The 230,686-nt window shown below is 66.9% G+C and carries 191 protein-coding genes (1 of these 191 cut by a window edge); 92 read left to right on the top strand and 99 right to left on the bottom strand.

The window, feature by feature from the left end; translation table 11 throughout:
* The 8 genes from J2W23_RS23575 to J2W23_RS23540 all read left to right on the top strand — a co-directional run.
* Positions 1-2,955, top strand: the 3' portion of a protein-coding gene (locus J2W23_RS23575; protein ID WP_307650477.1) for a non-ribosomal peptide synthetase. The gene continues 576 nt to the left of window position 1, outside the view; 2,955 of the gene's 3,531 nt are visible here — the last part of the coding sequence; its start codon lies off the left edge, out of view; the stop codon is at positions 2,953-2,955.
* 17 nt (positions 2,956-2,972) lie between these two features.
* Entirely contained in the window at positions 2,973-11,276 is an 8,304-nt protein-coding gene (locus tag J2W23_RS23570) for a non-ribosomal peptide synthetase (protein WP_307650476.1), read from the top strand.
* Positions 11,273-12,235 (top strand): TauD/TfdA family dioxygenase, encoded by a 963-nt coding sequence (locus J2W23_RS23565; protein ID WP_307650475.1) that lies wholly within the window; start codon positions 11,273-11,275, stop codon positions 12,233-12,235. Before J2W23_RS23570 ends, J2W23_RS23565 begins: the two co-directional genes overlap by 4 nt.
* Positions 12,236-12,275: 40 nt before the next feature.
* Entirely contained in the window at positions 12,276-13,211 is a 936-nt protein-coding gene (locus tag J2W23_RS23560) for a TauD/TfdA family dioxygenase (protein WP_307650474.1), read from the top strand.
* Positions 13,208-14,380, top strand: coding sequence for a hypothetical protein (locus tag J2W23_RS23555; RefSeq protein ID WP_307650473.1), 1,173 nt, complete (start codon positions 13,208-13,210; stop codon positions 14,378-14,380). Before J2W23_RS23560 ends, J2W23_RS23555 begins: the two co-directional genes overlap by 4 nt.
* A gap of 7 nt (positions 14,381-14,387) precedes the next feature.
* Complete coding sequence (locus J2W23_RS23550) at positions 14,388-15,797, top strand: alpha/beta hydrolase family protein (RefSeq protein WP_307650472.1); 1,410 nt, start codon at positions 14,388-14,390, stop codon at positions 15,795-15,797.
* 115 nt (positions 15,798-15,912) lie between these two features.
* On the top strand, positions 15,913-16,818 hold the full coding sequence (locus tag J2W23_RS23545; protein WP_307650471.1) for an SDR family NAD(P)-dependent oxidoreductase: 906 nt from the start codon (positions 15,913-15,915) through the stop codon (positions 16,816-16,818).
* 87 nt (positions 16,819-16,905) lie between these two features.
* Positions 16,906-17,796 carry a LysR substrate-binding domain-containing protein gene (locus J2W23_RS23540; RefSeq protein WP_307650470.1) on the top strand — a complete coding sequence of 297 codons (891 nt, stop codon included), beginning with the start codon at positions 16,906-16,908 and terminating at the stop codon, positions 17,794-17,796.
* A 228-nt stretch (positions 17,797-18,024) separates the two neighbouring features.
* Here the strand turns inward: J2W23_RS23540 and J2W23_RS23535 are convergent, their stop codons facing one another.
* Genes J2W23_RS23535 through J2W23_RS23525 form a run of 3 tightly spaced genes read right to left on the bottom strand, consistent with a single transcriptional unit; the run spans position 18,025 to position 21,365 of the window.
* Positions 18,025-19,386 (bottom strand): MmgE/PrpD family protein, encoded by a 1,362-nt coding sequence (locus J2W23_RS23535; protein ID WP_307650469.1) that lies wholly within the window; start codon positions 19,384-19,386, stop codon positions 18,025-18,027.
* A 12-nt stretch (positions 19,387-19,398) separates the two neighbouring features.
* Complete coding sequence (locus tag J2W23_RS23530; RefSeq protein ID WP_176661520.1) at positions 19,399-20,562, bottom strand: acyl-CoA dehydrogenase family protein; 1,164 nt, start codon at positions 20,560-20,562, stop codon at positions 19,399-19,401.
* Between the two features lie 17 nt (positions 20,563-20,579).
* Positions 20,580-21,365: a citryl-CoA lyase gene (locus J2W23_RS23525; protein WP_307650468.1), complete on the bottom strand. Its 786-nt coding sequence runs from the start codon at positions 21,363-21,365 to the stop codon at positions 20,580-20,582.
* A 106-nt stretch (positions 21,366-21,471) separates the two neighbouring features.
* Here J2W23_RS23525 and J2W23_RS23520 point away from each other — a divergent pair, with 106 nt between their 5' ends.
* The 3 genes from J2W23_RS23520 to J2W23_RS23510 are packed head-to-tail and all read left to right on the top strand — an operon-like array spanning position 21,472 to position 26,320.
* On the top strand, positions 21,472-23,790 hold the full coding sequence (locus J2W23_RS23520) for an acyl-CoA dehydrogenase (RefSeq protein ID WP_307650467.1): 2,319 nt from the start codon (positions 21,472-21,474) through the stop codon (positions 23,788-23,790).
* 43 nt (positions 23,791-23,833) lie between these two features.
* Positions 23,834-24,820 carry a Bug family tripartite tricarboxylate transporter substrate binding protein gene (locus J2W23_RS23515; RefSeq protein ID WP_307650466.1) on the top strand — a complete coding sequence of 329 codons (987 nt, stop codon included), beginning with the start codon at positions 23,834-23,836 and terminating at the stop codon, positions 24,818-24,820.
* A gap of 3 nt (positions 24,821-24,823) precedes the next feature.
* Positions 24,824-26,320 (top strand): class I adenylate-forming enzyme family protein, encoded by a 1,497-nt coding sequence (locus J2W23_RS23510; protein ID WP_307650465.1) that lies wholly within the window; start codon positions 24,824-24,826, stop codon positions 26,318-26,320.
* On the opposite strand, the gene J2W23_RS23505 is transcribed toward J2W23_RS23510, so the two are convergent.
* Complete coding sequence (locus J2W23_RS23505; RefSeq protein ID WP_307650464.1) at positions 26,283-26,750, bottom strand: nuclear transport factor 2 family protein; 468 nt, start codon at positions 26,748-26,750, stop codon at positions 26,283-26,285. The two genes, J2W23_RS23510 and J2W23_RS23505, sit on opposite strands and share 38 nt — an antisense overlap.
* Before the next feature lie 196 nt (positions 26,751-26,946).
* Here J2W23_RS23505 and J2W23_RS23500 point away from each other — a divergent pair, with 196 nt between their 5' ends.
* Both J2W23_RS23500 and J2W23_RS23495 read left to right on the top strand, forming a co-directional pair.
* A complete protein-coding gene (locus tag J2W23_RS23500) occupies positions 26,947-27,126 on the top strand; it encodes a DUF3606 domain-containing protein (protein WP_013539873.1) in 180 nt (59 codons plus the stop codon).
* 167 nt (positions 27,127-27,293) lie between these two features.
* The gene (locus tag J2W23_RS23495) at positions 27,294-27,971 is read left to right on the top strand and encodes a hypothetical protein (protein WP_176661514.1); all 678 of its coding nucleotides are present in this window, start codon (positions 27,294-27,296) and stop codon (positions 27,969-27,971) included.
* On the opposite strand, the gene J2W23_RS23490 is transcribed toward J2W23_RS23495, so the two are convergent.
* Complete coding sequence (locus tag J2W23_RS23490) at positions 27,917-29,140, bottom strand: DNA topoisomerase IB (protein WP_307650463.1); 1,224 nt, start codon at positions 29,138-29,140, stop codon at positions 27,917-27,919. The genes J2W23_RS23495 and J2W23_RS23490 overlap by 55 nt on opposite strands.
* Before the next feature lie 114 nt (positions 29,141-29,254).
* On the opposite strand from J2W23_RS23490, the gene J2W23_RS23485 reads away from it, so the two are divergent.
* On the top strand, positions 29,255-30,301 hold the full coding sequence (locus J2W23_RS23485; protein ID WP_307650462.1) for a purine-nucleoside phosphorylase: 1,047 nt from the start codon (positions 29,255-29,257) through the stop codon (positions 30,299-30,301).
* A 6-nt stretch (positions 30,302-30,307) separates the two neighbouring features.
* Here J2W23_RS23485 and J2W23_RS23480 read toward each other — a convergent pair whose 3' ends face one another.
* The 3 genes from J2W23_RS23480 to J2W23_RS23470 all read right to left on the bottom strand — a co-directional run bounded on the left by J2W23_RS23480 (position 30,308) and on the right by J2W23_RS23470 (position 32,922).
* Positions 30,308-30,988, bottom strand: coding sequence for a TIGR02117 family protein (locus J2W23_RS23480; RefSeq protein ID WP_176661511.1), 681 nt, complete (start codon positions 30,986-30,988; stop codon positions 30,308-30,310).
* A gap of 10 nt (positions 30,989-30,998) precedes the next feature.
* Positions 30,999-32,240 carry a DNA polymerase IV gene (gene dinB, locus J2W23_RS23475; protein WP_307650461.1) on the bottom strand — a complete coding sequence of 414 codons (1,242 nt, stop codon included), beginning with the start codon at positions 32,238-32,240 and terminating at the stop codon, positions 30,999-31,001.
* A gap of 64 nt (positions 32,241-32,304) precedes the next feature.
* Positions 32,305-32,922: a YiiX family permuted papain-like enzyme gene (locus J2W23_RS23470; protein ID WP_307650460.1), complete on the bottom strand. Its 618-nt coding sequence runs from the start codon at positions 32,920-32,922 to the stop codon at positions 32,305-32,307.
* A gap of 61 nt (positions 32,923-32,983) precedes the next feature.
* On the opposite strand from J2W23_RS23470, the gene J2W23_RS23465 reads away from it, so the two are divergent.
* The 4 genes from J2W23_RS23465 (at position 32,984) to J2W23_RS23450 (ending at position 42,190) form a co-directional block, all read left to right on the top strand.
* Positions 32,984-33,547 carry a putative glycolipid-binding domain-containing protein gene (locus J2W23_RS23465; RefSeq protein ID WP_307650459.1) on the top strand — a complete coding sequence of 188 codons (564 nt, stop codon included), beginning with the start codon at positions 32,984-32,986 and terminating at the stop codon, positions 33,545-33,547.
* Between the two features lie 198 nt (positions 33,548-33,745).
* Positions 33,746-36,628, top strand: a complete 2,883-nt coding sequence (tssI, locus tag J2W23_RS23460) for a type VI secretion system Vgr family protein (RefSeq protein WP_307650458.1) — start codon at positions 33,746-33,748, stop codon at positions 36,626-36,628.
* Between the two features lie 72 nt (positions 36,629-36,700).
* Entirely contained in the window at positions 36,701-41,803 is a 5,103-nt protein-coding gene (locus J2W23_RS23455) for an RHS repeat-associated core domain-containing protein (RefSeq protein ID WP_307650457.1), read from the top strand.
* Positions 41,804-41,857: 54 nt separating this feature from the next.
* The gene (locus tag J2W23_RS23450; protein ID WP_307650456.1) at positions 41,858-42,190 is read left to right on the top strand and encodes a hypothetical protein; all 333 of its coding nucleotides are present in this window, start codon (positions 41,858-41,860) and stop codon (positions 42,188-42,190) included.
* A 243-nt stretch (positions 42,191-42,433) separates the two neighbouring features.
* Here the strand turns inward: J2W23_RS23450 and J2W23_RS23445 are convergent, their stop codons facing one another.
* Positions 42,434-43,444 (bottom strand): Bug family tripartite tricarboxylate transporter substrate binding protein, encoded by a 1,011-nt coding sequence (locus J2W23_RS23445; RefSeq protein WP_307650455.1) that lies wholly within the window; start codon positions 43,442-43,444, stop codon positions 42,434-42,436.
* A complete protein-coding gene (locus J2W23_RS23440) occupies positions 43,441-44,361 on the bottom strand; it encodes a LysR substrate-binding domain-containing protein (protein WP_176661506.1) in 921 nt (306 codons plus the stop codon). Before J2W23_RS23440 ends, J2W23_RS23445 begins: the two co-directional genes overlap by 4 nt.
* A gap of 177 nt (positions 44,362-44,538) precedes the next feature.
* Between J2W23_RS23440 and J2W23_RS23435 the strand changes: the two genes are divergently transcribed.
* The 3 genes from J2W23_RS23435 to J2W23_RS23425 are packed head-to-tail and all read left to right on the top strand — an operon-like array spanning position 44,539 to position 49,644.
* A complete protein-coding gene (locus tag J2W23_RS23435) occupies positions 44,539-47,295 on the top strand; it encodes a tannase/feruloyl esterase family alpha/beta hydrolase (protein WP_307650454.1) in 2,757 nt (918 codons plus the stop codon).
* On the top strand, positions 47,292-48,638 hold the full coding sequence (locus J2W23_RS23430) for an alpha/beta hydrolase family protein (protein WP_307650453.1): 1,347 nt from the start codon (positions 47,292-47,294) through the stop codon (positions 48,636-48,638). Before J2W23_RS23435 ends, J2W23_RS23430 begins: the two co-directional genes overlap by 4 nt.
* 31 nt (positions 48,639-48,669) lie before the next feature.
* Complete coding sequence (locus J2W23_RS23425; protein ID WP_307650452.1) at positions 48,670-49,644, top strand: tripartite tricarboxylate transporter substrate-binding protein; 975 nt, start codon at positions 48,670-48,672, stop codon at positions 49,642-49,644.
* Positions 49,645-49,689: 45 nt separating this feature from the next.
* On the opposite strand, the gene J2W23_RS23420 is transcribed toward J2W23_RS23425, so the two are convergent.
* Complete coding sequence (locus J2W23_RS23420) at positions 49,690-50,403, bottom strand: FadR/GntR family transcriptional regulator (protein ID WP_307650536.1); 714 nt, start codon at positions 50,401-50,403, stop codon at positions 49,690-49,692.
* A gap of 243 nt (positions 50,404-50,646) precedes the next feature.
* On the opposite strand from J2W23_RS23420, the gene J2W23_RS23415 reads away from it, so the two are divergent.
* Genes J2W23_RS23415 through J2W23_RS23370 form a run of 10 tightly spaced genes read left to right on the top strand, consistent with a single transcriptional unit; the run spans position 50,647 to position 62,329 of the window.
* Positions 50,647-51,711, top strand: coding sequence for a porin (locus tag J2W23_RS23415; protein WP_307650451.1), 1,065 nt, complete (start codon positions 50,647-50,649; stop codon positions 51,709-51,711).
* Positions 51,712-51,726: 15 nt separating this feature from the next.
* Positions 51,727-54,552: a glycosyl hydrolase family 95 catalytic domain-containing protein gene (locus tag J2W23_RS23410; RefSeq protein WP_307650450.1), complete on the top strand. Its 2,826-nt coding sequence runs from the start codon at positions 51,727-51,729 to the stop codon at positions 54,550-54,552.
* Between the two features lie 12 nt (positions 54,553-54,564).
* Positions 54,565-55,326: an SDR family oxidoreductase gene (locus tag J2W23_RS23405; protein ID WP_307650449.1), complete on the top strand. Its 762-nt coding sequence runs from the start codon at positions 54,565-54,567 to the stop codon at positions 55,324-55,326.
* Positions 55,327-55,351: 25 nt separating this feature from the next.
* A complete protein-coding gene (locus tag J2W23_RS23400; protein WP_307650447.1) occupies positions 55,352-56,227 on the top strand; it encodes an amidohydrolase family protein in 876 nt (291 codons plus the stop codon).
* Between the two features lie 10 nt (positions 56,228-56,237).
* Positions 56,238-57,749 carry a sugar ABC transporter ATP-binding protein gene (locus J2W23_RS23395; protein ID WP_307650446.1) on the top strand — a complete coding sequence of 504 codons (1,512 nt, stop codon included), beginning with the start codon at positions 56,238-56,240 and terminating at the stop codon, positions 57,747-57,749.
* A 17-nt stretch (positions 57,750-57,766) separates the two neighbouring features.
* Positions 57,767-58,807: an ABC transporter permease gene (locus J2W23_RS23390; protein ID WP_307650445.1), complete on the top strand. Its 1,041-nt coding sequence runs from the start codon at positions 57,767-57,769 to the stop codon at positions 58,805-58,807.
* Positions 58,808-58,865: 58 nt separating this feature from the next.
* Positions 58,866-59,828, top strand: a complete 963-nt coding sequence (locus J2W23_RS23385; protein ID WP_307650444.1) for an ABC transporter substrate-binding protein — start codon at positions 58,866-58,868, stop codon at positions 59,826-59,828.
* A 27-nt stretch (positions 59,829-59,855) separates the two neighbouring features.
* Positions 59,856-61,136, top strand: a complete 1,281-nt coding sequence (locus tag J2W23_RS23380) for an L-fuconate dehydratase (protein WP_307650443.1) — start codon at positions 59,856-59,858, stop codon at positions 61,134-61,136.
* A gap of 36 nt (positions 61,137-61,172) precedes the next feature.
* Positions 61,173-61,952 (top strand): SDR family oxidoreductase, encoded by a 780-nt coding sequence (locus J2W23_RS23375; protein WP_307650442.1) that lies wholly within the window; start codon positions 61,173-61,175, stop codon positions 61,950-61,952.
* A 44-nt stretch (positions 61,953-61,996) separates the two neighbouring features.
* On the top strand, positions 61,997-62,329 hold the full coding sequence (locus J2W23_RS23370; protein ID WP_307650441.1) for an L-rhamnose mutarotase: 333 nt from the start codon (positions 61,997-61,999) through the stop codon (positions 62,327-62,329).
* A 45-nt stretch (positions 62,330-62,374) separates the two neighbouring features.
* On the opposite strand, the gene J2W23_RS23365 is transcribed toward J2W23_RS23370, so the two are convergent.
* The 4 genes from J2W23_RS23365 to J2W23_RS23350 form a co-directional block, all read right to left on the bottom strand.
* On the bottom strand, positions 62,375-63,265 hold the full coding sequence (locus J2W23_RS23365) for a hypothetical protein (protein ID WP_307650440.1): 891 nt from the start codon (positions 63,263-63,265) through the stop codon (positions 62,375-62,377).
* A 139-nt stretch (positions 63,266-63,404) separates the two neighbouring features.
* Complete coding sequence (locus J2W23_RS23360) at positions 63,405-64,739, bottom strand: MFS family transporter (protein WP_307650439.1); 1,335 nt, start codon at positions 64,737-64,739, stop codon at positions 63,405-63,407.
* A gap of 147 nt (positions 64,740-64,886) precedes the next feature.
* On the bottom strand, positions 64,887-66,044 hold the full coding sequence (locus J2W23_RS23355) for an alpha-hydroxy acid oxidase (RefSeq protein WP_176661490.1): 1,158 nt from the start codon (positions 66,042-66,044) through the stop codon (positions 64,887-64,889).
* A 147-nt stretch (positions 66,045-66,191) separates the two neighbouring features.
* Complete coding sequence (locus tag J2W23_RS23350; protein ID WP_307650438.1) at positions 66,192-67,076, bottom strand: LysR substrate-binding domain-containing protein; 885 nt, start codon at positions 67,074-67,076, stop codon at positions 66,192-66,194.
* A 149-nt stretch (positions 67,077-67,225) separates the two neighbouring features.
* On the opposite strand from J2W23_RS23350, the gene J2W23_RS23345 reads away from it, so the two are divergent.
* Positions 67,226-68,887 (top strand): L-lactate permease, encoded by a 1,662-nt coding sequence (locus tag J2W23_RS23345; RefSeq protein ID WP_307650437.1) that lies wholly within the window; start codon positions 67,226-67,228, stop codon positions 68,885-68,887.
* Here J2W23_RS23345 and J2W23_RS23340 read toward each other — a convergent pair.
* On the bottom strand, positions 68,865-69,476 hold the full coding sequence (locus J2W23_RS23340; protein WP_307650436.1) for a TetR/AcrR family transcriptional regulator: 612 nt from the start codon (positions 69,474-69,476) through the stop codon (positions 68,865-68,867). The two genes, J2W23_RS23345 and J2W23_RS23340, sit on opposite strands and share 23 nt — an antisense overlap.
* A gap of 90 nt (positions 69,477-69,566) precedes the next feature.
* Between J2W23_RS23340 and J2W23_RS23335 the strand changes: the two genes are divergently transcribed.
* The 7 genes from J2W23_RS23335 (at position 69,567) to cynS (ending at position 75,734) form a co-directional block, all read left to right on the top strand.
* Positions 69,567-69,989, top strand: coding sequence for a nuclear transport factor 2 family protein (locus J2W23_RS23335; RefSeq protein WP_307650435.1), 423 nt, complete (start codon positions 69,567-69,569; stop codon positions 69,987-69,989).
* Positions 69,990-70,149: 160 nt separating this feature from the next.
* Positions 70,150-71,346, top strand: a complete 1,197-nt coding sequence (locus J2W23_RS23330; RefSeq protein WP_307650434.1) for a sensor histidine kinase — start codon at positions 70,150-70,152, stop codon at positions 71,344-71,346.
* 1 nt (position 71,347) lies between these two features.
* Positions 71,348-72,016 (top strand): response regulator, encoded by a 669-nt coding sequence (locus J2W23_RS23325; protein ID WP_307650433.1) that lies wholly within the window; start codon positions 71,348-71,350, stop codon positions 72,014-72,016.
* Positions 72,017-72,164: 148 nt separating this feature from the next.
* Positions 72,165-73,520, top strand: a complete 1,356-nt coding sequence (locus J2W23_RS23320; protein ID WP_176661483.1) for a CmpA/NrtA family ABC transporter substrate-binding protein — start codon at positions 72,165-72,167, stop codon at positions 73,518-73,520.
* A 3-nt stretch (positions 73,521-73,523) separates the two neighbouring features.
* Entirely contained in the window at positions 73,524-74,396 is an 873-nt protein-coding gene (gene ntrB / locus J2W23_RS23315) for a nitrate ABC transporter permease (protein ID WP_307650432.1), read from the top strand.
* 25 nt (positions 74,397-74,421) lie between these two features.
* Positions 74,422-75,249: an ABC transporter ATP-binding protein gene (locus J2W23_RS23310; protein ID WP_307650431.1), complete on the top strand. Its 828-nt coding sequence runs from the start codon at positions 74,422-74,424 to the stop codon at positions 75,247-75,249.
* 41 nt (positions 75,250-75,290) lie between these two features.
* Entirely contained in the window at positions 75,291-75,734 is a 444-nt protein-coding gene (gene cynS, locus J2W23_RS23305; protein WP_176661480.1) for a cyanase, read from the top strand.
* Positions 75,735-75,774: 40 nt separating this feature from the next.
* Here the strand turns inward: cynS and J2W23_RS23300 are convergent, their stop codons facing one another.
* Together J2W23_RS23300 and J2W23_RS23295 are read right to left on the bottom strand one after the other, a co-directional pair.
* The gene (locus J2W23_RS23300) at positions 75,775-76,524 is read right to left on the bottom strand and encodes an SDR family oxidoreductase (protein ID WP_307650430.1); all 750 of its coding nucleotides are present in this window, start codon (positions 76,522-76,524) and stop codon (positions 75,775-75,777) included.
* Positions 76,525-76,684: 160 nt separating this feature from the next.
* A complete protein-coding gene (locus J2W23_RS23295) occupies positions 76,685-77,104 on the bottom strand; it encodes a hypothetical protein (RefSeq protein WP_176661478.1) in 420 nt (139 codons plus the stop codon).
* 249 nt (positions 77,105-77,353) lie between these two features.
* Here J2W23_RS23295 and J2W23_RS23290 point away from each other — a divergent pair, with 249 nt between their 5' ends.
* Both J2W23_RS23290 and J2W23_RS23285 read left to right on the top strand, forming a co-directional pair.
* Entirely contained in the window at positions 77,354-77,755 is a 402-nt protein-coding gene (locus J2W23_RS23290) for a YbaN family protein (protein WP_176661477.1), read from the top strand.
* A gap of 69 nt (positions 77,756-77,824) precedes the next feature.
* Positions 77,825-78,367: a nucleoside 2-deoxyribosyltransferase gene (locus J2W23_RS23285; RefSeq protein WP_307650429.1), complete on the top strand. Its 543-nt coding sequence runs from the start codon at positions 77,825-77,827 to the stop codon at positions 78,365-78,367.
* Here J2W23_RS23285 and J2W23_RS23280 read toward each other — a convergent pair.
* The 10 genes from J2W23_RS23280 to pbpC form a co-directional block, all read right to left on the bottom strand.
* On the bottom strand, positions 78,361-78,951 hold the full coding sequence (locus tag J2W23_RS23280) for an NADPH-dependent FMN reductase (RefSeq protein ID WP_307650428.1): 591 nt from the start codon (positions 78,949-78,951) through the stop codon (positions 78,361-78,363). The genes J2W23_RS23285 and J2W23_RS23280 overlap by 7 nt on opposite strands.
* A 21-nt stretch (positions 78,952-78,972) precedes the next feature.
* Positions 78,973-79,308 (bottom strand): DUF1161 domain-containing protein, encoded by a 336-nt coding sequence (locus J2W23_RS23275; RefSeq protein WP_176661474.1) that lies wholly within the window; start codon positions 79,306-79,308, stop codon positions 78,973-78,975.
* A 41-nt stretch (positions 79,309-79,349) separates the two neighbouring features.
* Positions 79,350-79,748 carry a GNAT family N-acetyltransferase gene (locus J2W23_RS23270; protein ID WP_307650427.1) on the bottom strand — a complete coding sequence of 133 codons (399 nt, stop codon included), beginning with the start codon at positions 79,746-79,748 and terminating at the stop codon, positions 79,350-79,352.
* A gap of 134 nt (positions 79,749-79,882) precedes the next feature.
* Positions 79,883-82,120: an NADP-dependent isocitrate dehydrogenase gene (locus J2W23_RS23265; RefSeq protein ID WP_307650426.1), complete on the bottom strand. Its 2,238-nt coding sequence runs from the start codon at positions 82,118-82,120 to the stop codon at positions 79,883-79,885.
* 136 nt (positions 82,121-82,256) lie between these two features.
* Complete coding sequence (locus tag J2W23_RS23260) at positions 82,257-82,901, bottom strand: ABC transporter ATP-binding protein (protein WP_307650425.1); 645 nt, start codon at positions 82,899-82,901, stop codon at positions 82,257-82,259.
* Positions 82,902-82,948: 47 nt separating this feature from the next.
* The gene (locus tag J2W23_RS23255; protein ID WP_307650424.1) at positions 82,949-84,265 is read right to left on the bottom strand and encodes a CynX/NimT family MFS transporter; all 1,317 of its coding nucleotides are present in this window, start codon (positions 84,263-84,265) and stop codon (positions 82,949-82,951) included.
* Between the two features lie 61 nt (positions 84,266-84,326).
* Entirely contained in the window at positions 84,327-85,007 is a 681-nt protein-coding gene (locus J2W23_RS23250; protein ID WP_307650423.1) for a FadR/GntR family transcriptional regulator, read from the bottom strand.
* A gap of 103 nt (positions 85,008-85,110) precedes the next feature.
* Positions 85,111-86,031, bottom strand: coding sequence for a hypothetical protein (locus tag J2W23_RS23245; protein WP_307643424.1), 921 nt, complete (start codon positions 86,029-86,031; stop codon positions 85,111-85,113).
* 87 nt (positions 86,032-86,118) lie between these two features.
* Positions 86,119-87,582, bottom strand: a complete 1,464-nt coding sequence (locus tag J2W23_RS23240; protein ID WP_307650422.1) for a TPM domain-containing protein — start codon at positions 87,580-87,582, stop codon at positions 86,119-86,121.
* Between the two features lie 68 nt (positions 87,583-87,650).
* Positions 87,651-89,888 carry a penicillin-binding protein 1C gene (gene pbpC / locus J2W23_RS23235; RefSeq protein ID WP_307650535.1) on the bottom strand — a complete coding sequence of 746 codons (2,238 nt, stop codon included), beginning with the start codon at positions 89,886-89,888 and terminating at the stop codon, positions 87,651-87,653.
* Between the two features lie 264 nt (positions 89,889-90,152).
* On the opposite strand from pbpC, the gene J2W23_RS23230 reads away from it, so the two are divergent.
* Positions 90,153-90,356 (top strand): thrombospondin type 3 repeat-containing protein, encoded by a 204-nt coding sequence (locus tag J2W23_RS23230; protein ID WP_373423977.1) that lies wholly within the window; start codon positions 90,153-90,155, stop codon positions 90,354-90,356.
* Between the two features lie 60 nt (positions 90,357-90,416).
* Here J2W23_RS23230 and J2W23_RS23225 read toward each other — a convergent pair whose 3' ends face one another.
* The 17 genes from J2W23_RS23225 to J2W23_RS23145 form a co-directional block, all read right to left on the bottom strand.
* Entirely contained in the window at positions 90,417-91,043 is a 627-nt protein-coding gene (locus J2W23_RS23225; protein WP_176661466.1) for a LysE family translocator, read from the bottom strand.
* Positions 91,044-91,110: 67 nt separating this feature from the next.
* Entirely contained in the window at positions 91,111-91,512 is a 402-nt protein-coding gene (locus tag J2W23_RS23220) for a GFA family protein (protein ID WP_176661465.1), read from the bottom strand.
* Positions 91,513-91,599: 87 nt separating this feature from the next.
* Entirely contained in the window at positions 91,600-91,878 is a 279-nt protein-coding gene (locus J2W23_RS23215; protein ID WP_307650421.1) for a DUF2277 domain-containing protein, read from the bottom strand.
* Positions 91,879-91,913: 35 nt separating this feature from the next.
* Positions 91,914-92,408, bottom strand: coding sequence for a GNAT family N-acetyltransferase (locus tag J2W23_RS23210; RefSeq protein WP_307650420.1), 495 nt, complete (start codon positions 92,406-92,408; stop codon positions 91,914-91,916).
* Entirely contained in the window at positions 92,405-92,989 is a 585-nt protein-coding gene (locus J2W23_RS23205) for a GNAT family N-acetyltransferase (RefSeq protein ID WP_307650419.1), read from the bottom strand. The genes J2W23_RS23210 and J2W23_RS23205 overlap by 4 nt, the downstream gene beginning before the upstream one ends.
* Positions 92,990-93,111: 122 nt before the next feature.
* Entirely contained in the window at positions 93,112-94,455 is a 1,344-nt protein-coding gene (locus tag J2W23_RS23200) for an amidase (protein ID WP_307650418.1), read from the bottom strand.
* Positions 94,455-95,168: a DUF2848 domain-containing protein gene (locus J2W23_RS23195; protein ID WP_307650417.1), complete on the bottom strand. Its 714-nt coding sequence runs from the start codon at positions 95,166-95,168 to the stop codon at positions 94,455-94,457. The genes J2W23_RS23200 and J2W23_RS23195 overlap by 1 nt, the downstream gene beginning before the upstream one ends.
* Before the next feature lie 7 nt (positions 95,169-95,175).
* Entirely contained in the window at positions 95,176-96,486 is a 1,311-nt protein-coding gene (locus tag J2W23_RS23190) for an MFS transporter (protein ID WP_176661460.1), read from the bottom strand.
* Between the two features lie 54 nt (positions 96,487-96,540).
* Positions 96,541-97,218, bottom strand: coding sequence for a DUF4286 family protein (locus tag J2W23_RS23185; RefSeq protein WP_307650416.1), 678 nt, complete (start codon positions 97,216-97,218; stop codon positions 96,541-96,543).
* 144 nt (positions 97,219-97,362) lie between these two features.
* Positions 97,363-98,280 carry a LysR family transcriptional regulator gene (locus J2W23_RS23180; protein WP_307650415.1) on the bottom strand — a complete coding sequence of 306 codons (918 nt, stop codon included), beginning with the start codon at positions 98,278-98,280 and terminating at the stop codon, positions 97,363-97,365.
* Between the two features lie 51 nt (positions 98,281-98,331).
* Positions 98,332-99,204, bottom strand: coding sequence for a class D beta-lactamase (blaOXA, locus tag J2W23_RS23175; protein ID WP_307650414.1), 873 nt, complete (start codon positions 99,202-99,204; stop codon positions 98,332-98,334).
* Positions 99,205-99,320: 116 nt separating this feature from the next.
* Positions 99,321-99,752, bottom strand: a complete 432-nt coding sequence (locus tag J2W23_RS23170; protein WP_307650413.1) for a GNAT family N-acetyltransferase — start codon at positions 99,750-99,752, stop codon at positions 99,321-99,323.
* A 33-nt stretch (positions 99,753-99,785) separates the two neighbouring features.
* Positions 99,786-100,151: a nuclear transport factor 2 family protein gene (locus J2W23_RS23165; RefSeq protein WP_307650412.1), complete on the bottom strand. Its 366-nt coding sequence runs from the start codon at positions 100,149-100,151 to the stop codon at positions 99,786-99,788.
* A gap of 89 nt (positions 100,152-100,240) precedes the next feature.
* Positions 100,241-100,585, bottom strand: a complete 345-nt coding sequence (locus J2W23_RS23160; RefSeq protein WP_307650411.1) for an NIPSNAP family protein — start codon at positions 100,583-100,585, stop codon at positions 100,241-100,243.
* 19 nt (positions 100,586-100,604) lie between these two features.
* Positions 100,605-100,994 (bottom strand): VOC family protein, encoded by a 390-nt coding sequence (locus tag J2W23_RS23155; RefSeq protein WP_307650410.1) that lies wholly within the window; start codon positions 100,992-100,994, stop codon positions 100,605-100,607.
* Between the two features lie 16 nt (positions 100,995-101,010).
* Positions 101,011-101,655 (bottom strand): hypothetical protein, encoded by a 645-nt coding sequence (locus J2W23_RS23150; protein WP_307650409.1) that lies wholly within the window; start codon positions 101,653-101,655, stop codon positions 101,011-101,013.
* Between the two features lie 94 nt (positions 101,656-101,749).
* Complete coding sequence (locus J2W23_RS23145) at positions 101,750-107,767, bottom strand: alpha-2-macroglobulin family protein (protein WP_307650408.1); 6,018 nt, start codon at positions 107,765-107,767, stop codon at positions 101,750-101,752.
* Between the two features lie 181 nt (positions 107,768-107,948).
* Here J2W23_RS23145 and opgC point away from each other — a divergent pair, with 181 nt between their 5' ends.
* Positions 107,949-109,091: an OpgC domain-containing protein gene (gene opgC / locus J2W23_RS23140; protein WP_307650407.1), complete on the top strand. Its 1,143-nt coding sequence runs from the start codon at positions 107,949-107,951 to the stop codon at positions 109,089-109,091.
* Between the two features lie 6 nt (positions 109,092-109,097).
* Here opgC and J2W23_RS23135 read toward each other — a convergent pair whose 3' ends face one another.
* Genes J2W23_RS23135 through J2W23_RS23125 form a run of 3 tightly spaced genes read right to left on the bottom strand, consistent with a single transcriptional unit; the run spans position 109,098 to position 111,253 of the window.
* Positions 109,098-109,862, bottom strand: coding sequence for an SGNH/GDSL hydrolase family protein (locus J2W23_RS23135; RefSeq protein WP_307650534.1), 765 nt, complete (start codon positions 109,860-109,862; stop codon positions 109,098-109,100).
* Positions 109,863-109,893: 31 nt separating this feature from the next.
* The gene (locus J2W23_RS23130) at positions 109,894-110,652 is read right to left on the bottom strand and encodes an anti-sigma factor (RefSeq protein ID WP_176661448.1); all 759 of its coding nucleotides are present in this window, start codon (positions 110,650-110,652) and stop codon (positions 109,894-109,896) included.
* Between the two features lie 25 nt (positions 110,653-110,677).
* Positions 110,678-111,253: an RNA polymerase sigma factor gene (locus tag J2W23_RS23125; protein ID WP_307650406.1), complete on the bottom strand. Its 576-nt coding sequence runs from the start codon at positions 111,251-111,253 to the stop codon at positions 110,678-110,680.
* Between the two features lie 168 nt (positions 111,254-111,421).
* On the opposite strand from J2W23_RS23125, the gene J2W23_RS23120 reads away from it, so the two are divergent.
* The 5 genes from J2W23_RS23120 (at position 111,422) to J2W23_RS23100 (ending at position 118,932) form a co-directional block, all read left to right on the top strand.
* Entirely contained in the window at positions 111,422-111,961 is a 540-nt protein-coding gene (locus tag J2W23_RS23120) for a hypothetical protein (RefSeq protein ID WP_307650405.1), read from the top strand.
* Between the two features lie 8 nt (positions 111,962-111,969).
* A complete protein-coding gene (locus J2W23_RS23115) occupies positions 111,970-113,280 on the top strand; it encodes a hypothetical protein (RefSeq protein WP_307650404.1) in 1,311 nt (436 codons plus the stop codon).
* A gap of 197 nt (positions 113,281-113,477) precedes the next feature.
* On the top strand, positions 113,478-116,114 hold the full coding sequence (locus J2W23_RS23110) for a type VI secretion system Vgr family protein (RefSeq protein WP_307650403.1): 2,637 nt from the start codon (positions 113,478-113,480) through the stop codon (positions 116,112-116,114).
* Positions 116,114-117,970: an esterase/lipase family protein gene (locus tag J2W23_RS23105; RefSeq protein ID WP_307650402.1), complete on the top strand. Its 1,857-nt coding sequence runs from the start codon at positions 116,114-116,116 to the stop codon at positions 117,968-117,970. Before J2W23_RS23110 ends, J2W23_RS23105 begins: the two co-directional genes overlap by 1 nt.
* Complete coding sequence (locus J2W23_RS23100) at positions 117,967-118,932, top strand: T6SS immunity protein Tli4 family protein (RefSeq protein WP_307650401.1); 966 nt, start codon at positions 117,967-117,969, stop codon at positions 118,930-118,932. The genes J2W23_RS23105 and J2W23_RS23100 overlap by 4 nt, the downstream gene beginning before the upstream one ends.
* Positions 118,933-119,568: 636 nt before the next feature.
* On the opposite strand, the gene J2W23_RS23095 is transcribed toward J2W23_RS23100, so the two are convergent.
* The 6 genes from J2W23_RS23095 to argH form a co-directional block, all read right to left on the bottom strand.
* Positions 119,569-121,017 (bottom strand): efflux transporter outer membrane subunit, encoded by a 1,449-nt coding sequence (locus J2W23_RS23095; protein ID WP_307650400.1) that lies wholly within the window; start codon positions 121,015-121,017, stop codon positions 119,569-119,571.
* On the bottom strand, positions 121,017-124,196 hold the full coding sequence (locus tag J2W23_RS23090) for an efflux RND transporter permease subunit (protein WP_307650399.1): 3,180 nt from the start codon (positions 124,194-124,196) through the stop codon (positions 121,017-121,019). Before J2W23_RS23090 ends, J2W23_RS23095 begins: the two co-directional genes overlap by 1 nt.
* Positions 124,197-124,205: 9 nt before the next feature.
* The gene (locus J2W23_RS23085; RefSeq protein ID WP_307650398.1) at positions 124,206-125,462 is read right to left on the bottom strand and encodes an efflux RND transporter periplasmic adaptor subunit; all 1,257 of its coding nucleotides are present in this window, start codon (positions 125,460-125,462) and stop codon (positions 124,206-124,208) included.
* A gap of 166 nt (positions 125,463-125,628) precedes the next feature.
* Positions 125,629-126,294: a hypothetical protein gene (locus J2W23_RS23080; protein ID WP_307650397.1), complete on the bottom strand. Its 666-nt coding sequence runs from the start codon at positions 126,292-126,294 to the stop codon at positions 125,629-125,631.
* Between the two features lie 17 nt (positions 126,295-126,311).
* Positions 126,312-127,790 carry a rhomboid family intramembrane serine protease gene (locus J2W23_RS23075; protein WP_307650396.1) on the bottom strand — a complete coding sequence of 493 codons (1,479 nt, stop codon included), beginning with the start codon at positions 127,788-127,790 and terminating at the stop codon, positions 126,312-126,314.
* A 35-nt stretch (positions 127,791-127,825) separates the two neighbouring features.
* A complete protein-coding gene (gene argH, locus J2W23_RS23070) occupies positions 127,826-129,223 on the bottom strand; it encodes an argininosuccinate lyase (RefSeq protein WP_307650395.1) in 1,398 nt (465 codons plus the stop codon).
* A gap of 58 nt (positions 129,224-129,281) precedes the next feature.
* Between argH and J2W23_RS23065 the strand changes: the two genes are divergently transcribed.
* The 3 genes from J2W23_RS23065 to J2W23_RS23055 are packed head-to-tail and all read left to right on the top strand — an operon-like array spanning position 129,282 to position 132,375.
* Positions 129,282-130,358 carry a sensor histidine kinase gene (locus J2W23_RS23065; protein WP_373423978.1) on the top strand — a complete coding sequence of 359 codons (1,077 nt, stop codon included), beginning with the start codon at positions 129,282-129,284 and terminating at the stop codon, positions 130,356-130,358.
* Positions 130,355-131,101 carry a LytR/AlgR family response regulator transcription factor gene (locus J2W23_RS23060; RefSeq protein ID WP_307650393.1) on the top strand — a complete coding sequence of 249 codons (747 nt, stop codon included), beginning with the start codon at positions 130,355-130,357 and terminating at the stop codon, positions 131,099-131,101. The genes J2W23_RS23065 and J2W23_RS23060 overlap by 4 nt, the downstream gene beginning before the upstream one ends.
* On the top strand, positions 131,098-132,375 hold the full coding sequence (locus J2W23_RS23055) for an AI-2E family transporter (RefSeq protein ID WP_307650392.1): 1,278 nt from the start codon (positions 131,098-131,100) through the stop codon (positions 132,373-132,375). Before J2W23_RS23060 ends, J2W23_RS23055 begins: the two co-directional genes overlap by 4 nt.
* Positions 132,376-132,393: 18 nt before the next feature.
* On the opposite strand, the gene J2W23_RS23050 is transcribed toward J2W23_RS23055, so the two are convergent.
* Positions 132,394-132,876, bottom strand: coding sequence for a winged helix-turn-helix transcriptional regulator (locus J2W23_RS23050; protein WP_307650391.1), 483 nt, complete (start codon positions 132,874-132,876; stop codon positions 132,394-132,396).
* Between the two features lie 97 nt (positions 132,877-132,973).
* Here J2W23_RS23050 and J2W23_RS23045 point away from each other — a divergent pair, with 97 nt between their 5' ends.
* Positions 132,974-133,366, top strand: coding sequence for a tautomerase family protein (locus J2W23_RS23045; RefSeq protein ID WP_176661435.1), 393 nt, complete (start codon positions 132,974-132,976; stop codon positions 133,364-133,366).
* Here J2W23_RS23045 and J2W23_RS23040 read toward each other — a convergent pair.
* On the bottom strand, positions 133,330-134,613 hold the full coding sequence (locus J2W23_RS23040) for an MFS transporter (protein WP_307650390.1): 1,284 nt from the start codon (positions 134,611-134,613) through the stop codon (positions 133,330-133,332). The two genes, J2W23_RS23045 and J2W23_RS23040, sit on opposite strands and share 37 nt — an antisense overlap.
* Positions 134,600-135,124: a GNAT family N-acetyltransferase gene (locus J2W23_RS23035; RefSeq protein ID WP_307650389.1), complete on the bottom strand. Its 525-nt coding sequence runs from the start codon at positions 135,122-135,124 to the stop codon at positions 134,600-134,602. Before J2W23_RS23035 ends, J2W23_RS23040 begins: the two co-directional genes overlap by 14 nt.
* 49 nt (positions 135,125-135,173) lie before the next feature.
* On the opposite strand from J2W23_RS23035, the gene J2W23_RS23030 reads away from it, so the two are divergent.
* Positions 135,174-136,112, top strand: coding sequence for a LysR family transcriptional regulator (locus J2W23_RS23030; RefSeq protein ID WP_307650388.1), 939 nt, complete (start codon positions 135,174-135,176; stop codon positions 136,110-136,112).
* On the opposite strand, the gene J2W23_RS23025 is transcribed toward J2W23_RS23030, so the two are convergent.
* From J2W23_RS23025 to ppc, 5 genes are all read right to left on the bottom strand, one after another.
* On the bottom strand, positions 136,096-137,337 hold the full coding sequence (locus tag J2W23_RS23025) for an MFS transporter (protein ID WP_176661432.1): 1,242 nt from the start codon (positions 137,335-137,337) through the stop codon (positions 136,096-136,098). The genes J2W23_RS23030 and J2W23_RS23025 overlap by 17 nt on opposite strands.
* Before the next feature lie 201 nt (positions 137,338-137,538).
* Entirely contained in the window at positions 137,539-138,075 is a 537-nt protein-coding gene (locus J2W23_RS23020; RefSeq protein ID WP_307650386.1) for a hypothetical protein, read from the bottom strand.
* A 30-nt stretch (positions 138,076-138,105) separates the two neighbouring features.
* Positions 138,106-146,310 (bottom strand): GH36-type glycosyl hydrolase domain-containing protein, encoded by an 8,205-nt coding sequence (locus tag J2W23_RS23015; protein WP_307650385.1) that lies wholly within the window; start codon positions 146,308-146,310, stop codon positions 138,106-138,108.
* Complete coding sequence (locus J2W23_RS23010; RefSeq protein ID WP_176661429.1) at positions 146,307-146,525, bottom strand: hypothetical protein; 219 nt, start codon at positions 146,523-146,525, stop codon at positions 146,307-146,309. Before J2W23_RS23010 ends, J2W23_RS23015 begins: the two co-directional genes overlap by 4 nt.
* 171 nt (positions 146,526-146,696) lie before the next feature.
* On the bottom strand, positions 146,697-149,540 hold the full coding sequence (ppc, locus tag J2W23_RS23005; RefSeq protein ID WP_307650384.1) for a phosphoenolpyruvate carboxylase: 2,844 nt from the start codon (positions 149,538-149,540) through the stop codon (positions 146,697-146,699).
* A gap of 83 nt (positions 149,541-149,623) precedes the next feature.
* Here ppc and hemC point away from each other — a divergent pair, with 83 nt between their 5' ends.
* The 4 genes from hemC to J2W23_RS22985 all read left to right on the top strand — a co-directional run bounded on the left by hemC (position 149,624) and on the right by J2W23_RS22985 (position 153,833).
* Positions 149,624-150,550, top strand: a complete 927-nt coding sequence (hemC, locus tag J2W23_RS23000; protein WP_307650383.1) for a hydroxymethylbilane synthase — start codon at positions 149,624-149,626, stop codon at positions 150,548-150,550.
* 16 nt (positions 150,551-150,566) lie between these two features.
* Positions 150,567-151,349, top strand: a complete 783-nt coding sequence (locus J2W23_RS22995; protein WP_307650382.1) for a uroporphyrinogen-III synthase — start codon at positions 150,567-150,569, stop codon at positions 151,347-151,349.
* Positions 151,346-152,446, top strand: a complete 1,101-nt coding sequence (locus J2W23_RS22990; RefSeq protein WP_176661425.1) for a uroporphyrinogen-III C-methyltransferase — start codon at positions 151,346-151,348, stop codon at positions 152,444-152,446. Before J2W23_RS22995 ends, J2W23_RS22990 begins: the two co-directional genes overlap by 4 nt.
* Before the next feature lie 103 nt (positions 152,447-152,549).
* On the top strand, positions 152,550-153,833 hold the full coding sequence (locus J2W23_RS22985) for a heme biosynthesis protein HemY (protein ID WP_176661424.1): 1,284 nt from the start codon (positions 152,550-152,552) through the stop codon (positions 153,831-153,833).
* A 12-nt stretch (positions 153,834-153,845) separates the two neighbouring features.
* On the opposite strand, the gene J2W23_RS22980 is transcribed toward J2W23_RS22985, so the two are convergent.
* Positions 153,846-155,393, bottom strand: a complete 1,548-nt coding sequence (locus J2W23_RS22980) for an MFS transporter (protein ID WP_307650381.1) — start codon at positions 155,391-155,393, stop codon at positions 153,846-153,848.
* 118 nt (positions 155,394-155,511) lie between these two features.
* Between J2W23_RS22980 and J2W23_RS22975 the strand changes: the two genes are divergently transcribed.
* Entirely contained in the window at positions 155,512-156,378 is an 867-nt protein-coding gene (locus J2W23_RS22975) for a LysR family transcriptional regulator (protein WP_307650380.1), read from the top strand.
* 49 nt (positions 156,379-156,427) lie between these two features.
* Here J2W23_RS22975 and J2W23_RS22970 read toward each other — a convergent pair whose 3' ends face one another.
* The gene (locus J2W23_RS22970) at positions 156,428-159,685 is read right to left on the bottom strand and encodes an Rne/Rng family ribonuclease (RefSeq protein WP_307650379.1); all 3,258 of its coding nucleotides are present in this window, start codon (positions 159,683-159,685) and stop codon (positions 156,428-156,430) included.
* A 548-nt stretch (positions 159,686-160,233) separates the two neighbouring features.
* On the opposite strand from J2W23_RS22970, the gene J2W23_RS22965 reads away from it, so the two are divergent.
* The 4 genes from J2W23_RS22965 to J2W23_RS22950 are packed head-to-tail and all read left to right on the top strand — an operon-like array spanning position 160,234 to position 163,412.
* Entirely contained in the window at positions 160,234-161,331 is a 1,098-nt protein-coding gene (locus J2W23_RS22965) for an RluA family pseudouridine synthase (RefSeq protein ID WP_307650378.1), read from the top strand.
* Positions 161,324-161,998 (top strand): HAD family hydrolase, encoded by a 675-nt coding sequence (locus J2W23_RS22960; protein WP_176661420.1) that lies wholly within the window; start codon positions 161,324-161,326, stop codon positions 161,996-161,998. Before J2W23_RS22965 ends, J2W23_RS22960 begins: the two co-directional genes overlap by 8 nt.
* 10 nt (positions 161,999-162,008) lie before the next feature.
* Positions 162,009-162,377, top strand: a complete 369-nt coding sequence (locus J2W23_RS22955; protein ID WP_176661419.1) for a Rieske (2Fe-2S) protein — start codon at positions 162,009-162,011, stop codon at positions 162,375-162,377.
* Between the two features lie 3 nt (positions 162,378-162,380).
* Positions 162,381-163,412 carry a S49 family peptidase gene (locus J2W23_RS22950; RefSeq protein WP_176661418.1) on the top strand — a complete coding sequence of 344 codons (1,032 nt, stop codon included), beginning with the start codon at positions 162,381-162,383 and terminating at the stop codon, positions 163,410-163,412.
* Positions 163,413-163,434: 22 nt separating this feature from the next.
* Here J2W23_RS22950 and J2W23_RS22945 read toward each other — a convergent pair whose 3' ends face one another.
* The 3 genes from J2W23_RS22945 to J2W23_RS22935 are packed head-to-tail and all read right to left on the bottom strand — an operon-like array spanning position 163,435 to position 165,922.
* Positions 163,435-164,580, bottom strand: a complete 1,146-nt coding sequence (locus tag J2W23_RS22945) for an MFS transporter (RefSeq protein ID WP_307650377.1) — start codon at positions 164,578-164,580, stop codon at positions 163,435-163,437.
* A gap of 2 nt (positions 164,581-164,582) precedes the next feature.
* On the bottom strand, positions 164,583-165,344 hold the full coding sequence (locus tag J2W23_RS22940; RefSeq protein ID WP_307650376.1) for an SAM-dependent methyltransferase: 762 nt from the start codon (positions 165,342-165,344) through the stop codon (positions 164,583-164,585).
* Positions 165,341-165,922 (bottom strand): Maf family protein, encoded by a 582-nt coding sequence (locus J2W23_RS22935; protein WP_307650375.1) that lies wholly within the window; start codon positions 165,920-165,922, stop codon positions 165,341-165,343. The genes J2W23_RS22940 and J2W23_RS22935 overlap by 4 nt, the downstream gene beginning before the upstream one ends.
* 83 nt (positions 165,923-166,005) lie before the next feature.
* Here J2W23_RS22935 and J2W23_RS22930 point away from each other — a divergent pair, with 83 nt between their 5' ends.
* The 23 genes from J2W23_RS22930 (at position 166,006) to J2W23_RS22820 (ending at position 186,856) form a co-directional block, all read left to right on the top strand.
* Positions 166,006-166,563, top strand: coding sequence for a YceD family protein (locus tag J2W23_RS22930; protein ID WP_176661414.1), 558 nt, complete (start codon positions 166,006-166,008; stop codon positions 166,561-166,563).
* Between the two features lie 155 nt (positions 166,564-166,718).
* Positions 166,719-166,901: a 50S ribosomal protein L32 gene (gene rpmF / locus J2W23_RS22925; RefSeq protein ID WP_007830466.1), complete on the top strand. Its 183-nt coding sequence runs from the start codon at positions 166,719-166,721 to the stop codon at positions 166,899-166,901.
* 61 nt (positions 166,902-166,962) lie between these two features.
* Positions 166,963-168,060: a phosphate acyltransferase PlsX gene (gene plsX / locus J2W23_RS22920; RefSeq protein WP_307650374.1), complete on the top strand. Its 1,098-nt coding sequence runs from the start codon at positions 166,963-166,965 to the stop codon at positions 168,058-168,060.
* Positions 168,060-169,037, top strand: coding sequence for a beta-ketoacyl-ACP synthase III (locus J2W23_RS22915; RefSeq protein WP_307650373.1), 978 nt, complete (start codon positions 168,060-168,062; stop codon positions 169,035-169,037). Before plsX ends, J2W23_RS22915 begins: the two co-directional genes overlap by 1 nt.
* Positions 169,038-169,086: 49 nt before the next feature.
* Positions 169,087-170,040: an ACP S-malonyltransferase gene (fabD, locus tag J2W23_RS22910; RefSeq protein WP_307650372.1), complete on the top strand. Its 954-nt coding sequence runs from the start codon at positions 169,087-169,089 to the stop codon at positions 170,038-170,040.
* Between the two features lie 27 nt (positions 170,041-170,067).
* On the top strand, positions 170,068-170,811 hold the full coding sequence (gene fabG, locus J2W23_RS22905; protein WP_093434874.1) for a 3-oxoacyl-ACP reductase FabG: 744 nt from the start codon (positions 170,068-170,070) through the stop codon (positions 170,809-170,811).
* Positions 170,812-170,909: 98 nt separating this feature from the next.
* Positions 170,910-171,149, top strand: coding sequence for an acyl carrier protein (acpP, locus tag J2W23_RS22900; RefSeq protein ID WP_007830471.1), 240 nt, complete (start codon positions 170,910-170,912; stop codon positions 171,147-171,149).
* A 96-nt stretch (positions 171,150-171,245) separates the two neighbouring features.
* On the top strand, positions 171,246-172,490 hold the full coding sequence (gene fabF, locus J2W23_RS22895; RefSeq protein WP_176661410.1) for a beta-ketoacyl-ACP synthase II: 1,245 nt from the start codon (positions 171,246-171,248) through the stop codon (positions 172,488-172,490).
* Between the two features lie 13 nt (positions 172,491-172,503).
* Positions 172,504-172,986: a hypothetical protein gene (locus tag J2W23_RS22890; RefSeq protein WP_307650371.1), complete on the top strand. Its 483-nt coding sequence runs from the start codon at positions 172,504-172,506 to the stop codon at positions 172,984-172,986.
* A 10-nt stretch (positions 172,987-172,996) separates the two neighbouring features.
* The gene (gene rpoE / locus J2W23_RS22885) at positions 172,997-173,671 is read left to right on the top strand and encodes an RNA polymerase sigma factor RpoE (protein WP_307650370.1); all 675 of its coding nucleotides are present in this window, start codon (positions 172,997-172,999) and stop codon (positions 173,669-173,671) included.
* A 17-nt stretch (positions 173,672-173,688) separates the two neighbouring features.
* Positions 173,689-174,351 carry a sigma-E factor negative regulatory protein gene (locus J2W23_RS22880; protein ID WP_176661408.1) on the top strand — a complete coding sequence of 221 codons (663 nt, stop codon included), beginning with the start codon at positions 173,689-173,691 and terminating at the stop codon, positions 174,349-174,351.
* Between the two features lie 23 nt (positions 174,352-174,374).
* Positions 174,375-175,445 (top strand): MucB/RseB C-terminal domain-containing protein, encoded by a 1,071-nt coding sequence (locus tag J2W23_RS22875; protein ID WP_307650369.1) that lies wholly within the window; start codon positions 174,375-174,377, stop codon positions 175,443-175,445.
* Between the two features lie 107 nt (positions 175,446-175,552).
* Positions 175,553-177,037: a DegQ family serine endoprotease gene (locus tag J2W23_RS22870; protein ID WP_176661406.1), complete on the top strand. Its 1,485-nt coding sequence runs from the start codon at positions 175,553-175,555 to the stop codon at positions 177,035-177,037.
* Between the two features lie 522 nt (positions 177,038-177,559).
* The gene (lepA, locus tag J2W23_RS22865) at positions 177,560-179,371 is read left to right on the top strand and encodes a translation elongation factor 4 (protein WP_176661405.1); all 1,812 of its coding nucleotides are present in this window, start codon (positions 177,560-177,562) and stop codon (positions 179,369-179,371) included.
* An 8-nt stretch (positions 179,372-179,379) separates the two neighbouring features.
* Complete coding sequence (lepB, locus tag J2W23_RS22860; protein ID WP_176661404.1) at positions 179,380-180,345, top strand: signal peptidase I; 966 nt, start codon at positions 179,380-179,382, stop codon at positions 180,343-180,345.
* Between the two features lie 35 nt (positions 180,346-180,380).
* Complete coding sequence (locus tag J2W23_RS22855; RefSeq protein WP_307650368.1) at positions 180,381-180,749, top strand: DUF4845 domain-containing protein; 369 nt, start codon at positions 180,381-180,383, stop codon at positions 180,747-180,749.
* Between the two features lie 17 nt (positions 180,750-180,766).
* The gene (gene rnc, locus J2W23_RS22850) at positions 180,767-181,453 is read left to right on the top strand and encodes a ribonuclease III (protein ID WP_176661402.1); all 687 of its coding nucleotides are present in this window, start codon (positions 180,767-180,769) and stop codon (positions 181,451-181,453) included.
* A gap of 7 nt (positions 181,454-181,460) precedes the next feature.
* Entirely contained in the window at positions 181,461-182,429 is a 969-nt protein-coding gene (era, locus tag J2W23_RS22845; protein WP_176661401.1) for a GTPase Era, read from the top strand.
* A 1-nt stretch (position 182,430) separates the two neighbouring features.
* Entirely contained in the window at positions 182,431-183,204 is a 774-nt protein-coding gene (gene recO, locus J2W23_RS22840) for a DNA repair protein RecO (protein WP_307650367.1), read from the top strand.
* Positions 183,201-183,986, top strand: a complete 786-nt coding sequence (locus J2W23_RS22835) for a pyridoxine 5'-phosphate synthase (RefSeq protein WP_307650366.1) — start codon at positions 183,201-183,203, stop codon at positions 183,984-183,986. The genes recO and J2W23_RS22835 overlap by 4 nt, the downstream gene beginning before the upstream one ends.
* On the top strand, positions 183,983-184,393 hold the full coding sequence (acpS, locus tag J2W23_RS22830; RefSeq protein ID WP_176661397.1) for a holo-ACP synthase: 411 nt from the start codon (positions 183,983-183,985) through the stop codon (positions 184,391-184,393). The genes J2W23_RS22835 and acpS overlap by 4 nt, the downstream gene beginning before the upstream one ends.
* On the top strand, positions 184,390-185,496 hold the full coding sequence (gene nagZ, locus J2W23_RS22825) for a beta-N-acetylhexosaminidase (RefSeq protein ID WP_307650365.1): 1,107 nt from the start codon (positions 184,390-184,392) through the stop codon (positions 185,494-185,496). The genes acpS and nagZ overlap by 4 nt, the downstream gene beginning before the upstream one ends.
* 10 nt (positions 185,497-185,506) lie before the next feature.
* Positions 185,507-186,856, top strand: coding sequence for a galactosyl transferase GMA12/MNN10 family protein (locus tag J2W23_RS22820; RefSeq protein WP_307650364.1), 1,350 nt, complete (start codon positions 185,507-185,509; stop codon positions 186,854-186,856).
* 22 nt (positions 186,857-186,878) lie between these two features.
* On the opposite strand, the gene J2W23_RS22815 is transcribed toward J2W23_RS22820, so the two are convergent.
* The 12 genes from J2W23_RS22815 to J2W23_RS22760 form a co-directional block, all read right to left on the bottom strand.
* The gene (locus J2W23_RS22815; RefSeq protein WP_307650363.1) at positions 186,879-188,777 is read right to left on the bottom strand and encodes a glycosyltransferase family A protein; all 1,899 of its coding nucleotides are present in this window, start codon (positions 188,775-188,777) and stop codon (positions 186,879-186,881) included.
* Positions 188,774-189,301, bottom strand: coding sequence for a M48 metallopeptidase family protein (locus J2W23_RS22810; protein ID WP_307650362.1), 528 nt, complete (start codon positions 189,299-189,301; stop codon positions 188,774-188,776). The genes J2W23_RS22815 and J2W23_RS22810 overlap by 4 nt, the downstream gene beginning before the upstream one ends.
* A complete protein-coding gene (locus tag J2W23_RS22805) occupies positions 189,298-190,569 on the bottom strand; it encodes an Hsp70 family protein (protein ID WP_307650361.1) in 1,272 nt (423 codons plus the stop codon). Before J2W23_RS22805 ends, J2W23_RS22810 begins: the two co-directional genes overlap by 4 nt.
* Before the next feature lie 2 nt (positions 190,570-190,571).
* Entirely contained in the window at positions 190,572-192,110 is a 1,539-nt protein-coding gene (lysS, locus tag J2W23_RS22800; RefSeq protein WP_307650360.1) for a lysine--tRNA ligase, read from the bottom strand.
* A 163-nt stretch (positions 192,111-192,273) separates the two neighbouring features.
* Positions 192,274-193,011, bottom strand: coding sequence for a cephalosporin hydroxylase family protein (locus tag J2W23_RS22795; protein ID WP_307650359.1), 738 nt, complete (start codon positions 193,009-193,011; stop codon positions 192,274-192,276).
* A gap of 283 nt (positions 193,012-193,294) precedes the next feature.
* Positions 193,295-194,140, bottom strand: coding sequence for an NAD-dependent epimerase/dehydratase family protein (locus J2W23_RS22790; RefSeq protein WP_307650358.1), 846 nt, complete (start codon positions 194,138-194,140; stop codon positions 193,295-193,297).
* Complete coding sequence (locus tag J2W23_RS22785; protein WP_307650357.1) at positions 194,137-195,363, bottom strand: class I SAM-dependent methyltransferase; 1,227 nt, start codon at positions 195,361-195,363, stop codon at positions 194,137-194,139. Before J2W23_RS22785 ends, J2W23_RS22790 begins: the two co-directional genes overlap by 4 nt.
* Entirely contained in the window at positions 195,360-195,920 is a 561-nt protein-coding gene (locus J2W23_RS22780; protein ID WP_307650356.1) for a dTDP-4-dehydrorhamnose 3,5-epimerase family protein, read from the bottom strand. The genes J2W23_RS22785 and J2W23_RS22780 overlap by 4 nt, the downstream gene beginning before the upstream one ends.
* Positions 195,901-196,974: a CDP-glucose 4,6-dehydratase gene (gene rfbG, locus J2W23_RS22775; RefSeq protein WP_373423976.1), complete on the bottom strand. Its 1,074-nt coding sequence runs from the start codon at positions 196,972-196,974 to the stop codon at positions 195,901-195,903. Before rfbG ends, J2W23_RS22780 begins: the two co-directional genes overlap by 20 nt.
* A complete protein-coding gene (gene rfbF / locus J2W23_RS22770) occupies positions 196,971-197,744 on the bottom strand; it encodes a glucose-1-phosphate cytidylyltransferase (protein WP_307650354.1) in 774 nt (257 codons plus the stop codon). Before rfbF ends, rfbG begins: the two co-directional genes overlap by 4 nt.
* Positions 197,741-198,613 (bottom strand): hypothetical protein, encoded by an 873-nt coding sequence (locus tag J2W23_RS22765; RefSeq protein WP_307650353.1) that lies wholly within the window; start codon positions 198,611-198,613, stop codon positions 197,741-197,743. Before J2W23_RS22765 ends, rfbF begins: the two co-directional genes overlap by 4 nt.
* Before the next feature lie 93 nt (positions 198,614-198,706).
* Positions 198,707-199,354, bottom strand: a complete 648-nt coding sequence (locus J2W23_RS22760; protein ID WP_307650352.1) for an LON peptidase substrate-binding domain-containing protein — start codon at positions 199,352-199,354, stop codon at positions 198,707-198,709.
* A gap of 49 nt (positions 199,355-199,403) precedes the next feature.
* On the opposite strand from J2W23_RS22760, the gene J2W23_RS22755 reads away from it, so the two are divergent.
* The gene (locus tag J2W23_RS22755) at positions 199,404-199,964 is read left to right on the top strand and encodes a YggT family protein (RefSeq protein WP_013540009.1); all 561 of its coding nucleotides are present in this window, start codon (positions 199,404-199,406) and stop codon (positions 199,962-199,964) included.
* A gap of 88 nt (positions 199,965-200,052) precedes the next feature.
* Here J2W23_RS22755 and accD read toward each other — a convergent pair whose 3' ends face one another.
* The 18 genes from accD to J2W23_RS22665 form a co-directional block, all read right to left on the bottom strand.
* Positions 200,053-200,925, bottom strand: a complete 873-nt coding sequence (gene accD, locus J2W23_RS22750; protein ID WP_013540010.1) for an acetyl-CoA carboxylase, carboxyltransferase subunit beta — start codon at positions 200,923-200,925, stop codon at positions 200,053-200,055.
* A 62-nt stretch (positions 200,926-200,987) separates the two neighbouring features.
* Positions 200,988-201,833 (bottom strand): tryptophan synthase subunit alpha, encoded by an 846-nt coding sequence (gene trpA, locus J2W23_RS22745; RefSeq protein WP_307650351.1) that lies wholly within the window; start codon positions 201,831-201,833, stop codon positions 200,988-200,990.
* Positions 201,833-203,119 (bottom strand): tryptophan synthase subunit beta, encoded by a 1,287-nt coding sequence (trpB, locus tag J2W23_RS22740; RefSeq protein ID WP_307650350.1) that lies wholly within the window; start codon positions 203,117-203,119, stop codon positions 201,833-201,835. Before trpB ends, trpA begins: the two co-directional genes overlap by 1 nt.
* A 48-nt stretch (positions 203,120-203,167) precedes the next feature.
* The gene (locus J2W23_RS22735; RefSeq protein WP_307650349.1) at positions 203,168-203,869 is read right to left on the bottom strand and encodes a phosphoribosylanthranilate isomerase; all 702 of its coding nucleotides are present in this window, start codon (positions 203,867-203,869) and stop codon (positions 203,168-203,170) included.
* Positions 203,866-204,687, bottom strand: a complete 822-nt coding sequence (gene truA, locus J2W23_RS22730; RefSeq protein WP_307650348.1) for a tRNA pseudouridine(38-40) synthase TruA — start codon at positions 204,685-204,687, stop codon at positions 203,866-203,868. Before truA ends, J2W23_RS22735 begins: the two co-directional genes overlap by 4 nt.
* A 30-nt stretch (positions 204,688-204,717) precedes the next feature.
* Positions 204,718-207,396, bottom strand: a complete 2,679-nt coding sequence (locus J2W23_RS22725) for a FimV/HubP family polar landmark protein (RefSeq protein ID WP_444875750.1) — start codon at positions 207,394-207,396, stop codon at positions 204,718-204,720.
* A gap of 265 nt (positions 207,397-207,661) precedes the next feature.
* Positions 207,662-208,804 carry an aspartate-semialdehyde dehydrogenase gene (asd, locus tag J2W23_RS22720; RefSeq protein WP_307650347.1) on the bottom strand — a complete coding sequence of 381 codons (1,143 nt, stop codon included), beginning with the start codon at positions 208,802-208,804 and terminating at the stop codon, positions 207,662-207,664.
* A 90-nt stretch (positions 208,805-208,894) separates the two neighbouring features.
* On the bottom strand, positions 208,895-209,983 hold the full coding sequence (gene leuB / locus J2W23_RS22715; protein WP_176661382.1) for a 3-isopropylmalate dehydrogenase: 1,089 nt from the start codon (positions 209,981-209,983) through the stop codon (positions 208,895-208,897).
* 43 nt (positions 209,984-210,026) lie between these two features.
* Complete coding sequence (leuD, locus tag J2W23_RS22710) at positions 210,027-210,677, bottom strand: 3-isopropylmalate dehydratase small subunit (RefSeq protein ID WP_307650346.1); 651 nt, start codon at positions 210,675-210,677, stop codon at positions 210,027-210,029.
* Between the two features lie 16 nt (positions 210,678-210,693).
* Positions 210,694-212,115 (bottom strand): 3-isopropylmalate dehydratase large subunit, encoded by a 1,422-nt coding sequence (leuC, locus tag J2W23_RS22705; RefSeq protein ID WP_307650345.1) that lies wholly within the window; start codon positions 212,113-212,115, stop codon positions 210,694-210,696.
* 39 nt (positions 212,116-212,154) lie between these two features.
* Entirely contained in the window at positions 212,155-213,126 is a 972-nt protein-coding gene (locus J2W23_RS22700; protein WP_307650344.1) for a LysR substrate-binding domain-containing protein, read from the bottom strand.
* Positions 213,127-213,301: 175 nt separating this feature from the next.
* Positions 213,302-214,612 carry a citrate synthase gene (gene gltA, locus J2W23_RS22695; protein ID WP_176661378.1) on the bottom strand — a complete coding sequence of 437 codons (1,311 nt, stop codon included), beginning with the start codon at positions 214,610-214,612 and terminating at the stop codon, positions 213,302-213,304.
* Between the two features lie 24 nt (positions 214,613-214,636).
* A complete protein-coding gene (locus tag J2W23_RS22690) occupies positions 214,637-214,975 on the bottom strand; it encodes an FAD assembly factor SdhE (RefSeq protein WP_307650533.1) in 339 nt (112 codons plus the stop codon).
* Between the two features lie 64 nt (positions 214,976-215,039).
* Complete coding sequence (locus tag J2W23_RS22685) at positions 215,040-215,741, bottom strand: succinate dehydrogenase iron-sulfur subunit (RefSeq protein ID WP_042578077.1); 702 nt, start codon at positions 215,739-215,741, stop codon at positions 215,040-215,042.
* A 48-nt stretch (positions 215,742-215,789) separates the two neighbouring features.
* Positions 215,790-217,598: a succinate dehydrogenase flavoprotein subunit gene (gene sdhA / locus J2W23_RS22680; RefSeq protein WP_176661376.1), complete on the bottom strand. Its 1,809-nt coding sequence runs from the start codon at positions 217,596-217,598 to the stop codon at positions 215,790-215,792.
* Positions 217,599-217,613: 15 nt separating this feature from the next.
* Positions 217,614-217,979 (bottom strand): succinate dehydrogenase, hydrophobic membrane anchor protein, encoded by a 366-nt coding sequence (gene sdhD / locus J2W23_RS22675; protein ID WP_307650343.1) that lies wholly within the window; start codon positions 217,977-217,979, stop codon positions 217,614-217,616.
* 13 nt (positions 217,980-217,992) lie between these two features.
* Positions 217,993-218,439, bottom strand: coding sequence for a succinate dehydrogenase, cytochrome b556 subunit (gene sdhC / locus J2W23_RS22670; protein WP_176661374.1), 447 nt, complete (start codon positions 218,437-218,439; stop codon positions 217,993-217,995).
* 234 nt (positions 218,440-218,673) lie between these two features.
* On the bottom strand, positions 218,674-219,432 hold the full coding sequence (locus J2W23_RS22665) for a GntR family transcriptional regulator (RefSeq protein WP_176661373.1): 759 nt from the start codon (positions 219,430-219,432) through the stop codon (positions 218,674-218,676).
* A gap of 183 nt (positions 219,433-219,615) precedes the next feature.
* On the opposite strand from J2W23_RS22665, the gene J2W23_RS22660 reads away from it, so the two are divergent.
* The 5 genes from J2W23_RS22660 to J2W23_RS22640 all read left to right on the top strand — a co-directional run bounded on the left by J2W23_RS22660 (position 219,616) and on the right by J2W23_RS22640 (position 225,659).
* The gene (locus tag J2W23_RS22660; protein ID WP_042578072.1) at positions 219,616-220,602 is read left to right on the top strand and encodes a malate dehydrogenase; all 987 of its coding nucleotides are present in this window, start codon (positions 219,616-219,618) and stop codon (positions 220,600-220,602) included.
* A 15-nt stretch (positions 220,603-220,617) separates the two neighbouring features.
* Complete coding sequence (gene tam, locus J2W23_RS22655; protein ID WP_307650342.1) at positions 220,618-221,397, top strand: trans-aconitate 2-methyltransferase; 780 nt, start codon at positions 220,618-220,620, stop codon at positions 221,395-221,397.
* Positions 221,398-221,403: 6 nt separating this feature from the next.
* Positions 221,404-222,402 (top strand): HpcH/HpaI aldolase/citrate lyase family protein, encoded by a 999-nt coding sequence (locus J2W23_RS22650; RefSeq protein WP_307650341.1) that lies wholly within the window; start codon positions 221,404-221,406, stop codon positions 222,400-222,402.
* Between the two features lie 38 nt (positions 222,403-222,440).
* The gene (locus J2W23_RS22645) at positions 222,441-223,001 is read left to right on the top strand and encodes a hypothetical protein (RefSeq protein ID WP_176661369.1); all 561 of its coding nucleotides are present in this window, start codon (positions 222,441-222,443) and stop codon (positions 222,999-223,001) included.
* A gap of 75 nt (positions 223,002-223,076) precedes the next feature.
* Entirely contained in the window at positions 223,077-225,659 is a 2,583-nt protein-coding gene (locus J2W23_RS22640; protein ID WP_307650340.1) for a bifunctional aconitate hydratase 2/2-methylisocitrate dehydratase, read from the top strand.
* Between the two features lie 68 nt (positions 225,660-225,727).
* On the opposite strand, the gene J2W23_RS22635 is transcribed toward J2W23_RS22640, so the two are convergent.
* Together J2W23_RS22635 and J2W23_RS22630 are read right to left on the bottom strand one after the other, a co-directional pair.
* Positions 225,728-226,585 (bottom strand): hypothetical protein, encoded by an 858-nt coding sequence (locus tag J2W23_RS22635; RefSeq protein WP_307650339.1) that lies wholly within the window; start codon positions 226,583-226,585, stop codon positions 225,728-225,730.
* Positions 226,586-226,597: 12 nt separating this feature from the next.
* On the bottom strand, positions 226,598-227,734 hold the full coding sequence (locus J2W23_RS22630; RefSeq protein WP_307650338.1) for a DUF2827 domain-containing protein: 1,137 nt from the start codon (positions 227,732-227,734) through the stop codon (positions 226,598-226,600).
* 328 nt (positions 227,735-228,062) lie between these two features.
* On the opposite strand from J2W23_RS22630, the gene J2W23_RS22625 reads away from it, so the two are divergent.
* A partial coding sequence (locus J2W23_RS22625; RefSeq protein ID WP_307650337.1) for an ESPR-type extended signal peptide-containing protein occupies positions 228,063-230,686 on the top strand: 2,624 nt, incomplete at its 3' end.

Genomic DNA, 230,686 nt, shown 5'->3' with positions numbered 1-230,686 from the left:
GCGACCGAACAGGAGGCGATGGCATGTCTGCAAACCCTGACCGGCGCGCGCCTGGACGTGCGCCGCGCGCCGATGCTGCGCGGCCATGCCATCGAGGTGCACGGCAGCGGGCGATGGCTGTTGCAGTTGCAGCACCACCACCTGATCCTCGATCACACCGCCTCGCAGCTGCTGGTGCAGGAGGTCATGCTGATCCTGCAGGACCGGCGCGCGCTGTTGCCGGCGCCGGTGCCGTTCCGCCGCTTCGTCGCCGAGGCGCTGAAGGGCGCGGCCGAGGCCGGGCACGAAGCCTATTTCCGCGCCGCGCTGGGCGATGTCGAGGAAACCACCGCGCCGTTCGGCCTCGCCGATGTGCGCGGCGACGGCAGCGGCGCCGTGCAGGCGCGCAGCGAACTCGATGCCTCGCTCGCGCGGCGCCTGCGCGAACAGGTGCGGCTGCGCGGCGTTGGCGCCGCCAGCGTTTTTCACCTGGCCTGGGCGCTGGTGCTCGCGCGCTGCAGCGGGCGCGGGGACGTGGTGTTCGGCACGGTGCTGTTCGGCCGCCTGCAGGCCGGCGCGGAAGCGGCGCGCGCGATGGGCATGTTCCTCAACACCTTGCCGCTGCGCGTGCGCGTGGATGGCGGCGGCACCGAAGCGGCCTTGCGCCGCGTGCATGCCGACCTGGCCGAGCTGCTGCGCCACGAGCATGCCTCGCTGAGCCTGGCCCAGCGCTGCAGCGGCCTGCCGGCCGGCACGCCGCTGTTCGCGAGCCTCCTGAACTACCGCTACAGCCGCCGCGACGGCGAGGCCACGGGGCTGCCGGGCATCGAATCGCTCGGCGGACACGACCGCACCAACTACCCGTTCGTGCTGCATGTGGACGACCATGGCGACGGCTTCGGCCTCACCGCCGAGATCGATCGCAGCGTCGATGCGCGGCGAATCGACCGCTTCGTCGAGCAGGCGCTGCGTGCGCTGGTCGATGCGCTCGAAAGCGAGCCGCAGCGGCCGCTGGAACGCATCGACGTCTTGCCGGCGGAAGAGCGCCAGAAGGTGGTGGCCGATTTCAACGCCATGACCGTCGACTGTCCGCGCGGCCTGCTGCTGCACCAGCTCTTCGAGCGCCAGGCGGCGCAGCGGCCCGACGCCATCGCGCTGGTCTTCGAGGACCGTCGGCTCCGCTACGCCGAACTCGATGCCCGCGCCCATCGCCTGGCAGGGCAACTGCGCGCATCGGGCGTCGGGCCGGACACCTGCGTGGGCGTGTGCATGCAGCGCAGCGAGATGCTGGTGATCGCCCTGCTCGCGGTCCTCAAGGCCGGCGGCGCGTACCTGCCGCTCGATCCGTCGCTGCCGCCGCAGCGCCTGCGGCAGATGCTGGACGAGGCCCGGCCGGTGGTGGTGCTGGCCGATCCGGAACTGGCGCCGCACCTGCCGGATGCACCGGATGCACCGGATGCACCGGGCGCGCGCACGCTGGTGCCGGATCGCGACCCGCCCGCGGACCCCTTCGAAGCCGACCCCGACGTCTCGGCCCCGGCGCTCCACGAAGACCACCTGGCCTACGTGATCTACACCTCGGGTTCGACCGGCCGCCCCAAGGGCGTGATGAACGCGCACCGCGGCATCGTCAACCGCCTGCACGGGATGCAGCAGGCCTATGTGCTGACACCCGACGACGTCGTGCTGCAGAAGACGCCGTTCGGCTTCGACGTGTCGGTGTGGGAGTTCTTCTGGCCGCTGATGGCCGGCGCGCGGCTGGTGCTCGCGCGGCCGGAGGGGCACAAGGACCCGGCCTACCTGGGCGAGCTGATCCGCGCGAGCGGCGTGACGACGCTGCATTTCGTGCCGTCGATGCTGCAGGTCTTTCTTGCGCACCCCGACGCGGCGGGCGGCTGCGACACGCTGCGGCGCGTGGTCTGCAGCGGCGAAGCGCTGCCGGCCGCGCTCGCGCGCCAATGCCGCGAGCGATGGCCGGGGGCGCAACTGTTCAACCTCTACGGCCCGACCGAGGCGGCGGTGGATGTGAGCGCCTGGACCTGCAGCGACGACGACCGCGATGCCGTGCCGATCGGCCGGCCGGTCGCCAACACCCGCCTGTTCCTGCTCGACGTCGCGCTGCGCCCGGTGCCGCTGGGCGTGGCGGGCGAGCTGTACATCGGCGGCGCACAGGTGGCGCGCGGCTACCTGAACCGGCCGGACCTGACGGCCGAGCGCTTCATCGCCGACCCCTTCGCCGGGCACGGCCGCCTCTACCGCACCGGCGACCTCGGCCGTTGGCGCGCCGACGGGGCGATCGACTACCTGGGCCGCAACGACTTCCAGATCAAGCTGCGCGGGCAGCGCATCGAGCCGGGCGAGATCGAGGCGCAGCTGCGCGCGCTCGACGGCATCGCCGATGCGGCGGTGCTCGCGCGGCAAGACCGGAGCGGCACGCTCGCGCTGGTCGCCTACGTGGTGCCGAAGTCGCCCAACGACAGCCTGGAGCCGCTGCAACTGCGCAGCAGGCTCGCCGGCCACCTGCCCGAACACATGCTGCCGATGGCGTATGTGCGCATCGCGGCACTGCCCCTGACGAACAACGGCAAGCTCGACCGCAAGGCACTGCCCGCGCCGGAAGACGAAGCCTTCGGCCACCGCGCCTACGCGCCGCCGCAGGGCGAGATCGAGAGCGCGCTCGCGGCCATCTGGTCGCAGCTGCTCGGCATCGGGCGCATCGGCCGCCACGACAGCTTCTTCGCCCTCGGTGGGCATTCGCTGCTCGCGGTGCAGTTGCTCGAGCACCTGCGCCGCCGCGGCTGGTCCATCGACGTGCGCGCGGTCTTCGCCCGGCCCGAACTGGCCGCGATGGCCGAGGCCGTGCGGACCGCGCCACGCATCGACGAGGTGCCGCACAACGCGATCCCCGTGCCGCCTGCTGCAAAGGAAGCCGCGTGGGATGCCACCGAATCGGAAACCGAGGAGTTCAGACTGTGAATGTGGAAGTTGCAAGCATGCGAGCGCGAGACGGGCGGGATGCGCTGGACGGGCTGGACGCGCCGGCCCTGATCGGCCTCTTCGAACAGCGCCGGGTCCTGGCGCGCATCGAGCAGGGCGAACTGGTGGTCAAGGCCCCGCGCGGCGTGCTGACCCCGGGCGTGATGGCTTCGCTGAAGCTGCACAAGCAGGTGCTGATGAACTGGGTCGCGGCCAACGGCGAACACGCCGCGCCGGCACGCGCGGCAGAAGAGGCGCAGCAGGCGCGCATCACGCCGCAGATGCTGCCGCTGGTGCGGCTCGAGCAGGCGCAGATCGACCGCATCGTCGCGGCCACGCCGGGCGGCGCCGGCAACGTGCAGGACATCTATCCGCTCGCGCCGCTGCAGGAGGGCATCCTGTTCCATCACCTCTTGCAGCAGCGGGGCGATGCCTACCTGAACCGGCTGCTGATGGGCTTCGACAGCCGCGCGCTGCTCGACGGCTTCGTCGCCGCAATGAACGAGGTGATCGCGCGGCAGGACGTGCTGCGCACCGCGGTGCAGTGGGACGGCCTGCCCGAACCGGTGCAGGTGGTGTGGCGCCGCGCGCGGCTGGAGGTCGAGACGCTGGAACTGGCCGGCGACGTGCAGGCGCGCCTGAAGGCGCACGCCGATCCGGACCGCTACCGCCTCGACGTGCGGCAGGCGCCGCTGATGCGCGGCTTTGCCGCCTTCGACGCGGTGAGCGGGCGCTGGCTGCTGCAGATGCTCTACCACCACCTGGTGATGGACCACGTCACGCTGGAGCAGCTGGTGCACGAGGTGGGCCTCGTGATGCGGGACCGCCGGGACGAGCTGCCCGTGCCGTTGCCGTTCCGCAATTTCGTCGCACAGGCTCGGCTTTCGGCGCGCGAGGCCGAGCACGAGCAGTTCTTTCGCACGATGCTCGGCGACATCGACCAGCCGACCGCGCCCTTCGACCTGCTCGATGTGCAGGGCAACGGCAGCGACGCGGTGCAGGCGAAGCTCAGGCTCGATGCGGCGTTGTGCGCGGACTTGCGCCGGATTGCGCGGGCGCGCGGCGTCAGCCCCGCCTGCGTGTTCCACCTCGCGTGGGCGCAGGTGCTCGCGCGCTGCAGCGGTCGCGAGGACGTGGTGTTCGGCACGGTGCTGTTCGGCCGCCTGCAGGGCGGCGCGGGTGCCGACCGCGCGATGGGCATGTTCATCAACACGCTGCCGCTGCGCGTGCGGCTGGACGGACGCAGCGCCGGCGCTGCGCTCGAAGAAACTGCGGCCACGCTCGCCGAACTGCTGCGCCACGAGCACGCGCCGCTGACATTGGCGCAGCGCTGCAGCGGGCTGGCAGCCGCGAACACGCCGCTGTTCTCGGCGCTGCTGAACTACCGCCACAGCCGCGATGAGGCGGCGGCGCCGGGCCAAGAGGGCATGGCCGGCATCCACCACATCGAGAGCCGCGACCGCACCAACTATCCGTTCGTGCTGCACGTCGATGACCATGGCGAGGGCTTCAGCATCACCGCCGAGATCGTCGAGCGCGTGAATGCCGCACGCATCGCCGCGATGGTGCGCGAAACCCTCGGGCATCTGGTGCAGGCGCTCGGGTGCGCGCCCGAAACGCCGATGGATGCGATCGAGACCCTGCCGCCGGCCGAGTGCGATGAGGTCCTGCATGGCTTCAACGCCACGCGGCGCGACCACGGCGCCGAAGGCGAGCTGGTGCACGCGCTGTTCGAGCGCCAGGCCGCGCGCGACCCGTCGGCTGCGGCGCTGGCGTTCGGCGCGCAGCGGCTGAGCTACGGCGAGCTGGAGGCGCAGGCGAACCAGCTGGCGATGCATTTGCGCACGCTCGGCGTCGCGCCCGACGAACGCGTGGCGATCTGCCTGGAGAGCGGCCCGCCGATGGTGATCGCGATCCTGGCCACGCTCAAGGCCGGCGGCGCCTATGTGCCGCTGGACCCGGCCTATCCCGATGAACGGTTGGCGCACATGCTGGCCGACAGCGCGCCGCGCGTGCTGCTGACGCAAGAGCGGCTGGCCGCTCGCCTGCCCCCGGCGGCGGCTTGCGCGCGCGTGCTGCTCGACGACATCGGCCAGGCGCCATGGGCACAGGCTGCCGCGCCGTGCCCCGATGCGCAGGCGCTGGGCCTGCGCGGCGAGCACCTGGCTTACGTCATCTACACCTCGGGATCGACCGGCCGGCCCAAGAGCGTGGCGATGCCGCATCGCGGGCTCGTCAACCTGCTGGCGTGGCAGCGCGAGGCGCTGCCGGGCGCGGCGCGCACGCTGCAGTTCGCGGCACCGGGCTTCGATGTGGCGTTCCAGGAAATCTTCTCGACGTTGGCCGGCGGCGGCACCCTCGTGCTGCTGCCCGACGACCTGCGCCGCGACCTGCCCGCGCTGGCCGACTGGCTGGGCGAACAGCAGCTCGAACGGCTGTTCCTGCCCTGCATCGCGCTCAATGCGCTGAGCGAACTGTGGTCGCAGCGCGAAGCACCACTGCCGGCGCTGCGCGACCTGGTCGTCGCGGGCGAGCAGCTGCGCATCACACCTGCCATCCGGCGCCTGTTCTCCGGCCGCAACGCCAGGCTGCACAACCACTACGGCCCGACCGAAAGCCACGTGGTCACCGCGCACACGCTCGCCGGGCCGGCCGAAGACTGGGACGACCTACCGCCCATCGGTGCGCCGGTCGACAACTGCCGGCTCTATCTGCTCGACGCGCAGCGCAGGCCGGTGCCGCGCGGCGTGGCCGGAGAGATATACATCGCCGGCGTGCAGGTCGCACGCGGCTACCTGCACCAGCCCGCGCTGAGCGCCGAGCGCTTCCTGGACGATCCGTTCGCGGGTGGCGTGGATGCTGGGGTCGGTGCGGGTTCGCGCATGTACAGGACAGGCGACCTCGGCCGCTGGCGCGACGACGGCACCATCGAATTTCTCGGCCGCAACGATTTCCAGCTCAAGATCCGCGGCCACCGCGTGGAGCCCGGCGAGATCGAGGCACGGCTGAACGAGCTGCCCGGCGTGCGCGAAGCCGTGGTGATCGCGCGCGAGGACGTGCCCGGCGACAAGCGCCTGGTCGCCTACATCGTGGGCGACGTGCAGGCGGCCGACCCCGCCGAGCTGCGCATGCGCCTGGCCGCGCACCTGCCCGATCACATGCTGCCGGGTGCGTTCATGCCGCTGGCCGCCTTGCCGCTGACCCCCAACGGCAAGCTCGACCGCCAGGCGCTGCCCGCGCCCGACGGCCTGGCCTTCGCGCATCGCGCCTACGAGGCGACCATCGGCGAGATCGAGGACACGCTCGCGCAGATCTGGTGCGAACTGCTGGCCATGGAGCGCGTCGGGCGGCACGACAACTTCTTCGAGCTCGGCGGCCACTCGCTGCTCGCGGTGCGGCTGGTTTCGCAGGTGCGCGAGCGGCTCGGCGTCGAGCTGCCGTTGCCCGCGCTCTTCACCCATCCGCAGCTGGCCGACATGGCCCGCGACGTGGCCGAGGCGAGCCAGAACGCCCTGGGCGCCATCGCCCGCGCCGACCGCTCGGCGCCGCTGCCGATGTCGTTCGCGCAGCAGCGCCTGTGGTTCATCGCGCGCGTCGATCCCGAGGCGAGCAAGGCCTACCACGTGCCCGATGCGGTGCGGCTGCGCGGTGCGCTCGACATCGCGGCGCTGCAGGCGGCGCTGGACCGCATCGTCGAGCGCCACGAGGTGCTGCGCACGCGCTTCGTCGGCATCGGCGGCCAGGCGCTCCAGGTCATCGACGAGGCCCGCGGCTTCGCGCTGCGGCATGAAGACCTGCGCGGCGCCACCGACCCGGAGCTGGAGCGCATCGCGCGCGAAGAGGCGCTGCGCCCGTTCGATCTCGCGCTCGGACCGTTGATCCGAGGCCGCCTGCTCGCGCTCGGGCCCGAGGACCACGTGCTGCTCGTCACCATGCACCACATCGTCTCCGACGGTTGGTCGGGCGGCGTGCTCGCGAACGAGTTCTCGGCCCTGTACCGCGCCTTCCGCGAAGGCCGGCCCGACCCGCTGCCGCCGCTCGCGATCCAGTACGCCGACTTCGGCATGTGGCAGCGCCAGTGGCTGCAGGGTCCGCTGCTGCAGCAGCAGTTGCAGCAATGGGTGGCGCAACTGCGCGGCGCGCCGGCCCTGCTCGACCTGCCGACCGACCGGCCGCGGCCGCCGGTGCAGGACTACCGTGGCGCGAACATCGCCATCGCGCTCGATGTCGCGCTCGCCGACGGCCTGCGCGCGCTTGGCCAGCGCCACGGCACCACGCTGTACATGACGCTGCTCGCGGCCTGGGCCGTGGTGCTGGGCCGGCTCAGCGGACAGGAGCAGGTGGTGATCGGCAGCTCGCACGCGGGCCGCAGCCGCGTCGAGGTCGAGCCGCTGATCGGCTTCTTCATCAACACGCAGGCGCTGAAGATCGACCTGTCGGGCAGCCCCAGCGTGCAGGCGCTGCTGGCCCAGGCGCGGCAGACCGCGGTGCAGGCGCAGAGCCTGCAGGACGTGCCGTTCGAGCGCCTGGTCGAGGCGCTCAATCCGCCGCGTTCGCTGGCTCACCATCCGGTGTTCCAGGTCATGCTGTCCTGGCACAACACGCCCAGGGCCGCGCTCGACCTGGCCGGCCTGCAGGCGCAGAGCCTGGGCGGCGGCGCCGACAGCGCGCAGTTCGAGCTCTCGCTGGAACTGCGCGAAAGCGAAGAAGGCATCGGCGGCCAGCTCAACTACGCGAGCGCGCTGTTCGACGAGGCCACGGTGCGCCGCCACTGGCGCTGCCTGGAGGCGGTGCTGCGCGGCATGGTCGCCGACGACAGCCAGCCGGTCGATCGCATCGACCTGCTCGATGCGAAGGAGCGCGCATCGATCGTGGAGGGCTTCAACGAGAGCCACGCCGTTGCCGCCGAACCGGTGCTGGTGCACGAGCTCTTCGAGGCGCAGGCGGCGCGCCGGCCCGATGCACAGGCGATCGAATACGCGGGCGAGGCCTTGAGCTACGCAGAACTCAACGCGCGCGCCAACCAGCTCGCCCACCACCTGCGCGCGCTCGGCGTGAGGCCCGACGACCGCGTGGCGATCTGCGCCGAGCGCAGCCTGGAACTGGTCGTGGCGCTGCTGGCCACGCTCAAGGCGGGCAGTGCGTATGTGCCGCTCGACCCGGTGTACCCGGACGAGCGGCTCGCGCACATGCTCGGCGACAGCGGCGCCGTCGTGCTGTTGACCCAGCAGCGGCTGGACGGACGCCTCAGGCCTTCCGGGCGCTGCGTGCGCGCGATGCTCGATGCGGCGCACCCCGACTGGGCGCTCGCCCCGTCCCACAACCCGGACCGTGCCGACGTCGGCCTCACGCCCGCGCACCTGGCCTACGTGATCTACACCTCGGGTTCGACCGGCACGCCCAAGGGCGTGATGGTCGAGCACCGCAACCTGGCGTACTTTCTCCACGCGATGGAGGCCTGCGTCCACGGCGTGGCGCCCGATTGCCGGCGCGTGGCGTGGAACTCCTCGTTCGGTTTCGACATGGCGGTCAAGGCGTGGGGGCAACTGGCGTTCGGGCGCAGCGTGTTCCTGCTGCCCGAGGCGGCGCGGCTCGGTGCGGAGGAGCTGCTCGGCTTCCTGGAAGCGCATCGCATCGAGGTGATGGAATGCACGCCCTCGCACCTGCGCCTGATGCAGGGCGCGGGCCTCTTGCGGGGGCGCGCGCCGAGCCTGCGCAAGCTGCTGCTCGGCGGCGAGGCCATCGATGCGGCAACCTGGGGCGAGCTTGCGGCCGTCGACGACCGCCTGTTCTTCAACATGTACGGACCCACCGAGTGCAGCGTCGATGCGAGCTGCGGCATCGTCGACGGGCGTCGTCCGCACATCGGCCAGGTGATGCCGGGCGCGCGGGTCTATGTGCTCGATGCGGCGGCGCAGCCGGTGCCGGTCGGCGTGGCCGGCGAGATCCACATCGGCGGCGCGGGCGTGGCCCGCGGCTATCTCGACCGCGCGGAACTGACCGCCGCACGGTTCCTCCGCGACCCGTTCGCCGGGGCAGGCGAGGGCGAGGGCGAGGCGCGCATGTACCGCACCGGCGACCTCGGCCGCTGGCGCGAAGACGGCACGCTCGAATACCTCGGCCGCAACGATTCGCAGGTCAAGCTGCGGGGTTTTCGCATCGAGCTGGGCGAGATCGAGGCACGCCTTGCGCAGCAGCCGGGTGTGCGCGAGGCCGCGGTGATCGCGCGCGAGGACAGCCCCGGCGACAGGCGCCTCGTCGCGTACGTGGTCGGCGCAGTGGACCCGGCGCAACTGCGCGCCGGCCTGGCCGCGCATCTGCCCGAGTACATGCTGCCCTCGGCCTTCGTCGCCGTGGACGCGCTGCCGCTGACGCCGAACGGCAAGCTCGACCGCAACGCGCTGCCCGCGCCCGACGGGCAGGGCCTGGCATCGAGCCGCTACGAGCCGCCGCAGGGTGAGGCGGAGTGCGTCATCGCCGCGCTCTGGTCGGAACTGCTCGGCGTCGAGCGCATCGGCCGCCACGACAACTTCTTCGACCTGGGCGGCTACTCGCTGATGGTGTTCCAGGTCATCGAAGGGCTCAAGCAGAAGGGCTACGAAGTCGCGCTGCAGGACGTGCTGCTGGCACAGCAGCTGAGCGCGCTGGCCGCGTTGATCGACCGGCCGCGCGAGGGCGTGGCGAGCGCGAATGCGCAGTGGGTGACGCTGCGCAAGGGCGGTGCGCGGCGTCCGCTGGTGTTCGTGCACGAGCCCAGCGGCGAAGTGCTGTCCTACGAGCGGCTGGCGGCACACATCGATCCCGAGGTGGGCCTCTACGGCATCCGTGCCGACCGCGAGGCGGTGCATGCCGACAGCCGCTACGAGGACCTGGCAGCGGGCTACGTGCAGCGGATTCGCGAAGCGCTGCCGCAGGGGCCGTACCGCCTGGCGGGCTGGTCGGCCGGCGGCGTGCTCGCCTTCGAAGTCGCGCGGCAATTGCTGGCGGCGGGCGAGCAGGTCGAATTCCTCGGCCTCGTCGACAGCTGGTATCGCGGCGACGGCGAGCGCGGCGTGTCCGACCTCGGCGTGAACGACAGGAAGCTGCTGCTGGTCGCGTTCGCCGAGTACCACGGGCGCAAGCTGGAGGCGGCCGAAGTCGCGCGGATTCTTGCGACCGGGGATGTGCCCGAAGCGATCGCGCTGGCACGCAGCGAGGGCTGGCTCACGAAGGAGATGAGCCCGGCCGAATTCGATGCGCGTGCCGACCTCTGGTTCAACCTGCGCGCTGCAGCGCACAGGTACTACGCCGAGCCGCTGGAGATCGACGCGCATCTGTTCGCCGCTGCGCAGCCGGGCGACGCGGGCGATCCGTCGAATGGCTGGAGCGGGGTGGTGGGCAACCGCTTGCAGGTGCACCCCATCGGCGGCGATCACTGGAGCATCATGATGCGCACCGAGCACGCCGGCCGGGTCGGCGGCGCGATCGCTTCGATCCTGGCGCGCCTGGATGGCGTCTCGCCGAACCGGGGTGCCGACATCGCGCCAGGCGCCGCAGTGACGATTCGCCGTGGCAGCACCGAGGCGCGCACGGTGTTCTGCATGCCCGGTGCGGGCGCGAACGCCACCTCGTTCCTCGAATTCGCGTCGCGCAGCACCGGCGATGCGCGCTTCATCGGCCTGGAGGCGCCCGCGCTGCTCGGCCACGACGGCGGGCGGCCGACGCTGCAGGAGGCGGCGGCGCGCTATGTCGATGCGATCCGCGCCGTGCAGCCCGAGGGGCCCTATCACCTCATCGGCCATTCGTTCGGCGGCTGGATCGCGCTGGAGGCGGCCCGGCAGTTGGCCGGCGACGGCGCCGCTGTCGCGCCGGTGGTGCTGGTCGATACCGACGCCCCGCGTGCGGAAGGGCATGGCGATCGCGCCCACGCACTGCGCGAATACATCGCGCTGATCGCGCTGCAGAGCGAACACGCCCACGGGCTCGACGCCGATGCGCTGGCCGCGCTGCCGCTGCGCGAGCAGGCGCCGCCGATCTTCGAGGCGATGCGCCGCGCGCGCCTGCTGCCGGCCAATGCACGGCTGAACGACTTCGTGCCGGTGCTGGAGATGTTCTGCCGCCAGTGCGCGATCGGCTACCGGCCCGAAGGCGCGTTCGACGGCCCGGTGCTGCTGCTGCGCGCCGACGGCACCAGCGACGACAGTGCCTGGCGCCTGCACGCGCCGCAACTGCGCAGCGTCGACGTGACCGGCAGCGATCACCTGTCGATCCTCGCGCCGCCGCACGTCGATCGCGTGCTCGAGATCGTCGGCCGCCACTGGTACCTGGGGCGATGCGCATGAGCGAGACCGCAACCCTCATCGATCCCCGCGAGTCGGGCGACGGCATCGACGGCGGCTTTCCGCACTGCGTGCACGCCGGCCCCGGCGCGGCGGACGTCGAACACTGGTTCGCACGCGAGATGCCGCGGCTGGAGCCCGCGCTGCTGCGCGCCGGCGCGCTGCTGTTGCGCGGTTTTCCGCTGCGCGAGCCCGAGGACTTTCGCCGCGCGGTCGCCGCGATGGCGCCGCAACTGCGCGGCTACGCGGGCGGCACCTCGCCGCGCAGCCGGGTGGCCGAGGGCATCTACACCTCGACCGAATACCCGAAGCAGCTGGAGATCCCGCTGCACAACGAGATGTCGTACAGCGTGCGCTGGCCCGGGCGGCTGTATTTTTTCTGCGCGACCGAACCGCAGGTGGGCGGCGAGACGCCGCTGGCCGATTCGCGGCGCATCCTCGAGCAGATGCCGGCGCCCATCGTCGAGGAATTCGAGCGCCGCGAGCTCCTGTATGTGCGCAACCTCGCGCCGGCGAACGCGCGCTACAACGCGTGGAGCAAGGCCTTCGAGACCGATGACCGCGCGCAGGTCGAGGCGCATTGCCGCGAGATGGACATCGGCTGCGAATGGCAGCCCGGCGGCGGCCTGCGCATCCACGAGCGGCGGCCGCCCACGCGCGTGCATCCGCTGACCGGCGAGCGGGTCTGGTTCAACCAGGTGCACTTGTTCCATGCCTCCAACACGCCGATGGCGAGCAACGTCGATGCGCGCATCGAGGCGGGCTTGCCGATGGCGGCGTACTACGGCGACGGCGGCCGCATCGACAACGCAACCCTGGCCCGGGTGCGCGAGGTGCTGCGCGCGCAGCGGCGCGCCTTCCGGTGGCGGCAGGGCGACCTGCTGGTGGTCGACAACCTGCTGGCGGCGCACGGCCGGCTGCCGTTCGACGGACCGCGGCGGATTCTCGTCGCCATGTCCTGAGAGGCCCTCCTTTTTTCCAACTTCGTATCGAGCCCATCCCATGCACATCACATCTGCCTCGCGCGAACCGCTCGCGCCCTGGATTCGCCAACACCGCGACCGCATCGACGAAGCCCTGTGGACCGACGGCCATGTGCTGTTCCGCGAGTTCGACGTCGGCGGCCTCGAAGGCTTCGAAGCTTCGGCTGCCTCGGCCTGCGATGCGCTCTACCGGCACTACGGCGACCTGCCGCTCGCCAGCGCCAGCGACAACGTGTACTTCGCCACGCCCTATCCCAAGCACCTGGAGATCCGCTTCCACAACGAGGCCTCGCACACCCAGACCTGGCCGTCGCGCCAGCTCTTCTTCTGCCTGGAGCCCGCGTCGGAAGGCGGCGAGTGGACCTTGTCGGACGGGCGCCGGGTGGTCGAGCGCCTGCCCGTGGACATGCTGGCGCGCTTCCGCGATCTGGGGCTCATCTACCGGCGCCGTTTCATCCGCGGGCTGGATGCGTCGTGGGAGCAGTTCTTCCAGGTCGGAAGCCTCGAGGAGTTGCGCGAGAAGATCGCGTCGACGGGGCACGAGATCGACGCGATTTCGGAGAACGACCTCACCGTGTCCTACCGCACCCACGCGCTGCTGCAGATTCCCGAGCACGACACCGAGGCCTGGTTCAACCAGATCCTCCTGCACCACCCCGATGCGCTGCCGGGCCAGATCGACGCCATGCTGGGCAAGCACTTCAGGCGCGACCAGTACCCGCGCACCGTGTTCTTCGGCGACGGCAGCCCGATCCCGGCCGAGTGGGTGCGCACCATCGACCGGGTGCTGACCGAGTGCGCGATCCACATCCCGACCCAGGCCAACGACGTGCTGCTGGTGAACAACCTGCTGATGGCCCACGGGCGCCTGCCGTACAGCGGCAACCGTCAGGTGCGCGTGGCGTTGGGGGACATGCGCGAGCACGCGGCGGCGGCCGTGGGAGAGCCGGCGTGATCAAGCGCCAGCATGTCGTCAAGGACTTCTTCCTCGAGGCCGACGCCCTTCGCACGGCCTACGACGGCAAGGTGAAGAACGCCTACCAGCAGACGGTGCAGTGGCAGTACTTCTGCGAGCCGCAGATGTACACGTACCTGCGCACGGTGCCGCAGCAGCTTTTTCCCGAGGCGCTGTGGACGCGCTTCACCCGGCACCTGAAGCAGTGGTGCACCGACCATCTCGGGATGCTGCCGACCGGCGCGCCGAACTTCCACCTCATGGTCGACGGCTGCATGCTGGGCCTGCACAGCGATTTCCAGAACGGCACCTGGGGCTTCGTCTACTCGCTCACACGCTGGCAGGCGCGCAGGTTCGCGGGCGGCGAAACCCTGCTGATGCGCGACGGCGTGCCCAGCTACAAGAAGCACCATGTGCAGGGCGAGGTGCTCTACGAGCTGGTGCCGGCCGAGTTCAACCAGCTGCTGCTGTTCGACGACCGCATCGTGCACGGCACGCAGGCCATCGAGGGCAGCATGGACCCGCTGGAGGCGCGCATCGCGCTGGTCGGCCATCTGCGCGCCACCTCGCCGGTGGTGAGCGGCGCGCTCGACGCGGCGGCCGCGCGCCGGGTCGTGCTGGACTTTCATCGCGCCCTGGCCGAAGCAGCGAAGCCCCACAAGGACGTGCAGGGCGTGATGAGCTTCCGCCTCTCGGTGGATGCGGACGGCAGCGTGGCATCGGTCGATGTGCTGACCGACAACTTCGTCACCCCGCAGAGCGGCCACGCGCCCGACGACGAGGTCGCCGCAGCCCGCGCGCTGGTGCTCGACGCCGCGGCGAAGCTGCGCTTTCCGGATGCGGGCGGGCCGTCGAAGGTCACCGCCGCGGTGCTGCTGCCGCTGCCGGACCTGCGGCCGATCGAAATCTCCGTTCCGCACGCCGGTCGCCCGGAGCGGCTGCGCGAATCCCTCAAGGCGCAGTTGAAGGAAGGCGAGGCGCTGGGCTTCCAGGTCGATGTGCAGGGCGACAGCTTCGCCGTGCGCGAGCCGCTGGCCGGCACGATCCGCATCGAGGGCCAGCGTATCGTGGCCGCGTTCGATCCGCCGATGTGGGTGCCCTCGCAGCGCGACCAGTTCCAGGCGGCGCTGAACGAGAAGCTGGGCATGCTCGCCCGGTACGGCGGCTGAGGCGGCGATGTCGATGCTGGATGGCGCGATCGTCACCGTTGCGGTCGTCCTCGCCCTCGTGGCGGCGGCGACGCGGCGGATCGGCGCGCGCGCCATCGCGGCCATGGGCGCAGCGCTGCTGGTCGCCTGCCTTGTGCAGGTCTTGCGCGAGGGCTTCCATGGGCAGTACGCAGCCATCTGCGCACTGCTCGCGGCGCTGCTGGTGCTGGCCTGGCGGCGCAGCCGGCCGCCGCAGCAGCAACAACGCGCGCTCGCATGGCTGGGGCGCGGCGGTGTGGCGGCGCTCGCGTTGGTGGCGTTGCTCGCGTGGACTTTCGTTCCGGTGCCGGCGCTGCCCGTGCCGGCTGGCCCCTATGCGGTCGGCAGCCAGGTGTTCCGGTGGACCGACCCCGATCGCGACGAACCCGCGACCGACGACCCGCACGACCACCGCAATGTCGTGGTGCAGGCCTGGTATCCGGCCGAAGCCGGTGAAGAAGGCTCGCGGCCCGGCTACATCGACGGCCTCGGGCGCCTGCCGGCCTGGGTGTCGCTGATCCCCGGCCTCGCGATGCGGCGCTACGACCGCATCGACACGCATGCCCGCACCGATGCGCCCGTGGCCACGCAACGCGCGCGCTGGCCGGTCGTGCTGTTCTCGCCAGGCTATGGCGCATCGCGGGCGTTCTATTCGGGGCTGCTGGCCGACCTCGCGAGCCGCGGCTTCTTCGTGCTCGCGCTGGACCATCCCTATGAGGCCCCCGTCGTGGAACTGGCCGATGGCCGCCTGGCGACGCCCATCGAGCGCTTCCTGCCCGGCGACCCGGACCGCACGCGCTACATGAGCGCGCTGCAGGGCGTGCGGGCGGCGGACCTGCGCTATGTCGCCGACCGGGTCGGCCGGCCGGACGCGTTCGGCGCGCGCCTGTCGCCGCGGCTCGATCCCGGGCGCATCGCCGCGATCGGGCATTCCTTCGGCGGCGCCAGCGCGGTCGAGGCGGCCATGGGCGATGCGCGCATCCGCGCCGTCGCCAACCTCGACGGCACCCTGTACGGCCGCGCGGCCACCGATCCGATGCCGGTGCCGTTCCTGCTGCTGGAAAGCGACCACCGCGAGACCCGGCATTCGCAGAACTACCTGCAAGGCAACCTCGCGCTCGTGCACCACCTGCGCGCGGGCGGCTACCGCTACCAGATCGCCGAGGCCAACCACTACAGCTTCACCGACGTGCCGCTGTACCTGTCGGCACCGGCGCGCTTCGCCGTCGCCATGTTGATCGGCGGATCGCGCGGGCCGGCCCGCAGCCAGGCTGCCAGCAACGACGTGCTGGCGGCGTTCCTGCAAGGGCCGCTGCTGGACGCGCCCGGCGACGTCGATGCGGCGGCGGCGCGGCATCCGGGGCTGCGCGGCGGCGCCATGCCCGCCGCACTGCACTGACGGCGTTTCGCGAAGCCCCTCTTCGGAAATCAGAAACCCGCTCCGCGCCCCCTGTGGCATTCTGGGTCGAGCCCGCGAATCCGCGGTCGAACGAATATCCGGAGCAGAGACAAGAATGGTTGAAGGAAAAGTGGTCGTCGTCACCGGCGCGGGCGGCGGCATCGGGCGCGACATCGCGTTGGCCATGGCGAAGAACGGCGCGAAGGTGGTGGTCAACGACATCGGCGCCGCGCTCGATGGGGCAGGCGGAAGCGCCGGCCCTGCGCAGCAGGTGGTAGATGAAATCCGTGCCGCGGGCGGCGAGGCCGTGCCCAACACCGACAGCGTGGCCGATGCCGCCAGTGCCGCACGCATCGTCGAGTGCGCCGTCGAAAGCTTCGGCCGCATCGACGCGGTGGTCAACAACGCGGGCATCCTGCGCGACCGCTTCTTCCACAAGATGTCGGTCGATGAATGGGACGCGGTGCTCAAGGTGCATCTCTACGGCGCCTATTACGTGAGCCGCGCGGCCGCGACGCATTTCAAGGAACAGAACGCGGGCGCGATGGTGCACATGACCTCGACCTCGGGCCTCATCGGCAACTTCGGCCAGGCCAACTACGCGGCGGCCAAGCTGGGCATCGTGGCGCTGTCGAAGTCCATCGCGCTGGACATGCTCAAGTTCAACGTGCGCTCCAACTGCATCGCACCGTTCGCCTGGAGCCGCATGATCGGCGCGATTCCCACCGACACCGACGAGCAGCGCGCCCGCGTCGACAAGATCAAGCAGATGACGCCCGCCAAGGTCGCGCCGCTCGCGGTGTACCTCGCGAGCGATGCGGCGAGTGCGGTCAACGGGCAGATCTTTTCGGTGCGCAACAACGAGATTTCGCTCATCAGCCAGCCGAGGCCGTTGCGCTCGGTGCATCGCTCCGAAGGCTGGACGCCGCAGAGCATTGCCGAGCACGCCATGCCCGCGATGCGCGCGAGCTTCTACCCTCTGGACCGCTCGGCGGACGTGTTCAGCTGGGACCCTGTTTGAGGACATGAGGACAAACCCGCAAGCGGGTGCGGGCGGCGCCATTCGCCGGACAATGCGCGTTCCTTTCGCTTCCTCCGCGTCCGCCCGGTGAACCTGCACTTCGACCTGTTCGACCTGAAACTGTTCGTCTACGTGGCGGACGCGCGCAGCCTCACGCGCGGCGCGGAGAAGGCGTGCATCTCGCTGGCCGCCGCCTCCACCCGCATCAAGCAGATGGAGGAGGCCGTGGGCGGCAAGCTGCTGCACCGCAGCGCGCAGGGCGTGAGCCTCACCGCGGCGGGGCAGGCGGTGCTTTATCACGCCAAGCGCGTGATGCAGCAGATGGAGCACCTGCGCTGCGACATGCAGGACTTCGGCAAAGGCATCAAGGGCCATGTGCGCGTGTTCGCCAACACCACCTCGATCACCGAATACCTGCCGCAGAAGCTCGCGGGCTTTCTCACGCAGCACCCGGCCGTACAGGTGGACCTGCGCGAATACCTGAGCGAGGAAATCGTGCGCGCGGTGGCCGATGGCGAGGCCGACATCGGCATCCTCGCGGGCGACGTGCACACGGGCGATTTCGATGCGCGTGCCTTCGGCAGCAACCAGCTCGTGCTGGTGGTGCCCAGGACGCATCACCTGGCCGGCGCGCCTTCGGTGGCCTTTGCCGACACGCTCGACGAACAGCACGTGGGCCTGCACCATGGCAGCGCGATCCATCGCTTCCTGCAGCGGCGTGCGGAGCTGGCGGGGCGCGGTTTCAATCCGCGCATCCAGGTCAGCAGCTTCGAGGCGATCTGTTTGATGATCGAAGCGGGCGTGGGCGTCGGCGTGCTGCCGGCCTCGTCGGCAGAGCGGCTATCGATGGCGATGCGGATCGCGACCGTCGCGCTCAGCGATGCATGGGCCGAGCGCGAGCTCAAGCTCATCGCGCGCAATCGCGAGCAGCTCCCGGCCTCGGCGCGCGAGCTGTTTGATCATCTTGTCGCGCGATAGCTCTGCCCGGTAGCAGAAGCCGCCCGGTCTGCGGTGCGGCGCAGCCAGCCCCACTGCGCCGGCCCTTCGGGCTTCCCTGCGGTGCTCGCGTTTCGCGGGGTCTCGCAGAACTCGCTGCGCTCAGACAGCTGCGAGCCCTGATCCGCTAAACGCTGCGCTCCTCGGCGGCGCAGAGGGGCCGGCTGCGCCGCACCGCAGACCGGGCTCGATTGGGTTTTGGGGCCGTCGTCAGGGGAGCCAGCGGCCGACTTCTCGTGCGTCGGCGAGTTGCCAGATGCGCTGGCACATTGCCTTGGCCTCGTCGGCCGTGGCGCCTTCGCCATAGTGCGCGAGGCGCTGCATCTTGTCTTCGATCTCCGCGCGGTCCAGGCTGTTGCCCGGATCGCCCTTGGGCTCGTCCACACGGCCCTGCAGCGTGCGGCCGTCGACGGTTTCGACGCTCACCTTGCCGATCCAACGGGCGGGGTAGGCGGTGTCGACCTCGGGGTCGAGCTGCATCGTGACCTTTTCGCGGAAGCCCGCGACATCGGGCGCGAGAAAGTCGCGGTCGAACTCGCCGAGGCCGGCGCGGCCGTGTACTGCGATCAGGCCGAGCACCGTGCCCATCGAGAACTTGCCCTGGTGCACCGTCGCGGGCACGGTCACGCGGCCCAGCACATCGATGGCGCCTTGGTGCACATGCGTGGTGACGTAAGCCACGTCGCTGTGCTTCAGCTTGTTCTGCGTCATGACCTGCAGCAGTGCGTCGGCGGCGGGATGCGTGTGGCGGCAGGATGCGTGGTACTTGAACGAGGTCTCGGCCAGCGTCCAGCGCGTGCCGAGGCCATCGGTGAGCTTCGCCGGGTCGGCATCGCTCGACATGCCGACGCCGAGGCCCTGCGCGCCTTCGAGAATCTTCGCTGCGCCGGTGAAACCGTCTTGCGCGAGGTATGCCGACATCAACCCGCTCGATGCGGCATGCGCGCAGTGCAGTTGCTTGGAGTCCGCGGCATCGCGCAGGAACTCCCACACGCCGGCCGATTGCGTCCCGGCCGATCCGAACGCATGCAGCATCTGCTGCGGCGTGAGGTCGAGCAGGCGGCCGACCGCTGCCGCAGCGGCAATCGTGCCCGCCGTCGCCGTGGTGTGAAAGGTCTTGTAGTGCGAGCGCCCGAGGAATTCGCCGACGCGAATGCCGACTTCGTAACCCGCGACCACGGCGGTCAGCAGTTGCGCACCACTCGCGCCGATGCTCTGCGCCACGGCGAGCGCCGGCGCGATGACCACGGCGGCCGGGTGAAACACCGAGCCGTTGTGCACATCGTCCTGCTCCACGAAGTGCGAGGCTGCGGCATTGACGAGCGCTGCGAACAGCGGCGAGCTGGTGTGGCGCGAGGTCAGGATTTCGCTCGGCCCATCGGCGGGGCCCATCATTTGCGCGAAGCGCTCGATGCTGCGTATCGGCCGTGCGGTGCGGGCTGCGAGCACCGAGCCGAGCCAGTCGAGCATCAGGTCTTCGGTGCGGCGCAGCACGGGGGTGGGAATGTCCGCGAACTTCAGGTCGGCGGCGAAGGTGGCGAGCACCTTGCTCGGATGATTCGAATCGGTCATGGAGGTGTCCCTTCAGAACGAGCGAGGGAGGCCGAGCATGTGTTCGGCGACATAGCTCAGGATGAGGTTCGTAGAGATCGGCGCAACTTGATACAGCCGGGTCTCGCGGAACTTGCGTTCGATGTCGTATTCGCACGCGAAGCCGAAGCCGCCATGGAATTGAAGGCACGCATTGGCCGCCTCCCAGCTCGCCTTGGCCGCGAGGTACTTCGCCATGTTGGCCTGCGCACCGCAGGGCTCGTGCGCGTCGAACAGGCGGCAGGCTTCGTAGCGCATGAGGTTGGCTGCTTCGATCTCGATGAATGCCTCGGCAATCGGGAACTGCACACCCTGGTTCTGGCCGATGGGGCGGCCGAACACCACGCGCTCCTTCGTGTACGCCGTCACCTTGTCGATGAACCAGTAGCCATCGCCGATGCATTCGGCCGCGATCAACGTGCGCTCGGCGTTGAGGCCGTCCAGGATGTACTTGAAACCCTGGCCTTCCACGCCGATCAGGTTTTCCGCGGGAATCTCCAGGTTCTCGAAGAAGAGCTCGTTGGTCTCGTGGTTGACCATGTTTAGGATCGGCCGCACCGTCATCCCCTTGCCAATGGCTTCGCGCAGGTCGACGATGAAGATCGACATGCCCTCTGATTTCTTCTTCACGTCCGCGAGCGGCGTGGTGCGCGCCAGCAGGATCATCAGGTCCGAGTGCTGGATGCGCGAGATCCATACCTTCTGGCCGTTGATGACGTAGCGGTCGCCTTTCTTCACCGCGGTGGTCTTGATCTTGGTGGTGTCGGTGCCCGTGCTGGGCTCGGTCACGCCCATCGACTGCAGGCGCAGCTCGCCAGTGGCGATGCGTGGCAGGTATTCGCGCTTCTGCGCCTCGCTGCCATGGCGCAGCAGCGTGCCCATGTTGTACATCTGGCCGTGGCAGGCGCCGGAATTGCCGCCGCAGCGGTTGATCTCTTCCATGATCACCGAGGCTTCGGTGAGGCCGAGGCCCGAGCCGCCGTACTCCTGGGGGATCAGCGCGGCCATCCAGCCGGCCTTGGTGAGGGCATCGACGAACTCGGCGGGGTAGCCGCGGGCCTCGTCGATCTTGCGGAAGTACTCGTTGGGAAACTGTGCGCACAGGTCGCGCACGGCGTCGCGGATGTCGGGAAAGCTCTTGTCGTTGGCGTTGTTCATCGCTCGTTGCTTTTTCTTCAGTCCTGGCGGGGGCCGCCGGCTTCCTTTTCCACGCGCTGCCAGATCTCGATGGCCATCGGGTCGTCGATCTCCTCCAGGATGTGGCCCACCAGGCCGATGGCGCGCGCCATCACGCCGATGCCGCGGATGATCTTCCAGGGAAAGCCGAACTCCGCGGCAATCGCGCCGATGGCACCGGTGGCGTTGATCGGCAGCGACTTGCCCGAGACGCGCTCGGCCTCTTCCTGCACCGCCTGCATCAGCGCGACGTAGTGGGTGGACAGGCCGTTCTCGGCCGCGATCTGGAACAGGCGCGGCGTGCGCGGGTCGATGGGCTTGTGCAGCGGATGTCCCAGGCCCGGCACGATCTGCTTGCGCGCGCGGAAATCGGCCACGATGTCCTTCGCCATGTCGGGCAGCGGGCGGGACGGCTTCTCGCCGAAGGGAATCGCCTCGTACAGCAACCTGGCCGCGCCTTCTGTGCTGCCGACGAACACGGTGCCCAGGCCGCACAGGCCCGCGGCGACCGCGGCCTGCAGCGCTTCGGGGGCGCCTGCATAAGTGAGGCGCGCGGCCAGTGCGCTCGGCGTCACGCCATGCTCGACCAGGGTGACGGCGATGGCGTTGAAGGTGACTGACTCCTGCGGCGTCGGGATGCGCCCCGTGAGTTCCAGGAAGGCCATGTCGCCCAGGTTCAGGTGGCCGAGGATTTCCGAGGGCAGGTCGCGTCCGCGCACGGTGATCTTGTCGGGGGTGCTGTGGCCCAGTTCGGTGTGCAGGGATTTCTTGATCTTGGTGGTCATGCGCCGAATCTAGTCCCGTCCCGCGCGAGGCGGCTCCGTGATTGCGAAACCCTCCCTTCGGCAAATGCAAATGCCGCCCGCCGGGGTCTTCTGCCACGCTGCGGCCATGGATATCGAATCACTCTCGGCAATGCGCGAAGCGGCGCTCGACTACTTCGTGCGCAGCGGCGCCACCCAAAGACGGCGCGCGTTGATGGAGCGGCCCGGTGCCGACGAAGCAGAGGGCTGGAGCGCACTCGCCGAACTGGGCTGGACGGGCATGCTGGCTCCCGAATCCGCGGGCGGCCTGGGGCTGGAGTTGGATGGCGCGGCGGAAATCCTGCGTGCGGCCGGCGAGCACGCGGCGCCCGAACCGCTGTTGGCCGTGGCCGGTCTCAGCGCGCTTCTGCTGGCGCGGCTGGATACACCTGCCGCCCGCGCCTTGCTCGCCCACCTGATCGCGGGCCGCAGCCTGCCCGCACTGGCATGGCAGGAGAGCGCGGGCGACCTGAGCGCGGTGCCGCTCGCCTGTGGTTGCGAAAGGCGCGCAGGCAGCGTGCTGCTGCAAGGCGAAAAGCTCATGGTGCTGCCCGGCGCGGCCGCCAGCGGCTGGCTGGTGTCGGCGCGCGGCGAGGACGATGCGGTGATCCTCTGGGTGCCGCGCGGCACCGAAGGCGTGACTGAAACGCCGATGCCGCTGGTTGATGGCGGACAGGCATCGAGCCTGCGCTTCGAGCAGGTCGCGTTGCCGCCCGATGCGGTGCTGGCCGAAGGGCCGGCCGCGCAAGAGGCGCTGCGCCATGCGCTCGCGGCCGGCCAGATCCTGCAGGCGGCCGAGCTTCTTGGCGCGGGGCAGGCGATGCTGGCGCAGACGCTGGCCTACCTGCGCACGCGCTCGCAGTTCGGCAAGCCCATCGGCAGCTTCCAGGCCTTGCAACACCGCTGCGTCGATATGTTCATCCATCTCGAGGTGGCGCAGGCCACGCTGAACGAGGTGCTGGCGTTGGCGAGCACCGGGTTGCCGGTGGAGCGGCTCGAAGCCGAGGCGAGCCGCGTCAATGCGCGCTGCACGGCCGCCGCGCTGCAAGCCTCGCGCACCTCCGTGCAGTTGCACGGCGCCATCGGCTACACGCAGGAATGCGACCTGAGCCTGTTCTACAAGCGCGTGCTGTGCCTCTCGGCGTGGCTCGGCAACGTCACCGCGCATCAACACCGGCATGGCCTGCTCGCAGGCGAAGGCGAAGCGACGACAGGCACTGCCGCATGGACCGGCGAGTTCCCCCGCACCGCCGACTGGTCCGCCATGCCCGAGGCCGAGTTCCGCCGCATGGTGCGCGGCTTCCTGCAGCAGCGCTATCCGCAGGAACTGCGCTATCTCTCGCACCGCGCGCGATGGAGCGAGATGCGCGACTGGTACCTCACGCTGTCCGCGCAAGGCTGGATCGCGCCGGCGTGGCCCGAGGCGCACGGCGGCATGGGCCTGCCGGCCGACAAGCTCATCGCGTGGATCGAGGAGCTGGAGCAATACGGCGTGGCGCGCGCGCCCGACCAGGGCATCGTGATGATCGGGCCGCTGCTCATCCAGCACGGCACGCCCGAGCAGCAGCAGCGCTTTCTGCCGCGCATCCTGAGCGGCGAGCACGTCTGGTGCCAAGGCTATTCGGAGCCCAATGCGGGCTCCGACCTCGCGGGCCTGCGCACCGAGGCCATCGCGGGCCGCGACGCCGAAGGTGAACACTTCATCGTCAACGGCCAGAAGATCTGGACCACGCTTGCGCAGGACGCCAACCACATCTTCATGCTCGTGCGCACCGACAAGGAAGCGCGCAAGCAAGAGGGCATCAGCTTTCTTCTGTGCGACCTGCGCACGCCGGGCATCACGGTGCGGCCGATCCACACGCTGGCGGGCGAGCCGGAGTTCTGCGAGGTGTTCTTCGACAACGTGCGCGTGCCGGCCGGCAACCTCGTCGGCCAGCTGCATGGCGGCTGGACGATCGCGAAGGCGCTGCTGGGTTTCGAGCGCATCTTCCTCGGCAGCCCCAAGCAGTCGCAGTACGCGCTGGGGCAGCTTGCACGGCTCGCAGAGGCGCGGCGCCTGTTCGCCGAGCCCGTCTTCGCGCAGCGCTTTGCGGCGCTGCGGCTCGATGTGGCCGACCTGACCGCCGCCTACACCAGCTTCGCCAACATCGTGCGCGCCGGCAAGCCGCTGCCCGCATCGGTGTCGCTGTTGAAGATCTGGGCGAGCGAGACCTACCACCGCATCGGCGCCTTGCTGGTCGAGGCCGGCGAAGAGCAGGGCGCGGTCGCCGGCGACCAGGTGCTCGACGGGCAGACTTTCAACGTGCTGTCGCCGCTCATCGGATCGACGGCCGCAATGATCTACGGCGGCACCAATGAGATACAGCGAAACATCCTCGCGCGGCAGGTGCTGGACCTTCCGGCCTGAGCGATGCGAGCGCCGAAGAAATAAACAACAGGAGACAACGCTCATGGAATCCCTCGACCTCACCCGGCGCCATGCCGTCGCTGCGCTGGCGGGCGGCGCATTGCTGTCCGTGCTGCCCTCGCGGGCGTTCGCGCAGCAGGCGCTGCCACCGCTCATCAAGCTCGTGGTGGGCTATTCCGCGGGCGGGCCGGTAGACGGTGCGGCGCGGCTGCTCGCGCCCGCGCTGAGCCAGGAACTCGGCACGCAGGTGATCGTCGACAACCGCCCCGGCGCGGGCGGCTCGCTCGGCGGCAATGCGGTCGCCAAGTCGCCGCCCGATGGCGCCATGCTCTTCCTCGGCGCGAGCCCGACCATCACGATCAACCCGAACGTGCAGCGCAACATGCCGTTCGATCCGATGAAGGACCTGACGCCCATCGCGCCGCTGGTGGACTACACCAACGTGCTCGTGGTCAACAAGGATCTGCCGGTGCGCAACGTGGCCGAGCTCCTGGCCTATGCGAAGGCCAAGCCCGGCAAGCTGTTCTACGGCTCGGCCGGTGTGGGCGCCTCCAACCACCTGAGTGGCGCGCTGCTGGAGAAGATGACCGGCGTGCAGTTCACGCATGTGCCCTACAAGGGCAGCGCGCCCGCGCTCGCCGACGTGATGGCGGGCACGGTACCGATGATGTTCGACATCATCGCGACCTCGCGGCCCTTCATCCAGTCGGGGCGCCTGCGCGCGCTGGCGGTCACATCGCGGCAGCGCAACCGCATGCTGCCCGACGTGCCGACGATGATCGAATCGGGCGTGGCCGACTACGACGTGGGCGGCTGGTTCGGCCTCTACGGCCCGGCGCGCATGGACCCGGCGCTGGTCGCGCGCATCAACGCCGCCGCGCTCAAGATGTTGGCGCGCGAAGACATCGCGAGCCGGCTGCGCGAACAGGGCTACGACGTGTGGTCGGGCGGGGCCGATCTGCTGGCGACCAAGGGCCAGTCCGACCGCAAGCTCTGGGCGACGGCGTCCAAGGGCATCGAGGCGGAATAGCCGATGCATCGCATCCACAGCCTGCTGGAAGAACGCGCGATCCGCACGCCGGAGACCGTTTTCCTTTTCGAACCCGGCGGCACCACCACCTACGCGGCGTTGCAGGCGATGGCCGACACGGCCGCGCAAGACCTGCTGGACGCCGGCGTGCGCCCGACCGACCGCGTGGTGCTGGTCGCCGAGAACTGCGCCGCGCACATCGCGCTGTTGATGGCGTGTAGCCGTGTTGGCGCATGGTCGTGCGGCGTGAATGCACGCATGTCGCCGGGCGAGATCGCCGCCATCGTCGAGCGTGCGGATGCGCGCCTGTGCTGCTTCACGACCGGCTCCTCGGCCGCCGCGCGCCAGCATGCGGAGCGCGCAGCCGCGACGCCGGCCGGGCTGCCGGGCGTCATGTACTCGGCGCCGCGTACCGAAGCACAGCCGGAGCCCGATGCGGCGCTGGCCGACACGGCCGCGATCATCTTCACCTCCGGCACTTCGGGCACGCCCAAGGGCGTGATGGTGTCGCACCGCGGCCTGCTGCATTTCGGGCGCGTGTCGGCGGCCGTGCGCGCGCTCGACGGGCACGACCGCGTCTACGCGTTCCTGCCGATGACGCACATCTTCGGCATCGGCACGGTGCTGATGGCCGCGCTCACGGGCGGTGCGTCGCTGGTGCTGCGCGGCAGCTTCTCGCCGGCCGACATGCTGCAGGCGCTGGCGCACGAGGAGGTGTCGAACCTGCTCGGGCCGCCGACGATGTACGCGCGGCTGATCGCGCACATCGAGGCCGAGCGCGTGGTGCCGCGCTTTCCGCGGCTGCGCTACGTGTACACCGGCTCCGCGCCGCTCGACCTGGCGCTCAAGCAGCGGGTGGAGCGCCTGTTCGGCCAGCCGCTGCACTACGGCTATGGCCTCTCGGAATACGCGGGCTCGGTGTTCCTCACGCGTACCGAGGCGCCGCGCGCGGACACCGCGGCCGGGCATGCGGTCGAGGGCGGCGAGGCGCGCATCGTGGGCATCGACGGCAAGGATGTGCCGGCGGGAGACACGGGCGAAATCTGGCTGCGCGGCCCCGGCCTGATGCTCGGCTACTTCCGCGACGCAGCCGCCACCGCGCAGGTGATGCGCCCCGGCGGCTGGTATGCCACCGGCGACCTCGGGCGCTTCGGCGACGACGGTGCGCTGTTCGTGGTCGGGCGGCTGAAGGAAATGATCATCCGCTCGGGCTTCAACGTGTATCCGGCGGAGATCGAGGCGGTGATCGGCCGCTTCGAAGGCGTGCACCTGTGCGCCGTGGTCGGCGTGCCGGAGGCCGACGGCAACGAGCAGATCGTCGCCTTCGCCGAGATGAAGCCCGGCGCCTCGCTCGACGAGGCTGCGCTGCGCGCCTACCTGGCCGAACACCTCTCGCCCTACAAGCGGCCGGCCCGCATCGAGGTGATCGATGCCATGCCCACCACCGCCAACGGCAAGCTGCTCAAGCGGGAACTGCAAGCGCGGGCCCGGCAGCCCTGAGGTCGGCGGGGAGGTCGCCGATGACGATGCGGCGGCCTTTCTGCGTGTCCATGTACTCGCGCATCCGGGCGATGCGGCCTTCGCGCAGTTCGAGGATGAAGCAGTAGTCGTTGTCGTAGCGCCGGCCGTTGGCGAGCATGGCCTGCAGGCGCATTTCGAGCACCACGGTGTCGCCGTCGCAGAGCAGCTGGGTGAAGTCCACCGAGACGTCGGCCACGAAGAGCTTCGGAAACTCTTCGACGAGGAAGCGCACGATCGTGTCGGGTCCGATCATGTGGTCGGTGAAGCCGAGGGCCACGCCGGTGGCGTTGTCCTTGGGCGCGAGCCATTCGGCATCGTTGGTGAACGCGGCGCGGATGCGCCCTGCGTCGCGGCTGGCGAACGCCTTCCATGCCTCGGTGACGGCGCGCTTGTTCTGTTCGGGTGTCATGCTGTGTTGCGCTCGTGGGAGTGAAGGAGCGGCCGACGATAGGCGCGGCGCCCCGTGCGGGCGCGCTGCTTCCGGACATCTCCAGCCTCTGCGGTCCGCACCCTCGGATTTATCCTGCAAGGAGGTGCGCTGCCGTCCGCCAGCCGGGCGCCTGCGGACGCTGCATCGTGGGGGCCTTCAACGAGGAATCCACACCATGGCCGATGACCTGAGCAAGCGCGGACCGCAGGATGCAGCCCGCATCAATGTCAATGAATCCCACGAGGTCCGCTACTGGACGCAGACGCTGGGCGTGACCGAGGCGCAGTTGCGCTCGGCCGTCGCCGCTGCGGGCGTCGAGGTGAAGGACGTGCGCACCTACCTCGGAAAACCCTGAGACGCGGAATGTGGCGGCGCAAGGCGTAGGCACGCTCCTACATCGGGGCGGGGAGGGGCGCACGATACTCTTTGCCTTGTTTCCCGCCCTTCAGGAATTTTTCCCGTGACCACGTCTCCAGCCGCCCTCCGCCGTGTGGGCTGCGCCCCGACCAGGGCTGCAGCGCAATGAAGTCCTCGCCCGGAGCGCGCAGCTGGATCGCTGCCGGCGTGCGCCACGAACTGCTCACGCGCGCCCTGCCGGCCCTGCGCCACGACATGGCCGCGCCCGTCTCGGTGGTGCGCATGGCGGTGCTGATGCTCAAGCGCCAGGTGGCCGCCGATCCCGTCGATCGTGCCGCGTGCGAAGAGCGCGTGGCCCTCATCGACAACCAGGTGTCGGAACTGGTGGACGCCATCCGGTCGCTGCGCGATTGGGAGCTGGCCACCACCGACGACGGCATCACCCGCAGCGCGCTGGTGGCGCAGGGCGTGAACCTGATGCGCTCGGCCTTCGACCTGCACGGCGTGATGCTCGATGTCGATGCCGCGCTCGACCCGCAGGAAGACGAGGCCCGCTGGCCCGCCGCGGCCGCGCTGCGCTACCTGTTCCTGGGGGCGCTCGGCTACCTGCACGACGGCGCGGCCGAAGCCGGCGCGATCCGCGTCGAGCCGGTCGGTGCCGATGCGCTGCGCCTCGTCGCGATGCCGCGCGAAGCCGGTGGCGTGAACCCGGTGCTCGATGCGCACCGCGCACCGCGCGCGCTGGCCATCGATGCCGTCGCGCTGCAGAACCTCGCCGAGGACATGGGCTACGCCATCGCGCTGGAAGGCGAGAGCGTGCGCTTTGCGCTCGCGACCGGCTGAGGTTTTCTTCGCGCACCGGTGCGGCGTTCGCGGATTTGCGCCTGGCGGTGCGTTCGCAGGAACGCCAGCAGCCGCCGCTCCGCCGCATACAACCCGCGCGAAGGCTTGGCGATGGTGCGACCCGCGATCTTCTCGAAGAGCGCGGTGGCCGCATCTTCGTCGTCGTTCGCGAGCGCGCTGCCCAGCGCCAGCACGGCCGGATGCACATAGGCTTTCTTGCAGACGGCCGGTGTGTTGCCCAGCTGCTTGGCGACCGCAGCGAGGATGTCCTTGGCGCTGTAGCGGCCGCCGTCTGCGGCGATGCGGCCCGGCTCGCATGCCAGGCGCGTGAGTTCCAGCGCCTGCACCGTGCCGTGCCAGGTGCGGAAGTCCTTGGCGGTGAAGCGCTCGCCTTCGGCGCCTTCCGCGGCGTCGGCGATGTAGTCGTTGACGTCGGTGGACGAAATACCGCGCAGCTCGCCCTCTTCGTCGGCGTACTGGAAGAGCGCCTGCCCGGGCAACTGCTGGCATTGCCGCACCACCTTCGCCACGCGCGGGTCGTCGAGCTTCGCCTCGTGCATCACGCCGCTCTTGCCCTTGAAGCGCAGCCTGAGCGCCGTGCCCTGCACGGCCGCGTGGCGGTTGCGCAGCGTGGTGAGGCCGAAGGAGCCGTTGCTGCTCGCGTATTCCTCGTTGCCCACGCGCAGCAGCGTGGTGTCCAGCAGGCGAACCAGTGCGGCGAGCACCTGGCTGCGGCCGGGCGCCTTCCGGCTTTTTTCGGGCTGCAGGTCACGCGCGACGCGGGCGCGGATGCGCGGCAGCGCGAGCGCGAAAGCCTCCAGGCGGTCGAACTTGGTCTCGTCCTTCATCACGCGCCAGTCGGCGTGGTAGCGGTACTGCTTGCGGCCGCGCGCGTCGATGCCGGTGGCCTGCAGGTGGCCGTTGGGCAAGGGGCAGATCCATACCTGCGTGTAGGCCGGCGGAATGGCCAGCATGCGGATGCGCGAGAGCTCGTCCACATCGCGCAGCCAGCGGCCCTTCGCATCGCGGTAGCGGAAGCGCTCGCCATGCTTCAGACGACGGATGCCGGGCATGTCGGGGTTCACGTAGACGAGCCCGTTGGCGATGGGCGTGGGTTTCGAAGGTGCCTTGGCGGGCGGTCTGGGAACGGGCGAAGTGGAGGCCGGCATGGGGTTTGCGTCTGGAGGTGCATCCGCTTGTGCCAGCATCGACAATCGCCCGGTGTAGGACGCCGCAAGCTGTTGGTGCCTCCCTTCCACTTATCTCTCTCCGCCCGAAAAATCATGCTTTCTCGTTGGACCTCTCTCTCTGCCCGCTGGTCGGCGCTGTGCGCAGCGGCGCTGCTCGCCACGGCCTGTGCTTCCACCTCGCCTGCACCGGCGGCATCGGCCGCAACGGCCGCGCCCGTCAAGGTCAAGGTGTTCGTCGCCGCCATGTTCGAGATCGGCCAGAACACCGGCGACCGCGCCGGCGAGTTCCAGTACTGGTACGAGCGCTACTGGAAGGGCGCCAGGCCCATGGCCGTGCCCGGCGCACTGCAGCCCGTGTACTGCAACGCCGACGGCGTGTGCGGCGCGGTGCTCGGCATGGGCAAGGTCAATTCGTCCTCGTCGATGCAGGCGATCCTGCTGAACCCGCAGTTCGATTTCTCCGAGGCCTACTACGTGATCTCGGGCGTGGCCGGCACGCCGCCTTCGCGCGGCACCATCGGCGAAGTGAGCTGGGCCACCTGGCTCGTGGACTACGACCTCGGCCACCGTTGGGCGCCCGAGGAGAACAAGGCGGGCGAGCCGACCTTCATGCCGCGCAAGGGCTACGAGGACTACCGCCGCTTCAAGCTCAACCCCGACCTCGTCGGCTGGGCCATGAAGCTCTCGGCCGACACGCCGCTGAAGGATTCGGAATCCGCCCGCAAGTACCGCCTGCGCTACCCCGACGCCGCGGCGCGCCGTGCGCCCTTCGTCGGCACCGGCACCCACATGACGGGTGACACCTTCTTCCACGGCCCGGGCATGTCGAAGCAGGCGCAGTACATCGCCAAGCTCTACGGCGCCGACGACTACGTGATCACCGAGATGGAAGCCGCGGCCATCACCCTCGTGATCAAGCGCACCCACGGCACCGACCGCGTGATGAGCCTGCGCGGCGCGGTCAACTTCGACCAGGGCAACCCGAAGGAAAGCACGCTGCAGCACCTGGACCCGGCACCGGGCGAGACGGCGGGCGGCTTTGCCGAGACGGTGGAAAACATCGCGCTGGTCGGCACGCGCGTGGTGGACCACATCGTGAAGAACTGGCCGCAGTGGCAGGCCGGCGTGCCGAAACCCTGAGCGGGTTCAGGGCTGCGCGGGCTGCAGGTGCCAGGTCACGGTGAAGTCGAAGGGCGTCCAGCGGCCGGTCTTGACGCCCGCGCTCCGCAGACCGCGGCCGGTCCAGGTGTTGCAGGTCTCGAAGAGGTTGTAGCCGCCTTCGGCTTCGTAGAAGGCATCCTGGTTGTCGTAGTGCGCGCCGGCAATCGGCGTTGCGCGGCCTGAAGGCAGCGACGCGCGCACGTAGGCCACGAGCTGCGCGTACTGCGCCTGCGAGAGCGGCAGCTTGTAGGCGCCGCGCCGCATCTGCGCACGCTGCAGGTACGTCACATGCATCAGCGCCCGATTGCCGCCCGCGAGCGCACCGAAGGCGCGCGCGGCGGTCAGGTCGGCCCAGGTGGGCGTGTGCAGGTAGAACTCGCGGTCGCCCCAGCCGATGGCGATGAATTCGGCATCGGGCGGCACGGCCTTGAAGTCGGCAAGCGGAAAGAACTGCTGCCAGTCGATGGTCGAGGAGCGGACGGGAAACACGAGGTCGGTGTGCACGCCGTTGCTCAGCACCCAGGCTTCGACGGCGGGGGCTTCCGCGGGCGGCTTTGCATGGGCCGGCCACAGCACCAGCGCAAAGGCCACGACCCCATACAGCCCGACCGCAAGCACGAACCCCAGCAGCGTGAATGCGATGCGCCGGAGCCAGCGTTTGATCACGACGGCCTCTTCAGAAGAGCGACGCGGTGGTCGCCGCCGGCTCTGCGGTCGAGCGCGCTGCGCCCGTGGGCGCCAGCGCCTCCGGGCTACCCGCCTTCGCCAGCGCGCCCACGCGCACACCCAGGAGGCGCAGCGGCCGCTCCAGCGGCACGCGCTTCAGGCACTGGCCGCCGACCTGCCGGATGGTCTTGCCGTCGTCGGTGAAGCGGTCGATGGTCTGGTCGCGCGTGGCGATCCTGAAATCGTCGTAGCGCAGCTTGATGCCGATGGTCTTGCCCACGTAGCCCTTGCGCTGCAGGTCTTCGGCCAGCTTCTCGCACAGGTGCGTGAAGATCGCGCCCAGCTCGGCGCGGTCGCGCACCGCGTGCAGGTCGCGGTCGAAGGTGGTCTCGCGGCTCATCGAGACGGGCTCGCTCTCGGTCACCACCGGCCGGTCGTCGCGGCCCCAGGACACCTCGTGCATCCACGCGCCGGTGGCCTTGCCGAAGTTCTGGATCAGCCAGTCGCGATCGCGTGCTGCGAGCTGGCCCACAGTCTCGATGCCGAAGCGCTTCAACTTCTCGTCGGCCTTGGGGCCGATGCCGTTCACCTTGCGGCAGGGCAGCGGCCAGATGCGGGTCTGCAGGTCGTCTTCGTAGACGACCGAGATGCCGTTGGGCTTGTTGAACTCGCTCGCCATCTTGGCGATGAGCTTGTTGGGCGCCACGCCGATGGAGCAGGTGAGGCCGGTGGCGTCGAAGATCGATTTCTGGATCAGCCGCGCCAGCGAACGCCCGCCGTCGCGCTGGCCGCCGGGCACGTCGGTGAAGTCGATGTACACCTCGTCCACGCCGCGGTCTTCCATGAGCGGCGCAATCTCCAGGATCACCTGCTTGAAGGCGCGCGAGAAGCGCCGGTATTCGTCGAAATCGACCGGCAGGATCAGCGCCTGCGGGCACAGCTTGGCGGCCTTCATGAGCCCCATGGCCGAGCCGATCCCGAACTGGCGCGCGGGATAGGTGGCGGTGGTGATCACGCCGCGGCCCGCGTAATCCTTCAGGCGAGGAAAGGCCTCGATAGGAATGTCGGCCAGCGTGCCGCCTTCGGGCAGGTTGCGGATGGCCTCGTCGACGCTGCGGCGCCCGCCGCCGATCACCACCGGCAGGCCCTTGAGCTGCGGATAGCGCAACAGCTCGACCGACGCGTAGAAGGCGTCCATGTCGAGGTGGGCGATGCGGCGGATCGGGCCTGTCGAGGGGGGTGGGGAACTCACGGAAACGATTGTCTCGCGGCCGGAGGGGTTTCGCCCGCCGAGGGGCACAGGAATCGGTGGTCGATCAGCGCGTTTCGACGGTCACGAGCAACGGCGAATCGAACATCGCCACCGGCGAGATCACCGGCTCGTCCATCGGCACCTTGTCGCCGTAGCGCTCGCGCATCTTGGCGCGCACGGCCGGGTCGCCGAGGTTGAATTCGCGGATCTTCTGCAGCTCGCCGATGCGCACGCCCAGCGCGCGCTGGTAGAGCTTCCACACGAGCTCGGAGCAGTAGATGCGGCCGTCCGACCATTCGAAGGTCAGGTCGTAGGGGCGGCCCGCGAAATCGGCGGTGCGCGCGTGCAGGCGGGCCACGGCGCCGGGTGTCAGCAGTTTGTCGGCATCGCGCAGGCGCTTGACCACGTAGTGGCCGCCGTTGCCGCGCGCCGTCCATTGCGCGAGCGGCGTGTAGCGCACGGTCGAGACCGCCTCGAAAACGTAGGGCTTGCCGTCCCGCATCAGCACGATCCCCATGTGGCTGTAGCGCGAGCCCGTGGCGCGCTGCACGGCCACGCTCTGGGCCGAACGCGAGGTGTGGAAGACGATGTCGCCGTCATTCAGCGTCACCGCATGCACAGCGCCGCTTGCCGACAGGATGGGCAGAAGGGCGAGGAGTGCTGTGGAAAGGGCCTTCATCATGCGGGGCATTTTGAACGATGGCGCTTGCGCAGCGCAGCATGCCGGTGCCATCATCCGCGCCATGCAAACCGTCGCCTCCATTCTCTGGCGCAGGCTCGATGCACCGGGCCACGACGCGTGCCGGCTCGAGCGCAATGCCTCGGCCTGGCAGCTCGATGGCGCTGCGGTTTTCCGCCAGGAAGGTGGCCGCATCGCCCAGTTGCACTACAGGGTGCGCTGCGACCTGCACTGGCACACGCAGTGGGGCATGGTGCGCGGCTGGCTCGGCGACTCGGCCATCGAGCTGTCGATCGCACGCGACGCGCACGGCCACTGGAAGCTCAACGACGAGGCCGTGCCCGACCTGTCGCACTGCGTGGACCTCGACCTGGGCTTCACGCCCGCGACCAACCTGCTGCAGCTGCGAAGGCTCAATCTCTCCAAGGGCGAAGGCGCCGATGCGCCGGCCGCCTGGTTGGATATCGATGGCGGCGGTGTGTTGAGCGAACTGATGCAGCGCTACGAGCGGCGCAGCGAGAGCGAATACGCCTATGTGGCTAAGCGCTTCGACTACGAGGCGGTGCTGCAGGTCACCCAGGACAGTTTCGTGAGCGACTACCCGGGCCTTTGGGTCGCCGAAAGCTAGCAATTCACACGAGCGCGGGACGAGGTGCCTTGTGCCCTCAGAGTGCGGGCGTCAGGCGCGGTTTGCTCCCTCTGCTACAAATTTTTCACACCTCGCTGCCCCCCGTTGCACGCGTGAGCCCTGGTTGACCATTGTTTGCAACGGTGCAGTTCCAGCTGCCAGAGACTGCCGGACCGTCGTTCCTCCGAGGTCCTGGAGATGTCTCGAACCCTTGCCGTTGCCAGCTGCGCCATTCCCGATTCGCTGGAGCCCGTGCGGCTCTCGGGTCGCGAGGGCATCAGCAGCTTGTTTGAATATGAACTGCTGCTCAAGACTCCGGATGCGCTCAACTTCAGTTTTGGCGCTGCGGCGGACATCGATCTCGACAGTTTCATAGGCCGGGAGGTCAGTTGCCGGATCGGCCTCGACGGTGCGGGTGAGCGACAGATCAACGCCCTCGTCACCGATGCGCAACTGTGGGGCGAGGAAGGCCGCCACATCCAGTACAAGCTCACGCTGCGCCCCTGGCTGCACCTGGGCACGCTGAGCAGCGACTGCAAGATCTACCAGAACAAGACCGTCGTCCAGATCCTCGATGAATTGCTGGCGGACTATGCATTCCCCATCGACAAGCACTTGAGCGAGACCTACCCCGTTCGGGACTTTCAGACGCAATTCAACGAGAGCGACTTCGCATTCTTCGAGCGCCTGTGCCAGGAGTGGGGGCTGAACTTCTACTTTGCGCACCGCGAAGGCAAGCATCGCCTCGTGCTCACCGACAACATGGGAGCGCACGCGCCGATGGACAGCGTTGCGTACCGACAGATCGAGTACCACGCACCCGGCTGGAAGGTCGATGCCGAGTACATCAGCAGTTTCGTTCCCCACCACCAGCTCACCAGTGGCAAATACGCCAGCCGCGACTACGACTACACCCGCCCCAAGGCCGATCTGAGCGTCAAGCACGCCGATCCCCGTCCCACCGGACAGGCCGATCAGGAGATCTATCAGTGGCACGACGGCCGCGCGGGCAACCATTACGCGCAGCCCCGCGCCGGGTCCACGGGTTCGGGTGCCAACGAGCCTCATGCAGAAGGCAATCGCCTTGCCCTGCTGCGCATGCAAGCCCTGCGCACGCAGGGCGCACGCGCCAAGGGCAGCGGCCAACTGCGCGGCATGGTCCCGGGCTTCACCTTCCAGTTGCAGAAGCACCCTCGCGAAGCAGCCAATATCCAGTACCTCGTGCTCGACAGCCAGTTCCTCATCGAGAACGTCGCGCAGGAGAGCCAGGGCCCGGAGGCTGCAGCGCACCGCAAGCAGCAATGGCGCGTCGAGGTCGATTTCACGGCCCATCCCCTCACCGAGCCGCTGCGCCCGGAACTGTCGCGGCACAAGCCGTACACGCAAGGCCCGCAGGTCGCGCTGGTCGTCGGTCCCGAAGGCGAGAACCTGTGGACCGACGAGCTGGGCCGCATCAAGGTCCAGTTCCCCTGGGACCGCCTGGGCCGAAAGAACCAGCATTCCACCTGCTGGCTGCGCGTGAGTTCGCCGTGGGCCGGCAACCAGCTGGGCGGCTTGCATGTGCCGCGCATCGGCCAGGAGGTGATCGTCGATTTCATCGGCGGCGACCCGGACCTGCCCATCTGCACCGGCCGCGTGCACAACCAGATGAACCTGCCGCCCTGGGAATTGCCGGGTCAAGCCGCACTGTCGGGCTTCAGGAGCCGGGAACTCGTCAAGGAAGGCGGCAACAGCGCGGGCGGGCGTTCCAACCACCTGGTCCTGGACGACACCGACCAGAAGATCCAGGCGCAGCTCAAGAGCGACCACCAGAGCAGTTCGCTGAGCCTGGGCCACGTCACGCGCATCGACAACAACGCCGGTCGCCAGGATGCACGTGGCGAAGGTTTTGAATTGCGTACCGATGCGCACGGCGCCATTCGGGCCACGCAGGGCCTGCTCATCACCACTGAAGCGCGTCCCAACGCCAAGGCGCATTTGCTGGACAGCGGCGAGACGCGTCAGCGTCTGGTAGAGGCTCGCGACCTGCACGACGCCGGGGCGCAGGAGGCGCAGAAGAACAAGGCCCAGGAGGGCAACGACCAGACCGCAGTCGCCAAGGCACTCCAGGAGCAGAACGATGCCGTCAGGGGCGAAGGTGCAGCCAATGTCGAGGCCGGCCAGTTCCCGGAGTTGGCCCAGCCGCACCTGGTGCTGGCCAGCCCCGCCGGCATCGAGACCACCAGCCAGTTCAGCACGCACATCGCCAGCGTCGAGCACACGGCGATCACCAGCGGCAAGCACACCAGCATCACCAGCGGCGACAGCCTGCTGGGCGTGGCCCTGCAGGCCATCAAGCTCTTTGCGGCGCAGAAGGGCATCAAGATCGTTGCCGCCCAGGCCGACATCGACATCCAGGCGCTGAAGACCTGCATCAATCTCCTGGCCAAGGACGAGATCACCATCCGGGCCGACAAGATCCGGATCGAGGCCAAGACGGAATTGCTGATCAGCGGTGGCGGCAGCTACGTCCGCTACAAGGGCGGCAGCATCGAGAGCGGCACCACCGGCCCGCATGTCCAGCATGCCAGCGTCCACAGCATGGTCGGGCCCACCAGCGCAAGCCGGCCGGGCCTGCCGGACGGATTGAAGCCGGGCAAGGGGCAACTGGAGCTCACGCACCGCTATGCCAACAACCACGGGTTGAAAGGCGCGAACTACAAGGTCACGGATTCGGCTGGGCAGGTCAAGACCGGCAAGCTGGACGACAAGGGCTTTGCGGCTGTCTCGGGGCTGGTGCCGGGTGGCGCGCGTATCGCGTTGGGCGAAGACCCGCGCAATCCATGGGACGAGGCCAGCTATTTCGGCAACCCCACCTGGCCGCCCAGGAAGACCGACGGCACGGCGGAAACGGAAACCGCCCCTGCAAACGACATGCTCGCCGGCCTCGTGAAACGGGTCAACGGTGGAGCCGGCACAGCCATCGGCGGCATCGCCAAGGCCGCTGCGGCATCCGTCGCAAACAACGCGATTGGCGACAGGGCCGGCAAGGTCGTGGCGCGACTGCCGCCGGGCGTGGTGCTGCCTCACGCCACGGTCTGACGCATCGAACGCGCGCAGCGCGTTTCCGTACAAAAAAATCAACGAGAGCCCAGCGGCTCAGGGAGTTCCGGCATGGCCGAGATATCGCAAGAAGAGAGAGCGCGGAAGGCAAACGAGAGGGAAGCGGTCGTCAAGCCACTCGACCAGATCGATCCAGCCGAGCTACCGGTCGCCAAGAAGGCCGTCAACGCCTGGTTGATCAAGATCAGCGGCGGCCATGTCACGCTGGACAGGGCTGTGACCGTCGCCAGCGCCGTTCCGATCCTCGGCAACATCCTGGCGGCCATCGATGCGGTGTGCGACATCATCGTCCTCGTCGAGAACAAGGCTGCGAACGTCGGGGAGAAAGCCCTCAACTGGGCCAGCTTCGGCATCAACCTGATCGGAATCGTGCCGTTCCCTCCGACCATGGCCGCAGCGCGAACCAGCCTGCGACCCGCACTGCATCTGGTGCGAAGCAAGCTCGGCACGGCAGGTCACGGGCTCAGCGATGCACTTGTCGTGATGCTCGTCGACCACCTCAATGCGACGTTGGCCGGTGAACTCGAAAAATTTGTGGCCGAGGCCAGCACCAAACTCAAAGACATATTGAAGTCGGCCGCCACCATGGCGCATGACCTGCTCTCGGGATTGAGCAAGGTCTTGCGCAAGCTTGCATCGGGTACGCCCTTCGATGCCGGCACACCGGCGCCCGCGGAGCCTCCAAAGCGCGATCCCGAGACCACCTACGAGAGCGGTGTCTGGGGTGCCATCAAGGGAATTGCCGGCGACATCAAGGAGAGGGTCGAGGATGGCGCCAGCTATGTTGGCGAGCAGGCCGCACAAGGTGCCAAGGTAGCTGCCAACGCTGGGGCCGGCCTGATGATGCGTCATACCGATGTTGGCGAGAAGGCCGCGAAGCTGATGAACGCTTACGCCGACTCGCTGGACAGCCTGGCCGCAGACGCGAAAACGAAGATCGAGAGATTGGGCGACGCGGGCGTCGACATGTCCATCGCCTGGCTCCTCCTGAGGCTCAAGGATGCTGTCTTGCGTTATCGCGCCAAGGGCAAGACGGGAGGCTCCACCGTCAATCCGACGACGACCGCGACGCATGCTCAGAAGAAGACAAATGCGGAGTTGGACAGACTGAACGCGGAGCGCGTGAACGGCGTGAGCGATGCCAACCCCTGCAAGAACTGCAAAACCCGGGCTCAAACGCCCAACGCCATCAGCTTTGCATCTGGCAGTGAAACCTTTGTTCATACCGACTTTGCATTGCCGGGCCACATGCCCATCGTCTGGAGCCGCACGTACCACTCGCGCCTGGCGGCCTATGACAACTCGCAGCCTCGATCGGGGCATGCCGGCACCAGCGCCTGCCTTGGCGCTCGCTGGACCAGTCCTTACACCACCCGCATCGACCAGGCTGCGGACGGCAGCCTGAGCTACTTCGCTGCCGACGGTCGCGAGCATCGTTTTCCCAAGCTGGCAGAGCCCGAGCATGGCAATGCGGGCCAGGTGCATCACAACGCCATCGAGGACCTCACCCTCGGGCGAGGCAATGGCGGCGTGCTTGTCCTGAGCCACGGGCGAGACTACGTCGAGACCTTCGAGCTCGCCCCCCGGTTCGTGCACGAGGGCACAGCGCGCACCAGGAACAAAGCCGTGCACTACCGTCTGGCAAGCCAGCGCACGCGTGCCGGTCAAACGACCGAGTTGGCCTATCGCCACGAAGGCGGGCAGCTCTCGGACATTGTCAGCGGCCAGGTTCATGTGAGCACCGCCATCGACGCGCACGGCCGCATCCAAAGCCTGTGGCTTGTGCAGGATGGGCAGGCCGTGCGTCAACTGGCCGCCTACACCTATCGGATGTCGGCCGATGGCAGCAGCGATCTCATTGCCGCCCAGGATGAAAACGAGCAAAGCTGGCACTACGAATACCGGCGCGCAGGCGAGACGGCCAGCACCCACCTGATCTCCAGGTACACGGACCGCACGGGGCGCGGCATTCATCTTCAATGGGAACACGAAGATGGCAACGCAGTGGACCTGCATGCAAGCAACAGCGCCCGGGCCAGGGCATACCGCGAGTACGCCGACGACGGCAGCTTCGACACCACCATCGTCTGGAACAACCACGTTCGTCTGGCCACCGTCGTCGATGCGCTTGGGGCGCAGACGCGCTACTACTTCGACTTCCTCGGCTACACCTATCGCATCGTTCATCCGGAAGTCCGCGGCGCGGACGGCATGCTCTATGCGCACGAAGAGTGGTTCTTCCGCGATGCGCTAAAGAACATCACGCGGCATTTGCATGCCGATGGCAGCAGCGATCACTACACCTACGACGCGCACGGCAACCTCGTGAGCCACACGCGCGCCGACCACAGCACGGTGCACTTCGCCCACGACGACATGGACAACCTCACCGGCATCCGCGATGCCGAAGGCCATGCCTGGAAGCGCACCTACGAGGGCGTCAACCTCATCGAGGAGATCGATCCGCTGGGCCACAAGACCGAGTACGCCTACAACGAACACGGCCTGCCGGTGGAGATCACCGATGCCAGGGGCGGCAAGAAGCAGCTGGCCTATGACGATGCGGGCCAGTTGACGGCCTACACAGACTGCTCGGGCAAGACTTCGAGCTGGACCTATGACGACAGCGGGCACCTGCTGAAGGCAGAGAACGCCGCCGGGGAGGCCACCCAGTACCACTACGAGCGCGGTCAACTGGCACGCATCGTCAACCCGGACGGTTCCCAGGAACAACTTGTGCATGATGCAGAAGGCCGTTTGCTGCTCCATCGCGACGCCTTGCACCGCGAGACGCGCTACGAATACAACGCGGTCGGCCTCATCGCCCAGCGGCTGGACGCCAACCGCCACACCATCGAGTACCAGTGGGACCGCCTGGGCCGCCTGACGGCATTGCGCAACGAGAACGGCCGCACGCACAGCTTCAGCTACGACCCGCTGGGCAAGCTGCGGTCCGAGGTCCAGTTCGACGGCAGCAGGACCGCCTACGGCTATACCCCCGCCACCGGCGTGCTGCGCCAGGTCACCGAAGGCGATGCGGTCACCCAGTTCGACTTCGATCCCACGGGGCGTCTGACGAAGCGCACCGCGGGCCTGTACATCGAGTCGAGGGACCCGGACGGTCATCCCCGCAGGCGTACCTTGGATCTGCAGAGCATCCAAACCGACAGCTACGCCTACGACGGCAACGGGCAACTCATCGATGCCCGCAACCCGCACATCCACCTGCAATGGTTCCCCGATGCCGCCGGCAATGTGAGGACCGAGCACCATCACTACCTGATCGACGAACAAGGCCGACCGGGCAGCCAGCCGCTGACGGCCGTCTGGCAGCACCGCTACGACGAACTGGGCAACCGCATCCAGACCACGCGCCCCGATGGCCACACCACCACCTGGCTGACTTACGGCTCGGGCCACGTGCACGGACTGATGCTTGACGACATGGAGGCCTTGCAGATCGAGCGCGATGACCTGCATCGGGAGGTCAAGCGCACGCAGGCCAACGAGGTAGCGCAGGAGCAGCAGTACGACCCCGCTGGGCGCTTGAAGGCCCAGGTGCTCGGTCGCGTGGACAGACTGGGCCAGAGCCGAGGCGGCCCTTCTCGTTCGATTCCGAACGCCAGCGCGTTGGGCATCCAGCGCAAGTACAGCTACGACCGCGCCGGCCAGCTCACCGACATCGGCGACAGCCGCCGCGGCAGCCTGAGCTACCGCTACGACCCTGTGGGCCGGCTGCTGCAAGCCCGGAGCCAACTGGGCACCGAGACCTTCGCGTTCGATCCGGCCAGCAACATCCTGGACCCGATGGCGCCGGCGGCCAGAGAGGCTGGGGCGATCCACAGCATCCCGGCGATCCTGAACAACCTGGTGAAGGACTACGCAGGCACGCACTTCGAGTACGACAGCCGCGGCAACATGGTCGAGCGGCGGCACAACGGCCAGCGCACGCGCTTCGCGTGGGATGCCTTGGGCCGCCTTGCCGAGGCGCGCACGCAGGACACGCGCACATCATTTCTGTATGACCCGCTGGGCCGGCGCATTGCCAAGTGCAGCGAACCCAACGTCATCACCAGTTCGATGGACGGCAGCCAGTACCACGCGGCCGAATACCGGCGCCAGATGCAGGCGCGCGGCCTTGGCGCGGTGCTCTTCGGATGGGACGGGGACCAGATGGCCTGGGAGTCGGAGGCGGCTCGAAACCGGACGGTGCATTACGTGTTCGAGCCCAACAGCTTCGTGCCGGTGTTGCAGGCCAGTGCACGGGGACGAATCACGCAGAACTTCCTGAGGCGGCCTGCCGGCGCGACGCGCACGTACACCGATGCGCAAGGCAACTACGACCTGGATCAGGACCCGCTGTACAACGGGGTGTACGAGCCGGGGCTGGGGCAGGACGGGGAGCCGCCAGCGCCGCTGGAGAACATCCACTACTACCAGTGCGACCACCTCGGAACGCCGATGGAGTTGACCGATGAGGGCGGAAACATCGCATGGGAAGCGAACTACAAGGCGTGGGGTGAAGCCAGGCTCACCATCAGCGAGGCCGCCAGGAAGGCGGGGCTGAAGAATCCAATCCGGTTCCAGGGGCAGTATCTGGACGAGGAAACCGGGCTGCACTACAACCGGTTCAGGTATTACGACCCGGTGGTGGGGCGGTTCGTATCGAAAGATCCCATTAAATTTGCCGGCGGGCTAAATTTTCAGCAATATGCGCCCAACCCTTCAGAATGGATTGATCCTCTTGGGTTAGCCGGCAATCGAGCAAATCGTCGAGCAGGAAAAATTCTGCAAGATCACGACGCCGTCTCGGGCGGTCATGCGTATTCCCGTCACGGGGCGCATACAACCATGGCAGCACAGGAGAGACGCGCTACAACGGGGGTACCGCCGGACAAACCCTGCAAAATACCGAAAGGCAGCGGTCCGGATTCAACTAGATTTTTAAATAATATAGACCAGCTGGATGCCATTCAAAGAGCAAAACAGGAAATGAATAGGACCGGTAAAAATGAAGCGACCGTCGACATGAAGCGGGTAATTGGAGAGGGCTTTAGAAGCGGTGGTGGCTGTCCAGAAACCACCAGGCAAGCAACTGTCTTCAAAGGCCCTTATGGCATCATTACAGCTTTCCCACAACTTCCTATTCCTTAATTCATGCAAATCTTTCTTGGGTACATTTCAAAGATGTATTACTACCTTTTTTCGATGAGCGATGATGATATAGACGATTTTCATATCAACGACGAGGGCTGCCGCGCCAAGCTGTTTGACGCGATGAAGACGGACTTTGAGACGTACGGACCCATGAGCAAAAAACGAGTATTGGAAGCTATTGAATTTATTCTCTCATCGCGTGACCTTGAGCGGTACTGGCGTGCTGTGGTGCCGCATGCTTTACCACTTGATGAAATCGTAGACAAGCCTGGATACCTGCGTGCGCTCTACCAGAAGCTTGCCGAACACGAGCCGCCTCAAAAAGAGTATGGCGCTGATGTGCAATTGATTAGTGATTTGCACAATATTGATTTTCGGCTTTAAATTTTTTTCAAAAATAATTAAAATTGCAGTAGTCATTGATCGGTGAATCTCAATTCGGTGTTGCGCTCAAGAAAAATATAAAATATTGAGATGTAGGCAAGTTGCAAGGTCATCCGTGTAGCCTTGAGTGTTTCTCTGGGGCCGAAGATGAATAAGTAGTGGGATCAATGGCGCGGGTCGCCGAAATTAATCGCCTGCCCGCCCGATAAGCCGTCTGATGGCGTCAGGCTGCAGCACAAGCATTCAGTCGAACTGCGACCGATCCCCCGCCACCAGCGCCCGGTTGCGCCGCCGGTCCACAGCGATCTCGTGCGCGAAGTCCTCGATGCTTCCCCCGGCCGGCAGGTTGTAGGCCGCCCTTAACCGCGAGCGCACCGCATCGCTGCGCAGCACGCGATTGATTTCCGCGTTGAGCCGCTGCACCACCGCCGTTGGCGTTCGCGCCGGCGCGAACACGCCGAAGAGCGAATCGCGATTCGCCCGCTCGTATCCCAGCTCCGCGAGCGTCGGTACATCGGGCAGCGCCTCGATGCGTGCCGGCGCCCCCACCGCCAACGCCTGGAACCGCCCACCCTCGATGTACTGCAACTGCTGCGCCGCGACGTTGGTCGACAGCACTTCGAACTGCCCGCTGAGCGCATCGTTGAGCTGCGGTCCACCGCCCGCATAAGGAATGTGCGTGATGTCGGTGCGGCTCTGCACGCGCACCTGCGCCAGCACGAGGTGCCCGATGGTGGCGACGCCCGAGGTGGCCCAGCGCACTGCGCCGGGCTGGCTGCGGGCGCGCGCGATCAGGTCGCGAAAGCCGTGTCCCGCAAAGGCCGGTGTGCCGACCACCAGCACCGGCGTGCGCATCACGCTCGCCACCGGCGCAAAAGCGCGCAGCGGGTCGTAGGGAACGCGCGCGATCAGCGGATGCAGCGTGAGCGGGCTGATGGCGGAGAAGGCGAGGGTGCAGCCGTCGGGCGCCGCGCGCGCAAGCGCGTCCATGCCGATGCTGCCGCCCGCGCCGGCGCGGTTCTCGATGAGCACCGGCACGCCCAGCGCTTGTGAAAGCGGGTCGGCCAGCACGCGGGCCATGCCGTCGCTCACGCCACCCGGTGGATAGACCACGATCAGGCGCATCGGGCGATTCGGCCACGGCGATGAAGCCGTTGCGGCGTGCAGCAACTGTGGCGGCATGGCGCAGGCGGCTGCCAGCAGGGCGCCCGTGCGGTGCACGAAGCGCCGGCGGGACAGCAGGGCAACGCTCATGACCCGGGGTTCTCGCTCGCATGCCTGCGCAGCAGCGCGGCGAAATGCTGCGCGGGCAGGTTGTCTTCTTCCGCGCGCGACACCAGCGTGAGCGGCGCGTCGAGCTGGCCGCCGTCGGCGAGCCGCGCGTAGGCGATGGCATGCGCGTGCACGCCGGTCATCGAGGCCGGCACCACCGACAGGCCGACACCCGCGGCCACGAGGTTCAGGTTGGTCATCATGCGGTCCACCTCGGCCACCACGCGCGGGCGCAGGCCCTTGGCGTGGCACAGCGCCAGCAGCTCGGCATAGAGGCCCGGCGCGCCCGGACGGCGCACGAGGATGATGCCTTCCTCGCACAGCCGCGCGAGCGGCAGCGGGCGCGAGGCCTTGCTGCGGGCGAGGGCAAAACGGTGGTCGCTCGGCATCGCGACCAGCACCGGCTCGCGCAGCAGCGTCTCGAAGATCAGTCCCTCGGGTCGCGCCACCGGCACGCGCAGCAAGCCGCAATGCAGGCGGCCGGCCGCCAGCGCTTCGGTCAGTTCGGCCGCGTTGTTCTCGCGCAGCTGCAACTCCACGCCCGGGTGCTCGCGGCGAAAGGCGCGCAGTGCCTCGGGCACGAAGCGGTGCGCAGCGGCCGAGCTGGTGAAGCCGACCGCCAACGTGCCGACCTCGCCATTGGCCACGCGCGCCATGCGCTGTTTCATGGCCTCCATGTCCTGCAGCATGCGCAGCGCCTCGACCTGGAAGAGGCGGCCCGCATCGGTAAGCGCCACGCCGCGCGGATGGCGGCGGAACAGCAGCACGCCCAGCTCGCGCTCCAGCGCCTTGATGGTCTGGCTGAGCGGCGGCTGCTGGATGCCCAACTGCTCGGCGGCGCGCGTCATGTGGCCGGTCTCGGCAACGGCCACGAAGTACCGCAGCGGTCTTATCTCCACGCTAGCTCCACGTTGACTCCATATTTTTTTCGTATCGGATGTGTACTTTTATTTTATTTGACCCTAGGTCACCCGTGCACCTATCGTCCGGCCGCCCTTTCAAAAAAGAGCGGCCCACCGAGGCCGCATGCCGGAGACAAGACCATGCGCACACCGCGCCCCCACTCGATTTTCTCGATGATTGACGCCGCTCGTCGCGCCCGCCGTTCGTTCGGCCCCGCGATCGGCATTTCGCTGGTTTCACTGGTCCTGGCCGCTTGCGGCGGCGGTGGCGGAGGAGGCGGCGGCAGCGGCTTCTTCCCGATCGTGCCGAACAACCCGCCGGCAGACGGCGGCGGCCCGCCCGACAACCCGCCGCCCCCGCCCGTGGTGCCGGCGGTGGCCTGCGCGGACCTCGCGGGCAAGAGCCTGCCCGCGTCGCTCATCAGCCTGCCCACGGGCGGCGCGACTGTCGTCAGCGCCACGGCCGTGGCGGCGGGCGCTGCCGGCAACCCCAATGGCGACTACTGCAAGGTGCGCGGGACGATCCAGCCGGTCGATCCGACCTCGCAGTCCATCAATTTCGCGGTCAACCTGCCCGAGAAGTGGAACCAGAAGACCATCCACTTCGGCGGCGGCGGCTTCGATGGCGTGCTGATCGACGGCACCGAGGTGATCCGCTTCGGCCCCGCCGGCAAGCCCGCGCCGCTCGCGCTCGGGTACGCCACCTACGGCGACGACTCGGGCCACCAATCGAGCAGCATCACCGACGGCAGGTTTGCGGCCAACGACGAGCAACTGGCCAACTACGGCGGCCTGTCGCTCAAGAAGACGCGCGACGTGGCGCAGGCGCTGGTGTTCGCGCGCTATGCGGTCAAGCCCAAGCACGCCTACTTCCTCGGTACGTCTACAGGCGGGCGCGATGCGCTCAGCTACATCCAGCGCTGGCCGCTGGACTACGACGGCGTGATCGCCAACGAGCCCGCGCTCAACTACACGGGCACGCGGCTGTCGAACGTGGCCGTGGGGCGTGCGCTCTACAACAACGGCGGTGCGGGCTGGATGACCGTGGGCCAGACGATGCTGGTGCAGAACGCCGTGAAGGCGGCCTGCGACAAGCTCGACGGCGCGGTCGACAACATCGTGAGCAATGTTGAGAGCTGCCGCAAGCTGAACGAGCAGGTCCTCGCCGCGCTGCCGCGCTGTCCCGGCAACATCTCGACAGGCGACACCTGCCTGACGGAAGCCCAGATCCAGACCGTTCGCGCCATCGAGGCCCCACTGAACCTCAGCTATCCACTGGCCAACGGCGTCAAGCGCGCGGGCGGCTACAACCTCCTCGAGGGCACGCAGGTTGCGGGGCCGTACACCACGCGCGACCTCGGCACGACCAAGGTGCCGAAAAACCCGGCGACCTCGGCCGACGCCAACATGTACGTCACCGGCGACCAGTGGGCGAAATTCTTCGTGACGCGCAACGCCGGCTTCGATACGTTGACCTTGGATCCGCAGAATCCGGGCATGTACGCGGCGCGAGTGACAGAGGTGTCGAATCTCACCGATGCGACCAATCCCAACCTGGCGCCGTTCTTCGACCACGGCGGGCGAATCATCATGTTGCACGGATTGGCCGACGAGGTGATCAGCAACAACTCGACCATCGACTACTACAAGCAGGTCGTCGCCACCCTGGGCCAGGCGGCGGTGGACAAGGGCATGCGCTTCCACACCGTACCCGGCATGGGTCACGGTACGGGCGTGTTCATTCCCAACTGGGATTCGCTCGCGGCGCTCGAAGGCTGGGTCGAGGGCGGCCTTGCGCCGGCCACCGGCGTAGCGGTCGATGCGGTGCCCGCGACATACGGCCGCACGCGTCCGCTGTGCCTGTTTCCGTCGTGGCCCAGGTACGGTGGCAGCGGCAGCCTGGATGCGGCGGTCAACTACAGCTGCGTGACCGAGGTCGGCGATCCGCTGGCGTGCCCAAACCTGCCCGCAGTGGTGACGAGCTACAAGGGTGGTGACGGCTTCGGCGAGGAACTGCGCGTGCAGATCGACCCGGCCACCATGGCCTACACCGTGATCTTCGACACAACTGTGGGAGTTACAGCCCGCGCGGCGCAAAGCGGCTCTCTGGTGGCACACGGCAATTGCAGCTACAGGAACGCTGAGAGTGGAGCGATTTTCAGCTTCGGGGCTGGCGGTGTGCTGTCGGGCGGCGTGAAGGCGCCGATCGGCACGGGCTTCACGCCGCTGCTGGCCTTCCAGAAGACTTTTGACGGCACTGCCACGCCCGGTGACTTCAGCGCCATCGACGGCACATTCAACGCGGCGGGCGTGCTGCAAAACGAACCCGTTGCGACCGGTTATGGAGCGGCTATGAAGTTGCGCGCCGATGGCAGTTTCCAGTATTGCAGCCGTGATTCGGCGCCGGCGCCGACCGGCTTCATGGACTACGTCGCCAACTGCGCAAATACCGAGAAGGGCTACATCAGCTACAGCGCTGCGCGCGGGGCGTTCGACGTCTTCACCACGTTGGCGACCAGCAAAGCCGTCACGACCGGCGGTACGCTCAGCGGCTCGCTGGTGGTCGGACTGGTCAATGGTGTCGTGGTACCGCTGCATCTGATGCCCAAGTCCTTTACTCCGACCGCCGGCACAGACGTCGCTAAGGGCCTGCGCGTCCTTGCTTCGCTGAACCTGGCGTCTGGCGCGGCTGACGGCAACTACGCAATGTTGAGCGTGAATGGAGAGAACCACGATGCCACTGTGGCCAGCAGCGCATTCAATCTGGGCGGAGCGGCCGCAGCCTTGGCTTACAACGCGCCTGTGGCTGGGGTGGCTCAGGCTGATGCGGGCAGGCCCGGCAACTTGATCTTTAACAGCGGCGTCCTTGTGTTCCTCTCCACTGCCACGACAGGAACGAACGCGGCGCTGGAACTCGGAGTACGCCATTGAAAAAGCACCTCTCGCACCTTGCCGCCTTCGCCCTGATCGGCGCGACGCCGCTGCTGTCCGCGCACGCGGCGCCCAGCGCGCCGAAGCCCGCGACCTGCCCGGCACCCGTGCCCGAGGCCGCGCGCTGCTACACCGGTGAAGACGGCACGGGCGCGCTCTACTGGATCGCCATTCCGAAGGACTGGAACCGCGTCCTCGTGATGCACGCCCACGGCGGCCCCGAGACCGGTCCGCCCAAGCTCGAACGCAGCGAGGAAGACCTCAAGCGCTGGGCCATCACCGTGAAGGCCGGCTACGCCTGGGCCGGCTCCACCTACCGGCGCGGCGGCTACGGCGTGACGATGGCGGCCGAAGACACCGAGCGCCTGCGCCAGATCTTCGTGCGCCACTTCGGCCAGCCCAGGCGCACGCTGCTGCACGGCCAGAGCTACGGCGCGGGCGTGGCGGCGAAGGCTGCCGAACTCTATGCACCTGTCGGCGACGCGAAGAGCCCGTACGCCGGCCTGCTGCTCACCAGCGGCGTGCTCGGCGGCGGCAACAGCGCCTACGACTTTCGGCTCGACCTGCGCGTGGTCTACCAGTACGTCTGCCGCAACCATCCGCGCCCGGACGAGCCGCAGTACCCGCTGTGGATGGGCCTGCCGCTCGATTCGAAGCTCACGCGCGCCGAACTCGCCGCGCGCGTCAAGGAATGCACCGGCGTCGGCATGCCCGCCGCGCAGCGCACGCCCGAGCAGGCAGCGCGCCTGAAGACCATTCTTTCGGTCGTGAAGATCCAGGAGCGCTCGCTCCTCGGCCATCTGAACTGGGCGACGTGGCTCTTCCAGGACCTGGTGCAAAAGCGCCTGAACGGCCGCAATCCCTTCGGCAACATCGGCGTGGTCTACAGCGGCTCTGCCGACGATGCAGCGCTCAACGCCGGCGTGCTGCGCTACGCGGCCGACCCGCAAGCCAAGGGCGCGCTCGCGGCCGACAGCCAGCCCACGGGCCGCACCTCGCTGCCCACGGTCGGGCTGCACGCCATCGACGACCCGACCGCGTTCGTCGAACTCGAGAACGCCTACCGCCGCATCCGCGACGCGGCCGGTACAGGCGGCAACTTGGTGCAGAGCTTCAGCGCCGAGCGCGAGCACAGCTACCTCAGCGATGCGGAATACCCCGCGCTCTTCGGCGCGCTGATGGACTGGATCGACAAGGGCGAGAAACCCACGCCCCAGAGCCTGGCGCAACGCTGCGCCTCGCTTGCGCCGCGCTACGACACCGACGGCAAGAACGGCTGCCACATCAAGCCCGAATGGCAACCGCCCACGCTCGAGAGCCGCGTGCCTTCGCGCGCCCCCTGATTTTTCTTCTTTGACCTTGACGGAGACCTTCATGAAAAAACTGTTCGCTTTCGCAGCGATTGCCTTTGTCGTTGGCGCACATGCGCAGGACTTTCCCGCGGGCAAGCCCGTGACCATCGTCGTGCCCTTCGCGGCCGGCGGCCCGACCGACCGCGTGGCGCGCGACCTGGCCGAGGCGCTGCGCAAGCCGCTGGGCGGCGCGAGCGTGATCATCGACAACGTGCCCGGCGCCGGCAGCTCCATCGGCGCGGCCAAGGTGGCGCGCGCCACGCCCGACGGCTACACGCTGCTGCTGAACCACATCGCGATGGCGACCGTGCCGACGCTGGTGCGCAACGTGCCCTTCAAGGTCGAGACCGATTTCGAGTACTTGGGCATCGTCAACGACGTGCCGATGACGCTGATCTCCAAGCCCAGCCTGCCGGCCAACAACTACAAGGAGCTGACGGCCTGGATCGCCGCCAACAAGGGCAAGATCAACATCGGCAACGCGGGCGTGGGATCGGCCTCGCACCTGTGCGGCCTGCTCTTCCAGAGCGCGACCAAGACCGAGATGACGCCCGTGCCCTACAAGGGCACCGCGCCGGCCATCACCGACCTGATCGGCGGCCAGATCGACCTCCTGTGCGACCAGAGCACCAACACCTCGCCGCAGATCGAGGCGAAGAAGGTCAAGGCCTATGCGGTGACCACGCCCAAGCGCCTGACCACGCCGCTCTTGAAGGACCTGCCCACGCTCGACGAAGCGGGCCTGAAGAACTTCGAGGTCACGATCTGGCACGGCCTGTACGCACCCAAGGGCACGCCGGCACCGGTGTTGAAGAAGCTCAACGATGCGCTGAAGGTGGCGCTGAAGGACCCGGACTTCATCAAGCGCGAAGAGCTGCTGGGCGCCGTGGTCGCGACCGACGGCCGCATCGAACCGGCGGGCCACAAGAAGTTCGTGGTGGGTGAGATTGCGAAGTGGACGCCTGTGATCAAGGCGGCCGGCGTCTACGCGGACTGACGCAGGTTGATCGGGAGCGCCGCTGTTCAGCGCGGCGCTCGCCGTTCATTCCGCGGAGGTCGGCGTGGACTCTGCCGTCCACCGCGCATGCGATGCACTCAGGTGATGGAGCATCGCCGCCACCGCAGCCTGCGGATCGCGCGCTTCCAGCGCGCGGTAGATCGCCTCGTGTTCCACGAACGCCGCCTTCCAGGCTTGCGAATCCTCGGTGCGCGCACTCATGCGCGACGAGATCGGGCTGTGCCGCCCGTCGAACAGTTCTCCCACCAGCCGCACGAGCACCGAGTTGCCCGTCATCTCCGCGATGGCGAGGTGAAAGCGCCGGTCGTTCTCGATCTGCGTGCGGCCATTGAGGCCGTCCTGGCGCATGCTTTCCAGCGATGCCCTCACGCGCTCCAGAAGCGGCGGCGTGACGCGCGCCGAAGCCAGCGTGACCACCGAGCCTTCGAGCATCGCGCGCGCCTGCATCATTTCGGACGGGCTCTCGCCGACCGCCGGCGTTGCGCGCTCGGGCGCGTCGTGCGACGCGCAAACGTAGACGCCTGAGCCCATCCGAATCTCGATGCGCCCGTCGATTTCCAGGGCGATCAGCGCCTCGCGCAGCGATGGCCGCGACACCCCCAACTGCAACGCCAGTTCCCGCTCCGGGGGCAGCCGCGCGCCGGCGGGCAGGTTGCGGTCGCGGATGAAAGCCCGGATCTGGTCCGCGATCTGTTGGTAGAGCCGGCGGGTGTCGTTGGGTTTGGCGGAAGGCTGCATGGCGTCGATGCGGAAACGGAAGGCGATCTGGTCATGCCAGTTTGACATCTTCAAACGCCTACTTTTCGCTTATTTCGCTGCCTTCTCTTCGGGATAACCCGAAAAGGGTTTGTTCTGGTAAGGCCAATTAATCAATATGGCAAAGTGGTCATACCAAATTGGTCAGGCCAAAAGGGCTGTCACACACCAGTACCTGTTCCCGGTCCGCATCCATCCATTCAGAAAACAACAGGAGACAAGAAGATGAATTCCAGAACCAGCGCCGTGGTGGGCGCCTTGTGCGCCTGCCTCGGCCTCGGCGCGACGAACGCCCAGGCCCAGAGCAGCGTGACCCTCTACGGTCGCGCCGTGGCAGGCGTCGATTACCAGAACAACATCGCCAACGACGCGGGCCAGGGCAGGGGCCACCTGTGGCGCGCGGCTGGCAACCAATGGGGCACCAGCATGCTGGGCGTGAAGGGCACGGAGGATCTGGGCGGCGGAATGGCCGCCTTCTTCGTGCTGGAAGGCGGCTTCGACCTGCCCAAGGCCAAGCCCAACGGCGCCGACCTGCTGCTGAACCGCCGCTCCTACGTCGGCCTGCAGGACTACTGGGGCAAGCTGGTGCTGGGCAAGAACCTGTCGATCGCCAACGACGTCTGGTACATCGACCCGACGGGCCAGCAGTTCATCGGCACGGCGACGCTCGTGCGCGGGCGCAACTGGCAGGGCAACGACAACGGCGTCGAATACACGACGCCGACCTGGGGCGGCTTCAGCGCCACCGTGCAAACGGGCCTGGGCGAGCAGACCGACGGCTTCACGAAGCTGCGCAAGGATGGCATCTCGGTCTCGTACATCGCGCCCTCGTTCGAAGTGCGCGCCATCTACGACTTGGCGCGCGACAAGAACGGCAAGTACTCCGATCTCTTCAATCAGTCCAAGGAGCTCACGCTCGGCGGCACCGCCACTTTCTTCGACGACCTGAAGATGTTCGTCGGCTACCAGCGGCTGTCGGCGCCCGATGCGCCGCTCAGCGCGCCGAGCAAGGCCAACCACTACTGGGTCGGCGCCAACTACAGGATCACGCCGTGGCTGACGCTGATCGGCTCGATGTTTCGCGTCACGCAGAACCGGAACGCGGGCAGCGCCAACCTGTACATGCTGGGCGCGAACTACGCGCTCTCCAAGCGCACGCTGCTCTACGCATCGGTGGGCAAGGTCTACAACAGCGAGACCGCCAACTTCTCGGTGGAAGCCACCAACAACAACCCGGCCGCGGGCGGCAAGCAGTCGGGTACGTATTTCGGCATCAGCCATACGTTCTGAAGCAGGAGGCGATCCATGAACGAGACGCGCAATCCTCAAGACCTCCAGCGCCGTGCGCTGCTCAAGCTCAGCGGCGCGGTGTCCATGCTGCCGGTGCTGCAGGCATGCGGCGGCGGTGGTGGCGGTGCGGCATCGGGCGGGCTGCCGGCCGGCGGCACCGGAGCGGCCGCTCCGGCAGCGGGCGCAGGCGAGCCGATCGCCTCGGTGGAAACGCCCGCGCTGTTCGCGCCGGCCAAGATCGCGTCGCGTGCCCTCTGGTACGACAGCCCGGCCTCCGACTGGGAATCGCAGGCGCTGCCCATCGGCAACGCGCGCCTCGGCGCGATGCTGTTCGGCGGCGCCTTCAACGAGCGCATCCAGTTCAACGAGCAGAGCCTGTGGGGTGGGGTCAACAACTACGACAACGCGCTCGCCGGCAAGAACGACGATGCCTTCGACACGAGCGTGACGGGCTTCGGCAGCTACCTGGCCTTCGGCGACATCGCGCTCGCCTTCACCGGGGGCGCGGCGTCGCCCCAGGTGACCTGGCCCGCGCCGCAAGGCACTGCCTCTGCCAGCGAAGGCGTGGCCAGGAGCGTGGATGGAAGCAGCGGAACCAAGTGGTGCATCGACGGCCCGGGCGCTCTGGTGCTTTGGCAGGCCGAGCTGCCGCAGGCGGCCGTCGTCGCGGCCTACACGCTGACGAGCGCCAACGACGTACCGGCGCGCGATCCGCAGCAATGGACCTTCGCGGGATCGAACGACGGCGCGACATGGACCTCGCTGGACACGCGCTCGCTGCCTGCACCGTTCGAATCGCGCGCGCAAGCCAAGGCGTTCAGCTTTGCCAACACGACGGCCTACCGTTTCTACCGGTTCGCCTTCGTGCCCAAGGCGGGCGTGAGCCACTTCCAGGTGGCGGAGATCGCGCTTGCGGGTGTCGACCTCAAGCCGGGCGCCGAAGCGGCCACTTCGGGCTACCGCCGCACGCTGGATCTCGGCATCGGCGTGCACACCACCGAGTTCAGTACCGGCGGCCGCAAGTTCGTGCGCGAGGCTTTCGCCAGCAAGGTCGACGACGTGATGGTGTTCCGCTACACCGCCAGCGATGCGCGCGCGTTCTCCGGCACGCTCGCACTGACCTCCAAGCAGAGCGCCACCGCGACGGCCGATGCCGCCGCGGGCCAGGTGTCATTCAGCGGGACCCTGGCCAACAGCCTGAAATACGCCTGCACGGTGCAGGTGGTGAAGGAAGACGGGCAGCTCGCCGTGGCCGGCAATGCGCTGCGCTTCGATCAGTGCACCAGCCTCACCTTGCTGGTCGATGCGCGCACCGACTACAAGCTGGACTACGCCGCCGGCTGGCGCAGCACCGACCCCGCGCCGCGCGTGCAGGCCGCGCTCGCGGCGGCCGCCGCGAAGACCTACGACACGTTGCGCCAGGCGCATGTCGCGGATTTCGGCGCGGTCATGTCGCGCGCCAGCGTCACGTGGGGCGAAAGTGATGCTGCCGCGCTGGCGCTGTCCACGCGCCAGCGGCTGGAGCGCTATGCGGGCGGCGCGGCGGACCCGGGCCTGGAGCAGGCGATGTTCGACTACGGCCGCTACCTGCTCGTCAGTTCGTCGCGGCAAGGCGGCCTGCCCGCCAACCTGCAGGGCCTGTGGAACGACAGCAATTCCCCGGCCTGGGCGAGCGACTACCACACCAACATCAACGTGCAGATGAACTACTGGGGCGCCGAGAGCACCGGTCTCCCGGACTGCCACACGCCGCTGGTCGACTTCGTCTCGCAGGTCGCCGAGCCGAGCCGGATCGCGACGAGGAACGCCTTCGGCGCCGCCACGCGCGGCTGGACGGCGCGCACCAGCCAGAGCATCTTCGGCGGCAACGCCTGGAACTGGAACAACGTCTCCAGTGCCTGGTATGCGCAGCACCTGTACGAGCACTTCGCGTTCACGCAGGACCTGAACTACCTGCGCAATACCGCCTATCCGATGCTCAAGGAAATCTGCCAGTTCTGGGAGGACCGCCTGAAGCTGCGCACCGACGGCCTGCTCGTGGCGCCCAACGGCTGGTCGCCCGAACACGGGCCGACCGAAGACGGCGTGATGTACGACCAGCAGATCATCTGGGACCTGTTCCAGAACTACCTGGACGCGGCCCGCACGCTGAACATCGATGCGGCCTATCAGGCGACCGTGGCCGGCATGCAGGCGAAGCTCGCCCCGAACAAGATCGGCAAGTGGGGCCAGCTGCAGGAATGGCAGGGGGACATCGACGACCCCAAGGACAACCACCGCCACACCTCGCATCTGTTCGCCGTGTACCCGGGGCGCCAGATCACGCCTGCAAAGACGCCCGCGTTCGCCGCCGCTGCGCTGGTGTCGCTGAAGGCGCGTTGCGGCGAGGTGCCCAACCAGCCGTTCACCGCATCGATGGTGACCGGCGACAGCCGCCGTTCGTGGACCTGGCCCTGGCGCTGCGCACTCTTCGCGCGGCTGGGCGATGCCGGGCGCGCGCAGACGATGCTGCGCGGCCTGCTGACCTACAACACGCTGCAGAACCTCTTCTGCAACCACCCGCCGTTCCAGATGGACGGCAACTTCGGCATCTCCGGCGCGCTGACCGAGATGCTGCTGCAAAGCCACGAAGGCGTGATCGTGCTGCTGCCGGCCTGTCCGGACGACTGGAAGGCAGCCGGCGCATTCAACGGACTGCGTGCGCGGGGCGGCTATCGCGTGAGCTGCACGTGGAAGAACGGCGTGGTCGCTTCCTATGAAATCGTCGCGGACAAGGCGCGCGACAAGAAGCCGGTGCGGGTGCGCATCAACGGTGAAGAACGCGATGTCACGCCCACGTGACGCAATGAACAGATGACTTCCAACAGACTCCAGAACAAGACGATCCTCGTCACCGCAGCCGCGCAAGGCATCGGCCTCGCCACCGCACTGGCCTGCGCACGCGAGGGCGCGCAGGTGATCGCGACCGACATCAACGCCGGGCTGCTCGACAAGCTCGCGCAAACATCGCCCGGCATCCGCACGGCGGTGCTCGATGTGCGCAGCGCGGATGCAATCGCCGCGCTGGCCGCCGAACTGCCCGCGCTCGACGGCCTCTTCAACTGCGCAGGCTACGTGCACCACGGCAGCGTGCTCGATTGCGACGAGGCCGCATGGGACTTCAGCTTCGACCTCAACGTCAAGAGCATGTACCGCATGGTGCGCGTCTTCCTGCCGGGCATGCTCGACAAGGCGGAGAAGGAGGGCGGTGGTGCATCGATCGTCAACATGGCGTCGATGGCTTCGTCGGTCAAGGGCTTTGCGAACCGCTTTGCCTATGGTGCCTCCAAGGCCGCGGTGATCGGCATGACGAAAGCGCTCGCGGCGGACCATGTGAAGCAGGGGCTGCGCTGCAATGCGCTGTGCCCCGGCACGGTGGACACGCCTTCGCTGCGCGAGCGCATCGCCGCCGCGCCCGACCCGGAGCAGGCCGAGCGCGACTTCATCGCACGCCAGCCCATGGGTCGCCTCGCGGTGGCCGAAGACATCGCGCCGCAAGTCGTGTACCTGCTCGGCGACGAGTCGCGCTTCGTGACCGGACAGGTGGTGCTCGTCGACGGCGGCGTTACCATCTGACGAGAGACGAAGGGTGCCAAGCAGCATGACACAGCGCATCGACTCGCATCATCATTTCTGGCGACCCGCGCGCGGCGACTACGCGTGGCTGCGCGCCGATGTGCCCGCCCTCGCGCCGCTGGTGCGCGACTTTCTTCCCGAGCATCTCGCGCCCCTGTTGCAAGCGCATGGCATACAGCAGACGGTGCTGGTGCAGGCCGCCGATTCGGAAGCCGAAACCGACTTCATGCTCGAACTGGCCACCGCGAACGATGTGGTGGGCGGCGTGGTCGGCTGGGTCGACTTGAGCAGCCCCGATGCCGTGGCGTCGATCGAACGCATGGCGCGGCACCCCAGGTTCAAGGGCGTGCGGCCGATGCTGCAAGACCTGCGCGACGACGACTGGATCACGCACATGCCGCGTCCCGATGCGGTGCGGGCGCTGGTGCGCCTGGGCCTGCGTTTCGATGCGCTGGTGCAGCCGCGGCATCTGTCCTCGCTGATCCGCTTTCTGAAGGAGTGGCCGCAACTGCCCGTGGTGATCGACCATGCGGCCAAACCGCCGCTGGGTGCACGCGACAGCGAAGCCTTTGCCATCTGGCGCAAGCACATGAATGCGCTTGCGGCGCTGCCGCAGGTGTGCTGCAAGTTCTCGGGCCTCTGGGGCGAATCGCCGCAGGCTGCACACCACGATGTCGACATGGCGGCGCGTGTCGTGCGTCCGGTGTGGGAGCACCTGCTCGAGAGCTTCGGCCCCGCGCGCCTCATGTGGGGCAGCGACTGGCCGGTGCTCAACCTGGCGGGCGACTACGCGGGCTGGATCGCGGTCAGCCAGGCCTGCATCGGCGGCCTCTCGGCCACCGAGCAGGCGCAAGTCTGGCGGGGCACGGCGCAACGCTTCTATGACCTCTCGACGGACTGAACGCGTCACCATGCAACCCATCGTCACCATCCGCGACCTCTGCAAATCCTTTGTCGGCGTGCGCGCCCTCGACAAGGCCCGGTTCGACCTGCGGTCCGGCGAGGTGCATGCACTCATGGGGGAGAACGGCGCGGGCAAGTCCACGCTCATGAAAGTGCTGGCCGGCGTCTACAGCAAGGACTCGGGCGAGGTGCTGATCGACGGCCGGCCCGTGGACATCGCGAGCCCGCGCGCCGCGCAGGCGCTGGGCATCGGGATCATCCATCAGGAACTGAACCTGATGAACCACCTGAGCGCCGCGCAGAACATCTTCATCGGCCGCGAGCCGCGCGGGCGATTCGGCTTCTTCATCGACGAGGATGCCATGCGCACAGAGACGCAGCGCATCTTCGATCGCATGAACCTGCGGCTCGATCCGCACACGCCGGTCGGCGAACTCACGGTGGCCAAGCAGCAGATGGTGGAGATCGCCAAGGCGCTCTCGTTCGACTCGCGCGTGCTCATCATGGACGAGCCCACCGCAGCGCTCAACAACGAGGAAGTGGCCGACCTGTTCCGCATCATCGGCCAGCTCAAGTCGCAAGGCGTAGCCATCGTCTACATCTCGCACAAGATGGATGAGCTCAAGCGCATCGCCGACCGCGTGACCGTGATGCGCGACGGCCAGTACATCGCCACCGTGTCGATGGCCGCGACGCCGATGGACACGCTGATCGCCATGATGGTGGGCCGCCAGCTCACCGAGGTGGAGAACGATTTTCCCGACACCTCGGGCAACGAGATCGTGCTGGAGGCGCGAGGCATCACGCGCGGATCGATGGTGCGCGATGCGAGCTTCGTGCTGCGCAAAGGCGAGATCCTGGGCTTCGCGGGGCTGATGGGCGCGGGCCGCACGGAGCTCGCACGCGCGGTGTTCGGTGCTGACCCCATCGATGCGGGCGAGGTTTTCGTGCGCGGCAGGAAGGTGTCGATCAAATCACCCGAGGATGCGGTGTCGCACGGCATCGGCTACCTCTCCGAAGACCGCAAGCACTTCGGCCTGGCGACCGGCATGGACGTGGAAACCAACATCGCGCTGCCGAGCATGAAGAAATTTTTGTCGATGGGCGTCTTCATCGACCAGGCGGCCATCGAGGCGGCCGGCAAGCGCTATGTGAAGCAGCTCAACATCAAGACGCCTTCGGTGCACCAGCAGGTGCGGCTGCTCTCGGGCGGCAACCAGCAGAAGATCGTGATCGCCAAGTGGCTGCTGCGCGACTGCAGCGTGCTCTTCTTCGACGAGCCCACACGCGGCATCGACGTGGGCGCGAAGGCCGAGATCTATCGGCTGCTCAACGAACTGGCCGCAGAGGGCAAGGCCATCGTGATCATCTCTTCGGAGTTGCCCGAGATATTGCGCGTGAGCCACCGCGTGCTGGTGATGTGCGAAGGCCGCATCACCGGCGAACTGGCGGGGCGCGAAGCCTCGCAGGAAAAGATCATGCAGCTCGCCACCCGGCGTGAAGCTGCCGCCACCGCATGACGACTGGAGACAACCCCTTGACGACCCCCACCGCTACCACCGCCGCCGCCACCCCGGACGCGCCCGGCTTTTCGCTGAAAGCGCGGCTCTTTCGGCCCGCCACGCGGCAGAAACTCCTGGCCTTCGCCAGCCTCATCGCGCTGATGGTGTTCTTCAGCTTCGCGTCGCCGCAGTTCCTGCAGACCGACAACCTCGTGAGCATCCTGCAGTCGACCGCGGTGAACGGCGTGCTGGCCATCGCCTGCACCTTCGTCATCATCACCGCGGGCATCGATCTCTCGGTGGGCACGCTCATGACCTTCTGCGCCGTCATGGCCGGCGTGGTGCTCACCTACATGGGCATGCCGCTGGCGCTCGGCATCGCGGCGGCGATCTTCTTCGGCGCGCTGGCCGGGTTCGTCTCGGGCGTGCTGATCGCCAAGCTCAAGATCCCGCCGTTCATCGCGACGCTGGGGATGATGATGCTGCTCAAGGGCCTGTCGCTCGTGATCTCGGGCACCAAGCCGATCTACTTCAACGACACGCCGGGCTTCACCGCCATTTCGCAGGACTCGCTGATCGGCGATCTCATCCCGTCGCTGCCGATTCCGAATGCGGTGCTGATCCTGTTCCTGGTGGCCGTGGCCGCGAGCATCCTGCTCAACAGGACCATCCTCGGGCGCTACACCTTCGCGCTCGGCAGCAACGAGGAGGCGGTGCGCCTGTCGGGCGTGAACACCGACTTCTGGAAGGTCGTTGTCTACACGGTGAGCGGCGGCATTTGCGGCATCGCGGGCCTCCTGATTGCCTCGCGCCTGAACTCCGCGCAGCCGGCGCTGGGGCAGGGCTACGAACTCGATGCCATCGCGGCCGTGGTCATCGGCGGCACCTCGCTCAGCGGCGGCACCGGCACCATCGTCGGCACGATCATCGGCGCCTTCATCATGAGCGTGCTGACCAACGGGCTGCGCATTCTCTCGGTCGCACAGGAGTGGCAGACGGTGATCACGGGCGTGATCATCATCCTGGCCGTGTACGCGGACATCCTGCGCCGCCGCAGCAGCAGCAACAAGCACTGAACCGCTCCCCGCTTCCTGCTTTCCCCATTTCATTTCTACAACCACAGGAGACCTTGGCATGATTCAACGAAGAGCAGTCACCACCACGCTGGGCGTGGCCCTCATCGGCCTGTCGGGCCTGGTGCAGGCACAGCAGGCACAGCAGGCGCAGGAGATCTACATTCCGCTCGTGTCCAAGGGCTTCCAGCATCAGTTCTGGCAGGCCGTGAAGTCCGGCGCCGAGCAGGCGGCCAAGGACCTGAAGGTGAAGGTCAGCTTCGAGGGACCCGAGTCGGAGTCGATGGTCGACAAGCAGATCGACATGCTCTCCGCCGCGCTCGCCAAGAAGCCGCAGGCCATCGGCTTTGCAGCGCTCGACAGCCAGGCCGCCATTCCGCTCTTGAAGAAGGCGCAGGCCGCGAAGATTCCCGTGGTGGCGTTCGACTCGGGCGTGGACAGCGACATTCCTGTGACCACCACCACGACCGACAACAAGGCTGCCGCCGCGCTCGCCGCCGACAAGATGGCCGAGCTGATCGGCAAGTCGGGCGAAGTGGCACTCGTGGTGCACGACCAGACCAGCCGCACCGGCGTGGACCGGCGCGACGGCTTCGTGAACCGCATCAAGTCGACCTACCCGAACATCAAGATCGTGAGCGTGCAGTACGGCGGCGGCGACCAGCTGAAATCGACCGAGATCACCAAGTCGATCTTGCAGGCCTCGCCGAACCTCAAGGGCATCTTCGGCGCCAACGAGGGCTCCGCCATCGGTGTGGTCAACGGTGTGAAGGAGATGAAGCGGAGCGGCAAGGTCGTGATCATCGGCTACGACTCGGGCAAGCAGCAGAAGAACGCCATCGCCGACGGCAGCATGGCCGGCGCGATCACGCAGAACCCGGTGGGCATGGGCTACAAGACCGTGGAGATGGCGGTGAAGGCGATCAAGGGCGAGAAGCTGCCCAAGGTCGTGGACACGGGCTTCTTCTGGTACGACAAGACCAACATCACCGATCCCAAGATCGCCGCGGTGCTGTACGACTGATCCCTTTTCTCTCCGAAGACCCTGTTCATGACCATCGTTCGATCCATGCGCGTACTGGACGTGCGCTTTCCCACGTCGCAGCAGCTCGACGGCTCCGACGCGATGAACCCCGACCCGGACTACTCCGCGGCATACGTCGTGCTGGAGACCGACCAGCCGGGGCTCGAAGGCCATGGCCTGACCTTCACCATCGGCCGCGGCAACGAGATCTGCTGCGCGGCCATCGAGGCGATGCGCCACCTGGTCGTCGGGCTCGACCTGCAGTGGGTGGCCGAGGACATGGGCCGCTTCTGGCGGTACATCACGTCGGACAGCCAACTGCGCTGGATCGGCCCCGACAAGGGCGCGATCCACCTGGCGACCGGCGCGGTGGTCAATGCGGTGTGGGACCTGTGGGCCAAGTCCGAAGGCAAGCCGGTGTGGCAACTCGTGGCGGACATGAGCCCCGAGGAACTGGTGCGCTGCATCGACTTTCGCTACATCACCGACTGCATCACGCCCGAGGAGGCGCTGGTGTTGTTGCGCGAGGCGGCCATCGGCAAGGCGGAGCGCATCGCCACGCTGAAGGCCGAGGGCTACCCCTGCTACACCACGTCGGCGGGCTGGCTCGGCTACTCCGACGAGAAGCTGCGGCGGCTCGCGCAGGAGGCGGTCGATGCGGGGTTCAACCACGTCAAGCTGAAGGTGGGACGCGACCTGCAGGACGACATCCGCCGGCTGACGGTGGCGCGCGAGGTGCTCGGGCCCGATCGCCATCTGATGATCGATGCAAACCAGGTCTGGGAGGTCGACCAGGCCATCGACTGGGTGAAGCAACTCGCGTTCGCCAAGCCCTGGTTCATCGAGGAGCCGACGAGTCCGGACGACGTCGAAGGCCATCGCAAGATCCGCGAAGGCATCGCGCCGGTGGTGAAGGTGGCCACGGGCGAGATGTGCCAGAACCGCATCATGTTCAAGCAGTTCATCATGCGCGGCGCCATCGACGTGGTGCAGATCGACTCATGCCGCCTCGGCGGCGTGAACGAGATCCTGGCGGTGATGCTGATGGCCGCGAAGTACAAGCTGCCCGTGTGCCCGCACGCCGGGGGCGTGGGGCTGTGCGAGTACGTGCAGCACCTGTCGATGATCGACTACCTCTGTATCTCGGGCACGCGCGAAGGGCGGGTGATCGAGTATGTGGACCACCTGCACGAACACTTCGTCGAGCCCTGCGTGGTGCGCGATGCGACGTACATGCCGCCGACGGAGGCGGGCTTCTCGATCACGATGAAGCCTGCGTCGCTCGAGCGTTACCGCTTTCGTGGATAAGTGAGTGAGCAACAAGAAGAAGGGCGTCGCGCGGTCATGGACTTGAATCTGAAAGACAAGGTGGTGCTCGTCACCGGTGGCGGCAGCGGCATCGGCGCGGCCATCTCGCTCACGCTCGCGCGCGAGGGGGCGGTGCCGGTGATCTGCGGGAAGAATCCGCTGGATGCGGCATTCGAAGAAGAACTGCGTGGGCTGCAGCCGCGGGCGCGGTTTCTTCAGTTCGAGCTGATGGAAGAGGCGGCTTGCGGCAAGGCGATCGAAAGCACGGTCGCGGAGTTCGGGCGCATCGATGGGCTGGTCAACAACGCGGGTGTGAACGACAGCGTGGGGCTCGAAGCGGGGCGCGAAGCGTTCATCGCGTCGCTGGACCGGAACCTCATCCACTACTACGTGATGGCGCATTTCTGCCTGCCGCACCTGAAGGCGAGCCGCGGGGCCATCGTGAACATCTCTTCGAAGACGGCACTGACAGGGCAGGGCAATACCAGCGGCTACACCGCGGCCAAGGGGGCGCAGTTGTCGCTGACGCGCGAGTGGGCCGCATCGTTGCTGGAGGACGGCGTGCGCGTCAACGCGGTGATTCCCGCCGAGGTGATGACGCCGCTGTACCAACGCTGGATTTCGGCCTTCGACGAGCCCGACCGCAAGCTCGCGACCATCACCGACAAGATTCCCCTGGGGCGCCGGATGACCACGCCGCAGGAGATTGCGAACAGCGTGGTGTTCCTGCTTTCCGACACGGCTTCTTCGCATACGACGGGGCAGTGGGTGTTCGTGGACGGTGGGTATACGCACCTGGACCGGGCGCTGACCTGATCGCTCACTCTTGCATTCCCATCGACTACCGGACAGAACGAACCATGCGCCACTGCCTCGCCCTCGACCTGAAAGACGACCCGGCGCTGATCGCCGAGTACGAGGCTTATCACCGGAACATCTGGCCCGAGGTGCGCGCGCACCTGCATGCGCATGGCGTGACGGGGATGGAGATCTACCGGCTCGGCACGCGCATGGTGATGCTGATGGAGACGGACGATGGGCGGTATGACGCCGAGGCGATGGCGGCCGCGACGCGCAACGATCCGAAGATTCGGGAGTGGGAAGCGTTGATGTGGAAGTTTCAGGCGCCCACGCCCTGGACGTCTGAAGGGGAGAAGTGGGTGGAGATGAAGCGGATATTCGAGCTGCAATGAAAAACGGACCCCGAGGGGTCCGTTTTGCTTGAATCGCCTGCTCGATTACTTGGGTGAGTAGGTCATCTTCGTCACGAGCTTCGTCGATTTCGCATCGCTGCCCTTGAGCAGCTGGCCTCGATAGGGGCCCTCGGCAGCCAGCCAGAGCTCCTGGGTGGTGTCCTTCGAGATCACCGAAGCGCCGACCGTGATCTTCAGCGAGAGCTTGCAGGTGTCGAAGGTGCCCAGCGGTGTTTCCAGCTTCTCGCGGCCTTGGTAGGTGAGCTCGCCAGTGGCGGGGATGGAAGTCGCCGATTCGCTGCGCCCGTTGAAAACGGTGCTCTTGGTGACCGACGATTTCTGACTGACCACTTGCCCAGGCTTCATATCGACCGGGAAAGAGAAGGGTGGCTCGAAAGTCTGGGAAAAGGTAGTGGCCTGATCCCTGGGGAAGCCGACGGGAAGCGAAGCGACAAGCTCCGGATCGATTGTCTGTGTATAGGCCGTGGACTTGCCGTAAAGGAGGATGTTCCCACCGACAAGATCCTTGTATTCCTTTTTGACGGTAGTTTGCGTCGCACGCATGATCCGGACCGTTTGCGACTCGACGTTGAAGGCAATCGGATTGGCGCCGCCAAACACTTCTCGCCCCTCGGTCACGCTCTTTCTGTGGAATGACGCGGGTTCCGCGCCGGCTCCCGGCTTTGCCCCCTCGAATTCGACTGTCGTTCCCTCGCGGAAATCGGCTTCGTTGAAGCAGGGGGCCGAGTTGTCGGCCACCGGTGCTGGCGGCTGTGATGCCGGCGCTGGCGCTGGTGTCGGTGCAATGGGCAAGATGGGAAATCCGCCGCCACCGCCACCGCCGCCTCCACCTCCGCATGCGGAAATTGCTACAGCAGCAGTGGCAATAGCAATAAGCCGAAGACGCGGCAAATTGTTGGCAATTGTTTTCTTCAAAATCGCTCCCTTTTTAAGTGAGCCGCGATTATTGGAGATGGCCTTTCAATTTAAGAGCCAGGTCACGCGATATCTGTATATCGGTTGATGTGTTGGGAAATACTTCACAAACTCTCTTCGGCAGCGGCGTAAGAGGCCTTCAGTGATCGTGATGCAAATAGCTCGCCTGCCTCGGAAGCCGCAAGCTCACCAGGAACGCAATCACCATCATCCCGCTCACATACCAAAAGAACGCCGACTCGTGCCCCAGTGACTTGAGCCCCAGTGCGACGTACTCCGCCGATCCGCCGAAGATCGCATTGGCCACCGCGTAGGCCAGGCCCACGCCCAGCGCGCGCACCTCGGGCGGAAACATCTCCGCCTTCACGATCCCGCTGATCGACGTGTAGAAGCTCACGATCGCCAGCGCCGCGATGATCAGCACGAAGGCCAGTACCGGGCTCGCCGTGTACTGCAGCGCCGTCAGGATCGGTACGGTGGCCAGCGCACCCAGGCCACCGAACAGCAGCATGTTGTTGCGACGCCCGATGCGGTCCGACAGCGCGCCGAACACCGGCTGCATGCACATGTAGACGAACAGCGCGCCGGTCATCACATAGCTTGCCGTCTTGATCGGCAGGTGCACCGTGTTCACCAGGTACTTCTGCATGTAGGTGGTGAAGGTGTAGAAGATCAGCGAGCCGCCGGCCGTGTACCCCAGCACCGTGAGGAACGCCGGCGTGTGGTGCTTGAAGAGCCCTGCCATGCTGCCGGCCTCCTTGTTGGCCTTGGCTTCGGCGCTCTGCGTTTCATGCAGCGTGCGGCGCAGCAGCAGCGCCACGACCGCGGCAATGGCGCCGATCACGAACGGAATGCGCCAGCCCCACGACTTGAGCTCGGCCTCGGTGAGCAACTGCTCCAGCACCACGATCACGAGCACCGCGAGCAGTTGCCCGCCGATCAGCGTGACGTATTGGAACGACGAGAAGAAACCGCGCTGGCCGCGCAGCGCCACCTCGCTCATGTAGGTTGCCGTGGTGCCATATTCGCCGCCGACCGAGAGGCCCTGGAACAGCCGGCACACCAGCAGCAGGAACGGCGCCCACGCACCGATCTGCGCGTAGGTCGGAAGGCACGCGATGACGAGCGAGCCGCCGCACATCATCGTCACCGAGATCAGCATCGAGGTCTTGCGCCCGAGCCGGTCGGCCACGCGGCCGAAGAGCCAGCCGCCGATGGGCCGCATGAGGAAGCCGGCCGCGAACACGCCGGCCGTGTTGAGCAACTGCGCGGTGGGGTCCGACTTGGGGAAGAAGGCCGGCGCGAAATAGAGCGCCGAGAACGCGTAGACGTAGAAGTCGAACCACTCGACCAGGTTGCCCGACGAGGCCGCCATGATGGCGAAGACGCGGTGCCGTTTTTCTTCGGCGGTGTAGTGCGGGGGCGAAGAGGAAGAGGCCGTCTGGCCTCCCTGAGTGGGCGTGACTGCGCTCATGGTGGCTTTGCCGCCATGCGGGGCGGCTATGTTGTTATCGCTCCAACATTCTGGCCCGCGTGTCCGCCGTGCGTGTCGGCAGGCGCCGCATCCACCTGCCGTCGAAGTGGCCTTGTCGCCCTGTCTCTTTCTTCCCCTTTCTTCTTTTCAGAAGGTGCCGGGAAGCAGGATGCTGGAGTCGACCGTGTCGATCTGCGTGCGGCCGCAGAAGGCCATGGTGATGTCCAGTTCCTTGTGGATGATCTGCAGCGCGCGCGTCACGCCCTCTTGCCCGTGGGCGCCGAGGCCGTAGAGAAAGCTGCGGCCGATCATCGTGCCGCGGGCGCCGAGCGCACGGGCCTTGAGCACGTCCTGTCCGCTGCGGACGCCGCCATCCATCCACACCTCGATCTCGCTGCCCACCGCTTCGACGATGGCCGGCAGCGCGGCGATGGAAGAGGGCGCTCCGTCCAGTTGGCGGCCGCCGTGGTTCGACACGATGAGCGCATCGGCGCCGCTGTTGGCTGCAAGACGCGCGTCTTCCACGTCCATGATGCCCTTCAGGATGAGCTTGCCGCCCCAGAGCTTCTTGATCCACTCCACATCGGCCCAGCTCAAAGCGGGGTCGAATTGCTCGGAGGTCCATGCCGAGAGCGACGACAGATCCTTCACGCCCTTGGCGTGGCCCGCGATGTTGCCGAAGGTGCGGCGCTTCGTGCCCAGCATGCCCATGCACCAGCGCGGCTTGGTCGCAAGGTTGATGAGGTTCTTGATGGTGGGCTTGGGCGGCGCGGTGAGGCCGTTCTTGATGTCCTTGTGGCGCTGGCCGAGGATCTGCAAGTCCAGCGTGAGCTGCAGCGCAGTCACGTTGGCGGCCTTGGCGCGTTCGATCAGGCGTTCGATGAAGTCGCGGTCCTTCATCACGTAGAGCTGGAACCAGAAGGGGTGGCGGTCGGTGTTCTCGGCGATGTCTTCCAGCGAGCAGATGCTCATGGTCGAGAGCGTGAACGGGATGCCGAAGGCCTTGGCCGCGCGGGCGCCGAGGATCTCGCCGTCGGCGTGCTGCATGCCGGTGAGGCCGGTGGGCGCAATGGCCACGGGCATGGCCACGTCCTGGCCGATCATGGTGGTGCGGGTGGAGCGGCCCTCCATGTTCACCGCCACGCGCTGGCGCAGCTTGATCTTTTGAAAGTCGCTCTCGTTGGCGCGGTAGGTGCCCTCGGTCCACGCGCCGGAGTCGGCGTAGTCGTAGAACATCTTCGGCACACGCCGCTTGGCGATCACCCGCAGGTCTTCGATGTTGGTGATCTTGGAAAGGTCGGCCACGGGGGAGTCTCCTGGGTTGTCTCTGTGTGTTCGATCGCGCGAGCGGGCATTATGGGCAGGCTCCGCCGCGGGCCGAGTGTGGCGCCCGAAACGGATGCCCATCTGAAAAATACCCAGGCCGGGCCTGAAAAGAATTCAGCCGGCCAGTCAGTCCCGCAACGCCTGCCGCAGCCACTCGACGAAGGTCGCGCATTCCCAGCGCTCCATGGCCCCTGGCCGCCAGCAGAGGAAGTACGCGTTGGGCGAGGGCACGCTCTCGGCCGAGAGCCGCACCAGGCGTCCGTTTTCCAGCCACGCACTGCCCAGCTTCAGGTGCATGAGCACCACGCCGAAGTCTTCGGCCGCCGCATCGAGTGCCAGGCCCAGGTCGTTGAACTGGTGGCCCGTGGCCGGCTCCGGCAGGCCGATGCCATGCGCCTTGAACCAGGTGCGCCACGATTCGAGCGGGGTGCGCAGCAACTGGACGCGCGCGACCTCCGCATCGGTCGCGAAGCCGTCGAACGGCCCGTGGCGCTGCAGGTACGCGGGGCTGCAGGCGGGCGCCACGTCGTCGGCCAGCAACTGGCAGAACTCCCTGTCGTGAAAAGGCCCGGTGCCGAAGCGCAGCTCCAGGTCGGCCTCCTCGGCCGTCATGTTGCGCACGGGCATGGTCACCTGCAGCATCAGCTCGATGTTCGGATAGGCGTCGCGAAACCGCGCAAGCCGCGGCAGCAGCATCTGGCGCGAGAAGGTGGGCGTCACCGCCACGCGCAGCCGCCGCACCTGCGAGGCGGGCTCGCGGCCGGGCACCTGCTGCAGCGCCGCGATGGCCTCGCGCACGCGGGCCAGGTAGGCCACGCCATCGGCGCTCAGGCCGAAGTCGTTGCCGGTGAAAAGCTTGAGTTCGAGCTGCGTCTCCAGCTGCCGGATGCGGTGGCTCACCGCGCTGGGCGTGACGCTGAGTTCCTCGGCCGCGAGGTTCACGCTGCGCAGCCGTGCGACGGCCTCGAAGGCCTGCAGGCCCTGGGTCGAGGGGAGTCGCGTGGATGCCATGTGCTGTTGCGTGCCGGGGGTAGGATGTTAGCGAATCGCTGTCGGTGGCTCGTGGCGTCGTTCTCGTTTGTCTTGTGTTGCCTTCGGCGATTTTTCGGTGCGTTTTGCACACCGTCTCATAACCAAATCCAACAGCAGGAGACAAACTCATGGTCTGGCAACAGGTTTACAACCCGTTCGGCAATATGGTGGTATCGACGGCACTGGCCGCGATACCTGTGGTGGTCATGCTCGTGTGCCTCGGGCTCTTGCATGTCAAGGCGCACTACGCGGCGGGGCTCGGGCTGCTGAGCGCCGTACTCATCGCGGTCTTCGCCTTCGGCATGCCGGCCGACATGGCGGGCAAGGCGGCCTTTCTGGGCGGCATCACCGGCCTCCTGCCCATCGGCTGGATCGTGCTGAACATCATCTTCCTGCAGCAACTCACGCAGCAGAACGGCAGCTTCCAGATACTGCAGGACTCCATTGCCGGCATCACCGAAGACCGGCGCCTGCAACTGCTGCTGATCGCCTTCGCCTTCGGCGCCTTCTTCGAGGGCGCGGCCGGCTTCGGCACACCGGTGGCGGTGACTGCGGCGATCCTCATCGGACTGGGCTTCTCGCCGCTCGCCGCCTCGGGGCTCTCGCTCATTGCCAACACCGCGCCGGTGGCCTTTGGCGCGCTGGGCACGCCGGTGATCACGCTGGCCAAGGTGCATGGCTATGACCTCATGGCTGTCACCGCGATGATCGGGCGGCAGCTGCCGTTCTTTTCGCTGCTCGTGCCGTTCTGGCTCATCTGGGCCTTCGCGGGGCGCAAGGGAATGATGCAGGTGTGGCCGGCCATCCTGGTGACGGGCCTGTCGTTCGCGATCCCGCAGTTCCTGGTGTCGAACTACATCGGCCCCGAGCTGGTGGACATCATCGCGGCCATCGTCTCGATGGTGTGCCTGGTGCTCTTCCTGCGCGTATGGAAACCCAAGACCGTGTGGACCTCGGTCTCGCTCAAGGGCCACGAGAAAGACGGCGGCGAGGCCGGCCCGGTCGTGGCACCCAGGAAGCATTCGAGCGCCGACATCGTGCGCGCCTGGACGCCGTGGCTCATCCTCACCGTGTTCGTGTTCGTCTGGGGCCTGCCCTCGGTCAAGACCTGGCTCAACGGCATCTTCGCACCCAACTTCCCCATCGATGGCCTGCACAACATGATCGAGAAGGTGGCGCCGGTGGTGCCCAAGCCGACGAAGGAAGGCGCGGTGTACCAGCTGCTGCTGCTCTCGGCGACGGGCACCGGCATCCTGGTGTCGGCCATCGTGGGCGGGCTGGTGATGAAGTACAACCCGATCCAGCTCATCGCCGCCTACGGCCGCACGCTGTGGCTGGTGAAGTTCTCGCTGCTCACCATCATGCTGATGCTCGCGCTCGGCACGCTCACGCGGTACTCGGGGCTGGACACCACGCTGGGCCTGGCCTTCGCGAACACCGGCATGTTCTATCCGTTCTTCGGCACGCTGATGGGCTGGCTGGGCGTGGCGCTCACGGGCTCGGACACCGCATCGAACGTGCTCTTCGGCGGCATGCAGAGGGTGGCGGCCGACCAGCTGGGCCTGAGCCCCAACCTCATGGGCGCGGCCAACAGCTCGGGCGGCGTGATGGGCAAGATGATCGATGCGCAGTCGATCGTGGTCGCCTCCACCGCCACGCGCTGGTTCAACCACGAAGGCGAGATCCTGCGCTATGTGTTCTTCCACTCCATCGCGCTGGCGTGCCTGGTCGGTTTCTACGTGACGCTGCAGGCCTATGTGTGGCCGTTCACGCTGATGGTCGTGAAGTAACTTCTCCGGCGGAGGCCACAAGCGCCTGAAGCAGCCGCCGCAGATCCTCCACGGCTTCGCGCGCCACGGCGGCATTGCCCATCTGGGCCTTGATGATGGCGCCGTCCACGCCGATGCCCGCGGCCTGCGCGAGCGCCATGCGAGCGGGCGTTTGCGCGGGCAGCAGGCTTGCGATGACCTCGACCATTTCGCGCTTGTGCTCGCGCGAGCGCTCCAGCGCGCCTTCCACGCTGCCGCCCACTTCGGCCGTCGCGTTGATGAACGCGCAGCCGCGGAACACCGGGTCGGCGAACCACTCGGCCATCACGTCGGCCAGCAGCAGCAGGGCGTGGGCGTCGCCTGCGCGCTCGTGCGCGCCGCGCCGGCCCAGCGCATCGACGAACCATGCCATCCACCGCGTGTGCCGGTGGTCGAGAAACTCGCGCACCAGGTCGTCCTTCGACGGGAAGTGCCGGTAGAAGGTGACCTTGGTGACGCCCGAGGCGGCGATCACGCGATCGATGCCGGTGGCGCGGATGCCGTCGCGATAGAAGAGATCGTGCGAGGTGACGAGGATGCGCTCGCGCGCGGGCAGTGCGGAGATGTCCATGGCGCGATTGTAGGCATGTAGACAGACCTGTCTACTCGTGGCACATTGCGGCCCTCGACAACCCCTCAACCATCGAAAGAAAGCCCCCTCATGGAATCCCGCCCGCCGCTGCCGCCCTTCACCCTCGAGACCGCGACCAAGAAGGTCCAGGCCGCCGAAGATGCGTGGAACACCCGCGACCCGGTTCGCGTGAGCCTGGCCTACACGCCCGACACCGAATGGCGCAACCGCGCCGACTTCGTCAATGGCCGCGAGCAGGTGGTGGAGTTCCTCACCCGCAAGTGGGAGCGCGAGACCGACTACCGCCTGAAGAAGACGCTCTGGGCCTTCATGGACAACCGCATCGCGGTGCGCTTCGAGTACGAATGGCACGACGCCGCGGGCCAATGGTTCCGCAGCCATGGCAACGAGAACTGGGAGTTCGCCGAGAACGGCCTGATGCAGAAGCGCTACGCGAGCATCAACGACCAGCCCATCGCGGAGTCGGAGCGCAAGTTCCGTTGGGACCGCTGACCGGTCTTGCTCCTTCCCCCTCTGGGGGAAGGCGGGGATGGGGGCACGCGGCTTTTTGCAAAGCGGCTGTGCTCGATGCGCCGCTGGCCCCCACCCCAGCCCTCCCCCAGAGGGGGGAGGGAGCAAAACACCGGGCACGGCTGTTGCTTGCTTTTGGTGCATGGAGACGCCCGTACTGAACCCGACCGCCAGCCATCCGCTCTGGCAGCACCAATTGGGGCTGCTGCTGGAGTCGACCGGCGAGGGCATCTTCGGCATCGACCTGGACGGCCACTGCATGTTCATCAACCGGGCCGGCGCACAGATGCTGGGCCACGAGGCCCGCGACGTGATCGGCTCGAACATGCACGAGCTCACGCACCACTCGCACCCCAACGGCTCGCACTACGCCGACACCGACTGCCCGATCTTCAACGCCTTCCGCCGCGGCCTGCCGTGCCGCATCGACACCGAGGTGTTCTGGCGCCGCGACCGCACCGCCTTCGCGGTGGAATATTCGAGCCACCCGATCATGGACGGCACGCAGGTGCGCGGCGCCGTCATCACCTTCGTCGATATCACCGAGCGCCGCCGCCACGCCGAGGCGCTGCAGCAGGCCAAGGACGAACTGGGCCTGCGCGTGCAGGAGCGCACGCGCGAACTCAGCGACGCGCTCGTGCAGCTGCGCGAACTCTCCGCCTGGCTCGACAAGGTGCGCGAAGACGAGCGCACCCGCATCGCGCGCGAGGTGCACGACGAACTCGGCAGCCTGCTCGTCGCGCTCAAGATGGACGTCAACTGGATCGGCAAGCGCCTGGGCGAGCAACAGGAGCGCACGCCCGATGCGGCGCAATCCATGCGCGACCAGATGCGCTGCAAGTGCGGCAACATGAGCCAGCTGATCGAGCGCGCAGTCGACAACGTGGGCCGCATCATCACCGACCTGCGCCCCAGCATCCTCGATCACCAGGGCCTGTGGGCCGCGCTCGAATGGCAGGCGCACGAGTTCGTGCAGTCGGCGGAGCTGGCGCTCGACTGGCAGTTCGACGTGCCGACGGGCGTGGAGCTGCCCGAGCCGGCCGCCATCGCGGTGTTCCGCATCTTCCAGGAGATGCTGAGCAACGTAGGCCGCCATGCGAAGGCGCGCAGCCTGGACATCCGCATCGGCGTGGAGGCACAGCAACTGAGCATCAGCGTGCGCGACGACGGCGTCGGCGCACCGGCGCAGGCCTTCGAGGCCGCCACCTCGTATGGCGTGCTCGGCATGCGCGAGCGGGCGCGCCATTTCGGCGGGCGCATCGACATCGAAAGCCGGGTGGGCGAGGGCAGCACCTTCCGCCTGCGCCTGCCCATGCCGCTGCCGGCGGTGGAGGCCTGAAATGAACGACATCCGCGTGCTCATCGGCGACGACCACCGCATCGTGCGCGAGGGCTTGAAGCAGATGCTGGGCGACCTCTCCAACGGCCTGCCCTCGATGACCGTGCGCGCCGAGGCGCAGACCGGCCCAGAGGTGATCGCCGCCGTGCAGGAACTGGGCGGCCCCGAGGGCCTGGACGTGGTGCTGCTCGACATTGCACTGCCCGGCCGCGACGGCCTCGACGTGCTGCAGGCGCTGTGCAAGGACTGGCCGACGCTTCCGGTGCTGATGCTCAGCACCTACCCCGAGAAGCAGTACGCGGTGCGCTGCATCAAGCTCGGCGCCTCCGGTTACCTGAACAAGAGCGCCGATTCCGACGACATGGTGAGCGCCGTGCGCAAGGTGGCGGCCGGCGGGCTGTACGTCTCGGCGGCCACGGCCGAGGCGCTGGCCGCCGCGGTGGGCCGCAGCGCCGGGCAGGGCGCCGAGCAGCTCTCGCACCGCGAGCACCAGGTCTACCGCCTCCTCAGCGCGGGGCACAGCGTGAGCGAAATCGGTGCACAGCTTGGCCTCGCACCCAACACCGTCAGCACGTACCGCGCGCGCATTCTCGAAAAGACCGGCACCAAGAACGACGTGGAGCTCGCGCTGTATGCCGAACGCCACGGAAAGGCGGCGCCCGCAGCCTGAAATGGGAGCCAGCAGCGGCCGTCTTGTAGTGCCAGCCCTACAAGCCCTCGACAAGCGCGGCACGATCTGAGCGCTGGAGGCCTTTTGGCCTCGCATCCGGCCCGAGCCTTGCATCGTGGCAAGCATCTTTTCACCGAGGTGCATCGCCATGTCCAGCCCATCCGATTCGACCGCCTGCGATCTCTACGACGCCGACCGGCCACTGAACATGCGCTGCGCCTGCGGCCGCAACCACGGCCGCGGTGCCGAGATCGACGTCAGTCCCGACGACAAGCTCGAAGCCAGCCTGATGAAGGCGCTGTTCCCGGTGGACAGCGTGCGCCGAAACTTCCTGCGCGCCGTGGGCGCCAACACCGCGCGCGCCGCCATCGCCTCGGTGCTGCCGCTGGGCGCGCTGCAGGCCATGGCGCAGGACAAGGCGCCGCTCGAGAAGACCAACCTCAAGATCGGCTTCATCCCCATCACCTGCGCCACGCCGCTGATCATGGCGCACCCGCTGGGCTTCTATCAAAAGCAGGGGCTCAACGTCGATGTGGTGAAGACCGCAGGCTGGGCGCTCATCCGCGACAAGATGCTCAACAAGGAATACGACGCCACGCACTTCCTGTCGCCGATGCCGCTGGCCATTTCGATGGGCGCGGGCTCCAACCAGGTGGCGATGAACGTCGCGACCATCCAGAACACCAACGGCCAGGCCATCACGCTGGCCAACAAGCACAAGGACAAGCGCGACCCCAAGATGTGGAAGGGCATGAAGTTCGCCGTGCCCTTCGAGTACAGCATGCACAACTTCCTGCTGCGCTACTACGTGGCCGAGGCGGGCCTGAACCCCGACACCGACATCCAGATCCGCGTGGTGCCGCCGCCCGAGATGGTGGCCAACCTGCGCGCGGGCAACATCGACGGCTACCTCGGCCCCGACCCCTTCAATCAGCGCGCGGTGTTTGAGGAAATCGGCTTCCTGCACCTGCTGACGCGGGACCTGTGGAACGGCCACCCCTGCTGCGCTTTCGGCACCTCGACCGAGTTCATCGAGAAGAACCCCAACACCTTCGCCGCGCTCGTGCGCGCGGTGCTCACCGCATCGGCCATGGCACGCGAGCCGAAGAACCGCGAGCTCATCGCCAAGGTGATCGCGCCGGCGCAGTATCTGAACCAGCCCGAGACCGTGCTCACCCAGGTGCTCACCGGCAAGTTCGCCGACGGCCTGGGCAACATCCGCACCGTGCCCGACCGCGCCGACTTCGACCCCATTCCCTGGCAGTCGATGGCGGTGTGGATGCTCACGCAGATGAAGCGCTGGGGCTACGTGAAGGGCGACGTCAACTACAAGCAGATCGCCGAGAAGGTGTTCCTGCTGACCGACGCGAAGAAGCGCATGAAGGAACTCGGCCAGGGCACGCCCGATGGCGCGTACCCCAAGTTCACCATCATGGGCAAGGTGTTCGACCCCGCGAAGCCCGACGACTACGTCAAGAGCTTCGCCATCAGCAAGATGGCCTGAGCCATGCGCAAGAAGCAAACGCTGTCGATGAAGGCGGCCCTGGTGTCGTTGCTGATGTTCCTGTTGCTCATCGGCGTGTGGCAGCTCGCCACCCTGCCGGCGGCCAACGTCGACGCCACGGCCGGCATGACTGCCGAGCAGATCGAGTACCAGAAGATGCTCGGCAAGGACCCGACCCAGGGCCAGGTCAAGAGCTCGGGCTTTCCCACGCCGGCCGAGATGGGCGCCACCGCGTGGAAGCACCTGTCGAACCCGTTCTACGACAACGGGCCGAACGACAAGGGCATTGCGATCCAGCTGGCCTATTCGCTGGTCCGCGTGGGGCTGGGCTTTCTGCTGGCCTGCGTGGTGGCGGTGCCGATGGGTTTCGTCATCGGCATGTCGCCACTGCTGCACAAGGCCTTCGATCCGTTCATCCAGGTGCTCAAGCCGATTTCGCCGCTCGCGTGGATGCCACTGGCGCTCTACACCATCAAGGACTCGTCGGTCAGCGGCATCTTCGTGATCTTCATCTGCTCGGTGTGGCCGATGCTGCTGAACACCGCCTTCGGCGTGGCCTCGGTCAAGCGCGAATGGCTCAACGTGGCGAGCACGCTCGAAGTGAAGCCGCTGCGCCGCGCGTTCCGCGTCATCCTGCCGGCGGCCGCGCCCACCATCCTCACGGGCATGCGCATCAGCATGAGCATCGCCTGGCTCGTCATCGTCGCGGCCGAGATGCTCGTGGGCGGCACCGGCATCGGCTACTTCGTGTGGAACGAGTGGAACAACCTCTCGCTTACCAACGTGATCTTCGCGATCCTGGTGATCGGCGTCGTGGGCATGCTGCTCGACCAGGCCTTTGCCGGCCTGCAGCGGAAGGTGACCTATGTGGAGTGATCGATTGGCACAAGGCGCTCCTCTCATGACTCCTGCTTCCACGCCCCCGCCCGCCACCGGCGGCTTCCTGCGCATCGAGGGCCTGGCCAAGGCCTTTGTTCCCGCGCGGCCCGTGTTCGCCGACGTGTCCTTCACGCTCGACCGCGGCGAGTTCGTCTGCATCATCGGCCACTCGGGCTGCGGCAAGACGACCATCCTCAACGTGCTGGCGGGCCTGGACCAGGCGAGCGCGGGCCATGTGTTCATGGACGGCCGCGAGGTCGCCGGCCCGAGCCTGGAGCGCGGCGTGGTCTTCCAGAGCCACGCGCTCATGCCCTGGCTCACCGTGCGCAGGAACATCGCCTTCGCCGTGTCCTCGCGCTGGCCCGACTGGTCGGCCGGGCACGTGGACAAGCAGGTCGAGCGCTTCGTGGACATGGTGGGCCTGCAGGCGGCCATCGACAAGAAGCCCTCGCAGCTCTCGGGCGGCATGAAGCAGCGCGTGGGCATTGCGCGCGCCTTTGCCATCCAGCCCAAGATGCTGCTGCTCGACGAGCCCTTCGGTGCGCTGGATGCGCTCACGCGCGGCACCATCCAGGACGAGCTGATGACCATCGTGCGCCAGACGCAGCAGACGGTCTTCATGATCACGCACGACGTGGACGAGGCCATCCTGCTGGCCGACCGCATCCTGCTGATGACCAACGGCACCGACCAGCCCGGCGGCGGCTACCGCGCCGGCAACATCGTCGAGACTGTGGTCAACCCGCTGCCGCGCGAGCGCACCCGCGCCTCGCTGCACCACCTGGACGGCTACTACGCGCTGCGCAACCACATCGTCGATTTCCTCGTCACGCGCGCCAAGGCGTCGTGACCCCATCACGCACTCTCAATTTCAATCAGGAGCAAACCCGCATGAATCGCAACGACGTCACCGAGAAGATCATCACCGTGAAGGTGTCCAAGGGCATCCAGTGGGCCGACGTGGCCAGGAAGGTGGGCCAGTCGAAAGAGTGGACCACCGCCGCGTGCCTCGGCCAGATGACGCTCGACGACAAGCAGGCCAAGGTGGTCGGCAAGATCTTCGGCCTCACGCCCGAGGAGCAGAAGTGGCTCAAGGTCGTGCCCTACAAAGGATCGCTGCCCACGCCTGTGCCGACCGATCCGCTCATCTACCGCTGGTACGAGATCGTGAGCGTGTACGGCACCACCATCAAGGAGCTGATCCACGAGGAGTTCGGCGACGGCATCATGAGCGCGATCGACTTCAGCATGGACATCCAGCGCCAGCCCGATCCGAAGGGCGACCGCGTCAACGTGGTGCTGTCGGGCAAGTTCCTGCCGTACAAGACCTACTGACGCGGCCGCCGCCGTCCGCCAGGTTCGTCGAGCTCGCCGATCACCACGCGTGCTCGATCGTCCTTGACACGGTACCCGGCCGCACCGGCATCGTGATGCCGTATCCCTCGATGGCACCGGCAACCGATCGCGCGACGCTCTCGGCTGGCGTTGCAAGGCGTCGTCGGGTACGCATGCGCTCGAAGCTGTAGCTCGCCGCGAGGCGCTCGGCCAGCGGGTCGCTGAAGCCGGTCACGTCGGGGCTCACCACCGTGACATGCAGGCGACCCTCGTGCTCTTGCCGGAGCCCTTCGGAGATCGCGTTCACCGCGTACTGCGTGCCGTGGTACACGGCCGCCTCGGGCGTCACGCCCTGTGCGGCCATTGGAGTCACGTTGACGATGTGGCCCCAGCCCTGCAGCTGCATCGTCGGCAGCACGGCGGCCACGCCGAGCAGCACGCCGCGCAGGTTCACGTCGATCATGAGTTCCCACTCTTCGATCTTGCGGTTCCACAGCGGCGACATCGGCATGACGCCCGCCGCGTTGACCAGCACGTCGATCTGGCCGTGCGTGTCGAAGGCGAACTCGGCGAAGGCCTCCACGCTGGGCCGGTGCGTCACATCGAGGTGTTGGAAGCTCGCCGAGCCGCCCGTGGCATTGATCTCGGCGGCGAGGGCTTCGAGTTTGTCGGTGCGTCGCGCACCGAGCACCACGCTGGCCCCGCGCCGCGCCAGCAGCCGCGCGGTGGCCTCGCCGATGCCACCGCTCGCACCGGTGATGAGGACGACTTTTTCCTGGATTGCGCTCATACAAAACTCCTCGTGCTGGTGGTGAACCGTGGCGCAGGGGGTGCGCCGGGCATGGGAAGAAGTTTCGTGCGGATGAGGGATGGAGCGGTATCCGGATTGAACGGGGTTCTTGCCTGATTCTGCGAAAAGCAGCGAACGGGATGCCGCTTGTGCCCGGACGTCAGTTCGCGAAAACCGCGCGGACCGCACGGTGGACAGCGTTCGTCATCGGGATCACCTCGACGATGGCCTGCTCGTTGCCGAAGGGACGATCGATCGCGGGGCGTGCGACCTGATAGTTCATCTTCACATCGCCATCGAAGAAGGTGCGCACCTCGCTGCGTGGGAAAAGGCCCGCGTCGGTTTTCAGGCTTGCGGCCAGGTGGCGCTTGACGCCTTGCGCATCGACACCGTAGGGCCCCGGTCCCTCGACGATGACTCTTTCTGCAGGCGCTGGTGCGGGCAGTGTTTCAACGAGCGCACTCTGCTCGCTCGACTGCCGGTGTGTCGCTTCGACGGCATGGACCGACGAGGCGGCCGTCAAGAACGAGCCCAGGCACAGGGCCAACGTCTTGCGCGGAAAGATGAACTGAAAAATCATGGTGACACTCCCTTTTTTAGAACTGCTTTCGATACCGGGTGAGACTGTACCGCCCCTTCGGGACCGGGGGACATTGCCATCTTCGGCAGCAGCCGGTCAGCCGACAAGACCCTTCGGCTCACCGCTGTCGGTGAGTCCTCGCGATACCGGTTCGCTGGCGCGTCGGCCCAAAGCTGGTGAAGAATGGCTGCTGGCGAAGGCACCACTCCAGCCTGCCGTCGCCGTCCGATTCCTCTTGAGAACGTTGCGTTGAACCCTGGCCCCAAGCCCCTGTCCCTGCTTGCACGCGTGCTGCTGCACTGCTTCGCGGTGCTGTGCCTCGTCCTCGGGCTCATCGGGGTGGTGCTGCCGGGCATGCCGACCACCGTGTTCATCCTGATGGCCGCATGGGCCGCCGCGCGCAGCTCGCCGCGGCTGCACGCGTGGCTGCGCAATCACCGCCTCTTCGGTCCGCTGCTGCGTAACTGGGAGAACGGCCGCACCGTGAGCCGGCGAGCGAAGTGGAGCGCGACCATCACCATGGCGGCCTGCGCCGTCATCGTGTCGTTCACGGCCCATCGCGCGTGGATGGCCGCGCTGGCCATCGGGTGCATGGCCGTCGTGCTGACGTGGCTGTGGTCGCGTCCGCTGCCGTCTCCGCCGCCGCAGTGATGCGCCGTGCCGGGATGCAGTGCTTCGTCGCATATTGAGCTGAGCCCGGAAATCGACGAAGCTGTTGCCATGGACCAAACCTCCGACACCCCGGCGCGCCCCCGGATCTACCTCGCGGGCCCGGACGTTTTCCGTCCGGACGCGAGGGACCATTTCGTGCGGCTCAAGGTGGCGTGCGATGCCTTGGGCCTGGCGGCATTGCTGCCCGCCGACGGCGAAGAAGAACCTTCACCCGACGCGCTGGAGAAGCGCATCTACGAAGCCAACATGCAGCGCCTTCGCGGCGCCGATGGCGTGGTGGCGAACCTTTCGTCCTTCCGAGGGCTGGAGCCGGATTCGGGCACGGTGTTCGAGGTCGGCGCTGCGGTGGCGCTGGGCATTCCCGTCGTGGCCTATGGCGTGCCCGAGGGCAGCTATGCGGACCGTGCGCGTGCCGCGCTGTCATGCACGCATGACGCGAACGGTGTGCTGCGCGAGAGCGGCACCGGCATCGCGGTCGAAGACTTCGGCCAGCCGCTGAATCTCATGCTGGCTTGCTCGATCCACATCGAGGCGACGCCCGAGGCGGCGCTGCAGAAGATGGCCTTGGTGCTGGCCGCTCTGCGTCAGTAGGGCGGCGCCTTTCGCGCCCGCTGCTCGCGCGCAGCCTCGGTCCACCACGCCAGGTCATCGGCAAACCGGGGAAAGGCCCGCGCCAGCGATTCCCCCGCACTGCCTGTCGGCTTCCCGCTGGCATCCAGCGTCTGCGAAATCGGCCCCACCGCCAACGTGCTCGACACCACCACCATCCCCATCTCCGACAGGATCGAGTGCCACACCGTCCCCGAGCGCACGCCCGAGAACCGTCCCGCCGAATAACTTGCGACAGCGGCCGGCCGCCAGAACCACTCTTCCAGAAAGTGGTCCGTCAGGTTTTTCAGGCCGGGCTGCGGCCCCCAGTTGTATTCGCCGGTCACGAAGATGAAGGCGTCCGCCGCGCGGATCTTCTGCGCCAGCGTTTCCATGGCCGCGGGCGCCGTGCCCTTCGGATATTCCTTGTACATGCGGTCGAGCATCGGCAGGTCGACGGCCTTGGCGTCGATCAACTCCGCATCTGCGCCTCGCGCCTGGAGGCCTGCCACGATGAAGTCGGCGAGCCGCACGCCCATGCGGTCCGAGCGGTACGAGCCATAGAACACCAGGATCCTGTCAGCCATATCGTTGCTCCTCTTGAGTCGTCAGCGCTTGCAGTCGCCGCCGATGGACACGGTGCCGTCCTTGCATTCGGTCAGGATGTCGTCGTCTTCGGGCGAGCGGGCCGGCGCCGGGACTGCCGCGGGAGCCGATCCCGCGCCCTCGCGCTGGTAGACGATCTTCTTGGTGCCCAGTTCGCAACTGCCCACCACCTGGCCGGCCGCCGGCACGTTGGCATCGACGACGAGCACCGCGAAGCGCGTGACGCCCGCGGCGCCGATCTTCGATTCGATCTGTGCGCGCAGGGCTTCGCAGCTCTCGGCGGCATGGGCTGCGCCGGCCGTTGCGATGCACGCGATGGAAATCAACCAGGGTTTCATGAATGGCCTGCCTTTCGCAGCGTGGTCGACGGACGAGCAGTCTAGCCCTGCGCCGTGCGCGGTCGCTCCATCGCGAGGGTCGAGTGCACGAAGCCCAACTTGGCGAAGAAGGCCGGCGCGCCTTCCCTGCCTGCACGCAAGACCCAGGTGACGCTGTCCCCGGCGCCCACGATGTGCTCGACCAGCGCACGGCCGATGCCGCGCCCGCGAAACGGCGCGGCGACGACCACCATCGACAGGTATCCGTTGGAGAGCCCGTCGGTGAGGGCGCGCGCGAAGCCGGCGATTTCTCCATCGAGCACGGCGACCCACGCGTGCTCGGACGCCGCAATCAGCCGCGCGAGAAAGGCCTCGTCCGGAATCCGGTGCGACCATCCGTTGGCCGCCAGCAGGCGGTAGACGGCGTCGAGGTCCGAAGCGGTGAATTCGCGAATCTGCATGCCGTCTCCTCGGTTCGGGTTGGCGGTGGACCCAGCCTCACTCACAAGCGACAACGGCCCGCCGCGTGTGCGGCAGGCCGTTGTCCGGGCGCGCATCAGGCTTCAGCGATGAAGCATGGATGCCGCCTGTGTCGTCAGGCTTGCGCCGATGCCAGCACCGAGTTCAGCGTCGTGCTCGGGCGCATCACGGCCTCGAACTTTTCCTTGTCCGCGAGGTAGTAGCCGCCGATGTCCACCGGCTTGCCCTGCACGGCCGCGAGTTCGTCGACGATCTTCTTCTCGTTGGCCGTCAGCGTCTCGGCGAGCTTCTTGAACTTGGCTTGCAGTTCCTTGTCGTCGGTCTGCGCGGCCAACTCCTGCGCCCAGTACATGGCCAGGTAGAACTGGCTGCCGCGGTTGTCCAGCTGGCCCGTCTTGGGCGAGGGGTTCTTGTTGTTGTCCAGCAGCTTGCCCGTGGCGGTGTCCAGCGTCTTGGCCAGGATCTTGGCCTGCGCGTTGCCGGTCTTCAGCCCCAGGTCTTCCAGGCTCACGGCCAGTGCGAGGAACTCGCCCAGCGAATCCCAGCGCAGGTGGTTTTCTTCCACCAGTTGCTGCACATGCTTGGGGGCCGAGCCGCCCGCGCCGGTCTCGTACATGCCGCCGCCGGCCATGAGCGGCACGATCGACAGCATCTTGGCCGAGGTGCCCAGTTCCATGATGGGGAACAGGTCCGTGAGGTAGTCGCGCAGGATGTTGCCGGTGGCGCTGATGGTGTCCAGGCCGCGCACGACGCGCTCGAGCGTATAGCGCATGGCGCGCACCTGGCTCATGATCTGGATGTCCAGGCCCGTGGTGTTGTGCTCGTGCAGGTACATCTTGACCTTGGTGATCAGCTGCGCCTCGTGCGGGCGGTAGGCATCGAGCCAGAACACCACCGGCATGCCGGAGTTGCGCGCGCGGTTGACGGCCAGCTTCACCCAGTCGCGGATCGCGGCGTCCTTGACCTGGCACATGCGCCAGATGTCGCCTTGCTCCACCTCTTCGCTCAGCAGCACTTCGCCGGTGTCCAGGTCGGTGATGTTGGCAACGCCGTCTTCGGGAATCTCGAAGGTCTTGTCGTGCGAGCCGTACTCCTCGGCCTTCTGGGCCATGAGGCCGACGTTGGGCACGGTGCCCATGGTGCGGGGGTCGAAGGCGCCGTGCCACTTGCAGAAGTTGATGATCTCCTGGTAGATGCGGGCGAAGGTCGACTCGGGCATCACGGCCTTCACGTCCTTCAGGCGGCCGTCGGCGCCCCACATCTTGCCGCCGTTGCGGATCATTGCGGGCATCGATGCGTCCACGATCACGTCGTTGGGCGAGTGGAAGTTGGTGATGCCCTTGGCCGAGTCGACCATGGCCAGCTCGGGGCGGCCTTCGTGGCAGGCGTGCAGGTCGCGCTTGATCTCGTCCTGCTTGCTCTGGGGCAGCGTGGCGATCTTGTTGTAGAGATCGACCATGCCGTTGTTGACGTTGATGCCCAGCTCGTCGAACAGCTTGCCGTGCTTCTCGAAGGCTTCCTTGTAGAAGATCTTCACGCAGTGGCCGAACACGATGGGGTGCGAGACCTTCATCATGGTGGCCTTCACGTGCAGCGAGAACATGACGCCGGTCTTGTGCGCGTCCTCGATCTCCTTTTCATAGAAGGCCAGGAGCGCCTTCTTGCTCATGAACATGGAGTCGATGATCTCGCGGTCCAGCAACGCGACCTTGGACTTGAGCACCACGGTCTTGCCGCTCTTGGTCAGGAGTTCCATCTTGACGTTGCGCGCGCGGTCCAGGGTCATGGACTTTTCGCCGTGATAGAAGTCGCCGCCATGCATGTGCGAGACATGCGAGCGCGAGGCCTGGCTCCACTCGGCCATGCTGTGCGGGTTCTTGCGGGCGTATTCCTTCACCGCATTGGGGGCGCGGCGGTCCGAGTTGCCTTCGCGCAGCACCGGGTTCACGGCGCTGCCGGTGCACTTGTTGTAGCGCGCGCGGATGTCCTTGTCCTCGTCGGTGGTCGGGTTCTCGGGGTAGTCGGGGATCTTGTAGCCCTTGTCCTGCAGCTCCTTGATGGCCGACTTGAGCTGGGACACCGAGGCGCTGATGTTGGGCAGCTTGATGATGTTGGCTTCGGGCTTGAGCGTGAGCTTGCCCAGCTCGGCCAGGTTGTCGGGCACCTTCTGCGCGTCGCTCAGGAATTCGGGGAATTCGCCCAGGATGCGGGCGGCCACCGAGATGTCGCTCGTCTCGACGTTGATGCCGGCCGGGGCCGTGAAGGCGCGCACGATGGGGAGGAACGCGTAGGTCGCCAGGAGGGGCGCCTCGTCGGTCAGGGTGTAGACGATGGTGGGTTGCTTCGTGCTCATGCGCTTGCTTCCGTAAAGCTGAGGGGGTCGGGGTGGCGGAACTTCCGGCGGGATCTGACCGCCGGAATCCGCGATTGTCGCCGGGCGGCGACCCGCCCGGACAGCCGCCGGGGTTATCCCCCCGCGCAAGGCTCTGTCAATGGAGGGGAAGCTCGATGGTGGCGGCCAGCGGCACCTCGTCGATCCGCGCGGCGCTGGCGACGATGACGGCCCGCCCGGGCTGCCCCGCCAGGTCGGCCAGGGCGCCCCACAGGCAGCGCACCGAGCCGGCGTCCAGCGCCGCGGTCGGCTCGTCCAGCAGCACCAGCGGACGGCCCGAGGCGAGGGCGGCGGCCAGCCACACCTTGCGCTTGGAGCCCGTGGAGAGCATGTACATCGGCTTGTCGATGTGCGGGGGCAGGGAAAAGCCCTCGACCAGGGCCTCCCAGAGGCCTTCGTCGAAGCCGGTGTCGCCTTCGCGGAGGGTCGCGGTGCAGTCCCGCGCGGTGATCTGGTCGAAGCGGTCCGTGGCCGGGTCGACGAAGAAGACGTGGCGTCGATACGCCTCGGGCGATGCATCGAGGCTCGTGCCCGCGACCGTCAGCCGGCCTTGGGTGGCAGGCAGCGCGCCTGCGATCACCTGAAGCAGCGCCGACTTGCCGGCGCCGGTGTCGCCGTACAGCAGGGTGATGCCCGGGCCGATGGAGGCGTTCCAGCCGGCGGCGATGGCGGGCTGGCCGGGGTAGGCGAAGCCGATGTCCTGAAGACGGAGGACGGGGGAGTGCGAGGGGGTGGTGTTCACGAGGCGAGGTTGTACCTCATCGGGCGCAGGTCCCCGTTCACACCTTCTCAGTGCTTCGGCACCGTCACTGCCCCCACGTACAGCGTGCGCCCCGCGCCCAGCCCGGCGATCACCAGTGCGATGCCCAACCCGACGAAGAGCCACGCCGAGGCGCGGAAGCTCCCCGTCCACCCGTGCAGCAGGCCGGCCAGCAGCGGCCCGCAGGCGGCCACCATGTAGCCCACGCCCTGCGCCATGCCCGAGAGGTGCGCTGCGACATGGGAGTCGCGCGAGCGCAGCACGATCATCGTGAGCGCGAGCGCAAAGGTGCCGCCCTGCGCAATGCCCAGAATCACGGCCCACATCCACACCCACACCCCGCCCAGCGGCGCGAACAGCATGGCCAGCATCGCGCTCACCGTGAGCAGCGCCAGCACCACGCCCAGGCCGCGCTGGTTGCGCAGCCTCACGGCCAGCGCAGGCACCACGAGGCAGGTCACCACCTGTGTCATGACCGACAGCGACACCACGTAGCCGGCCATCTCGCCGCCGAGCCCGCGCTCGCGCAGGATCGGCGCGAGCCAGCCCATCACGATGTAGGCGAGGGCGGATTGCAGCCCCATGAAGAGCGTGACCTGCCACGCCAGCCGGTCGCGCCAGAGGCCCTGCACGGTAAAGCCCGACTCGCTCGCCACCGGCTTGAGCGGCAGCGCCTGGGGCGCCCAGATCAGCGTGACCAGCAAGGCCGGCACGGCCCACATGGCCAGCGCGTAGGTCCAGCCGCCGCCCAGTGCATGCTCGAGCGGCACGGTGAGGCCCGCGGCGCTGGCCGCGCCGCCGCACACGGCCATCGTGTAGAGGCCCATCATCAGCGCCGCCTGCTTCGCGAAGTCGCGCTTGACCAGGCCCGACAGCAGCACGTTCGACACCGCGATGCCGCTGCCCGCGACGGCCGAAGCCAGGAACAGCAGCGGGATGTTGCCCGTGCCGCGCAGCACCGTGCCCACGAGGATCAGCACCATGCAGCCGAGGAGCGTGCGCTCGGTGCCGAAGCGGCGGCCGAGCCAGGGTGCGAGCGGCGCGAAGATGCCCAGGCACAGGATCGGCAGCGTGGTCAAGAGGCTCGCTGCCGTGGCCGAGAGGCCGGTGGCCTGGATGATCTCCGGCAGCACGACCGAGAGGCTCGCGAACACCGGCCGCAGGTTGAAGGCGATCAGCACCACGCTGGCGCCGAGCAGGATGCGGCGGGCGAGGCTGGGGGCTGGCGTGGGGCGAGGCGCGGGCTGGCTGTCGACCTCGGCGTCGATCAGCAGCTCTTCGGTGGTACTGGCCTGGGAAGGTTGGGCGCGGTGCGCGGTGGCGGGTTGCAAAGGAATCGCGCTCATTGGAATGCCTTCGTGCCTCGCACCGCGGTGCGCGCTTGATTGGGACGGCCCGGCGCGGCGCTCATGCGGTCCTCCGCGCCAGCATGTCGAGCATCGGCGCCATGAAGTCGCGCACGGCGGTGGCGGCGCGCTCGGGGTCGCGGCTCGCAATGGCTTCGACGATGGCGCGGTGCGCGGCCTCGTCGGGCTCGGGCAGGCTGGTGCTCATGGTGCTGGCGATCGTTTCCTTGATGTAGCCGGTGATGAAGCGGCAGGTCTCGGCCAGCGCGAGGTTGCCCGAGATGTCGACGATGGCCAGGTGGAAGGCGAGGTCGCGTTCGATGAAGCCGTCGCCGTCGTCGTCCGCATCGGGCACGCCGCGCTTGTCCAGCAGGGTGTGCAGGCGGCGCAGGTCGCGCGCGGTGTGGCGCACCGCGGCGAGCCGGGCGGCTTCGACCTCGAGCGCGCGGCGCACTTCGAACTGGTCGCGCAGGCTCGCCAGGCGCATCTTCTGCAGGCTGGCCGAGGGGTCGTAGCCCGAGCGCACGTAGGTGCCCGAACCCTGGCGCACTTCGAGCAGCCCGCGCGAGACCAGTGTCTTCACCGCTTCGCGCACCGTGCCGCGGCTCACCCCCAGCAACTGCGCGAGCTGCGGCTCGATGGGAATGCGCGTGCCGATGGCCCAGCGGCCTGCGGAGATTTCGTTGCGGATGCTGTCGGCGGCGGCGTCCGCCAGCGAGGTTCGGGGGGCTTGGGCGAGCATGTCTTCAGGGTGCCTATTCATTCAATCATTGGATGAATTTTGGCACCCGCGAAAAGCCGCAGTCGGCCTCATGGGCTCTTCGCCCTTCGGCCTGCTACCGGGGTCAGCGGTTCTCGAGGCTGGCGGGCTTCGTCCGAGGCGGCGCTTGCCGCGGGTCGTCCAGTTGCGCCATCAGTTCGGCGACGGCGCCCGCCACGCGGTCCTGCTGCTCGGACACGGCGTCCGCATAGACATCGATCTGGCTGTCGATGTTCAGCTCGCGCCGGATCGCCACCATGATCGGCTGCATCTTCGTGTTGATGGCCTGCAGCCCCAGCATCAGGCTCTTCACGAACTCGCCGTGCAGCGCATGCCGCTCGACGTGCAGGGCCTGGCGGGTCTCGCTGTGGTCCCGCAGGAACTTGGTTTGGGTGTCGAGCGCGAGGTCGAGCGCGCGGCGCCGGGCCTCGTCGCTTTCGGCATTGCCGGAGGGCACGAACTGGTCGATGGCCGAGAGCGCGCGCTTCTGCTCGGCCACCGCGCCTTCGCAGAGCGTCGTGTAGAAGTCGATCTCGCTGAGCACCTGCTGGATCGGCTGTGCCGCACCGATCAGCTTGAAATGCAACGCGCTGAAGGTGCCGATCAGGTCGGACACCAGCGCGGAAGTCTTGGCCTCCGACACCATCTGCAGCTTGGCGGCCGCTGCGAAGAAGCCCTGCAGCGGCTGCGCCGCATCGGCCTTGTTGAGGTCCGCGATCGGCAGCGAACTCAGGTAGGAGCTGGCATGCACGAACTGGTCGATGGCATGCAGGTACACGTCGCGGCGCAGGTCCGCCAGCCGCTGCGCGGCCTTCTCGTCCTTGTCGTGCCGAAGCTGCCGCATGAAGTGCCGCGCGTTGTCGCGGTTGGCCACCTTCACGCCCCACAGGGCAAGGGCCGCGGCGATCAATGCGGCCCAGAAGACATCGGGCACTTTCCGCAGAATGCCGAAGATGACGCCCGCGAAGACGAGGAAGTCACCCCAGAGTGCGGTCAATGAATCCATAGGGAGGCCGTGGGAGTGGGAGGCGGCGCCATCCTAAGGCACTCGCGAGGCGGTGAATAGCTGGCGTTTGACCGGGTGGGTACCCTGTCACCAGCTGCCCGACGCCCCGCCGCCGCTGCTGGAGCCACCCCCGCCGCTGTCGGAAGACGAAGACGACGAGCTGCTGCTGCTTGAAGAACTGCTGCTGCTCCATCCGCTGTCGTTGCCGTCGTTGTCATCGTCACGCCCGCCACCGCCGCTTCCCTCGAACGGCAGGAATGCGAACAGCAGCGCAAGGAAGGTCGCCAGCGCGGCGGGGATCCAGCTCTCGTCGGGCACCGGGCCCGGGTTCGTCTCCATCAGCATGAAGCCGAGGATGCCCAGCACGATGAACCACCGGATGAAGAAGCCCAGCTGGCTGCGTTGCCAGCTCTTTCGCATGCCGATGGCGATCAGGCTTGCGAACAGCAGCACGCCGCCGCCGCACATGGCCCAGAGCAGGCCCCAGAAGAAGCGGTCTGCGCCGAGGTAGACGCCGAGGGCGACAAGGCCCGCGATCAGCGCCGCCAGGCCGATGAAGAACCGGCGTGCACCCTTGAACCTGCCCGACAGGTAGCCGATGCCGTACACCAGGCTGGCGGGCGTGAGGAGAAAGAGCGGCAGCGCGAGATTCATCACCGCCAGCGACGCGGCCGCCTGGCCGGCGAGGACCAGCCCCAGTACCGTGAGCCGGCCTGGCCGTTTTCGGGGCGGCGCTTCCTGCGTCTGCAGGTCGGCCCACAGCGCCGTGGCCACCGCGGCCTCGCGTTCGGCGGCGCGGCGCGCCTTGCGGACCCGCTTGCCCGTGCCGCGCACCACCACGCGCGGCCCGGTCCCGTCGGCGGGCGCGCTGCGTCCGTACCAGATGCCGATGGCGAGCGTCCAGAGCATCACGCCGATCGCGGCCCATTTCATCTGCATGTCGTCTGCCGGCTGCAGAAAGGCTGCGAGCGGGTGTGGCTTCTTTTCCTCCGGCACGGACGCTTCGGGCTCGATCGGCAGCATCGCCGTGGGCGGATCGATCAGCCGCGACAGCGATTGCACGGCCGCCTGGATGCCGCCGGTGTAGTCGTTGTCGCGAAAGCGCGGCTTCATCTGCTGGTCGATGATGCGGGCGGCCTGGATGTCGGTGATCCTGCTTTCCAGGCCCGTGCCGACTTCGATGCGCATCCTGCGGTCCTTCAGCGCCACCAGCAGCAGCACGCCGTCGTCTTCGTCCTCGCGGCCCAGCTGCCACTCTGCGAAGACGCGGGTGGCGTATTGCTCGATGGAGTCCTCGCCCGTGGTCGGCACGATCAGCACCGCGAGCTGAGCCTGCGTGTTCTGCTCGAGGGCGCGGATGTCGCTGCGAAGCGCGTCGGCCTCGCGCGTGTCCAGCGTCTTCGTGAGGTCCACCACGCGCGAGTCCATCGGAGGCACCGGGACTGGCCTGGCCTGTGCGCCGCCATGCCAGGCCAGCATGGCGATGAACAAAAGCCCCATCCACAACTGCAGCCATGGCCAGGCTGTCTTCTGCCCCTTGCGACACTGCATCGGAATCGGTCCTCCAGTTGCGACGGTCGTTGTTGTCGTTGCCGTTGCTGTCGTGCCGCCGTGCATCCTCATCGGCGCGCGCTCTTCGTCACCACGCCCGCGCCGCGCACCTCGAGCCTGCGCTGGTCGACCACCTTGCCGGAAGCATCGACCAGCTCGATCACATGGCGCCCCGGCCATGGCAGCCACTGCGCGCTGTTGCCGCGCGCAAAGAACTTGCCGTCGATGCGCCACTGCACGCCGCGGCCCTCGGACTCGAAGCGCACGCGCTGGCGCAGCGGCGGAATGTCGGGGTCGAGCGCGATGATGGTGCCGTCCGAGGGCGCGGTGATGCGTGCGGCGAAGGCGTCGGTCGCCATGCCGGTGTCGAGCGCGAAGAGCGGCTGTTCCGTGCCTTGCAGGAACCATTCGCTGCGCGCGGCCTCGATGGCGTTGCCGTCGGCCGCGGGGCCGAACGCCACGCGTGCCTCGACGAGGCCGGCGGGCGGCGCGGGCGCGCGGCTCGGCTCGCGCGCGTGCAGGAAGCGCATCACCTCGGCCCATACCGGCGCGGCGCCGCTGGTGCCGCTCACGTCCCACATCGACGCGCCGCTCGCATTGCCCACCCACACGCCGACCGTGTAGCGCTGCGACCAGCCCACGGCCCAGTTGTCGCGCATGTCCTTGCTGGTGCCGGTCTTCACCGCGGTCCAGAAGCGGGTCGAGAGGATGCTGTCCAGGCCGAAGGTGCGGGTGCGCGCGTTCGGGTCGGAGAGGATGTCGCCGACGATGAAGGCGGCGCGCGGATCGAGCAGTGGCGGGACGGCCGCGGCCTTGGCCTTGTCGGCGGCAGATGCCGGCGGCCGTGCGGTCAGCGTCGTCGTGCCGTAGCGGCCGCCGTTGGCCATCATGCGGTAGGCGTTGGCGAGCGACAGCAGCGACACCTCCGCGCTGCCGAGCGCGAGGCTGTAGCCGTAGTAGTCGCCGCTCTCGCGCAGCGGCAGGCCGGCCGCGCGCAGGCTGCGCGCGAACGATTCGGGCGACACCATCACCAGCGTGCGCACCGCCGGCACGTTGAGCGACGCCGCCAGTGCGGTGCGGGCGGAGACGGGGCCCTTGAACTGCCGGTCGTAGTTCTGCGGAATGTAGAGGCCGCTCGCGGTGCCGATCTGCGCCGACGAGTCCTCGATCAGCGAGGCGGCGGTGATCCGCTTCTCGGCAATCGCCTGGCCGTAGAGCAGCGGCTTGAGCGTGGAACCCGGCTGGCGCAATGCGGTCACGCCATCGACCTCGGCGGCCTGGCTCAGCGGGCCGGACGAGCCGACCCATGCGAGCACTTCGCCGCTCGCGTTGTCGAGCACGACCAGCGCGCCGTCCTCCACGTGCCGGTCGCGCAGTTCGCGAAGGTGGCGCTGCAGGGAGTCGAGCGCGAAGCGCTGCAGCGGTGCGCGCAGCGTGGTGCGCACGCTCGTGTCCTTGCCCTTCTGCTGGGTGGTCGGCGCGGGTGTTGCCGCATCCCGCATCTCGCGCAGCACCCGCCGCGCGGCGTGCGGTGCGATGCCCTCGTTCGCGTCGAAGGCGCGCCGCTGCACCGCCGCGCTGGTGAACATGTCGATCGCATCGCAATCGACCTTCTGCCCGGGCTCCATCGCGCGCAGCACCTCGCAGGCGCGCTGCGCGACGAGCGCGGGCTTCGCGTTGGGCGCACGCACCAGCGCCGCGGCCACGGCGGCCTCGCGTGCGTCGAGGCCGCTGGGCGCCTTGCTGAACAGGGTGCGCGAGAGCGCGTCGATGCCCACGATCTCGCCGCGAAACGGCACGGTGTTGAGGTACGCCTCCAGGATCTGGTCTTTGCGCCAGTTGCGCTCCAGCTGGGTGGCGGCCACGGTCTGGCCGATCTTCTGCGTGAAGCTGCGGCCGCCGGAGGCGCGGCGCAGGTCCTCGTCGAGCAGGCCCGACAGCTGCATCGTGATGGTCGATGCGCCCCGGGTGCGCGTGTTCCAGAGATTGCTCCAGGCCGCGGAGGACACCGCGCGCCAGTCGATGCCGCTGTGTTCGTAGAAGCGCCGGTCTTCGCTCAGCACCATGGCCGTGCGCAGGGCTGGCGACACGTCGGCCAGCGCGATCCACTGGCCGCGCCGCACGGTGGCGTCGGTGCGCACACGCTGCAGCAACTCGCCGTTGCGGTCGAGCACGGCGGTGTCGGAGGAGCGGAAATCGCGCTTCACGTCCTCGAAGCTGACGAGTGCCCAGGCCGGGTGCGCGCAGGCCGCGGACAGCACGGCCACGGCGAAGGCCCTGTGAATGGAAAGCGCAAGCAACTGCATCGAAGGCAAGGGATGGTTCAGGACGGTTGCCCGCATTCTCTGCGATGCACCACGGGAACCCCGCCTACTCGGCAACGGGTGGCTTGCCGCCTTGCCGGGGCGAAGACTTCGACCCAAAGTTCACAGCAGATTCCACATCCGGTAACGAACTTCACGCGAAGGCTTCAATGGAGAAACCCAATGCGTACCGGCGTGGCCTTCAATGCCCTACCGGCTCGCTGGAGGCGAGCGCGGTTTCATAACCACTCCAAGGAGAAACGCATCATGATGATGAAGACACTGGTAGTTTTGCTGGCCGCGTCGGCCGCCCTGGCCGGTTGCGTGGTCGCACCGTATGACAACAACCCGCCGCCGCGCGCCCAGCGCGACCGCGATCGCGACGGCGTGCCGAACCGCTATGACCGCGACCGCGATGGCGACGGTGTCCCGAACCGCTACGACCGGGCGCCGAACAACCCGAACCGCTAAAGAAAAGAAAAAAGGCCGCGAAGCACTGCGCTTCGCGGCCTTTTTCTTGAGCGGCTCGTCTTACCCCGGTCGGCGCGCCATCAGCGCCCAGATGCCGGCCGCGCTCAGCAGCGAGCCCCCTGTGAGATTGAAGCGCCGCTGCGCGCGCGGCGACGAGAGCAGCTTGCGCGCCGAGGCCGCGAACACGGCATACAGGGTCGCGTTCAGCGCGGCCATCGCCACGAAGGTCACGGCCAGCACCCACATCTGTCGCGTCACGTCGGCGGCCGGGCTGATGAACTGCGGCAGAAACGCCACGAAGAACACGATGCCCTTGGGGTTGAGCGCCGTCACCAGGTAGGTGTTGGCAAAGAGCTTCCAGCGCGAGGCCGGCGCCGCGGGCGCGGCCATCTCGGTGGACATGATGCCGGCGCGCATCAGGCGGATGCCCAGGTACAGCAGGTACAACCCGCCGATCCACTTCACCACCGTGAACCAGAAGGCCGAGGTCGCCAGCAGCGCGCCCAGGCCCAGCAGCGACACCACCAGCGCGGTCGAATCGCCCAGCGCCACCGCGGCGATGAGCGGCACGTTGGCGCGGCGGCCGTGCGACATCGAGTAGCTGATCACCGTGAGGATGGTCGGCCCCGGAATGATCAGCAGCACGGCGGAGGCCGCGACGAAGGCGAGCCAGAGTTCGATGGGCATGAGGTTGTCTCCTGGTGGTGTTGGTGTTGGTCTTGGGATTGGTACTGGCGGAAAGCGATTGTGTCCGTCAGGTGCCGATCGCCGTGCGCGCGACATGCCAGGCGCCGCGGTGGCCGTCCACGTAGCTGATCGGCGAATTGGCCAGGTCGTCCAGGTCCGCATCGTCCAGGCAGGTCACGTTCACGCCGTAGGCGCTTGCGCCGGTTTCGGGCGAATGGCCCACTCCGAATGCGCGCACGCCGCAGCGCTTGCACACGATGTAGTGGCTGTTGCTGGTGTCGAGCATCTGCTCGCTGAGTTCGGATTCGCCCGCGAGCAGCCGGAAGGCGTCGGGCGCGACGATGGCGGGCCAGAAGCGCGTCTGGGTGCAGATCGCGCAGTTGCACCGCAGGGTGCCCAGGCTCAGGTCGATGTCGGCTTCGAATCGCACGGCGTCGCAGTGGCAGCCGCCGGTGTAGGTCTTTTTCATGTGCTTGTCCGGTGCTCCGCGGATCGATGGGAGCAGCCGGCAAACACGATATCAAACGCCGTGCCAACAGGCATCGGCGAGGGCTTTTCAGGCCGGCGCGGTGCCGAACCGTGCCGCCGAACGGGCCTTGGCCCGCTCGGCCTCGACCGCGCGGTCCTTCGGCTCGGCCGTGGTGACGAGCGAGTCGATCAGGCGCGCCGCGGTGGCCGCCACCTCGTCGACCGCGCGCTCGAAGGCCACTTCGTTGGCCTTCGAGGGCACGCTGAAACCGCTGAGCTTGCGCACGAACTGCAGCGCGGCGGCGCGGATTTCCTGTTCGGTGGCGGGAGGCTCGAAGTTGTAGAGGGTCTTGATGCTTCTGCACATGGGCGGGTTCTCCAAATTGCAGTGAATGTTTCAGTCTATCGAAGCAGGGCCATCCTGAAAGCATCGTGATAAATGCCGTCGATGAGGCTCGCGCGCCGCGCAAGGCCTTCGTGCTCGAAGCCCAGCCGCTCGTACAGCGCCTTGGCGTTCAGGTTGTCCGCGCGAACCGAGAGTTCGATGCGGGTCAGCCCGCGCGCCCACGACCGGTCGATGGCCGCCTGCAGCAACTGCGTGCCCAGGCCCCGCCCGCGCGCTTCGGGCAGCAGGGCGATGCCCAGGATGCCGATGTGCGCGCGCGAGTGCCCGAAGACCGGCGCCACGTCGCACCAGCCCACGACCCTGTCGCCGGCATCGACCGCAACGACATGCGGGAAGCCTTGCGCCAGCACGTCGCGGTAGAAGGCGAGCGATCGCTCCCACGGCGGCGCCTGGGTCAGCGCCAGGTATTTCTGTTCGCGCGCCACGACGTCGAGCGCCTTGTGCAGGCTCTCGAAATGGCGCTCCTGGGTGTCCACGACGGAATGGGTCATGCGCGAAGCCTCGTTTCCAGTTGCTGCTTCACCGCCGGCCACTCGTCGTCGATGATGCTGAAGCGCACCGAGTTGCGCTTGCGGCCGTCCGGCATGATCCGCTCGTGGCGGACGATGCCCTCCTGCTTCGCGCCGAGCCGCAGGATGGCGGCGCGCGATTTCGCGTTGATCTCGTCGGTGGTGAACTGCACGCGCACGCAGGCCATCTCCTCGAAGGCGTGGCACAGCATCAGGTACTTCGCTTCGGTGTTGACGAAGCTCTTCTGCCACGACGCCGCGATCCAGGTGCTGCCGATCTCCAGCTTGCGGTGGATGCGGTCGATCTTCCAGAAGCGGGTCGAGCCGATGACGCAACCGGTCTCGCGCAGCACGGTGACATAGGCCATCACATGGCCGCTTGCCTGACCTTCGAGCGGGGTGCGCAAGTAGGCGTCGATGGTCTGGGCCGAGGGGACGACGGTGAACGGCAGGTTCCAGAGTTCGCCGTCGGCGGCAGCAGCCACAAGGGCAGGGGCGTCGGAGGCCTGGAGTGGCCGCAGGATGATGCGGCGACCGACGAGGGGCTGGTGAGACGGAGGCATGCGCTGAAGATAGCGCAAGCTGCTCACTCTCCCCTTGGCGAGAGGGCGGGCGTGAGGGCATGGGCCTTCGCAAGCACCCTCGCCCCAACCCTCTCCCGTGTGCGGGAGAGGGGGCAAGTCCATCAGCGCAGTGCTTGCTCCACCGCCAGCGCCACGGCCGCGAGCCGTGCGTCGTCGCCGTGCACCGACGAGAGCATCAGCCCCACCGGCAGTTCGTCCGGCGCATGGCATGGCAGGCTGAACGCGCACCCGTCGAGAAAATTGATCGCGAAGGTGTTGCGCAGCAAGAGGCCGTTGGCCTGGAAGAACGCCGCGTCCTCGGCCAGCGACGCGATGGGCGGCGCGACGATCGGCACGGTCGGGCAGACCAGCGCATCGAAGCCTTCGAGTGCGTGTTCGACCCGGCCGATCCAGTCGCGGCGGCGGTCCTGCATGACGATGTAGTCGGCGGCACGCACCTCGGTGCCGAGCGCGATGCGCGCGGCCACGCGCGAATCGAAACCCTCGCGCTTCGCGGCGAAGCGCTCGCGGTGAACCGCCGAAGCCTCGATCGGCGAGAAACCGCCCGGCGCGTTGATCGACGCGATCTCCGCAAGCTCGGCCAGCGTGATCTCCACCACCTGTGCACCCGCCGCCGACAGCGCCTGCACCGAGCGCTCGAAGGCGCGCGCGACCGCGGGCTCGATGCCGTCGAACATCAGCGTGCGCGGCACCGCGAGGCGCAGGCCCCGGAGCGGGCGCCGGCGCACCGCCAGCGGCGCGTCGGCGATGGCCGCGTCGGCGATGAGGCAGTCTTCGACGCTGCGCGCCATCGCGCAGACGGTGTCGAGCGAGCGCGCGAGTTCGAAGGCGCCCGTGCGTGGTACCCGCGACTGCGTGTTCTTGAAACCCACGAGCCCGCAGAGCGCCGCTGGAATGCGGATCGAGCCGCCCGTGTCCGACCCCAGCCCCGCGACCGCGAGGCCCAGCGCCACCGACACGGCCGCGCCCGAGGACGAGCCGCCCGGGATGCGCGGCGTGCCCGTATCGGCCGGGTTGTGCGGCGTGCCGTAGTGCGGGTTGATGCCCACGCCCGAGAACGCGAACTCGGTCATGTTGGTCTTGCCGACGATGGCCGCGCCTTGCGTGCGCAGCCGCGCCACGGCCACCGCATCGCGTGCGGCCGGCGGTTCGCCCTTGCAGACGGCCGAGCCGGCCATCGTGGTTTCGCCCGCGACGTCGTACAGGTCCTTGACCGACACCGGCAGGCCCGCGAGTGCGCCGAGCTGCACGCCGGCCTTCTGCGCGGTATCTGCATGACGCGCCGCCGCGAGCGCCGCATCGGCGTAGGTCTTCGTGAACACATGCTGCGCCGAGGGCAGCGCGGCCGCTTCGAGCACCTGCCCGATCAGCGCTTCGTGCGACAGTTCGCCGTGCGCGATGCGCTCGCGCAGGGCGTCGATGGTGAGGTTGCCGGTGCCGCGCATCACGCCACCACCGGCAGTGCGTTCACCGCATAGCGGTGCACGATGCGCCGCTGCAGGCGCGGGTCGTGCAGTTCGATTTCCATCTGCGACGCGGGGCGGATGCCTTCGCCCTTCGCGTTGGGCAGCGCGCCGAGCGTGCCGCAGGTCATGAAGAGGCCCTCGGGTGCGGCATCCGTGCCCGGCATGCCGTCGCGCAGGGCTGCCAGCGGCCGGATCGATGCGAGCGTGCCGCGCTGGTAGTCCACCCAGCGGCCGTCCTCCAGGATGCGCGAGTGCAGTTCCACCTCGTCCTGGTGCGCCTGCAGGTCGCGCCAGCGCCAGGCGACCTGGGCCACGGGCTTGGCGCACATCTGCTTGGAGACGGCGACGGAATAGCTCTCGACCTGGCGGTCGGTGTGGTCCGAAGCCACGCTCAGCCACCACTCGCCCTGCGAGAAGAAGAACACGGGCTCGGCTTCGCCGGAACTCTGGTCGCCCAGGGCCTCGATGGCGCTCGACTGGGTCAGCAGTTGAGACGCCACCCGGTAGTACAGCGGCACGCTCGAGGGGCGCGGCACGCCGATGGCGGCGAGCTCCTCGATGTGGTGTTCGATGGCCGCGACGTCGCGGCCGGTCCATCCCGCCACCACCAGCGCGGTGGGTTCGACGGAACGAAGTTCGATGGCGCGCGCGCCGTCGGCGCTCACGGTTTCGCAGGCAAAACGCAGATGCATGTCGGTCTCAGGCTTCAAGGGGTTTCTTGGCGGTTTCGCGGGCGATGAAGAGCGCGATGAGCGTGATGCAGAGCGCCGCAGTCACGTACAGCGACACGGCCACCGTGGTGCCCCACGACTTGTAGAGGCTCGCGATGATCAGCGGCGCGAAGCCGCCGCCCAGGATGCCGGCCAGCGTGTAGGCCAGCGACGAGCCGGCATAGCGCACGCGGCCGGGGAACTGCTCGGTCACGAACGCGGCCTGCGGGCCGTACATGATCGCGTGGATGATCAGTCCGACCACCACCGCCGCGCAGATCGCGATCGGCTGCGCGCTGTTCATCAGCACGAAGAACACGAAGGCCCAGACGATGCCCAGGAGCGCGCCGGCGATGTAGACGGGCTTGCGGCCGATGCGGTCCGAGAGACTGCCGAAGTACGGCACGGCAAGCGCATTGCAGGCTGCGCCGATCATCGTCGCGGTGAGTGCGAGCGGCCGCGACAGGTGCAGCACCGTCGTCACGTAGGTGAGGGTGAACACCACCACCAGTGCATACAACACGTCGGAGCCGATGCGCGAACCGCCGGCCACCAGCAGGCGGCGCCAGTGCTGCGTGAACACTTCCTTCACCGGCGTCTTGGCGGTGGCCTTCTTCTCTTCCATTTCGAGGAAGACCGGCGTCTCGTCCACGCCGCGGCGCAGCCACAGGCCGAACAGCACCAGCGCCACGCTCGAGATGAACGGAATGCGCCAGCCCCAGGCCATGAAGTCTTCGGGGCTCAGCCATGCGGACACTGCGGCGATGAAGCCGGTGCCGATCAGCGTGCCGAACGACGGGCCGATCTGCGTGAACGAGGCGTTGCGGCCGCGTTCATCGGGCTTGCCGTGTTCCATCGACAGCAGCACCGCGCCGGCCCATTCGCCGCCGAGCGCCACGCCCTGCACGAAGCGCAGCGCGACCAACGCGACCGGCGCCCAGATGCCCCAGGTCGCATACGTGGGCAACAGGCCCATGAGGCCGGTGGAGACACCCATGATGACCAGCGTGGCCACCAGCACGAAGCGCCGGCCGAGCCGGTCGCCCAGGTGCCCGAACACCACGCCGCCCAGCGGCCGCGAGATGTAGCCGACCGCGTAGGTCGAGAAGGCGAGGATGGTGCCCGTCAGCGGATCGAAGGACGGGAAGAACACCGCGTTGAAGACCAGCGCGGCCATGATGTTGTAGACGGTGAAGTCGTACCACTCCAGCGTGGTGCCGATGGAGCTGGCCATCGCGAGCCGGCCCATCTTGGGCGGTGCCGCGGCGGCGGCCGGAGCGGTGAGAACGTGTTCGGTCATGGGAATGCCCTTGTTCAATGGAGAGATGGAAAGATGGAGAGAGGGGAGGCGCGATCAGCCCAGCTCGGCTGCGCTCAGCTTCCAGCCGAGTGCGAGCAGCCAGCCGGTGGCCGGGTCGGCATCGAGCGCGGCTGCTGCGGCGGCGCGGGCGGTGCGCGCTGAATCGACGTTGCTGGTTTCGACGACCAGCATCGGCTGCAGCACGCGGCCTTCGGTGGATTCGCGCGGCAGCGGCGTGCTGAGCGTGGTGTCGGGTGCGAGCAGGTACGACTGCACGAAGCCTGCCTGTTCGGCGAGCTGGCGGCCGGCTGCGGCAGCGCGTGCGACCAGCGCCTCGACGTCGCCGGTGACCGCGAGCGGCAGCACGACGGCATGGCTCCCGCTGCCGAAACCTGTCACCGCACGCACGGCGCACACGCGGCGGATCGGCTGGCGCATGCGGTTGAGGTTGGCGATGGACCACGGCGTCTGCTTCTCGAACGCGGCGCGGTAGCCCGGCGAGCCGAACACCGCCAGCGATTCGGTGCGGTACAGCCCCAGGTACTTGCGCCCGCCTTCGAGCGAGAAATAGCGCGCACCCGAGAGGAAACCGGGGATGCGCACGCGCTCTTCCACGTGCTCCCTGTCGTACCAGCGGTTGAAGTCGGCCTCGTCGGCCGGCTCCACGTCGGAGGCGACGAAGAGCATGCCGTTCGCGATCGCTGCGAGGGAAGAAGAGTCAGGTGTGTTCATGGCGGCGGAAGAGCAGGCGGGCCTTCGAAAAATGAAGGCGCGATCTTCCGTCGCGGGGTCGGACTGTCACAAACGAGTTTTTTTGGGCGACAGCCACAAGAATTACTGGCCCCTTTTCGGGGCCGAAATGCGCTCTTTTGAGGGTTAACCCTCTGAAGCTGCGCTCCAGGTTGGTGCGATTGCCGAGGTCGTGAACTGGTCGGAGGCCCGGCAGGCCAGCTCGGCCACGAGCCGGATGGCGTCGGAGTCGGCCGCCTCCAGGTGGCTCACCACGATGCGCTGCGGCGAAATGAGCGCATCGCACTCGATGATCCGCACGTCGCCCGCGGCCACGTATTCGTAGCAGGGCGGCAGCGGCACCAGCGCGTTGCCGAAGCCCGCCTTCACGAGGCGCGCGAGCGCCGAGATCGAACTCACGCAGTGCACCTTGCCAATAGGAATGCCCGCCGCGCGAAAGAGGTTCTTGAGCGCCTCGTGCGGCTGCGAGCCGGGGCTCATCGTGAGCACGGGCTGGCGCAGCAACTGCTCGACGGTTTGCACGGGCTCCACGCCCGGCGGGCCGACCCAGCCCATCGGCATCGGCAGGCACGGCGTGCTCACGATGCCCGCGCCGGCGATGTGGTCGGTCTGCAGCGCGATGTCCAGCGCCCCTTCGCGCAGGCCCCGGTGCAGCGCGAGCGTGGTCTCGGAGGTGAGCTGCACCTCGATGCCCGGGTAAGTGGAACGCAGGTTGGTGAGAAAGCCCAGCAGCCAGGTGTGGACCACGGTCTCGATGGCGCCGATGCGCACCAGCCCGAGGATGTCCTCGCGCGGGCGGCCGAGCGAGACGATCTCGCGGCGCAGTTCGAGCAGCCGCTCGCCGTAGTCCATGAGCCGCACGCCCACGGGCGTGAGCCGCAGTTCGCGCGCGTCGCGCTCGAACAGGCGCGCGCCGATGTCTTCTTCCAGCGAGGCCACGCGGTTGGACACCGCCGCCTGCGTGATGTGGAGCCGGTCGCTCGCCGCGCGAAAGCTGCCCAGCCGCGCGGCCCAGAGGAAGGCTTCGACAAATCTTGTATTCATGAGGGCACCTGCCGGGCATTTTGCCCGCAACGCGCCCGGCGATGAGCGCTCCTAGACTGGAAGCACGTTCATCTGCGCGAGCAGCTTGCGCCCGAGCGGAATGCGCTTGGCCACGTCGGCCTCGCCGTGCATGTCGATGTTCAGCGCAAAGCTCTGCACGCTGCCGTTCGCCTGCGCGACCCAGCCGACCCACCAGCCGAGCGAGAAACCCGGCGATTCGTACCAGCCGGTCTTGCCGTGCAGGGCGTGGGTGGGCGTTTGTTCGAGCCGTGTGATCTCGTGGACCATGTCCTGCGTGCGCGTCGACATCGGCAGGCTGCGCTGCGCGAGCCGCATCAAAAAGCGCACCTGCTCGGCCGCCGAGATCTGCAGCTTGTTGTTGACCCAGAACTGGTCGACCTTGGTGCCCAGCGTCTCGTTGCCGTAGTGCAGCCTGGCGATCCATTCGTTCATGCGCGCGAGGCCGATGCGGCGCGCCACCCCGCGGTAGATCGGCAGGTGCGAGACGCGGATCGCATCGCGCAGGTTCATGTCGCGCTCCCACTCCTTGCGCTTGTAGGTGCCGCCGCCGTAGGGGAGGATTTCGTCGATGTCCTTCACCGCGCCGGTCTCCAGGGCGATCAGGCTGTTGGGGATCTTGAAGGTCGATGCGGGGCTGTAGCGCTTTTCGGCGCGCCGGCGATCGACCACGGTGAGCTTCGCGGTGGCGCTGTCGAGCACCACCCAGGTCCCGCGCACGTCGGCTTCCTTGAAATGGATGGCGAGGTCGGGGCGCTCCTCGATGTGCGCGGCGGGCGTGGCCGCGTCGGCAAAACGGGTGGCGGCGAGCGCGGCGAGCAGGCCGCAGCCGCCCTGGGCAAGAAAGGTCCTGCGACGTGCGGCGCGGGGTGTGCGTGTCGTGAAAGCGGCGGGAGCAAGAGACATCGGTGCGTGCTGTGTGTGATGGGATGCGCCGGATCATCCGGCGCACAGCCGCCATCCACAACGCACGCCGCCTTGCGCTACGTCACGCGCGTAACGGCCGTAACCGCCGGGCGTCGTCAGCTGTCGTCGATCAGCCCGCGCTCGCGCGCCTGCTGCTCGTTGCCGAAGATCGCCATCGCGGTGCGCATGCGCTTGAAGCCCAGCTTCTTGTAGAAGGGCTCCTTGCCCGCCACCGCGTACAGGATGATCTTGCGGTGCCCGCGCGAGAACTCCACGAGCTTCGCGACGATCGCCTTGCCGAGGCCCGTGCCCTGGCAGTCCGGATGCACCGCCACGTCGCAGATGTAGGAGCAGTCCAGGCCGTCGGCCACTGCGCGGCCCGCGCCGACCAGCCGGCCATCCGCATAGACGAGGCATTTGAAGAGGCTGTTGGAGAACACGACCTGCAGGTCGGCCGGCCTCTTGTGGCCGAGCGGGGCGATCTCGTAGAGGCGGGAGAGCTCGTTCCAGTCGAGCGCTTCGAGGGTGTGGCGCCATTCGAGGGGCATCGCGGAAGCACTCTCGCCGTGCATCTTCCTTCTTCAGCCCATCGTGTAGAAGAATTCCTCGCGCACGATCTTGCCGTCCTTGACGGTGTAGAGCGCCATTTCTTCCATCGTGAAGCGTTGCCTGGTGGGCTTCATGGTCACGTCGAACTTGAAGCCGACGATGAAGCGGTCGTCGAGCGGCCACGGGCCGGCGACCTGCATGGAATGCACCTCATGGTTCTCGACCCACCACTCGCCCTTGGCCTTGATGGCCGCAAGGCCGACCGCTTCGCGCGACTGGCCGGGAGGGCCGCCGGCCTCGACGCTCACGGCTTCGGGCGCGTACAGCACCTGGGCCTCGTCGAATTTCCCTTCCTTGCACAACGCCACGAGCTTGTTGGCGATTTCCAGGGTGTTCATGGGTTCTCCTATGTACGAACGCCGCGTGAGGTGATGACCGAGGCGGGAGTGTAGGCCTGCACCCGCGTCGCGCGCTACCTCGGCGTGTTTCAGGAGGTGCCGTTGAGGGCGCGCATGCTGTCGATGGCCTCGGGCGACACCCACAGCAGGGTGTTGAGGTACGTGTCGATGCAGTCCACCAGCGCGCTGCGCGGGCCGTCGCGCCACTCCGAAGATCCGTAGAACGCCGCTTGCCGGGCCTCCAGCGCCTCGCGGCTGTCGTAGGCGCGAACGAGGTGGTAGGTGGCTTCCTCGTGGTCCGATTTTCCGTAGGTGACCACGTCCATGCCCTTGTCGCGCAGCATCGGAACGGCGCGCTCGTGCATGGCGGCGTGGAACGCGTCGAGCGTGCCGGGCTTCAGGCGGTAGGTGCGGATTTCGATGAGGCGGTTCATGGGGCGCTTTCGTCGGGGCTCACGCGGGTTGGAGAAGATCCCACTTGTTGCCGCAAAGGTCCAGGAAGACCGCCACCGTGCCGTGCGGCTCATGCCGTGGTTCTTCGAGGAAGCGGACGCCGTGCGCCTTCATGTGTGCGTGGTCGGCGGCGAAGTCCCGCGTGTGCAGGAACAGGAAGACGCGGCCACCGGCCTGGTTGCCGACCGCCGCCTGCTGTTCGTCGTTTGCGGCCTTGGCGAGCAGCAGCGTGGCACTCGCGTTGCGCGAAGGCGCGACCACCACCCAGCGCTTGCCCGGGCCGCGCGGCGTGTCTTCGAGAAGGTCGAAGCGCAGCGCTTCGGTGAAGAAGCGGATGGCTTCGTCGTAGTCGTGGACGAGGAGGGTGACGGTGGCGAGGTGCCGGGGCATCGGGTTGCCCGATCGATCAGGTGAAGACAATCGCCGTCTTGTGCGCAATGCTCAGCCGGGCCGATTCGTACAGCAGCAGCCACGACTCGATTTCCCGGTAGAGGCCTTCGTCGTCGCCCATGCCGTCGGCGAGCCGGGCAGCTTCCTCGTCCGACAGTTGTCCGTCCGTGAGCGCGATGCCGAGCGCGGGCGCGACCAGCACCAGTTCTTCGAGCAGCCGGTACGACGAACCGAGCATGCCGCCGGGCAGGTCGGTCTCGTCTTCCTCGGCAAAGATCACCTCTTCGAAGTCGACCGGCAGGTAGAAGCCTTCCGCGTCGGAGTGGCAGAGCAGGTGGCTCTCGAAGGTGCTGGCCACGTCTTCGAGCGTCTCGTCTTCCGTGGGGTCGACGTCCTCGGGCAGGGGCGTGGCCATCCAGCCGGGCGTCGTCACGCGATGCGCGTAGGCGCGGCGCAGGTAATGAATGAACGAGTAAGGCAGGCCGTCGATCGGTGCGCGCGAATCGAGCGGCGGCAGCACGCGGGGCTCCACGTGAGGGGGCAGGCCCGCTTCGGCGAGCTTGCGGTTCACGACCGCGAAGTCTTCATCGAAATGCTCGGCGCTCTCGGGATCGTTTTCGATCAGGTCGGCGAGGATGCCGACGCAAATGGCCAGACCCATGGGGGTTCTCCAGGTTGTTGGTTCGCGGCGATGGTGACCGGGACCGGTGAAGGCGGGATGACGACCCGCCCGGCACCGTTCCCTGGTTGCTGCGTTACTTCGCCGCCTCCACCTTCACCCGCGCATTCGGCGCCTCGCCGAACATCTCGGGCGCATACATCGCCTCGACGCGGCTGGGCGGCAGCGCGAAGTCGCCGACGTTGTTCAGGCGCACCGTGTATTCCATCTTCGCCACGCCCTTGGGCAGGTACTCGTAGTAGCTGCGGAAGGCCTCGAAGCTGCGTTCTTCGAAAGCGGCCCAGCCGGCGCCCGACTTCTTTTCGCCCTGCGTGGCGATCTGCGAGTCACGGCCCAGGCCGCCGCCCAGGATGGTCGCGCCGCCCGGGATCGGATCGCTGATCACCACCCAGGTCATGTCGGCGCTGGCGTTCACCTCGATGGTTACGCGCAGCACGTCGCCGCGGGTGTACTTGCCCGCGGTGGCCTGCTCGACCGGGGTGATGGTCTTCTTGATCGCGTAGCCGGCCGCGAACGGCGCCTTCAGCTGCACCGCGGCAATGGACTGCAGCGTGAGCCACGGCTTGCCGGTGCCTTGCTGGGTGACCAGCAGCGTGTCGCGCACGGGGGCACCCGATGGCGATGCGGCCCATGGCAGGAACATCGTGTTGTTCTTCAGGTTGCCGGGCGACGCGGGTGCGCCGAAGAAGGTGGTCTGGTTCGGCGCGCCGGCCGGGTCGCTGGTCTTCACGCGCTCGACCTTGCCCCAGTCGACCTGCGCCTTCACCGCACCGAGCGTGGCGGCGGTGATGCCGGCCACCGGCGTGCTCTCGAACACCTTGCTGAATTTCTCCAGCGCGAGCCCGCCCCACAGGTTGGCGGTGGTGGTGTGCCAGGCGCCGTTCTGCTGGCGGCCGATGAAGCCGTTGGCGAGCTTGCCGATGTCGTCCTTCCAGCTCGGGTCGTCCATCACGCTGAGCAGCAGGCGGGCGGTGTTGACGTCGCCGTTGGTCATCAGCCACCACCAGTAGTCGTCCTGCTCGGTGCTGAAGATGAGCTTGGTGCCCTGGTAGGACAGGCGCGCCTTCAGCACGTTGTTGGCTTCGTCCAGCCGCTGCTGGCGCTGCGGCACGTCGTTCACGCGCTTGAGGATATTGAGCCAGTCGATCACCGCGCTGGTGGGCCACTGGTTCGGCGCGATGGTGACGCTGCCCAGCATGCTGCCCTTGGCCTTGCCGTAGCGCGAGAGCGCTTCGAGCGCGGCGAGCTTGCGCACATCCAGGTCCTTGCGCGGGCTCCAGAACTCGCGCGTGATGCGGCCTTCGACGAAGGCGATCAGGCCCGACTCCATCGGCGCGCGCACGTCGTCGGCGAGCGCGAAAGCGGGGTTCAGCTGCGCGGCCTCGTGCGTCGCTGCGAGCAGGTACGAGGTGAGGATGTCGCTGCCGCGGTTGGCTTCGCCGTCGCGCGGCGGGAAGTAGTTGGCGAGGCCGTCGCCGTCGAGATACGTCGGCAATGTCGCCAGCACGCCCTGCCACATCTTCGCGTCGCGCAGGCCGACCGACTTGCTGGTCTTCTGCTCGAGGCAGATGAAGGGGTAGTTGGCGAACCAGTCGCGCACGCCCGGCAGGCCTTCGGCGAGCTTGGGCTGCAGGGCAAGCTTCAGGCCGCCGCGGCCGGGGAGAGCGTCGGCGGGCGGCGCCACGTCGAGCGTGAACGGCCCGTCGAGCTGCACCAGCGTCGCCTGCTGCACCGTGAGCGGCACCGAGGGCACGATGCGCTGGCGCACCTTGAGCGCGTCGCGCGCACCGCCGAGGATGTCCTTCGCTTCGATTTCCCACAGGATGGCTTCGGCGCGCGTCTGCGCGAGTTGCGCGGGCGCGGTCACGGTCCATGCGACTTCGCGCGCTTCGCCGGCCGGGATGTCCACGGTCTGCGTCTCCAGCGTGAGCAGGGTGGCGCGCGGCGTGGCTTCGACCTTCATCGGCTTCTGCGTGGTGTTGCGCAGCGTGATCTGGGCGCGGAACTGGTCGTCTTCGCGCACCAGCGGCGGCAGGCCGCTGATGATCTGCAGGTCCTGCGTGGCCTGGATGCTCGCCTGGCCGGTGCCGAACAAGCTGGTGCCCGAATCGGCGACCGCCACGATCTTGAAGGTGGTGAGCGCGTCGTTCAGCGGCACCGTCACCACGGCCTGGCCGTTGGCATCGAGCACCACCTTCGGGTTCCACACCAGCAGGGTGTCGAGCAGTTCGCGCGTCTGGCCCTTGCCGCCGCCGCCGCCCGCGGGCACGGCCTTGCGTCCGTAGTGGCGCCGGCCGACGATTTCCATCTGCGCGGTGGAGGTGCTCACGCCCCAGCTGCGCCGCTGCAGCATCGCGTTCAAGAGGTTCCAGCTGTCGTTGGGCATCAGCTCCAGCAGGGCCTGGTCGACCGCGGCCAGCGCCACTTCGGCGCCGGCGGCCGGCTTGCCGTCGGGCAGCTTGGCGGTGATGGTGACCTGCGCCTTGCTGCGGATCGGGTAGCTGGGCTTGTCGCTGGTGACTGTCACATCCAGCTGGTGGGCGCGCGTGCCGACGCGGATCTCGGCCATGCCGAGGCGATAGGCGGGCTTGCTCAGGTCGACCATCGCGGTCGGCGCGACGTATTCCTTGCCCTCGTACCAGAAGGCGGTCCACCACTCGCGCGGCGCCTTGAAGCCCCAGGTGAAGAAGCTGTACCACGGCACTTCGCGCAGGCGCCCGCGCAGCGCGAGCACGCTGACGTAGGCGTTCGGGCCCCACTCGGGCTTGACCTGCAACGTGACCGTCGGGTCCTTGCCGTCGAGCTGCACCACGTGGGTTTCGATGATGCCTTCGCGTTCCACCGAGACCAGCGCGGTCGCGAAGCGGAAGGGGCTGCGCACCTGGAACTTGGCGACCTCGCCGGGCTGGTAGCTCTTCTTCTCGGGCAGCACGTCGATGCGGTCGTTGTCCTCGCCGCCGAACCAGAGCTCGCCCTGCTTGGTCACGTAGACGGAGCTCACGGCCTTGCTGTCGCGGCCGTCGCCGTCGGTGGCGCTGGCGATGAGTTCGACTTCGCCGGCTTCCTTCAGCTCCGATTCGCACAGCAGCAGGCCGCGCGCATCGCTCTTGCCGCTGCAGACGGTGCCGATGTCCTTCGTCTCGGTCTTGTTGTCGTAGGTGTAGAAGCCGCCCACCATGCGCTTGCGGCTGGTGGTGGTGATGCGGGCCACGGCGCGCACGTTGAGCGTCACGCCGGCCTGGGGCTTGCCTGTGAGGTCGAGCGCGAGCGCCTGGAACTTGAGCTTCTGGCTGGTGGAGACCCAGCCCTCGGTCTTGATGCCCGCGATGACCGAGGCCGGCCACAGCGTCTGCGTGCTGCGGATGGTCTGCACCTCGCCGTTCGGGTCGGCGTAGGTGGCTTCGAGCAGCAGCTCGCGCGCGGCCTTGACCTTCGGCACCTTGTCGATGGTGACCTTGCCCGCGCCGTCCTTGTTCAGCGTGAGCGGCAGCTTGTCGGCGATCACGCGGGTGTCGCTGGCGCTGTTGATGTCTTCGTCTGCACCCGCGGTATCGGCCGCGGCGGCCGCTTGCGTGCCGTCGCCCTGTTCGGCGCGCGGCGGGCTGAAGCTGAAGGCGTCGTAGTCGGAGAAGCTCAGGCTCTTGCCGCGCACCATCGCCGACACGCGCACCGGCAGGTTGGCGGCACCGCCGCCGGCCACGTAGTTGATCTGCACGTCGGTAGGCACGCTCGTCGCGGCCACCAGCGGCTTCTTCTCGGAGGGCGCGATGCGGCCTTCGAGCACCGGCAGGCGGAACTCTTCGACGCGGAACATGCCGGTGCTGAAGCTGCGGCCGCCACCGCCTTCATCGCCGTCTTCACCGTCGCCGTTGGCGTCCTTGCCGCCGCTGCGCAGCATCACCTCGTACACGCCGAGCTTGGCGGCGGGTGGAATGGCAAAGCTGTTCTCCGCGCTCAGGCCACCGGTGGCGGTCTTGCGCCAGGCGAGCGGCTGGGTGAAGCGCTGGCCGCTGCCGGTGTGGGTGATGACGAGCGTGTCGGGCCGGTTCTCCGGCAGGCCGAAGCCCTTGCTGGTCTGCGTGCGGATCAGGCTCTTCATCGACACCGTCTCGCCGGCGCGCAGCAGCGTGCGATCAAAGATGGTGTGGGCGATGCGGTCGGGCTCGGGTTGCAGGTTGGTGGGCACGTTGAAGCGCCAGGGCTCGATGCCGCGCTGCCAGTCACTGAAGGTGAAGGCGAGGTCTTCCACGCCCTTGTCGTCCTTGGCGCGGGCGCTCACGAACCAGGCGCCGCTGTCGTACTCGTTCGGGCCGTTGCAGCTGGGTGCCTGCGGCGAGATGCCCTGCAGCGTGACGATGCCGTTGGCGTCGGTGGTGCCGGTGGCCACGGCCTTGCCGTCGCAGCTGGAGACGCGCACCTCGGCGCCGGCGACGACCTTGCCCTTGTCCAGCGTGGTGACCCAGGCCATCGAGTTCTCGCGGCCCAGCTTGAAGTGCACCGCCAGGTTGGTGGCCAGCGCGGTGGTGCGCACGTACATCGTGCGGCCGGCGGGGTAACGCTCGTCGAGCAGGGCTTCGCCCAGCTTCTGCGAGGCGATCTCCAGCACGTGGAAGCCCGGTGTCAGCGGAATGCCGATGACTTCGAACGGACGCGGATCGCCCGCGTCGGACTTGGGCATGTCCAGCGCCTTCACGCCCGGCTGGCCGGCCAGCAGCGACAGCATGCGGGTCTGCAGCGACGTGCGGTCGTTCTTGTCGATGACCGGGGGCAGCGCGCCCTTGATGTCCTGGCGCGCCTGTTCGCGCGAGACGGTGTAGTTGTCGTAGCGGCGCACCTTGCGGAACCACGCGATGATTTCCGCGTCGGTCTTCGGGTTCATGTCGCTCACCTTGCCGGGCGTGAGCGCGTTCACCATCAGCTGCGGCTCCACGCGGCGCACGGTCACCGGCATCATGGCCGGGGTGCCGGGCTCGGCCAGCCGCTCGATCACGCCGAAGGGCGAAGCGGCGAACTTGGCCAGCGGAGGCATCGCGCCGGTCGCGACCTTCAGCGGAAAGGTGCCGGGCGTGGCCAGCGCGCGGCCCGAGGCATCTTCGAACTTGGAGGGCAGCTCGATGCTGTATTGGGTGCTCTCGGCCAGCGGCGGGCCGAAGCTCACGTTGCTGACCACGTCGTCGTCGCTCTGTGTGCCGCCGTCGTTGTCCAGCTTGGCCTTGATCGTCTTGCCGTCGCCCTTGAGCTCGATCTGCGAGGCCAGCTTGCGCGTGACCGGCGCATTGAAGTTCAGCTGCATCGGGCGCAGCGGCAGGCACGCCGACTGCGCGTTCTCGCGCTCGCAGGTGAACGAAATGGCGAAAGGCTCGCGCACCTGGTAGTCGAGCCGGCGCTCCACGTTGTTGGCAACGCCCGAGGGCGTGGCCACGCCCTTGCCGTACACGACCTGCACCTTGGCGCCCGGCGTCAGCGTGCGGTTGCACTGCATCGTGATGAAGCGCAGCGGCTCCTTCTCGGCCGCCTTGTCGCGGTTGAAGGCCTTGAGCACGCCCGCGCGCTGCTCGCCGTCGAGCAGCTTGACGGGAATGCGCTCGCCCACGCCGTCGGCCGCGCACCAGACGTTCTGGCGCACGCTCTCCAGCGTGGCCGCGCCGTTGAGCTCCAGCACGAACATCTGCTGCTCGTCGATGCGGGAGTAGGTGCCCGGCATGTAGCTGCGCACGAACGGGCCGCCGCTATTGAATTGGTAGCGCTCCGGACCGGTCAGCTCGCCGCCCGCGCTGGGCTTGAAGGTGGGGATGCGGGTGACCGTGCAGCGCACGCCGGGCGGCAGGTCGTTCTCGAAGTCGTAGACCCAGGCCTTGGCGTCGGTCCAGCGGCCGGTGCCCTTGCCGGCCTGTGCATCGGTGCAGCTCACCGAGAGCGGGGCGGGCGCCTTGGGGTCGCCGAAATTGACGGCGGCCTGGTCGAACTTGGCGACGATCTGGCGCACGCGCGCCACCTCGCCCTGCGGGGTCAGGCTGGTGATCTGGAGTGCAAAGCTCGGGGCGGCCAGCAGGGTGCTCGCGGCCAGGAGCAATGGGGGAACGAAGCGGGTCACGGAATCTCCTCCTTGGGGCAGCGCGCAGCGTAGCCGATTTGCGCGTCAGTACGGCAGTGCCAACCGTCATATGTCGTTCGCATCTGCACCCCGGCCGAGCGCGGTTTGCATCAGCCTTCTTACAATCCACCACGTCGTGCGTGCGCCGCGCAGACCGCCACCAAGACCTCGCCGCCGACCGATGAAACGCTACTGGGAAATAGACGCCTTGCGCGGGCTGATGCTCGTGCTGATGACCGTCACCCACCTTCCCACTCGCCTGACCGACCCGCTGGGCCAGCCTTTCGGCTTCGTCTCGGCCGCCGAAGGCTTCGTCTTGTTGTCGGCCTTCGTGGCGGGGCTGGTCTACAGCCGCATCGGCTACGTTCGCGGGGTCGAGTCGATGCGCGTCGCGTTCTGGCGGCGCGTGGTCAAGGTCTACCTGTGCCAGGCGGCGATCCTTCTGTTCCTGTTCACCGTGATCGCCGCGGTCGGGCTGCACATCGACCAGCCGGCGGTGAAGAACCTGGTGTCGTACTACCTGGCCGAGCCGCGCGACGGCTTCTTCTTCGGCCTGCTGCTCATCTACGAACCGGCGTTGCTCGACATCCTGCCGATGTACATCTTCTTCATGCTCATGAGCCCCTGGGTGCTGGCTTTTGCCATGCGCCACGGCTGGACGCTGGTGATGGTGGCGAGCGTGGCCGTGTGGGCGGCGGCGCAGTTCGGCATCAGCGAATGGATCTACGGCCTCGCCGTGCACTACCTGCGCATTCCGGTGCCGTTCCACGAGATGGGGGCCTTCAACACCTACGCCTGGCAGTTCCTCTGGTTCGCGGGGCTGTGCATCGGCGCCACCCGCAACGGGCCCGAGGCACGGCCGCTGCGCTTTCCGTGGTGGCTGCTGGTGCTGGCGGCCGGCATCGCGCTCTACGGGGTCTACTGGCGCCACACCGGCATCAACGGCCAGGCACCGTTTGGCGGCGACGTGGAGCTGAACCTGCTGTTCGACAAGTGGCAGCTCGGCCCGCTGCGTCTCGTGAACCTCGTGGCGCTGGGCATCCTGGCGGTGCGTTTCGGCCCCTGGCTGATGCGCCGGATTCCACGGCTGCACTGGCTGGAGGCGATGGGGTCGGCCTCGCTGCCCGTGTTCTGCGCGCACCTCGTGGCGGTGCTGCTGGTGCTGGCCTTCTACGGCGACAGCCAGACCGCGCGGCCATGGTGGGGCGACGGGCTGCTGCTGCTCTCGGTGTTCGCAGGGATGTATTTCGTGGCGCGGTTCACGCGCGGGGCGGATGTGCCGCCGCCGGCGGATGACATGCCGACCGCGCCAGCGCAGGCCTGAGGCAGGTCAGGGAAGGCTGGAGGGCGCAGGCGGCGGAGTCGCCCCCGGCAGGTGCGACGCGATCACCGAGTGCCACAGCCGATAGCCTTCATCCGTCATATGCAGCCGGTCCCCGCGGAACAATTCCATCCGCGGCCGGCCATCGGCGCCGAGCATCGGCGTGTAGATGTCGATGAACTCGCTATTGGGCAGCAGGTTGAGGTAGGCCGAGATCACGTGGTTGGTCTCGCGGATCTGCGGCATCAGCTGCTCGCGCGACGGGCTGGGCTTGACCGAGATGAAGCTGATGCGCGCATCCGGGAGTTCGGCGCGCACCGCGTTGGCAAAGCGCGCGAAGCTGTCGAGCACCTGCAGCGGCGTGCGACCCTCGGCCAGGTCGTTGTCGCCCGCATACACCATCACCTGCCGCGGCTTGTAGCGCACCACCAGTTCGCGGGCGAAGAGGCTGCAGTCGGCCAGCGTCGAGCCGCCGAAGCCGCGGTTGACGACGCCGCCGGGCACGCGGGCAAAGTCCTGCGCAAGGCGGGTCCACATGCGCACGGTGGAGCTGCCCACGAACACCACGCCGCCCGGGGGCGGCAGGCGCTCCTGGTCGGCGCGTGCGAAGGCCGCGAGCTCGTTGTGCCAGCGCGCCTTGGCGGCGAGGTAGTCGGAGGTGGCGTCGGCGGCAGTGGCGCCGTCCGCCTCGTAGGGGAAGGCGGCCGAGGCGGTCTGGGCGTGGGAGGCAAGCGCCGCCATCAGCAGCGCGGCCGCGGCCAGCGCGGATTTCATCGAAGGCATCGGAAAGACGGAAGAAAGCAAATCAGATTGTTTTTTCGATCAGGGCGCCCTTGAACACGACGGGACCCTTCGGACCGCTGCCCGGTGGCACGCCGCCCTTGGCTTCCAGGGTAACGGCCAGGGTCGGCACCTGGTGCACATCGGATTCTGACGCAGCCAGCCGCAGGGCCGGTGCGTTGTCGAGCACGCCGAGCGAACGTGGCGCGCCGCCGGGCGGCAGGGCCCAGAGCTGCAGCGACTTGTCGGTGCCTTCGCTGTAGCTGCCCACGCGCTGCAGCACCAGCTGCTTCTTCTTCGGATCGAAGGTCACCAGCAGCGAGGCGGCGGCCTGGTCGTCGGACAGCACGGCCACGTACTGCACGGCCGGCGCGTTGTTCAGCTGGTCGCGCAGGTTCATGCCGACGACCACGGCCAGCACCGTCGCGAGCGCGCCGGCGGCCGTGGCGCCGCGCCAGAGCGCGAGGCTGCGCAGCCATCCGCCCTGTGGATGGGCCGCAGCCTTGGCATTGGCTTCGTCGCGTTGCCGTTCGATGGCGTGCTGCGCCTTTTCGGCATCGATGATGTTGCGGATGCGGGTCCAGACGGCGGCATCGGGAACGATCGGGCTCTGCAGCTCGGTCATGCTCGCGAGCCGGCTCTGCCAGACCAGCGCTGCGGCGCGCACCGGCGCCTGTTCGCGCGCCAGGGCCTCGAAGCGGCGCCGCGCGCCGCCGCGCAGGGTGCCGAGCGCGTGGCTCGCGGCCAGCAGTTCGAGCAGTTCGGGGTGGGCGGTGAGGTTCATGGAGGGGCTGCTTTCTTCACCGTCGTCACGCAAAACGACCCATGCAGGTGCGCAGCTTCTCGAGGCCGCGCCGGATCCAGGTCTTGACCGTGCCCAGCGGCAGCTTGAGCTGCTCGGCCAGCTCGCCGTGGCTCATCTCGCGCAGGTAGGCGAGGCTCACCACTTCGCGCTGCTTGCCTTCGAGTTGACTCAGGCACTGGTGCAACGCCCAGGCCTGCTCGCTCGCATCGGCCGTGTCGGCGGGGTTGGGTGCATCCGATTCCAGGGTGTCCGCCATCAGCTCGTCGAACTCCTGCGTGAGCTGGGCGCGGTCGGCGGTGCGGCGGCGCAACAGGTCGAGCGCGCGGCTTCGCACGATCAGGCCCAGCCAGGCGAGGGGCGGGCTCAGCGTGGCGCGGTAGTCGCCGGCCACGCGCCAGACCGTGAGAAACGCCTCCTGCAGCACATCCTCGGCCCATTCGCGCTGCCGGACCACGCGCATCGCCAGACCCATGAGCTTGGGCGCGGTGCGGTCGTAGAGCTGGCGCAGGGCGGCTTCGTCGCGATGGCCGATCCGATCGATCAGCGCCATCAGTTCGGCGTCGGGGCTGGGTGCTGTCATCGGCGGATTGTCGGGCATCGCTGGGCATGGACAAGGTACGGCCCCGCAGGGCTGCCGGATTCAAGCAACAGGTCGCCGGATCCCCGAAAAACCCCGGTTTTGGAAACATTCGTTAACGTATACTGCCCCGCAAAATCGGAGCGGGGCCGCGCACGCGCGGGAGGTGGAATGAAGCAAATTGCGATCGTCATCGTGCTCTGCGTGGGCGCGTGGTACTTCTTTATCGGCGGCCGCAAGCTCGACGAGCCGATGGTGCGCGACTACTACTACAAGGAAGCGCGCGCCATTTCCGCCAATGACGCCGACAAGCTGTGCAAGCAGCTCAGCCGCAAAGCCGTCATCGAGAGCAAGACCACGATGATGGGCAAGACGGTGGAGACCACCCACAACCGCGACGAGGCCTGCGAGGCCCAGCACCGGACCTTCGAGAAGCTGCGCGGGATCAGCGACCAGGTCGGCAGCATCCTCGCCATCGAATACGACTACAACATCGACAGCGTCGAGCTCGCGCCCGACCGCAAGAGTGCCACCGTCCAGGGCACCAGCGTGCTCAAGATGGGCGAATCGATCCTCCAGTTCAAGACCAGCTTCACCCAGCGCCTGGAGCGCGAGCTGGGCCAGGTGCGCCTCGTGCATGCCGACGAAGCCACCGTGGTGCGCGTGGGGGGGCGCGGCGCCATGAGCCAGAGCGACTTCTTCCGTAAATAGGTGCGGCCATGATCGTCCAGGATTCGCTGCCACCCCCGCCGCCGTTCTGGCACCGCCTCAACAGCTTCTTCGCCTTTCCGCTCCAGATGCGGCCGCTGGCCTATGGCCTCGTGCTGTCGTTCTGCAGCCTGCTCTACGACGCGATCTTCTTCCTGCCCGACGTGCTGGCGTTCATCGTCATCGAGGTCGGCATCATGCTGGCTGCCAGCCGCTACGGCTTCAAGATCACTGCGCTGGGTGCGCGCGGCATCTGGCAGTCGGCCGACTTCGGGCGCGAATCGAGCGACGAGTGGACCTACCTGCCGTGGAAGCTCTTCGCCATCTCGCTGGTGCAGGGTTTCCTGATCGGCTGGCTTGCGTGGTACGAGCCGGTGCTGGGCACCGTCGCGCTCTTCGTCATGTCGTTCAGCTTTCCGGCCGCGGTGCTCGTGCTGGTGCAGTCGGGCAGCTTCTTCCAGGCGATGAACCCGGGGCATGTGTGGGATGCGATCCGCACCGTCGGCTGGCCGTACGCGCTGCTGTGCCTGTTCCTGTTCATGCTGAGCACGGGTGCGCAGGTCGCGATTTCGATGGTGGCGCCGATGTTCGACGGCCGGATCATCCTGCCGATCGTCAACTTCGCGTTCATCTACTTTGGCTGGGTGATGGCGAGCCTCTTGGGCTACGTGATGTACCAGCACCACGACGCCTTCGGCATCGACGTGGTGCCCGGTGGCGGCGTGGGCGACGGCATGCCGGTGGACCGCCGCACGCCCGCGCAGATCGCCGCACAGCGCATCGACGCCGAAGTGGCGCAGTTCATCACCGAAGGCGACCTGGCCGCTGCGCTGGGCACCGCCTACGAGGCGCAGCGCACCGCCGCGATCGACGACGTGCCCGCGCAGCGCCGCTACCACCGCGTGCTGTCGATGATGCCGGACAAGCAGAGCACGATGCTCGACCAGGCCAGGCGCTTCATTCCCCTCTTGATGCGGCGCGATCTTTCGTCCGAAGCGCTCAAGGTCTTCAAGGCCTGCCGCGAGAAGGACAAGGCCTTTGCGCTCGACGATGCGGCCACGGTCATCGCGATGGCACGGGCCGAATGGCGCAACGGCGATGCGCACGCCACGCTCGCGCTGCTGTCGGGGTTCGATCGCCGCTTCCGCGGGAACGAGACGATTCCGCAGGCCTATGAGCTCGCGGCGCGCGCGTTGGTGCAGGGGCTGGGCCGCGCCGACATGGCGCAGCCGATCCTCACCACGATGGAGTCGCGCTACCCCGACAGCGAGCAGACGCAGGAAGTGCGCTGGTTGCTGCGGCCGGCGCCGGAGGCTGGCTAGCTGTCGAACTCGCGATTCCACTTCACGGCGCCTGTAGCGATGCGTCGGTCAATATCTCGCAGCACAACAAGTTCTGCCAACTACTCCGCACTCTTTTTGGGTTTGTCCGCTGACGGAGGTCGGGCGACCATTGTTTGCAAAGGTGCTGGACATAGAGGCCTCAGACTTTTTGAACGATCACTCGTCAAGGTCTGTGCGTGTCTTCCATCTTTACTGTTTCGCGGACCATTTCCGTCGGCAGCGCCGCCATGCCCAGCCTGCTGGGCAACCCCGCGCTGGAGTTCAAGTCGCTTGACGGCCGCGAGGCGTTGGGCGAACTCTTCGAATACACCGTCCGCCTGCAGACCCCCGACAGCCCAGCGCTCACCGAATACATAACCGCCAATGTGCCGATCAAGCAACTGATCGGCAAAGAGTTCAGCATCTGCATCGAACTGGACGGCAAAGGCTTTGCGGTCCGCATGGGTGCCGGCACACGCGAAATCAACGGCTTGGTGACCAGCGCCCGGTTCGTGCAGCACGAGAGCCGCCGAGGCATCTACGAAATCACTCTGCGGCCGTGGCTGATCCTTGCCACACGTACCAGCGACTACAGGATCTTCCAGAACAAGACCCCGCTGGAGATCATCGAGGAGGTGTTGGCCGACTACAGCTTCCCCACTGAAAGGCGCGTCACCCATCGCTACCCCCAGCGGGTGTTTCAGGTCCAGTACGGCGAGACGGACTTCGAGTTCATCACCCGGCTGATGCAGGAATTCGGCATCTACTATTTCTTCGAGCACAAGGAAGGTGCGCACAGGTTGGTGCTGTTGGACGACCTCGGGGCCCACAAGCGGTTCGAAAGCGAGGCCTACCAGGCCATCAGCTACTACCCGCCCGGGCACAAGATCGACGAGGAATACTGCAACGATTTCTGCAGCATCGAGAACCTCGAATCGGGCCAATGGGTGACTGACGATTTCGATTTCACCCAGCCGCGCGCAAGGCTCCAGCAGACCTCCCGGATGCCGCGCAACACGGGCAACAGCACGCAGGAGATCTACAAGTGGCCGGGCGACTACAGCGACCCGGGCGAAGGCTACGACCTCGCGCGAACCCGCATGGAAGCGACGGGCGCGCCCGGTAGCCGTGGCCGGGGAAGCGGCAACCTGCGCGCGGTGGTGACGGGGTGCACCTTCTCGCTGGTCAACTATCCGCAGGATGCGGCGAACCGGGAGTATCTGGTCATCGCCAGCACTCTGCGCCTGCACGAAAGCGGGCATGCCAGCGGCCAGGAAGACTACGTTTGCCATACAGACTTCGAGGTTCAGCCCGCCAACAAGATCTTCCGCTCCCCGCAGACCCAGCCCAAGCCGCACACCACGGGCCCGCAAACGGCCATCGTCACCGGCCCGAATGGGCAGGAAATCTGGACCGACGAGTACGGCCGCATCAAGGTCAGCTTCCACTGGAACCGCTACTGCACCAAGGACGAGAACTCCTCCTGCTGGATTCGCGTGGCCTCCCCCTGGGCCGGCTCCCAGTTCGGCGGCATGCAGGTTCCGCGCATCGGTCAGGAGGTGATCGTCGACTTCGAGAATGGCGACCCCGACCGGCCCATCGTCACGGGGCGCGTCTACAACCGGCTGAACATGCCGCCCAGGCTACTGCCCGCACAGAAAAATCTGTCGGGCTTTCGCAGCCGCGAACTGAGTGAGGATGGCAGCGGGCTGGGTGCGCGAGGCAACCACCTGGAACTCGACGACCATCCCGGCAAGATCCAGGCGCAGCTCAAGAGCGATCACCTGAGCAGCAGTCTGAGCCTCGGACACATCGGGCGCATCGAAGACACGGCAGGTCGCAAGGATGACCGGGGCCAGGGTGCCGAACTGCGCACGGACGGCCATGGCGCCGTCCGCGCCGCCAAGGGTTTGCTGCTCACCACGGAGGCCAGGCCCAATGCGCAGGCGCACATCACCGACATGGGCGAGACCATCTTCAGGCTCACGCAGGCGCGCGATCTGCATGAGGGACTGAGCGAGATGGCGCAGCAGGCCAAGGCGCACAACACAGGCGATCAGGATGCCGTCACGAAGGTTCTGAAGGAGCACAACGACGCGATCAAGGGCAAGGGCGGCAACACGGCGCAGGGCCACTTCCCGGAACTCAACGAAGCCCATCTGGTGCTTGCCAGCCCGGCAGGCATTCACAGTACTGCCGGCACGACGACGCACATCGCAAGCGTCGCGCACACCGCACTGAGCAGTGGCGGCCATACCAGCATCAGCGCGGGCAAGAGCCTGTTGGCCAGCGTCAAGGACGCTGTTCGCCTCTTCGCCTACAAGGCCATTCGCCTGACGGCGGCCACCGCGGGCATCGACATCGTGGCGCTGCAGGACAGCATCAAGCTCATGGCCAAGCTCGATATCAGGCTGGAGGCCAACAGGATCAGCATCACCGCAAAAGAAGAGATCCTGATCAACGGGGGGAGTAGCTACACCCGATGGGATGCCTCGGGCATCGTGCATGGCACCAATGGTGTGTGGCGCGAGCATGCGGCTACGCACAGCTTGGTGGGGCCGGACAGTCGAACGGCCGAAATGATGAACCAGGATGTGAAGGCTCCGTTCGATCAGGAGGTGGTCTTTCATCACCTCGACGAAAAGAACACGCCAGCGGCCAAGCAGCTCTTCAAGCTCACCCGCGATGGCGAGGCTGCCACTCCTCCTGGCCATCAGAAAACGAAGAGCGGCGTCGCCACAGGCACTGACGGCGTCACGCATTTGCAGCGCTCCGATGGGCCGGAGGTCTACAGAGTGCGTTGGATGGGGAAAACCAAGGGCAGGAGCAAGTAATGGCGGCACAGGGCGAAGACGAAGATGCGTGGCTGGACTTCAGCTTGGGGATGGGTGGTTTTGCCGACGTAGCAGTTGTGACGACACCGGTGGCGGACAAACGCAAGGTCCATGTGCGCGTGCCACCGGGCAAGCTCATTCCCATCGTGTTCCTGCCCGGCATCATGGGCAGCAACCTGCGCTTGTCCAAGGCACGGCAGGCGCAGATCAAACGCGACGACAACATCTCCTGGTGGCCAGACAAGACGGGCGATGCGTTGGGTCGGCGCAACGCGAGTGCCGCCGAACGCCAGATGCGCCTGGACCCCGACGAAGTCGAGGTGGACCGCTACAACGTCACCGACAACGGCGCCAATCTCTTTGACGCGACAGGCGATGAGACCGTCAACTCTGACAGGCGCCACAACAACGTGCCCGACGACCTTGGCAATATCAGCAAGCTGCTGGTGAGCGACCCCAAGGCCGACCCCAATCACCCGTTGGCGAGCAACCGGCAGAGCTTCACCGCCGCGCAGAAGGCCCGAGCCCGGGGCTGGAGCGAGGTGATGTTCAGCTCCTACGGCGACATCATCCAACGCATAGAGCGGCAACTCAACGACATGCTTCAGAGCCAGGGCGAAACGGTGAACGTCACTAAAAGTTGGTCCGACCAAGGTAGCCGTGAGGCGCTGGTCGGGCGTAAAACTTCAAGCTTCGGCGGCGCAAGTGGGGACCCGTTGACGGAAGACGATCTCAAGAAAATCGGCGACTGCTGGTACCCCGTGCATGCCTTTGGCTACAACTGGCTCAAGAGCAATGGCGATGAGGCGAAGTCTCTGGCGCCAAAGATCGAAAAGCTGGTGGAGACCTACAACGAGAACGGATTCAACTGTCCGGGCGTCATCCTCGTGACCCACAGCATGGGCGGGATTCTGGCGCGCGCCCTCATCCACCCGGACTACGGAAAGATCAAGAGCAAGGTATTGGGCATCGTGCACGGGGTGATGCCGACGACCGGCGCAGCCGCGGCCTACAAGCGCATTCGCGCGGGCTTCGAGGGCGGCAAGGGTTTCTGGGATGTGCCGGGAAACATCACCCAGAAGGTGCTGGGAGAAACCGGGGAGAAAGTGACTGCGGTGCTGGCTAATGCGCAAGGCGGCCTGGAGCTGCTGCCGGCTACGGCTTACGGAACGCAATGGCTGCATGTACAGGATCAGGAGGGAAAGACCCTGGTCAAACTGCCACAAGCCGACGCTGTGGCCGAGATTTACACCCTGGGGCCGCAGAAGTGGTGGCGGCTGATCAATCCGGATTGGATTGATCCGGCGGAACAGATAAAGATGCCTCCTAAAAAAGGTGGCAAGAGCAAGGAGCAGATAGGACCAGAGGCGACGATGCGGCGAATCATCAATGCCATGAGATTCGCTGACGCTATCCAGGACACCTTCCACGACTGCACCTATGCGCACTACGGCAGCGACCCGGCGCAGCGGGCTTGGAACGAGGTGGTCTGGCGCGTGGTCGACGGCGATGCCGCTGCCGCAGGCAATCCCTTGATGTGGGCGCCAGTTGAGGGCGAAAAAGGCGACAACAGCACGGGCACCTTGCGAGTGAAAGGGGCAAATGGGGTGGCGCTGCAACTCAGGCTCCAGCCGCCCGACACGGCCGCGGACGGCACCGTGCCAGTGCAACGCAGCGCGGACAAGGTCCAAGCCAGGATCAAGTTCGCCCAGATGGGCTACGACCACCAGGGCAGCTACAAGAACAGCGGCGCCATTGCCTCGACGCTCTACGGCATCGTGCGCATTGCCAATGCCTATGACCCCGCATGGTGGGCCAAGAAGGAGTGGGAATACCCCTCGAAAGAGCAGCAATGAATGATGCAACCATGAACCCTCGTATCGCGAGACTGTTCGAACACACCAAACTGCTGTGCTTCGGGCGCTATGTGCTGACCGTGCCAGTGGATTCGCGCCTCGTATTTGGGCGCGACTTTCCGACATTGCCCAACCAGGCCAAGGAAATCGAGAAGGTCATGAAGGCTGAGCGGGCGAAGATTCTGGCAGCCGAAAAGACCGCCGAGATCGCCTACTTCGGCAAGGGACCCGCTCCCAACATGTGGCTGATTCGTTCCTATATGGATGACACGGCCAAAAAACTTGAACTGGAAGGCTTTCGCTTCTACTACATCGTCGGACCTCACATCTTCATGGACAGTGATGCAACGGCCAAGAGTCAAAAGGTGACAGCGTCATCTTTGCTCGCAGACGCAGTAGAAACCGCCAAGAATTTGCGTCCGCGCGAACCAGACGAAGTTCCCACCGATCAAGGGCTTTGCCACGAATACGGATTCACTTACGACGCCTCGTTCAGCAGTGCCCTCTCGCAAGTCGGCCTGCACATGGCGGCATTGCCCGATGTTGTCTTCAGCGTCGAGAGCAATCAGGCCGCAAGCACTCGGGGCAGCAACGGCGAGGGCCTGCTCAAGCTGATCGACGACCGCAAGCGCGAAGCAGGCAGCAGCTATCCCAAGCTCACAACCTTGCGCGAGGGCAAGAAAAACGTTCACGGCTGGGCCGGTGAAGAGTCGCTCGTGCGCTACCCCGACGGAACACAAGAATTCGAATGGCTGTTCATTGGCCAGAGCGGTAACGTCGCGCGCCCCGCGCGGCTGAATGTGACGATGCACACCAAAGTCGCATCGGATCGCGTGGGGGCCGCTGCAACCTCTTCCCTGAACGATGAAGACGCTATTGCCTTATGGGACAAGTTGCTCGACGGGCTCAGGTTTCGCGTGGCCGTGCCCGGCGCGCCGGCCGATGCGGTGGCGATCAAGTGAGGCAATCATTGATGACTGTCAATACAACGCCAACGCGCCGACAGACATTGCTCGCGTTGGGTGCGATGGCCGTTCTTCCCATCTCGTCCCACGCCTCGACTTCAATCATCGTCAAGCTCGTGGAAGAACCCGCGAACTGTCGGTGGCGGCCTGCAGGCACCCTGTGGGAGCGGGCCGCTGTACACGACAACAGCTCTCGCATTCAGTCGTCATCGCTGTGACGCTCCGACATCGCGGTTTCGACCTGCCTGTTTGACTACCTTGCACGATCTCGATGATTTTCTCCAGTTCAAATCAGGAAGCGAACCATGAACAACAGGCCACAACAGAAATCGCTCAGCCAGATCCGTTCGCCTCATCGATGGGGCCTTCCGGACAAGGCAGGGACAAGGTACTGCAGTACCGCGTGATTGCAGGCTCGACTCGTTCCAGTCGGCAGACTCATGGTTCCCAGCGGCCTGCTGGTGGTCAGCTCGCATCTTGCCCGGCTGACGCAAAACAGACGGCTGATGATGCGCCCGAGCGGTATCCCATGCCAATATCTACGCTCGCTGGTGCTTGTGCCAGCCCCATCGGCACCCCGCACATTCGAGATGGGCGATGGCTCGTTGGCGGGCACGCGACCCGGCCCCTCGGCTAGCCCTTCCCGTCCGAGCCCTCGCTCCAGCCGCCGCCCAGCGTCCTGTAGATCGTGAGCCGGTTGGTCTGCTCGGTGAGCTGCAGGCCGATCAGCGTCTGCTGCGCCGCGTAGTGGGCGCGCTGCGCATCCAGCACATCGAGGAAGCTCGTCGCGCCGCTCCGGAAGAGCGACTGCGACAGCTCGAAGCTGCGCGAGGTCGCACCCAGCAGCGAACGCTGCGCATCGAGCCGCTCGGCCAGCGTGCGGCGCTCGGCGAGCGCATCGGCCACTTCGCGAAATGCCGTCTGCACCGTCTTCTCGTAGGTCGCGAGCTGTATCTTCTGCTGCGCCTCGGCCACCTTCAGGTTCGAGCGATTCGCGCCGCCGTCGAAGATCGGCACGCTGACCGACGGCGCGAAGCTCCACGCCTTGCTGCCGCTGGTGAACAGGCCCGAGAGCGTGCTGCTCGCCGTACCCGCCGAAGCCGTGAGCGCGATGCGCGGAAAGAAGGCCGCGCGCGCCGCGCCGATGTCTGCGTTGCTCGCGCGCAGGGCGTGCTCGGCGGCGCGCACGTCGGGGCGCTGCTGCAGCACGCTCGACGAGAGGCCGGCTGGGGGCACGAGCAGTTGCGCGGCTTCGGCCGTCGCCGTGGTCGGCAGCAGCTCCGCCGGTGGCGTGGTGCCGACGAGCAGTGTGAGCGCGTTGCGGTCCTGCTCCACCAGGCTGTCGAACGCAGCGGCATCGGCCCGCGCGGCATCGACCGTGCTTTGCGACTGCGCGAGCGCGAGGCCCGACTGCGAACCCAGCGCATGGCTGCGCTGGATCAGGTCGAAGGACTTGCGCTGGCTCTCGAGCGTGCTGCGCGCAAGCGCCAGGCGCTGCTCGTCCGCAGCCAGTTGCAGCCAGGCCGTGGCGACGGAAGCCACCAGGCTGATCTGCGTGCTGCGTCGGGTTTCCTCGGTCTGGAAGTAGCTCTGCAATGCCGATTCGCTCAGGTTGCGAACGCGCCCGAACAGGTCGAGCTCGTAAGCCGTCATGCCGAGGTCGGCGCTGTACTGCGAGGAGATGCGCGCCTCGCCGCTGGTCGAGAGGCTGCCGGGCGTGCGCGAGCGGCTGCCGCCCGCGCCGGCTTCGACGGTCGGGAACAGGCCCGCGCGCGCAATGCCGTACTGGGCGCGGGCGCGCTCGATGTTGAGCGCCGCCACGCGCAGGTCGCGGTTGTTGGCGAGCGCGAGTTCGATCACGCCTTGCAGGCGCTTGTCGACGAAGAAATCGCGCCAGCTGACGTCGAGCGGCGCGGCTGCATTGGCACCGCTCGCACCGCCCGAAGGCAAGGCCTGCGGCACGGGCGAAGTGGGCGTTTCATATGCGGGTGCGAGGTTGATGCAGCCCGAGAGCACGGCCGAAGCCATGGCCGCACAGGCCAGCGTGCGCAGCGGAAAGCGGGGGAGGGACGCGCGTCGCATCAGTGGCCTCCCTGTTCTGCGGCGGGCGCAGGCAATGCGTCCGGTGCTTCAGCCTTGGCCGGCTTGCGCCTCCCCTCCAGCCACCCGCGGATCAGCGCGAAGAACAGCGGCACGAAGAAGATGCCGAGCGCGGTGCCCACCACCATGCCGCCCAACACTGGGGTACCGATCGACTGGCGGCCACCCGCGCCCGCGCCGGTGCCGATGGCCAGCGGCAGCACGCCGAAGCCGAAGGCCAGCGAGGTCATCAGGATGGGCCGCAGCCGCAGGCGCACCGCTTCCAGCGTCGCCTCGATCACGCCCTTGCCCTGCTCCTGCAACTGCTTGGCGAACTCCACGATCAGGATCGCGTTCTTCGACGAGAGCCCCACCGTCGTCAGCAAGCCGACCTGGAAGTACACGTCGTTGCTCAGGCCCCGGAAGCTGGTGAACAGCAGCGCGCCCACGATGCCCAGCGGCACCACGAGGATCACCGAGAACGGCACCGACCAGCTCTCGTAGAGCGCGGCCAGGCACAGGAACACGAACAGGATCGAGATGGCATAGAGCACCGGCGCCTGCGCGCCCGAGAGCCGTTCCTGGAACGACGCGCCGGTCCACTCGTAGCCGATGCCCGGCGGCATCTGCTTCATCACCTCGTCCACCGCGGCCATGGCGTCGCCCGAGCTCACGCCCGGCGCGGCATCGCCCACGAACTCGTAGCTCGGGCTGCCGTTGTAGCGCTGCAGCTGCGGCGAGCCGTAGGTCCAGCGCGAACTCGAGAACGCCGGGAACGGCACCATCTGCCCGAGGCTGTTGCGCACGCTCCAGCGGTCGATGTCGGCGGGCAGCATGCGAAAGGCGGTGTCGCCCTGCATGTACACGCGCTTGACGCGCCCGTTGTCCAGGAAGTCGTTGATGTAGGTGCCGCCCATCGCGCTGGAGAGCGTGCTGTCGATGTCGGCGGTGGCCAGGCTCGCCGCGCCGGCGCGCGCATCGTCGATGTCCACCGCGAACTGCGGCGTGTCGTCCAGGTTGTTGCTGCGCACGTTCACGACCACGTCGGAGCGCTTGGACAGCAGCTCGATGACCTGGTCGCGCGCCTTCACCAGCGCATCGTGGCCGAGGCCGTTGATGTCCTTCAGGTGGAAATTGAAGCCCGCATTCGCGCCCAGCCCGCGCACCGCCGGCGGCAGCAGCACGAACACGCGCGCGTCGCGGATGGTCGAGAGGTCCTTGTTGGCGCGGCGTGCGAGCGCGGCGGCCGATTGCCCGTCGCCTTCGCGCTCGGCCCAGTCCTTGAGCTTGACGAAGGCGCGCGCCGAACTCTGGTCGCCGTTCTGCCCGGTGATGACGTTCACGCTCACCACCTCGGGCTGCTTGGTGAAGTAGTTCTGCATCTGCGTGACCACCGGCTGCAGCCGCGCGTCCGAGGCACCCGGCGGCAGCGTCACCTGCACCTGCAGGAAGGCCTGGTCCTCGTCGGGCAGGAAGGAGGTGGGCAGGCGCATGAAGAGCACCGCCATCGCCGCCGCGATCAGCAGGTACACCACGAGGCTGCGCTTGCCGCGCCGCACGATGCCGCCGACCACGCTCTGGTAGCGGTCGGCGCCCTTGTCGAAATTGCGGTTGAAGCCTGCGAAGAAGCGGTCGACCACGCCCAGCACGCCCTTGCGCGGCACCGCATGCTGGCCCTTGGCAACGGGCTTGAGCAACGTCGCGCACAGCGCCGGCGTGAGCGTGAGCGCCACGAACACCGACAGCGCCATCGCCGAGACGATGGTGATCGAGAACTGCCGGTAGATCATGCCGGTCGAGCCGCCGAAGAAGGCCATCGGGATGAACACCGCCGACAGCACCAGTGCGATGCCCACGAGCGCGGGCGTGATCTCGGCCATCGACTTGCGCGTGGCTTCCTTGGGCGAGAGGCCTTCCTCGTGCATCACGCGCTCGACGTTCTCCACCACCACGATGGCATCGTCCACCAAGAGGCCGATGGCCAGCACCATGCCGAACATGGTGAGCGTGTTGATCGAATAGCCGGCAATGGAGAGCACGCCGAAGGTGCCCAAGAGCACCACCGGCACCGCGATCGCGGGGATCAGCGTGGCGCGGAAGTTCTGCAGGAAGACGTACATCACCAGCACCACCAGCAGCATCGCCTCGGCCAGCGCCTTCACCACCTCGTCGATGGACGCGCTCACGAAGGGCGTGGTGTCGTAGCTCACGAAGGTCTGCAGCTGATTCGGAAACAGCGGCTGCAGCTCGGCCACCTTGGCCTTCACCGCCTCTGCCACCTGCACCGCGTTGGCGCCGTCGGCCAGCACCACGCCCAGGCCCGCGCCGGGTCGGCCGCCCAGTTGCGAGCGCACCGTGAGGTTCTCGGCGCCGAGTTCCACGCGCGCCACGTCGCGCAGGCGCACCACGGCGCCGTCGGGTGTGGCGCGCAGCACCACGTTCTCGAACTGCTCGACCGTCTGCAGCTTGCTGCGCGCCGTGATGGTGGCGTTCAGCTGCTGCTGCGCGCCGGCCGGCAGCGCGCCCAGCTGACCGGCCGACACCTGCGCGTTCTGCGCGGTGATGGCGTTGCCCACGTCCGAGGGCATGAGCGCGTACTTGCGCAGCTTGTCGGGGTCCAGCCAGAGGCGCATCGCGTAGCCGGTGCCCAGCGTCTGCACCTCGCCCACGCCGTCGATGCGGCTGATCACGTCGACCAGGTTGCTGCTGATGTAGTCGCCCACGTCCACCGCGGAGGCGCTGCCGTCGCCCGAGTACATCGAGACGATCAGCAAGAAGTCGTTGCCGCCCTTGGTGACTGTGACGCCGCGGCTCTGCACCTGCTGCGGCAGGCGCGACATGGCCTGCTGCAGCTTGTTCTGCACCTGCATCTGGGCGACGTCGATGTTGGTGCCCGCGTTGAAGGTGAGCGACAGGCGCGCCACGCCCGACGAGTTGCTGGTCGACTGCATGTACAGCAGGTTGTCCAGCCCCTTCATCTGCTGCTCGATGACCTGGGTGACGGAGTCTTCCACCGTCTTGGCCGAGGCGCCGGTGTAGGTGGCGTTGATGGATACGCGCGGCGGCGCGATGTCGGGGTACTGCTCCAGAGGCAGCGTGCGGATCGCCATCAGCCCGGCGAGCATGACGACGATGGAGAGCACCCACGCGAAGATGGGGCGGTCGATGAAGAACTGGGCCATGGCGGGGCCTCAGCGCGCGATGGTTGCGGAAGCGGCGTCGGGCTTTGCGGCCGCCACGGGGCCGGGAACCGGACCCACGCCCGCTGCAGGGCTGGTCACCGGCTTTGCGCCGAGATCGACCACGCGTACCTTGTCTCCGACCTTCACGCGCTGCGAGCCTTCCATCATCACGCGGTCGCCCGCGGCCAGGCCGTCGATCACCTGCCACTGCGTGCCGACCGCGCGGCCGACGCTGATGGGCCGCTTGGCGACCTTGTTCTCGGTGTCGATCACCAGCGCCGAGGCGCTGCCGTCCGGCGCGCGCGTCACCGCCTGCTGCGGCACCAGCAGCGCGGCCTGGTTCACGCCTTCCTGCAGCACGGCGCGCACGTACATGCCGGGCATCAGCAGCCGGTCGGGGTTGGGCACCACCGCACGCAGCGTGACACTGCCGGTGCCGGCATCGACCGTGACGCCGCTGAAGGTCAGGCGCCCGGCATGCGGATACTTGCTGCCGTCCTCGAGCACCAGCTGGATGCTCGCCTCGGCGTTGTTCGCGCGCTGCAGCCGGCCGCTGGCGAGCTCGCGCTTCAGGCGCAGCAGCTCGCTGCTCGATTGCGTGACGTGCACGTGGATCGGATCGAGCTGCTGCACGGTGGTCATCGCCGCCGCCTGGTTGGCGGTGACCAGCGCGCCCGGGGTCACGGTCGAGAGTTCGGCCCAGCCGGTGATCGGCGAGGTGATGCGCGTGTAGCCCAGCTGGATGCGCGCGGTCTGCTCGGCCGCGCGGGCCACGCCGAGGTCGGCTTCGGCCTGTTGCTCGGCGGCCTGCGATTCGTCGAACACCTGGCGGCTGATGGCGTCGATCTTCACCAGTTCGGCGTTGCGTTTTGCCACCGTGCGGGCCGTGGCCAGGGCCGATTCGGCCTTGCGCACGCTGGCCTGGGCGCTGGCGTGCGCCGCCTGTAGCGAGGCCGGGTCGAGCTGGTAGAGCACCTGGCCGGCCTTGACCTGCGAGCCTTCTGTAAAGAGCCGCTCCTTCAGGATGCCGCCCACCTGCGGGCGGATCTCGGCGATGACCGGCGCGGCGGTGCGGCCGGGGAGCTCGGTGCTCAGCGCGAGGGTTTCATGCTTCAGGGTGACGGCGCCGACTTCCTTTTCTGGTGCGGCGACGCTCGCCTTGGCTGCGCCGGGCGTCTCCACGCTGGTGCGCGAGCACCCTGCGAGCGCGGCGATGGCCAGGGCTGTGAGGATGAGGGCGAAGCGGGAGGGGGTGTGGTCAGGCATGGATCAGGCAATGGAAGTAGGCAGAAGCCCCGGATGGAGCAGGCGAGCGTCCTCAAGTTCAACGATGCCCGAGGGGCGCGGTCGGCTTTACACGCGGTTTACTGCAATTGCAGTGCCACGGCGTGGCGCTCGCGTGACGGCGGTGTGACGGCTGGCGCAGCCGTTGCTACGCGAGACCGAATTCCTTCCGGCGGTCGAAGATGAAGAGCCGGTCCTCTTGCCAGCCCGGCGACCATCCGCCTTGCCACAGCCGGTAGCTGGCTTCGGTGGGGTCCACCGCGCCGGGCGTTGCGCACAGCGGCCAGAGAATCCAGTGAAGCACCGGGTACGACGCGGCCAGGCGGTAGAGCGGTTCCACGAGAAAGTGGTACGCGTCTTTTCCCGCATCGCCGGTTTCCTGCAAGGCCATCTCGCCGAGCTGGTCGTGCAAATAGACGAAGGGGCTCTCGGCGGTGGCAAAGGCCTTGAGCAAGGTCGTCTTGCTGTCGTCGATGACCTCGACGGTGGTGGCTGCATCCGGCGCCTCGATGCCCATGCCCTTCAGCAACCCCAGGCCGTCGCGCAGCTGGCGCGTTGCCTCGTCCGGACCGATGGCCCGCCGCGGTGCGGCCTGGTGCGTCTGGATCCTGGCGAGCATGTCGCCGTGCCGGGGGAAGACCGAGAAGACCCGTTCGCGCGCCGCGGCGTTCAGGTCCCAGAGCTCGAACTGCAGCCTGAAATCGGTGTCGATGTCGTCGGGCATGTCTTCGGGCTCGGGGCCGTCCGGGCCCAGTGCCTCGTCGAACACCGCGTGCCAGTGGCGTTGCCACGCCTTGGGGTTGGACAGGGGCATGGCCCGAGGCTCCGCGGTCAGGCGCGCTGCAGGGCGCGCGTGACCATGTCGTTGGGCGCGAGCCGCAGCAGGTGCGGCAGGAGGCCGATGGCCTTCTCGCGTTCGCCCGCGTGCAGCAGGCCGTTGGCGCACACCGAGAGCGTGTCCGCCAGCTGGGGGTGGTCGGGCGCCGTCTTCAGCAGGATGCGGCACAGCATGTCGGCATCGCCGAATTCGCGGATGCGCGCGAACCGGCGCGCGAGCCGCGCCATGTCGTCGGGCTTCAGGCGCAGGCCCGGCTTGGCCTGGTCGAGGTAGGTGCGGTAGCTGGCGTGCTGCAGCGCGATCGTCTCGGGGTCGGTGGCGGGCAGGCGGAAGATGCGGCGCGCGGCCTGATGGAAGTCTTCGCTCGCGGGCTGCAGGCGCGCGGTGTTGAACCAGGCGCGCAGCGTGTCGGTGTCGCCGGGGCGCAGGGCCGAGGCGGCGCGCCATTCGGCCGCGGCCTGCTCGAACTTCATCGCGGCGCCCAGCCGGCGGGCAGCCGCCACGTGCTGGTCGAAGCGGTCGTCGTCGTTCGCCATTTCCGACTTCACCGTCTCGGGTGTCTTCACGCGGCCCAGCAGCATGGCGCCGGCCATCAGCGCGGCGCCCGTGAGCAGGCCGCCCAGGTGGGCCATGTAGGCGACGCCCTCGTCGGCAAGCCAGTGCTGCATCAGCTCGTTGACGATCCAGGCCGGCAGCAGCAGCAGGGCCGGCGCGCTGACGTAGTTGAAATAGAAGAACAGCTGATAGAAGAAGCGGATGCGCCGCAGCCGGTACATCACCGCGTACATGCCCATCAGCGCGGAGACCCCGCCCGAGGCGCCCAGCCCGTAGGAGCCCTTGCCCGCGTAGGCCCAGGCGGCCAGCGCCGAGGCGCCCACGCAGCCCAGCAGGTAGAAGGTGAGGTAGGTGCTGCGGCCCAGCGCGAGTTCGACCGAGGCGCCGAACAGGAAGAGGAACAGCATGTTGCCCAGCAGGTGGCTGGTGCTGCCATGCAGGAAGGCGGAGGTGATGAGGGTCCAGGGCTTGCTGAACCCGGCGTCCTTGGCGTAGTCCTGCGCCCAGCGTTCGGTGAAGGGGGCGGGCAGCATCGACTCGTACTGCTGGCGGTCGCGCTTCCACTCGGCGTACTGCGGGTGGGCGGGCGTGATGATCTCTTCGGCCTTCAGCTTCTTCTGGAAGGCCTTGTCGTGCTCCATGGCTTCGATCAACTGGTCGTAGACCTCGGCCTTCAACATGCGTTCGCCCAGCTTGCCGCGCTTCGCGTCGGTCTTCTTCAGCCACTCCACGAAGGGCGGCAGCTCCAGCTCGGGCAGCACGCTCTTGGCGTAGTAGCGGGCGGCGCGCTCGCGGCCGTTCTCCTCGCTGGTCTGCGGCCCCCACCACACGATCATGTTCACGAGGATCAGCAGCACCGTCAGCCACGGTGGGTTGCGCCAGCTCGGCTTGTTCTCGAGCGGGATGGCGTAGAACACGGTGGGGTCCGGTTGCTGCCGATGCGGTGCTGCGATCAGCCCAGGCGCTTGCGGTGGCGCGCGATCTGCGCCTTCACCTGCGCAGGCGCGGTGCCGCCGAGGATGTTGCGTGCGTTCAGCGAACCGCGCAGGCTCAGCACGTCGTACACGTCCTTCTCGATGTTCGGGTTGAACTGCTGCAGCACAGCCAGCGGCAGCTCGGCCAGGTCGACCTTGTGCGACGTCGCTGCCTTCACTGCATGCGCCACGGTTTCGTGCGCATCGCGGAAGGGCAGGCCCTTCTTCACGAGGTAGTCGGCCAGGTCGGTGGCGGTGGCGTAGCCGCGCAGGGCCGCGGCTTCCATCGCCTCGGGCTTCACGGTGATGCCGCCGATCATCTCGGCAAAGATGCGCAGGGTGTCCTTGAGCGTGTCGACGGTGTCGAACAGCGGCTCCTTGTCTTCCTGGTTGTCCTTGTTGTAGGCGAGCGGCTGGCCCTTCATGAGCGTGATGAGCGCCATCAGGTGGCCGACCACGCGGCCGGTCTTGCCGCGGGCCAGCTCGGGCACGTCGGGGTTCTTCTTCTGCGGCATGATCGAACTGCCGGTCGTGAAGCGGTCGGCGATCTGGATGAAGCCGAAGTTCTGGCTCATCCACAGAATGAGCTCTTCGCTCATGCGGCTGATGTGCACCATGCACAGGCTCGCCGCGGCGGTGAATTCGATCGCGAAGTCGCGGTCGCTCACGGCGTCCAGGCTGTTCTGGCACACGCCGTCCATGTTGAGGGTCTTGGCGACCAGTTCGCGGTCGAGCGGGTAGCTGGTGCCGGCGAGGGCGGCGGCGCCCAGCGGCAGGCGGTTCACGCGCTTGCGCACCTCGCCCATGCGCTCGGCATCGCGGCTGAACATTTCCACGTACGCCAGCATGTGGTGGCCGAAGCTCACCGGCTGGGCCACCTGCAGGTGGGTGAAGCCGGGGAGGATCACATCGACGTTCTTCTCGGCGATGTCCACCAGCGCCTTCTGCAGCTCGGTGAGCAGGTCGCCGATGAGGTCGATTTCGCCGCGCAGCCAGAGGCGCACGTCGGTGGCGACCTGGTCGTTGCGGCTGCGGCCGGTGTGCAGGCGCTTGCCGGCGTCGCCCACGAGCTGGGTCAGGCGCGCCTCGATGTTCAGGTGCACATCTTCCAGGTCGAGCTTCCACTCGAAGGCGCCCGATTCGATCTCGCTGCGGATCTGCGCCATCCCACGTTCGATTTCGGCGTGGTCCTGCTTCTGGATGATCCCCTGGGCGGCGAGCATGCCGGCATGGGCGAGGGAGCCTTCGATGTCGGCCTGCCAGAGGCGCTTGTCGAAGAAGACGCTGGAGGTGTAGCGCTTCACCAGGTCGCTCATCGGTTCGGAGAAAAGGGCCGACCAGGCTTCGGATTTCTTGTCGAGTTGGTTTTGGGTCATGGGAGCCGTCCAGGAGGCAATAATGGGTTGGTCACCCGATGTATCTGTGATGTCCGCGATGCGCAACCCGGCGATTTTATCGGCCACCTCTGGCTCCACGCCCCCGACGCCGTCGGAAAGGGTTCGCGCGCCCCTGCGCGGCGGGCCTTCGCTGTTCGATGCCTGCCAGATCGGCGTGGTGCTGCGCACCGTGGTGTTCGTCGAGGTGGTGGTGGCCATCGCGGCGCTCTTCGTGGTCTCCACGCCCGGCGAATGGCTGGTGCAGACGGCCACCGTCACCGGCGGCGCGTTGCCCGCAACCCTGCTGTGGCTGGTCGCCGCCTGCGGGCTCAAGAAGCAGCTGCGGCGCCTGCCGCGCCAGTGGCAGTACGCGGCTGGCGCCGTGCTGGGCGCGCTCGCATCGCTCTATGGCTGCGGCCTCCTGCGCCTGACCGGCGTGCTCGCCAATGCGCCGTGGCTGGCCAGCGGGCTGGCCGGCGCGCTGTTCGCAGGCCTCGTGATGACCGCCATGGCCCTGCGCGCGCGCGGCCAGACGCCCGCCGCCACCACGGCCCGTCTCGAAGAACTGCAGTCGCGCATCCGCCCCCACTTTCTCTTCAACACGCTCAACAGCGCCATCGCCCTCGTGCGCGAGGAGCCCGCCAAGGCCGAGACCATGCTGGAAGACCTGGCCGAGCTGTTCCGCCAAGCGCTGGCCGACCCGGGCGAATCGGGCACGCTGGCCGACGAGATCGCGCTGGCCGAGCGCTACCTGGCCATCGAGCAGGTGCGCTTCGGCGACCGGCTGCGCATCCGCTGGGACCTCGATGCCGCCGCCAGCAATGCGCGCCTGCCGCCGCTGCTTTTGCAGCCGCTGGTCGAGAACGCCATCAAGCACGGCGTGGAGCCCAGTCCCGAGGGCGCCAAGCTGCGCATCCGCACCGAGCGGCGCGGCGGCATGGTGGTGATCGAGGTGGTCAACAGCCTGCCGCCGCTGCGCTGGGCCGACGAGCCGCTGCCGCGCGGCCACGGCATTGCGCTGGCGAATGTGCGCGACCGGCTGCGGCTGCTGCACGACATGCAGATGCAGTTCAGCGCCGGCATGGACCAGAAAAACTACCGGGTACGCATCGCGATTCCCGCTGAATCATCATGACCCTCAAGACCCTGATCGTCGACGACGAAGCCTTGGCCCGTTCCCGCCTGCGCGCCCTGCTGCGCAACTGCACCACGCCCGCCGCAGAAGTGGTGGCCGAGGCCTCGCAGGGCGCGGAGGCGCAGCAGCACCTGGCCACGATGGCGCTCGACCTGGTGCTGCTCGACGTGCACATGCCCGGCGTCGACGGCATCGAGGTGGCGCGCGCGCTGCGCAGCAACCCCGAGGCACCGGCGGTGGTTTTCGTCACGGCGCACGCCACGCACGCGGTCACCGCCTTCGAGCTCGACGCGGTCGACTACCTGACCAAGCCGGTGCGCGCCGAGCGGCTGCAGCAGGCGCTGCTGAAAGCCGAGCGCTTCCTGAAGGAGCGCCGCGCGCTGCAGGCCGAGGCGGTGCCCGAGACCGTGCTGATCCAGGACCGCGGCCGCGCCGAGCGCGTGCCGCTTTCCGAAGTGCTGTACCTCAAGTCCGAATACAAGTACCTCACCGTGCGTACCGCCACCCGCAGCCACATCCTCGATGGCTCGCTCAACGAGTTCGAGGAGCGCTATCCGAACCGCTTCCTGCGGGTGCACCGCAATGCGCTGGTGGCCCGCTCGGCCATCCGCGCGCTCGAGAAATACGACGACGGCGAAGACGCCGAAGGCTGGGCCTTGAGGCTCGATGCGATTCCCGAACCCGTCGCGGTGTCGCGGCGCCAACTCGCCGCCGTGCGCGAGGTGCTCAAGGAAACGCGATGACCGACCAACACAAGCCACCCGCGCCCGACAAACCGCCGGCTGCGGAGGCGCCGCAGCCCACCCCGGAACCTCCGGCCGTCGAGGCCCTCGCGACGCCTTCCCCTGCCGCGCCTGCGCCTGAATCCGCAGCCACCCCCGCACCTGAAGAGCCCGCCGCCGCCCAGCGCCGGCGCCTCTTGCTGCACATGCCGGTCGACGTGCGCAGCGCCTCGCTCGTGGTGCTCGCCGTGCTGGCCAGCGTCTTCGCGCTGCAGTGGGGCCAGGCGGTGTTCATTCCGCTGATGCTGAGCCTCTTGCTGACCTACGCGCTGTCGCCGCTGGTCGAGATGCTGCACCGCTGGCGCCTGCCGCGCTGGATCGGCGCCGCGATCATCCTCGTGGGCCTGTTCGGCGGCATCGGCTGGACGGGCTATTCGCTCTCGGGCAACGCATCGCAACTGGTCGATTCGCTGCCGGTCGCCGCGCAGAAGCTCGGGCAGGCGATGCGCCGCGACAAGGGCGCCAGCGCCACGCCGCTCGAAAGCGTGCAGCAGGCCGCCGCGCAACTGGAGAAAGCCGCCGAGGAGAACTCCGCGCGCGTCGCCTCGCGGCGCGGCGTGGCCCGCGTCATCATCGAGCGGCCCGGCTTCAACGTGCGCGACTACCTGCTCAGCGGCACGGTCGGCCTGCTGAGCGCGCTGGGGCAGCTCACGCTGGTGGCCTTTCTCACCTACTTCGCGCTGTGCTCGGGCGACACCTTCCGGCGAAAGCTCATCAAGATCACCGGATCGAGCCTGCAGAAGAAGAAGGTCACGGTGCATGTGCTGGACGACATCACCCGCAACATCGAGCGCTACCTGCTGGTGCAGATCCTGGTGAGCGTGGTGGTGGGGGTGGCGACCGGCCTCGCGTTCTGGGTCATCGGCGTGGAGAACGCGGCCGTGTGGGGAATCATCGCGGCGGTGACCAACCTCATTCCCTACATCGGCTCGGTGATCGTGCTGGTGGCCGCGGGGCTCGTGGCCTTTTTGCAATTCAACAGCCTGCAGATGGGCGTCTTGGTGGGGGGCGTGTCGCTGGCCATCCACACGGTCATCGGCAACCTGCTGATGCCCTGGCTCACCAGCCGCACCAGCCGCATGAACCCGGTGGCGGTATTCGTGGGCGTGATCTTCTGGGGCTGGCTCTGGGGCATCTGGGGGTTGCTGCTGGGCATTCCGATCACGATGGTGATCAAGTCGATCTGCGACCGGGTGGAAGACCTGCAGCCCATCGGCGAACTGCTGGGCGAGTAGCCCGGCGAGCAGGGGCGCTCAGTCCGGCTGCGCCTTGCCGCGCACCGCTTTTTTCGCCGGCAGCTTCTTCACGAACGTGGCGGCCGCATCGAGCGGCTTGCCGTCGTGCGTGCGCAGGTCGAGCCTGCGCACCGGCTTGCCGCTGTCGCGCTCGAGCAGCACCGAGTGCGCCTCGCCCTTGCCGTAGAGGTGCTGCTCGCCCCAGTGCCTGAGGCCCACCACCACGGGGAAGAGGCCGTTGCCCTTGGGGGTGAGAACGTATTCCTGGTACATCGTGCCGTCCGATGCGGGCGCGAGTGCGAGCACGCCTTCCTGCACCAGGTTCTTCAGCCGGTCCGCGAGGATGTTCTTCGCCACGCCCAGGCTCTGCTGGAATTCGCCGAATCGCTTCATGCCGTCGAACGCATCGCGGATGATGAGCAGCGACCACTGGTCGCCGACGATGTCGAGCGAGCGCGCCATCGGGCAGGTGTCTGATTTGAGGCTTCGTCTCTTGGCCATGGCCCGTATTAGACCGGGGATGGCCTTTCGGTGGCAAATAAAAACCTGAATGCCTGCGACGCAACCGATGGAATCGATTTTCCGTAAGGTGTCCGGCATGCCTTACCTCCAACTCGACGTGAACGGCCGCCATGAAGTGGCCGACAAGAAGCGCCTCGCGCGCCAACTCTGCGAAACCTATGCGCAATTGATGAGCGTCGATATCCGCCGCATCAGCGTCGCGATCCGCGAGGTGGGCGAGGGCGGCGTCTGGCGCATGGTGGACGGCGAGGCCACCGAGGTGTCGGTGCTCATGTGCGACATCCGGCGCGGCCGCTCCGCCGAGTTGCGGCTCGAAGTCGCGAAGGCCCTGTGCCGCGATTGCATCGCGATACTGGGCCTGCGCGAAGACCGGCTCAATGTCGAGTTCACCCAGCACTCGGGCGACGAGATGTACCACCCGACGCTCGGCGGCTACAGCCCGGAGTGGTCGGAAGACGAGGCCGGCTGAGCCCGCCGGGCGCGCTCCAGCCGACCGAAGCGCGCGATCATCAGCGGGCCGAGCAATGCGCCCAGCCCGACCGAGCTCCATGCCGCGGCCCAGCCGCAGGTGCTGCCCAAGCCGAAGCGCGTTTGCCCCCAGTCGAGCACAAGGCCGAACACCCAGGGGCTCAGCGCGCCCGCGCCGAAACCCATCACCGAGCGCACCGAGTACGCCACGCCGAGGCGATGCGGCGCCACCACGTCGGCCAGTGCCGTGGAGTAGACCGACGAGTCCGCGATCGCGAGCAGGTTGTAGAGGGCGGCCATCGCGGCGAGCAGCCACAGCGGCCAGGTCCACATCCAGCCGAACGCGAACGACATGCAGAGGCTCGCGAGCGTGGCGGCCATCATGATCCGCGCGCGGCCGAAGCGGTCCGATGCCGCGCCGCCGGCAATGCTGCCGAGCACGCTGACCAGGTGCGCGAACGCCGCCAGTGCGATGCCCGCACCCTGCCACGGCGACGCGCCGCCTGCCGACGCCACGAGGTAGGCGGGCAGCCAGGCCCACAGGGCCATCAGCTCCCAGCAGTGGAAGGCGTAGGCCCAGTTGCCGGCCATCGCGGGCTTGTCGCGCACGGTTTCTTTCAACGCGTGCCAGGTTCCTTCTCGCACCGTGCCCGCGGGGGCGGGTGGTGTGGGTGGGCGCATGCGGCGCAGCGCGGGGATCGTCAGCAGCGCGCCCGCGGCCGTGCAGCCTGCGGCCGCCAGCAACCCCAGCCGCCAGCCCTGCGCATGGCTGAAACCCGCCGCCACCGCGAGCGACAAGGCATAGCCCATCGACGATGCGCCGAGGAACAGCCCCATCGCCTTGCCGCGCACCGCTGGCTCGGTGTTGCGGGCGAGCAGTTGCAGCCCCGGCGTGTACGACGCGCCCGCGCACAAGCCCGCCAGGCCGTAGAGCAGCATCGCGGAGAGATGGTCGTGCGCGAAGGCCGCAAAGGCCAGGGCCGCAACCGCGCTGACCGCACTGCCGGCGAAGAAGACGCGATGCGGGCCGTAGCGGTCGGCCAGGAGGCCCACGGCGAACAGCGAACTCATGTAGCCCACATGCCAGGCGCTCTGGATCGAGCCGGCCTCGGCGGCCGTCATGTGCCAGTCGGCCATCACGAAAGGCAGCACGCCGGAATAGGCCGTGACGATCATCGCCTGCAGCAGCCGGCTCGTGCACAGCAGTGCGAGCCAGCCGCGCCGGGGTGCGGCTTCAGCGCAATGCACGCTGCATCAGCACTGTGTCGACCCACTGCCCGAACTTGAAGCCGACGCTGCGCAGCACGCCGACCGTCTCGAAACCGAGGCTTTCGTGCAGGCGCTGCGAACCGGTGTTCGCGCTGTTGCCGACCACCGCCACCATCTGCGTGAAGCCGCCCTCGGTGCAGCGCGCGATCACTGCCCGCAGCAATGCCTTGCCGATGCCGTGGCCGTGCATGCCATGCGCGACGTAGATCGAGTCTTCCACCGTATGGCGGTAGGCGGAACGGGCGCGATAGGGGCTTGCATAGGCATAGCCCACCACTTCGCCGCCCTTCAGCGCAACGAGGTAGGGAAGGCCGCGCCGCAGCACCTCGGTACGGCGCGCCTGCATCTCTTCGACGCTGGGCACTTCTTCCTCGAAGGAGCACAGGTCGTGCTGCACGTAGTGGCTGTAGATGGCCTGCACCGAGGCCATGTGGTGCGGCTCGGCATCGAGGATTTCAAGGACGGAGGAAACAAGGGGCGGTGAGTGCATGCCGCCGATCTTGACGTTCCACCATCAATAAGTGAAGCTTGGTCTGCCTATGCAGGTCATAAGGAATACTTTGGAAAAGACGCTGAACCTCGACCAGCTCAAGTCCTTCGGTCTGGTCATCGAAACCGGCAGCTTTTCGGCCGCGGCCGACCGGCTCGGCCTCACACAGCCGGCCATCAGCCTGCAGGTGCGCCAGCTGGAGCGCAGGCTCGCGGTGCGGTTGATCGAACGGGTCGGCAAGCGCGCGCGAGCCACGCCGGCCGGCATGGAGCTGCTGCGCCATGCACAGCACATCGAGACCGCGGTGGACAACGCCATCGACGCCCTGGCCGACCACGCGAGCGGCGTCACGGGCCGCGTGCGCCTGGGCACCGGCGCCACGGCGTGCCTGCATTTCCTGCCGGCCGTGCTGCGCGCGTTGCGCGAGGAATTCCCGGCGCTCGGCATCGTGGTGAGCACCGGCAACACCGAAGACCAGGTGCGCCGGGTCGAGGAGAACAGCATCGATCTGGCACTGGTCACGCTGCCCGCCGCCGGCCGCTCGTTGAGCGTGACGCCGGTGCTCGACGACGAGTTCGTCGCCATCGGCCGCAGCGACCTCGCGCCGCTGAAGGCGCGGGTCACTCCCGGCGACCTGGGCGGCTTGCCGCTGGTGCTCTTCGAGCCTGCGGCCAACACGCGCAAGCTGGTCGACCGCTGGTTCGCCACCGAAGGCCTGCAGCCGCAGCCCGTGATGGAGCTGGGCAGCGTCGAAGCGATGAAGGAGATGGTGGCCGCGGGGCTGGGCTACGGCATCGTGCCGCGCATGGCGATGGCGGGCCGCGGCGCCCACCCCGACCTGAAGATCAGCCGCCTCGCACCGCGCATGCACCGCACGCTGGCCGTCGTCGTCCGGCGCGACAAGCCGGTGAACAGGGCCCTGCGCGTGGTGCTCGATGCGATCGCGGCGGCAGGCAAGAAGGCGGGAGCGGTTACTCGGGCAGGGTAGCCAGCACCGGCCCGCCGCGCACCCGGCCCAGCGTGCCGACGATCAACGCGGCGATCAGCACCAGCCCGCCGCTGAGCACCATTGCGCTGGAGATGCCGAAGTTGTCGACCGTGAGGCCGCCGATGAGGGCGCCCGAGGCGATCGCCACCTGGAAGCCGCTCACGAGCAGCGCCTGGCCGGCTTCGGGCGCGTCGGGCACGGCTTCCATCATCCAGCCGGTGAGCGCCACCGGAATCAGGCCGAAGGCCACGCCCCAGATGAAGACCACCACCGCGCCAGGCACGAAGCCGCTGCCGATCATGGTGGACAGCAAGAGCGCCGTCGCCAGCATCAGCGCCGCCAGCAAGGTGGTGCCGCGCACGCTGCGCGCCACCAGGCTGCCGCCGACGAAGGTGCCGATGAAGCCGACCGCGCCGTAGACCAGCAGCAGCGTCGACACCGCGTTGGGCTCCAGGCCGAACACCTGCTGCAGCAGCGGCTTCAGGTAGGTGTAGGCCGCGAAGTGGCCGGCGATGAAGAACAGCACCGCGAGCAGGCCGACCTGTGCCATGCGGCGCGTGAGCGGCGTGAGCAGGTCGCGTGCGCCGATGGCGCGCACCGGCGGAATCGCGGGCAGCAGCCACAGCTGCACCACCAGCACGAAGGCGGCCAGCGCGCCGGTCACCGCGAACGAGGCGCGCCACCCGAAGAGCGTGCCGAGGAACGAGCCTGCGGGCACGCCGAGCACGGTGGCGGCCGACACGCCGGCCAGCACCAGCGACATGGCGCGCGCCTTCGAGGCGTCGGGCACCAGCTGCGTGGCGGCGGCCGGTGCAAAGGTCCAGAAGCCGCCCACGCACAGGCCGAGCAGCAGGCGCGCGACGAGCATGGTGGCGAAGTTGGGTGCGAAGGCCGCGAGCAGGTTCGAGGCGATCAGCAAGGTGGTGAGCGCGATCAGCACGGTGCGCCGGTCGAGCTTGCCCGACGCGACGATCAGTGCCGGTCCGGCGAAGGCGGCGAGCACGCCGGGCATCGTGACCATCAGGCCGGCCGTGCCGTCGGACACGTTCAGGCCGCGCGCGATGTCGGTGAGGAGCCCGATGGGCATGAACTCGGTCGAGACCATCGCGAAGGTGCCGACGGCAATCGAGCCGACCGCGAGCCAGGCGGAGCGGGTCGTCTTGACCAGTCCGGGCGGCGACGACAGGTCGTCGATGCAGGGGTTGCTGCTGGGTGCATTCATCATGGAGAGGGGTCCTGGAGCGCATCGGCCAAGCGCGTGCCGATGCTTGTTGCGGGAGTCCGGGGAGTGTGGGAGCGCAAGCCCTTGCGACAAAGGGGCCTTGCGGCAGTAGTCAGTTTCCCGTGGGCGAACAATCGGCCCTTTTTGCAACCCTGTGGCTGCGGGGCCGCTCCCCGTGGCGGCTATCGCCACCACCTCCGTTCGCTATCGAGGTGGCAGCACCCGGCCGTCGGCAATGAACGAATCGCCGACCAGTACACGAAAGTCCGCACCCTGCGGAAAGCGTGGCTTCGCAAGATCCGGCGTCAGGAACTCGATGTCGAGCGAATGCGCCTTCCCGCGCTCCAGCACTTCGCCTTGTGGCACGAACCATCGCGCGGAAAAACCTTGGTTGTCGATCACCAGCGCGCAGCGGTATTCGCCCGCGGCAAGCGGCACGTCGTGCACCGGCAGCGCCGTCGGGCGCAGCGTGATGTTCGCAAGCAGGTGCGGCGTGAACGCACCCAGCGCATCGAAGGTGGCGGGCTCGGCCTGCACCGGACGGGGCGCGCGCCGCGGCAGCTTGCCGATGAGCCACGCGATCACGTTGCCGATGATCGGCACCCACAGCACCATCAGCAGCGTGGCGATGTCGCGGGTGGTCGTGCCGCGCTCCGCGTAGTGCCGCACCACCGCGCCGGTGACCGCCACGCACAGCAGGATGATGACGATGAGCTTGCGGCGGAACTGGATCTTGGTCATTGGATGTGCGGGGGATGGGGCCCGCGGACCTTAACCCACCCGCAGCACCGCATCCGCCGGCAGCGCCTGCCAGTCGATCCATTCGCCCACCGCCGCATGGTGCGTCGGCGCCGCGGCGGCCTCGGGCGCGCCCCATTGCAGCGTGAGGCTGCGCTCGCCGAGTCGCAGCGCGATCTCGAAGCCCGGCCAGTGCGCGGGCACGTGCGGCGTCAGCGAAAGCTGCCTGCCCTTCACGCTCAGCCCCAGCAGTGTTTCGACCGATGCGCGGTGCAGCCACGCGGCCGAGCCGGTGTACCAACTCCAGCCGCCCCGGCCCACATACGGCGCAGCGCCGTAGATATCGCCCGCCATCACATAGGGCTCCAGCTCGTAGGCCGGCCCGCGTTCCGCGTGCGCCGCGCGGTGCGCCGGGCTCAGCCCCTCGAAGCTCTGCCACGCCGCTTCATGGTCGCCCTGCAGCGCCTGCGCCATCAGCGCCCACACCGCGCCGTGCGAGTACTGCCCGCCGTTCTCGCGCACGCCCGGCGGATACGCCTGGATGTAGCCCGGATTGTTGGTCGAGTGCGCGAAGGGCGGCGTCAGCAGGCGAAGCAGGCCGGCCGGCTCGTCGTGCAGGTGCTTCTTGACGGCGGCCATCGCCGGGCCGGTGTGCGCCGCGTCCGATGCGCCCGAGAGCACCGACCACGCCTGCGCGATCAGGTCGATGCGGCACTCGTCGTTGGTCGATGAGCCCAGCGGCGCGCCGTTGTCGAAGAAGGCGCGGCGGAACCATGCGCCGTCCCAGCCCGCGTCGTGCAGCGCGGCGATCCAGCCGCGGCGCGCTTCGGTCCAGCGCGCCGCCCGCTCGTGCTCGCCGCGCGCTTCGGCGATCGGCGCGTAGCGCTCGACCACGCTGCACAAGAACCACGCGAGCCACACCGATTCGCCGCGGCCTTCGTGGCCCACGCGGTTCATGCCGTCGTTCCAGTCGCCGGTGCCCATCAACGGCAGGCCGTGCACGCCGGTCTTCAAGCTGCGGTCGATGGCGCGTGCGCCGTGATCGAACACGGTGGCCGTGCGGCCGTTGTTCTGCGGCGCGTAGTAGGCGTCTTCGGCGCCATCGGGGATGGCGGGGCCTTCGATGAAGCCGACCACCTGATCGAGCAGCGAGGCATCGCCGGTCACCTCGACGTAGTGCGCCGTCGCGAACGGCAGCCACAGCAGGTCGTCCGAGAAATGCGTGCGCACGCCGGCGCCGCCAGGCATGTGCCACCAGTGCTGCACGTCGCCCTCGGGGAACTGGCGCGCGGCGTTGACGAGGATCTGCTCCCGCAGCCGTGCCGGATCGGTGAGCGCGAAAGCCATCGCGTCCTGCAACTGGTCGCGGAAGCCGAAGGCGCCGCCCGCCTGGTAGAAGCCGGCCTTCGACCAGAGCCGGCAGGCCAGCGTCTGATAGATGAGCCAGCGGTTGACCATCGCGTCGAAGAGCGGATCGGGCGTGCGCACGGCGAGGCGGCCGAGCAACTCGTTCCAGAAGCCGCGCGCCTGCGCGAGCGCCTCGGGCACGTCGCGCTGCCGCCAGCGGCGGGCGAGTTCGAGCGCCGCGTCGGCGTTGTCGGCGTGGCCCAGCACGAAGGTGAAGGTGGCGGTCTCGCCGGCACCGACGACAAACTCGCCGCCGATGGCCGCGCAGGCATCGAGCCCGCTGCCCGCACGCCGCGCGAGCGTCTCGGGCACCTCGACGATGCCGTGCCCTGCGAAGAACTCGTTGCGGTCGCAGGTCCATTGCGTGGTCCCGGACAGACCGGCAAGCAGCAGAAAAGCCGTGCTGCCGCCGAAGCCCCCGCCCGATTCGCGCTGCTGGCCGAACACTGCGGGTTGATCTTCCGGTTTCCAGCAATGCACGGTGCGCCGCTCGCCGCGCGCCGCACCCATCTGCCACTCCACCATGCCGAGCGCGCGCAGGCGCCGCTGGCCCGCGCCCTCGTTGTGCACGCGCACGTGGACCAGCTTGACGGCATCGTCGCGGTCCGCGAAGAAGGTGGTCTTGAGCGTCAGGTTGCGCAGCCGGCATTCGAAGACCGAGTAGCCCTGGCCGTGCCGCACGCGGTGGCGCACGTCTTCGGCGCCACTGGCCCCTTGGCCGGCCGGCGTGAGCGGCAGCAGTTCGCGCGTGGCCAGGTCCTGCAGCAGGTAGTGCTCGAAGGCAGGGTCCTGCACCGGGTCGTTCGACCACGGCGTGACCTGGTGCATGCGGCTGTTGCCGGCCCAGGTGAAGCCGGTGCCCCACTCGGACACCTGGAAGCCGAAGTTGGCATTGGCGATCACGTTGACCCAGGGGCGCGGCGTGCGGTTGTCCATGTCGACATCGAAGCGGAACTCGCCGCTCTCGGCATCGAAGCGGCCGGTGGGCGCCGTCAGCGGCGTTGTCGCGGGCTGGGCCGACTGGGCGGCGGCCGAGCGCATCAAGAGCGGCGTGCGCTGCGGCACCGGCGCGCTGCTGTCGTCGGCAATCGTGGGGCTGCGCGCTTCGTGCAACGCGGCCACCTGCACTTCGAGCGCGCGGCCGTCGGCGGTGAACACCACGCGCGCAAGGCTGGAGAGCGCGGCCTTTTCCGAAGGCGCCACCTCGTGGTCGCGCAGCAGGTAGAACCCGGCCGTGTCGTTGCGCGGAAAGCTGTTCTGGGTCTGCTGCTGCACGCGTGTGCGCAAAGTCTCGATCTCGCGCTGCAGCGGCATCAGGTAGGAGTTGGGCTCGCTGTTGAGCACCACCAGGTCGCAGGCCACGCCGCCGAAGCCCCACCACGGCTGCGCGCGCAGCAGCGTGTTGATGAGGCCCATGCCGTTCATCGAATGGATGTAGACCAGCACGATGGGCTTGTCGCCCGAGATGCCGAAGCGCCAGATCTGCCTCAAGTCGATGAGCCCGCGGTCCTTCATCACGCGGGGCGTGGTGTAGGTGAGGATGGTCGTGAGGTCCTGCAGCGCGAGGTTCTGCGCCGGCGCGATGCTCAGGTCGCGCAGCCGCACCTGCGCCAGCGTGGCGGCCATGCGCGTGGCGCGCTCCACGTGCATGGGCTGCAGGTAGCGGTCGATGCTGGGCATCAGCGCCTCGATGCTTTCGTCGGCGGCGGTCGCGAAACTCAGGCGCGCGGTGGCGCCGGGCGCGATCGACAGGCGCACGCGCAGGCAGGCGATCGGGTCCAGGCCGTTCACCGGCGTGCCGTTGATGTGCAGCGGCTGCGCATCGAGCGCGGGGCTCGCGAGCGAGCGGTTGCGGCCGATGAAGGCGCGCCGGTCGGTCATGCAGTCGATCGAGAGCACGTGCGCATCGACCGAGGCGACGAAGTGCGCGGCGGCCACCACCGGGTCGCCATGCAGCCGGGGCTTGCGCGACATCAGGAGCGCGCGCCATGCGGGTTCCCAGCGCGATTCGACGAACAGGTTGGCGAAGGCCGGATGCGCCTCGTCGGCCTTGGGGTTCGAGAGCACCGGCTCGAAGTACGAGATGAGCTCGAGCGTGCGCGTCTCGTCGCCCGAGTTGTGCAGCGTGATGTTGCGCAGCTCGGTGTCGTCCTCGGGGCTGATGAGCACCGTGGTGCGCACCTGCAGGCCGGGGCCGGCCGCATCGAACTGCACCTGGTCGGCCAGGAAGCGGGTGCGGTAGAGCCAGTCGGCGCCGGGCGCGGGCAGGGCGGTGAGGGATGTGAGCTCGCGCTGGCTTTCCTGTCCTTCATCACGGATGTAGAAGAAGGTGCCGTGGCTGTCGCGCAGCGGGTCGTCGCGCCAGCGCGTCACGTTGAACGAACGCCAGCGGCTCACGCCCGCGCCGTTGGCGCGCAGCGCGACCGTGTAGCGGCCGTTCGACAACAGGTGCGTGGGCTGGAAGCCGGCGGCCATCGGATCGACCAGGCGCGGCTGGAACAGCGGCGCCAGCTCGGTCTGGCTCGGCTCGGGTGGCGTGCGCGGATCGGCGCTGCCGATGATCTGCCGCGGCGTGCGCTCGTGCAGCAGTGACTCGTGCGCCTGCACCAGCGCCGCGCTGCCGAACCAGCGGCGTGGTCCGTCGGCGCACAGCACGTTGCACAGCGCCACCAGCGACATGCCCTGGTGGTGTGCCATGAAGTTGCGCACGACAGTGAACTCCTGCCCCTCGGCCTGGCGCGTGGTGGTGAAGTCGACTGCGTCGTGAAAGCCGAACTCGCCGCGCGCACCGAGCGCTTCGAGCCGTTCGAGATTGCTCACCGCCGCTGCCGGCGCGAGCACCGCGGCCATCACGCTGGCGTAGGGCGCCACCACGCGGTCGGTGGGCGGCGTGCGCCGAAGCGCCAGGCGCGGTACGCCGAAGGGCGAGTACTGGTAGGCGAGCGAGTGGTCCTGCGCGAAGTAGGCCGATTCCGAAACGCCCCATGGGAGGTTCTGCGCACGGCCGAAAGCCTGCTGCTCGGCGATGGCTGCGGTGTTGGCCACCTGCAGCAGGCCGTCTTCGGGCTCGGACATCACCAGCGCGGGCATCAGGTACTCGAACATCGAGCCCGACCATGACTTCAGGCTGGGCTCGAAACCCACCAGCAGGAACGGCCGGCCCAGCGCCATCCAGTGGCGCCGCGGCACATCGCCCTTGGCAATCGCCAGGAAGCTCAAGAGGCGCGACTCGGAGGCCAGCAGGTCGTAGTAGCTCGCGTCGAGCACGTTCTCCTCGACGCGCAGGCCGATGTGGAAGAGGTGGCGCTTGGCGTCGTAGAGGCCGCTGAAATCCATGTCCGCGTGCAGCGCGTCGCAGCGTTGCGCGAGCGCTTCGAGTGCGGGCGCCTCGTGGCTTTCGCAGCCCTCCGCGGAAAAGGTGCGGCAGGCCTGTGCCACCGCCACGAGGTGGCCCGCGAAGTTGCCGCTGTCCACGCTGGAAACATAGTCCGGCGGCAGCGGCTTGAGCGTCTGCGTGTCGTACCAGTTGAACAGGTGGCCCTGGTGCTTCTGCATGCGGTCGACGGTGTCGAGCGTGGCGCCGATGCGGGCGAGCAGTGCCGCCGTGTCGATCCAGCGGAACTCGCGTGCGCAGCACGCCGCCAGCAGGTACATGCCGATGTTGGTCGGCGAAGTGCGGTGGGCGATGGTGGGCTGCGGCTCTAGCTGCAGGTTGTCGGGCGGCAGGTGGTTGTCGTCGGGGCCGACCACATGTTCGAAGAAAAGCCATGTGTCGTGCGCGAGTTTCTCGAGGTAGGCGCGCTGTCCGGCGTCCAGCGGATCGGGCACCTCGGCATCGACGCGGCTGCTCCACCACGCGGCGACGGGCGCGAGCGCCCAGACGACGAACAGCAGCGGGCCGATCACCGGGTATGCGCTCCAGTGCGCCGCCACCGCGAGCGCGAGGCATACCGCACTGCTGAAAGCGCCGCTGCGAAGGAACGGCAGCAACTGCTGGCTGGACTGCGCCTGCGCCTGTGCCGCGGTGGTCCACTGCAGCAGGTGCTTGCGGCTGACCACCAGCCGCCACGTCGCGAGGAGCGCCGCGTCGATCAGCAGCCGCGTCTGCGCCGCGAGCTGCACGAACTGCCAGGCTGCACCGGACATCGCGCGCAGCAATTCGACGGCACCGACATCGAAGAAGTGACGCAGCTCGATGGCGCGCCGCGTCGGCACCAACCCGGCGAGCGCGCCAAGCAGCGGCCCGAGCGTGAGCGCCGCGCCGACGGCGGCCAGTGCCCAGCCGAGCGGCATCGCCTGCGTGAAGATCACCAGCACCAGCAGTGCGAAAGAGGCGGGCACGACCTGCGAGCGGCGCAGGTTGTCGCCCATCTTCCAGAGGCCGAGCGCGTCGATGCCGAAGCGCCGGGCGCGCCACATCAGCGGCAATAGCTGCCAGTCGCCGCGCACCCAGCGATGCACGCGCGAGGCGGCGACCCCGGCGTGGTGCGGGTGGTCTTCGACCAGCACCACGTCGCTCACCATCGCGCAGCGCGCGACCGTGCCTTCGAGCAGGTCGTGGCTGAGCACCGCGCTGTCGGGGATGCGCTGGTCCAGCGTGGCGTGCACCGCGCGCACGTTCAGGAGGCCCTTGCCGGTGAAGGAGCCGCTGCCGAACACGTCCTGGTAGATGTCGGAGGCGCCGCTGCCGTACGGGTCGAGCCCGCACTGGCCGGCGAACATCCAGTGGAAGGGCGAGCGCTCGTTGCGCATCGGAAACGGCGTGACGATGCGCGGCTGCAGGATGCCGAAGCCCGCGACCACGCGGCGGCTGTGCGCATCCACCTCCGGCGCGTTGAGCGGGTGGGCGGCGATCGACACCAGGTCGCGCAGGGCGCCGGGCGGCAGGCCCGTGTCGCTGTCGAGCGTCAGCACATAAGGTGTGCGGCCCGCTGCCAATTGCTGGCCCGGCGCAAGCGGCAGGAAGCCTCCGGCATCGCCGGTCGCCAGCAGGCGCATCAGCATCTCCAGCTTGCCGCGCTTGCGCTCCCAGCCCATCCAGCGCTCTTCGGTGTCGCTCCAGGTGCGCGGGCGGTGCAGCACGAGGAAGCGGGGCGCCGCGCCGTCGGCCGTGGGGTATTTCGCGTTGAGCGCGGCGATGCGCTGGACGGCATCGTCGAGCAGTGGTGCGTCTTCGGGCAGCGAGGCTTCGCGGGCGTCGGCCCAGTCAGTGAGGAGGGCGAACTGCGCGTGCTGCTCGCGGTTGGCGAGCCAGTGCAGCTCGAGCCGGTGGGCGAGTTGCGCGTTGTTCGCGGCCGAGGTCAGCAGCGTGGGAATGACGACGAGCGCGCGGTGCCGCTCGGGAATGCCGGCCGCAAAGTCCAGCCGCGGCAGCGCCTGCACCCGCACCGACTCCGCCATGATCCGTTGCGCCAGCGCGATCACGGCTTCGGAGAGCGGCCATGCGAGCAGCACGAGCGCGGCCACGGTGGTCCAGTCGCCGCGATGCACGAGGCCGTGCGCCACGGCGAAGAGCAGCAATGCGGTGCCCGCGGCAACAAAAAAAAGATAAGCCGGCAGGCGCCAGCTGCGATGGCTGCGCGCGGACCGAACGGGAACCGCACGGCCGATGCGGCCCGCCTGCCCATCGGACTGCAGCGCGGCGATCAGCGCCGGCCTGCCCTGGCCGAAAAGGTAGTAGCCCGCGGTGCCGTCCGCGCGGTCGGTTTCCGCAGCGGCATCGTCGGCCGGCGCGCTTGCGGCCATGCGCACCACGGCCTCGGCCACCTCGCGCTCGGGTTGTTCGGTGTCGCGCGCCACCCGCTCCATCGCATGCGTGATCTGCTGGCGCGTGCTTTCGCTCTCGTTCGCAAAGCTCGGCAATTCGCGCAGCACGCGCAGCGAACGGCTCACGGGCTCGATCAGGTCGCTCCACTCGACCTGGCCGATCATGCGCAGCGTGGTGATGATGTTGCCGACCGTGAGGTTGGCCGCGGCCTGCGCGTTCTGCGCGTCGTTGATCAGCGCCGGGCCGTTGGGGCAGTGCTGCTCGGTCCAGCGCACGAGCGCGGGCATGTTCTCGCCGTGCTCCACGGGCAGGCGCTGCCAGAGCTGGGTGAGGTAGTTGTCCTGCAGGCCGTGGCTCTGCAGGGCGCGGTAGAGCACGTCGAGGTCTTGTGCCGAGAGATGCGGCGCGGCATCCCAGGCGGCATGCGCGATCTCGCGCGCGACCTTGTTCTCGGCAATGCTCTCGGCCACGCGGCGCAGGTTCTCGAGCAGAACGACGCGCAGCGTGGTGGGCAGCGCCCAGAGTTCACCGAGCGTGAGTTCGTCGATGTCCTGGTACGCGTTGAGGAAGGCGGTGAACAGCGTCTTGTTGAGCACGCTGTCGGTGTGCGCCACGTACGCCCACGCGATGCCGTACACGCGCGGCAGGCCCGCGAGCGGCGGCGTGGCCAGCTTGGGCAGGCGCGCGTAATAGCTGCGCGGCACGCCGTCGTGGATCTGCTGGAGCTGCGCCTCGACGAGGTGGAAGTTGTCGAGCAGCCATTCGGCGGCCGGCGACACGTAGCGTCCGCTTTGCGAGATCAGCGCGATGTAGTCGAAGGCGGCGCGCAGCGACTCCAGGTTCTCGTCCACGCGCGGAAAGAAGGGTGCGGCTTCGCCCGCGCGGCGGCGGTCGTCTTCCACCACCTGCGCGCGCGCGAGACTGTGGCCGTGTTGCTCGAAACGTTGGGCGCCGAAGAGTTCGGCGCGGATCGGGGGGGCTACCGGGTCATGCGGACCCAGCAGAAGCGTCCGGGCGTAGTGACTGAGCCCCTGGAGGCGGTCGGCGACGGCTGCGGCGCTCAAGCGATCGCAAAGAGACCGATGCCGAGGACCACGGCCACGCAGGCCATCGTGACGATGCGGCCCGCAGCGAGTGCGCGCACACGCTGCATGTGGCTTCGCACCGAGAACCATCGGCCGTGGGCACGTGCGCAATGGCGCATGTGGGAGGCCAGGGCTTCGAAATCGTCGTTGACGAAATCGACTTGCGAATGGGTGAGGGACTGCGGGACGGACATTGCAACGGGCTCCTGTGAAACGACTTCGAGCTGCCGCGCGATTGCGAGAACTGTGAACGTTCCCGACCGTACGCTATTAAATGACCTTACGGGTTCCTCATTGGCGACTGTTCACGTAGGAGAGGGCGCACAAGGCGCCCTCTTCCCGGTTGTTGGTGGCCGAAGCCCTGATCAGCCCGTGTTGCGCAGCCCCGCAGCCACCCCGTTGATCGAGATGTGAATCCCGCGCTGCAACCGCTCGCCGCCATCGCCCGCGCGGTAGCGCCGCATGAGTTCGACCTGCAGGTGATGCAGCGGATCGATATAAGGGAAGCGATGGCGCACCGAACGCTGCATCTCCGCATTGCCTTCGAGCCGCTGCTTCGCGCCGGTGATGAGCGTGAGCGCATCCGAGGTGCGGTGCCATTCGGCATCGATCATCGAGAACACCTTCTGGCGCAGCTTGCGGTCGGTCACGAGTTCGGCGTAGCGCGAGGCCAGCGCGAGGTCGCTCTTGGCGAGCACCATGTCCATGTTCGACAGCAGCGTGCGAAAGAACGGCCACTGCGCGTACATGCGCTGCAGCAGCGCCACGCGTTCCTTCTTGCCCGCGGCGTTGCCGGCCGAGGCGAGGAACTGCTCCACGCCCGAGCCGAAGCCGAACCAGCCCGGAATCGTGAGGCGGCACTGGCCCCAGCTGAAGCTCCACGGCACCGCGCGCAGGTCGTCGATCTTGTGGCTCGGGTTGCGCGATGCGGGGCGCGAGCCGATGTTGAGTTCGGCGATCTCGCGGATCGGCGTGGAGCCGAAGAAGTAGTCGCCGAAGCCGGGGGTCTCGTACACCAGCTTGCGGTACGCGGCCATGCTGGCGGCCGAGAGCTCACTCGCAGCCGAAAGGAAGGTGGAGGGCGCCGACTTGCCCTGCGGCAGCAGCGTGGCCTCCAGCGTGGCGGCCACCAGCGTCTCGAGGTTGCGCCGGCCGATCTCGCGGTTGGCGTACTTCGAGCCGATGACTTCGCCCTGCTCCGTGAGTCGGATCTGGCCGCGCACCGTGCCGGGCGGCTGCGCAAGGATCGCCTGGTAGCTCGGGCCGCCGCCGCGTCCCACCGTGCCCCCTCGGCCGTGGAACATGCGCAGGCGAATGGGGTTGGCCTTCTTCTTGTTGAGTTCGTCGAACAGCGACACCAACGCGATGCCTGCGCGGTACAGCTCCCAGTTGCTGGTGAAGATGCCGCCGTCCTTGTTGCTGTCGCTGTAGCCGAGCATCACGTCCTGCTCGGCGCCCGAGCGCTCGATGAGCGCCTGGATGTTCGGCAGCGCATAGAAGGCGCGCACGATGGGCGCGGCATTGCGCAGGTCTTCGATGGTTTCGAACAGCGGCACGACGATCAGGTCGCAGACCGCGTTGGTGGCCATCGCACCGCGCAGCAGGCCCACTTCCTTTTGCAGCAGCAGCGCTTCGAGCAGGTCGCTCACCGTTTCGGTGTGGCTGATGATGTAGTGGCGGATGGCTGCGGTGCCGTAGCGCGCGCGCGCGGTGCGGGCGGCGGCGAAGATGGCCAGTTCGCTCTTTGCGAGCGGCGAGTAATCGGCATCTGGCACGCGCAGCGGGCGCGCGTCGTCCAGCAGCTTGAGCAGCAGCGTTTGCTTGGCCTCTTCGGCGAGCGAGGCGTACGACGGCTCGATGCGCGCGGTGGCGAGCAGCTCGGCGATGACCGCCTCGTGCTTGTCGGAGCTCTGGCGCAGATCGACCGTGGCGAGGTGGAAGCCGAACACCTCGACCGCGCGGATCAGCGGACGCAGCCGAGGCGCGGCGAGCACGCTGCCGTGCTTTTCGCCGAGCGACTCTTCCACCGTGCGCAGATCGGCCAGGAATTCTTCGGCGCTGCGGTACGGGTTCTGCGGTGCGACCGCATGGCGCGCGGCCTCGCCGCCGGTGAGCTCGCGCAGCGTCGCCGCCAGGCGCGCATACACGCCGGTGAGCGCGCGGCGGTAGGGCTCGTCCTTGCGGTGCTCGCTGGTGTCGGGGGAGCGCTCGGCGAGCGACTGCATCTCGACCGACACATCCACCAGCGTGGCCGAGAGCGAAAGCTCGCCGCCCAGGTAGTGCACCTCGGTGAGGTAGTAGCGCAGCGCCAGTTCGGCCTGCCGGCCGAGCGCGTACTCGAGCGTTTCGGCAGTGACGTTCGGGTTGCCGTCGCGATCGCCGCCGATCCACTGGCCCATGCGCAGGAACGGCGCGACCGACGGCGTGTGGCCGCCCTGCGTCAGCGCCTTCTCGAGGTCGGCGTAGACGCGCGGGATTTCGCGCAGGAACGTGGCTTCGTAGTAGCTCAGCGCGTTCTCGATTTCATCGGCCACGGTGAGCTTGGAGAAGCGCAGGAGGCGCGTCTGCCAGATCTGCGTGACGCGCGTGCGCATCTGTGTTTCGTTCTCGGCGAGCTCCAGGGGCGAGAGCGCGTCTTTTCCACCCGCATAGGCGTTCTGGCGCAGCTTGATTTCGTCGCGCGTGGTGAGCAAGAGGGCAATGGCGCGCTCGGCATCCAGGATGCTCTTGCGCTGCACTTCGGTCGGGTGCGCAGTGAGCACCGGCGACACGTAGCTGTGAGCCAGCGAGGCGACGATTTCGTCGGGCTTCACGCCGGCCTTGCGGATGCGCGCGAGGGCGGTCTGCAGGTCGCCGTCGGCCAGCACGCCTTCGCGATCGGCCTCGGTGCGGCGGCGGATCTGGTGGCGGTCTTCCGCGAGGTTGGCCAGGTGGCTGAAGTAGGTGAAGGCGCGAATCACGCGCACCGTTTCGGCGGCGCTCAGGCCCTTGAGCAGGTTCTTGAGCGCACGGTCGGCCGCCTGGTCTGCGTCGCGACGGAAGGCCACGGACAGGGTGCGGATCTTTTCCACCAACGCATAGGTCTCGTCTCCTTCCTGCTCCCGGATCACGTCACCGAGGATGCGGCCCAACAGCCGGATGTCGTCGATCAGTGGCTGGTCTTCGGCCTGGCGGCGCTTGGGAGGGGCAGGGGTCTTGCTGGCTTTCATTCGATGTTGTTCCTGGGGACTTGAATGGACGCGCCGCCTGCGTTGCTGCGGCGCAACATGCTAGCATTCCGGCGTCTGAAAACATGTACTTTTTGGGAGCGGTCTTGAGCAATATCGTGATCGCGACGCGCGAAAGCCGGTTGGCCCTTTGGCAAGCCGAACACGTGCAAGCGCTTCTGCAAGAACGAGGCCATACGGTCAGCCTCCTGGGCATGACGACCCGGGGCGACCAGATCCTCGACAAGAGCCTCAGCAAGGTCGGCGGCAAGGGCCTCTTCGTCAAGGAACTCGAAACCGCGATCGAAGACGGTCGCGCCGACATCGCGGTGCATTCGCTGAAAGATGTGCCGATGGACTTGCCCGAAGGCTTCGTCCTGGCTTGCGTGCTGGAGCGCGAAGACCCGCGCGACGCATTGGTCTCCCCCCGCTATGCCTCGCTCGACGAACTGCCGCACGGCGCGGTGGTCGGCACCTCCAGCCTGCGCCGCGTGGTGCTGCTCAAGGCCAGGCGACCCGACGTGCGCATCGAACCGCTGCGCGGCAACCTCGACACGCGGCTGCGCAAGCTCGACGAAGGGCAGTACGACGCGATCGTCCTGGCGGCCGCGGGCCTGAAGCGCCTCGGCCTCGAGGACCGCATCCGCGTGGCCTTCGAACCCGACGACATGCTGCCGGCCGCAGGGCAGGGCGCCCTGGGCATCGAGGTACGCGCCGACCGCGAGGATTTGATCGAACTGCTCGCGCCGCTCGCACATCGCGGCGACTGGCTCTCGACCGCCGCCGAACGCGCGGTCAGTCGTGCGATGGGCGGCAGCTGCTCCATGCCGCTCGCGGCGCACGCCCGCTGGCAGGCCGATGGCGCGTTGCGCATCGATGCGGCCTGGGGCGACCCTGAAGGCAACACGCCGCTCATTCGCGTTCACGCACAGGCCGACGCCAGCGACTTCGCGCGCGCCGACGCGCTCGGCGAACACGCCGCGGCTTTGCTGCGCGTCGCAGGCGCCCACTGAAATCCGTGGTCATCAGATGACTGGGCGGCCCGTCATCGTCACGCGGCCCGCGCGCGAGGCGGGGCAGTGGGTCGACGACCTGCGCGCTGCCGGCCTCGAGGCGGTGGCGCTCCCATTGATCGTCATCGAGCCGGTCCGCGATGCCGAGCCGCTGCGGGCGGCCTGGCGGCGGATCGAAGACTACGCCGCACTGATGTTCGTCAGCGCCACGGCGGTCGAGCACTTCTTCCAGAACAGGGACGCGGATTCATCCGACGAGGCAATGGCCGGTCGCCGCTTCTGGGCCACCGGGCCCGGCACGACGCGTGCCCTGCTGCGCGCCGGCGTGCCGCCCGAAGCCATCGATGCCCCGTCGCCCGAGGCCACGCGCTTCGACTCCGAAGCGCTCTGGGAGCGCGTGCAGGCGCAGGTGTCGGCTGGTGTGCGTGTGCTGATCGTGCGAGGCGGCGATGAGGCAGGACAGCCCGCCGGCCGCGACTGGCTCGCCAAGGAGATCGATGCAGCGAACGGACGTCGCGACACGGTGGTGGCCTATCGCCGCTTGCCTCCGTTGTTCGATGTCAGACAACATCAGCTCGCTATGGACGGTGCGCAAGGCCGTGCGATCTGGCTCTTCAGCAGCTCCGAAGCGATCGCCAATCTCCAGCGTGCGATGCCCGGCACCGACTGGCACGCCGCGAGCGCGGTGGCCACGCATGCACGCATCGGCGAAGCCGCGCGGGCCGCGGGTTTTGGTGCGTTGCGTGTCTGCACACCCCTTCGGGATGCGTTGATCGCGTCGATAGAATCGTTGGCATGAGCGCCGCGTCCCCGTCCGACGACATTCCTCCTTCTTCTCCCGCTGCTGCAACGGCGCCGGTGCCCGCCACGTTGGCGCCGCACCAGACGCCCGCCGCCATGGCGGCCGCGGCAACCCTGCTGTCCCGCATCGGTCTGGGCCTCCTCACGCTCATGGCGTTGGTCGCACTGGTGATGACCATCGCGCTGTGGAACAAGGTCAGCGGCATGAAGGAGCAGCTGGCACGCCAGAGCGCCGAAGCCACCGCACAGTCGATGGAAGCGCGCACGCTGGCGCGCCAGGCCAGCGACACGGTGCGCGATGCCGCAGCCCGCGTGGCGCTCATCGAAACCCGCGTGGCCGAAGTCGCGCTGCAGCGTTCGCAACTCGAAGAGCTGATGCAGAGCCTCTCGCGCTCGCGCGATGAAAACCTCGTGGTCGATATCGAGTCGGCCGTGCGCCTCGCGCTGCAACAAGCCCAGGTCACCGGCAACGTCGAGCCCTTGCTGGCGGCACTGAAGGCCGGCGACCTGCGCATCTCGCGCGCCGCGCAGCCGCGGCTCGCGCCGCTGCAGCGCGCAATGCAGCGCGACGCCGACCGCCTGCGCAGCAACTCCAGCGTCGACAGCGCCGAGGCGCTGCAAAAGCTCGACGAGCTGATGCGCAACGTGGACGACCTGCCCACGCTGAATGCCGTCGCGGTGCGCGGCACGGGCGTCAACGCGTGGCAGCCTGAACCGATTCCGGCCGATGCACCCTGGTGGCGGCGTGCGCTGCTCACGGTGCGTGGCGAAGCCCGCTCGCTGGTGCGCGTCGGCCGCATCCAGAGCCCGGAGGCGATCCTTCTGGCGCCCGAGCAGACCTACTTCCTGCGCGAAAACCTCAAGCTCAAGCTGCTCAACGCGCGCCTCTCGCTGCTGTCGCGCCAGGTCGATGCCACGCGCGCCGAACTGGCCCAGGTGACCGCATCGCTCAACCGCTATTTCGATCCCGCATCGCGCCGTACGCAGGCAGCCGCCACGCTGTTGCAGCAACTGCAGGCGCAGGTAAAGACGACCGAGCCGGCACGCGTCGACGACACGCTCGCGGCACTGGCCACCGCGGCCGCAGGGCGCTGAACAATGACCCCCCGGCTTTTCACTCGCTTCGCTCCGTGCAATTCGCCACCCCCCGAGGGGGAGGCTCGACCCGCCTTGGGGCGGCCCGGCGGCGGTCGCTGACATGCGCGCTGCAATCTGGCTCCTCGCGCTGTTCGCCGTCGCTGCGGCGGTCGCGCTCTTTGCCGGCAACAACCAGGGCACGATCACGGTGTTCTGGCCGCCGTGGCGTGTCGATCTGTCGCTGAACCTCGTGCTGGTGATCCTGCTGGCGACCTTCGTGCTGCTGCACGTTGCGCTGCGTGCGCTGGCTGCGTTGTTCTCGCTGCCGACGCAGGCGCGCCAGTGGCGCCTTCAGCAGAAGGAACGCACGCTGCATGCGGCGCTGCTCGATGCGATGGTGCAGCTGATCGCCGGCCGCTTCTCGCGTGCACGCAAGGCGGCGCAGTCCGCGCTGGTGCAGGAAAAGACACTGGCCGCGCTCGATGCGCACCTGCCCCAGGCGCAGCAGGTGCGCGTGCTCTCGCACCTGCTGGCCGCCGAGAGCGCGCAGGCGCTGCAGGACAAGCCGGCGCGCGATGCGCATCTGCAGCAGGCGCTCAACGAGAGTGTCGACCGCACGGTGCTCGCGAGCCCCGAGACGCGCGAAGGCGTGCAGTTGCGCGCCGCGCGCTGGGCGCTCGAAGACCGCGATGCGGCGGCGGCGCTCGCCCGTCTCGAAGAACTCCCGCAGGGCGCACAGCGGCGCACGCTGGCGCTGCGCCTTCGCCTGAAGGCGGCGCGGCAGGACGGGCGCACGCTCGAAGCCCTTGAAACCGCCCGCCTGCTGGCCAAGCACCGCGCGTTTTCGGATGCGGCGGCGCAAAGCATCGTGCGCGGCCTCGCGACCGAGCTGCTGTCGGGCGCGCACGACCCGGCGCAGTTGATGCGCGCCTGGTCCGAACTCGACAGCAACGAACGCCAGATGCCCGAGGTGGCGATCCACGGCGCGCAACGCATGGTGGTGCTGCATGGCGACCTGGCGCTCGCGCGCGGCTGGCTGCTGCCCGCCTGGGAGCGCATGGTGGCGAACCCGCGCGGCCTTGGCGATGCGCTGCGCGTCAAGCTGGCGCGCGCGCTAGAAGCAGGACTCGACTCGGTGGACGCCGACTGGCTGGCCCGCATCGAGAGCGCCCAGCGCAACAACCCGCGCGACGCGAACCTGCAGTACCTCGCCGGCATGGCCTGCATGAAGCGCCAGCTCTGGGGCAAGGCGCAGCAACTGCTCACGCAGGCCGGGCTTGGCCTGCAGGACGCCGAGCTGTACCGTCGCGCCTGGCTCGCGTTGGCCGAACTGGCCGAAGCGCGCGAGGATGCCGAGCAGGCGGCCGCCGCCTGGAAGCGCGCGGCGCAGGCGCCCAGCACCTGAGACGCCTGACTTTCAGGGGCACACGCCCGAAGCCTGCACCGAGGGCTTGCGGCTGCCGAAGATCGCGAAGCTGATCGCGGCCAGCACCCAGATGCCGATGCCGCCATAGAGCATCACCAGCCCGAAGCCGTGCACCAGCGCCGCATGGACGATTGCGCCGGACGGGTCGAGCTGTGCCAGTTCCGGAAATCCCTGCGCGAGCGATGCGAAGTTGCCGGCCGCGATCTTTTCCGCGAGCGGGTGCAGTTTCTGGGCGTCGAAAGACGCGGGCAGGGCATTCTTCAGCGACGAGAAGATGCCTTCGAGCAGGATGAATCCCATCAGCGCGATGTTGACCGCGAGCGTGATCAACCGCGCGCTCATGTCGATGCCCGACGCCATGCCCGCGCGGTTGCTGGGCACGGCGCCGGTCGTGGTGTTCGTCACCGGCGTGTTGGTCAGCCCGAGCCCGATGCCGGCCAGCAGGCAGCCGGGCAGCATGGTCATCCAGCTCGCGTGCGCGATGCTGCTGCCATAGCGCATCGCGAAGAAGCCCACGCCGATCACGAACATGCCCAGCGGAATGACCACGCCCGGCCGCCAGCGCAGCGACAGGCGTTCCGCCAGCGGCGGCATCAACAGCGTGGGGAGCGTGTAGGCCAGCAGCGCCGAGCCGGCGGTGACGGCGCCGTAGCTCAGGCCGCTCTGGAAGTAGATCGGCAGGTAGATCATGAAAGGCCAGAAGCTGAAGTTCATGCCGATGGAGCCCAGGATCGCGCCCGAGAAATTGCGGATGCGGAAGACCGAAAAGTCGAACATCGGATGCGGGTTGATCTTCTCGACCCACAGGAACACCGCGAAGCTCGCGGCCGAGGCGGCGACGATGCCAAGCGCCAGCGGGCTCGCAAAGCCGATGTCCGGCCCCTGCGTGATGAACCATGTGAGCCCGAATACCGCCAGCGACAGGGTGACGATGCCCGGCAGGTCGAGCTTCTTGGCGTGCGGATCGCTCGATTCCTCGATGCTGCCCAGCACGAGCGCGAGCGTCAGAACGCTCAGCGGCACATGCACCAGGAACACCCACTCCCAGCTCGCCAGCGCCGCGATGGCGCCGCCGATGATCGGCCCGAAACCCAGGCCCATGCCGAAGACCACGCCCCAGATCGCGAACGCCTTGCTGCGCTCGCGCCCTTCCTGGAACTGGTGCGACAGCACCGCGATCTGGCAGATCAGCATCACGCCGCCGCTCACGCCCTGCAGGAAGCGGCTTGCGATGAGCACCGGCGCGTTCTGCGCGAGGCCGCAGACCAGCGAGGTGATGCCGAACAGGACGACGCCGATGACGAGGATGCGCTTGCGGCCGTAGCGGTCGGCCAGCGTGCCGGCCGCCATCAGTACCGTGGTGCAGGCGATGGTGTAGGCGTTCATGATCCATTGCATGTCCTTGAAGTCGCCGTGCAGGACCTTCTCGAGCGTGGGAAGGATCACCGGCACGCTGGAGATTTCCAGGCCGAACATCAGGGCGACGAGGCAGACCGCGGCGAGGGCGATGCGGTTCTTGCCGGCGTGGGAGAGGGACATCGGGAGGCTTTCGGCAGGCTTTGGGACGGGACCCGGGCGATTCTGTGGAAACCCTCTTCATGATGGAAATGATTTAATTTCGTAGGATTCATTTCAAACCATCATTTATTCCAGGCCCATGGACTTCGACCCCACGCTTCTGCGCGCCTTCGTGGCCGTCAAGGAAACCGGTGGCTTCACGCGCGCGGCCGAGCGCCTGAACCTGACGCAGTCCGCCGTGAGCCACCAGATCCGCAAGCTCGAGGAACAGGTGGGCCGGCAGCTTCTGCACCGCACGACGCGCCGCCTTACCGTGACGGAAGACGGCGAAGACTTCCTGCGCTATGCGCAGCAGATCCTCGACACGCTCGACGCGATGACCCGGCGCTTCCAGCCCTCGCCGGTCACGGGCGTGGTGCGCTTCGGCGTGCCGGACAACTTCATGGGCGACCGCCTGCCGCCGCTGCTCTCGCAGTTCGCGCGCGGTTTCCCGTCGGTGCGGCTGGAGGTCTGCGTGAGCATGCACACCGACCTGCGCGCGGCGATCCGGGCCGGCGAGCTCGATCTCGCGGTGGTGATGTCGCCGCCCAACGTGGCGGAGGGCACGCGCCTGCGGCGCACGCAGCTGGTCTGGGCCGCGGCCGACACCTTCGAGGCGCCGAAGGGCGCATCGCTGCCGCTGGCCTTCTTTCCCAAGCCCTGCGTCAACCGGCAGGTGGCCGGGTCGGCGCTCGACCTCACGGCGATCGACTGGCACGTGGTCTTCACCTCGGCCAGCCCGCAAGGCATTCGCGCGGCCGTGCTCGCGGGGCTCGCGGTGACGGTGCTGACGCGCGAAGAAGTTGAGCCGGGCATGAAGATCGTCGACGGCCGCTACGGCCTGCCGCCGCTGCCGAGCGTCGATTTCTCTTTGATCTGGAGCGAGAGCGGCAAGACGCCGTGCGCCTGCCGCTTCGGGCAGATGATCCTGGAGATGCCGGACCTGCCGGTCGGCGCGCAGGCATAAAAAAACGGCGCCATTGGCGCCGTTTTTTTGTCGGCCGAGCTTGCTTCGGTCAGTGCGTGTTTTGCTGCTGCGCGTCGGCAGCCGTCTTTTCGAACGGCAGCGACATCGAGCCCAGGTCGCGGCGGGTTTCGACCAGCACCAGCGGACCTTCGTCGAGCACGATCGCCGGCGGGCGTTCGCGCGGCACATGCACCGGCTTCGGCTCGGCAGCGATGGCGGCGCGCGCTTGCGCGATGCGCTCGGCATCCGAGTTGACCCACTGCAGGCCCGAGCTCTCGGCGATTTGCGCGAGTTCGTTCAGCGGCAGTTCGAAGGGCTGCACCTTGGGCAGGGCGCGGCCGTTGCCGGCGGGTGCTGCGGGCGCAGCCTTGGGGCTCTCGACCACGATGGGCGCTGCAACCGGTGCTGGCGCTGGGCGCTCGAAGCGGGGCTGCTGCTGCGGTGCGGGTTCGCGCACTTCAGGCGCTGCAGCAACTTCGCGCTCGGCGATGGGTTCCGAAGAGGCCAGCGGCAGTGGCTGCTGGCGGGCGGTCGTCGGCGCTTCGTACGACTCGCCGGTGGCTTCCATGGCCGCTGCGACGGCGCCTTCGGCTGCCGGTGTCTCGGCTGCGTTGGCTTCGTTCTCGTCGCGCGGACCGCGCTCGCGGCGGTCGCGGCCATAACGGTCGCGCGAACGACCGCGGCGCTCTTCGCCTTCGCGGCGCGGTGCCTGGTCGTTGCCCGCGTTGTCGCCGCCTTGTTCGCCATCGGCGGATGCCACTTCAGCCACGCGCGCTTCGCCTTCGGCGATCGGTGCATCGTTGCGGCGCTCGCGGCGGCCATCGCCGCGCTCGCCACGGTCACCGCGCGGTGCGCGTTGCTCGTCGCGGCCGTTGCGGGGCTGGCGTTCGCCTTGCGGGGCGCCTTCACCGGCGACGGCTTCGCCGCGCGGTTGTGCATCGCCGTTGCGTTCGCCGCCGCGGTCGTTGCTGCGTTCACCGCGTTCGCCACGGTCTCCGCGCTCGCCGCGCTCACGACGCTCGCCGCGGGCGCGCGGTGCGCGTTCCGCTGCGTTGCCTTCGTCGGCGCCGGGCGCCTGTTGCTGGGCTTCGAGGTTGACGTTGCCGTCGACCAGCGCTTCGGCCGGTGCGTTGCGGCCTTCGCCTTCGCGGCGCTCGCCGCGGCCGCCACGGCGTTGTTCGCCGTCGCGCGGGGCGCGTGCCTCACGCGGTTCGCGGGGTTCACGCTGCTCGCGTTGTTCACGCGGCTGGCCTGCGGCTGCGTCGTTGCGCAGTTCGCTGCTGCGGCCTTCGCGGCCCTCGCCGCGTCCTTCGCCACGACCACCTTCGCGGCGCTCGCCGCCACGGCCGCCACGGCGTTCACCGTCACGACCACCACGGCGTTGTTCGCCGCCTTCGCCTCGCGCTTCGCCGCGACCTTCGCCACCACGACCGCCACGGCGCTGTTCGCCGTCGCGTGCACCGCCGCGGGCTTCGCCATCGCGGCCCGGACGGCCATCGCGGCGGGGCTTCGGTGCCTCGACGGGAATCGCGGCAGGTGCGGGCGCCTTCGCTTCGGCCGGCGTGCCGCCGAACAGGCTCTTGATCCAGCCGAAGAAGCCGCTCTGCGCCGGAACCGGTGCGCTCACGACGGGCGGCGCGACCGGTGCGGGTGCCGCGACGGGCGCGCGCACCGCTTCGGGCTTGGGCGGAACGACCGGCGCGGGTGCGTCGGGCAGCACGCCCTTGATGACCGGCGTCTGCTTGTTGGTCGGCTCCTGCGAGCGGCGGGTGACGGCCGTCGGGTCTTCGATCTCGTCAGCCATCTTGTAGCTGGCTTCGATGTGATCGAGGCGCGGATCGTCGTGCTTGAGGCGCTCGAGCTTGTAGTTGGGCGTTTCGAGCGTCTTGTTGGGCACCATCAGCACGGTGACGCGCTGCTTGAGTTCGATCTTGGCGATTTCGGGGCGCTTTTCGTTCAGCAGGAACGAAGCCACTTCGACGGGCACCTGGACGTGCACGGCGGCCGTGTTGTCCTTCAGGCACTCCTCTTGAATGATGCGCAGGATCTGCAGCGCGCTCGATTCGGTGTCGCGGATGTGGCCCGAGCCGCCGCAACGGGGGCAGGGGATCGACGAGCCTTCGCTGAGCGCCGGCTTCAGGCGCTGGCGGCTCATTTCCATCAGGCCGAACTTGCTGATCGAGCCGAACTGCACGCGGGCGCGGTCTTGGCGCAGCGCGTCGCGCAGGCGGCTTTCGACTTCGCGGCGGTTCTTCGACTCGTCCATGTCGATGAAGTCGATGACGATCAGGCCGCCCAGGTCGCGCAGGCGCATCTGGCGGGCCACTTCGTCGGCGGCTTCGAGGTTGGTGCGGGTGGCGGTTTCTTCGATGTCGCCGCCCTTGATGGCGCGGGCCGAGTTCACGTCGACCGAGACCAGCGCCTCGGTGTGGTCGATCACGATGGCGCCGCCCGAGGGCAACTGCACGGTGCGGGCGTAGGCCGATTCGATCTGGTGCTCGATCTGGAAGCGGCTGAACAGGGCCGCGTCATCGCGGTAGCGCTTCACGCGGGCGGCATGCTCGGGCATGACGTGCGCCATGAACTGCTGCGCCTGGTCGTAGATGTCGTCGGTGTCGATCAGGATGTCGCCGATGTCGTGATTGAAGTAATCACGGATGGCGCGGATCACGAGCGAGGATTCCTGGTAGATCAGGAAGGCGCCCTTGCCGCCCTTGGCCGCGCCGTCGATGGCGCTCCAGAGCTTGAGCAGGTAGTTCAGGTCCCACTGGAGTTCGGGCGCCGAGCGGCCGATGCCGGCGGTGCGCGCGATGATGCTCATGCCCTTGGGGTACTCGAGCTGGTCCATCGCCTCCTTGAGCTCGGCGCGGTCGTCGCCCTCGATGCGGCGCGAAACGCCACCGCCACGGGGGTTGTTGGGCATCAGCACGACATAGCGGCCGGCCAGCGAGATGAAGGTGGTGAGGGCCGCGCCCTTGTTGCCGCGTTCTTCTTTTTCGACCTGGACGGTGAGTTCCTGGCCTTCGCGGATCGCGTCCTGGATGCGGGCCTGGCTGGCCGACACGCCTTCGGCGAAGTACTGCTTGGAGATTTCCTTGAACGGCAGGAAGCCGTGGCGGTCTTCGCCGTAGTCGACGAAACAGGCTTCGAGGCTGGGCTCGACGCGGGTCACGACCGCCTTGTAGATGTTGCCCTTGCGCTGTTCGCGCCCTTCGATCTCGATTTCGTAGTCGAGGAGCTTTTGCCCGTCGACGATGGCCAGGCGCCGCTCTTCGGCTTGCGTGGCATTGATCAGCATCCGCTTCATGATGCGTTGTCCTTATATGTATCGTTCTACCGGCTCATAGACGAGCCAACGATGCACGGACGACGCCCGCGAAACCAGGGAATTGCCGCTTGGCCCCGGATGCTGTGACTGCCGCGCCAGGCGCGAGCAGGCCTCTCGAGCGTCAGCTCAAGAAGACAGCCGGGGTGGGGGCGCGTGGATGGGCGCGAGCCAGATTCGGTGTTGAGTGGCGATCTTTTCGATCACCGGTTGCGCAAGGGGGGCGCGCGCTGCCAAAGATCCAATGCCGGAGGCCGCTGGCAGAAGCCAGGTCGGCCAGCGAAGGCATATTTGAATCAGCAGCATCAACACAACAAGGGACTCGCTTCGATCCGCCGGCAGCTTGGAAGCTGCAGGCTGGGTATTCCGTATCGGTGTTTCGTGGGTGTCGGCTTGACTTGGGTGCCGGGCCTGCCACTTTGCGCAATTGCGCGGGGTTTGCAGCTCGGCGCCAAAGCGGCATCGACCTCACAGCATGGTCGTCAGTGCTCTAAACTTCTGTCTAATCAAGCACTTACACGACCGCGCTGGTGAAAAACATTATAGGTGCGAAGCAAAGCCCCGAGACCGCTCCAAATCCCGCAGATCGAAATGCCGGGGCCGAGGCTGGCGCGCACGGGGCCATCAAATTCATCACCGTCGACGCGGAGTCCGCGGGGCAGCGGCTCGACAATTTTCTTTTTCGCCATCTGAAAGGCGTGCCGAAGACGCATGTCTACCGGATCATCCGATCGGGCGAGGTGCGCATCAACAAGGGGCGCGTGCAGGCCGAGACCCGCATCGAGGTCGGTGATGTGCTCAGGCTCCCGCCGGTGCGGATTTCGCCCCGCGCGGAAGAGGGCGCCACGCCCCCCGCGCCAGCGCGCGAGTTCCCGGTGCTGCTCGAAGACGATGCGGTGCTGGCCATCGACAAACCCGCCGGCGTGGCGGTGCATGGCGGCAGCGGCGTGAGCTTCGGCGTGATCGAGCAACTGCGCACCGCGCGCCGGGGCGCCAAGTTCCTGGAGTTGGTCCACCGGCTCGATCGCGAAACCTCCGGCATCCTGCTCGTTGCCAAGAAGCGCAGCGCGCTGGTTGCGCTGCAAGACCAGTTCCGCGAGCGCGAAACCGGCAAGACGTACCTCGCCCTGGTCGAAGGCGAATGGCCGGCCAACAAGAAGGTGCTCGATGCGCCGCTCGCGAAATATTTGCTGCCCGATGGTTCCGGCGCCGGTGCCGGCGAACGCCGCGTGCGCGTGGTCGCCAAGGACCATCCGGACGCGATGCGCGCCGTGACGCTGGTTCGCGTGCTCGCGCGGCTCACGCTGCCGGGCGACGCCACGCCGCTGTCACTGCTGGCGGTGACGATCAAGACCGGACGCACCCACCAGATTCGCGTGCACCTGGCCTCGGCCGGCCACGCGATCGCGGGTGACGACAAATACGGTGATTTCGAGCGCCAGCGCGCGTTGCAGAAACTCGGCCTGAAGCGCATGTTTCTTCACGCGTGGCGATTGCAGTTCAACCACCCGGCGGGCGGCGAACGCATCGCGCTGCAGGCCGACCTGCCGCCCGAACTGCACGCGCTGATGCCGCCTTCTGCGCTCCAGGCGCTGGCCCAACACCCCACTCCAACGGCCCATGACTGATTCCTCCGCAAGACCTCCCCGCTTCGACCTGATCGCTTTCGACTGGGATGGCACTCTCTACGACTCCACGCGCCTGATCGTGCGCTGCATCCAGGCCGCGGTCATCGATGTCGGCGGTGCCAAGCCCACAGAGAACGACGCCGCCTGGGTGATCGGCCTGGGGCTGGCCGAAGCGCTCGCGCGCGCTGCGCCCGATGTGCCGAAGGAAAAGTACGCCGAGCTCGGCGCGCGCTACCGCTACCACTACCTGCAGCACCAGGACGACCTCGTGCTGTTCGATGGCGTGCTGCAGATGCTCGACGCCCTGCGCGCGCGCGGCCACAAGCTGGCCGTGGCCACCGGCAAGTCGCGCCGCGGATTGAACGAGGCGCTGAAGTCCGTCGCCCTGCGCGACCGCTTCGAGGCCTCGCGCACCGCGGACGAGACTTTCGGCAAGCCGCATCCGCGCATGCTGCTGGAGCTGATGGAAGAGCTCGACGTGCCCGCCGAGCGCACGCTGATGATCGGCGACACCACGCACGACCTGCAGCTGGCGATGAATGCCGGTTGCGCCAGCGTCGGCGTGAGCTACGGCGCACACGAGCCGGCGAGCTTCGACGAATTCAAGCCGCTCTTCGTCGCCCACTCGGTGCCCGCGCTCGAAACGTGGCTCCTCGACAACGCCTGAAAATTTCGTCATGAGCGAAGAATGCATCCCGTTGTGCAATGCCTCGGACCTCGTCGAAGGCGGACGAGCCGTGCCTTTCGACGTGATTCACGGCGGTGAAACCTGCCGTGCCTTCGCGGTGCGCTTCGAGGGCCGGCCGCATGCGTACCTCAACCGGTGCAGCCATGTGGCGATGGAAATGGACTTCCAGCCCGACCGCTTCTTCGACGACACCGGCCAGTGGCTGCTGTGCGCCACCCACGGCGCGGTCTACCAGCCCGACACCGGCGATTGCATGGGCGGTCCCTGCCGCGGTGGCCTCGTGAAGATCGCCCTGAGCGAACGAGACGGCGTGGTGCACTGGCATACTGACTGGAACCTCCAACCTCTCACCTTCTGACACATGACCGACCCGAATCGCAGGGAACCCGAGGGTTTCGATCCGTTGGAACCGGTAGCGCCCCTCACCACCCCCAAGAACATGGCTCAAGACCCTACACAGCGCCCCAACTGGGAACGCGCAACGCTTGAAAAGCTCGCCTTCGCCGCGCTCGGCGAACAGAAGGCCACGCGCCGCTGGAAGACCTTCGTGCGCCTGGCATGGCTCGCGTTCTTCATCTTCCTGGCCTGGTTCGCGCTCTCGCGCAGCACACCAAGCACCGCCAAGACCACGGCCCACACGGCGGTCGTCGAGATCAAGGGCGAGATCGCGGCGGGCGGCGACGCCAGCGCCGAGTTCGTCGTGGCCGCCATGAAGACAGCGTTCGAGGACGAAGGCGCCAAGGGCGTGGTGCTGCTGATCAACTCGCCGGGTGGAAGCCCGGTGCAGGCCGGCATCATCAACGACGAGATCAAGCGCCTGAAGGCCAAGCACAAGAAGCCGGTCTATGCGGTGGTCGAGGAGACCTGCGCTTCGGCCGCTTATTACATCGCCGCCGCTGCCGACAAGATCTTTGTCGACAAGGCCAGCATCGTCGGCAGCATCGGCGTGCTGATGGACGGCTTCGGCTTCACCGGCGTGATGGACAAGGTCGGCGTGGAGCGCCGCCTGCTCACGGCCGGCGAGAACAAGGGCTTTCTCGATCCGTTCAGCCCGATGAGCGACGCGCAGCGCGCACACGCCCAGACGATGCTCAACCAGATCCACGCGCAGTTCATCAACGTGGTGAAGGCCGGCCGCGGCGATCGGCTGAAGCTCGACACCCCGGGTCTGTTCAGCGGCCTGTTCTGGAGCGGCGAGCAGGCAGTTGAATACGGTCTGGCCGATCAGCTCGGCAACGTCGACTTCGTGGCGCGCGATGTGATCAAGGCCGAAGAGGTCATCGACTACACCCGCCGCGATAACGTCGCCGAGAAGCTGGCCAAGAAGTTCGGTGCTGCCATGGGCGAAGCTTCGGTGCGCTCGCTGCAGGTCGCGACGCCCGCCCTGCGCTGAAGCAGATCAAGCCCCTTGATCTTCAGGTCGCTTCGCTGCGCGTGAAGCGGGCCGAAGCGGCCAGGGCCGCGGCGAAGACCACCACCACATAGAGCGCGGCTGTCAGCGAGCTGGCCCGCGCCAGCAGGCCGATCACAGCCGGTCCGGCCATGAATCCCAGATAAGCCACGGCCGACACCGACGCGATGCCGCTGGCGGGCTCGACGCCCGGCACACGGGCCGAAGCGCCGAACAGGATCGGCACGACGTTCGCAAAGCCGATGCCGACGCCCGCAAAGCCGACCAGGGCGAGCCAGGGGATGTCGGTCAGCAGCACCAGCGTCATCGCGGCAGCCGCGAGCACGCCGCTTCCACGAAGCAATGCAATCGGTGTGAAGCGGGCACGCATCGCGTCGCCGCCGAAACGCGCCGCTGCCATGGCCGCGGAGAAGGCTGCATAGGCCAACGCCGCCTGCTTCTGCGGGCTGCCAAGTTCCTGCTGCATATAGAGAACGCTCCAGTCGTAGATCGCGCCTTCGGCGATCAGGCCCAGCGCGGCCAGTACGCCGAGGACTGCGAGGGGCCCGCGCGGCAGGCGAAAGCCGTGGTCGGCGCTGGCTGCGTTGCCCGTGACGGCCTTGGGCAGCATTCGCGTCGAAGACACGGCGACCAGCAGCACCATCACCGCCGCGACCAGCAGCAGGTGCGTTTGCGCGCCCATGCCCGCAGCAAGCACCGCGCTGCCGCTCGCGGCACCGGCCATGCCGCCCAGGCTGAACATGCCGTGCATGCCGCTCATCAGCGGCGTGCCGCTTTGCATTTCGAGTTGGGCGGCCTCGGTGTTGATGGCCACGTCGAACACGCTGGTGACGAGGCCGAACGCGGCCAGAAGGCCCATCAGCGCGAAGTAGCCCGGCATGGCGATCAGGCCCGCGAGCAGCAGCGCATAGACGCAGCCGGAAAGGGCGGCGATCCGGCGTGGGCCGTGGCGGCCGATCCAGCGGCCCGCGCTGGTCAGGCCGAACATCGCACCGGCGCCCGCGGCGAGCAGGGCCAGCCCGAGCTGGGCTTCGTCGAGGCCGTAGTGCGCCTTGACCGTGGGCACGTGCACGCCCCACGTCGCGAAGATGAAGCCAGAAGAAAAGAACTGCGCGCGCGAGGCCCAGCGCGTGCCGGCGGTCACCACCATCGTCAGCGCCCGATCGCGAACACGGCGGGCAGGCGTTCGTCGGTTGCGGTCTGCGGCTTGGCGCGCCAGGATTTCACGGTCTCGCTGCGCACATGGGATGTTGCGAGGGTCAGGCCGCGCGCGACGGCGAGGCGGGTGTTCTGGTGCATTGTCTGAACCAGCGCCTGCAACAGCGCTGCATTGCGGTAGGGCGTTTCGATGAAAAGCTGCGTCTGGCCGGTCTTGAGGGCGATCGCTTCGAGCTCGCGGATGCGGGTCTGGCGTTCGCTCGCATCCTGCGGCAGGTAGCCGACGAAGGCGAAGTTCTGACCGTTGAGGCCGCTCGCGGCCAACGCGAGCAGCAGCGAGACCGGGCCGGTCAGCGGCACCACGGTGATGCCCAGGTCGTGCGCGGCGCGTGCCACCGAGGAGCCGGGGTCGGCCACCGCCGGCATGCCAGCTTCGCTCAACAGGCCGATGTCGTGGCCTTCGAGCGCGGCGGCCAGCAGTGGTCGGGCGTCGAACTGGCCGGCGTGATCGCCTTTCTTGTGCACTTCGCGCGGCAGTTCCTGGATGTCCTGTGACTGCAACGGGACGGCGAGGGGCGCAACGGCGTCGATGCGCTTGAGGTAGGCCCGAGCGGATTTCGCGTTCTCGCAGATCCAGTGCGTGATGCCGGCGGCGGCCTGCAGCGTGCCGAGTGGCAGCGCGTCCTGCAGCGGAGCCTGGACATCGCAGCCGAAATCGAGCGGCGCGGGGACGAGGTAGAGCTTGCCGTGGGTCACAGGAGTTCAACCCCTGCGGCGCGCAGCATCTGGCAGGTGCGGATCAGCGGCAGGCCTACCAGCGCGGTCGGGTCGTCGCTGTCGATGGCGTTCAGGAGGGCGATGCCGAGGCCTTCGCTCTTGGCGCTGCCGGCGCAGTCGTAGGGTTGCTCGGCCTGGAGATACCGCTCGATGGCGGCGTCGCTGAGTTCGCGGAACACGACGCGCACGGGTGCCAGGTCGCGCTGGACGAAGCCGGTGGCGTGGCAGACGACGGCAACTGCCGTCTGGAAGATCAGCGTCTGGCCGCGCATCCGGCGCAACTGGGCGGTGGCGCGGGCGTGGTCGCCGGGCTTGCCGAGCGCCTCGCCTGCGAGGTCGGCTACCTGGTCGGAGCCGATGACCACCGCTTCGGGAAAGCGGGCTGCAACGGCGTTGGCTTTTTCCAGGGCGAGGCGTTCGGCGAGGGCGCGGGGCGTTTCGCTGTCCAGAGCGGTTTCATCGACTTCCGGGGCGTGCACGTCAAAGGGCAGGCGCAGACGGGTCATCAGTTCGCGGCGATAGCGCGAGGTCGAGGCGAGGATCACGGGGCGTTGCATGGGGACGATTGTGCGTGAGCCGCGCAAAAACCTTCTGGCGTGCACCATGCCGGTGAAGCGGTTGGCGCGCTAGACTGGCGCGGATGAAGAGAGAATTTGCCCCCGAACGGCTCGACGTGGCCGGCTTCGCAGCCGCAGCCGCAACCCTGAAAGCCGCCGACCCGGTCCCGAACTACGTGCGTCTTGTCGCCGAATTGGCGGATCCGGCCGCCGATGCCGTCGTCCATTGGGAGGCCACCGGCGAGGAGCGCCCGGGCGCCGACGGCAAGGCCGCGCCCTGGCTGCACCTGGAAGCCGAGGCGATCGTTCCGCTGACCTGCCAGCGCTGCCTGGCACCTGTCGAGACGGAACTCGTAGTGGATCGGTGGTTTCGTTTCGTCGCCGACGAGGCGACGGCGGAGGCCGAAGACGAGGAATCGGACGAAGACCTGCTGGTCGTCAGCCGGGATTTCGACCTGCACACCCTGATCGAGGACGAGCTCTTGATGGAAATTCCCGTCATGCCTGTCCACGACGTCTGCCCAGAGCCAGTTCGCCTGTCGTCCAGCGACGACGATTTCAAGGCGGCCGAGGAAGCCAAGCCGAACCCGTTCGCGGTGCTCGGAGCGTTGCGTTCGCGCAAGCCGGAAGAGGGCAAGTAGCCCTTTCCCGGCGCCTGGGCTATAATCATGGGCTTCGCGCGCGCCGCCGTGAGCAGCGATACAGACAAGGGCATTCCATACATGCCACGCACTTTTTTGTATTGCCACCGCTTGAGCCCGTATCCAGTCACTCACCTAACAGTCCAGGAGCCATCATGGCCGTCCAGCAAAACAAGAAGTCGCCTTCCAAGCGCGGCATGCATCGTTCACACAACGCACTGGTTGTGCCCGGCATCGCCGTGGAACCGACCACTGGCGAAACGCACCTGCGCCACCACATCAGCCCGAACGGTTTCTACCGTGGCCGCCAGGTGCTCAAGAACAAGTCCGAAGCCTGATTTCGCATCCCAAGGCCAAGGCCCGAAGCTACTTTCCCTGTAGCGTCGGGCCTTTGTTTTGATGGCTACGCCTTCTTCTCCCGAATTCACAGCTGCGCCTTCCGCAATCACGCTCGCCGTCGATTGCATGGGAGGCGACCATGGCCCGCGCGTCACGCTCGCGGCCTGCCGCGCGTTTCTCGAGCGGCACAGCGAAGCCTCGTTGTTGCTGGTCGGTGCGCCGGCCGCATTGGCGGGGTTCGCTGCGCATCCGCGCGCCCGCATCGTCGCTGCCAGCGAAGTGGTGGGCATGGACGACCCCATTGAAATCGCACTGCGCAAGAAGAAGGACTCTTCGATGCGCGTCGCGATCCAGCAGGTCAAGGACGGCGCCGCCCAGGCGGCTGTCTCTGCCGGTAACACTGGCGCCTTGATGGCGATCGCGCGCTACCTGCTCAAGACGCTCGACGGTATCGACCGCCCCGCGATCGCGCCGCAACTGCCGAATGCGAAGGGCGGTGCAACGACCGTGCTCGATTTGGGGGCGAACGTCGATTGCGATGCCGAGGACCTGCTTCAATTCGCCGTGCTCGGCTCGGCATTGGTCTCGGCGCTGACCGGCAATGAGGCGCCTTCCGTCGGGCTGCTCAATATTGGCGAGGAAGCCATTAAAGGCAGCGAAACAATCAAAAAAGCCAGCCAATTGCTGCGAGCAGCCGCTAATTCCAAAGATTTGAACTTCTACGGAAACGTGGAGGGCAACGATATTTTCAAAGGCACCACCGATATCGTCGTCTGCGATGGCTTCGTCGGAAATGTTGCGCTGAAGGCCAGTGAAGGCGTTGCCTCGATGATCGGTGAGTTCATTCGCGTCGAATTCTCGCGAAGCATTTTTACGAAAATTGCGGCAATTGTTGCTTACCCGGTTCTAAAAGCGTTCAAAGGCCGCCTGGATCATCGTCGGTACAACGGTGCCGCCCTGCTGGGTCTCCGCGGCCTGGTTTTCAAGAGCCATGGCTCGGCCGACGAAGTGGCTTTCGGACATGCGCTGGATCGCGCTTATGATGCCGCTCGCAACAACCTGCTCGATCGCGTGCGGGCCCGCATCGCCCACGCCGCGCCTTTGCTCGCGCGGCAGGAGCCGGCGGTGCCGGTCGACGCGACGGCCCTTCACGTTTGATGACCCCTTTTTCACGCATCACCGGCACCGGCAGTTATCTGCCCCCACGCCGCGTGACCAATGACGATCTCGCCAAGGAACTGGCGTCGCGCGGCATCGAAACCTCCGATCAGTGGATCGTCGAGCGCACAGGTATCCACGCTCGTCACTTCGCCGCGCCGGATGTCAGCAGCAGCGATCTCGGCCTCGAGGCCGCCAAGCATGCGCTTGAAGCGGCAGGCCGCAAGGCCAGCGATGTCGACCTGATCATCGTCGCGACCTCGACGCCTGACATGGTGTTCCCGTCGTCGGCCGCCATCCTCCAGAACAAGCTCGGCATTGCCGGCTGCCCGGCATTCGACGTCCAGGCTGTCTGCAGCGGCTTCGTCTATGCGCTGACCGTGGCCGACGCCATGATCCGCACCGGCACCGCACGCTGCGCGCTGGTGATCGGCGCCGAAGTGTTCTCCCGCATCCTCGATTTCAACGACCGCACCACCTGCGTGCTGTTCGGCGATGGCGCGGGCGCGGTGGTGCTCGAGGCCAGCGACGAGCCCGGCATCCTGTCGAGTGACCTGCATGCGGACGGCAAGCATGTCGGCATCCTGTGCGTGCCGGGCCACGTGTCCGGCGGCAATGTGCTGGGCACGCCGCTGCTGCACATGGATGGCCAGGCCGTGTTCAAGCTGGCGGTCCGAGTGCTCGAAGAGGCGGCGCGCACCGCGCTGGCCAAGGCGGGCAAGACCGACGCCGACATCGACTGGCTGATTCCGCACCAAGCCAACATCCGCATCATGGAAGGCACGGCCAAGAAGCTGAAGCTGCCGCGCGAGAAGCTGATCGTCACCGTCAACGAGCACGGCAACACCTCGGCCGCCTCGATTCCGCTGGCACTTGACGAAGCGGTGCGCTCCGGCAAGGTGAAGAAGGGCGAGACCCTCATGCTCGAAGGCGTGGGCGGTGGTTTCACCTGGGGTGCCGTGCTGCTTAATCTGTAGCGTATTGCGGTCCTTTTCTGGGCTGCGATGCGATATGACGCATAGAACGATGAAATCCTTTGCTTTTGTATTCCCGGGTCAGGGCTCGCAGGCTGTCGGCATGCTCGACGCCTGGGGCGATCATCCGGCCGTGGCCGAAACGCTGCGCGAGGCTTCCGAGGCGTTGGGCGAAGACGTCGGAGCACTGATCAAGAATGGCCCTAAAGAAGAGCTGGCACTTACCACCAACACTCAGCCCGTGATGCTGGTCGCTGGTGTCGCCGCTTGGCGCGCCTGGTTGTCCGAAGGCGGCGCAACGCCTTCCGTCGTGGCAGGCCACTCACTGGGCGAGTACTCGGCGCTGGTGGCTTCCGGAGTGCTGACGCTGGCGCAAGCCGCGCCGCTGGTGCGCTTTCGCGCGCAAGCCATGCAGCAGGCCGTGCCCGTCGGTGTCGGCGCCATGGCTGCTGTGCTGGGCATGGAGTCCGGCAAGGTCGTGGCGGGCTGCGCTGAAGCGACGGCATCCTTCGGCGCAGGCAGCGCCGAAATCGTCGAAGCCGTGAATTTCAACGACCCTGCGCAAACTGTGATCGCCGGCAGCAAGGCCGCCGTCGACAAGGCCTGCGAGCTGCTCAAGGCCAATGGTGCCAAGCGCGCGCTGCTGCTGCCCGTTTCGGCGCCTTTCCATTCGAGCTTGATGAAACCAGCCGCCGAGGCGCTGCGCGAAAAACTCGCCACCCTCACGCTCGCTGCGCCGCAGATTCCGGTGTTGAACAACATCGATGTGGCTGTCGAAACTGACCCGGACCGTATCCGCGAAGCCCTGGTGCGCCAGGCCGCTGGCCCGGTTCGCTGGGTCGAGAGCGTGCAGGCCTTGAAACTGCGCGGTGTAGCCGCCATCATCGAGTGCGGGCCCGGCAAGGTGTTGGCCGGCATGGTCAAGCGTATCGCCCCCGATCTGGAAGCTGCGTCGGTGTACGACCCGACAACGCTCGCGGACACCCGACAATCGCTCGCCGGCTGAACGGCGCAAGGCCCCGATACTTTTTATATGAGCATTCCCAAATTCGAAGGGCAAGTCGCCCTGGTCACCGGCGCATCGCGCGGCATCGGCGCAGCGATTGCGCTCGAGCTGGCGCAGCGCGGCCTGAAGGTCGTCGGCACCGGCACCACCGAGGACAGCGCCGCGAAGATCACTTCCGCACTGAGCGCGTTCGACGGACGTGGCCGTGCACTCAATGTGAATGACGCGGCAGCCGTCGAGGCGCTGATCGACGAGATCGTGCAGGCCTACGGCGCGATCCACGTGCTGGTCAACAACGCCGGCATCACGCGCGACACGCTCGCCATGCGCATGAAGGACGACGATTGGGATGCGGTGCTCGACACCAATCTCAAGGCGGTGTTCCGTCTCTCGCGCGCGGTGATCCGCCCGATGATGAAGCAGCGCTATGGCCGCATCATCAGCATCACGAGCGTGGTGGGCGCCTCCGGCAATGCCGGCCAGGCCAACTACGCTGCTGCCAAGGCCGGCGTCGCAGGCATGACCCGCGCCCTAGCCCGCGAACTGGGCAGCCGCAACATCACCGTCAATTGCGTCGCGCCGGGCTTCATCGAAACCGACATGACCGCGAGCCTCCCCGAGGCGCAGCAACAAGCACTTCTGCAGCAGATCCCGCTGGGGCATCTGGGCAAGCCGGCCGACATCGCGCACGCGGTGGCGTACCTCGCATCGCCCCAGGCGTCCTACGTGACCGGGCAGGAGTTGCATGTGAATGGCGGCATGCACATGTAGCCGCAAGGCGCAATCTTTCCCGTACCGGGGGTGAGGCAAATGCCACAATCCGCCCGGCTAAAATCCACCGATTACCTACAACCCTCAGAGGGAACCAAATGAGCGATATCGAAGCACGTGTCAAGAAAATCATCGCCGAGCAACTCGGCGTGGAAGAGTCTCAAGTGACGAACGAAAAGGCTTTCGTGGCCGACCTCGGCGCTGACTCGCTCGACACGGTCGAACTCGTGATGGCACTCGAAGACGAGTTCGGCATTGAGATCCCCGATGAAGATGCCGAGAAGATCACCACGGTGCAAAACGCCGTCGACTACGCCACCAAGAATCAAAAGGCCTGATTGGCCAGCTGACACAGCGACTGCGGCCGGCGGCTTTTTCCTGAACCGCACGCGCCGACCAGCAACTGTTCAGCGCTTCCAGAAAGGTTTGCCGGCATGACCAAACGCCGCGTCGTCGTGACCGGACTCGGTTGCATCGCTCCTGTCGGAAACACCGCAACCGAATCCTGGGCCAACCTGTTGGCCGGGAAGTCGGGCATTGCGAACATCACCGCGTTCGACGCAAGCGCCTTCGCCTGCAAGTTCGCCGGTGAGGTGAAGGGTTTCGACATCACCCAATACATCTCGGAGAAAGAAGCGCGCCACATGGACCGCTTCATTCATCTGGGGCTTGCTGCCGCCATCCAGGCGGTGCAGGACAGCGGACTGCCGACCGGCGAAGCGCTGTCCTATGAGAAAGCTGTGCGCATCGGCTGCAACATCGGCTCGGGCATCGGCGGCTTGCCGATGATCGAAGAGACGCACGGCGAATATGCGAGCCGCGGCCCGCGCCGCATTTCGCCGTTCTTCGTGCCGGCGTCGATCATCAACATGATCTCGGGCCACGTGTCGATCAAGTACGGCTTCAAGGGCCCGAACATCGCCGTCGTCACTGCCTGCACCACGGGCCTGCATGCCATCGGCACGTCGGCACGCATGATCGAATACGGCGATGCCGACGTCATGATCGCCGGCGGCGCCGAGTCGACCATTTCGCCGCTCGGCATCGGTGGCTTCACTGCGCCTCGCGCGTTGAGCACGCGCAACGACGATCCCGCGACGGCTTCGCGCCCGTGGGACAAGGATCGCGACGGTTTCGTGCTGGGCGAGGGAGCCGGCGTGCTGGTGCTCGAGGAGTACGAACACGCCAAGGCGCGCGGCGCCAAGATCTACGCGGAAGTCGCAGGCTTCGGCCTGACCGGCGATGCGTATCACATGACTGCACCCGACGTCGACGGCCCCCGCCGCTCGATGGCGATGGCACTGGCCAACGCAGGTGTCAATGCCGACCAGGTCCAGTACCTGAACGCGCACGGCACCTCGACGCAGATCGGCGATCTCAACGAGACCAACGCGGTCAAGCTTGCCTTCGGCGATCATGCGAAGAAGCTCGTCGTGAATTCGACCAAGTCCATGACCGGCCACCTGCTGGGCGGCGCGGGCGGCATCGAATCGGTGTTCACCGTGCTTGCACTGCACGAGCAAAAGAGCCCGCCGACCATCAACATCTTCAACCAGGATCCGGAGTGCGATCTCGACTACTGCGCCAACGAGGCGCGCGATCTGAAGATCGATGTCGCGGTCAAGAACAACTTCGGCTTCGGCGGCACCAACGGCACGCTGGTGTTCAAGCGCACTTGAGCATTGCTCTCTCATGCACAGCGCGCCGTCGGTGACCTATCCGGTGGGGCGCTCACGTGGCGCTACCCGGATTCTTGTCGTTCTCTGGACCTTGGGAGCCTGCTGCGCGGGCGCATCCTGCTATCTCTTCGATAGCGCCGGATGGCGTCAGTTGCTGCTGGTTTTCAGCGTCGTCTTCTCGGGTGTTGCCGCGGGCTTCGGCCTGCGGCGCGACGGCGCTGCCGTCCTGCACTTCGACGGGCTGTATTGGTCTCTGAACGGAGTCGATCCGACCCGCGGTGTTCGTGCAGCGCGGGCCATGGTCGTGCTCGATTTCCAATCGCTGATGCTGGTCAGGCTCGCGGAGCCTGGTCGCGCCGCGCGCTGGGTCTGGCTCGAGCAGCGGGTCATGCCGGAGCGCTGGCGCGACGTGCGCCGGGCGGTCTATTCGCGCACGCCGGTCGCCGAGCCTGTGGGCGATCCCTGGCGCGCGACGGCACCCGCCGACGCGCCTTGAAATTCCGTCGATGACAATGTCTCCCCCGCCTGTACCACCGGAGTCCGGCTTGACCGACGCGTCGGCCGAGGCGCCGCGCCCGGGCGAGGTCGATTTCCAGCTGGTCCAGCGCACCGTCGCAGGTGACCAGAAGGCCTTTGAACTCCTGGTCATCAAGTACCAGCGCCGCATCGAACGGTTGATCGGCCGGATGGTGCGCGATGTCGACCTGGTCGAGGACATTGCCCAGGAAACCTTCATTCGCGCCTACCGCGCACTGCACCAGTTCCGCGGCGAGGCGCAGTTCTACACCTGGCTCTACCGGATCGCGGTCAACACTGCCAAGAAGGCGCTGGTGGACATGAAGCGCGATCCGACCATCTCCGAAAGCGCTCTGAGGCCTTCTTCTGAGGACGACGATGAAACTTACCGTCCCGGAAACGAACCAATCAGCGACGAAACCCCCGAATCGGTCATGGCGGCGAATGAAATCGCCAGCGCCGTCGAGGCAGCCATGGAGGCACTCCCAGCCGAGTTGCGCCAGGCGGTCACGCTGCGCGAGATCGAGGGGATGAGTTACGAAGAGATTGCCGAGGTCATGGATTGCCCTATCGGCACGGTGCGCTCGCGTATTTTCCGGGCGCGCGAAGCCATTTCGGCCAGGGTCAAGCCGTTGCTCGACAACCAGTCCGGCAAGCGTTGGTAAGTAAGCAGGTGAATGAAATGAATCAGACGATGACGGTTCGGGAACAGGTGTCCGCACTTGCGGATGGTCATTTGCAGGGCGAGGCGTTCGCGCAGGCGATCGAGGCGGTCTGCACCGAAGGCGAATCGCGCGCGGCCTGGCACGCCTACCATGTGGTGGGCGATGTGTTGCGCTCGGGATCCCATTCGGTGTGCAGCGACAGCTCGGCATTCCTCGCGCGCTTCCAGCAGCGACTGGCCGCGGAGCCGGTGGTGGCGATGCCCGCGCTGCAGCCGGTGGCTGCGCCTGTCGCAGTCCAGGTCCAGCGCCGCGCCGATGCGGCCAACGAGCCGGTCTTCCGCTGGAAGCTGGTGGCGGGTGCCGCTTCGATGGTCGCGGTCGCAGCCATCAGCTGGACGCTGATCGGCAGCGGCACGGCCGGTTCGCAGACCGGCGCACAAATCGCGGCGCAGCAGCAGCCGGCGATGAATTCGGTCCTGGCGGCGGCCGCCAACGGCCAGCAGCCGGTCAGCGCCGCGCTGACGCCGACGCGCGTGATGGTCGGCAACGGCAATCCGCAAGTCATGCTGCGCGATCCGCGGCTCGATCAATTGCTTGAAGCGCATCAGCAGGCTGGCGGTGCTTCGCAAATGCCTTCCGGTTTCCTGCGCAACGCTACCTTCGAGGGACCTACGCGCTGATCGCGCGTCCGTAACTGCCCGCAATGACCGTTCAGATGCCGATCTCCGCACGCGCGTTCGTGCTTGTGTTTGCAGCCTTCTGCTTCGTGCAGGTTGCCACCGCACAAAACCGCTCCGGCCCGGCGACCGCCAAGGGGGCCGCTTCGGCGCAGACGGACGAGCCGCCGGCAATGAGCGTGGCCGACTGGCTGCAGCGCATGCACACCGGTGCGCGGCAACGCAACTACGTGGGCACCTTCGTGGTGTCGGCGCCAGGCGGTGACCTGTCGAGCGCGCGCATCTGGCATGTGCGCGATGGCGACCATCAGATCGAACGCATCGAGGCCCTCTCGGGCCCGCAGCGCTCGACCTTCCGGCGCAATCGCAATGTCATGACCTTCCTGCCCGAGGCGAAGGTCGTGAAGGTGGAGAAGCGCGAGAACCTCGATCTCTTTCCTAACCTGCCGGACAAGACCGATTCGTCGATCGGCGATTTCTACGACGTGCGTGCGATCGGCAAGGACCGCGTGGCTGGCTTCGATGCCGACGTGGTGCAACTGGTGCCGCACGATGGCTTGCGTTTCGGCTACCGCATCTGGAGCGAGCGCCGTTCGGGCCTGGTGGTGAAGCTGCAGACCCTCGACAGCGAATCCCGGGTGGTGGAGCAGTCGGCGTTTTCCGAACTGCAGCTCGATGCGCCGGTGAAGGCACAGGCGCTCGCACAGATGATGAGCAACACTGCGGGTTACCGCGTCGAAAAGCTCGAGCTCGAGCGCACGACCGCACAGGATGAAGGCTGGACGCTCAGCGCGCCCGTGGCCGGCTTCAAGCCCCGCAGTTTCTTTCGCCGGCCCGCGACCGGCGGCGACAAGTCGAAGCAGGATGCGGCCACGGTCCAGTGGACTTTCTCCGACGGCTTGGCCTCGGTCTCGCTTTTCATCGAGCGCTACGATGCCGCGCGCGCACCGCGGGACGGCGTGCTGACCATCGGCGCCACCAACGCCATCCGCCGGCGCTTGCCCGAACCCGCGAGTGACTGGTGGCTGACCGCAGTGGGCGAAGTGCCGCAGCAGACGCTCAACGCATTCGCCCAAAGCCTCGCTCGCACGCGTTGACACACTGACTGGCCATTGCCCCGCGAATTGCGCTGAACCAAGCTCGCAACGCAGACTCATAGCCCTTTGTTGTTTTAGCCGCTCTCTGTTCTTTTGAAAGAAAACCCATGATGTTCAAAGTCGAGGGACACAAGCTTCGTTCCGGTGTACTGGCTTTCGCGCTTGCGCTGACAGCTGGCGCCACTTTTCTCCCCGTCGAGCCCGTCCACGCGCAAACGCGCACGCTGCCTGACTTCACCGATCTGGTCGACCAGGTCGGCCCCTCGGTCGTCAACATCCGCACCGTCGAGAAGGTCGCTCAGCGCGGCGCCGGCAACGGCGAGATGGACGAGGAGATGCAGGAATTCTTCCGTCGTTTCTTCGGGCAGCCTGCGCCGGGCACGCCGCGCCAGGGGCCGCGTCCCAACAGGCCGCAGCAGCCCCAGGAAGAGGAGCGCCCGCGCGGTGTGGGCTCCGGCTTCATCCTGACGGCCGACGGCTACGTCATGACCAATGCGCATGTGGTGGAAGACGCCTCCGAGGTGCTGGTCACGCTGCCCGACAAGCGCGAGTTCAAGGCCAAGATCATCGGCGCCGACAAGCGCACCGACGTCGCGGTCGTCAAGATCGAAGCCACGGGCCTGCCCGCGGTGAAGGTCGGCGACATCTCCAAGCTGCGCGTCGGCGAATGGGTGATGGCCATCGGCTCGCCATTCGGGCTGGAGAACACCGTCACAGCCGGCATCGTGAGCGCCAAGCAACGCGACACGGGCGAATACCTGCCGTTCATCCAGACCGATGTGGCCATCAACCCCGGCAACTCGGGCGGCCCGCTGATCAACATGCGCGGCGAAGTGGTGGGCATCAACAGCCAGATCTACTCGCGCTCGGGCGGCTTCATGGGCATCTCGTTCTCGATCCCGATCGACGAGGCGATCCGCGTGAGCGAACAGCTGCGCACCTCGGGACGTGTCTCCCGCGGCCGCATCGGCGTGCAGATCGACCAGGTCACGAAGGACGTGGCCGAGGCCATCGGCCTGGGCAAGGCGCAGGGCGCGCTGGTGCGCGGCGTCGAAGCGGGCTCGCCGGGCGAGAAGGCCGGCGTGGAGCCGGGCGACGTCATCACCAAGTTCGATGGCAAGGCCATCGAGAAGCCGAGCGACCTGCCGCGCCTGGTTGGCAACACCAAGCCCGGCACGAAGAGCACGCTCACGGTGTTCCGCCGCGGCAGCTCGCGCGACCTGAGCGTGACCATCGCCGAGATCGAGCCCGACAAGCCGGCCAAGCGTGCCTCCGATCGCGACGAGCCGACGCCGAAGCCTTCGGCTTCCGCCGCCGCCAAATCGCTGGGCCTCGCCGTGAGCGATCTCAACGATGCGCAGAAGAAGGAGCTCAAGCTCAAGGGCGGCGTGAAGGTCGATGCCGCCAGCGAAGGCGCAGCGCGAGCGGGGCTGCGCGAAGGCGACATCATCCTGGCCGTGGGCAACATCGAAATTGCCAACACCCGGGAGTTCGAGGCGGCACTGGCCAAGGCCGACAAGAGCAAGGCGCTCAGCGTGCTGTTCCGTCGCGGCGACTGGGCGCAATACGCCCTGATCCGTCCCGCACGCTGATCCGGCGTTGCCGTCAAGTGGCCCCACCCGGCAGTCGGGTTTGGGGCCGTTTTTTTGAGGCGTTTACGACGTTCAGGCGCAGACCTCTAAAAAAATCTGGGCCTTCAAAAGCCTTGATTTTGGTTTGCGCTCACTAACTTTGTGGAAGGCTAAGGACGGTTTTCGGTAGAATAGGGCACTCGCGGCGGCTGGTCAGCGCATAAGGAGTGCAACGACCTTCACGATGCGAGATGTCAGACAGCAGTCCACCGGTGCTCCACAGATCGCCCACAAGTTGTTCATAGACTGCTCCACCGATCTTGTGGATAACCTGTATATATCTTTGATGTTGTGGACCTGCAACGAGCCCTTTGGACCCTGTTCCCGGATGTACGTGCCTCCCTTTTTGCCTACAATGAAGTTCCAACTACTGCAGTTGCCATTGCTTGTTGGTTCAGGGCGCGTCTCCAGAAGACGCGCCCTTTTTTCTTGCCCGCTCGCTGCTGGGCACGAGCCAATTCAAGTACTTAAGCGTTCCCGTTGATGAATCACATCAGAAATTTTTCGATCATTGCGCACATCGATCACGGCAAGTCGACGCTCGCAGACCGTTTGATCCAGCGTTGCGGCGGCCTCGCAGAACGCGAGATGGAAGCGCAGGTGCTCGACTCGATGGACATCGAAAAAGAGCGTGGGATAACCATCAAGGCGCAGACCGCTGCGCTGCACTACAAGGCACTCGATGGGCAGGTCTACAACCTCAATTTGATCGACACCCCGGGCCACGTCGACTTCTCTTATGAAGTGAGTCGCTCGCTGTCGGCATGCGAAGGCGCGCTGCTCGTCGTCGATGCATCGCAAGGTGTCGAAGCGCAGACGGTGGCCAACTGCTACACCGCGCTCGACCTCGGCGTGGAAGTGGTGCCGGTGCTCAACAAGATGGATTTGCCGAACGCCGATCCCGACAACGCGCGCACCGAAATCGAGGACGTGATCGGCATCGACGCGAGCGATGCGATTCCATGCTCCGCCAAGACCGGCCTCGGCATCGACGAGATCCTCGAGGCCATCGTGCACCAGATGCCGGCGCCGCGCGGCAATCCCGACGGCCCGCTCCGCGCGATGATCGTCGACAGCTGGTTCGATCCGTACGTCGGCGTCGTCATGCTGGTGCGCGTGGTCGACGGCCGGCTGGTGAAGGGCGAGCGCATCAAGATGATGGCGTCCGGCGCGATGTACAACGCCGACAACATCGGCGTCTTCACGCCTGCCAACGAACCGCGCCCTTCGCTCGAAGCCGGCGAGGTGGGCTACATCATCGCGGGCATCAAGGAACTGCAGGCTGCCAAGGTCGGCGACACCGTGACGTTGATCAAGGCGGGCACGGGCGGCGCCGCTGCCACGGCCACCGAGGCGCTGCCGGGCTTCAAGGAAATCCAGCCGCAGGTGTTTGCCGGCCTCTATCCGACCGAAGCCAGCGAGTACGACTCACTGCGCGACGCGCTCGAAAAGCTCAAGCTCAACGATTCGTCGCTGCGTTACGAGCCCGAAGTGAGCCAGGCGCTGGGCTTCGGCTTCCGTTGCGGTTTCCTCGGCCTGCTGCACATGGAAATCGTGCAGGAGCGCCTGGAGCGCGAGTTCGACCAGGACCTGATCACGACCGCGCCCAGCGTGGTCTACCAGGTGGTGCGCAACGACGGCGAAGTCATCATGGTGGAGAACCCGTCCAAGATGCCCGACGTCGGCAAGATGAGCGAGATCCGCGAGCCGATCGTGACCGTGCATCTCTACATGCCGCAGGAATACGTCGGTGCCGTCATGACGCTGGCCAACCAGAAGCGTGGTGTGCAGATGAACATGGCCTACCACGGCCGCCAGGTCATGCTGACCTACGAGATGCCGCTCGGCGAGATCGTGCTCGACTTCTTCGACAAGCTGAAATCGGTCAGCCGGGGCTATGCCTCCATGGACTACGAGTTCAAGGAGTACCGCGCCTCGGACGTGGTCAAGGTCGACATCCTCCTGAACGGCGAGAAGGTCGATGCGCTTTCGATCATCGTGCACCGTACCCAGTCGCAGTACCGCGGCCGGGCGGTGGTCTCGAAGATGCGCGAGATCATTTCGCGCCAGATGTTCGACGTGGCCATCCAGGCGGCGATCGGGGTCAACATCATTGCGCGTGAGACAATCAAGGCCCTCCGCAAGAACGTGCTGGCCAAGTGCTACGGCGGCGACATCACCCGCAAGAAGAAGCTGCTCGAGAAGCAGAAAGCGGGCAAGAAAAGAATGAAGCAGATCGGTTCCGTCGAGGTCCCGCAAGAGGCCTTCCTCGCGATTCTGCAAGTCGAAGACTGATCAAAAAAATGGCACTCATCACTTCCCTGGTCCTTGCGGCATTCGCCAGCTATGTCGGAGCCTGGTACTTCGGCATGATCGAAGGCAACTTCGCATTGCTGCTGTTCGTGGCTACGGTGGTCACCGGCCTCTATTGGCTGGCCGAGCGCTTCTACTTCCTGCCCAAGCGCGAGAAAGCCGCGGCGACGCTCGAGGCCTCGATGGCCGAGCGCAACGCGCGGCTGGCCGGGCAGGGCATTACCCAGGTCGATACGGCCGATACCAAAGCCAGCGAGCGCCTGCTGATGCAGCCCTGGTGGCTCGATTGGACGGCGGGCCTCTTCCCGGTGATCCTGGTGGTGTTCCTGCTGCGTTCGTTCCTCTACGAGCCCTTCAAGATCCCGTCGGGTTCGATGATGCCCACGCTCCTGACCGGCGACCTGATCCTGGTCAACAAGTTCACCTACGGCCTGCGCCTGCCGGTCATCAACACCAAGATCACCGAGGGCACGCCGCTCGCGCGTGGCGACGTGGTGGTGTTCCGCTATCCGCCCAAACCCAGCATGGACTACATCAAGCGCGTGGTCGGCATCCCGGGCGACGAAGTGGCCTACCTGAACAAGAAGCTCACGATCAACGGCCAACCGGTGTCCAAGACCGCGGCGCCCGACTACCTTGACGGCGAATCGATGCGTCTGCTCAAGCAGTTCGACGAGGACCTCGCCGGCAAGCAGCACAAGATCCTCAACGACGAAGGTGCCCCGTCCTTCGTTCCGGGCGCGAGCGACTTCCCGTTCCGCGAAAACTGCCGCTACTCCGTCGAAGGCGTGGTGTGCAAGGTGCCGGCCGGCCAGTATTTCATGATGGGCGACAACCGCGATAATTCGGCGGATTCGCGCTTCTGGGGCTTCGTTCCGGACAAGAACATCGTGGGCAGGGCGTTCTTCGTCTGGATGAACTTCGGCGATTTCGGCCGCATCGGTCCATTTCAATAAGCAGTCATTCAACACTGTTCGAGGGGTAAGAGGGCATGAGAGCTAACCGGTCCATCCGCAGCAGGGCCACGCACCAGCGCGGCATCTCGTTCATCGGCCTGCTGTTCGTCGCGGCAGTACTCGGTTGTGTGGGCGTGGTCGTCGCGCAGGTCATTCCGACGTTGATCGAATGGCAAGCCATCGACAAGGCCGCCAACAAGGCCAAGGAGGGCACGACCGTGCCCGAAATTCGCGCCATCTTCGATCGCGCCCAGGCCATCGACGACTTCAAGTCGGTGAGCGGCCGTGATCTGGACATCAAGAAGGTCGGCGACAAGGTTGTCGTCTCGTATGCCTACGAGCGCGAGATTCCCTTGTTCGGCCCGGCCTACCTGACGCTCAAGTACAAGGGCGAGACCCGCTGAACGCGGCGCTGAAAAAGGTGGACGGCAGCCTCGTCGCGCTGCAGGCGCGCCTCAAGCATTCGTTCTCCGACACGCGGCTGCTCCAGCTCGCGCTCACGCACCGCAGCTTCTCGGCCGATCACAACGAGCGCCTCGAGTTTCTCGGCGACTCGGTGCTCAACCTGGCGGTATCGCACCTGCTGTACACGCGCCTCTCGGCCCTGCCTGAAGGCGATTTGTCGCGCGTGCGGGCCAATCTGGTCAAGCAGGACACCCTGCATCGCCTGGCGCTCGAACTCCAGCTCTCGCCGCTGCTGCGGCTTGGCGAGGGCGAGGCGCGCTCGGGCGGGCCGAACCGGCCTTCGATCCTGGCCGATGCCCTCGAGGCGCTGATCGGCGCGGTCTACCTCGACGCGGGCTTTGCGGCCGCCGAGGCGCTGGTGCGCCGGCTGTACGAATCGGTCGAGATCAATCCGCGCATGGAAGCGGCGGCCAAGGACCCGAAAACCGAATTGCAGGAATGGTTGCAGGGCCACAAAATGAAGCTGCCGGTGTATCGCGTGGCAGCGACGCTGGGTGCAGCGCACAAACAGACTTTCGATGTCGAGTGCGAGGTGCCCGAGTTGGGCCTTCGCGAACGCGGCATCGGCGGCTCGCGCCGCGCCGGCGAGCAGGCTGCCGCGGCTGCCATGCTGATCCGGCTCAAGGCACGCGGAGCTGCGTGAAATCACAATGAACGACGTTACCAATCCAGAAGCCGACCCCCAAGATGCAGCAGGCGACGGCGCCGCCCCAGGTGGCCCCCAACACTGTGGCCTCATCGCCATCGTCGGCAAGCCCAACGTGGGCAAGTCGACCCTGCTCAATGCGCTGGTCGGCCAGAAGATCAGCATCACCTCGCGCAAGGCCCAGACCACGCGCCACCGCATCACCGGCATGCGCACGCTGGGCGCGACGCAGTTCGTGTTCGTCGATACGCCCGGTTTCCAGACCCTGCACGCCAACGCGCTGAACAAGTCGCTCAACAAGACCGTGCAAGGCGCGGTCGGCGACGTGGACCTGATCCTGTTCGTGGTCGAGGCCGGCAGCTTCACGCCGGCCGACGAACGTGTGCTCAAGCTGCTGGGCAAGGGCATTCCGACGGTGCTCCTGGCCAACAAACTGGACAACGTGCACCGCCGCGGCGACATCGCACCCTGGCTGCAGACCATGCAGGCGAAGCACGCTTTTGCCGAGTTCGTGCCGATGTCGGCCAAGAACGCCAAGGACGTCGAGCGCCTCTTCGGCATCTGCGAGAAATACCTGCCCGAGCAGCCCTGGTTCTACGACGAGGACGAGCTGACCGACCGCAGCGAGAAATTCCTGGCCGGCGAGCTGGTGCGCGAAAAGCTTTTCCGCCTGACCGGCGACGAGCTGCCCTACACGTCGACCGTCATCATCGACAAGTTCGAGGAAGAGCCGCCCCAGAAGAAGGGCCAGAAGCGCCTCTTGCGCATTGCCGCCACCATCGTGGTCGAGCGCGACGGCCACAAGGCCATGGTGATCGGCGACAAGGGCGAGCGCATCAAGCGCATCGGCATGGAAACACGCGTCGAGCTCGAGAAGCTGGCCGACGCCAAGGTGTTCCTCGAACTGTGGGTCAAGGTGCGTTCCGGCTGGGCCGACGACGAGGCGCGCGTGCGCTCCTTCGGCTACGAATGAAGTGGCCGCTGCCCACCGCGTTTCGCATGAACCGGCGTACGTGCTCCATCGCTACGACTGGAGCGAGTCGAGCCTGATCCTGGAGGTCTTCACCCGTCACCACGGGCGCATCGCGCTGGTGGCCAAGGGAGCGAAGCGCCCGAGCTCCAATTTCCGGCCGGTGCTGCTGCCGCTGCAGCCGCTGCAGCTCAATTACGGCGGCGATGCCGAGATCCGCACGCTCAAGGGTGCGGAATGGATGGGCGGCCACGTCATGCCGACCGGCGAGGCGCTGCTCTCCGGCTACTACATCAACGAATTGCTGCTGCGCCTGCTGGCACGGGACGACGCGCACGAGGCGCTGTTCGATGCCTATGCCGGCGTGGTGCAGGTGCTCGCGGGCGACCACGCCGGCGCCCAGGCAGCAACCCAGGCTGCCGCGCTGCGCGCCTTCGAACTGATCCTGCTGCGCGAGGTCGGCCTGCTGCCTTCGCTCGACGTGCAGACGCTGACCCTGGAGCCACTCGACGCCGACGTGCGCTACAGCCTCGTGCCCGAGGCGGGACTGCGTATGGCAACGGACGGCGAGGCCAGCCTGGCCGGCGCCGACTGGCAGACCCTGCAGGCCGTGCTCGACGACCGCGCGCCCTTCACCGCGACCCTGCGCGAGATCGCCACCATGAACGCCGGCAGCAACAGCGCCCTCAGAAACCAGCTGCGTGCCTTGCTCAACTACCATTGCGGCGTGTCCACGCTGCGCACGCGGCAAATGATGAGAGATCTGCAAGCACTATGAGCACCTCAGGCAACGCCGGCACCGCCACTTCCCTTTCGGTCAACCTCAACAAGGTGGCCTTGGTCCGCAACACGCGCCACCTGGGTATTCCGAGCGTGTTGACCGCTGCCAACGCGTGCCTGGCCGCGGGCGCCCAGGGCATCACCGTGCACCCTCGGCCCGACGCGCGCCACATCCGCGCGCACGACGTGAGCGACCTCTCCGCTCTGCTTGCGAAGGACTGGCCGGGCATCGAGTTCAACATCGAAGGCAATCCCTTCCACAACCTGATGGACTTCGTGCGCGAATTGCGTCCGCACCAGGCGACCTTCGTGCCCGACAGCGAATCCCAGTCGACCAGCGACCATGGCTGGAGCTTTCCCGACGACGCCGAGCGGCTGCGCCCGCTGATCGCCGAAGCCAAGGCGCTGGGCGTGCGCGTCAGCCTGTTCATGGATCCGATCCCCGAAATGATGGCCGCGGTCAAGGCGGTGGGCGCGGACCGCGTCGAGCTCTACACCGAAGGCTATGCCGCATCGCGCGGCACGGCCGACGAAGAGGCCGTGCTCGCGCGGTACGTCGAATCGGCGCGGGCGGCGCAGGCCGCAGGCCTGGGCGTCAACGCCGGCCACGACCTGAGCCGCGACAACCTCACCGCGTTCCTTCGCGCGGTGCGCGGCGTTCACGAGGTCTCGATCGGCCACGCGTTCGTCGCCGACGCGCTCGAGCTTGGCTACGCCACCACGACACGCGAATACCTGCGCTGCATCACAGAGGCGCAACAACAGGCCCGGCCTGCATGATCTACGGCATCGGCACCGACATCTGCGACCTGCGCCGCATCGCCGCGACCTTCGAGCGCCAGGGCGAGCGGTTCGCGCGCAAGGTGCTGAGCGATGCCGAATTCGCGGTCTGGCAAGCCCGTAGCGCGCGCTGGCCCAAGCGCGGCCTCAGCTACCTGGCCACCCGTTTCTCGGCCAAGGAAGCTTTCAGCAAGGCCATCGGCCTCGGCATGCGGATGCCGATGACCTGGCGCCTGTGCGAGATCGCCAACCTGCGCAGCGGCAAGCCGGTCATCGTGCTGCATGGCGAGCTCAAGGACTGGTTCGAGGCGAAGGGCCTCACCGCCCACGTCACGGTGACCGACGAAACCGAATACGCCGCGAGCTTCGTCGTGGTGGAACACAAAGACAGCAAGAACGAAGCATGACCCTGACGACAGGCAGCACTATCCACGCGCCGCTCATCATCGATGTGGCGGGCACCGAGCTCAACGACGCCGACCGCCGGCGCCTGGCCAACCCGCTGGTCGGTGGCGTGATCCATTTCACCCGCAACTGGCAGGACCGCGCGCAGATGACCGCGCTCAATGCCGAGATCAAGGCGATCCGTCCCGACCTGCTGATCTGCGTCGACCACGAAGGCGGGCGTGTGCAGCGCTTTCGCACCGACGGCTTCACGCGCCTGCCTTCGATGCGGTCGCTGGGCGAGCTGTGGATGCGCGATGCCATGCGCGCCACGCAGGCCGCGACGGCGGCGGGGCAGGTGCTTGCCGGTGAGCTGCGCGCCTGTGGCGTCGATTTCAGCTTTGCGCCCGTGCTCGACCTGGATTACGGCGGCAGCAGCGTGATCGGCAACCGCAGTTTTCACCGCGACCCGCGTGTGGTGGCGCTGCTGGCCAAGAGCGTGATGCACGGGATGCTGCAGATGGGGATGCGCAACTGCGGAAAGCATTTTCCGGGGCATGGGTTCGTGAATGCGGATTCGCATGTCGAGATCCCGGTCGATCGGCGCAGCCTCAAGGCGATCCTGGCCGATGACGCCAGGCCTTACGACTGGCTCGCCGGCACGCTCGCTGCCGTGATGCCTGCGCACGTCATCTATCCCAAGGTCGATGCGCGGCCGGCGGGTTTTTCGTCGAAGTGGCTTCAGGACGTGCTGCGCACCCGACTCGGCTTCGATGGCGTGATCTTCAGCGACGATCTGAGCATGGAGGCGGGGCGGTATATCGACGGCGAACTGTTGAGCTTCACCGACGCCGCGCTGGCGGCGCTCGAAGCGGGATGCGACCTGCCCATGGTCTGCAACCAGAGCATTGGCGATGGCGCACTGCTGGACGGATTGCTGGAAGGCTTCGGAGTCGCCGCGACGTCAGGGCGCTGGCAAGGCAAGGCTGCCAGCGAAGCACGCCGGCAGTCGCTGCTGCCTCAGGCCCCCGCATTGAACTGGCATTCGCTGACAGAGTCGGCTGCATACCGCGGCGCCAAACGATTGCTTGCCCTTGCCGGTCTCAAGGAAAGCGTTCCGTCCTGAGGAGATAGACATGCCCTTGTGCCTCAGCTTTTTTCAGCGCAAGGACGACGCGGTGTTGCGCAACCACGCGCACTATTGCCGCTCGTTCGGGTATGACCACCAGTGGACGGACAGCGACCACATCCTCCATCCCGCGCTGCGTGCCGGAGCCCGGTACAGCGAGATGCTTCGCCGCCTGCGCGGGCTGGCCGAAGGTGACTGGCTGCTGTTTCTCGACGGCAATTCGGTGGTTTTTCACCCTGTTGCCATCGAGACGTTGATGGAAGGTCGCGACTTGCTGGTGCTCGAGGCCCCGGCCGTCGGCGAGCACGCCGGCCTGGCGATGACCAACATGATGGTGTTGCGCAATACGCCCGCCAACAGGGCCATGCTGCATCGGCTGATCGAGGACTGCGGCCAAGTGATCGCGCTGGTGGCCGAGCGGCTCGACGAAGCCGCACGGCTGCGCCCCGCGGGCATGCTGGGATGCAACGCCACGATCGGGGACATCTACGTGAACGTCTCCTGGCGCATCAGCCAGTGGTTTCATGCCCGCATCTTCGTGGTGAACACGGGGCCGCTGCCCATCGTCGCGCCGGGCGGCGGGCTGCGCGAAGACATGCTGCACGACCTGAACCTGCAGCGCATGCTGGTCGATCAGGTCAACGACGCCCTGATGCATGGTCGCCCTGTGTTGCAGCCGGCAGCCTATCCGGCGCTTTCCGACGAACCGCTGACCACCTACAACCCGGGTGCGCGCATTGCGTTCCTGACGCTGTATACCCATCACATCAACAGCTACGCACGCGTTTCCGAGCACAACGCGAAGCGCTATTGCGACAGGCACGGGTACACCTACCACGTGTACCGGGCCGTTCCGGAGGAAATCGGGCCGGGCATCAACGGCTCGTGGGTCCGCGCATGGCTGCTGCAGCAGCACCTCGCACAGCACGACTGGATCATCTGGATCGACGCGGACACGCTGTTCTTCAACCAGACCCGGCGCATCGAGACGCTCCTCGATGGCCGAGACCTGCTGCTGGGCAAGGACGTGGGGGCGTGGTCGTTCAACTCGGGGGTGATGGGTTTCAGGAACACGACCCGCAACGCGGAACTGCTGGCACGCATCTGGGCGCGGATCGGCAGCGTCGACGACAAGTCCACCGTCTACGCCAGCCAGGGCGACCAGTACTACACCAACGAAGTGCTGTCGGCCGAGGGGCTGGTCGGCGTAGAGAGCGTGCTCGACAACTTGAGCATCAACACGCCACCGCACCTGGCGACGGACGAAACGCTGCTCGTGCATTTCATCAATCTCGGCGAGCCCTACCGCTCCGCCTACATGGCCGCGCGCGACGCGGCTTCGCAGCGCATTCGCTGACGACGGCAATCTCTTGCCGGGGTCAGTTCCTGAATACCCGGGCGGGCAGCTGATTGGCGGCGGGGGCCAGGAAGGCCGCCACCTCTTCGTGCGCGAACTGCCGTTCCAGCCAGGCCTTGTCGGCCAGGCCCGCGTTGAAGAAAACGCGCAGGAGTCGCAGAGCCTCGTGCCGCAACGCGCGCGTCAGCGTCTCGTGTTCCACCGGTTGCAGTTCGGGCGTGCTGGAGGGCCTGAAGCAGGCGCGTGCCAGCGTGGCGAGGAGGTGCTCGGCAAATTCGAGCGTCGGAGGCCACAGGTGCGCGTAGAGCCTGGCGATCTCGTTCACGTCCTTGCCGCTGCATTGGGGAAGCAGGTAGGCCAGCACCAGCGTACGGGCGCGCATGGCAAGCGCTGCCGCCCGAGCGGGATCGGCGACGGCGGGCAACGCGACAGGCGTATGAAGCATCTGGGGAATGACCGCGAAACGCGCGCCGGCCGCGGCACTCTTGCAAAGCAGGTGCAGGTCGTCGTGAACGGTGAACTCCGGGTCGTGTCGCACGCCGCTGCGTTCCAGAAAGCTCCGGCGCACCATGCACGCCGACAGCAGCAGGGGATGGGGTCCCAGGTATTCCGCGACGATGTCCTGGTGCCTTTCCGCAAAACGCAGTGGGCCGTCGCCCGTCTCGCACCAGCAACCCACGATATCGATCGCGGGACGCGTTTCCAGCAGCGCGACCTGGCGCTGCAGGCGTTCGGGTGCCGCCACGTCGCCGGCATCGAGAAACACGACGTAGTCGCCCGTGGACTGCGCCATCGCCATATTGCGGGCGGTGGCCCGGTCGAATGCCACGGGCAGCTGGATCAGATGGATATCGGGGAAGGGCGGGGTCGCGAGGACGGCATCGAGCGCCTTCGAATCGGTAGGCGCGACGAGCACGACCTCCAGCTTGATATCGCGCTGTGCTGCCAGGCTCTGCAAGCTGCGTGACACGGCTTCCGGTGACGCGCCCAAGGCAAGGCAGACGCTCACGCGCGGCAGTTCGGTGGCAACGAACCGGTCGGCCTGCTGGGCGCGCCAGTCGAGAAAGCGTTCGATCGCGGGGCCGACAAGCGGCGGAGCCCAGGGACGGGTGAATCTGTCGAGCCCCTCCCGCTCCAGGACGGCACGGCGTGGGGCGTCCGCGAGCAGTTCTTCCACGGCTTCCACCAGCCGCTCGTACGGCGCCCCGACGACGGCTTCTCGCATCCATGGCTCGATTTCGCTGTCGGGGTAGAGCTCGCAGACCACGGCCTTGCGGTGCCGCATCAGGATGGACAGCCGCGGGACTTCGACGATGCGCGAGTCTTCCCAGTTGTGAAAATTGAGGACTACCTTGGCGCGGCGCACGTAGTCGTTGCGCTCTTCCAGCGTCCAGTGGCGGCCGCGGTTGAGCTCGACGCGCAGGCCGCGCGCGATCAGCTTCTCGAGAAGAACGATCCTGCGGCGCGTGAGCGAGCCGAAGAACACGACGTCGATGTCCTGCTGCTCCTCCGGCAGGATGTCCGCGAGCGGCACGACCTGCGCTGCGCCAGGCTCCCAGCCCAGCGCGACATAGTCTGCGTTGCGGTATCCCAGTTCGAGATTTCTCTGGAAGTTCGACTTGCTGTACTCCCAGACATAGGCGCGCTTCAGCACATCGAGGTACTTCTCGGACCATGCGTGCGTTCCGGGCACCATCGGTTCGAAGTTGACGATGATGCAATCGGGGTGGTGCGGCTGGATCTCGCTCCACGGCATGTCCCAGAAAAAGAACAGGATGTTGATGACACCCGGTTCGATGTGGCAATGGGTGTAGGTGGTCGGGTAGCCGAGCCGCTCGATCGCCAGCCTGAAGGCTTCGACGATGTCGCCACAGACTTCTTCCTGCGACAGCGAGGTGAGGTGAAGTCTGGGCAGCGTCATGGAGGTGTGATGGGGGCCTCGTGCGACCAGAGGCGTTGCCCGCCCAGGTCCAGATGCGTCAGGTACAGTCTGAGATCGAACTCGAATCGATGATAGTCCGGCTCCATGTGCGTGCATAGCGCGTAGAAAGCCTTGTCGTGGGCCTTTTCCTTGGTGTGCGCCAACTCGTGCACAACGATCATGCGCAGCAGGTCGAGTGGCACCTCCTTGAACAGGCTCGCCACCCGGATCTCCCGCTTGGCCTTGAGCTTGCCGCCCTGGACCCGCGACACCGTGGTGTGCGTGCCCAATGCATTGCGGATCACGTGCAGCTTGTTGTCGAACATCACCTTGGCCAGCGGCTCTGCCTTGCGCATGAACTCGTTCTTGAGCCCACCCACGTAGTCATAGAGCGCCCGGTCCGACTGGATGTCGTGCGTGCCGCCGGGATGGCGCTGGCTCAGCAGCGCCGCCAACTTGTCTTGCGCGATCAGCTGGCTGACCTGTTCCTGCAGGGCTGCCGGGTAGCCCGCAAGGTATTTCATGTCCGGCGCCGTTGCGGCGTCGCGCAGGCCAGCCCGGTGGCCACGCCGCCGAACAGATCGCCTTCGACCAGGTTCACGCCGGCAAAGCTCCTGCGAAGCGCATGCTGGAACGGGCGCAGCGCCGACGAGCCGCCCGTGAGGTAGATCGCATCGAGGTCGCCGCTGCGCAGGCCCGCGCGCTTGACGCAGGCATGCGCGCAGGCGATCACGTTCTCGAGCTGGGCGGAAAGCTGTTGCGCCATGTCAGCCGGCGAGAGCGTGGCCGTCAGCCCCGGTTCTGCGCACGAGAGGTCGATCGAGGTCTGAACATCGGTGACCGAGGCATCGATCTTGGCTTGCTCGACGGCGCTGGCGATGCGGTGGCCGTGCCGCTCTTCCAGCACCGTCATCAGCCGGTCGTGCAGTTGCGTGTCGGCATAGCTGGTGCGCAGCTCCTTCGCCTGGCGAACCGCCTTGGCGGCATAGAGCCAATTGATCAGGTGCCACGACGACAACTCGAAGAACACCTTGCTCGGCACCTCGCGGCCCTGGGGACCGTGGTGGCGAAAGCCGAACTCGGGCATCACGCGTTCGAGGTTCAGGCGCTGGTCGAAGTCGGTGCCGCCGATGTGCACGCCGCTGGTGGCCAGCACATCGTCGCTGCGGTCGGTGCGCGTGGCGCGGTCCGGACCCACGCGCACGACCGTGAAGTCCGAGGTGCCGCCGCCGATGTCGACGATCAGCACCACCGATTCCTTCGTGATGCGTTGCTCGTAGTCGAAGGCGGCCGCGATCGGTTCGAGCTGGAAAGCCACGTCGCGAAAGCCTGCCGCCCGGGCCGCATGGCGCAGGCTCTCTTCGGCGCGTTCGTCGCGCTTCGAATCGTCGTCCACGAAGTGAACGGGCCGCCCGATCACGACCTGCTCGGGGATTCGGCCGAGCTCGCGCCCGGCGCGCGCCGCCAGCTCGCGCAGGAAGCGCGCGATGATGTCCTCGAAGCTCACGAGCCCGTCGTAGACGGCCGTTTTCTCCTGCATCAGCGTACTGCCGAGCAGGCTCTTGAGCGACCGCATCAATCGCCCCTCGACACCCGAGAGGTACAGGGCGACGGCTTCGCGGCCGAAATGCGTGGTGCGGTCTTCGGCATTGAAGAAGATCGCAGTCGGCAGCGTGGTGGCCGTGCCCTCGATGGGCAGCAGGCGGGCGACGCCGTCGACCCGGCAGGCCACGGCGGAATTGGAGGTGCCGAAGTCGATGCCGATCGTCGGCAGCGACGACGGTGAGGGCACGATCAAGACTCCCTGCGCAGCGCCGGGAACAGGATCACGTCGCGGATGCTCGGCGAATCGGTCAGCAGCATCATCAGCCGGTCGATGCCGATGCCGCAGCCGCCGGTGGGCGGCATGCCGTATTCGAGCGCACGCACGAAGTCATGGTCGTAGTACATGGCTTCGTCGTCGCCGCCGTCCTTGGCGGCCACTTGCGCGTTGAAGCGCGCGGCCTGGTCTTCGGCGTCGTTCAGCTCGCTGAAGCCGTTGCCGAACTCGCGGCCTGTGATGTACAGCTCGAAGCGCTCGGTCACCTCGGGACGTTCGTCGTTGGCGCGCGCCAGCGGCGAGATCTCGGTCGGGTGTTCCATGATGAAGGTCGGCTGCCAGAGCTTCTCTTCGACGGTCTCCTCGAAGTACATCACCTGCAGGCTGGCGAGGCTGCGCTGCGAGAGCTTGTCCTTTTCTTCGCTCAGGCCGATCTTGCGCAACGCGTTGATGAGCCAGGCCGTGTCGTCGACCCCATCGCCGGCGTCGGTGTACTTCAGGATCGCTTCACGGATCGTCAGGCGCTCGAAGGGCTGGGTCAGGTCGACGGGCTTGCCTTGGTAGGTGAGCTGCTGCGTGCCGACTGCCTTGTCGGCGATGGTGCGGATCAGAGTCTCGGTGAAGTCCATCAGGTCGCGGTAGTTCCAGTAGGCCGCGTAGAACTCCATCATCGTGAACTCGGGGTTGTGCCGCACCGAGATGCCCTCGTTGCGGTAGCTCCGGTTGATCTCGAACACGCGCTCGAAGCCGCCGACGATCAGGCGCTTCAGATACAGCTCGGGCGCGATGCGCAGGAACATCTCCTGGTCGAGCGCGTTGTGGTGCGTCTTGAAGGGCTTGGCGTTCGCACCGCCCGGAATGGGGTGCAGCATGGGGGTCTCGACTTCGAGGAAGTCATTGGCGACCATGAATTCGCGCAGGGCGCTTACGGCCTTGCTGCGTGCGGTGAAGCGCACGCGGGCCGCTTCGTCGGTGATGAGGTCGACATAGCGCTGGCGGTACTTCTGCTCCTGGTCGGCCATGCCGTAGAAATCGCCGGGCAGCGGGCGCAGGCTCTTGGTGAGAAGACGCAGCTTCGTCACCTTGACCGAGAGCTCGCCGGTCTTGGTCTTCATCAGCGTGCCTTCGGCACCGAGGATGTCGCCGAGGTCCCAGCGCTTGAACTCTGCGTACGCTTCTTCGCCGACGGCATCGCGCGTCACGTAGAGTTGGATGCGGCCCGTGGCGTCCTGCAAGGTCGCGAAGCTGGCCTTGCCCATCACGCGCTTGAGCATCATCCGGCCCGCCACGCTGACGGCAATGGCCTGCGCCTCGAGGGCTTCGGCTTCGATCGCATCGTGCGCTGCAACGAGCGCCGCGGCGCGATGGCCCGGCTTGAAGTCGTTGGGGAACGCCACGCCCTTGCCCTCGACCTGCGCGGTGCGCAGCAGCTTGAGTTTTTCGCGGCGTTCGGCGATGAGCTTGTTGTCGTCGACGGGAGACGGGGAAGAAGGAGGGGGAAGTTGATCGGACATGGGAAGCGGGTGAGGCGCAACAGAAGCGTGCGCGGCCCGGCATTTTAGCCGATCGGAATCAAACGAAACTGGGGCCCAGCGCCCACCAATTCTGCGCAATGCGCTATTAAAAGAAGAGCATATCGTTGAGTCGCACCTGTCCTTTCAAACGCAATCGCGCGGTCTACTTCACGCGCTTGAGATACCCGTCCGGCGCGACGCTGATCATCAGCTTGTTGTCGATGGCACGGTCGATCTCGAACTCCGGGTGCGTCTTGAGATATTCGTGGACGGCCGTCTTCGGGTTGTCACCGGGCCCCCAGGGGCGGTCCGGGAACATGTCCATGGGCAGGTGCTCCACAATGGTGTCGAACACCACGCAATAGCTTCCCACTGTTGCGAGCGGCGCATAGGCTTGCAACTCCGCCAGCACATGGGCGTGGGTGTGGTTGCTGTCGAGACAGACGAGAACGCTCTTTTTCCCGGCGGCTTTCTGTTGCACCTGGGCGATGACTTCGGCAGCGATGCTCGAGCCTTCGATCATCGTGATGCGCCTGGACATCGGGTGTGCCTCGATGGCCTTGCGGTTGTGAGCGCGGATGTCGATGTCGAGTCCCAGCACCTGCGCATCGGCCGGTCCGCCGCAGGCGGCGTTCAGTTCCAGCATGGCGGCCGAGAAGATCAGCGATCCGCCGTGGGCGATGCCAGTTTCCAGGATCAGGTCGGGCTGCACGCGCCAGATGATCTCCTGCATCGCAATCATGTCTTGCGGGTACTGGATGATGGGGCGCCCCATCCAGGAGAAGTTGTAGGAGTACCCGGCCCTGAAGGACGAAGTCATCAGGCTTTGCGCGTCGCGGCTCAGCGCCTGATCGGTTCCGTTGTTTGCGATGCGTTGCGCGACTTCGGCTTCAAAAGTCATGTTGGCCTACCTTAAAGAGACGGATTTGATGATGGGACTGCCTGGCGATTTCATCGACGTAGTTGGAGTTCATGACGAACACCAGCGAATTCACGGGCAAGGCTTCGAGCACTTGCTGCGGGGATGGAACTTCCAGGCCCGCTCCCGCACTGTACCGGCCTCGTGGTGCGGTCTTGAACCAGGTCCACGTTTCCTCTCGGCGAAGACCGGGCCGCCGAGGCATTTGCATAGACCTTGTTCTGCAGCACGGGCACGTTGTCGATGCGAAGGAGTTCGCGATGCATCAGGAGTTCTCCAGCAGTTGCGCAAGCTTGACGTTGCTTCCCCAGAACTCCATGGGCTCGTACGCAGGATAAGGGTAGTGCCCGAGGGCCAGCGTCATCGGCCAGGAATGAGTGGCAAGCCATCCTTCCACGAGCGAGCGTACCGAGGTCGGGTGCCCCGCGCAGACATTGACGATTCCCGCATCGGTCGGCTTGCAAGCCAGTGTGGCCAACGCCTGGGCGACCTGTGAAACATGCAAATAGTCCCGCAGTTGTTCCCCGCCGGACATCCTGAAGACCTTGTCGCCACGAGCGCCTGCGGCGACGAATTGGCTATAGAGCGAAGAGGGCGCCTGCCCCTCTCCATGCATGTAGAAAAGTCGTGCCCAGGTCAATTGGAAGTGGCTGCTGCCGCGCAGGAATTCGAGTTCGCGTCGCAAGGCGTCCTTGGCGAAGCCGTAAGGGTTGCCCGGATTCGTCGGCAGCGACTCGTGCAGCTCGCCGGATTGCATTCCGTATTCGAAGCAGGTGCCCGCGCACAGCAGCGACGGGAGCCCGGCATCGACCAACCCACGCAAGAACCGGTACTGAACATGGAGCTCGGATTCGAAATGATGCCGCGCCTGGTAGTTCGGCAGTCCATGCCAGGCGAGATGAACGACAACATCGGGCAGGCCCAGTTTCGAGAAATCGTCTGGCGACGGTGCGGCGAGGTCGAGCACCACATGGCGGATTCCTTCGGGCAACCAGTCGTCGCCGGCGGGCCGACGGGATGCAGCGATCACTTCGACATCCTCGGCCCGGGCAAGGGCCTGCAGGACATGGCGTCCGACGAACCCGCTGGCGCCAGTGACTGCGATCTTCACAAGACCTCGATCGCCGGCACGGCGGTTGCAAATCTCCCGCCCCATTCCCGGATGTAGGCGAGCTGCTCCATCACCTCCGTCCGGAGATTCCAGGGCAACACCAGGACGTAGTCGGGCCGCTCGCGCTTCAGGTGCACCTCGTCGACGATCGGGATCCTGCTTCCGGGCATGAAGAGATTCTGCTTGGCGGGGTTGCGGTCCACCACCCAGGGCAGCAGGCCGCTGCGCACGCCCGCGTAGTTGAGCAGCGTGTTGCCCTTGGCCGCGGCCCCATAGGCGCCGACGCGCTTGCCGCTTCGACGGGCATCGATCAGGAACGCCATCAGGCCGTCGCGGACGTCGTCCGCACGCTGCTGGAAGCCCTGGTAGTAGGCGGCGGTGGCAACACCCGCCACATCTTCCGCGGCCAGCACGCGCGCCACGGCGGCTTCGACCGGGCGTACGCCGGTGTCCTGCCGCTGGGCAAAAACACGCAGGCTGCCGCCGTGGGTTTCGAGCTGCTCGACATCGAACACGCGCAACCCGTTCGCTTCGAACAGCCGGATCACCGATGTGAGCGACAGATAGGAAAAGTGCTCGTGGTAGATGGTGTCGAACTGGCATTCGGCCACCATCCGCATCAGGTGCGGAAATTCGAAAGTGGCAACGCCCGCCGGCTTGAGCAGGTGCGCAAAGCCTGCGACGAAGTCGTTGATGTCGGGCACATGGGCCAGCACGTTGTTGGCGGCCGTCAGGTCGGCGCTCTTGCCGGCGGCCACGAGTTGCCGGGCCAACGCCACGCCGAAGAATTGCTCGACGATCTCGATCCCTTTTGCGCGCGCGGCGCGCGCGGTGCTGGCGGTCGGCTCAATGCCCAGGCAAGGGATTCCCGCCTCCTTCACGTACTGCAACAGGTAGCCATCATTGGCCGCGACCTCGACCACGTGCGATGCCGAGCCCAGCGCGAAGCGGTTTGCGGACTCGCTCACGTAGCGCCTGGAATGGGCCAGCCAGCTCGTGGAGAAGGAACTGAAATACGCGTAGTCGCCGGAGAACAGATCGGCGTGATGCGCATAGTCTTCGGTCTGGACGAGCCAGCAGTACGTGCATGTGAAGACGCGCAGCGGATACCACTTTTCAGGTGCCGCCAGCTGCTCGGCGCGCAGGTAGGCATTGGACGGCGGTGCCGTGGCGAGGTCGATGAACGGCAAGCTCAGCTCGGCGTGGCAATGGCGGCACTTCATGCGGCAAGACCTGTGAAATCGGAAGAGAGAAAGGGATGGCCGGCATCCCGCTCGGACACGTCGGCAAACGCAAGCGGCCACGCGATGGCGAGCGCCGGGTCGCGGGCGTTCAATGCGCCTTCGGCTGCGGCGGCGTAGGGGGTCGAATGCAGGTAGAGCAACTCGGCGTCGTCGCTGAGTGCCTGGAAACCATGCGCAAAGCCCTTGGGAATGAGCAGGCTGCGTGCGTTCCCCGCGCTCAGCACTTCGCCATGCCAGTGAAGAAAGGTCGGGGAGCCCTGGCGCAGGTCGATGGCCACGTCGAAGATCTCGCCGTGCAGGCAACTCACCAGCTTGTCCTCGGCGTGCGGCGGATGCTGGAAGTGCAGGCCGCGCACCGAGCCGCGCCGTTGCGTCAGCGTGTGATTGATCTGCGCCACGGGCCCGGCGAAGCCGGCTGCGGCAAGTTCTTCGGCACAGAAGAAGCGGCTGAAGAAGCCGCGCGCATCTTCGAGCTTCTGGCGCTGCACGCAGACAAGGCCAGCCAATGGCGTGGTGTCAATGCCGAACCGGGCCATGAGCGGCGTCCTGGTAAGCCTGTATCTGTGCTTCGCACACCTGCTGCACGTCCGTGCCGGCGCGCCATGCCCGGTGCCATTCGACGGTCTTGTCGAGCGCGGTATCGAGGCTCCAGCGCGGCTGCCAGCCCAGCGTGCTGCGCGCCTTGCTGCTGTCGAGCTTGAGGAAGTTGGCTTCATGGACCGTGTGGTCGGGCGTTTCGTGCCAGCGGCTTTCGGGCAGCTTGCGGACCAGCGCATCGAGCAGTGTGCGAACCGGCACAGCATCGTCGTCGGCCGGGCCGAAATTCCAGGCCTGTGTGAAGGCCGGATCGCCGCCGGCCAGATGTTCGGCCAGCAGCAGGTAGCCGCCGAGCGGCTCCAGCACGTGCTGCCACGGACGCGTGGCCCCGACATGGCGGACCTCGAGCGGCAGAGCCGCATCGGCGGCACGAAAGAAATCGGGCACCAGGCGATCGACGGCCCAGTCGCCACCGCCAATCACATTGCCGGCACGCGCCGTGGCCACCGCCACGCCGGCCTGAGCCAGGAACGATGCCCGGTAGGCGGCCGTCACCAGTTCGGCACAGGCTTTGCTGCTGGCATAGGGGTCCAGCCCGCCGAGCGGCTCGTTCTCGCGATAGCCCCAGGCCCATTCGCGGTTCTCGTAGACCTTGTCGGTCGTCACGCTGACAAGCGCGCGCACGCTGGGGCATGTGCGCACGGCTTCCAGCAGATGAACCGTGCCCATGACATTGGTCGCATAGCTTTGCACCGGCTGGCGGTAGGACTCGCGCACCAGCGATTGCGCGGCAAGATGGAACACGACATTGGGCGCCGCCTTCTTGACCGCGTCCTGCAGCGCGGCAAAGTCGTTCAGGTCGCCCAGTGTGTGCCCGGCCAGCGCATCGGCCACGCGGGCTTCGGTGAAGAGATTGGTCTGCGTCGGCGGGGGCAAGGCGTAGCCGTGGACTTCGGCGCCGGCACTTCGCAGCCAGAGCGCGAGCCAGCTGCCCTTGAAGCCCGTGTGGCCGGTGACCAGAACCCGCTTGCCACGCCAGAACGCGGTATTCATGTCCATACCTTCCAGGGCGCGGTGTGGGTTGCCCACAGCTGCTCCAGGTGCATCTTGTCGCGCAGCGTGTCCATCGGCTGCCAGAATCCGCCGTGCTCGAAGGCTCGCAACTGATCGTCCGACGCGATCTTCGCCAACGGCTCGCCTTCCCAGCTGGCCTGGTCGCCATCGATGTAGTCGATGCATTTCGGCGACAGCACGAAGAAGCCGCCGTTGATCCAGCCGCCGTCGCCACGCGGCTTCTCGATAAAGCCGCGCACCGCATCGCCGTCACGCTCCAGCGCACCATAGCGCCCGGCGGGCTGGACGGCCGTGACCGTGGCCAGCCGGCCATGCAAGCGGTGAAACGCGATCAGCTTGCCGATGTCGATGTCCGCCACGCCGTCGCCGTAGGTGAAGCAGAACGCATCGTCATCCTGCAGGTACTTTTCCACGCGCTTGAGGCGGCCGCCCGTCAACGTGTCCTCTCCGGTATCGACGAGTGTCACCTTCCAGGGCTCCGCCTTGCGCTGGTGAACGTGCATCTCGTTGCTGCGCATGTCGAAGGTCACGTCGGACATGTGGAGAAAGTAGTTGGCGAAATACTCCTTGATCACATAGCCCTTGTAGCCGCAGCAGATGACGAAGTCGTTGATGCCGTGGGCCGAGTAGAGCTTCATGATGTGCCAGAGCACCGGCTTGGCACCGATCTCGATCATGGGCTTGGGCTTCAGGTGCGTCTCTTCCGAAATGCGCGTGCCCAGGCCGCCCGCAAGGATGACTGCTTTCATGCTGGAAGTCCCTCTCCAGGGTGGCCGAATACGCGGTACTGGCTGTTTTCGCTCAGCGTGCACATGTAGCCGATGTTCTGCGCAGGCAGCTCGCAGGCCGTGCCGTCGGGGTTGACGCCCGAAACGGGCCATCCGAGCTCCTTGAGCAGCAGATAGCTGGTGAGGCGCTCCGTGAAGAAAGACAGTGCGCGTCGTTGATACCCGTCATGCGGGTCGACCGGAGCGTGCCGGGTCAGGAATTCATCCACGACCGGACGCAGGCGCTCCAGGATGCCGATGTAGAGATGGCAGGGAAAGACACCGAATTCGATTCCGCCCGGAATGAAGATCCCCGCGCCGAAGAAGGTCGTGATTTCGGACTCGTGCAGCACCTGCCGGTCGATGGCGATGCGCGACAGCAGGAGAAAGTCCGCGACATGGTGGCAGGCGGCGTACTGGGCCAGTATCCCTTCGCTCATGATGAAGGGATGCGGCATCAGCAGATCTGTCGCGTAGCTCGCGAAAAGCTCGGATACCTGCTCCTTGCCAAAGGGCATGCCCAGCATGCGCATGAACGGGTAGTTGATGGAAGGCTCGCCAATAGGGGTCGGCGAAATGAGCTTGCGGTACTGAAAGACACAGACCGATCGACCCTCCGTCGGGCGGCCCTGGAGCAATTCGCTGATGTACAGCGACCCCGCGGTCCCGGTGAGATAGGGATAGAAGTTGTCGCCGTTCAGGCTGCCCGTACCAATGGTGCGCTGCGAGTCGCGGATGTTCAGACGACCGTCGGCCTGGTACTTGCCCGTGGCAACGACTTCGACGTGGTCCGGCAGATCGAACCATGGTGGTTCGTGCGCGATGCAAAAGAAGTAGTCAGGACCTGGCATGGCGGATTTTCATGGTCACGGCTCGTCGGGGCGGCGCATCGTGCACCGGAATCCCGAGCTTAACGTTGCGCGGCGCGCTTCCGGCGCAGGAGGTCAGCTGGAAATCCCTGTACGCGCCAACAAATCACTCACCAGTTCGAGCCGCATCAGCGGGCTGTCGAGCTCCATCAACCGCTGCCGCAGTTCGAGCTGCATCGGCACCAGCTCGCACCAGCGATTGGCCACCCAGCCGCAGTCGTCGAACCGGTAGGGCTCGCCGATGGGCAGCCGCACCGTCTCGGCGCCCTGGGCCCTGCGGCGTTCTTCGAGCGTGTCGACCAGGCGCCGCAGCGCGGCGGCCGTGTGCCGGAGGTCGTCGGGAATTTCGAGCGCGACGTCTTCGATCACGGCTTCCACCTCGGCAACCCACAGGCCGTGCTTCTGCAGTTCGGTGCTGCGAACGCGAAAGCGCTGGGTGCCGATGCATTCGATCTGGAGCAGGCCGCTTTGCGGCGATTCGAATTCGCGGATGACGGCCAGCGTGCCGATGGCGGCAAAGCTTTCCGCATCGGCGCCGGCTTTGCGGACCTCGCTGCCGCTTGTGAGGCTGACCACGCCGAACGGCGCGTCGGCCTTGCGGCATTTGCCGATCATGTCGAGATAGCGCACCTCGAAGATGCGCAAAGGAAGCAGGCCGCCCGGGAACAGGACCGTACCGAGCGGGAACAATGGCAGTGAATGCAAAAGGGGCTGTGTCGTCATCGAAAAACCTTGCATGGCTATCATCGCATTCCGCTCACGACCGCGCCCCATGCTCTACCAGATTCCTTCGTTCCTTCTCGACGTGATCGTCGGCCTGCTCGGCGGCGCCTGCCTGCTGCGTCTCTACATGCAGTACCACCGGGTGCCGTTCGGCAATCCGCTCGGGCGCTTCATCTTCGCGATCACAGACTGGATCGTGCTGCCGCTGCGGCGCATCGTGCCCTCGGTCAAGCGCTGGGACCTGGCGAGCCTGATCGCCGCCTGGCTGTTGGTGCTGCTGAAGTTCCTGCTGCTGTGGCTCCTGATCGGTAACCTCGGCCGCATCGCCACCTTGCCGCTGGTCTCGTTGGTGGGATTGCTGCAGCTCGCGATTTCGGGGTTGACCGCGCTCCTGGTGGTCTATGCCGTGCTGTCCTGGGTGCCGGGCGCTTCGCCGATGCTGCTCGACCTGATTTCTCGGCTGGCCGAGCCGCTGGTTCGACCGTTTCGCCGCTTCATCCCGCTGATCGGCGGCGTGGACCTGTCGCCCCTCGCCGCCATCGTGGTGCTGCAGGTGATTGCGATCGTGCTGAGCAATTTGCTGGTGTTTGCCTACCAGCTGACTTTCTGAGTCGCAGCAGGCAAGCAAGCAAGCAAACAAACAAAAAAAAGGGCCCGGGTGCATTGCACCCGGGCCCTATTGTTTTGGCTTGTCGCGTTCAGCTCACTGCGTCGGCGGGCTGGCGCAGCAGCATTGCCAGCGTACTGGCGATGGTCTTGCGCAGTTCGCGGCGGTCGCTGATGAAGTCGATTGCGCCCTTGGTCTGCAGGAACTCGGCGCGCTGGAAGCCTTCGGGCAGCGTCACGCGCACGGTCGATTCGATCACGCGCGGGCCGGCAAAGCCGATCAGCGCCTTGGGTTCTGCAATGACCACGTCGCCCACGAAGGCGAAGCCGGCGCTCACCCCGCCCATGGTCGGGTCGGTCAGCACGCTGATGTAGGGCAGGCCCTTCTTTGCCAGGCGCGTGAGCGCGGCGTTGGTCTTGGCCATCTGCATCAGCGAGAGGAGGCCCTCCTGCATGCGCGCGCCGCCGGTAGCGGTGAAGCAGATGAACGGCACCTTCTGTTCGATGGCGGTCTCGACGCCACGCACGAAGCGCTCGCCGACCACGCTGCCCATGCTGCCGCCCATGAATTCGAATTCGAAGCAGGCAACGACCACGTTGATGCTGTGCACCGAGCCGCCGATGACGACCAGGGCGTCGGTCTCGCCGGTGTTCTCCAGCGCTTCCTTGAGCCGTTCGGGGTACTTGCGACTGTCCTTGAACTTCAGGGCGTCGACCGGGAGCACTTCCTGGCCGACTTCGTAGCGGCCTTCGGCATCGAGAAAAGCGTCGAGCCGCGCGCGGGCGCCGATGCGGTGATGGTGGCTGCAGCTCGGGCAGACGTTCTGGTTGTGTTCCAGGTCGGTCTTGTAGAGCACCGTTTCGCAGGCCGGGCATTTGATCCACAGGCCCTCGGGCACCTGGCGGCGCTCGGCAGGGTCGGTTTGTGCGATCTTGGCGGGTAGCAGTTTTTCAAGCCAGCTCATAGGACTCCGGAATTAGCTCCCCTCTCCTTGGGGGAGAGGGGCTGGGGTGAGGGCAACCGAGATTATCGGCCAGCCGCATTCTTGGGGGTAGCCGCCGGCAGGGCATCCAGCGCCTCGCGGATGCCGGCGAGGAATTCACGCACCGCGGGCACCACCTTCTCGCGCGGTTGCCCGTCGATCAGCTGGATGATCTTGGTGCCGATCACGACGGCGTCCGCGGCCGAGCCGACCGCCTGCGCCGTGCGTGCGTCGCGGATGCCGAAGCCCACGCCGACCGGGATGCTCACATGCTGGCGGATGCGCGGGATCATCTGGCCGACCGCCTCGGTGTCCAGGTGGCCCGCGCCCGTCACGCCCTTGAGCGACACGTAGTAGACATAACCGCTCGCGATGCGCGCGACCTGCGCCATGCGCTCGTCGGTGCTCGTGGGCGCCAGCAGGAAGATCAGGTCGATGTTCGCCGCCTTCAGGTCCGCGGCGAAGGCCTCGCACTCCTCGGGCGGGTAGTCGACCACCAGCAGCCCGTCGACGCCGGCTGCCGACGCATCGCGGATGAAGGCCTTCTTGCCGTGCACGAGGTCATAGCGCTCGACCGGATTCGCATAGCCCATCAGCACCACGGGCGTGGTCGCGTCCTTCTGGCGGAAAGTGGCGACGATGGCGAGCACCTGCTTCATGCCGACGCCCAGTGCCAGTGCGGCTTCGCCGGCCTTCTGGATCACGGGGCCGTCGGCCATCGGGTCGGAGAAGGGCACGCCCAGCTCGATCACGTCGGCACCCGCTTCGACCATGCCGTGCATCAGCTCGGGCGTGATGTCGGCGAAGGGGAAGCCGGCGGTGACGTACGGAATCAGCGCCTTGCGGCCCTGCGCTTCGAGTGCCTTGAAGGTAGCGGCAATACGGCTCATCACTTGCCTCCCTTCACGCTCAGGCCGCGCATCGAGGGGCGGTCGTAGAAATCGACGCCCGACAGGTCGGCGACGGTGCCGATGTCCTTGTCGCCGCGGCCCGAGAGGTTCACCAGGATCGACTGGTCCGGGCGCATGGTTTTCGCGAGCTTCAGCGCGTAGGCCACGGCGTGGCTGGATTCGAGCGCGGGAATGATGCCCTCCGTCCGACACAAATAGTGGAAGGCTTCTAGCGCCTCGACGTCGGTGACGCCCACGTATTCGGCGCGGCCGATGTCGGCCAGGTACGCATGCTCGGGGCCGACGCCGGGGTAGTCGAGGCCGGCGCTGATGCTGTGGGTCTCGGTGATCTGGCCGTCTTCGTTCTGCAGCAGGTAGGTGCGGTTGCCGTGCAGCACGCCCGGGCTGCCGCGCAGGATCGAGGCCGCGTGCTTGCCGCTGTCCAGGCCTTCGCCCGCCGCTTCCACGCCGATGAGCCGGGTGTTGGCGAACGGAATGTAGGGGTGGAAGATGCCGATCGCATTGCTGCCGCCGCCCACGCAGGCGACCACCACGTCGGGCTGCTTGCCCTCGGCTTCGCCGGTGACGCCGTCGGCCGCGAGCATGGCGGGCATCTGGGCTATGCACTCGGTGCCGATCACGCTCTGGAAGTCGCGCACCATCGTCGGATAGGGGTGCGGGCCGGCCACGGTGCCGATGATGTAGAAGGTGTTTTCCACATTGGTGACCCAGTCGCGCATCGCCTCGTTGAGCGCGTCCTTCAGCGTCTTGCTGCCCGATTCGACGGGCACCACGGTCGCGCCGAGCAGGTTCATGCGATAGACGTTGGGGCTCTGGCGCTTGACGTCCTGGCTGCCCATGTAGACCACGCATTCGAGGCCGTAGCGTGCGCAGATGGTGGCGGTGGCCACGCCGTGCTGGCCGGCGCCGGTCTCGGCGATCACGCGGGGCTTGCCCATGCGCCGCGCGAGCATCGCTTGGCCGATCACGTTGTTGATCTTGTGGGCGCCGGTGTGGTTGAGGTCTTCGCGCTTCAGGTAGATCTGCGCGCCGCCCATTTCGCGGCTGGTGCGCGCGGCGTGGTAGATCGGCGAGGGCCGCCCGACGAAGTGCTTGAGCTCGTAGTGGAATTCGGCGAGGAACGCCGGGTCTTCCTTGAACTTGGCGTACGCGTCGCGCAGCTCGTTGATCGCGTGGGTGAGCGTTTCGCTCGCGAAGGTGCCGCCGTAGTTGCCGAAGTGGCCGGTGGCGTCGGGTTGCTGGTAATCCTGGAAATTGCTTTGCATGGTTCTCGATCGTTGGGCCGCAGCCCGAATGACGATCGGGTGCGGCGGCTAACTGGAGAAGGACGAGGCGTCTGCCGCTCTGACTGCGGCGACGAATTGCCGGATCTTTCCGGCGTCCTTCAGGCCCTTGTTCCCGGGACCGTCGATTTCGACGCCCGAGCTCACATCAACGGACAGCGTCTTGCAGCGTGTCCGCAGGATGCGAATGCCATCGCTCACGTTTGCAGGTGTGAGCCCACCACTCAAGACGAGGTGAGCGTCGACGGCGGGTGGAAGAAGTGACCAATCGAAAGCCTTGCCGCCACCGCCATAACCTTCGACATGGGCGTCGAGCAGGATGGCCTGGGCGTGGGAGTAATCGGACGCGTATTTTACGAGGTCGAAGCCGGCGCCGGCAGCCCCCAGCGGAATCCGGGCGGCGCGCATGTAGCGAAAGCGCCCCGGGCCGCTGGCTTCTTCGCACTGCTCGGGCGTTTCCTCGCCGTGGAACTGCGCGATGGCGCCCTTCACACGGGCGAGCGATGCTATGACTTTGGGAGCGTCCTCGTTCACGAACAGCAGCACTGGCGTGATGAAGGGGGGCAGGCGCGAGGCGAGTTCGGCGGCACGCTCGGCCGTCACGGCGCGGGGGCTTTTCGCGTAGAGCACGAAGCCGATCGCGTCGGCACCGGCCTCGACCGCAGCATCCACGTCGGCCTCACGCGTGAGGCCACAGATCTTGATGCGGGTGCGAGGGTGGGAGGACGTCATGGCGGGCCATCATAAGGAGCACCGCCGGCCTGCAGCGTGGCCTCGGCCGGCAGACCCCACTTGGCGTCGTACAACGGGCCGAGGAAGTACAGGCCATCCGCCGAGAAGGTCGGCGCCGCGACCTTGCGGCTGCGTGCCTCGAGCACCTCGGCGATCCATTCGGGCCGCTCGTCGCCGCGGCCGATGCGCACGAGGCAGCCCATCAGGTTGCGGATCATGTGGTGCAGGAAGGCGTCGGCCTCGAACTCGAAATGCCAGCGGCAGCGCTCGCCTTCACCGACCCGCGTGATCTCGATGCGGCGCAGGTTCTTCACGGGCGACCTGGCCTGGCAGGCCGAGGCGCGGAACGAACTGAAGTCATGCGTGCCGATGAGCATGGCGGTGGCTTTTCCCATCGCTTCGCCGTCGAGCGGATGCATCGACCAGCCGACACGGCCCGAATCGAGGCTCGGCCGCACGGGCGATTGCGACAGCACGTAGAGGTAGCGGCGCGCGAGGGCGCTGGCGCGGCAATGGAACTCGTCGGGCACCGGCTGGGCCCACTGCACCGCGATGTCGTCGGGCAGGAAGCGGTTGGTGCCGCGCATCCAGGAGAAGGGTTCGCGTTCGACCTCGGTGTCGAAGTGCACCACCTGCATCAGCGCATGCACGCCGGCATCTGTGCGGCCGGCGCACAGCGTGGCGATGCGCCCGGACGGATCAGCGGTGAACTTCGCGAGGGCTGCCTCGAGCTTGTCCTGCACCGTGCGGCCCGAGCGCTGGCTCTGCCAGCCCTCGTACGCCTGGCCGTTGTACCGGATGCCGAGCGCCAGCCTCACGAATTCAGGGACGGGGACAAAAGCAATCGCTCAGCGCAGTTCCGCGAGCAGTTGCCTGGCTTGCGACTTGAGGTCGCCGGCGCTTTCGGCTTCGACTTCCTCGACCAGCGAGCGCGCGCCTTCGACGTCGCCGATGGCCTGCAGTTCGCGCGCCAGCGAAAGCTTGACGGCGTGCGGGCTGTCTTCACCTTCGTCGTCGAGCGTGCTGGCGGCGCGCGCCGGTTCGGACGCTCCGTTGGAGCGGGCCGGCAGGCCTGCCAGTGCGCTCATGTCGAATTCGATGAAACCCGAGTCGGCAGGAAGCGCATTGCGCAGCGTGGCCGGACGGGTGTTGTCCGCATCGCTCGCGCCCAAGGGCCGCGTGTTCGGGGTCAGGGCACCGGGCGCCGTGTCGAAATCATTTTCGAGATCGACGGGCAGTGCCGCATGGCCATTGGACAGCGGCGCTGCGGGGCGTGCCGTCGTCGGAGCGGGCGCGTAGGCCGACTTCGGCAGGCTTGCGCTGACCGGGGCAGGGCTCGGAGCCGGTGCCAGCGGCACCGGTTGGCTCAGGTCCAGGTCGAAGTCCAGCGGCGCCACCGAGGGCACGAAGGCCGGCGGGGCCGAGGCGATCGGCGGCGGTGCGACAGGCGTCGGCACTGCGGCGACCGGTGGCTTGGCGGCGGATGCCAGGGCACCTGCGAAGGCAGCCGTTTCGGCCTGGCTTGCACTGCGGGGCGAGCCCGATTCGTACAGCGGGTTGCCCGGATCGAGGTCCTTGCCCATGTCGACCACGCGGTTCCAGTCGGAACCCGAGCCGCCGGTCAGCTTGTGAACTTCGGTGGCCAGGCCTTCGTAGGCACGCACGTCGCGGCGCTTGGCGTGGATCTCGAGCAGCTTGAGGTGGATGGCAGTGCGGTCCGGGTTCAGGCGCAGCGCTTCGCGGAGGATTTCCTCGGCCTGCAGGTCGCGGCCGTAGGCCAGGTAGACGTCGGCCTCGGCGACCGGGTCGACATCGCCCGCATCGAGCTGGCTCGGCGAATACGACAGCGACGAAACGCTGGAGTCGCCGCGGTGCTTGGTATCGACCGACTCGCCGCCGCTGGCGCCGAAGAACGAGTCTTTCGGGATGCGGCTCTCGAGAAACACGCTTTCGCTCATTTCCTCGCGCCGGCGGCCCAGCACGCGGTACAGCAGGAAGCCGACCAGAAGCGCGATCAGCGCGGCGCCGCCGAGCATCAGCGGGTTATCGAGCAGCTCTTCGAAGAAGCCGCGTTCCGGCGGCGGAGGCGGAGCGGCCTTGACCACCGGCTTCGGCGCGGGAGCTGGTGCAGGCGCGGCCACGGCGGCACTGGCGGCTGCTGCGGGCACTGCGGCTGCCTCCGTGGCCGCAGGCGTGACGGTGGGTTCTGCTGCCGGCGCAGGCGCTGCGGCCGTTGCTTCAGGTGTGGGCGCAGCCGGTGCGGCGGCTGCCACGGCGGGAGCGGGTGCTGCTGCGGGAGCAGGCGTCGGTGCGGGCACAACGACCGCGGGTGCCGGGTTGGCGGCGACCGGCGGCGACGTCGTGGCGCTGGTGCCAGGCGTCGGAACGGGGATGCCCGGTGCGGCAGGTGCGGGTGCTGCGGCGGCAGGTGCGGACGAGCTGGCGCCCGCCTTGAGCTTGTTCAGCTCGTTGATGTTCTTGGACAGCTCCGCCACGCGGTTGCTGCTTTCCTGCGCCTGGCGGGCCTGCGCGACCTTTTCATCGGCTGCGCGGGTGGAGGCGCTGCCTTGCGAAATCGTGAGCTTGTCGGGTGCGCTGGCGGCTGCGTTGCGGTCTTCGACGTTCGCCTGCAGCTTGCCCGAGGCCTTGCGGCTGGCCGCGGCGACGTTCGACGTCGGCGCGTTTTCCGCGAGGCGCTGGCGGTAGTTGCCGAAGTCACGGCTCTGAGCGGTGACCGTGCGGCGTGCTTCGGCGGCGGGAACGGCGCTCGCTTCGGTGGCACCCGGCAGTTCGAGCACGGCACCTGCCTTGATGCGGTTGACGTTGCCGCCAATGAACGCGTCGGGGTTGGCGAGCAGCAGGGCGACCAGCATCTGGTCGAGCGATACATCGGCTGGCTTGTGGGCACCGGCAATCTTGCCGGCAGTGTCGCCGCGCTGAACCGTGATTTGCTCGCCGCCTGCGCGGGGCGCGGTTGCTGCCGCCGCAGCGGGAGCGGTGGCCGGGGTTGCGGGTGCAGGCGCAGCGGCTGCGACTGGTGGCGCTGCAGACGCGGCGGCCGCGGCACGTTCGCGGCGTGCACGGGCTGCCGCGACGGCAGGGCGCTCGACCGGGGTGCTGATCTGGGGGGCGATCGGGACGACCGGAGCCGCTGCCTGTCGCGTGACTGGCGGATCGAGCAGCACGGTGTAGTCGCGCACGATACGGCCCGAGGAGCCGTTGGCTTCGAGCAGCAGGTCGATGAAGGGGTCGCTGAGCGGGCGGCTGCCGCTCAGGCGCACGACGTATTGGCCGCCCGCACGGCGCTGCAGCGTCGCCTTGACGTCGCCCAATGCCGAGTTGTAGGGAATGCCTGCGTTCTTGAACGCTTCGGCGGTGGCGATGTTGATCTTCAGACCGTCCGCTTCGGCGGCCGCGATTTCGGTCACATCGATCTCTGCACGCAGCGGTTCGCCCAGCGCCGATTGCACCTTCAACTGTCCCAGCGTGAATGCGCTGGCATCGGTGGTGGCCATTCCAAGGGCCACGGCGGCAGCCGCTCCCAGTATGGAAAGGCGCCAACCGCCGGACAACGGGGAGGGGCGAACGGCCGATGGGCGGGCCGCGGGCAACAGATGTCTTGTCATGCTGATAGGGGCGGCTCAGGCCCAGAATTTGTAAGAGGACGTTAGCATCATCACCCCGGGCTGACAAGGCAATGCGCCTGTTCTACCCAGTGCGCGCATACTTACGAACACACTTTTCGTTGCCAAACTGCAACAATTCGGGATTCGAGGGCCTGAGCGACCCGCATCAGGCTTCGAGCAGGATGCGCAGCATGCGGCGCAGCGGCTCCGCGGCACCCCACAGCAGCTGGTCGCCGATGGTGAAGGCGCCGACGTATTCGGGGCCCATCGCCAGCTTGCGGATGCGGCCGACCGGGATGTTCATGGTGCCCGTCACGGCCACCGGCGTCAGGTCCTTCAGGGTGGCTTCGCGGGTATTGGGCACCACGCTGGCCCAGGGGTTGTCGGCGGCGATCATCGCTTCGATGTCGGCCAGGGGCACGTCCTTCTTGAGCTTGAAGGTCAGCGCCTGGCTGTGGCAGCGCATGGCGCCGATGCGCACGCAGAAACCGTCGACCGGCACGGCCGCGGTGCCGAAGCCCGCGCCCTGGCCGAGGATCTTGTTGGTCTCGGCGCCGGCCTTCCACTCTTCCTTGGACATGCCGTCGCCCAGGTCCTTGTCGATCCAGGGGATCAGCGAGCCGCCCAGCGGTGCGCCGAAGTTGGCCGTTTCGGCGGCGCTCAGGTTCTGCTGCTTGTGCAGCACCTTGCGATCGATCTCGAGGATGGCCGACTTGGGGTCGTCCAGCAGTGCGCGCACTTCGGTGTTGAGGGTGCCGAACTGGGTCAGCAGTTCGCGCATGTGCTGCGCGCCACCGCCCGAGGCAGCCTGGTAGGTCATGCTGGTCATCCACTCGACCAGGCCGGCCTTGTAGAGGGCGCCCACGCCCATGAGCATGCAGCTCACGGTGCAGTTGCCGCCGATCCAGTTCTTGCCGCCGTTGGTGAGCGCGTTCTGGATCACCGGCAGGTTGACCGGGTCCAGCACGATGACCGCGTCGTCCTGCATGCGCAGGGTGGAGGCGGCGTCGATCCAGTGGCCCGTCCAGCCTGCAGCGCGCAGCTTGGGGAAGACTTCGCTGGTGTAGTCGCCGCCCTGGCAGGTGATGACGATGTCGCACTTCTTCAGTGCTTCGATGTCGTTCGCATCCTTCAGCGCGGTTTCGTTCTTGGCCATCGCCGGGGCCTTGCCGCCGGCGTTGGAAGTCGAGAAGAAGACCGGCTCGATGAGACCGAAGTCGCCTTCGGCCTGCATGCGGTCCATCAGGACCGAGCCGACCATGCCACGCCAGCCTACGAGGCCGACCAGAGGTTGAGATGCGTTCGCCATTTCAGTTTGCCCTTATGAAAAAGAAAAAAGTTGTCTTTTCTTGCCCCCGACTCGTCGAGCCGGGGAGGGGCGTGACGAAGCGGGCTGCGGTTAGCCGGTAATCGTCTTTTTGGTGATTGCTGCAACGACCGCGTCGCCCATTTCGCGGGTGCCGACGCGCTTCGTACCTTCTGACCAGATGTCACCCGTGCGCAGCCCGGAGGCGAGCACATCCTTGACCGCCGACTCGATACGGTCGGCAGCTTCAGGTTGGTTGAGTGAAAAGCGGAGCATCATGGCAGCGGACAGGATTGTAGCCAAAGGATTGGCAACCCCTTTGCCGGCAATGTCTGGCGCGCTCCCATGGCTCGGTTCGTACAGGCCCTGATTGCTCGAATTGAGCGATGCCGAGGGCAGCATGCCAATCGAGCCGGTGAGCATCGCGGCCTCGTCCGAGAGGATGTCGCCGAACATGTTGCCGGTGACCACCACGTCGAACTTCTTGGGCGCCTTCACGAGCTGCATGGCTGCGTTGTCGACGTACATGTGGTCGAGCTCGACATCCGGGTACTCCTTGCCGACCTCGGTCACGATGTCCTTCCAGAACTGGAAGGTCTCCAGCACGTTGGCCTTGTCGACGCTCGTCACGCGCTTGCTGCGCTTTCTGGCGGCCTCGAAAGCGACGCGGGCGATGCGCTCAACCTCGGGGCGTGAGTAGCGCATCGTGTCGAAGGCTTCCTCGGCGCCCGGGAAATGCCCGTCCACCGCGGTGCGACGACCGCGCGGCTGGCCGAAGTAGATGTCGCCGGTCAGCTCGCGAATGATGAGGATGTCCAGGCCCGCGATCAACTCTGGCTTCAGGCTCGACGCGTCCACGAGCTGTTCGTAGCAGATCGCCGGACGGAAGTTGGCAAACAGACCGAGGTTCTTGCGCAGCCCCAGGATCGCCTGCTCGGGGCGCAGCGGCCGGTCGAGCTTGTCGTACTTCCAGTCGCCGACCGCGCCGAACAGCACCGCGTCCGACTCCTTGGCGAGCTTGAGCGTCGACTCGGGCAGCGGATGGCCGTGCGCCTCGTAGGCCGCGCCGCCGACCAGCGCCGACTCCATCTCGAACTTCAGGTCGAGCACGTCGAGCACCTTGACGGCTTCCGCCACGATTTCGGTGCCGATGCCGTCACCCGGGAGAACTGCGATTTTCATAAGTTGGTCTGAGGTTTGAATGCGGAAGAAATGCAGTGGACGATCACGAGATCATCGTGTGCGCGAGCCAGGGCTTCTGCGCCAGGCGCTCGGTCTCGAAGGCCTTGATCTTGTCCTTGTGGCGCAGCGTGAGGCCGATGTCGTCCAGCCCGTTGATGAGGCAGTACTTGCGGAAAGCCTGCACGTCGAACGCGAACTCGCCGCCGTCCGGCTTGACGACCACCTGGCGCTCCAGGTCGATGGTCAGCGTGTAGCCCGGGAAGGCGAAAGTCTCGTCGAACAGTTGTGCGACCTGGGCTTCGGACAGCACGATCGGCAGCAACCCGTTCTTGAAGCTGTTGTTGAAGAAGATGTCTGCATAGCTCGGCGCAATGATCGCGCGAAAGCCGTACTGGTCCAGCGCCCACGGCGCGTGTTCGCGCGACGAGCCGCAGCCGAAGTTCTTGCGCGCGAGCAGCACCGAGGCGCCCGCATAGCGCGGCTGGTTCAGCACGAAATCAGGGTTCGGCTTGCGGCTGGCCGGGTCCTGGCCCGGAAAGCCGGCGTCCAGGTAGCGCCATTCGTCGAACAGGTTCTGGCCGAAGCCGGTCTTGCGGATCGACTTGAGGAACTGCTTCGGAATGATGGCGTCGGTGTCGACGTTCTCGCGGTCCATGGGGGCCGCGAGGCCCTTGTGCACGGTGAATTTCTGCATGTGAATCTCTCTGGGTTCAGGCGAACGTACGGACGTCGACGAAGTGGCCGTGCACCGCGGCAGCGGCGGCCATGGCCGGGCTCACGAGATGGGTGCGGCCGCCCGCGCCTTGGCGGCCTTCGAAATTGCGGTTCGAGGTCGAGGCGCAGCGCTCGCCCGGCTCCAGCCGGTCGGCGTTCATCGCGAGACACATCGAGCAACCGGGCTCGCGCCATTCGAAGCCCGCGGCCTTGAAGATCTGGTCCAGGCCTTCGCGTTCGGCCTGCTCTTTCACCACGCCCGAGCCGGGCACGACCATCGCGAGCTTCACGTTCTTCGCAACCTTCTGGCCGAGCTTCTTCACCACGGCAGCGGCTTCGCGCATGTCCTCGATGCGGCTGTTGGTGCACGAGCCGATGAACACCTTGTCGATGAAGATGTCGTTCATCGCCTTGTTCGGCTCCAGCCCCATGTAGACCAGCGCGCGCTCGATGGCGCCGCGCTTGTTGGCGTCCTTTTCCTTGTCCGGATCGGGCACGCGGCCGTTGATGTCGACCACCATTTCGGGCGAGGTGCCCCAGGTGACCTGCGGTGGGATCTGCGCGGCATCGAGCTCGACCACGGCGTCGAAGTTCGCGCCGGGGTCCGACTGCAGCGTGCGCCAGTAGGCCGCGGCCTGTTCCCATTCCACGCCGGTGGGCGCGAGCGGGCGGCCCTTGATGTAGCTGATGGTCTTTTCGTCGACCGCCACGAGCCCGGCGCGCGCACCCGCCTCGATGGCCATGTTGCAGACCGTCATGCGGCCTTCCATGCTCAGGTCGCGAATGGCAGAGCCCGCGAACTCGATGGTGTAGCCCGTGCCGCCGGCGGTGCCGATCTTGCCGATGATGGCCAGCACGATGTCCTTGGCGGTGCAGCCGAGCGGCAGCTTGCCTTCGACCTTCACCAGCATGTTCTTTGCCTTCTTGCCCAGCAGCGTTTGCGTGGCCATCACGTGCTCGACCTCGCTGGTGCCGATGCCGTGCGCCAGCGCGCCGAAGGCGCCGTGCGTGGAGGTGTGCGAGTCGCCGCAGACGACCGTCATGCCCGGCAGCGTCGCGCCCGACTCGGGCCCGATCACGTGCACGATGCCCTGGCGCTTGCTCAGGAACGGAAAGAACGCGGCGGCGCCGAATTCGGCGATGTTCTTGTCCAGCGTGGTGACCTGCTCCTTGCTGGTCGGGTCGGCGATGCCTTCATAGCCGCGCTCCCAGCCAGTGGTCGGCGTGTTGTGGTCGGCCGTGGCCACCACAGAGCTGATGCGCCAGAGCTTGCGGCCCGCTTCGCGCAGGCCTTCGAAGGCCTGCGGGCTGGTGACTTCGTGCACCAGGTGGCGGTCGATGTAGAGGATCGCGGTGCCGTCTTCCTCGGTGTGGACGACGTGTTCGTCCCAGATCTTGTCGTAGAGCGTGCGTGCCATGTCGGTCTCTTGTCTTTCGTGGGGAAATGGATTGTCTGTCTATGCGGCCCGGGCCGCGAGCGGTTCGGTGGCGTCGGTCGAATCGGATGAGTCGGCCGCGGCGTGCAGGTGGTTCACCAACGTGCGCGCCGCCACCGGCAGGGTGGAGAAGTCGCGTGCGACCAGGCGAATCTCGCGTGCCGCCCAGGCGTCGTTGAGCGCGACGCTCACGAGGCCGCGGCCGATGCCGTTCTGCATGAGTTCGAAGGCGCGCTGCGGCATCACGCCGATGCCCAGGCCGTTTTCGATCATCCGGCACATGGCATCGAGGCCTGTGACGTGGATGCGCAGCTTGACGCTGCGCCCGGCGCCCAGCGCCGCCTCGTGCATCGCGACATAGATCGAGCTGTTGGTGTGCAGGCCGACGTGGTCGAAGTCGAGCGAGTCGATGAAGTCGACGGCGCCGTGCGACGCCAGCGCATGCCCCGTGGGCACGATCAGCGCGAGGCGATCGTGCCGGTACGACAGGCTCTGAAGCTCGCCTGCGCCGCCCGCCACGTGGCACACGCCCAGGTCGGCCGCGCCTTCCTGCACCGCGCGGATCACCTCGCTGCTCAGGTGCTCTTCCAGGTCGATCTTGATGGCCTCGTGCGCCCGGGTGAACAAACCCAGGTCCTCAGGCAGGAACTGCACGATGGCCGAGATGTTGGCGTGCACCCGCACATGGCCGCGCACGCCGTCGGCGTATTCGCTGAGCTCGCCCTGCATCTTCTCCAAGCTGTAGAGCACCGAGCGGGCGTGGTGCAAGAGGCTCTCGCCGGCCGGCGTGAGGTCGACGCCGCGCGCATGGCGGTAGAGCAGGGTGGTGCCGAGCGTGGCTTCGAGGTCCGACAGCCGCTTGCTGATGGCCGAGGCCGCGATGAATTCGCGCTCCGCCGCGCGCCCGATGCTGCCCAGTTCGCACACGGCCACGAACAACTGCAGCGACGTGAGGTCGATGCGGCGGGCAAAGTTGCGTTCGGACGTGCTCATGGGGCTTTGGCATCGCGTTTTGCGATGAGTTGGCTATTTTCTTATTGTTTTCGTGCCGTTGCCATCGTCATATGAGATGGCCTTGCTGCCGGCCTGCGAAGAGGGGCATATCGAGCGGGCAATAAAAAAGCTGCCCGAAGGCAGCTTTTTGAGGGGCGAGGGTTTCGCGAACCGCTCAGCGTGCCGAGATCGGCTTCACATCGCGCTTGGGCGAGCCTTCGAACAGCTGGCGCGGGCGGCCGATCTTGTACTCGGGGTCGCCGATCATTTCGTTCAGCTGGGCGATCCAGCCGACCGTGCGGGCCAGGGCGAAGATCGCGGTGAACAGTGGCACCGGGATGCCGATGGCGCGCTGCACGATGCCCGAGTAGAAGTCGACGTTCGGGTAGAGCTTGCGCGAGACGAAGTACTCGTCTTCGAGGGCGATCTTTTCCAGTTCCTTGGCCAGCTTGAACAGCGGGTCTTGCTCCAGGCCCAGCTCGGTCAGCACTTCGTTGCAGGTTTCCTGCATCAGCTTGGCGCGCGGGTCGTAGTTCTTGTACACGCGGTGGCCGAAGCCCATGAGCTTGACGTTCGAGTTCTTGTCCTTGACCTTCTTGATGAACTCGCCGATCTTCTCCACGCCACCTTCCTTCTGGATGTCGTAGAGCATGTTGAGCGCCGCTTCGTTGGCGCCGCCGTGGGCCGGGCCCCAGAGGCAGGCCACACCGGCTGCAATGGCCGCGAAGGGGTTGGTGCCCGACGAGCCGCACAGGCGCACGGTCGAGGTCGATGCGTTCTGCTCGTGGTCTGCGTGCAGGATGAAGATGCGGTCGAGCGCGCGCTCGAGCACCGGGTTCACCTTGTACTCCTCGCACGGCGTGGCGAACATCATGTGCAGGAAGTTGCCGGCGTAGCTCAGGTCGTTCTTCGGGTACATGTACGGCTGGCCGATCGTGTACTTGTAGGCCATGGCCACGAGCGTGGGCATCTTCGCGATCAGGCGGATCGCGGCGATCTCGCGGTGCTCGGGATTGTTGATGTCCGTGCTGTCGTGATAGAAGGCCGACAGCGCGCCCACCAGGCCGGTCATGATGGCCATCGGATGCGCGTCGCGACGGAAGCCGCGCAGGAAGAACTGCATCTGCTCGTTCACCATCGTGTGGTTCGTCACGAGCTTGGTGAAGTTGGCCTTCTTGCCTGCGTCGGGCAGCTCGCCGTAGAGCAGCAGGTGGCAGGTTTCCAGGAAATCGCAGTTGGTCGCAAGCTGCTCGATCGGGTAGCCGCGATACAGCAGTTCGCCCTTGTCGCCATCGATGTACGTGATGGCCGACTGGCAGGCGGCGGTCGACATGAAGCCCGGGTCATAGGTGAACATGCCGGTCTGTGCGTACAGCTTGCGGATGTCGATCACGTCGGGGCCAACGGTGCCCTTGTAGATCGGCAGTTCGACGCTGTCGCCGCCGTTGCTGAACGACAGCGTGGCCTTGGTATCGGATGCTTTCATTTCGATTTACTTTCAGAGGAGGATTCAGGACGAAGGAGAGATTGCGGGGCGCTGGGCGCCGTCGGTGCGCATCAATTGCAGCAATGCGACCACCTCGGCCCCGGCCCATTCGGGCTCGGGCTCCTTCCTGCGCAGCAAAAGGTCGAGGAGGTCGTTGTCCGACAGGTCCATCAATGTCTCCATCGCGCCCGCCTGGCCGTTGGTCATGCGGGATTCGTGCCGCTCGAAGAAGCGGGCGATGAACAGGTCGTTCTCGAGCAGGCCGCGCCGGCAACGCCATTTCAGCTTGCTCAGCGCACGTTCGCTGAGTGGCTCGCCAGCGTCCGCGGTGGGCGGCTCCGGCCGCCGCCGGGCCGCTCCCAAGGCGGCCGCGGCCCCCTCGGGGGGCAGAGAGGACACGTCAGTGCCGAACGTGGGGGTCATGGCTTCAGATGGCGCGGCGCACCATCAATTCCTTGATCTTGCCGATGGCCTTGGTGGGGTTCAGGCTCTTCGGGCACACATCGACGCAGTTCATGATCGTGTGGCAGCGGAACAGGCGGTACGGGTCTTCCAGGTTGTCCAGGCGCTCGGCGGTGGCTTCGTCGCGGCTGTCGGCGATGAAGCGGTAGGCCTGCAGGAGACCGGCCGGGCCCACGAACTTGTCGGGGTTCCACCAGAAGCTCGGGCAGCTCGTGGAGCAGCTCGCGCACAGGATGCACTCGTACAGGCCGTTGAGCTCTTCGCGCTCTTCGGGCGACTGCAGGCGTTCCTTTTCGGGCGGCACGTTGTCGTTCTGCAGGTACGGCTTGATCGAGTTGTACTGCTTGAAGAACTGCGTCATGTCCACGATCAGGTCGCGAATGACGGGCAGACCCGGCAGCGGCTTCAACACGATCGTGCCCTTGAGCGTGAGCATGTTGGTGAGGCAGGCCAGGCCGTTCTTGCCGTTGATGTTCATCGCGTCGGAACCGCAGACGCCTTCGCGGCACGAGCGGCGGAACGACAGCGTCGGGTCTTGCGCCTTGAGCTTCATCAGGGCGTCCAGCAGCATGCGTTCGTGGCCGTCGAGTTCGATCTCGACCGTCTGCATGTAGGGCTTGGCGTCCTTGTCCGGGTCGTAGCGGTAGATCTGGAATGTGCGCTTCATCGTAGTGACCTTGTGAATGCTTTTACTTGGCTGACTGTTAGCCGTGACTTAGAACGTGCGGACCTTCGGCGGAACCGAGGCCACCGTGAGCGGCTGCAGCTTGACCGGCTTGTACGAGAGGCGGTTGTCCTGGCTGTACCAGAGCGTGTGCTTCATCCAGTTGGCGTCGTCGCGACCGAGCGGTGCGACCGGATCGTCCGCGGGACGTTCGTAGTCTTCCACCGTGTGGGCGCCGCGGCATTCCTTGCGGGCAGCGGCGGAGACCATCGTGGCCTGCGCCACTTCGATCAGGTTGTCGACTTCCAGCGCTTCGATGCGGGCGGTGTTGAACACCTTCGACTTGTCCTTCAGGCCGATGGCATTGACGCGCTCGCGCACGGCGGCGATCTTGACCACGCCTTCGTCCATCGAGGCTTGCTTGCGGAACACTGCGGCGTGCTGCTGCATGACGGCGCGGATCTCGCCGGCCACGTCCTGCGCGTACTCGCCGGTGGTGGCCGATTCGAGGCGGTTCAGGCGCTCCAGCGTGCGGTCGGCCGCATCCTTCGGGAGGTCCTTGTGTTCCTTCAGCTTGTCGTTGAACTCGACGATGTGGTTGCCGGCCGCGCGGCCGAACACCAAGAGGTCGAGCAGCGAGTTGGTGCCCAGGCGGTTCGCGCCGTGCACGCTCACGCAGGAGCATTCGCCCACCGCGTAGAGGCCGTTCACCACGGCGCTGTTGTCCTCGCCCTTCTGGATGACGACCTGGCCATGGATGTTGGTCGGGATGCCGCCCATCTGGTAGTGGATGGTCGGCACCACGGGAATCGGTTCCTTGGTGATGTCGACGTTGGCGAAGTTGACGCCGATTTCGTACACCGAGGGCAGGCGCTTGTGGATGGTGTCTGCGCCCAGGTGGTCGAGCTTGAGCAGCACGTAGTCCTTGTTGGGACCGCAGCCTCGGCCTTCCTTGATTTCCTGGTCCATCGAGCGCGAGACGAAGTCGCGCGGCGCCAGGTCCTTCAGCGTGGGCGCATAGCGCTCCATGAAGCGTTCGCCGTTGCTGTTCAGCAGGATGGCGCCTTCGCCACGGCAGCCTTCGGTCAGCAGCACGCCCGCGCCGGCCACGCCGGTCGGGTGGAACTGCCAGAACTCCATGTCCTGCAGCGGAATGCCCGAGCGCGCCGCCATGCCGAGGCCGTCGCCGGTATTGATGAAGGCGTTGGTCGAGGCCTGGAAGATGCGGCCCGCGCCGCCGGTGGCGAGCAGCACGGTCTTGGCCTGCAGGATGTGCAGGTCGCCGGTTTCCATTTCGAGTGCGGTCACGCCGACCACGTCGCCTTCGTCGTCACGAATGAGGTCCAGCGCCATCCATTCGACGAAGAACTGGGTGCGCGCTTCCACGTTCTTTTGGTAGAGCGTGTGCAGCATCGCGTGGCCGGTGCGGTCGGCCGCGGCGCAGGCGCGCTGCACGGGCTTCTCGCCGTAGTTGGCCGTGTGGCCGCCGAAGGGACGCTGGTAGATCGTGCCGTCGGGGTTGCGGTCGAAGGGCATGCCGAAGTGCTCGAGCTCGTACACGACCTTCGGTGCTTCGCGGCACATGAACTCGATCGCATCCTGGTCGCCGAGCCAGTCGGAGCCCTTGATCGTGTCGTAGAAGTGGTAGTGCCAGTTGTCCTCGCTCATGTTGCCGAGCGACGCGCCCACGCCGCCTTGTGCAGCGACGGTGTGCGAACGCGTGGGGAACACCTTGGAGAGCACGGCCACGTTGAGGCCGGCGCGTGCCAGTTGCAGCGAGGCGCGCATGCCGGAGCCGCCGGCGCCGACGATCACGACGTCGAACTTGCGCTTGGTGATTTGTTCTTTTGTGTAGGTCATGGTGGGGATGTCAGGTCAGATCTTCCAAAGCACTTGAATGGCCCAACCCGCACAACCGACAAGCCAGACGATGGTGAAAATTTGCAGCACGAGACGGATGCCGACGGGCTGGACGTAGTCCATCCACACGTCGCGCATGCCGACCCACACGTGATAGAGCAGGGAGACGATCACGGAGAAGGTCAGCACCTTCATCCACTGCGCGGCGAAGATGCCCGCCCACAGGTCGTAGCCGATCGGGCCGCGCGTGAAGATCATCTGCGCGAGCAGGATGATCGTGAAGAGCGCCATCAGGCCGCCCGTGATGCGCTGGCTGAGCCAGTCGCGCAAACCGTAATGAGCGCCGACGACGATGCGCTTGGAGCCGTAATTCACAGACATGGGGGGCTCCTTCTCAGTACAGGCCGAACAGCTTGGCGCCGAGCACCACGGTGAGCAGAACGCTCAGTGCCAGCGTGACCACGGCCGAGGTGTGGCCGAATTCCTTGGTCACTGCGGCGTGGCTCACGTCCATCCAGAGGTGGCGCAGGCCCGCGATGAAGTGGTGCAGGTAGGCCCAGATCAGCGCAAGTGCGACAAGCTTGAAAAACCATCCCGGAACGAAACCAAGGCCGCTGTTGAATGCGGCCTTGAATTTGGCGAACGAATAGTCAGATGAGAGCGAGGTGTCGAACATCCAGATGATGAACGGCAGCAGCAGGAACATGATCACGCCGCTGACGCGGTGCAGGATCGACACGATGCCGGCCGGCGGCAGCCGATACGTCGTGAGATCGGTGAACGCGTTGATGTTTCGGAATTCGCGACGCGGTGGCCGGGGGGGAGTTGCAAGCTCTGTCATTGAGGGGATGCTTTCGTGGCTTTGTGACTTGTTGGCTTGTTCTGAGAGCGAACGCTTTTGTTTCTTCTGCGGAAATGCAAACAACGCAAAATTCTATTGCAATGCACCATTGCGCATCGAACGCGCTCGAGTCGGCGCACCGCAGCAGTCGGATGCTATTGACTTCGTAGCGTGTTGTTCCCGCTGTGCGGGTGCTTCGAGGCGGTTGGTTCGATGGTCCATGTCGATGCGTCGTCAGCCGAGCTGGTTGCGATAGTGGTGCGTGTCGGTGCGATAGAGACCTCGGCGCAACTCCATCGGCATGTCGTGGTACGTGTGCGCCACGCGTTCGACGCTCAGCAGCGGCATCTGCGACGTCACCGCGAGCAGCGCAGCTTGCTCCGCATCGGGCAGCACCGCACGGATTTTTTCTTCGGCACGCACCATGCGCACGCCGAACTCGGTCTCGAAGAGCGCATACATCGGGCCGGGCCATGCGCGCAGGCGCTCGGCCGTGAGTCCCTTGAAGGGCGTGCCGGGCAGCCAGAGGTCTTCCAGGATGGTCGGCACGCCCGCATAGGCGAGCACGCGGCGCACCTGCAGCACGGCGTCGCCGGTGCGAAGGCCGAGCGCGCGCGCCACGTCGGCCGATGCGCGCAGGCGCTTGCAGTCGACGATGGTCCGTTCGGCGGGGCCTTCAATGCTCGGGTCGCCGGCATCGGGTACGAGCTTGAGGAAGCGGTACTGCACATGTTGCTCGGCATGCGTAGCGACGAAGGTGCCCTTGCCCTGGCGCCGCACCACCAGGTTTTCGGCCGAGAGTTCGTCGATGGCCTTGCGCACCGTGCCCTGGCTCACGCGAAAACGTACGGCCAGGTCCATCTCGCTCGGAATGGGTTCGCCGGGCTTCCACTCGCCCGCCTGCAGGCTCTGCAGGATCAATGTCTTGATCTGCTGGTAGAGCGGACTGAAGGACGGCGTCGCGGGCTCGTCGAGGGCGGTGGGGGTGTTCATGGCAGCGGTGGGGTGCGCCTTGGCGTCGCCCCCGAGGATATCTTATATAAGACATAAGACGAGGCTCATTGAATCGGCTTAAAATGCGGGCCGGTCTCGCGCCGCGGGACACTGTTTCCCCCGTCGGACCTTGGCGCCCCACGAGAGCGCCGACCCCGTTTCATCACCTTCTGGAGTCTTCCCATGAGCAAAAAGCCCGTCCGCGTTGCCGTTACCGGTGCCGCCGGTCAAATCGGTTACGCCCTGTTGTTCCGTATCGCATCCGGCGAAATGCTCGGCAAAGACCAGCCGGTCATCCTGCAACTGCTCGAAATCCCCGATGAGAAGGCCCAGAAGGCGCTCAAGGGCGTGATGATGGAGCTGGACGATTGCGCCTTCCCGCTCTTGGCCGGCATGGAAGCCCACGGCGACCCGATGACCGCCTTCAAGGATGCTGACTACGCCCTCCTGGTCGGCTCGCGTCCCCGCGGCCCCGGCATGGAACGCGCCGAACTGCTGGCCGTCAACGGTGCCATCTTCACGGCACAAGGCAAGGCTCTCAACGCCGTCGCCAGCCGCAACGTCAAGGTTCTGGTGGTCGGCAACCCCGCCAACACCAACGCCTACATCGCCATGAAGAGCGCGCCCGACCTGCCGCGCAAGAACTTCACCGCCATGCTGCGCCTGGACCACAACCGTGCCGCCAGCCAGATCGCCGCCAAGACCGGCAAGGCTGTGGCCGACATCGAAAAGCTCACCGTCTGGGGCAACCACTCGCCCACGATGTACGCCGACTACCGTTTCGCCACGATCAATGGCGAAAGCGTCGCCAAGATGATCAACGACCAGGAATGGAACGCCAACACCTTCCTGCCGACCGTCGGCAAGCGCGGCGCGGCCATCATCGAAGCACGCGGCCTGTCGTCGGCTGCCTCGGCTGCCAACGCTGCCATCGACCACATGCGCGACTGGGCCCTGGGCACCAACGGCAAGTGGGTCACGATGGGCATCCCGTCGGACGGCCAGTACGGCATTCCGAAGGACGTGATGTTCGGCTTCCCGGTCACCTGCGAAAACGGTGAGTACAAGCTGGTCGAAGGCCTGGAGATCGACGCCTTCAGCCAGGAACGCATCAACAAGACCCTCGAAGAACTCGAAGGCGAACGCGCCGGCGTGGCCCACCTGCTGTAAGCAAGGCCCCGCAGCATGCTCGACTGGAACCCCGCGCTCTACCGTCGCTACGAGGACGAGCGCACACGACCCGCGCAGGAACTCCTGGCGCGGGTGCCGTTGGCCGAAGCCGACCGCGTGGTCGACCTCGGTTGCGGGCCGGGCAACTCCACCGAGCTGCTGGTCAACCGGTTCCCGAAGGCGCAAGCCCTCGGGACCGACAACTCCGAAGCCATGCTGGCCAGCGCGCGCGAGCGCCTGCCCGGCGCGCGCTTCGAGTTGAGCGACATCGCGACCTGGGCGCCGCAAGACCAAGCGCCCGATCTCATTTACGCCAACGCGTCCCTGCAATGGGTGCCGGATCACGAAACACTGATCCCGCGCCTGTTCGACGCGCTGGCCCCGGGCGGCGTGCTCGCCGTCCAGATGCCCGACAACCGCCAGGAGCCCACGCACCGCCTGATGCGCGCGCTGGCTGCCGAAGCGCCCTGGGCCGAGCCCATCGGCGATGCCGACCGGCTGCGTACCAAGCTGCTGCCGCTCGGCGGTTATTACGACCTCTTGGCGCCGCATGCGGCCAACGTCGATGTCTGGCACACGATCTACCAGCACCGCATGGCGGACGCCGCTTCCATCGTCGAATGGGTGCGCGGTACGGGCTTGAAACCCTTCGTCGACCGGCTCCCGCCCGACCTGCAGGCGAGCTACCTCGCGGAATACGAACGCCGCGTGAACGAGGCCTATCCCGCCCGCACCGACGGCAAGCGATTGCTCGCCTTTCCGCGCATGTTCATCGTGGCGCAGAAGAAGGCGTAAGAAGGCATGACCCAGGTCGTTCACCCCGCTGAAGTGCTGCTCGGCGCGCAAGCAGGCGCAGTGACGCTGCCTGTGTGCGACCACTACAGCGGCGTCGAAGCGCGCATGAAGAAGAGCCTCGCGCTCCAGGCCGAGATGGCCGAGGAGTTCGGCGCCTGCGTGTTCGACGTCACCCTCGATTGCGAAGACGGCGCCCCGGTGGGCGGCGAGGCCGAGCACGCCGCCCTCGTTACCGAACTGGCGCTGGCGGCGAAGCTCGGCATGCGCGTCGGTGTGCGTGTGCACCCGGTCGACCACCCGGCCTTCGCGGGCGACGTGATCACCATTGCCGGACGCGCCGGCCAGCGCCTGAGCCACCTGATGGTGCCCAAGGTCGAATCGGTGGCCGACGTGTTGCAGGCCGTTGCCGCGCTCGAAGCGGCCGACGCCGAGGCGCTGCCGCTGCACGTGCTGATCGAATCGCCCCTGGCGGTGCACAACGCTTTCGAGATCGCCGCGCATCCGCGCGTGCAGTCGCTCAGCTTCGGCCTGATGGATTTCGTGTCGGCGCATGCCGGCGCCATTCCCGCCGACGGTATGGGCGCGGCCGGTCAGTTCACCCATCCGTTGGTAGTGCGCGCCAAGCTGGCCATCGCCTCGGCGGCGCACGCCTACGGCAAGGTGCCCTCGCACTGCGTGGTCACCGAGTTCAACAACACCGATGCGATGCGCGTCGCGGCCCGCAAGGCCGCCACCGAATTTGGCTACACGCGCATGTGGAGCATCCATCCGAACCAGATCCGCCCCATCCTGGAGGCCTTCGCGCCTGACGAGGCGCAGATCCAGGTTGCTACACAAATCATTGCAAAAGCCGCAGCTGCGGATTGGGCTCCGACACAAATTGATGGCACATTGCACGACCGCGCGAGCTACCGCCACTTCTGGCAGGTTCTGACGCGCGCCCACGCAACAGGGCGCGCGTTGCCCTCCGAGGCGAAAGCCTGGTTTGCATTCGCGGCCTCCTGAAACGAAACCTTCGAACCCAGCCTCAAGGAAACCCACACATGAAGAAAATTGCCCTGATCGCCGCATTGGCCCTGGCTCTGCCGTTCGGTGCCATGGCACAGACCGCGGCGCCCGCCAAGCCGGCCGCCAAGTCCACCGAAGCCAAGAAGAAGGCGCCGCCCAAGCGCCAGGTCACCCGCAAGGCGGCCAAGGCTGTCGAGGAGGTCACGCCGATCGCCGACGAAACCAACGTCGTGCTGACCGACGCCGACCTGGAAGTCGCCAAGCGCGTGTCCACCGGCAAGGCCCAGTGCGAACTCGGCGCCGACGTGACCGTGACCGAAGACGAGAAGAAGCCCGGCTTCTTCAACGTGACCACCAAGGGCCTGAAGTACCGCATGCACCCGGTCGAAAGCCGCACTGGCGCCATCCGCCTCGAAGACCCGCGTGCCGGCGCCATGTGGCTCCAGCTGGGCAACAAGTCGATGCTGATGAACCAGAAGGCTGGCCTGCGCATCGCCGACGAATGCCAGACGGCTGCCCAGGTCGCCTTTGCCGAAGAAATGAAGAAGAACCCGCCGAAGAGCCTTTTCGAAGGCGCCGACCCGGCCAAGAAGTAAGAGCCCCCACGGGATGCGGCGCGGCTCTTGCTTGCCGCGCTGCACACCCGCCAGTCAGTTTCCGGAGAAAAGAAGATGTTGCAAGCCTACGTTGACCATGTTGCCGAACGCGCCGCGCTCGGTATCCCGCCGCTGCCCCTGAGCGCGAAGCAGACCTCTGAAGCGATCGAGCTCCTCAAGAGCGCGAACGAAAAGGACGGCGCCTTCCTGCTGGACCTGCTCACCTATCGCGTGCCCGCCGGCGTGGACGACGCGGCCAAGGTCAAGGCAAGCTACCTCGCCGCCGTGGCGCATGGCACCGAGAAGAGCGCGTTTCTTTCGCGCGCCCGCGCCACCGAACTGCTCGGCACCATGCTCGGCGGCTACAACATCAGCCCGATGATCGACCTGCTGGACGACGCCGAAGTCGGTGCCGTGGCGGCCGAGGGCCTGAAGAAAACCCTGTTGATGTTCGACCAGTTCCACGACGTCAAGGAAAAGGCCGACAAGGGCAATGCCAACGCCAAGGGCGTGCTGCAAAGCTGGGCCGATGCCGAGTGGTTCACCAGCCGTCCCGAAGTGCCCGAGAGCATCACCGTCAGCATCTTCAAGGTGGCTGGCGAAATCAACACCGACGACCTGTCGCCCGCACCCGATGCGACGACGCGTCCCGACATCCCGATGCACGCCCTGGCGATGCACAAGAACGCCCGCCCCGGCATCGTCCCTGAAGAAGACGGCAAGCGCGGCCCGGTGAAGTTCATCGAAGACCTGCGCGCGCGCGGCCACCTCGTGGCCTATGCCGGCGACGTGGTCGGCACGGGTTCGTCGCGCAAGAGCGCCACCAATTCGGTGCTGTGGTTCACCGGCGAAGACATTCCCTTCGTTCCGAACAAGCGCTTCGGCGGCGTCTGCCTCGGCGGCAAGATCGCGCCGATCTTCTACAACACGATGGAAGACTCGGGCGCACTGCCGATCGAGCTCGACGTGACGCAGATGAACATGGGCGACGTGGTCGAGCTGCGTCCCTACGACGGCAAGGCGCTGAAGGACGGCAAGGTCATCGCCGAATTCACCGTCAAGAGCGACGTGCTGTTCGACGAAGTGCGCGCCGGCGGCCGCATTCCGCTGATCATCGGCCGCGGCCTCACGGCCAAGGCACGCGAAGCGCTGGGCCTGCCGGTCTCGACGCTGTTCCGCCTGCCGCAGAGCCCGGTCGACACCAAGAAGGGCTACTCGCTCGCACAGAAGATGGTCGGCCGCGCCTGCGGCCTGCCCGAAGGCACCGGCGTTCGCCCGGGCACGTACTGCGAACCCAAGATGACCTCGGTCGGCTCGCAGGACACCACCGGCCCGATGACGCGCGACGAGCTGAAGGACCTGGCATGCCTGGGCTTCTCGGCAGACCTCGTGATGCAGTCGTTTTGCCACACGGCGGCGTACCCGAAGAAGGTCGACGTCAAGATGCACCACGAACTCCCCGAGTTCATGGCCAACCGCGGCGGCGTCTCGCTGCGCCCGGGCGACGGCGTGATCCACAGCTGGCTCAACCGCCTGCTGACCCCCGACACCGTGGGCACGGGCGGCGACAGCCACACCCGCTTCCCCATCGGCATCAGCTTCCCCGCGGGCTCCGGTCTCGTGGCCTTCGCGGCCGCCACCGGCGTGATGCCGCTGGACATGCCCGAATCGGTGCTGGTGCGCTTCAAGGGCAAGATGCAGCCCGGCGTCACGCTGCGCGACCTGGTCAACGCGATTCCGCTGTACGCCATCAAGTCGGGCCTGCTGACCGTGGCCAAGCAAGGCAAGAAGAACATCTTCTCGGGCCGCATCCTCGAAATCGAAGGCCTGCCCGACCTGAAGGTGGAGCAAGCCTTCGAACTGAGCGACGCCTCGGCCGAACGTTCGGCCGCCGGCTGCACGGTGCACCTGAACAAGGAACCGATCATCGAGTACATCAACAGCAACATCACGCTGATGAAGTGGATGATTGCCGAAGGCTACGCCGATGCCCGCACGCTGGCCCGCCGCATCGCCGCCCAGGAAGCCTGGCTCAAGGACCCGCAACTGCTCAAGGGCGATGCCGACGCCGACTACGCCGCCGTCATCGAGATCGACCTGGCCGAGATCCACGAACCCATCGTGGCCTGCCCGAACGACCCGGACGACGTGAAGACGCTGAGCGACGTGGCCGGTGCCGTGATCGACGAAGTGTTCATCGGTTCGTGCATGACCAACATCGGCCACTTCCGCGCCGCGTCGAAGCTGCTCGAAGGCAAGCGCGACATCCCGGTCAAGCTGTGGATCGCACCGCCCACCAAGATGGATGCGCAGCAGCTCACCGAAGAAGGCCACTACGGCGTGTTCGGCAACGCCGGCGCCCGCACCGAAATGCCGGGCTGCTCGCTGTGCATGGGCAACCAGGCGCAGGTGCGCGAAGGCGCGACGGTGATGTCGACCAGCACCCGCAACTTCCCGAACCGCCTGGGCAAGAACACGAATGTGTACCTCGGCTCGGCCGAACTGGCCGCGATCTGCTCGCGCCTGGGCCGCATCCCGACGCGCGAGGAATACATGGCCGCGACGGGCGTGCTCGATGCATCGAGCAGCCAGATCTACCAATACCTGAACTTCGACAAGATCGACGACTACAAGGTGGCGGAGACAGCGGCAGCCTGATCTTCATCAGGCAGCCTCATTGAAAAAGCCCCGTTTCGACGGGGCTTTTTCTTGGGCGCTGCGCTTGCTCAGCCAGGGAGATTCGGCGTCAGGTATTCCTGGCCCTTGAGCACCATCGTCGCACCGGCGGGGCCGCCCACCGCGTGCGGCAGCGAGGTCAGCAGCGAACTGGCGAAATCGCCGCGGTACATCTTGGCGCCCTGGTGGCTCAGGTTGGAGTTCGCGTCGATGTAGATCGACTCGCCCAGTCCCGACCACAAGCGGCAGAAACCGTAGTCTTCCGACAGGTAGCGGCGCGTCTCGGGGTCGACCATCACGTCGAAGAAGCGGTAGTGCAGGCCCCGGTCGGTCTCGCCGATGCTGTCGGGCACGTAGTTAAGGTCGGGGTAGCTCGCCATGAGCCGCTCGAACACGGCGCGCTTGATCACCATGAAGCCGGTTGGCGCCTCGGTCATCTTCATGAAGCCGTCGGGCTGCACTTCGAGCTCGACCTGCGAGGTGATTTCGGACGCCTTGGCGTTGACCGTGTAGCGGGTGAAGGTGGCTTCGAACTGCTGCTGCGTCGTGCCCACGGGCACGCCCTCGGCAGGCCAGTTCTCGCGCTTGAGCGGGTAGACGCCGGCCGCGATGTCGTAGCCCGACAGCAGCAGCCGAAAGGCGGCCTGCGCCGAGAAGCCGATGTCGGCGTCGATCCAGAACAGGTGCGTCCACTGCGGGTTGGCCAGGAACTGGGCCACGCAGTTGTTTCGCGCGCGCGTGACCAGGCTCTCGCCTTGGTGGAACAGCACCTGCATGCGCATGCCGGCGCGTTCGGACTCGATGGCGAAGTTCAGCAGCGAGGTCACATAGTTCTGGAAGAACTTGCCGTCGTGGCTGGGTGACACGACCACGGGGAAAAACTGCCGAAGCTCGGAAGGATCAAGCATGAAGGTTTCCGTTTATCGGGCGGGGCGCTGCATCAAGCCGAGCAGCAGCTGGTTGTAGACCTCGGTGGCCGCTGTGTTGCCGGGAAGGTAACGGTCGATCAGGCCGCGCTGGCGCTCACGGTAAGCGGTGGCCTCCGCATCATGGGTGTCGATGGCTTCGAGCACGCGGGCGCTGCCCGCGGCCACGTCGTTGCCCTGGTAGTAGTAGCCGAGGTCGGCACACAGGTGGGCGTTGTGCACCAGCGGGTAGCCCTGCCAGCAGGTTTCCAGATAGAAGTAGTTGAGCGGGTTCTCCCACTGGTGGGAGACCACGATGTCGGTGTTCTGCGCGAGGAATACGGGCGTTTCGTGACGGCCCAGGAACACCGCCTTGTGCTGGCGGACCAGGTCGAGCTGGTTCATCAGCGTGATGAATTCCATGTTCTCCTTGGCCATCCGTTCGGAGTTGGTGACCTGCAGCAGGGCGATGGCCTCGGGCCGTGCGCGGTAGGACAGCTCGGCAACGAGGATCGGATAGAGGCAGAACTTCACGACATTGATGTTCGGCTCCATCACGCTGAGCCGGCGCGGCCCGCTGCGCGGCTGGTATACGCCGGCATCGGGCAGGGCGCGGCTGCGCTCGTCGAGGAACACCGGGCTCCAGACGAAAGGCACGGGGCGCGCCTCGGTGCGGCGCAGCACCTCGAAGAACGGCTGGCTGATGTTGGCGACCTGCGGAACCATCCAGATGTCGTCGTAGCGCTGGTTGATGTACAGGTTCTGGCCCCAGAGCGGCTTGTTGAACAGCATCGACTCCATGGCGTGCACGTACTCGAAGCCGCAGCAGTACGACACGAGCCGCGCGCCGCGCTGCTTCAGGTAATCGGTCTGCGCGCCGTCGATCTGGCCACCGAGCTCGATCAGCACGTCGACGCTGTCCTTGGCCGCCTCGAAGGTCACGGTAGGCCAGCGCGACTGGTCCCAGGGCAGGGCGGGGGTGATGGGGACGGCCGTGGTGTTGACCAGCACGACCGAGGCGACGCTCGGGCAATGCTTGAGCGCTTCGGCCAGGAAGACGGCGTTTTGCTTGATGCCGTTGTTCCAGAGGGTTTCGGCCTCGTGGTGGAGGCCGATGGTGATGCCGATGCGCAGGCCGGTGCTGGGGGTCATTGGTTATTTTGTGAATACGGCCTGGGCGACCCGCCAGCGGCAAAGGCCGGGGGGAAAGGGGCTGCGATTTTATGGGGCGCGACCCATGTCGTCTCCTGTCCGCAACGGCTGCTATCGCAACAGAGCAAGCCATCGTTAGATTTTGTGAACTAAATCATCTGGTCGAAATTTTTGACTACTGCGCTGCACCAAGAATGTAAACGACTGCGTAGAGTCCAGCATTCTTTGTAAACGCGCGCTCTCTTTGTGCGCGACATCTGGCAGTGGGCATGGCGGCTACTGCACAAGTGTTGATCTATTTCTTCTCCTTGCAAACCGAGCGAATTCAATGAACAAGTCTTATAGAAGCATCTGGAACGAGTCGCTCGGCGCGTGGGTAGCAGCATCGGAGGTTACATCTGCCCGAGGAAAGCGAAGCAGTTCGCGTCTTGCAGCATCAGCCACCGCCCTGACGATTGCCATCGCATCGCTTGGTGTGATGCAGGATGCGAACGCCATCATCATTGGCCCTCCGGTTGGCAGTTGCACGACTGGCGGCGGTACCGGTCCGGACGGAACAACGCCTTATGGAGCGACCGCCAATCCGACTGATGGCAGCGGCGTCTGGTCCACCGTCGCAGGTTGTTCTGCCAATGGTGGCAACTTCCTCGGCGTGACATTGTTCGGCTCATTCACGACGGTAACCGGTGTAGGTGGGACGGCTGTGGGCATGGCGGCGCTCGCTGGCCAACTGGCGACTGCGGTGGGACACCAAGCCCAGGCTTCCGGAATCAGCAGCGTCGCCATGGGCTTCAACTCCCGTGCGCGCGGAAATACCAGCATTGCGGTTGGTGCGAACGCCAACGCGGTGGCGGTGACCTCCGGATCGTCAATTGCCTTCGGTGCGAATTCGACTGCCTTGTCCAATACGGCGGCAGGTGATCCCATGGCAATCGGCACCGGCGCGAAGGCTTCCGCCCAAGACGCAGTGGCGATCGGCGGCCAAGCTGTTGCAAGCGGCACCAATTCCCTGGCTATTGGCGGCAATGAAGGGGGTGCTACCGGCACCAATTCCTCGGCCATCGGTGTTGGCGCGAATGCAACCAGTAATTACGCGACGGCGGTGGGAGCTGGTGCAACTGCAAGCGGTGTCGGTTCGACAGCCATCGGTGCCAGCGGGACAGCGGCGGCCAGGGCGCTGGGCGCGAATTCGGTCGCCATCGGGGGGCAAGCTATTGTCGCTAGCGGTGCAGATGCTGGCGTTGCCATCGGCCAGAACGCCAATGCCGCGTCGGGGGCGGGGGCGATGGCTCTGGGGCAAAACAGCTTTGCTAGCGGCCTCAACAACGTTGCGATCGGCGTGGGTGCCCGGGCGACCGGCGTCAATGGGACAACCGCATTCGGCAACAACGCCAATGCTGTTTTTGGCAACGACATGGCTTTCGGCACCAATGCGCTTGCCATTGGCGACAGCTCGAACCTGGCTCCTTCGACGGCGTTTGGTAACGGGGCTCAGGCCAGGAACGGCGCCGTGGCGTTCGGCCCTCTCGCGAACGCCAACGGTAAGAGCTCAGCCGTGTTCGGCAGCGGCGCATCGAGCGGTGACGGCGCGGAGAACGGCGTGGCGATCGGGGCGGTTTCGTCTGTCTCTGGGAGTCGCGGTGTTGCCGTCGGTGCTGGAGCGAACGCTGCTGGAGACCGTTCCATGGCTCTCGGCTGGACGGCGAAGGCAGCCGGAGACGGGGCCACTGCAATTGGCGCCAATGCCTCCGGTGGATCGGCAGCCCTTGCGGCCAATTCGATTTCTATCGGCGGGCAGTCGTCGGTGGCCGCGACGGCCACCTCGGGTATCGCGGTCGGACGTGGTGCAAGCGTCAACAGCATCTTTGGTCTCGCCATCGGTGACGGGGCGAGTGCCTCCGGCAGCGGCAGCGGCATCACCGCCATCGGCAATGGGGCGAAGGCGAGCGTCGGAACCAGTACGGCGATTGGCGTCAACGCCAATGCGGCCAACACCGACGCGACGGCACTCGGCAACGGCGCGTTGGCATCGGGGACGCAGGACACGGCGATTGGCGTCACCGCCAGGGCTACTGGCGGTTCGAGTTCTGCATTCGGCAATGCTGCCAACGCCAGCGGCGGCAATTCGCTGGCACTGGGTGTGGGCAACGTCGCATCGAATTTCGCCGCGGTAGCCATCGGCAACCAGAGCAAGGCGTCGGGCCTGCGCAGCATCGCCCTGGGCGACCAGGCCAACGCCAGCAATACCAATGCGATGGCTTTGGGCTCCAATGCCAACGCTACCCAGGCGGGTGCCATCGCGATAGGCCAGGGTGCCCAGGCCACAGGTGTGAATGCGATCGCCATGGGCACCGGTTCGTTGGCAACAGGCTCGACGGCTTTTGGCACGGGTTCGCGTGCGGGCGGCGGCGGCGCGGCCTTCGGCGATAACGCCGATGCGGGCGGCACCCCCTTGAGCGCAGTGACCACCGTGACCAAGGGCACCGCTTTGGGCAACGGTGCGGTGGTGCGCACCAACGACTCGGTGGCGCTGGGTTCGAGCTCGACCACCGCCGCGACTTCGCCAACCGGTGCCGGCTACATGACCGGCACGGCAGCTCCGGCGTCGGAAGTCTCGGTGGGTGCGTCCGGCGCCACACCGACGCGACGCATCACCAACCTGGCCGATGGCGCGGCACAGCAGGACGCGGTGACCGTCGCGCAGTTGAGCACCAGCAACACCAGCCTATCGACCAGCATCACGAGTCTCTCGACCTCGACGTCGAGCGGCCTGAGCACTGCCACGAGCAGCATTAACAGCCTGTCGACCTCGACTTCCTCTGGTCTGAGCACCGCTACGAGCAGCATCCGTAGCCTGTCGACTTCGACGTCGTCCGGCCTGAGCACGGCGACGAGCAGCATCTCCAGCCTGTCGACTTCGACATCGTCCGGCCTGAGCACCGCGACCAGCAG

Origin of the sequence: Variovorax boronicumulans (assembly GCF_030812215.1) — a bacterium.
Lineage (GTDB): Bacteria > Pseudomonadota > Gammaproteobacteria > Burkholderiales > Burkholderiaceae_C > Variovorax > Variovorax boronicumulans_C.
This window is presented reverse-complemented; position numbering and strand designations above follow the sequence as displayed.

Excerpts from the sequence above, each read along its gene's own strand:
- lepA (WP_176661405.1), top strand. The coding sequence starts at position 177,560 with ATGAATCACATCAGAAATTTTTCGATCATTGCGCACATCGATCACGGC.
- J2W23_RS23245 (WP_307643424.1), bottom strand. The coding sequence starts at position 86,031 with ATGGATTCATTGACCGCACTCTGGGGTGACTTCCTCGTCTTCGCGGGC.
- trpA (WP_307650351.1), bottom strand. The coding sequence starts at position 201,833 with ATGAGCCGTATTGCCGCTACCTTCAAGGCACTCGAAGCGCAGGGCCGC.
- J2W23_RS23350 (WP_307650438.1), bottom strand. The coding sequence starts at position 67,076 with ATGGCATCCACGCGACTCCCCTCGACCCAGGGCCTGCAGGCCTTCGAG.
- J2W23_RS23470 (WP_307650460.1), bottom strand. The coding sequence starts at position 32,922 with ATGATGAAGGCCCTTTCCACAGCACTCCTCGCCCTTCTGCCCATCCTG.
- J2W23_RS23200 (WP_307650418.1), bottom strand. The coding sequence starts at position 94,455 with ATGCGCGGCACCGGCAACCTCACCATCGACGCCCTGCGCGAGCGCATC.
- J2W23_RS23225 (WP_176661466.1), bottom strand. The coding sequence starts at position 91,043 with ATGCCCATCGAACTCTGGCTCGCCTTCGTCGCGGCCTCCGCCGTGCTG.
- trpB (WP_307650350.1), bottom strand. The coding sequence starts at position 203,119 with ATGCAAAGCAATTTCCAGGATTACCAGCAACCCGACGCCACCGGCCAC.
- J2W23_RS22645 (WP_176661369.1), top strand. The coding sequence starts at position 222,441 with ATGAAGAAAATTGCCCTGATCGCCGCATTGGCCCTGGCTCTGCCGTTC.
- blaOXA (WP_307650414.1), bottom strand. The coding sequence starts at position 99,204 with ATGTCTCTTGCTCCCGCCGCTTTCACGACACGCACACCCCGCGCCGCA.
- J2W23_RS23205 (WP_307650419.1), bottom strand. The coding sequence starts at position 92,989 with ATGCCTCCGTCTCACCAGCCCCTCGTCGGTCGCCGCATCATCCTGCGG.
- plsX (WP_307650374.1), top strand. The coding sequence starts at position 166,963 with ATGGCTACGCCTTCTTCTCCCGAATTCACAGCTGCGCCTTCCGCAATC.
- J2W23_RS23100 (WP_307650401.1), top strand. The coding sequence starts at position 117,967 with ATGAATGATGCAACCATGAACCCTCGTATCGCGAGACTGTTCGAACAC.
- lepB (WP_176661404.1), top strand. The coding sequence starts at position 179,380 with ATGGCACTCATCACTTCCCTGGTCCTTGCGGCATTCGCCAGCTATGTC.
- rpmF (WP_007830466.1), top strand. The coding sequence starts at position 166,719 with ATGGCCGTCCAGCAAAACAAGAAGTCGCCTTCCAAGCGCGGCATGCAT.
- J2W23_RS22970 (WP_307650379.1), bottom strand. The coding sequence starts at position 159,685 with ATGAAGCGGATGCTGATCAATGCCACGCAAGCCGAAGAGCGGCGCCTG.
- J2W23_RS23320 (WP_176661483.1), top strand. The coding sequence starts at position 72,165 with ATGTCCAGCCCATCCGATTCGACCGCCTGCGATCTCTACGACGCCGAC.
- J2W23_RS23055 (WP_307650392.1), top strand. The coding sequence starts at position 131,098 with ATGACCGACCAACACAAGCCACCCGCGCCCGACAAACCGCCGGCTGCG.
- J2W23_RS23330 (WP_307650434.1), top strand. The coding sequence starts at position 70,150 with ATGGAGACGCCCGTACTGAACCCGACCGCCAGCCATCCGCTCTGGCAG.
- J2W23_RS23255 (WP_307650424.1), bottom strand. The coding sequence starts at position 84,265 with ATGAGCGCGATTCCTTTGCAACCCGCCACCGCGCACCGCGCCCAACCT.
- J2W23_RS23415 (WP_307650451.1), top strand. The coding sequence starts at position 50,647 with ATGAATTCCAGAACCAGCGCCGTGGTGGGCGCCTTGTGCGCCTGCCTC.
- J2W23_RS23490 (WP_307650463.1), bottom strand. The coding sequence starts at position 29,140 with ATGCCGGCCTCCACTTCGCCCGTTCCCAGACCGCCCGCCAAGGCACCT.
- J2W23_RS23165 (WP_307650412.1), bottom strand. The coding sequence starts at position 100,151 with ATGAACACCCTGGAAATCGCCAACAAGCTCGTGGCGTTGTGCAAGGAA.
- J2W23_RS23080 (WP_307650397.1), bottom strand. The coding sequence starts at position 126,294 with ATGCCCCTGTCCAACCCCAAGGCGTGGCAACGCCACTGGCACGCGGTG.
- J2W23_RS22760 (WP_307650352.1), bottom strand. The coding sequence starts at position 199,354 with ATGACGACACAGCCCCTTTTGCATTCACTGCCATTGTTCCCGCTCGGT.
- J2W23_RS22855 (WP_307650368.1), top strand. The coding sequence starts at position 180,381 with ATGAGAGCTAACCGGTCCATCCGCAGCAGGGCCACGCACCAGCGCGGC.
- rfbG (WP_373423976.1), bottom strand. The coding sequence starts at position 196,974 with ATGAATACCGCGTTCTGGCGTGGCAAGCGGGTTCTGGTCACCGGCCAC.
- tam (WP_307650342.1), top strand. The coding sequence starts at position 220,618 with ATGCTCGACTGGAACCCCGCGCTCTACCGTCGCTACGAGGACGAGCGC.
- J2W23_RS23335 (WP_307650435.1), top strand. The coding sequence starts at position 69,567 with ATGGAATCCCGCCCGCCGCTGCCGCCCTTCACCCTCGAGACCGCGACC.
- J2W23_RS22915 (WP_307650373.1), top strand. The coding sequence starts at position 168,060 with ATGACCCCTTTTTCACGCATCACCGGCACCGGCAGTTATCTGCCCCCA.
- acpP (WP_007830471.1), top strand. The coding sequence starts at position 170,910 with ATGAGCGATATCGAAGCACGTGTCAAGAAAATCATCGCCGAGCAACTC.
- J2W23_RS22785 (WP_307650357.1), bottom strand. The coding sequence starts at position 195,363 with ATGAAGTGCCGCCATTGCCACGCCGAGCTGAGCTTGCCGTTCATCGAC.
- J2W23_RS23180 (WP_307650415.1), bottom strand. The coding sequence starts at position 98,280 with ATGAATACAAGATTTGTCGAAGCCTTCCTCTGGGCCGCGCGGCTGGGC.
- J2W23_RS23155 (WP_307650410.1), bottom strand. The coding sequence starts at position 100,994 with ATGCCCCGGCACCTCGCCACCGTCACCCTCCTCGTCCACGACTACGAC.
- J2W23_RS23025 (WP_176661432.1), bottom strand. The coding sequence starts at position 137,337 with ATGATGAATGCACCCAGCAGCAACCCCTGCATCGACGACCTGTCGTCG.
- J2W23_RS23050 (WP_307650391.1), bottom strand. The coding sequence starts at position 132,876 with ATGGCCAAGAGACGAAGCCTCAAATCAGACACCTGCCCGATGGCGCGC.
- J2W23_RS23520 (WP_307650467.1), top strand. The coding sequence starts at position 21,472 with ATGGATATCGAATCACTCTCGGCAATGCGCGAAGCGGCGCTCGACTAC.
- pbpC (WP_307650535.1), bottom strand. The coding sequence starts at position 89,888 with ATGCAGTTGCTTGCGCTTTCCATTCACAGGGCCTTCGCCGTGGCCGTG.
- J2W23_RS23505 (WP_307650464.1), bottom strand. The coding sequence starts at position 26,750 with ATGACACCCGAACAGAACAAGCGCGCCGTCACCGAGGCATGGAAGGCG.
- J2W23_RS22960 (WP_176661420.1), top strand. The coding sequence starts at position 161,324 with ATGACTGATTCCTCCGCAAGACCTCCCCGCTTCGACCTGATCGCTTTC.
- J2W23_RS22930 (WP_176661414.1), top strand. The coding sequence starts at position 166,006 with ATGAAGAGAGAATTTGCCCCCGAACGGCTCGACGTGGCCGGCTTCGCA.
- J2W23_RS23340 (WP_307650436.1), bottom strand. The coding sequence starts at position 69,476 with ATGGACATCTCCGCACTGCCCGCGCGCGAGCGCATCCTCGTCACCTCG.
- J2W23_RS23385 (WP_307650444.1), top strand. The coding sequence starts at position 58,866 with ATGATTCAACGAAGAGCAGTCACCACCACGCTGGGCGTGGCCCTCATC.
- J2W23_RS22660 (WP_042578072.1), top strand. The coding sequence starts at position 219,616 with ATGAGCAAAAAGCCCGTCCGCGTTGCCGTTACCGGTGCCGCCGGTCAA.
- J2W23_RS23085 (WP_307650398.1), bottom strand. The coding sequence starts at position 125,462 with ATGCCTGACCACACCCCCTCCCGCTTCGCCCTCATCCTCACAGCCCTG.
- J2W23_RS23130 (WP_176661448.1), bottom strand. The coding sequence starts at position 110,652 with ATGAACCTCACCGCCCACCCCGAACTGCTCGAACTGCTGGCCGCGAGC.
- J2W23_RS22780 (WP_307650356.1), bottom strand. The coding sequence starts at position 195,920 with ATGGCCCGGTTCGGCATTGACACCACGCCATTGGCTGGCCTTGTCTGC.
- nagZ (WP_307650365.1), top strand. The coding sequence starts at position 184,390 with ATGACCCTGACGACAGGCAGCACTATCCACGCGCCGCTCATCATCGAT.
- J2W23_RS22820 (WP_307650364.1), top strand. The coding sequence starts at position 185,507 with ATGCCCTTGTGCCTCAGCTTTTTTCAGCGCAAGGACGACGCGGTGTTG.
- J2W23_RS23360 (WP_307650439.1), bottom strand. The coding sequence starts at position 64,739 with ATGAGCGCAGTCACGCCCACTCAGGGAGGCCAGACGGCCTCTTCCTCT.
- J2W23_RS23310 (WP_307650431.1), top strand. The coding sequence starts at position 74,422 with ATGACTCCTGCTTCCACGCCCCCGCCCGCCACCGGCGGCTTCCTGCGC.
- J2W23_RS23230 (WP_373423977.1), top strand. The coding sequence starts at position 90,153 with ATGATGATGAAGACACTGGTAGTTTTGCTGGCCGCGTCGGCCGCCCTG.
- J2W23_RS23285 (WP_307650429.1), top strand. The coding sequence starts at position 77,825 with ATGGACCAAACCTCCGACACCCCGGCGCGCCCCCGGATCTACCTCGCG.
- J2W23_RS23190 (WP_176661460.1), bottom strand. The coding sequence starts at position 96,486 with ATGACCGAACACGTTCTCACCGCTCCGGCCGCCGCCGCGGCACCGCCC.
- J2W23_RS23240 (WP_307650422.1), bottom strand. The coding sequence starts at position 87,582 with ATGCAGTGTCGCAAGGGGCAGAAGACAGCCTGGCCATGGCTGCAGTTG.
- hemC (WP_307650383.1), top strand. The coding sequence starts at position 149,624 with ATGTACTTTTTGGGAGCGGTCTTGAGCAATATCGTGATCGCGACGCGC.
- J2W23_RS22880 (WP_176661408.1), top strand. The coding sequence starts at position 173,689 with ATGAATCAGACGATGACGGTTCGGGAACAGGTGTCCGCACTTGCGGAT.
- J2W23_RS22950 (WP_176661418.1), top strand. The coding sequence starts at position 162,381 with ATGACCGACCCGAATCGCAGGGAACCCGAGGGTTTCGATCCGTTGGAA.
- J2W23_RS23270 (WP_307650427.1), bottom strand. The coding sequence starts at position 79,748 with ATGCAGATTCGCGAATTCACCGCTTCGGACCTCGACGCCGTCTACCGC.
- J2W23_RS23060 (WP_307650393.1), top strand. The coding sequence starts at position 130,355 with ATGACCCTCAAGACCCTGATCGTCGACGACGAAGCCTTGGCCCGTTCC.
- J2W23_RS23295 (WP_176661478.1), bottom strand. The coding sequence starts at position 77,104 with ATGATTTTTCAGTTCATCTTTCCGCGCAAGACGTTGGCCCTGTGCCTG.
- J2W23_RS23120 (WP_307650405.1), top strand. The coding sequence starts at position 111,422 with ATGAAGCAAATTGCGATCGTCATCGTGCTCTGCGTGGGCGCGTGGTAC.
- J2W23_RS23220 (WP_176661465.1), bottom strand. The coding sequence starts at position 91,512 with ATGAAAAAGACCTACACCGGCGGCTGCCACTGCGACGCCGTGCGATTC.
- J2W23_RS22650 (WP_307650341.1), top strand. The coding sequence starts at position 221,404 with ATGACCCAGGTCGTTCACCCCGCTGAAGTGCTGCTCGGCGCGCAAGCA.
- J2W23_RS23210 (WP_307650420.1), bottom strand. The coding sequence starts at position 92,408 with ATGACCCATTCCGTCGTGGACACCCAGGAGCGCCATTTCGAGAGCCTG.
- J2W23_RS22795 (WP_307650359.1), bottom strand. The coding sequence starts at position 193,011 with ATGACTTTTGAAGCCGAAGTCGCGCAACGCATCGCAAACAACGGAACC.
- argH (WP_307650395.1), bottom strand. The coding sequence starts at position 129,223 with ATGACCCAAAACCAACTCGACAAGAAATCCGAAGCCTGGTCGGCCCTT.
- J2W23_RS23560 (WP_307650474.1), top strand. The coding sequence starts at position 12,276 with ATGCACATCACATCTGCCTCGCGCGAACCGCTCGCGCCCTGGATTCGC.
- J2W23_RS23170 (WP_307650413.1), bottom strand. The coding sequence starts at position 99,752 with ATGCCCCTCGAATGGCGCCACACCCTCGAAGCGCTCGACTGGAACGAG.
- gltA (WP_176661378.1), bottom strand. The coding sequence starts at position 214,612 with ATGAAAGCATCCGATACCAAGGCCACGCTGTCGTTCAGCAACGGCGGC.
- J2W23_RS22640 (WP_307650340.1), top strand. The coding sequence starts at position 223,077 with ATGTTGCAAGCCTACGTTGACCATGTTGCCGAACGCGCCGCGCTCGGT.
- fabG (WP_093434874.1), top strand. The coding sequence starts at position 170,068 with ATGAGCATTCCCAAATTCGAAGGGCAAGTCGCCCTGGTCACCGGCGCA.
- J2W23_RS23160 (WP_307650411.1), bottom strand. The coding sequence starts at position 100,585 with ATGAACCGCCTCATCGAAATCCGCACCTACCGCCTGAAGCCCGGCACG.
- asd (WP_307650347.1), bottom strand. The coding sequence starts at position 208,804 with ATGGCGAACGCATCTCAACCTCTGGTCGGCCTCGTAGGCTGGCGTGGC.
- J2W23_RS22975 (WP_307650380.1), top strand. The coding sequence starts at position 155,512 with ATGGACTTCGACCCCACGCTTCTGCGCGCCTTCGTGGCCGTCAAGGAA.
- J2W23_RS23380 (WP_307650443.1), top strand. The coding sequence starts at position 59,856 with ATGACCATCGTTCGATCCATGCGCGTACTGGACGTGCGCTTTCCCACG.
- J2W23_RS23275 (WP_176661474.1), bottom strand. The coding sequence starts at position 79,308 with ATGAAACCCTGGTTGATTTCCATCGCGTGCATCGCAACGGCCGGCGCA.
- J2W23_RS22835 (WP_307650366.1), top strand. The coding sequence starts at position 183,201 with ATGAGCACCTCAGGCAACGCCGGCACCGCCACTTCCCTTTCGGTCAAC.
- rfbF (WP_307650354.1), bottom strand. The coding sequence starts at position 197,744 with ATGAAAGCAGTCATCCTTGCGGGCGGCCTGGGCACGCGCATTTCGGAA.
- J2W23_RS23410 (WP_307650450.1), top strand. The coding sequence starts at position 51,727 with ATGAACGAGACGCGCAATCCTCAAGACCTCCAGCGCCGTGCGCTGCTC.
- J2W23_RS23530 (WP_176661520.1), bottom strand. The coding sequence starts at position 20,562 with ATGAACAACGCCAACGACAAGAGCTTTCCCGACATCCGCGACGCCGTG.
- J2W23_RS23435 (WP_307650454.1), top strand. The coding sequence starts at position 44,539 with ATGATTGACGCCGCTCGTCGCGCCCGCCGTTCGTTCGGCCCCGCGATC.
- J2W23_RS23405 (WP_307650449.1), top strand. The coding sequence starts at position 54,565 with ATGACTTCCAACAGACTCCAGAACAAGACGATCCTCGTCACCGCAGCC.
- J2W23_RS23035 (WP_307650389.1), bottom strand. The coding sequence starts at position 135,124 with ATGCACTCACCGCCCCTTGTTTCCTCCGTCCTTGAAATCCTCGATGCC.
- J2W23_RS23265 (WP_307650426.1), bottom strand. The coding sequence starts at position 82,120 with ATGAGCACGAAGCAACCCACCATCGTCTACACCCTGACCGACGAGGCG.
- J2W23_RS22685 (WP_042578077.1), bottom strand. The coding sequence starts at position 215,741 with ATGAAGCGCACATTCCAGATCTACCGCTACGACCCGGACAAGGACGCC.
- J2W23_RS23375 (WP_307650442.1), top strand. The coding sequence starts at position 61,173 with ATGGACTTGAATCTGAAAGACAAGGTGGTGCTCGTCACCGGTGGCGGC.
- J2W23_RS22995 (WP_307650382.1), top strand. The coding sequence starts at position 150,567 with ATGACTGGGCGGCCCGTCATCGTCACGCGGCCCGCGCGCGAGGCGGGG.
- J2W23_RS22955 (WP_176661419.1), top strand. The coding sequence starts at position 162,009 with ATGAGCGAAGAATGCATCCCGTTGTGCAATGCCTCGGACCTCGTCGAA.
- tssI (WP_307650458.1), top strand. The coding sequence starts at position 33,746 with ATGTCTCGAACCCTTGCCGTTGCCAGCTGCGCCATTCCCGATTCGCTG.
- J2W23_RS22700 (WP_307650344.1), bottom strand. The coding sequence starts at position 213,126 with ATGAGCACGTCCGAACGCAACTTTGCCCGCCGCATCGACCTCACGTCG.
- J2W23_RS23450 (WP_307650456.1), top strand. The coding sequence starts at position 41,858 with ATGAGCGATGATGATATAGACGATTTTCATATCAACGACGAGGGCTGC.
- J2W23_RS23135 (WP_307650534.1), bottom strand. The coding sequence starts at position 109,862 with ATGAAATCCGCGCTGGCCGCGGCCGCGCTGCTGATGGCGGCGCTTGCC.
- sdhD (WP_307650343.1), bottom strand. The coding sequence starts at position 217,979 with ATGTCTGTGAATTACGGCTCCAAGCGCATCGTCGTCGGCGCTCATTAC.
- J2W23_RS23495 (WP_176661514.1), top strand. The coding sequence starts at position 27,294 with ATGAAGTCCTCGCCCGGAGCGCGCAGCTGGATCGCTGCCGGCGTGCGC.
- J2W23_RS22935 (WP_307650375.1), bottom strand. The coding sequence starts at position 165,922 with ATGCAACGCCCCGTGATCCTCGCCTCGACCTCGCGCTATCGCCGCGAA.
- cynS (WP_176661480.1), top strand. The coding sequence starts at position 75,291 with ATGAATCGCAACGACGTCACCGAGAAGATCATCACCGTGAAGGTGTCC.
- J2W23_RS23215 (WP_307650421.1), bottom strand. The coding sequence starts at position 91,878 with ATGTGCAGAAGCATCAAGACCCTCTACAACTTCGAGCCTCCCGCCACC.
- J2W23_RS22765 (WP_307650353.1), bottom strand. The coding sequence starts at position 198,613 with ATGCCAGGTCCTGACTACTTCTTTTGCATCGCGCACGAACCACCATGG.
- leuD (WP_307650346.1), bottom strand. The coding sequence starts at position 210,677 with ATGCAGAAATTCACCGTGCACAAGGGCCTCGCGGCCCCCATGGACCGC.
- J2W23_RS22985 (WP_176661424.1), top strand. The coding sequence starts at position 152,550 with ATGCGCGCTGCAATCTGGCTCCTCGCGCTGTTCGCCGTCGCTGCGGCG.
- J2W23_RS23485 (WP_307650462.1), top strand. The coding sequence starts at position 29,255 with ATGCTTTCTCGTTGGACCTCTCTCTCTGCCCGCTGGTCGGCGCTGTGC.
- J2W23_RS23105 (WP_307650402.1), top strand. The coding sequence starts at position 116,114 with ATGGCGGCACAGGGCGAAGACGAAGATGCGTGGCTGGACTTCAGCTTG.
- J2W23_RS23550 (WP_307650472.1), top strand. The coding sequence starts at position 14,388 with ATGTCGATGCTGGATGGCGCGATCGTCACCGTTGCGGTCGTCCTCGCC.
- J2W23_RS22735 (WP_307650349.1), bottom strand. The coding sequence starts at position 203,869 with ATGACGTCCTCCCACCCTCGCACCCGCATCAAGATCTGTGGCCTCACG.
- J2W23_RS23510 (WP_307650465.1), top strand. The coding sequence starts at position 24,824 with ATGCATCGCATCCACAGCCTGCTGGAAGAACGCGCGATCCGCACGCCG.
- J2W23_RS23565 (WP_307650475.1), top strand. The coding sequence starts at position 11,273 with ATGAGCGAGACCGCAACCCTCATCGATCCCCGCGAGTCGGGCGACGGC.
- J2W23_RS23395 (WP_307650446.1), top strand. The coding sequence starts at position 56,238 with ATGCAACCCATCGTCACCATCCGCGACCTCTGCAAATCCTTTGTCGGC.
- acpS (WP_176661397.1), top strand. The coding sequence starts at position 183,983 with ATGATCTACGGCATCGGCACCGACATCTGCGACCTGCGCCGCATCGCC.
- J2W23_RS22810 (WP_307650362.1), bottom strand. The coding sequence starts at position 189,301 with ATGAAATACCTTGCGGGCTACCCGGCAGCCCTGCAGGAACAGGTCAGC.
- J2W23_RS23115 (WP_307650404.1), top strand. The coding sequence starts at position 111,970 with ATGATCGTCCAGGATTCGCTGCCACCCCCGCCGCCGTTCTGGCACCGC.
- J2W23_RS23090 (WP_307650399.1), bottom strand. The coding sequence starts at position 124,196 with ATGGCCCAGTTCTTCATCGACCGCCCCATCTTCGCGTGGGTGCTCTCC.
- fabF (WP_176661410.1), top strand. The coding sequence starts at position 171,246 with ATGACCAAACGCCGCGTCGTCGTGACCGGACTCGGTTGCATCGCTCCT.
- J2W23_RS22890 (WP_307650371.1), top strand. The coding sequence starts at position 172,504 with ATGCACAGCGCGCCGTCGGTGACCTATCCGGTGGGGCGCTCACGTGGC.
- J2W23_RS22630 (WP_307650338.1), bottom strand. The coding sequence starts at position 227,734 with ATGACCCCCAGCACCGGCCTGCGCATCGGCATCACCATCGGCCTCCAC.
- J2W23_RS23370 (WP_307650441.1), top strand. The coding sequence starts at position 61,997 with ATGCGCCACTGCCTCGCCCTCGACCTGAAAGACGACCCGGCGCTGATC.
- J2W23_RS23325 (WP_307650433.1), top strand. The coding sequence starts at position 71,348 with ATGAACGACATCCGCGTGCTCATCGGCGACGACCACCGCATCGTGCGC.
- accD (WP_013540010.1), bottom strand. The coding sequence starts at position 200,925 with ATGAGCTGGCTTGAAAAACTGCTACCCGCCAAGATCGCACAAACCGAC.
- J2W23_RS23455 (WP_307650457.1), top strand. The coding sequence starts at position 36,701 with ATGGCCGAGATATCGCAAGAAGAGAGAGCGCGGAAGGCAAACGAGAGG.
- J2W23_RS23545 (WP_307650471.1), top strand. The coding sequence starts at position 15,913 with ATGGTTGAAGGAAAAGTGGTCGTCGTCACCGGCGCGGGCGGCGGCATC.
- J2W23_RS23445 (WP_307650455.1), bottom strand. The coding sequence starts at position 43,444 with ATGAGCGTTGCCCTGCTGTCCCGCCGGCGCTTCGTGCACCGCACGGGC.
- J2W23_RS23570 (WP_307650476.1), top strand. The coding sequence starts at position 2,973 with ATGCGAGCGCGAGACGGGCGGGATGCGCTGGACGGGCTGGACGCGCCG.
- J2W23_RS23525 (WP_307650468.1), bottom strand. The coding sequence starts at position 21,365 with ATGACCACCAAGATCAAGAAATCCCTGCACACCGAACTGGGCCACAGC.
- J2W23_RS22755 (WP_013540009.1), top strand. The coding sequence starts at position 199,404 with ATGCTCTACCAGATTCCTTCGTTCCTTCTCGACGTGATCGTCGGCCTG.
- J2W23_RS23045 (WP_176661435.1), top strand. The coding sequence starts at position 132,974 with ATGCCTTACCTCCAACTCGACGTGAACGGCCGCCATGAAGTGGCCGAC.
- ntrB (WP_307650432.1), top strand. The coding sequence starts at position 73,524 with ATGCGCAAGAAGCAAACGCTGTCGATGAAGGCGGCCCTGGTGTCGTTG.
- era (WP_176661401.1), top strand. The coding sequence starts at position 181,461 with ATGAACGACGTTACCAATCCAGAAGCCGACCCCCAAGATGCAGCAGGC.
- J2W23_RS23020 (WP_307650386.1), bottom strand. The coding sequence starts at position 138,075 with ATGACCAAGATCCAGTTCCGCCGCAAGCTCATCGTCATCATCCTGCTG.
- J2W23_RS23345 (WP_307650437.1), top strand. The coding sequence starts at position 67,226 with ATGGTCTGGCAACAGGTTTACAACCCGTTCGGCAATATGGTGGTATCG.
- J2W23_RS23095 (WP_307650400.1), bottom strand. The coding sequence starts at position 121,017 with ATGCGACGCGCGTCCCTCCCCCGCTTTCCGCTGCGCACGCTGGCCTGT.
- J2W23_RS22990 (WP_176661425.1), top strand. The coding sequence starts at position 151,346 with ATGAGCGCCGCGTCCCCGTCCGACGACATTCCTCCTTCTTCTCCCGCT.
- lysS (WP_307650360.1), bottom strand. The coding sequence starts at position 192,110 with ATGTCCGATCAACTTCCCCCTCCTTCTTCCCCGTCTCCCGTCGACGAC.
- J2W23_RS23010 (WP_176661429.1), bottom strand. The coding sequence starts at position 146,525 with ATGTCCGTCCCGCAGTCCCTCACCCATTCGCAAGTCGATTTCGTCAAC.
- J2W23_RS23425 (WP_307650452.1), top strand. The coding sequence starts at position 48,670 with ATGAAAAAACTGTTCGCTTTCGCAGCGATTGCCTTTGTCGTTGGCGCA.
- J2W23_RS23185 (WP_307650416.1), bottom strand. The coding sequence starts at position 97,218 with ATGAACACACCTGACTCTTCTTCCCTCGCAGCGATCGCGAACGGCATG.
- J2W23_RS23150 (WP_307650409.1), bottom strand. The coding sequence starts at position 101,655 with ATGGGTCTGGCCATTTGCGTCGGCATCCTCGCCGACCTGATCGAAAAC.
- J2W23_RS23250 (WP_307650423.1), bottom strand. The coding sequence starts at position 85,007 with ATGCTCGCCCAAGCCCCCCGAACCTCGCTGGCGGACGCCGCCGCCGAC.
- sdhC (WP_176661374.1), bottom strand. The coding sequence starts at position 218,439 with ATGACAGAGCTTGCAACTCCCCCCCGGCCACCGCGTCGCGAATTCCGA.
- leuC (WP_307650345.1), bottom strand. The coding sequence starts at position 212,115 with ATGGCACGCACGCTCTACGACAAGATCTGGGACGAACACGTCGTCCAC.
- J2W23_RS23465 (WP_307650459.1), top strand. The coding sequence starts at position 32,984 with ATGCAAACCGTCGCCTCCATTCTCTGGCGCAGGCTCGATGCACCGGGC.
- J2W23_RS23125 (WP_307650406.1), bottom strand. The coding sequence starts at position 111,253 with ATGACAGCACCCAGCCCCGACGCCGAACTGATGGCGCTGATCGATCGG.
- J2W23_RS22945 (WP_307650377.1), bottom strand. The coding sequence starts at position 164,580 with ATGGTGGTGACCGCCGGCACGCGCTGGGCCTCGCGCGCGCAGTTCTTT.
- sdhA (WP_176661376.1), bottom strand. The coding sequence starts at position 217,598 with ATGACCTACACAAAAGAACAAATCACCAAGCGCAAGTTCGACGTCGTG.
- rpoE (WP_307650370.1), top strand. The coding sequence starts at position 172,997 with ATGACAATGTCTCCCCCGCCTGTACCACCGGAGTCCGGCTTGACCGAC.
- J2W23_RS22870 (WP_176661406.1), top strand. The coding sequence starts at position 175,553 with ATGATGTTCAAAGTCGAGGGACACAAGCTTCGTTCCGGTGTACTGGCT.
- fabD (WP_307650372.1), top strand. The coding sequence starts at position 169,087 with ATGAAATCCTTTGCTTTTGTATTCCCGGGTCAGGGCTCGCAGGCTGTC.
- J2W23_RS23420 (WP_307650536.1), bottom strand. The coding sequence starts at position 50,403 with ATGCAGCCTTCCGCCAAACCCAACGACACCCGCCGGCTCTACCAACAG.
- J2W23_RS23535 (WP_307650469.1), bottom strand. The coding sequence starts at position 19,386 with ATGACCGATTCGAATCATCCGAGCAAGGTGCTCGCCACCTTCGCCGCC.
- J2W23_RS22980 (WP_307650381.1), bottom strand. The coding sequence starts at position 155,393 with ATGTCCCTCTCCCACGCCGGCAAGAACCGCATCGCCCTCGCCGCGGTC.
- ppc (WP_307650384.1), bottom strand. The coding sequence starts at position 149,540 with ATGAAAGCCAGCAAGACCCCTGCCCCTCCCAAGCGCCGCCAGGCCGAA.
- J2W23_RS22815 (WP_307650363.1), bottom strand. The coding sequence starts at position 188,777 with ATGACGCTGCCCAGACTTCACCTCACCTCGCTGTCGCAGGAAGAAGTC.
- J2W23_RS23500 (WP_013539873.1), top strand. The coding sequence starts at position 26,947 with ATGGCCGATGACCTGAGCAAGCGCGGACCGCAGGATGCAGCCCGCATC.
- opgC (WP_307650407.1), top strand. The coding sequence starts at position 107,949 with ATGAAACGCTACTGGGAAATAGACGCCTTGCGCGGGCTGATGCTCGTG.
- J2W23_RS23195 (WP_307650417.1), bottom strand. The coding sequence starts at position 95,168 with ATGCATCTGCGTTTTGCCTGCGAAACCGTGAGCGCCGACGGCGCGCGC.
- J2W23_RS22875 (WP_307650369.1), top strand. The coding sequence starts at position 174,375 with ATGACCGTTCAGATGCCGATCTCCGCACGCGCGTTCGTGCTTGTGTTT.
- J2W23_RS23400 (WP_307650447.1), top strand. The coding sequence starts at position 55,352 with ATGACACAGCGCATCGACTCGCATCATCATTTCTGGCGACCCGCGCGC.
- J2W23_RS23065 (WP_373423978.1), top strand. The coding sequence starts at position 129,282 with ATGCGCAACCCGGCGATTTTATCGGCCACCTCTGGCTCCACGCCCCCG.
- J2W23_RS22635 (WP_307650339.1), bottom strand. The coding sequence starts at position 226,585 with ATGCTTGATCCTTCCGAGCTTCGGCAGTTTTTCCCCGTGGTCGTGTCA.
- J2W23_RS23515 (WP_307650466.1), top strand. The coding sequence starts at position 23,834 with ATGGAATCCCTCGACCTCACCCGGCGCCATGCCGTCGCTGCGCTGGCG.
- J2W23_RS23030 (WP_307650388.1), top strand. The coding sequence starts at position 135,174 with ATGCAGGTCATAAGGAATACTTTGGAAAAGACGCTGAACCTCGACCAG.
- leuB (WP_176661382.1), bottom strand. The coding sequence starts at position 209,983 with ATGAAAATCGCAGTTCTCCCGGGTGACGGCATCGGCACCGAAATCGTG.
- J2W23_RS23300 (WP_307650430.1), bottom strand. The coding sequence starts at position 76,524 with ATGAGCGCAATCCAGGAAAAAGTCGTCCTCATCACCGGTGCGAGCGGT.
- J2W23_RS22665 (WP_176661373.1), bottom strand. The coding sequence starts at position 219,432 with ATGAACACCCCCACCGCCCTCGACGAGCCCGCGACGCCGTCCTTCAGT.
- J2W23_RS23280 (WP_307650428.1), bottom strand. The coding sequence starts at position 78,951 with ATGGCTGACAGGATCCTGGTGTTCTATGGCTCGTACCGCTCGGACCGC.